Below are 230,686 nucleotides of genomic sequence, written 5' to 3'. Positions count from 1 at the left end.
TCTCCCCACTCGTCAGTTTCTACCTTATCAAACACAGCAATACTTGGATTTTCGGATGTGCAAAGCTCTGCCACAGGCATTCCCGAATAAAGTGCAGTTTCTCCACGTCCGCCTACTTGTACATCATTGATTGCTTTTCGCCCGATACTGAGTTTCTCGGCAGTTTTAACTGTTACATTGATTCTTTTAGTTTTATTAGCTTGGGTGTCTGTCACGCTAATTATCGCATTACCAGCCGTAATTCCTTTAACCACAACTTTACCCGCAGAAATTGTAGCTGTTGCGATATTTTCTTTATCCGAAACTGCGGTAAACTGACCAGAACCTCCCGTAATAGCAATTTCTTGAGTTTGGTTTACATTAAGAGTCACATTTTCCGTCACTTGAAAATCTCCGTACTGTGAAGTAACTGAAATTTTTGCTGATTTCCCTGTCTGTGAATTACTTACAGTAACTTCTGATTGTCCGCCTTTTTTAGCTACAATTTTCACGTTTTGATTTTCCAAAGTAGCCGTTACAACATCATTATTTACAGACACTTGGAAAGCACCTTCGCCCGAAGTAATCGCAACGGTTGCAGTTTCGCCTACACGCAAGGAAACCTCCGTTTTACTCAATACAATATCCGCCGAAGCAGTTACTTCTACCTCAAGGTTTACTGATTTTTGAGAAGTAACATCAGTTACAGTAACTATTGATTTTCCTGCCTTTACAGCAGTAATTTTTATAGATTTCCCTTCTAAAATAGCTGTAATATTTTGATTATCAGAAGTTATTTTAAAATTATTTCCTTCCGAAGTTATATTTACAGAAGCGGTTTCTTTTTCTCTCAAAGTTACTTTATTTTGTGACAAAGTTATTGAATTGAATACCAACACGTTAATTACCGATTTCTCTTGTGTTTTCACATCGGTAACCGTGATTTGCGTTCTGCCTGCTTTTTTGGCAGAAATTTTAATGCTTCGTCCGTCAGAAGTAGCGGTTGCAATTTCAGCATTTTCCGAATTCGTAACAAAAGGACCTTCACCCGAAACGACAATAACGGTACTTTCTGCTTGCGGATTTACCTCAACCTCAGTCTTTTCCAATTGAAGCGATGCCGTAACCACTGCTTCGATGGCAAAAGTGCGATTTGTTCTGGTATCCAAAACCGTAACAATAGCTTTTCCGCCTTTTAACGCACTGATTTTCACATTTGTACCTTCGATGGTTGCACGAACCACATCATTGCTTGACTTTACTTCATAAGGACCTTCGCCTTGCGAGATAGAAACGCTTTTTTCTTCGCCGATTTTCATTGCAACTTTCGAAGTTTCAACGTCAATGGATTTGAAAACGGTAACCTCAACCATCGCTTTTTGGTTCGTTTTGGTATCAGTAACGGTAACAACGGACTGACCGGGTTTTAATGCAATTATTTTCAGTATTTTATCCTCCTCGAAGGCTTTTACTCCATCGTTGTCCGTCTCCACTTTAAAAGGACCTTTGCCTGCCAAAATTTTAACAATTTCTTCTTCATTTACTCGAAGTCCCGCCTGATTTTTATCCAAAGCTACTGTAGCATAAACAGTTACGATAATATTTGTAGTGCGGTTAATTTTAGTATCTGTTACCGAAACTGCTGTTTCTCCGGCTTTTACGCCCGTTATCTTGATGTTTTTTCCTTCCAAAACAGCGGTTGCAATTTCTGCATTTTGGGTAGTGACTTCAAAAGTACCTTCACCGGAAATAGTTATGATTTCTTCTGATTTTTCACCCAAACCAAGCTCGTATTTCGATAAATTTACTGCTTGTGAAACTGTTATTTCTATTGCTGTTCTTTTGTGCTTGAAATCGGTAAGAGTTACTGTAGTTTTACCTGATTTTAAAGATTTTACAACCAACAAATTTTCACTAACAGAAACCGTAGCAACTTCCGTATTGGACGATTTTGCTTTATACTTTCCGTTTCCTGTGAGGATTTTCAAGGTTTTATTATCGCCTTCAAACAGTGAAAGTGTTTCTGCTTCCAACGTGATTTCCAACGGAGCTCCCGAACTTTTTTCGTCCTTTTCACAAGACCACAAAAGGGCTAATCCGAGTACAATTAATCCTAAAAATAAAAGGTAGCTTTTTCATTTTATTTTCTTTATTTTATTAAATATTTATATGTAAGTGATTATTTTACAACCATTTATTCCTTCGGAATCACCAACTTAAAGCCTTTTCCTCGAAGCACGAGGCTTTCCTGTCGAATTTCTTCAACGTAAAGACGGTTTGTTCCGTTTGAAATTCCGAGAAATTGCTCTCCCTCTGGATAAACTTCTACTTGAATATCAGCGTGTTTGCCCTGAACTAAATTAGTAGCAGAAGCTATTTTCAATACTCGTGGCGTGCTATAAGACTGCGTTTGCGTTTTTCCGTACGGATTAACCCCTGTTGCCATCCACACCCCTACTCCTTTGCGTTTGACCACCATTTTGGGGGCAACTTGGCGAGAAAGTGTTCGCCTTGTATTATCGTAATAACCAAAGGCTTGCGAATCTCCACCAGATTCAGCAATTACCTTTAACTGCTTAGTTTCAACTCCTTGGGCAGAAATCCGAACAACGGCTTCCCCTTCATAATGGGCGAACAACTCCAAAATTTTGGTATTTCCGTTCCATTTGTAAAGCAAAATTCCGTCGGGGTCATCAACTTCCAACGTAGGTTCATCACCCCCACCGTCTATACTCACAAACTTGCTTTCTTCATTGGGGTAAATTCGAACCACCTCCTGACTAATACTCACCTGAGGGGGAACTACATTGATTTTCAAATGTGCTTTCTTGTCGTGCGAAATTACCGTTGCAAAGGTTTCTCCCTCAAACAACCCTTTGATTTTGAGCGTATCCTGATGTACGGAGGCTTGTGCCACTTTGGAATTTTCGATGTTCACGGCAAACTTTTCATTTCCGCCCGAAAGCAAAATATATCGCGTGGTTTGTTTATTGACCGAAACCTCACGGAGCGACTGCTCGTCCTGCCCGATTTTTATTTCAGGAATTGCATTGTGATTTTCCTTCTCGCACGAAGCAAAAAGACTTAAAATGGCAATACTTATGATAATCGTATATTTCATAACTCTCTTATTTTCATTTATTACTGAACTTCCAAATCATATTCTATTTCCCATTGACGGTCAACGGCTTCAATTATAATGATTTTAAACTTCTGTTTTCCTTTTTGGGGGAAGGTAAGCTGGTCGCCGTTGGGTTGTACTTCTTTTCCGTTTACAAAATAGGTAATTCTGGCAGAAGCATCAGCCAAGTCATTGTAAAACAAATCAATCGTTTGCTTACAAATACCATCATCGTTAAGCGTACGCAAGTGCGGAACACGCCTAATGTCATTGATACCGTACTGCATTGATTGTGTTCCTTTGGTAATGTGGTTGGTATATTCGGACGCATTGGCTCCCTTCACAGCTCTTACTTTGAACGTGTAGTTGGTTTCTGGTTCCAAACCTCTTACTAAAAACGAATTGGTAACGACACGTTGCGGAGCTTGTGCATCTACCACAACTTCCCATTGCAATTGGGGGTCGGCTTCCTTATCCCACGACAGAAGAGCTTCCCGCTGGAAGGTCTGAACCTGAAAACGAGTTGGAGCAGATAATTGCGTATTTCCTCCTCCTGTGTCGCCCTTATACACTAATGAAACATCATCTATCATAATATGGCCACTCCCACTGGAACGACTCATTACAAAAGCCACTCCCATTTTGGTAATCCCAATAGGTACAGTAAGTTCCACCTCGCGTTTTGTCCATTCTGAGGCTTTGGGAGTTACTTTTCCTTTGGAATCTCTTTTTATAGGAGAAGCACTGGAACTGTTATACCAACTTACTACAAGTTCCATATTCTCACGATTTATTGTGCCTTTGTACCAATACGTTAGCAGATAAGTTGCTCCCTCTTGAACATCAATCGCTGCCGAACTGTAATTGTCATCAATCACATAAAATTGACCTGCATTGGCATACAATTTAGGACAATATTGCCCCGAACGTGCCTGTTCATTCCCAAAATCATCATTTCTAAAAAATATATTGTTTGAAAAACTCCAATTTTTGGGCTTTTTCCCCAGAGTATATTCCTCAAATCCTCCGTTAGGGATTAAATTTTCCTGTGCTTGGGCAATCCACGAAAGCCCCAAAAGCAATGTTATAAGTATTCGTTTCATATTTATCGTATTTCTGTAATTTCTGTTACACGTCACTTCGAGTGAATTTTATCGCAGTGCCAACGAAGATAAAGTTTGTATCGAGAAGTGATTTTATTCCCTGAAAGTTCTCGATACATTTTTCTTTCGCTAACGCTACAGAAAAACACTCGAACTGACGAGCCACGTCCTAACTGATTGTCAATCACTTATAATACCTATACTAATTTACCTTACAAATCATTTGAATTTACACTATCTTTTACCTCTTAATCTGCTCAATTGAAATGCCAAAAGGTTTGCCCACTTCCGTAGCGATGTGCTTTAACGAGCCTTGTGTTTGAGCGTTAGAAAGTAAACGCTGTTTGTCCCACAATCCGTTTCCGAGTAGAAACTGTTGCAAAAGACGTTGTACTTCCTCCCGAGAATAGTAAAGTTCTCCCTGTGGATTTCGGGCAAATTGTAACGCATAAATAAGCCCATAAGCCCTTGAAATAAAAGGGAATGCGTATCCGCCTCTTTCGTCTAAATTGGCAAGGGTATTCTCCCCAATCAAAATGTTCATCGTGCGAATGGCAATGGCTCGTGAGAGTTCCTCCCGAATAATGTGAAGATGTTGCTTCATATCCTCATAGCGGTATCGTTCCAATTCGATGCGTCCTTGCACAAATGCGTTAAAAATACGTACTTCGCTGTTTTTGAGCAAGGGAATCCCTTCGGCTCGCACCAACGGACGCAAAAAGGTGTAATATCCGTACGCCAAATCCCAATGATGCTCCAACTCAGTGTAATTTCGCCCAGGAGGAAGCACAACATCTTCGTGTTTCTTGCGAAGCGTCTCATCGCTGAGAAAACTTTCATTAAGATGATAATTTAGCACCTTATCCAAATAAATTGCCCCAAAAACGGCATAACGAAACGCTTCCGCCACCACAATTCCTTTTTCATCGGCAAAAGCTAAGTTTACATCGCCGATATTGTTGCCAATGTAGCCCGTTCGCCCTTGTCGCAATGCTTGTCGCCGAATATCAGAAGGATTTTCTGTGCCGTAGCCCCCGATTCGGGCAGAAGTTTCGATAAAATCGGTCAAATCTTTTTGAATCGCTTCCCGATTGGCTCGATGCAATTCCGATTTGGCAACTTCCTCTTTGGGTTTTAAATGGCTGTAAATCCCGTCGTTATAGTATCTGAAAACTACTTGATAATCTGCCTGATTCATTATTCTTGCTTCTTTCAAATAACTGTCGTACAACACGTCCAACGGTTCTTTAAGTAAATTACACTCAAGCAAATCCACACTGCTACTTCCGTTACGGGAAAAGCTGTATTTATATTCAGGCGGAAGCGGTTCCAAATATGCCGATTCCACCGTTTCGCCTTCGCCCTTATTACAAGCGACGAGCATCAAAAGCATTGTAAATAATGTATATTTTCGCATTTCGTTTTGTTTTTCCTCCGTTACACAAATCAAACTAAAAATCAATCAACTACGGCAGAATAATATACTCGCAATAAGGTTGCGGAATTCTGTTAGGTCCTTCGCTATTTTGGTTCTGTTCAACGCTTAACACAGGAACGACCACCAATCCGTCATCGGAAACCGCCGTAATACTGGCGTTTACCCCCGACCCTCTGTCGCCAATCCCATTCACCGAAAGATACATCGGAAAACCAGACTTCACTTTGTAAGTAAACACAAATTCTTTGTCTTTTTCCATAGTGAAATTCAACGAGTTATCAGAAGCATCACTCCCAACGGTTTGTATGCTTTTATCCGCTGCAACAAACCGCACCACGTAACGCGATTTTGTAGCAGCCCGTTCTTCACGATACCTGCATTTGAGGGTAATTTCATATTCCCGCTGATTTTCAAGCGTTACCCCTGGATAGCGGTAATTTTGCAATGCCTCATCAGGATTGCAAATGCGTATCCTCATATCTTCATAGGCGTTTTCGGGCTTTTCAATGGGTTTGAGGGGAAACAACTTTTCGTAATCCTCCTCCACAGGGTCGCTGTCTTTTACATTACAGGAAAAAAATCCGAGTAAACCTGCCAACAATACATATTTTACATTTTTCATTTATCTAAAAATTTCTTTTTTGGTGTAATATCTATCTCCCTTACATTTGCTCATCGATAATTTCCGCCACAAAATAGGTGGGTTCGCCATCGGGATAAAGATGTTTGCTCACATACATTTCCCGTTTAAGAATCGGGTCATACACTTTCACCAATTCGCATACAAATTTATCACCCCGACGTTCAAAATCGCGAAAAATATACTTCTCCGTATAACGAAGCCCCGTGCGGAAGGTCAGCCCCTGCTCCGTTCCCACGTATCCCGACCCCAATCCAGTACTTTCTTTGGCTATTCGCGGATTTACAAGGTCTGGTTTTTTATTGAAACGAAACAAATAGTACCGCTTTTCGATGATTTCTCTCAGAAATTGGTTATACTGAGGCGTTCCACGTGTACTACGAACAATCATATCGCTTTGAAAGAAAATACGACTTCCTTTGCGGATTACCACCTGCGGATTTTTCATCTGTTCGAAAATCTTTCGGTTTTTGTAAGATTCCGTAAGTGCATTATCGGTTGTATTGCGAGTATCTTCCCAATCAATTGGCGACTTCAATTTTTCAAAAACGACATACTCCCGAGCTGGTTCAATGTACGAAGCTGTTTTGAAAACCAAATTATTTTCAAAATCTCTTCCTGCGTACATAAAATCAGAATTTCCTGAAAATCGGTCGTTTACCAAGTGATGAATGTAATTAAAGGTGGTGAAACTAAGCTGTGTAAAGGTGTTTTGCTTGATTTCAAACTCACTTTCTTTGGTTTCCACCATTGATTTACTGTCATAATCGGCACGCATTTGCACGGTTCCTTTATCATCAAATTTCATCAGGAAATAAAATCCGCCATAGCCGTAACGCTCACGAAACAAGGGGTCTTTTTCCAAAATTTCATCTTTGTTAGCAAACAACAGCGAATCGGTTTTCGGAAAATAAAGCACCTTCCAACCATACGGAGCTTCGGTCAGTTCTTTACGTAACGCCTTGATGTTCTGCAAATTTCTGTCAGAAGGCGATACTTCCGAAGGCTCCTCTTTCTTACAGGAAATCATTCCCACCAAAACTATCAAAAATAAATATCTTTTCATTAAAACTTAACTTTAAAATTCAATAAACATTTTCAGGTTGTGTTATAAAAAGTATGATGCTGGTTTTGATTGTCAGGCTGAGCAAAGTCAGCGAAGACTTGGAGCTGAGTATGTGCATTGAAGCCCTGTAATGATAAGGCTTCGACTACGCTCAGCCTGACAAAAACACTTCTTTTTTTTAAGGGCATCATACTTTTTACATCACCTTCCATTTTCAAATCCTCAAAAAACGTCATACTATTTATTTTTTATTCCATACGGTCGCCTTTTTACTCCGTACCGACTTCTTTTTGCTTCGTACCGACATCTTTTTACTTCATACGGTCGCTTTTTTACTTCCTTTCTTTCAAAAATATCAAAAAATTATCTGTTTACGAATGATTTGATACGTTGTACACTCAAAAGCTGCATCCGTTTGAGGTTGATTTTTACTTCTTTTTTAAAATATTCCTCTACAAACGCCTGTTTTTTAAGTAATTGTTCCTTGGCTACACGAACCTCTTGCTCTTCGTCTGCCGTACCACTAATGGAAGTACCTCCGAGGGTAATGGCATCGGTAATTTCCTTAGAACTATGTGTGAGATAAGCACTTACAATTTCAGCAAAATCATCTTCGGGGGAAAGCATTGAGTGAATGGTAAAAAATCCGCGGCGATTGGCTATTGCTCCTTCGGTTAGGATAACATCGGAAGTACGTGCCACCTCACAATCAGAGCTATACAACTTTTCGTTGGTTCGGATGGATTTCCCTACGCTGAAAAACCCCAAACGTGCTTGTTGGTAATCCTGCTCGGACGAAATCACGTAAGTGAACCCTGTATTGTCTTTATCACGACTACAATCGGATATTTTTTTGATATACCTTCCGATAGGCTCTTTACTTGGAAGATCCTTGGAATCAGACACATATCCACTGCTAATCAATGCGAACTTATCCCGCTCATACGGAAGCAATTCCATCAATCGTTTGGCAAACTGATGATGTACGCTACGCATCAGCACATATACTTTTTCGTAATCCTTCGGGTCGAAATCATTGACGTTGTACAGAAACATCTCGGCGGTAGTACCCGTGTGATTCGCAAGTAGTTCCACACCGTGAGCGTCCAAATTTTTTCCGCCGTACATATAAATCTTAATCGGGTTTTTCTCCTTCATAAAATGGCTTCCTCCCACATTGTTGAGCGTATAGGTTTCGAGCCACAAAAACTTAATGGCTTCCAACATCTTTTGAACATTTTCAGCCTCAGGCGGATAGGTATAACTTCCTTTCTGAGCAGTGTTTCCGTTCCATCGATAATCCACCTCAATGCCATACGGTAGCGTGAGTTCATTGCGTATCCACGTATCTAATTCGGTGTAATTGCGTTGCACAATATTGGCTTCCACCACGCTTTGGTCGGAAAGTTTTTCTTGGGAACACCCCAACAACGCCATTGATATTACGATATATATTTTTTTCATCATATGTTTGTTATTCATTTATGTTTTCAAACGGAAAAACTTTTGTCTGTAACTCTATCAAAAAAATTTTTTTAGATTCCTATACAGTTTACAAAATTCAATTAGTTAAATTTCTTATTATCTCACTATTAGGAATTACACCTGTCTTTTCTTCATTATATTGCCAATCAAGAGTATATTCATTATCTTTCACTTCGCAATAATATCCCTCATTAGCAATCAAAAAATTGGATCCTTTTTTATATAATTTATGCATTGTACAAAGGATAGGTTTTAAATACTTATCAGCATTATCAGGTGTCAGTACAACATTAATTCCTAAAAATTGAGTTTGTACGCTTGGAAAAACTATTCCCTTAATACTTGGACATTCGTCTAATACTAAATTTGTATAGGCTACACTTATCTTATATTCGTTCTTATTTTTTACTATTTTCGAAAATTGATTGCTTATAAATTTCAACAAATCTAAATGAAATTTCTTTTCTTCCTCTGTTAATTCTATTTGATTTAAAAAAGATTGTTGTTTTTCATAACTATCTCTAACATATCTATTATATTTTAATGCTTCGTCAGAAAAAACTATCTCACAAACATTCAAGTCCTCTAAAACTTCCCAACGACTTAATGTATATAATTCTCCTTCTAAACAATCTCGTTCAAAATTTCTAAACAAATCAGATGTTTCTGCAATAGCTATTCCTCTTTGTTCTTTCATCTCAGAAGGTATTGCCCCATAAAACATCACTTGGTGAGGCAAATTAGCCCTACCATAATCTCGCATTTTTGTACTAATTACATTTGCATCTTTAATATACCCTAATTGTTCTATCTTTTCAAATAACTTTATTTCATTATTTTTTCTTGCTCTGTCAATAAAAGTTCCTTTTTTTAATTTAGCCTCACAAATAGGTATTCCAATTTCTTTCAGAATATCATATATAGTTTCATATGGTATGTCTATCAAATTTTGCGAATATCCTTTCAGTAAATTAAAATTTTTTATTTTCTGTTCTATATTCATAATTCCATTGAATTATCACATATTATTTATCTTTCAAATTAAATTTTCATTCTAGAAAACGGAAAAGATATATCTTTTCCCTACAATATTATCTTGGATTGGGCTCTAACCCTCGATTGATGGCTTCGGCAGGGATTTGCAACAATTTACGCGGATCTTCCTTTTCAAGCGGACGATATATTGCATTTTTACTGCTTCGGCTCACAGGAATGTAAAACCTGCGAATATCGAACCAACGCAACCCTTCGTGCAGAAACTCCTTCTGACGGAAATCCACAATGATTTTAATAAGTGCCAATTGTTTTAGTGTCATACCATAAAAAGGCGTGTAAGTCTCGTAATATTTACTATCTACGGTAGTGTAAGCATCTCTGGGACAGGACAAAGACGCTCCTCCGTATTTCCCTCTCCAATAGTCAAGCAGGTCGTCTATGGATTTGTCGTACTCGCGTTTCATTGCGTAGGCTTCCATTCGGTTTAGTAACACTTCATCGGTGGAAAACAGCACGTTAGTTACGTACAATCCCTTCGGACGCGTTCCCGTACTTCCGAACAATGACAATTCATCAAACTTAGCGATGTACAATCCGTTTGTAATGGCATCTTCCGACGATGAAAATAAATACGTAGTTATAAGATTCAGGTTTTTACCCGCCTCACCGCAACCGTCAATTCCTTTGGAATAGAAAATATTACGTACCGTAGCTCCTGTTACTCCGTATTTTTCGTTTAATATATTGCGTTGTATTCTTGATTCGGTAGCGGTAAGCAACAGATTGGCAGGGTCTTCCGTGTGCGTGTATTCTTTGTAGAGTGCCTTGCGATTGAATCGTATTTTTCGCTCATAAGCTGCCCAATTACGAAGCACCTGCTTGGAGTCGGCACCCAGCACATAGTTAGCGTATTCGATGACCAAATCCCATTCTCCCTTTATCAGATAAAACCTTGAAGCAAAGGCATATGCTGCTTTTTTATTAAAGTGAAATTTCGGATTTTTGTAATAATCGTCATTGACCAACGATACGCCCAATTTCAAATCTTTCTCGATTTTTTCATATACCTCAGCAACCGTGCCTCGTTTGTAATCCACCAAAGCGTGTTTTTCGGGTTTGGTAAGATACGGAATACCAGGGCTTTGCTGTGCTTTCTGCGTTCCGTAGGGTTCTGCCCAGATATTGACCAACATAAAATGCAAGTACGCCCGAAGCAAAAACGCCTCTCCGTACAAAGCCTTTACCCTTTCTGTTTTGGGGTACGAAGCCAACAATTCCAGAGCCTTGTTCGCCTGTGCAATCCCTGCGTAACAAGCATTCCAGTAGTTCAGAGGCGTGTCCAAATCTTCTTGGTCATAATCTTCCCAAAAATACATCGCTTCATTCAGTCGAGAATGTACACCGTTGATTCGCTCGGATACGTTATCGGTTCGGGCTTCGAGGAAAGCAAAATAACTCGCCTCAGGATAAGCCCCTGCCAGCAACTCGGCAATTTTCTCCTCCGAATCAATAGCTACATTGAGCGACGAATCAGGGTCTTTATCCAAAAAACCTTGACACGATGCCAAAAGTACGCTTGCTAACGTTATTTTTATGATTGATTTCATAGTATTGTTTTTATTTTTATCGAAATAATTATTTCATTTAATTAATATGCCCCGATTGTCAGGCTGAGCGGAGTCGAAGCCTCCAAACAAGACTTCGTTACATACTCTGCTCTCGCAGACTTCGCTCAGCTTGACATACTAACTTCTATTCAGACAAGTTGTTACCATTATTCTTAAAATGCGATTCATTCCTACAAACAGATAATTCTTTTATTTTTCCCCAATCTTCATTTATCAACGCTTCTTTTTTCTTTCTACTCCAACCTTTTACTTGCTTTTCAAACGCAATTGCTTGATTTATATCATTAAAATTTGCATAATATACCAATTCAACAGGACGACGAGAAAAAGTATAAGCACTCGTGTCATATCCCTCTTGATGTTGCCTAAAACGCTCTTCCAAATTGTTGGTAACTCCTGTATAATAGGAATTATCTGCACATCTCAATATATAAACAAAATAAAGTTTCATTTTCAATTGTTTTATTTAGGAAAGGGACTTCGACTTCGCTCAGCCTGATACTCAAAATCTTTGCACAAACTTACACCCAGAATTTCCACTCAACATAATTCCCAAAGTTTTTACCTCAAAATCTCCATTCAAAACTACTTATTCTATAATTCCTATTACTCCTTACTTCTTCTCGAAAAATGTAGTAAAAAAGGCTGAGCAAAGTCTGCGAAAGCAGAGTACGTAACGAAGCCTCCAAACAAGGCTTCGACTTCGCTCAGCCTGACAGAAATATCCCATTCTTTTAAGGCATCATACTTTCTTCTTTTTATATCAATCCTCCCTAAAACCCAACATTCACCGTCAGGGTAAATTGTTTGGGAGTGGGGAGCGATACTCCGCCTGAGCGATAATACTCAGGGTCTTGTCCTTTGAGACGACTATCCGAATATATCAAAAACGGATTGGTTATCTGTCCGCGAACGTTTAGCGACTTCATTTTGTAACGTTTAATCACATTTTCAGGAACGTTATACCCCAGCGAAATGTTTTTCATACGCACAAAACTTCCGTCAGCTACTCGGTTTTGCGAATAGTTATACGTATTGTACGCCTTTTCAATGTTCTCCTCGCCAATAAGTCGGATTAAATCCTGTGAAGGCAATGCAGGAACTTCGGTTCGCCATTCATCGCCAGGGGCTACCCAACGATTGTAATACTCGGTTGAAAATACATTCAAATCAGCAAAAGTAGGGTCGAAAGACGGATTCAAACGAATTTTATTCCCCGCTTGTGCCGTTACGAAAAACGAAAACTCCCAATTCTTGTAATGAAACGTGTTGGACAATCCGCCATTGACATTCGGCTCAATAGACCCGTGATAAATCAAATACGATTTGGAGTATTGTGCATCTAAAAAGTCCGCCCCTACAATATTTCCGTAAGCTCTGTCATTAAGCGGATACAATCCAAAATCAAACGTTGGTAATCCGTAATTGTTCAAGCCTTGATAGTTGAACGAAAAGAGCGACCCTTTCGGAAAACCGACAATATTTCCGCGTCCTGCTCCTGCCACCATATCGAACGTGTTAGGCGTGTTCAAAAGCCTTGTAATCTTCTGATTCATATAACTTATGGTGAAGTTGGTCGTCCATTTGAAATCATCGGTCAAGATGTTTTTGGAGTTGAGTGCCAATTCCACGCCTCGCGTACGCATATCGCCAAAGTTAGCATATTTGTAGTACTGCCCACCCACGCCCGAAGTTCGGATAAGGTCTATCAAATCAAACGAATTTCGTTGATAAATATCAATGGTAGCACTCAGGCGATTGTTGAAAAATCCGGCATCGATACCCAAATTCAGTTCGTACATTTTCTCCCAAGTAAGGTCGCGATTCTCCAAGTGCAAAATACGCAACGCATTCTCGCGGTCTTTGAAATGAAAACGATTCAGAATCACGTTTTTATATACCGCATTGGAGTTAATTGCCTGTTCGTTCATCTTGGCGGTAAGCCCGTAACTAAGTCGGAAAGCAAGGGTTGAAAAGTACTTTTGGTCTTTCATAAAATCCTCTTGGTCAATGTTCCATTTTCCGCCGACATTCCACGTAGGTAGCCAACGCGAACGGCTGTTTTTTCCTGCCGTATTCGACCCCTCGTAGTTAAGCACCGTATTGAAAATATACTTGCCCTTATATCCGTAAGTACCACTGAGTGAAAACGTAAGCCCTCGGTCGTAACGCTCCAACCACGCAAAATAATCATTGCCTTCATCAATCAATTTTTGAAAAATCAACGGATTGGTAAATATCTGATTTCCTTTGTCGTACTGAATCCCATATCCTTGAAAAGGATTCACGGTGCGGTCGGCGTAACGCATTTCGGCAAATCCGAAGGCTTTAATGTCGTGTTCGCCCAACGATTTGTTATAATCCAACGCCATACGAGCCTGATAGCTTTTCAGCGTGGTTTCGGTTTTGTTGAAAATCCCTCCGTGCGTAAGTCCTATTTTAGGTTGCGACAGCGGATTGTCTTTATCTTTTATCAAATAGATGTTTTGCTGAGCCACCCAAGGAGTTTCGTTGGCACGGAATGCCTGTACCACGTTGGAAGGTTCTTTGATGAAATGTGCCGAACTTGTCGAAGCCTGACGCGTGGAAAGCAACGCCGTAGCTTCCAAATCTTTGTTGATTTTGTAAGAAGCCTCTGCCTGTATTTTGAAGTCCAACAGATTGATGTCAAGATAATTGTTTTCGTATTCGTTTAAAATATTAAACGCAGCCCAGTTATTGCGATAATATTCCAACTTGCCATCGTTTGTGCGTGGTCGTAAGGTTCTCGAAGTTCCCAAAGCGTACGAAAACGGATTGATGTCGAAATCTCGCTCGAACGAACCTATGGTCGTGTTTTTGCGTTGGGTAAAAGTCCCAGGAGCTTTTTGGTTTCGCATATTTCCTTGTACGGAAAGCGTAGTTTTGAAATCGTCCGTGATGAAAAACGTACTTTTGAGATTGGCGGTGATACGCTGTACGCGGTCGGTAATCGTCCAACCTTTGTCGTTAAACAATCCTAATGAAGCGTAAGTAGTCGTATTTTTTCCTCCGCCTGAAAAAGTCAAAGTGTGTTGCTGAATGGGGTTAATTGTGAATAGATGATTGAACCAATTCGTATTGACGTATTCGCGTTCTTTGAAGAAAGCCCGTTTGGCGTCTTCGGTATTTTCATAATAATAGGTTCCTGTATTAGGGTTAATTGTGCTGATGCCTTTGTACCATTGATAATAAATGCCACTGCGTCTGCCATAAAGGGCATCTCGCAAACTGAAATAGCCTTTGTTTGCCAATTCCTGATATACCGACATTGTTTCCTGTGAGTTGAGCAAATCGTAATCCTTGTAAGAAGGTATCTGACGGAAACTCTGTTCGTACGAATAGGTTATTCGGTTGGGCGTATCGCGTTTGGCGGTTTTGGTGGTAACGACAATCACGCCGTTCAAGGCTCTTGCCCCATACACCGAAGTCGCCGAAGCATCTTTCAGCACCTGAATATCTTCAATATCAGCCGCATTAAGCCCTGCAATGGCGGAACTGATAAGCGTAACGGCATCACCCGACACCAATTGGTCGAGCGTTAATGAAACCAAATCTTCATATACCGCTCCGTCAATGACCCACAGCGGTTGCACATTTCCGATGATGGAAGCCCCCCCACGAATGTTAATACGCGGAGCGGAACCAAAGGTTCCCGTTACGTTCTGAATGGAAAGTCCTGCTACACGACCTTCGAGCATACGCGACACGTCCGCCACGCCGTCCATTTTCACTTGTTCCATCTTTACCGATGCCGATGCCCCTGTAAAGACACGGCTTTTTATCTTCTGATAGCCCGTAACCACTACGGCATCAAGCTCCTGCACATCCTCTTTTAGTACGATATGCATTGTGGAAGCGGTAATTTTTACGCGTTGGGTCTGAAACCCGATGTAACTTACCACTAAGGTTTGTCCGTTTTCGGCTTTTGTGGTGAATTTCCCGTCGATATCGGTGGTTACCCCTACGTTTCTTTCCTTTACGATGACGGTCGCCCCCAATAGTGGCATTCCCTGATTGTCCACCACAGTACCCGTTACTTCTTGTTGTGCTATTGCCCATTGCGAGCAAAGTAAAAATATAGTGTATAATAGTTTCTTTATCATTGATTGATTCATAAATGATAACTTTTGTTGTTTGTTATTTGATATTATCGAATTTATATTATATAGCTAATTCACTTCAAATTGTCAAGTCGTAAAACTCTCCTTTGAAAGAGGAAACCTCCGAAAGTGAGTATTCGTGAAAAAACTCAGAATGTCATACTAAAAAGGACATCCCCCTATCTCCCTTCAAAGAGGGAATTATAACGACAAATTATTGCAAGTTAGCCATATGACTCTATACCCATCATTGGTTTCTTTTTCCGATTTCATAAATATTTATCAATACATTGCATTGTTCTTTCCTAAATTATTTATTTTCAATTTCTGCATTACCGCTTCTATCCATTATCATTTGATATTTACGCTTTTCATCAGTGTTTTATGCCATTATCAACTGATATCTCTTCTCTTCATCAATGTTTTATTTGGATATCAAATGATATTTACTTTCCTCACTCGTGTTTTGCTCCATTATCAACTGATATTTGTCTGTTTCATTAGTGTTTCTATCAAAATTGAATTAGGCGAAGCCCGTTTCACCACTGAAATGCCTTTCGCAGAGTCTGCGATGAGTGATTCACCTCTGTTTTAACAAAAACCAAATCAGGCGAAGCCCATTTCATCAGTGTTTTGATAAAAATATAATCTTACATTAGTAGTTTCATCGGTGTTTCTGCCAATGTAACTTTTTATTTTTGGTGTTTCACTCGTGTTTTAATCAAAATACAATTTTATATCGTTTATTTTTCGATGTTATTAACATTGTTATGCTTTCATAAAGGCATAAAGGTCGTTGTTGAAACCGTAAACCACCAAAATATCATCTTCTCGCAGGCGTGTTTGTGGGTCGGGAATACCCTGAACATTGGTAATCGTTTTGGTTTTACCCAAAAACGAAGTCTTTTCGGACTGACTCAAAATAGTAAGAATCACAATATTATAATTGGCTCTGAAACCAACCTCCTCAATGGTTTTGCCTACAAAAATTCGGGGCGTTTTCACCTCAACAATGCTATAATTTTTATTCAACTCAAAGGAATCCACCACGCCTTTAAGGGTTAATTTCTTTGTCCAACGTTCGGCGGTTTCCTCCTCAGGACGTACAATTTCATCAACGCCGATGGCACGAAGTATTTTTTCGTGTAAAGAATTTATCGAACGGCTAATCAAACGCTTAACTCCCAAATTTTTGAACAAAGCACTCACCAAAACGTTCGTCCCTTGGTCTTCCCCGATACCTACAATCACTACATCGGTGTTTTTTAACGGAAGGTCGGACACAGTTTGCTCATCTGTGGCATTAAGACAGATAGTATGCGAGATTTTATCCTTTAACGCCGTTACCTTTGCCATACTAGAATCCACACCAATTACTTCATTGCCTTGCTTGGTGAGCTTTTGTGCCAAAGATGCCCCAAAATTGCCTAATCCTACGATGATAAATTTCATTTTCTTCTTAATTAATTAATATTTCATCTCCCGGGTAACGATAGGTTAATGTTTTGGATTTTCTGAATACCGCAATGAGTATCGTAAGCATCGACACCCTGCCGACAAACATCATTCCTACCAAAACTACCTTACTTGAATCGCTGAGAAGCCCCGTGATGCCCAAACTCAGCCCCGTTGTACTATATGCCGAAAAACATTCAAAAGCAATATCCAACAATTCAATATTATTATCGAAGTCAGAAATCAAAAAAATTCCCGCTCCGATAACAATAAACGAAAGCGACATTACGGCAAAGGCTCTCCGTACCGAAATGTCGGCAATTTCCCTGCGAAACAATTCTATTTTTTTCTTTCCCTTTGCCAAACTCAAAAAATTCAGCGTACCGATGGCAAAAGTACTCGTTTTTATACCTCCTCCTGTTGAAGCCGGCGATGCCCCAACCCACATCAAAAGAATGATGAGAATAATAGACGAGAATTGCAATTGATTAAAATCAATCGTATTAAACCCCGCCGTACGAGGTGTCGTCGCCGTAAATAATGCCGTTACAAACTTGCCAATGCCACTATGTGAGGCAAATGCGGAACTATATTCTTTCAAGTAAAGGATTCCCGTACCTGCCACTATCAGTATTGAGGTGGTAATAAGATTAATTTTGCTACTGAGTGTCAATATCCAAGGAATGTAATTGTCTCTTCCGTAAACGAAAAACAAAAAATACCTTTTTATAAGATGTTTTAAGTAACGCAGGGTGTTTATCACAATCGGGAAACCCAATCCTCCAAACACAAACAGCGTTATTATGGTAAGCTGAAAGCGATAATTGGTAACAAAGCCTGCTTCCATCATTCCGTTGGACAAGGTCGAGAAGCCTGCGTTGCAAAATGCAGAAACGGAATGGAAAATAGAGAAGTAAATACGTTCTCCCAACTGCGGAATAAGTTTTGGATTAATATTGATGAAGATTAAAAAAGCCCCGATAATCTCCACAGTAAAGGTTATGACCAATATTCGGCGTAGTGTAGTGAAAACTTCCCCAATTTTTTTAGAATCGGTAATGTCGCTAAGGGCAATTTGATTCTCATAAGTGGCTCCCTCTTTGAAGAAATAGCTGAAATAACTTGCAAAGGTGAGTATTCCGAGTCCGCCTGCTTGAATGAGCAACATAATGATAGTTTGCCCAAAGCGGGTAAAGTACGTACCGATATCCACCACACTTAATCCTGTTACGCAAACGGCACTAGTGGAAGTAAATAAGGCATCTACTAACGAAATATCCCCGTAAGTGGAATTGGGCAACATCAAAAGAAATGTACCTACACCAATAAGACCTATAAAACTGATGATGAACAATTGGGCGGGATTTAAAACCGAACGTTTGTAACCTATTTTGGGCAGATTAGCTCCCCTGATAAGTACAAGTATCGTAGCCCATCGCATCCAATCGGAAACAACCAATGTTGTGCCATCATCAATAAACTGTTCATATAAACAAATGATAATAAAAGCGATGCTTATTCCGTCAAGAAGGTCAATTCGGAAATGTCTTTCTTCACTTCTGTACAATTTGAGTGCGTGAAAGAATATGGCAATCACCAATGAAAATGTATAAAAGCCCAAAAAACAATAGTCGAGCCACAACGGAAGCGAATACCCGTAGTCGGCAATTAGCACCACCACCAAAAGAATGTGGAGGACTAAGAAAAATGTTTTTAGTTTACTTTTATTTATCGGATATTCCATTATTAATTGAAATTTCTTCTCTTCATCAATGTTTTATTCGGATATCAAATGATATTTACTTGCCTCACTCGTGTTTTATGTCATTATCAATTGATATTTGTCTGTTTCATTAGTGTTTCTATCAAAATTGAATTAGGCGAAGCCCGTTTCACTACTGAAATGCCCTTCGCAGAGTCTGCGATGGGTGGTTCACCACTGTTTTGACTAAAATACAATTTTACATTAGTCGTTTCATCGGTGTTTCTGCCAATGTAAAATTTTATTTTTGGTATTTCACTCGTGTTTTAATCAAAATACAATTTTATATTAGTTGTTTCATCGGTGTTTCTGCCAATGTAACTTTTTATTTTTATCATTTCATTGGTGTTTTGATTTTTAAGGAATAAAACATCCCCCTTTATCCCCCTTCAAAGGGGGAATGGACAGACTTACAGAACCCCATAAATCCTTATGCATCAAAAAATAGTTAGCTAAAACACGACTAATCTTATAAAAAATCAATGAACGAAATTGCATTCCCGTGAAAATCCCCCTTTGAAGGGGGCTGGGGGATGTCTCATTAAGTATGAAAGAACAAACCCTCACTTATTCGTTATCGAATTTAGATATATCTGCAAAAATCAAAAATTACTATGAACATTTTAGCACCGTCCCTATGAAAGTCCTGTGCTTAACAAACTAAAACTTGGCTATCACTCCGGAATAAACCCCAAAGGGATGACCGGGACGCAAGCCTGCCGGATGTCGCGATACCAAATAGGTTTTATTGGTGATATTCACAGCATTTACCGTTAGTGTCAGATATTTGTTAATGCGTGCCTTAGCGGAAGCATCAATGATGGTATGTGCAGGCACTTTATTACGCTCGGCATACACACCTTGCCCCGGAACAGTACGCATATCGCCATTGTAACGCACCCCGATATTCAGTTCAAAGCCTTTATATTCAGCACCTAAACTGGCATTGAAACTATGCTTGTTGATATACGGAATTTCATCGCCCACAAATACGCGTCCCCACGTGTTTTCCTCAAAAGAATTTAACATTTCGGTATCGGTATAAGTGTACGAAAGCTGTAAAGGCAATTTCAAAGCATTTCCTGCGGGTATCGGTTGATAATGAAGCATCACTTCTGCCCCGCGAACCATTGCCTCCCCTACATCGAACTGTTCCAAAGTACCCGAACCTCCTGCCGCAGCCAAATCGCTTCCCAACATATTGCTGTACGCATTGTAAAACCCAATAACCTCAGCAGTGAAATTATTGGTATTCAGGCGTGAACCTAATTCCCAATTGATGCTGCTTTCGTGCTTTTGGTTCAGCCCTGCACTTGGTGGCGAAAAGCCTTTGTGTATTCCTGAAAAGACTGAAAGTGAACGCGTAAGTTTGTAATGCAACCCAAGGCTGGGAATTAACACACGTGCTTGATTGTCCACCTCCCTGCGTATCTTTCCGGAGCGACGAACATCGGCTTTGGTATAATCTTTTTTGTGTAAATCAACATCTTCATATCGAAGTCCGGCAGAAACAGTCAGCGAACGATACGTAATTTTGCTCAATAAATAAGTGGCTAAAGCATTTGCCGAAGTAATACGATTGGCTTGCGTACCGTGAATCCCCGCGAGGAAAAGTTGCATTTGTCCGCCCTTTATGGAATAGCCATCGTCCCACTGGAAACGGTCTTCCGCATCGGCGTGATAACGCAATCCTGCTTCTACATCCATAAAAACATCTCCGAGATAGAAATGATAATCGAATTTCGTTTGAATTCCTCTGGAAAAATAATCACGATTATTGGCACGAACGATAAGCCCCTCGCCGATATAGTCCGTTTTTCCCGTTAGCACATCAAAATAAAGGTGATTCGTTTCGGGGTCGTCCAAAACCTGACCTACGGAGCGTTTCTCTGCGGAAGTTATCCCAACGCGAACGTCATTGAGCTTATACCAATTTCGGTGAAAAGTATTGTAATAAGCGTTCGTGGTGATTTTCATCAGTGAAGAAATGTTCAGCACGTAAGTCGCCACCCATTGCTGATGTTTGGTAGTAATATTATCCACACGCGAACCTGCGTAACGCAAATAAGGATTTATTTTGAAGTCGGCTTCGGACAAACCAACATAAGTTTCGTCGCTATCCTCATTGGCATACCCGAACTTAAACTCAACCGAATGATTTACACCTTCTTCCTTATCGGTTTTGGCAATAAATTTTGCAATGAAGTCGTTCCGCTTGAAGCCTGCCCTTTGGTCATCAGCGAATTTTTTAAATCCATCGGATTGGAAACGTAAATATTCCACCAAATAACCGATGTGCTTGCGTGTATCTCCAAAATTAACGTGAGCTTTGTAGGTATTATTCACTCCGTAAGAAGCGTTAAACTTACCGGAACGCTTGGCAGGAATGGGCGTAGAAACCATATTGATAGCTCCACCTGTGGTAAAGGGTCCGTACTGCACTTGGCTACTTCCTTTGAGTACTTCAACGGCACTCATACGAGCTGCATTCGGGAAATAATACGCCGCAGGAGCGGAATACGGAGCGGGAGCCGCCAGGATGCCATCTTCCATCAAGGTTATCTTTTCGCTGCGTTCGGCTTTAGTTCCTCGCAAGCTGATATTGGGTCGAAGTCCGTAACCGTCCTCCTCATAAACATTGACTCCGGGAACGGCTTTAAGCATTCGGTTGATATCAGTATAGCCTAACTTCTGAATTTCGGCAGGCGAAATATAATACGCCGACCCGGTACGATTACGTGCTTGAAATTTGCTTCCTAATATTTGGTTGGTAGTGATTACAACTTCTTCCAGCTGCTGAATACTGTCTTTCTTTTGTTCCTTTTCTTGAGCGAAAAGGCTACCAAAAGCAAAACACAGCATAAGAGAACTTATTTTATAACGACACATATGATTAATGTTTCGGTTTTATTTAGATTAATTTTGCGAGTGCAAAAGTAAAATCAATTTAGAATAAAACCAAATTAATTGCCCCTAAAAAACTATATTTTTACTTAAAAATTTCAAAATAATAATGTAATTATTATGAAAATTAATCTGTTGTAATAAAATAAAAAATATAAATAAAATTCATTTTTTTTGAAACAATATTTCTTTTATACCAAAAATAAATCAGGAAAAAATATTTTTATCTTATTTTCCAAAAGAATACGATATAATTACACTTTTCTGTTTTAACTAAAAGTTAAGAAGCAAAAATGTTAAAAAAGATATGTGCTTTTACTTATAAATTACCGTGTTCGGAGGTCTGTACTGAAAGGTTTGCAGTCTGAAATCATCATTTTGTATGTTCGTGATTTTGAAGATATGATTTCCTTCCATAGGTATTCTGGGAAAATAACACAACGAAAATTGAAAACTCTGAAACATCAGGTAATCATTTGATATATAGAACCCTATGGCAACCTTCGAATAAATATCTGTTTTAAAAAACGGCTTGTTTTCTTTTCCTAAAAAGCCTACATCTACATTAAAAAACGGATTAAACCTAAAACCGAGCCAACTAAACGGGCTATATGACTGTGTTTGTGAAGATAAAACAAGCTTTCGAGTTCCGTAAACATCACTGTAAAATCCTAAAATTCCTTCTTTTTGATTAACGCTAACTCTGTCCTTAGGATGGGCACTTCTGTTTAAACCAATCGCAAAAGAAGTTTTGAAAAATTGCCGAAAATGCCAATCTCCCAAAGAAAAAAGATTCGAAAAATAAATGCTTTCTCCTTTAAAAACAGTTTGTTTTACATTATTTTTCATCAGCAAACTTCCAGCTTCAAAGTTTAAAGAATAATATCCTTTGGTTGTGTACTTCGCCAGCGAAAATCCAAGCCCGAAGTACGGATGTAATTTCTCATTCTTCCTTAATGTTCCCAAAGTAAGAAAAAGAGAATGACCAATGTTTACGTCCTCAATGTCTCCGTGCTTGAAAATATATCTATCCTGAACGAAGTTTGTTTTATTCAAACTGAATTTCGACAATAACAAATGTTCGTCTGAAAAATAATTGTCAATATTCAGATAATCAGGAGGAGTTTCTGCATAATTCAAATTTTTATAGCGTGCCGATATAATAAAATTATTGACAGAACCAAAAGTATTTTTTTTCATCGGTATGGCATATCCTCCGTACACATCAAATATTTTCGTTCTTAAAGGCGGATGATACATACTGTCTTTCAGATAAATATCCTCGTGATACCGATTTTCGTGATACCCGATTTTTCCCGCCCAACGTGTGTAAGGAGAATAAAAACGCCTTTCTGCAACTAAATTTTTTGAAAACAAATTTTCGTAATCTCCATAATATGAAGCAAATAAATCAATGTGTGTATTTTGAATGTTTTTAGCACGATACCCGAATCCTTTTCCGTTATCGCTAAAACCTCTGAAATACTGCCTGTACAACACGTACGCTTCGTGCCCCAACCCAAAAAGATTTTGTTCGCTAACGCGTATCCATCCTCTTTTGTCGGTCAAATCACTTGCGAAAAACATCGTCCAGCTATCCAAGGTAACAACTTGAATATCAACAGAATCAGAAACAGAAGAAATTTCCACAGGACGAATAAGCACACGCCTGATATAATTCTGTTCCCTCAAAACACGCTCCGATTCCTTTAAAAGCAACGAATCCATTGGTTTGTTTTCCGAAAAAAGAAGTTGTTTTTTAACGGTTCTCGCTCTGGTTTTTGCGTGCAATGCATTTCCGTAAATATCTATTTTTCTTTGAGGAGTTTTTGATAAATCTTTCTCATCAAATCCGAAAGGGTCTAAGGTTATGATGTCTATTTTTCGGATAATTTTCCCCTGATAACTTGCATAATTCAGGTTCGATTCTTTTTCAATTTGTTTGGAAGTCGGCGATTTTTTCGATGAATCCGAAAAGAAAGAAGCTAAATTTCTTGTTAATTTGTATTTTCTGAAATATCTCTTTACCCGATTATAAAAATCTTTATCTTTCTGAATTTCAGTAGAGTCTTTTTTAACTATATCCAAGGAATTGGTTGCCTGAGGAAACAAAAATGCCGTCCCCAGAAAGAAAATCCCTATGAAAAGATATAATTTCCGACTCATAATCGTTTGTTACTTTTTTCTTTTATTTGCAAAAAAACTCCTCAGAAGTTGCGAACATTCTTCCTCAAGTACATTTCCTTTGACTTCTGTTTTTGGGTGAAGCTTCCCTCCCATCACCGTAAATCCTCTTAATGAATCACTTGCACCATAAACTACGCGTGAAATTTGGCTCCAATACAAAGCTCCTGCACACATCGTGCAAGGCTCTAAAGTAACATAAAGTGTACAGTTTTTCAGATATTTACCTCCCAAATAACTCGACGCCATTGTAATTGCTTGCATTTCAGCGTGTGCCGTTACGTCAGTTAGGCGTTCTGTTAAATTATACGCTCTGGCAATTATTTGATTGTCAGCTACAACAATTGCCCCAACAGGAATTTCATTTGCATCAAAAGCATTTTCTGCCTCCTGCAAAGCTCTTCTCATAAAATATTCATCATCAAATAATTGAAGCATAATTGAATTCTATTTTTTCATCAGATAAAAATAGCTTGATAATGTTCTTATTCTGAACAGAATCAAACTATTTTATGCAATTTGTTCTTTATATATTTTTATTATTTTCCTCCCAAAAATCCTCCAAGCAAGTCACCTAATCCTCCTTTTTTGTCCGATTTTCCTCCGAGCATTCCAGCAAGGTCGTCCATAACATTTCCATCTCCGTTAGAATCCAATAACGATTTTAACATTCCGCCAACGTTACTGTTATTTCCTAAAAATCCTGATAATAAATCTCCCAATCCGTTAGCCGATGAAACATTATTGTCCGAAACTTTTTTACCTAAAAAACTCATCAAAACCGGAGCCAATGATTGTAAAATCTGAACAACATTTGAAGAAGAAACTCCCGTTTTGGTGCTAATTGCATTTGCCACGGCTGACTCTTTTCCTCCCAACAAATGCCCCAAAATCCCTGCTCCATCTTTAGTAACATCGCTGCTAACGCCATCACCAAAAAGACTACCAAGATTATCCAGCAAGCTTCCGTCGTGTTTACTACTTTGCAAAGCATTCAACAATCCCGTAGCACCTTCGCCTGAACTATTGTTCTGCATTGCACCCATTAGCAAAGGTCCTGCCATTTCAATCACAGAAGAAGCTTGTGAGGAAGAAACTCCCGTTTGCTTGCTAACTCCGTCAATAATTTTTTGGAGATTATCTCCTCCCAAAAAGTCTAAAATTCCCGCCATTTTTATCAATTTTTAAAATTATTATCTATTTTATTTATCAAATCTATTTGAGTAATTTGATAATTTGTTCCGCCAATTCTGTGCCAATTTTACCCTGAGCCTCAACGGTTGAAGCGCCAATATGCGGAGTTAACGAAACATTAGGATGCATTAACAATCTGATTGATGGAGTTGGCTCATTTTCAAACACATCTAATCCTGCAAAACTTACCTTTCCACTTTCCAATGCCTCAAGCAGTGCTTCTTCCGAAATTACTCCACCACGAGCCGAGTTTATCACTCCCACGCCTTCCTTCATCATATCAAATTCCTCTGCATCAATGACATACATTTCTTGTACAGGAGAATTTACTGTAATAAAATCGGATTGTTCCAAAACCGTTTCTTTTTCAATTGTTTTTATTAAAAAAGAAACTTTTCTATCATCAAAGAAAGAAAGTTCTATTTCAGCCTCTTTTACGTTAGGGTCGTATGCTATTACATTCATTCCCAATCCTATGGCTATGCGAGCCACCGCCTGACCAACTCTTCCAAAACCGATAATTCCTAAGGTTTTCCCTCGAAGTTCCGTTCCGTTAGAATATAGTTTTTTCAACTGACTAAATTGCGTATCTCCTTCCAAAGGCATATTTCTGTTAGAATCGTGCAAGAAACGCACTCCCGAAAACAAATGTGCGAAAACCAACTCAGCTACGGAATTTGCCGAAGAAGCCGGCGTATTAATCACGTGAATATTCTTGCTTTTTGCGTATTCAACATCAATATTATCCAGCCCAACTCCCCCACGACCAATTAATTTTAAAGAAGGACAAGCCTCAATAATATCCTTCCCTACTTTTGTTGCCGAGCGTACTAAAAGAACATCAATATTGTGTTGATTAATATAATTTACTAACTGATTTTGAGCTACTTTTACTGTAATTACTTCAAATCCGTTTTCCTCCAGATGTTGCTTCCCTGATTCAGAAATCCCATCATTTGCAAGTATTCTCATCTTTTTTAATCCCTTTTATTTTTTCATTAATAGAAAGGCAAAAATACTATTTTTCTGCTAAAAGACACTCCTTTTTCGAGAATTTGTTTTTAAAACATTTCCATTATTTTCCAATTCATAAACTCCTTTTTTCAGAAGATTCAAAAGAATAGAAAAAGCGTATTTCTAATTAAAATTCTGTAATTTTTAATCAAAAATACGCCACTAACACTAATTTAAACTACTTTGTGATGTGCTTTACACCTCCTCTTTATTTAAAAATTTTATTCCGACTATAATCTTACTTCCAATAGTTCCATTCCATTTGTATTTACATACATTTTTTGGCAACTTGCCGGAAATAAAACAGTTTCTCCTTGTTTTACAGATAGTTCTACTTTACCATCTGAAAGAGTTCCACTACCCTTCACACACATATAAATATGGAAAGAATCCTCCGAGCCGATTTCTTTCTCAAAATTTTGCGTCAGTTTCAAGTAATTTGTAATAAAATACGGGCAATTCACCATTGCGTTGGTTGTGTTTTCAGATTTCGGATAACTTACCTTGAAATCATCTTTCTTCTGATAATCAATTGCATCAAGAGCTTGTTCGGTGTGGAGTTCTCGCAAATTTCCATTTTTATCTCTGCGATTGAAATCATACACGCGATACGTTATATCACTTGTTTGCTGAATTTCTGCGATAATGATGCCGCCCCCAATAGCGTGAACCTTACCCGTGTTGATGAAAAAAGTATCTCCTTCATTTACCTTTTCATAATTCATTATGTCGGTAAGCGTCCCATTATCAAGATGTTGCTGATATTCTTCCTTAGTTACATTTTTGTTGAATCCCACGATGAGTTCCGCCCCTTCGTCGGCTTGCATTACATACCACATTTCAGTTTTCCCAAAAGAATCGTGTCTTTTTTTAGCTAATTCATCATTTGGATGAACTTGTATTGACAAATCTTCACGAGCATCAATGAATTTTATCAGAATTGGGAAATCAGCTCCGAATTTTTGATAAACGTGTTTTCCAAGTAACTCATTCGGATATAAATCAATAAGTTCCTGCAATGTTTTTCCTGAAAATTTACCATTTGCAACTACCGAGATATCTCCCTTAACCGCAGAAACTTCCCAGCTTTCGCCGGTAATATCCGTTTCAATTGGTTTGTTAAATAACGTTTTTAGTTTTGTTCCCCCCCAAAGTCTTTCTTTAAGAATAGGATTAAATTTTATTGGATACATAAATTAATTTTTTATAAGTAATTACTATTTTTAAATCTTAAGAAATAAAAAAACTCAAAGTTCAGCATTTTGAACCTTGAGTTTCTTACAGTTATGAAATTATTTGTAATCCTGATTTATTAAGTTTTTCTTCGGCATATTTTTTAGTTACCACCAATTCTTGTGCGTCAGAACTTGGTAACTCAAACATTGCATCAGTCAAAATACTTTCACAAAGTGAACGAAGCCCACGTGCCCCGAGCTTGTACTCCATCGCTTTTTCTACGATAAAATCAAGTGCTTCCTCTTTTATTTCAAACTTGATTCCGTCCATTTCAAACAATTTTTTATATTGCTTAATGATGGCATTCTTGGGTTCGGTCAGAATCATTCGCAAAGTATGTTTATCAAGCGGATTCATATAAGTAAGAACTGGCAAACGCCCAATAATTTCAGGAATCAAGCCAAAATCTTTTAAATCTTTCGGAATGATATATTGCATCAAGTTCTTTCTGTCAATAGTTCCTCCTTTTGATGAATTATAACCCACCGCTTGCATATTTAGTCGCTTGGAAATCAGTCGTTCAATACCATCAAAAGCTCCTCCTGCAATGAAAAGAATATGTTCTGTATTTACCTCAATGTACTTTTGGTCGGGATGTTTTCGTCCACCTTTTGGCGGAACATTCACGATAGAGCCTTCCAACAATTTTAACAATCCTTGTTGCACTCCCTCACCTGAAACATCACGAGTTATGGACGGATTATCACTTTTTCGTGCAATTTTGTCTATTTCATCAATGAAAACAATTCCTTTTTCAGCCTTAGAAACATCATAATCAGCAGCTTGCAATAATCGTGAAAGGATGCTTTCCACGTCTTCTCCCACGTAACCTGCCTCGGTTAAAACGGTAGCATCAACAATTGCCAACGGAACATTCAGTAACTTAGCTATAGTCTTGGCTACAAGCGTTTTACCGGTTCCCGTTTCGCCTACCATTATCACGTTACTTTTCTGTATCTCTACATTATCTTCATTATCAGGTTGTTGCAAACGTTTGTAATGATTGTAAACCGCTACTGAAAGAATTTTTTTAGTAAAATCCTGACCTATAACGTATTGGTCAAGAAATTCTTTTATTTCTTGTGGTTTTTTTAGTGTGATATCCTCTTTTGAAAAATTGCTGCTTTCCGTTCTGAAATTCAGTTCTTCCAGAAGAATTCCGTGAGCTTGCTCAATGCAATGATTGCAGATTCTTGCTTCTAATCCGTTGACGAGCAATTCTGTTTCAGCTTCAGGACGACCACAAAATGAACAATAATTATCTTCTTGTTTTTTCGCCATTTTCTATGCTTTTCGAACGAGAACCTCGTCAATCATTCCGTATGCTTTAGCTTCCTCCGCTTTCATCCAATAATCACGCTCCGAATCTTCGTACACCTTTTCAAAAGACTGTCTTGAGTGTTTAGCGATGATTTCGTAAAGCTCATTCTTTATCTTAAGCATTTCTTTCAAATTGATTTCCATATCAGTAGCTACACCTTGAGCTCCTCCTGAAGGTTGATGAATCATTATGCGAGCGTGTGGCAATGCAGAACGTTTTCCTTCGGCCCCCGCACACAAAAGCACCGCCCCCATAGAAGCCGCCATTCCCGTACAAATTGTTGCTACATCAGGCTTAATGAACTGCATCGTGTCATAGATTCCTAAGCCAGCGTAAACCTCTCCTCCAGGTGAATTTATATAAATTTGAATATCTTTTGAGCTATCCAAACTTTCCAAAAATAATAGCTGAGCCTGTATTATATTCGCCATCTGTGAATGAACCTCCGTTCCCATAAAGATAATTCTATCCATCATCAATCGGGAAAAAACGTCCATTTGAGTCACGTTCAGCTGGCGTTCCTCCATAATGTACGGAGTCATACTCGCTACAATTTTATCATAGTATAAACTATTTACACCGTGCTTTTTGATGGCGTATTTTTTAAATTCGTTTTTGTAATTCATAGGTTTTATTGATTTTTATATTAGCTGAAAAGGCGTTAAACCAAATTTAACGCCTCAACAGTTATGATAGATTTAAAGCTTTTAAGCTTCTTCTGTTTTGTAAACTTCTTTTATAAACTCGTCAAAAGTTACTTTTTTATCGTTTATTTTAACATTTCCTTTGTAGAAATCTAATAACTTATTGAAAACAAGTTGTTTGTTAATTCGTTCTACTTCTTCTCTGTTTTGCAGAATTTTGCCTACAATTCCATCAACGTATGATTCGTCTTCAATAGGCATTCCGTACTGTAACATTTGGTTTTTCACGTACGTATTTGCAAAACCTTTTAACTCCTCAAAAGTTGGATGTAATTTATTATCGTTTAGGATTTTACTTTCAATAAGCTGGTAACGAAGTCCTTTTTCTGAACTTTCATATTCGTTATTTGCTTCTTCCTCAGTAAGTTCTTTTTCACCCGCTGTACGCAACCATTTTTTCAAAAATTCAGCCGGAAGGTCAAATTTCGTATTTTCAACCAAATAATCAGTTACTTCATTCAAGAAATGTTGATTTGACTGCTCAGCATATTGAAGTTCAGAGTTTTCCTTGATTTTTTCACGCAATTGAGCCTCTGAAGTAACTTCTCCTGCCGGGAATAATTTATCAAAAAGTTCTTGATTAAGTTCAGCTTCTTCACGAACGTTAGCTTCCTCCAAAGTGAATGTTACTTCCACGTCCAAATCGTGAGCTTCATCGTGTGAAACTTTCAAATAATGCATTAAGCTGTGAACATCTTCAAACAACCCTTTGGTTTTCAATTGCAATTGGTCACCAATTTTCTTGCCAACAAATTTCTTACGATTTTTCTCGCTTACTTCTTCCAATTTGAAAGTAGCTTTGTTGTCGATATTTTTCTCTTCGTTGAAGAAAGTTCCTGTAATTTCAATATCGCTTTGGTCTAAAACTTCTCCTTTTGAAATCAGTTTACCGAATTGCTTGCGGATACGCTCAACTTGCTTATCAACTTGCTCATCTTCAACAGATATTTCATAGCGAGTAATTCCTTTGGCTGGTTTCAAATCCAAATCAAATGAAGGTGCCAAACCAATTTCAAACTCAAACGAAAAGTTCTCAGCATCCCAATCAAAATCTTGTTTTGCCTTAGGAAGCGGATGTCCTAATATATCCAATTTTTCATCAACAAGATACTTATTCAAAGAATCTTGCAATAATTTATTCACTTCATCAAACAATACTGCTTTTCCGTACTGTTTTTTTATCATTCCCATAGGCACGTGTCCTTTTCTGAATCCGGGAATATTTGCTGTTTTTCTGTAATTTGTAAGTACTTTCTCTACTTTATCAGCATAATCATTTTTTTCGATAGCAACCGTAACCACGGCATTCAAAGCATCAATTTGCTCTTTTGTAATATTCATTTTTTAAAATATTTATATCTAAAAATTTCAGTTTGCAAAGGTATGATTTTATATGGAAACTAAAAAATTTTTAAATTACTTTCTTACTTGCCTTTTATCATTTGTTTAATGGCTTGTTCTAAATTCTTTACAAGTCCAAAAAGATAATTGAACTGCTCCCAATAAAGATGTGTTTCTCGCATCGAAATAACTGGTAATGAATCGGTTGAATATTGAGATGAATTTTGCTGTTGCTCAACTATTTTCTGCATTTCCTGATTTAATTTTTCTAATGAGAAATCATTTTCTTTCAATTCTTCGGAAAAATTATCCGTGAACAATAACAATGTTCTTTTCAGAAGTGAAATGAGTGAATCAATTGTTTCGTTGAATATTTCCTTCGGGAAAGTTACTTGCTTGGATTTCAGACGAACTCCCAAAGATGCCACAGAAGCCAAAAACGATTGCTGAATCACGATAATTTCATAAATTGATGTATTATCATTTTGTTTTGATTTCGGTTCTTGTAACATTCGCTGAAAAGCAGCATTCAAATTTGATAATGCCAAAAAGGCTTCTTTTCGTGAAACTTTATATGTATTTGTAATTCCTTGATTTTCATTAAAAATGATTTTCACCTGCTTAAGATAATCAACATTTGCCTGTATTGATTTTTGCACCACATCTTGATATGTTCGGGATTCCCAACTCGGAAAAAGTAAATAATTTGCAACGAAAGCAAGCCCGACCCCGATGGCTGTATCGAGCAATCTATCGTGTATCACCGAATATACATCGGGGCTAATCAATGCAAACATAAAAATAGCTGTGATTGTAATAAAAATCGATGCATACATATAATTTTCTTGCATCAGCCCGAAAGCAATCGGCATACACAAAACCCCAAAATACAGATACAAATTTGGATACGGAAACAAAAAAATCACCGCAAAAGCAATTACTCCGCCCAAAATTGTTCCGTAAATTCGGCTCAAAGAACGTTCTTTAGTCAATCCAAAGCCCGGACGCATTATCAGAAAAATCGTTAAAAGAATCCAATATGCATTGCTTATAGAAAAATAATTCCCTATAAGATAAGCAATTAGCGTAGTTACAGAAAGCCGAATGGAATGCCGAAAGAAAGACGATTTAAAAGACATATGGTCTTTCAGGCGTTTCCAAGAATAATTCTGATAGCTCACAAACTTTCTGTACGTTTTTTCATCGCGTTTTCCTGCATCGTGGCTGTAATAATTATCAAAAATCACACGGATTTTTTCTATCGATTTATACTGATTTTCAATATAAATATAAAAATTTCGCAGTGTAAGTGATTTTTCTTTATCGGATTCGGTTTTAATTTGATTTTTTAGTTCCTCATTTTTCAGTTTTGCTTGCAAAAGTAGGTTTTTCAGAGAATCGTCCAACTTAATTTGCTTGCGAGAACCGATGTAAACTGACATTTGCTGCAATTGTTTTGAAAGTTCTTGCAGAAAATCAGCATAAATTTGCAAAAAATCTTTATTTTCTGCAAATTCTTTATCAATTTTTTCATATTGAACCGGATTTGCCAACGCCAATTCAAAAATATCAACCAACTCTATAAACATTAAAAATTGCCGTTGCAGATAATCCGTTTTGCCCGATTTACTTCGCGAATCAAGAATTACTTCTCGTAATTTCTCGTAATTCTCATTCAGATTAGTCTGTAAATCAATCATTTTTTTGAAACCTTCGGTTCTGTTTTCTGATAATAACAAATCCGAACGAACAGAGAAAAATTCTGATGTTAATGAAAAACATTTTCCCAAAAGCTGTTCGCTATATTGTCTGGGTTTTATCCATAAATAAAACAAAACCAATGATATATACCACATTCCGCTGATAAAAATGTACAGCAAATACAAATAAATTCCTTTGCCCGTCTGGATGTGTGACAGTGTTGAAGCAATACAAAACAAACCTGAAAAAGCAACCATCGAAGCTCGAAATCCATAAAGTGAAATGTAGGCATTGAAAAATGTTAAAATAAAGATTGTCAGCTCAAGCAAATAAGGATACGGATAAGTTATGTTCACAAAAAAAGAACTAACCATCGCCAAAAAAGTAGCCACCAAAAGCCCACCAATATGATGCTTTCTGTTGCCCGGAATATCGCTCGGAGAAATAGCTATTATACTCAATCCCACAGGAATACCTATTTCAAGAGCATCGAAATACCAACCAACACCAATAGGAAGAAGCACGGCAACCGTTTTCAGTACACCTTTAAAAAAAGAAAAACTTTTTAGAAAAGAGATGAGTTTTAAATGCATTTTTTAACTATATTCGCCACAAAAATACAAAGTAATTCTGAAATCGTATAATTTCAGAATTTTCAGCTCATTCAAATCCAAATAATAATATATAATTTATGGATAGTGACATAAAAAAATCCACTAAAACACTTATTGATGAAGGAGTTATATTATATCCTACGGATACCGTTTGGGGATTAGGTTGTGATGCTACCAACGTTACAGCTGTTTCTAAAATTTTCGGAATAAAACAACGAAATGAAAGCAAAAGTTTGATTATTTTGGTAGATTCCGTAGAGATGTTACAAAAATATATCTCAGAAATTCCTAATTTCGTACTGAATTTCCTTAAAACAGTTCAAAATCCAACTACAATCATATATTCCAATCCGAAAAATTTGGCAAAAAATGTAATTTCATCAGAAAATACAGTCGCAATACGCTTAATTCAAGATGATTTTTGCCAGAAATTAATCCAAAACTTCGGAAAACCCATCGTTTCAACATCAGCAAACATTAGTGGAGAACCTACTCCTCATACTTTCAGTGATGTAAATTCGTATATTATAGAAAAGTGTGACTATGTTGTAAAACATCGGCAAAACGATACAGAAAAACGAAACCCCTCTCGGTTGGTACGTTTTGATTCAGAAGGAAATATAGAATTTTTAAGATAAGAAAAACATATGAACAAACAGAATATCAAACAAATACGATACGACAAGGCTTATATGCGAATGGCTTTGGAATGGGCTAAACTTTCTCATTGTAAACGCAAACAAGTGGGGGCTATCATCGTGAAAGACAGAATGATTATCTCGGACGGATACAACGGAACTCCAACCGGATTTGACAATTGTTGCGAAGACGAAAACGGCGACACCAAATGGTATGTGCTTCACGCAGAAGCAAATGCAATTATGAAAGTCGCCTCCTCAACCCAATCTTCGTGGGGAGCAACGCTTTACATCACAATGTCACCTTGTAAAGAATGTAGCAAATTAATTCACCAATCGGGGATTAAACGCGTAGTTTACAAAGAAGCCTACAAAGATGATGAGGGAATCGCGTTTCTTAAAAAGGCAGGCGTTGAAATTGTGCATCTTTCGGATGTAGAATGATTACAATTAAAGCCGAAGAAATCAGATAAAAAACCATTATTTTTTTACTTTTAAATAAGTTTTATATTTTTGCCGACAAATTAAAGTATTATGCCGAAAATTAAGCTTTTAATTATATTTTTCCTTTTTATTGGAAGTTTTCAAACAGTTGTATCTCAAAATAACAACGGTAATAACGTAAACATTGACCCTCAGCAAATTTCTTCAATAAATCTTGATAAAATATCAGATGAGCAGCTCAAGACTTATTGGATAAAGGCTCAAAGTCAAGGATATACGTTAGACCAGCTTATTACAGCTGCCAGAATGCGAGGTATGTCGGACATACAAGCTATGAAGTTAAGACAGCGTATTTTACAACTTTCAACAAGCAAAAAGTCTGGTAATCAGGTTGAAGATTATTCTTTTCAGGACAAAGAGGAAGAATCTTTCGGATTTACAGGAAATGAAAATAAGGATTCTTTAGCACTCAAAAATAAGAAAGATTCTATTTTCGGGATGAATTTTTTCAAAAATCCGAAAATTTCATTCACTCCAAATATGAATATGGCAACTCCTGAAAATTATCAGGTAGGTCCGGGCGATGAACTTTTAATTGAGGTTTGGGGAGCCACAGAAGGTTCTTTCAAACAAAAAGTTGATACACAAGGAAATATATTCATAAACGCTATCGGGAAGATTAATGTTTCGGGTTTGTCTTTTGAAGATGTCAAAACAAAAATCAATTCTTACTTGAAACGAATTTACTCCGGTATTTCGGCGCCTAATGGTAGTTATAACAAAGTTTATACGGGAGTTACAATCACCCAAGTAAGAACCGTGAAAGTGAACATAATAGGAGAAGTTACTGTTCCCGGAACATATTCCTTGAGTGCTTTATCAACCGTTTTGAATGCCTTGTACGCTTGTGGAGGTCCAACGGAAAATGGTTCTTTCAGGGAAATTAATTTGGTTCGTAACGGACAAAAAATAGCTACTTTTGACGTTTATGATTTTCTGATTCACGGAAGTGAAAAAGGCAATTTACCTCTTAAAGATCAAGATGTTATCATAGTTCCTCCTTACTTAAATAGAGTATTAATTGAAGGAGAAGTAAAACGCAAAGGAGCATATGAAACTAAAGACGGAGAATCTCTGGCTAACTTAATTACCTTCTTCGGAGGTTTTACTTCGGATGCTTTTACTAACACTTTGGTTGTTGAGCGTATCAAAAATGCAAAACGGGAAGTAAAAGAAGTAGCTTTTGAGGATATTTCAAGCTTCTTGATACAAAATGGAGACAAACTAAAAGTACACCCAATTACAGACGAATATCAAAACAGATTAAGCATTGGAGGAGCTGTTTATCAACCAGGTACGTACGAATTTAAAGAAGGAATGACTGCTTATGATTTGTTAAATCGGGCAAATGGAGTAAGAAAAGAAGCTTCTTTGGAAAGAGGACTGATATTCAGAACTTTAAATCGTGTAGATTATCAAACCATCAATTTTTCCGTAAAAGATTTAATTGAAGAAAAAAATAATATTCCTCTGATAGATAATGACAGTATTCATATTTTCTATAAAGATTCTCTTCAAATGGCTCGTTTCATCAAGGTAGAAGGAGCTGTTAATAAGCCAAAAGAACTTCCTTTTATGGAAAATATGACCGTTGGCGATGTTATTGCTTTGGCAGGTGGGCTTTCGCAAGGGGCAGATGCTTCAACAATTGATATTTTCCGAGAAATTAACGATGGCGATTTCAGAAAACTTAGCCGAGATTTCAAAGTTTCTTCTAACAATGAGTTAATACCGGCAGAAGGCGACACTATTAAATTGCAACCTAATGATATTGTATCAGTTAGATATATAAAAGGTTACACACCAATGCAAACCGTTACTGTGGAAGGAGAAGTTTTATATCCGGGAATATACAGCATTCGCAGTAAAGATGAACGCATTTCCGACCTTATTGAACGAGTGGGAGGTTTTTCGCCTTATGCCTATGTTAGAGGTGCTACGCTCGTTCGGAAAAAATTAGATGAAGGTGACATCAAGCAAGAGCAATTTCTTGATGAAATGGTTATGGCAAGCAAAATCGGAAGTGACAACAATCAGGCTTTAAAAAAGATAGAAAAAAAATCAACCGAATATCGCATCGGGATTGATTTAAAAAAGATTTTAGAGAACAAACATAGTAAATACGATTTAATTTTGAGCGAAGGTGACGTTTTATTGATTCCTTCTGAAAAACAAACCATTGAAATCAAAGGAGAAGTTCTGGCACCATCACTGGTACGTTATGAAAGAGGATTGTCCTTGAGAGAATACGTAAATCGTGCCGGGGGCTTTTCCGACAGAGCAAAAAAACGTTCTATATACGTGATGTATGCCAATGGAGATATTAAATCCACTAATAATTCTCTTTTCTTTAAGAATTATCCGGAGTTGGAACCCGGTGCTATAATTATCGTACCTTCAAAACCTGAACGTCAACGACTTTCAACTTCCGAAACTATTGGAATTATCTCTGCAATAACAACAATGGGAGTACTAATTTTTAATGTGTTAAAAAAATAACAATGGATAGTAATCAACATAAAAACGAAGACGAAATAGATTTGCTTGAACTATTTCACAAACTGTGGATTAAACGAAAATCTATTTTGAAATTCACATTATTTTTCTTCATTTTGGGAATAATCATTGCTTTGATATCTCCGAAACAATACACAGCTGTCACGGTTATGATTCCTCAAACCTCTGGTGATAAAATGTCCGTTGGCGGATTGGGAGGGCTTGCGGCTATGGCTGGAATCAATTTAGGAGGGAGCTCAACAGAAAGTATTCCGTTAAACACTTATCCGAAAATAGTAGAAAGCATTCCTTTTAGAAAAAAACTTATACAAACCCCATTAAAATTCAATGATTTAAACGAAGTCATTTCTTACGAGAAGTATTGTAAAGAATACGCCAAACCCGGAATTCTTGGCAACATTAAAAAATACACAATTGGTTTGCCAAGTTTGTTATTCGGTAAAAAGAATGATGAAAAGTCAGTAACTTCTGAAAAAACAGATTCTATTTGGTCTTTATCACTTGAAGACAGAAATATTTTAGACGGCATCAGCGGGCAATTAGCAATCGATATCGATGAAAAAGAGGGAATAATTTCTCTATCATACTCAATGCCAGAGGCTTTGGCTGCTGCTCAAATGTTGCAGAGTACGCAAACACTGTTGCAGGAAACTGTGACGGAATTTAAAACCCAAAAAGCCAATGAAGAGCTAAAATTCATCGAACAACGATACGAAGAAGCCAAAAGTGATTTTAAAGCGAAACAATTTGCTTTGGCTCAGTTTCAGGACAGAAACAGAGACCTTTTCGGTTCGTTGCCACAAACAAGATTGGAACAATTGCAATCTGATTACAATCTTTCTTTCAATGTGTACTCTGAACTTGCTAAACAGGTAGAAGCCAAGCGAATAAAAGTAAAAGAAGAGCATCCTATCTTCACGATTGTTGAACCTGTTAGTGTGCCAAACGAGCGTTCAAAACCTAAACGGGGAATGATTGTTGCCATTTGGACTTTTTTCGGATTTATAATAGGAGTCAGCCTCGTATTTATCAAGGATTCCATCAAAAAAATCAAGAGTAATAATATTTATAATGAATAAAAATTGAATAAACTTTTTCAAAAAGATGAATCTTTATTCTGATAAATAAAATATTATTGTATCTTCGCAACTTGTATGAATATTTATGACATTGAAACTATAAAGTTATTGCTTGATAAGCGATTGAAAATAAGCATTATCCCTCACAAAAATCCTGATGGCGATGCAATAGGAAGTTGTTTGGGATTGTATCATTATTTAAAAACTCATAATCAAGATGTTAAGGTAGTATCACCTAACGATTTCCCAGATTTTTTCAAGTGGTTACCCGAAGCTGAGAACATTGTGATTTATGACAATGACCCCAAAGCGGCTACTGAACAAATTGAAAAATCAAAGTTGATTTTCACATTGGATTTCAATTCACTCAAGCGAGCTGATACGCTAACCCCATTGTTAGAATCCTCGGAAGCTACTTTCATTATGATTGACCATCATCAGGCCCCTGAAGATTACGCCAAAATCACATTTTCCAATCCTAATGCAAGCTCCACGTGTTCAATGATTTATTCTTTCATTGATGCAATGGGTGATAAAAACGCTATTAATCAAACTATTGCAACTTGCTTGTACACAGGTATTATGACCGATACAGGCAATTTTAAATATGCCTCAACAACGAGCAATACATTTAAAATAGCTTCTTTTTTGATTGAAAAAGGTGCTAATAATAGCCAAATCAACAGTAATGTATTTGAGAATAATTCCTATGACAGAATACAACTAATGAGTGTAGCTCTTAAAAATATGGTTTACCTAAAGGAACACAACACCGCTTACATTACACTGACTTCAGAGGAATTGGCTAATCATAATTGCCAAAAAGGTGATACTGATGGTTTTGTAAATTATGGTTTAACCATTAAAGATTCAAAATTAGCTGCCATTTTTATTCAAGAGAAAAATTATATAAAAATTTCTTTTCGTTCTAAAAATCAGCACGATGTGAATGCTTTTGCACGCAGATTTTTCAATGGAGGCGGACATATCAACGCTGCCGGAGGAAGATTTGACGGCTCAATGGAAGAAGCTACTGCTTATTTTCTGAAAATATTACCTGAATTCCATTAACAACCTAAAAATAAATAAGTTATGTTAAAAAAATGGATTTTTTTGATTGCGGTAACGGTTTTGGGAATAGCTTGCAACGAGAAACAAGCTCGTCGTCCTATTTCTGTTAAAAGCGGTAATACTTTTCTGAAAGAGTCAGCGGAAAAAAATAAAAAATTACTCAGTTCGGAGGAAGCTCTCATTGATTCCATCATCAAAAAAGATACATTACACCATTTTATTGATTCAGAACACGGATTCAAGTTCTATTACACTCGGCAAAACCCTGAGGCTACTTACACAGCTGAGTTTGGGGACAAGGTAACTTACAACTACAGCATTTCCGACATCAACGGAAATGAAATTTATGAAGAATCAAAAGAAGGTGATTATCAATATTTTGTTGAAAAAGAAGAGCTTTTCTTAGGACTTCGGTCTGCTTTAAAAATTTTGAAAGAAGCAGAAAGTGGCGTTTTCTTTTTTCCTTCGGAAATTGCCTACGGATATCGTGGAGATAAAGACAAAATTGAAAGCAATCAACCCATTATTGCAAAAATACGAGTAACAAAAATTGAAAAAAATAAAAATACACAGGAAATAATTAATAATCAAAAAGATACAATTCAGAAACCAAATTAAATCAATCAAATTTTAAAGTAAAATTTAATTAAAAATCAATATTTTATGAAACGAATGAATGTAATTATGTTGTTATTTGCAACGGCAATTTTCTTCAGTTGTAAATCACAGAAAACGTCTAACTTAGGAGATGGATTATTTGCTGATATTCAGACTAATAAAGGGAATATCGTCATAAAACTTAACTATAAAGAAACACCCGTTACTGTGGCAAACTTTGTAACATTGGCTGAGGGTACAAACTCTTTTGTAAAAAGCGAATTTAAAGGAAAACCTTACTACAATGGTGTAATTTTTCATCGTGTTATCAAGGATTTTATGATTCAAGGCGGCGACCCAACAGGAACAGGAATGGGCGACCCGGGCTATCGTTTTGAAGATGAATTTGTTGAGCATTTAAAACACGACAAAAAAGGAATTCTATCAATGGCTAATGCAGGTCCCGCAACCAATGGTAGTCAGTTCTTTATAACTCACGTGCCAACTCCTCATTTGGATGGCAGACACACTGTTTTCGGCGAAACCGTTGAAGGATTGGAAGTAATTGATTCTATCGCCAATGTAGCCACTGCAGAAGCTAACAGACCTGTTGAAGACGTGAAAATCAACAATGTTTTGATTATCCGCAACGGAAAAGAAGCTGAAAAATTCAATGCTACAAAAACCATCGAAGATTATTTTGCCAACGCAGAAAAAAGAGAGAAAGAAAGAGAAAATAAAATCAAAGAAGCTGTAAATTCTTTCTTAGCTGAAGTAAAAGAGCAAGAACCTAAAGCTAAAGCCCTTCCTTCAGGAGTTAAAATTTTTACTTTGAAAGAAAGCAAAGGAGAAACTCCTAAGCACACACAGCAAGTTTTAGTAAATTATGCAGGATATCTAACTGATGGTACGTTGTTTGACTCAAATATAAAAGAGGTTGAAGAGGCTTTCGGAAAATACAACATTGCTCGCGACAGAGGCAATGGATACACCCCGATACCTATGCAATACAGCAAATCTGCACAGTTAATCCCCGGATTTAAAGAAGCTTTACTTACCCTAAAAGTGGGTGAAAAAGTGCGTGTCTTCATCCCTTCTGCCTTAGCCTACGGAGAAAGAGGAGCTCAAGGAGTTATTCCACCAAATAGTGATTTAATTTTTGACATTGAGGTTCTGGGAATTGCACAATAGAAAAATAGAATCTTTTTAAATACGAAACAGTAGTTATTAATTTAGCTACTGTTTTCTTTTTTTGTCAAATCAAATAAAACTAAAAATTATAGTTTAAAAACTATGAAAAATAGTTGTTTAACTTATTTTTTTAGTTTACATTTGCATCAAAATAAATTCGTTATCTCATTCATTAACTATAAATATATAAAAATGAAAAACTTAACATCAAAAGAGGAAGAAATTATGTCTTTTTTTTGGCAAGAAGGAAAACTGTTTGTAAAGCAAATTTTAGAAAAGTACGATGAACCAAAACCTCATTTTAACACAATTTCCACTTATGTAAGAGCATTGGAAGAGAAAGGTTTTTTATCACACGAGGCTTTCGGAACGTCATATCAGTATTTTGCCATCATTTCAAAAGAAGATTATCAAAACCGAACGCTAAAGAATGTGGTAAAAAAATACTTCGGAAATTCATATCTGAATGTGGTAAATACGTTTATAAAGTCCGAAAAATTGTCGGTAGAGGAAATCCGAAAACTATTAGATGAAATTGATAATAAATCCTGATTATTCTATGGAAAATTTACTTTTATTTGGATTTAAAAACCTAATTTTCACAGGAGTACTATGGATTGCATATCGCTTTTTCATCAGCGGAAATACATTTCATCAAGCAAACCGAATCATCATTTTGTTAATTTTCGCAGGTGGAATTTTGCTTCCTTTTACAAAAATCAACTTACCTGAATTCAATTTTCTGAAAGAAGTACAAACCTCGTCAGATTTTCTGCTTCCACTTGCTGAAAAAAATGATAAAATCGAAGTAGCTAAAAACACCAATAACCAACTGATTTATAATTTTTTAATAACAATTTACGGATTAGGAGTTCTATTCTTTAGTTTTCGCTATATCATTGGTTTAGTGTCACTTATAAGAATTTTGAAAAACTCCCAAAAAAAGCAACTTCCAAATGGTGTTTTCGTGCATATTACAACAGAGAATGTGCTTCCGTTTAGTTGGTTCAAATATATTGTGCTTTCGGAAAAAAATCCAACGTATTATTCTGAAAATGTGATATTTCACGAAATGGCTCACGCTGCTTATCGTCATTCGTGGGATTTACTTTTTACTGAATTGTATCGCATCTTATTCTGGTGGAATCCGTTTGTTTGGCTACTCAAAAAGGAGCTTATGCAAGTTCACGAATTTCAAGCTGACCAAAAGGCAATTCAGCAAACAAACAATGCTAATTTATACCGTAAAGAATTGATAATCCAGTGTGTTGGAGCCAAGAAAGTAGCCTTTGCACACAATTTTGAAACAAGTAATTTAAAAAAACGTATTTATATGACAATGAGAGACAAATCAACAGGAAAAGCCAAATGGAGCTACGGAACGCTCATTTTAGCAACAAGTGCAGTAATGTTTTTATTTTCAAACGAAACATTACAAGCACAAGAAAAGGAGACAAAAAACACTTCTGAAATTGAAGTTGTTGGTCACAAAAACGCAAAAAATCAGGATATTATAAATGACCCTGAAGTTATTGTGATTTTAGATGAAAAAAAAGTGGAAAATTCTGTATTACAGCAAATAAACCCTGACGAAATTGCAAGTATTTCGGTTTTAAAAGACAAAAAATCTATTGGAGCTTATGGAGAAAAAGGGAAAAAAGGCGTAATCAAAGTAACTACCAAGAAACTTTCCACCGAGCCAAACAAGGAGGTTGAAAAATCAAAAATCACCAATGATGCGTTACTAATTGTAGATGGAAAAGAATTAGATATCAGTAATTTAGAAAAGATAGACCCTAAAAATATTGAATCTATAACCGTTTTAAAAAACAAAAAATCCACAGACGCTTACGGAGAAAAAGGCAAAAATGGTGTGATTTTAGTTGTAACTAAAAAATAGATTTACGCATAATATTTTACCAAAAAACGCTACAATGTGCGTTTTTTTTATTTTTTAAGAATTTTATTCAAAAACAAATCATACATCAAAAGTTTGAATAAAACATTGTACTTTTGCTAAAAATCTGAAAATTTGCAATCTCTTTTAAATATACGTCATTTTTACAAACCTTTTCAGCCGATAGCCCAATTCGCTGATAATGTTTCTTATACGGAAATTTTTCCCAATGAGAAGTTATTGCCTTTTATCTATTGTTATTGGCAACTCAAAACGGAACTACAACTTACTGAAAACTATCAACATAGAGTGATTTCCGATGGTTGTATGGATGTCTTTTTTGAGTTGAATAATCCCGAAGAGAGTTACCTTATGGGCTTTTGTAAAAGTTATACCGAATTTCCTCTGGGCAACCAATTTAACTATGTGGGAGTGCGATTTTTGCCCTCTGCTTTTCCGTTGATTTTCAAGCAAGATGCTAAGGAATTGAGCAATAATGATATTCGTTTGGATTTAGTTTTGTCCGATTTGGCGACATTTATTGTACAAAAATTCAGTAACACACAAAATTTGCAACAGATTAAAAATAAATTAGATACATTTTTTATCAAATTTTTGGAGAAGGCTGATTTTAGTATAGACAATCGATTTTCCAAAGCTTTGGAAATTATTCTAAAATCAAGAGGTAATACACGGATATTGAGAGATTTAGACACAGGAATTAGCCCTCGTCATCTCCGCCGATTATTTGAATTTTACATTGGTGACACGGCAAAAACTTTCAGCCAAGTAGTTCGTTTTCAGTCTTTTATGAATAATAAAATTTCTATACAAAACACTGACAATCAACTATTTTATGATATGGGCTATTACGACCAATCGCATTTTATCAAGGAATTTAAAACTTTTTATGGAGGAACACCAAGTAAAGTTTTTCAAAATCATTAAATTAAAAAAATGGAAAAATTTATCGATTATATACAAACCTTAGCTCCTATTCCTTCCGTACCCAATTGCCTTTATTTCAATGATGAAGATGTTTGTTATGGCGAATATTGCGAATTAGAATTTAATCAAGAATGAGGAGATATTCATCTTGATAAAGAAGATTATAACATATATTTCACATCAAATCAATATATTAACTTTTACAAACAAAAAAGGACGTATTTTACACGTCCTTTTGTTTTGGGCTATAATGTTACCCGTAATTTATTTTCTTCATTTTGGCAAAAAAATGCCTGCCGTACTACGACTCCATTCTCACAATTCTGGGTTGAAAGCGACCTAAAATATCTACCAAATCGGTTTGGGCATTCATCACCTCATTGATGTTTTTGTATGCCATTGGAGCTTCTTCGGCATTACCTCCGATGAGTGTTACTTTCTTGTTTTTCAGTTCTTTTTTGATGTCGCTTTGAGTGAAAAGTGTTTTGCACGCAGCTCGCGAATGAAGCCTTCCTGCACCGTGCGATGCCGAACACAACGAATCAGTATTTCCTCTTCCGCGAACGATAAAACCTTTCTCCGTCATCGATGCGGGAATAATGCCAAGTTCTCCTTCACCTGCGGGAGTCGCCCCTTTGCGATGAACGATAACTTCTTTGCCGTTGTGAACTTCTTTCCAAGCAAAATTATGATGATTTTCAATCCGTGCCTTGAGTCGCCCACCAATGGCTTTTATCAGCCGGCGATGAATATCGTAATGACAAGCCGAAGCATAATCTCCGGCAAGGTTCATCGCTGTCCAATACTCCAAACCGAGATGCGTACTGAGGTCGAGCCACGCAAATTGCTGAGCTTCTTTAGGTAACGGACATTGTTCTATTGCTTTTCGTACGTAATATTGAGCAATTTCCGCCCCGAAACCTCGCGAACCACTGTGCGATAAAATGCCCAGATATTTGCCTTTCGGTAACCCGATTTGCGGGTCTTCCTCCAGAATTTCTACCTCTCCGAATTCCACAAAATGATTGCCTCCGCCGGAAGTTCCCATTTGCTTGATAGCTTTGCCTTTCAATCGTTTAAGGATTGGAATAAGGTCGAAAGTATCTCGGTCGAAAATTTCGTGTTCAATATGTGATTTATGTGTTTCATACATTCCAAACTTGGTGTGTTCCACGAGCATTTTTTCGTATTTGTCCTTCGCACCATCGAGATATGAAACGGGTACATCTAAGATACTCAAACACATACGGCAACCAATATCCAATCCCACGCCATACGGAATTACAGCGTTTTCTACTGCTAAAACACCTCCGATAGGCAAGCCGTAACCACTGTGAGCATCGGGCATCAACGCTCCGTTTACCGAGATGGGCAGTTTTAAAGCCGTGTAAAGTTGGTTTTTGGCTTCTTCCGAAATGTTACTTCCAAAGATTTTAAAATCAGCTCTTTGGGCATTGAGTTGGCGTTTTTCTGTTTTTTTGGAAGAAAGCAAGGCTTCGGCGATTTGCCCGAAAGTCAGATGTTTTTCAAAATCTTTCGGGTTTGCCAAAATTTCTTTCAATAAAGATTTTATATACGCCTGATTTTTATCGTTAAAATTGCGTTTCATTACTTCCAACGCCACATTAACCGATTGATTATTAGGATATCCTAACTTTAATATATCTTTTCCTTTTAATTTTAAATTTCCCATTGTTTTATTTTCAAATTGTTTTTACTCTATAAGTTCATCATAAGAACTTAAAAATCTTGAGGGAACTTCATCAGTGAGCCAAACACCATTTTCCGAAAGGTAGAACAAATATCCTTCATTGAGCATTTTGCAAGTATCTATCTGAAAAACAAAAACTTCTCCGTGTCGGCTACCTACTTTTTGAGCGGTTTCCAAATCTTTGCTCAAGTGTACGTATTGTCTGTTTTGTTTCTGAATACCTTTTTGATAAATACTTTGCACAAAACGCTGAGCTGTACCGTGATACAAAATGGCGGGAGGCTTCTGCGGAAGTAACTCCAAGTCCACCGAAACCGAATGTCCTTGATTAGCTCTGATTTTGGTAAAATCAGCTGAGAAACTGTATCGTTGTTTGTTGTCAGAAGCGACAATCTCTTTGAGAATGCCCAAATCAATACCAAATTTCGGATAAAGTTTTTTTATTAAGGTTTCAGTATCTGTCCAGCCATTTTTGTCCAATGTTATTCCGATAATTTCGGGACTGTGCCTCAAAACCAAACTGATAAACTTACTGATTCTGTTATAATTATCTTTGTTTCTTAAATCTTTTTGCTTCATTTTTCTACTAAATTATCTATTTCTCTGTACTCCTCTTCATCGAAATAATCATCACAAATGGTTTGATATTTTTTGATGAGTGATTGCAAGGCGTTTTTGTAGCCCAAATCCCATAAAAGTAAGGCAGCGTGATACACGATTATTTCATCAGTATATCTTTCATTTTCAGAATATTGTACAATCAAATTTTTCTCAATAAAATCAAAAGTTTCCGCTATCATCTCTGATTTTAACTCAGGATTTTTGATAAAAAAAGAAATCAATCCTATACGCGTACAACATTCGTGGGTAATACTCGTGCCAAGCCAAGATTTCCAAACTTGCATTAGTACTTCATTATCAATGTAATAGCTATTCATTACATCTAACAGAAAATTCGTTTTGAGCTTGTCATATTGGCTTAAATCCAATTTTGTATTCAGATATTCAACTTGCTCATTGATAGGGGATTCCTGAAACTTAAAAAACAACCTATTCTTTTCTTCTTGTAGTTCTAACATTTGTGCGATATAGTCTTTCATTTTTCTTAATTTTAAATTTTTCACTGTGTAACGTTTTTGATAATCGTTTGATATTCCGCTCCTCTGTCAGGGTTTTCATCGGATAATATCACTAATAATTTTTCTATTTCACGCATTACTTTTGTTTGGTAACTTTCTGCTTGTGATTGTGTTGAGAAAAAATCTGTGTGCATAAATTCTCCGTACACGCCCAGCGTTACCGAAAAAGGAGCAGTCAATCCGTCTTTTTCTATCGTTATTCTGGCTCCGTCACTATGTTCTAAATCGGAAATAATAATTCCTTCCTCCGAACCTCGTTTTCCTATATTTTTTCTATTGTTTTTCCACATTTTTATAATAGTTAATGATTTTTTGGCAAAACTACTGACAAATGTCTACGCCATCAAGAAATGAGCGTCTACAAAGTGTCTACAAGGTGATAATTAACAATTATTCATCAAAATTGATTTTTTTATTTTTTGTTCGTTCTTTTTTGTAAGATTTATCCACAAAATTCCGTTTGAAATCTGTTCCCGAAAAGGTACGAACCGCATTGCCTCTCGCTACTTGCTGATGATTGTTCCACTGATTTTGAGCCTGTTGCTTGAGTTTCTCCAATTCAAAAAGTTGCAATTTTTCTTTAATTCGGCTGATGGCTAACTTCTTGTTTTCCAATTGCGAACGCGTATCCTGCACAAAAACACTCACTCCCGAAGGCTGATGCGTAGCCCGAACCGCCGAGTTTACTTTATTAACATTTTGTCCGCCACTGCCTTGCGAACGCACCATTTGAAACGAAATATCGCTCTCACGAAACACCGTTTTTTCTGATTGAGAAAGCTCAAAAACGCCAATAAACCAGTTCGACCGCTGGTGAAATTTCCTAAAAGTGGATTTTCCTACCCAACAAACCGAACCGAGCCAATCCTTTAAAAAATCTTGTAAATCAGTTCCTTTCAAAAGAAGTGTGACAGATTTTAAGGTTAAGTTTTCGTCGCCTTCTTCTCGGTGCAGGATTTCTGTTTGTATGCTATTTTCTTTGGCTTCTTGCAAAAATATTTTCAATACTTTGGCTACTACCCATTGGCATTCCAAAGGTCCTTTTCCTGAAGTTATTTGTATGATTTTTTCCATTTTTCTAAGATTTTAAGTACAATTTCTTTGTTTTTTTTAATTTTGATAAAAGTCGGAAGTTTTGCCACCATCGTCATTCCTTTTCGAGGACGCAAATCCGAACTGATGTAATTTTCTATTTCCAACAAATGTTTATCATTTTTCGCCCAAAACAAATTCCCCCGAACGTTTTCCTGAAAGAAATAAGGCAACCCCAAAGTATTATCGCACATCAATCCGTTTGCTTTATCGGTATTGATTCTTTCAAAAATTGGGTCGTATTTCGGATGAACCAAGAGTGAATGATTGCATTTTTTGCATTTTACGGGAACAAACTGCTGTTTTTCCTTTATATTTTCCTGTTTTATTTCAATGGAATTGCCACAAAACGGACAATTGAGCTTAATAATGAGGTTAAAAAGCAATAAATCGCCACTTTTTTTGACTAAACCACAGTGATTACACCTCAAAACAGAATGATTTGGGAAAGTTTCACCCGTATGACGGATAACCGCACTTTTTTGACAATTCGGGCAAACCACCCAATTTCCGTTTTCCCACAAGTGAGTATATTTTTCTTTATATATCTTTTTCATTTTCAATACATTTAAAGCATTTCTTCAAAAATAGAAGCAATTTCACTGGCGGAAAGCTTCATTTTTGATAAATTATTGTTCTTTAAGTCGTTGTATTTATATTTTTCCTTGCCTTTTTTCTTCTCAACATCTTTCCATCCGTAACTTCTGCTGGCTATTTTCTTTTGTATGATGCCACGAACTTTATAATTGTCCAGAAACTTATCCAACTGGGCAAGTTCTCTCTCCAAATCCAAGTCCAATGGGCGATAATGTGTTATCATATAAGGTTTTACACGCAACACAAATCGCCAAGGGTCTCGAAATTCGTAATAAGTTTCAAAAACTTTTCGATGCGGATTGTATTCTTCGGTTTTTATAAAATACGCTTGTTCCTTGTAGTTGAATTCCAATTTTTTATACTTTGGAAATTGCCATTCGATGATTTTATGCAGCTTTTGTTCGCGTGGAACTTGTATTTTTTTGCCTCGTTTTCGTTTCTTTTTCAGAAACTTACGATTATCGGAATATTGATAAGTATTGATTTTTTCTAAAATTTGATTGAAAAAATCGACACTTTTACTCCGAGCAATGTCGTCCCGAAGCACAAAAAAACGTACAAATCCCTTTTGATAAGGTTCAGGCAGAGGCACCAAAGGAATGTTTCGCTTCTGATTCCAAAGTTTTCGCCACAGCTTATTTTGCTGGCGAACGTACTTCTCGAAAGCCTCTTTCACCAATCGTTTTCGTGTTCGTAGGCTTCTCAATCGAGAATTTTCTATAAATGAATTTCCTATTACTTACTTTTTGATTATCAAATGATTTTAAAAAGATATTCAGGGAATTTTGCAATAAAACTTCTTTTGCTAAGGATAATTTATCCCGATTCGGATAAAAAAGAGAAGTACCATAAACAAAATAAAACCCGAAATCTGCTGACTTCGGGTTTTGGATATTTCGTTATACTATTTTTCTAAGAATATGCAACAACACGAAGCCGTGCCACTGAGAATGGCAAACAAACGGAGGTATTTTGAATGAAATTAAGCATTTTACTTCGTGTTTTTTTATGTTAAACAATTATTTTCTTTGTGTAAATCGGTGCAAATGTAGAACAAATTACAGGAAATACAAATTTTTATCTGATTTTTTTGATTTTTAGAAGAAATAAGGATAATAAAGAATTGCCAAGGCTATTGTCGCTGCACCAACGGCAAAGCCTACAGCTCCTGCTGAAATATCTTTGATTGTTCCTATTTTTTTATGATAATCAGGATGAATGAAGTCGCAAATTTTTTCTATGGCAGTGTTAAGGCTTTCAACAGTTAAAACAATGCCACAAGCCAAAACCTGAATCATCCATTCAGTTCTTGAAATTTCAAAATAAAATCCTAAAAAAAAGAAAAACAGAGTGACAGATGTATGAACAAGAATTGGCGGTTCTTTGCAAACCAAGTGCCAAACTCCCACCAATACGTAATATAAACTCCTGATTCTTCCTTTAATAAATGTAATCATCTTATTTGAAATGAGTGAGGGCAAATTTAAAAAATATTTCGCAATTTCATAGCTATCACACCCCAAATAGCTTCTTTAATGATGCTTCCGTTCATCTTCGATTTTCCTTTTGCTCTGTCGGTAAAAATGATTGGTACTTCCGTGATTTTAAATCTTTTAAGATGAGCTTTGTATTTCATCTCAATTTGGAAAGCATAACCCACGAATTCAACTTTGTCAAGTTCAATGGCTTCAATTACTTTTCGGGAATAGCAGATAAAACCAGCGGTGGGGTCGTGAATTTTCATTCCTGTGATGATTTTTACGTATAAAGAAGCTCCGTAAGAAAGCAAAATGCGTTGTAAAGGCCAATTTACAACATTTACTCCCTTTACATAACGCGAACCGATAGCCATATCACTTCCGTTTTCAGCACATTCTTTGTATAAACGTAATAAATCAGCGGGATTGTGCGAGAAATCGGCATCCATTTCAAAAATATAATCGTAATTATGCTGTAAAGCCCACTTAAATCCGTGAATATATGCCGTTCCTAAGCCTTTTTTCTCGATTCGGACTTCCAAAAATAACTTTTCAGGAAATATTTGCTGTAATTCTCGTACTTTTTCGGCTGTTTTGTCGGGAGAATTATCATCTACGATTAAAATATGAAACTTTTCAGATTGCTCAAAAACAGCTCTGATAATGGCTTCAATATTTTCAATTTCGTTATATGTGGGAATAATTACAAGCATTTATTTTTTGATATGGAATTTCGTTGTAACAAAAACTTTGCCGAAGTTTCTTATAACTTGGCAAAGTTTTTTTATTTTGTAAATTTAATTTTTATGCTTGTATTACATATGCCCCATTTGCTCGGCTAAAGCTGCGTTTTGCTGGCGATATACACCACTTTCGAGTTTGCTTCGGATGGCAGAGAAAGCTTCCAGAGTTTCCTCGATGTCCTTCATTGTATGTGAAGCAGTTGGAATCATTCTCAAAAGAATCATTCCTTTCGGGATTACCGGATACACCACAATTGATAGGAAAATACGATAATTTTCACGTAAATCATTCACCATCGCCATCGCCTCAGGAATGCTTCCTTCCAAGAAAACAGGCGTTACGCAAGTGTTGGTATCACCAATGTTGAATCCGCGTGATTTGAGTCCGTTTTGCAGAGCATTTACATTGTCCCATAGTTTCTGTTTCAGTTCGGGCATCGTGCGAAGCATCTCCAAACGTTTTAAAGCTCCTTTTACATAAATCATCGGTAGGGATTTGGCGAACATCTGCGAACGCAAATTGTACTTCAAGTAGTCAATGATTTCTTTATCTCCCGAAACAAACGCCCCAATTCCTGCCATTGATTTGGCAAAAGTAGAGAAATATAAGTCGATTTGGTCTTGAACACCTTGTTCTTCACCGGCTCCGGCTCCTGTTTTTCCGAGCGTTCCGAAGCCGTGGGCATCGTCCACCAAAATACGGAAACCGTATTTTTCTTTATATGAAAGAATTTCTTTGAGTTTTCCTTGTTGTCCACGCATCCCGAAAACTCCTTCGGTGATTACCAAAATACCGCCTCCCGTGGTGTCTGCCAATTTTTTGGCACGCTCGATATTTTTAGCAAAACTCTCTACATCATTGTGTTTGTAAGTAAAACGCTTCCCGAAGTGCAAACGAACCCCGTCGATAATACATCCGTGCGAATCCACATCGTAAACAATCACGTCATTTTTGGTCACCAATGCATCAATGATGGAAACCATTCCTTGATAACCGAAATTCAGCAAGTAAGCGGCTTCTTTGTGAGTGAATTCGGCAAGATTGCGTTCCAACTGCTCGTGCATTGAGGTGTGTCCGCTCATCATTCTTGCTCCCATTGGGTAGGCGGCTCCGTATTCGGCTGCTGCTTCGGCATCTACTTTACGGATTTCAGGGTGATTTGCCAACCCCAGATAGTCGTTAATGCTCCAATTGAGGATTTCTTTCCCCTGAAATTGCATTCTGGGTCCCAGTTCGCCTTCCAATTTTGGGAAAACATAGTATCCTTCGGCGTGTGAAGCCCAACGTCCGATATTTCCTTTGTCGTTTTTTATTCTGTCAAATAAATCTTTCATCTTTATTTTGTTTCTTTAATAATAACTCCTTTTTTGAGGCACAAAGATACGTGCATTTTTTGGATTTTTCAGGATTGCCCGGCTCAAAATTCATCGGTGGGAGAGCAAATATTGTAATTTCTGTCTGCTAACTCAATGAACCGTACCAAAAACTCCGAATCCTTTATGTTTGATTACAATGTTTTAGCGTATTTCCGTTGTCATCGTTTTCACTTTTACGCACGAGCCGTCCCTCGGGAAAAATACCTTTACGCAAAGTACATTCCGCAATGTGGTAAAACGTTATTTCCGTTATGATTTTTTCCGGATTGCCTGCCGTTATTTCTTGCCTCTTCCTCGTATTACGTCATTGACACTCTCGATGATTTTTGAAGCAGCCGAAATAAAACTCCCGTATTTGGAATTGTCCGCAATTTGCATCGCAATCAGATAGGGGATAATCTTTTTATTGACAATTTCCAGCAGGGGCTTACGCAGGGAAGTTGCCGTAGGCTGATTTTCCCACTCGGAGCGTGCTTTTTCGTACTCGGCACGGGCTTCGGCAAACACATTTTGCTCCTTTCTCAGGTTATCGAGAGCTTGCGAAACGCCCGCAAGTGCTGACACGGAGGCAACTGCTTCTTCCGTTGCAAAATCTGCCAATAATGATTCAATGAGGTTCGATTCGCTTGAATAATTTTCGTCCGTGATTCCTACACCATACTTTTTGAAAATAGCAGCAAGCCTCTCTCCGTGTGGTTTGAGCGTTTGTTCGGGAATGTTTTCATATCCCGTAAGCAGTTTCGAGAGTACCCGAACGGCATCATCACGTCGTGAATCAATTTCTTTCAATTTTGAAAGCACACTATCGCGTTTTACAGCAGCGGTAATGGCTTTGCCTTGCTTTTCCAGTTCGGAAAAGTGGGTGGAAAGGAAATTGTCATCTTGTAAGGCGGTTGTTTTTTTGTAAAGCTCTGACAATCGGTTGGCAATATCGCCAAGTTCGGTAACACGAGCAGATGTAATTACTTTTTTCATAATGGTATAATTTAATGTTAGTGTTACGTTTTCAAACAGAAATTGACAGCTTGTTATTTTTATCAATTTCTAAACAGAAATTTATTGTTCCTGTTTGTTGATGGCAAATTTCTAAACAGAAATTCGGTGTTTTGCTCTCTTTTTAGTCAATTCCCGAACGGAAATTTATTGTTTCTGTTTCTTAACAACCAATTCTTAAACAGAAATTCGGTGTTTTGCTTTCTTTTTAGTCAATTTCTAAACAGAAATTCATTGTTCTTGTTTGCTGACAACCAATTTCTGTTTAGAAATTTATTGATTTTACTTCTTAATAGGAAGTATATTGATAAAAATGCTTTGTTATGAATTGCTTTTTATCTGTTTTGAAAGAGATTTTACGAGAATCTCCTTGTGATTTCCTTATTTTTGAAAATATGCTAAAAGCCCGATTCGGTTATAAGGATTATTCCAAAAAACCTTGTGCTTTCATCCATTTGTCGCTGTAAATTTTGCTCATATAACGCGAGCCGTGGTCAGGGAAAAGAATTACCACTACGCTGTTTTCGTCAAAAGTTCCCTTTTGAGCATATTTTTCTGTTGCAACAAATGCCGAGCCGCTGGTATATCCACAGAAAATTCCCGTTTCAGTGGTGATTTTACGAGCAGCCAAAGCACTTTCTTTGTCGTTTACTTTAACGAATTCATCAATAATATCGAAATCGGTTGCAGTTGGGATAAGATTCTTGCCCAATCCTTCCACTTGGTATGAATGTAGTTCATTGGGGTCAAACTCTCGGGTTTCGTGATACTTTTTGATGGCTGAACCTTCGGCATCAACGCCTAAAACTTTTATATTCGGATTTTTTTCTTTCAGGTAACGTCCTATTCCTGAGATAGTTCCACCTGTTCCGCTACAAACTACCACGTGTGTTACCTTGCCTGCAGTTTGTTCCCAAATTTCTCTTCCTGTGGAGTAATAGTGAGCGTCAATATTCTTCTCATTGAAGTACTGATTAATATAAATGGAATTAGGAGTTTCATTGTGTAGGCGTTCGGCGGTTTTGTAATAAGAGCGAGGGTCATCAGCCGGAACGCTCGCAGGACAAACGTGCACTTCAGCACCCATCGCCCTGAGCATATCTATTTTATCTTGAGAAGATTTATCACTGATTGCCAAGATACAGCGATATCCTCTGATGGCACTAATCATAGCGAGACTAAATCCTGTGTTGCCAGAGGTGTTTTCAACGATTGTTCCGCCGGGTTTTAACTTTCCGGTACGCTCGGCTTCGTCAATTAAATAAAGAGCGATTCGGTCTTTTGCCGAATGCCCCGGATTGAAGGCTTCTACTTTGGCAAAGTAACGCCCTTTTAAGTTTTTTGTAATTTTTTCCAGAGAAACCAAAGGAGTATTTCCCATCAGTTCCAATACGTTATTGTAATATTGCATTTTATCCATTTGCATTTTTTATAAATATGTGTCTGATTTAAAGCTTTTATGGATTGGAATAAAAAACAAAAGCAGAAACTCTTTATATTGAATTCTGCTTTTGCATATATTTTAAGGAATTATTTTTTAATGACTTCTGCCACTTTTTCTCCAATTTTCGCGGGAGAATCAACTACGTGAATGCCACATTCTTTCAAGATGCGTTTTTTTGCTTCGGCGGTGTCGTCGGCTCCTCCTACGATGGCTCCTGCGTGTCCCATTGTTCTTCCTTTCGGAGCGGTTTCTCCTGCGATGAATCCCACAACAGGTTTTTTATTTCCGTTGGCTTTAATCCAGCGGGCAGCTTCAGGCTCTAATTGCCCACCGATTTCTCCAATCATCACAATACATTCTGTTTCAGGGTCGTTCATCAGAAGTTCAACGGCTTCTTTAGTAGTTGTCCCGATAATTGGGTCGCCTCCAATTCCGATAGCTGTAGTGATTCCCAATCCTTGGCGTACAATTTGGTCGGCAGCTTCATAAGTTAAAGTTCCTGATTTTGAAACGATTCCTACTTTTCCTTTCTTGAAGATAAATCCTGGCATAATTCCCACTTTGGCTTCTTCCGGGGTGATAACTCCGGGGCAATTAGGTCCTACCAAACGGCAATCTCTTCCTTTGATATAATTTGCCACCTTAATCATATCTGCCACAGGAATTCCCTCTGTGATAGTGATAATTACTTTGATTCCGGCATCGGCTGCCTCCATAATGGCATCAGCAGCAAAGGCTGGTGGAACGAAAATAATAGAAACATCGGCTCCGGTTTCTTTAACAGCTTCTTTTACAGTATTAAAAACAGGTTTTCCCAAATGAGTCTGACCACCTTTTCCCGGGGTGATGCCACCAACTACGTTCGTGCCATATTCAATCATTTGTTCTGCGTGAAAAGTTCCTTCACTTCCTGTAAAACCTTGTACAATTATTTTTGAATTTTTGTTAACTAGTACGCTCATATCTTATGGTTTAAGTATTCAGCAAAGCTATAGTTTTTTATTGAAATTTCAAAATTATTTTTAAATAGATATTGAAAGATAAAAAAATGATATTAATTTCAATTTGTAAATTTCCTAAAAACAGAGAATTATGAGTAAAAATAATTTGAAGCGTAAACGTAAAAACTTTGCTAAGATATCCCTTAGCAAAGTTTTGTTTCTGACTTAATTATGTTTAATAATTTTAGTTATTCCTGAAAACCAATTGGTTATCAAAAGAGTCTAATAGTATAACGCTGTCTTTGTGTACGTTACCACTCAAAATTTCTTTTGAAAGTCGGTTTAGGACTTCTTTTTGAAGTGTTCGTTTTACGGGACGAGCTCCAAATTGAGGGTCAAAGCCTTTTTCTGCTAAATAATCAATCGCCTGATCGGTAGCGTCGAGCAAAATATTTTCACGAGCCACCATTTTGATGATAGAACGCAGCTGCAAGCGTACAATGCTTCGGATATTTTCACGAGTGAGTGGCGTAAACATCACAATATCATCAATTCGGTTAATGAACTCAGGACGAACGGTTTGCTTCAATATCTGTAATACATCATCTTTAGCAACTTCTGTAGCTTTTTCAAGGTCGCTGGCATATTTTTCAAAACTTTCCTGAATCAAATGGCTACCAATGTTGGACGTCATAATGATGATGGTATTTTTGAAATCGGCGGTGCGTCCTTTGTTGTCCGTTAGGCGACCTTCGTCCAAAACTTGCAACAGAATGTTGAACGTATCAGGGTGAGCCTTTTCGATTTCATCCAACAAAATTACTGAATAAGGTCTTCGGCGAACGGCTTCGGTAAGTTGCCCACCTTCGTCATAGCCCACATACCCCGGAGGAGCTCCTACCAATCGACTTACAGCGTGGCGTTCTTGATATTCACTCATATCAATACGCGTCATAGCATTCTCATCGTCAAACAGATACTCGGCAAGAGCTTTGGCAAGTTCAGTTTTTCCGACTCCCGTTGTACCCAAGAAAAGAAACGAACCGATAGGCTTTTTAGGGTCTTGTAAACCTGCTTTGCTTCGGCGGATAGCATCGGAAATGGCTTCGATAGCTTCCTCTTGTCCTACTACACGTTTGTGTAATTCACTCTCTAATTTCAGTAATTTTTCGCGTTCGCCTTGTAACATTTTCGTTACAGGAATTCCTGTCCATTTAGCAACTACTTCAGCGATATTTTCCGATGTAACTTCCTCTTTTATAAGTGAATTGCCTTGTGCTTCGTCTAATTTTTCTTGAAGAAGTACCAATTTGTCTTGAGCTTCTTTGATTTTTCCGTAACGAAGTTCGGCTACTTTGGCATAATCGCCTTCGCGTTCAGCTTTTTCGGCTTCCAATTTGTAATTTTCGATGGCTTCTTTGGTGATTTGTACCTCATCGATAACATTTTTTTCACTTTGCCATTTGGCGAAAATAGCGTTACGTTCTTCCTTCAAATTGGCTACATCGGCGTAAAGAATTTTGAGTTTTTCCTCGTCATTTTCACGCTTAATGGCTTCAATTTCAATTTCCAACTGCATTATTTTTCGGTCGAGAACGTCCAATTCTTCGGGTTTCGAATTGATTTCCATTCGCAATTTTGCAGCGGCTTCGTCCATTAAGTCGATGGCTTTATCGGGTAAAAAACGATTGGTGATGTAACGTTCGGAAAGCTCCACAGCGGCGATAATTGCTTCGTCTTTGATACGCACTTTGTGATGTGTTTCGTACTTTTCTTTAATTCCTCGAAGGATAGAAATAGCACTTTCTGTATCGGGTTCTTCTACCATAACTTTCTGAAAACGACGCTCTAAGGCTTTGTCTTTTTCGAAATATTTTTGATATTCGTCGAGCGTAGTTGCCCCGATGGCACGCAATTCACCCCGAGCCAAAGCAGGTTTGAGGATGTTTGCGGCATCCATTGCACCTTCGCCACCACCGGCACCCACGAGCGTATGAATCTCATCGATGAAAAGGATGATATTTCCGTCGGAAGAAGTTACTTCTTTCACCACAGATTTAAGCCGTTCTTCAAATTCTCCTTTGTATTTTGCTCCGGCAATGAGGGCTCCCATATCCAAAGAGTAAATGACTTTATCTTTCAGATTTTCAGGCACATCTCCTTGCACAATACGATGCGCTAATCCTTCGGCGATGGCAGTTTTTCCCACTCCGGGTTCACCCACAAGCATTGGGTTATTTTTGGTTCTTCGCGAAAGAATTTGCAATACACGACGGATTTCCTCATCACGCCCGATAACAGGGTCAAGTTTCCCGCTATCAGCCATTTGATTCAGATTTTTAGCGTATTTGTTGAGTGAATTGTAAGTTTCTTCTGCCGAAGCCGAAGTTACTCGTCCGCCTTTACGCAGTTCCTGAATGGCTTTTTCAATGTCTTTTTCCTTAACCCCTTGGTCTTTAAGAGCTTGTCCTATTTTGCTGTTTGACTTAAAAATAGCCAAAATTAGATGCTCAATAGAAACATATTCATCATTCATCTTTTTGGCGATGTTAGCCGCCTCGTTGAGCATTGTGTTTGATTCGCGTGAAAGCGACATTTGTCCGCCACTGACTTTTGGAAAACTTTGCAGTGCTTTTTCCAAAGTAATGCTCAACTGTTCTCTATTGATATTCAGTTTTTTAAGTAAGAAAGGCAAAACGTTTTCGTCAACTTCTTCGATGGCTTTGAAAAAGTGCTCGTTTTGCAACTCTTGATGCTGATACCCTTGAGCGATTTGTTGTGCCCTTTGTACAGCTTCTTGCGATTTGATAGTATAATTGTTAAAATTCATAGTTTTAAAATTAATTTTTGTGTGTTTCTGCATACAAATAGTCAAGTTTTATGCCGATGTGAATTATGTGACATTTTGTCTTTCTTTTTTACTGGGTATTTGATGGAGAAATTTCTTTTTTCCCGTATAAGCTTCTAAAATGTAATTATTTATTTGATTTTTATTCATTTGTGTAAATTTAATTGAAAATGACTTTTTGTCAGTTGAAAGCTTTTATTTTGTGATAATAATATGTTATATTATCTTTGCTAAATATATAATATCGTTATGAAAGTAGAAGATTTTCGTAGGCTGGCGTTGGGAATATTAGTTTGTGTAGCAATTTTCGGGGGAATATTTATGCTGGCAAGATTTTTACAGATACATCAAATAAGAACCTTGAAGTGGATTCCTATACTGATGACTTGTGTGGGATTTTATTTTGCTGCTCGCATTAACCGGAAAACCAAATTGCCTGCTTTGCTCCTTTTGCTTGTGGGGCTTTTTGCGTTTGTTCCGTTGCGATTTTTTTATATTCCGTTTGTTTTTGTGCTGATTTTGTGTGCTGTACTGGCTTTGTTACTTTCTCGAAAAGAAATTTCAATAAAAATACGTTCTTTGTTTTTGATTTCTTTATTCGGGATTTTTGGATATTTTCTGTTTTCACAACCATTGATAATCAGGAAGAAAGGATTTTCTGTTGATGAAATGGGAAATTTGCACAATGTTAATGTATTGTGGGATTTCAGAGAATCATCTCCAATAAAATTACCTCAATATATGTTCAAAAATATAAAAGGAAAAGAAGTGCAACTTTCTGATTTTGAAGGTAAAAACATATATGTTACTTTTTGGGCTACTTGGTGTGGACCTTGTATGGCTGAAAAACCAAAGTTGGAAGAAATTAAGGAAATGTTCAAAAATAATGAAAATCTTATTTTTATTGATATTTCTTTGGATGCCAATCGTTCTGCGTGGGAAAAATATGTATCAGAAAAAAATCCTGCGGGAATTCAATTGAATTCAACCAATGATAGGCAAACGAGGGAAACTTTCCAAATAGCGGGAATTCCTCATAATATTGTGATAAGCAAAGATGGATACTATAAAAGTTTTAGCCGTCCTTCGAAAATTACTGAAAATCAGTTAGAAATGCTTAAAAATCCTGAAAAATTGGAAAATTACGTAAAAACTACGGTGAAATATTTTAAAGAGTAGCAAACAATTAAAATCCTAAAATAATAAAATTGAAAAAATATCTATGAATTTTGACCGAATCAACGAAAAACTTTCCATATTAGCCGATGCTGCGAAATATGACGTTTCTTGTTCTTCCAGCGGAGGAAACAGAAAAAACAGTAAAGGAGGATTGGGAAATTCTTCTTTTTCAGGGATTTGCCATACTTATACGGAAGACGGAAGATGCGTTTCTTTATTAAAAATTTTGCTTACAAATCATTGTATTTACGATTGCATTTACTGTGTTTCCAGAAAAAGTAACAATATTAAGCGGGCTGCTTTCACGGTTGAAGAGGTCGTGAATTTGACGATTAATTTCTACAAAAGAAATTATATTGAAGGATTGTTCTTAAGTTCGGGCGTTTTTAAAAGTCCTGATTACACAATGGAACGCTTGGTTCGTATAGCGAAAGAACTCAGATTAACACACAAATTTAACGGATACATACACCTGAAAACCATTCCGGGAGCTTCCGAAGAATTGCTTCTTGAGGCTGGTTTGTACGCAGATAGATTGAGTATAAATCTTGAAATTCCTACCGTTTCAGGATTGAAACTTCTTGCTCCCGAAAAAAATCATCAGGAAATGATGAAACCAATGGATTATGTTAAAAATGAGATTATTAGGCATAAAGTCGAAAAGAAAATCATCAAATCCACCCCGAAATATGCTCCTGCAGGGCAAAGCAGTCAATTCATAATCGGAGCAGCCGGAGAGACTGATATTCAGATTATAAGAAGTGCCGATTACTTTTATAAAAAATTTAATTTGAAGCGAGTTTATTACTCTGGCTATGTGCCAATAACTGAGGATAATAGGCTTCCGGCTCTTTCCACACCCGTGCCTATGGTTCGGGAAAATCGATTGTATCAAGCCGATTGGTTGATGCGTTTTTACGGATTTCAGGCACAAGAAATTCTTGAGCCTAACAATCCTTTTTTAGATTTAGAAATTGACCCGAAATTGGCTTGGGCATTGAGGAATATAGATAAATTCCCGGTGAATTTACAAATAGCACCTTTAGAAATGATTTTGAGAGTACCCGGAATAGGGCAAATTTCAGCCAGAAAAATTGTAAATGCACGAAGATTTCAAACTATTGGAATAGAGCATCTTAAGAAGATGGGAGTGGCTGTTAACAGAGCCAAGTTTTTTATTGATTTTTCGGTGTCTAATCCTTTCTTAAAACATTTAGATACAGTGTATTTGCGTCAAATTATTCTGAAAAACTCTCAATCAAAATATAAAAAGGATTTTTCGCAACAATTGAGTTTATTCTGATGGTACAAATGATTTATGACGGCAGTTTTGAAGGATTGCTTACTGCTGTTTTTGAGGTGTTTGAATACAAATATGATGATGTTGATATTACATCAAATCAGTTTGTTACGGCTCATTTGTTTGCCGAAAAACATTTCGTTATTACCAATTCGGAAAAGGCGGAACGCGTCGTAAAAGGAATTGAAAAATATGCTGACAGAAAGTCTGTAAAAATGTTACTTTTGGTTTTTCTGTCAGAAAATGAAGCCCGAGAAAAATTGATTTTGTATGCGGTAAAATATCTCGTTCAGGAAAAGAGAAATATTTTCCAGAATTTTGCTGATAATTATATGATGCAGATTTCCAAAATAATAAAATCCGTAAAAAGAGAGAAACATCGTATGGAAGCCTTCGTGCGTTTTCAGCAACTTCAGGATTCCTCGTTTTATGCCCACATTGAGCCTGATTTTGATGTTTTGCCTCTTATCGTTCCACATTTTAAAAGCCGATATGCCAGCCAAAAATGGATGATTTATGACCTTCGAAGAGCGTACGGAGTTCATTATGATTTGGAACAGATTGATTTCTTTGTGCCTGATTATCAGATGAAAAAGAATCTTCATAATCCTTCACATCTTTTGCACGAAAAGGAACATAATTTTGAACTACTTTGGAAGAATTATTTCAACAGTACAAACATCCAAGAGCGAAAAAACACCAAACTTCATCTTCAGCATTTACCCAAAAGATATTGGAAGTATCTCACAGAAAAGAAATAATTTTCTATAAAAGCTCAATGCTGTTTCTGTTGAGTTTTATTTTTTGTTCTTTTTCAAGAACTTTCAACAATCGGGAGATGACAACACGTGAGCTATTTAACTCTCCTGCAATCTCTTGGTGTGTTTTGTTAATGATTTTTGAATTTTCAATTTTACTTCGTTCTGTAAGATAGTTGTACAAGCGTTCATTCATATTCATAAACGCAATGTTATCTATGGCGGAAAGCAGCTCTTCAAAACGATTGTTGTAACTTTCAAAAACAAACGCTCGCCAACTTCTGTATTTCCCCGACCATTCTTCCATTTTTTGAACGGGAATCATAGCCACAATCCCGTCTGTTTCGGCAATGGCTCTGATTTCACTTTTTTTGTTTCCTGTGCTACAACCCAAAGTCATAGCACAAGTGTTGCCTTTTTCAACAAAGTAGAGCAATAACTCACCGATATCAAAATCTCTTCGCATAACTTTGATGGTTCCGCATAAGATTAAAGGTACCGCCTTGATGTACATCCCGATATCCATTATAACATCGTCTTCCTTAAATTCCACAAAGTGAGCGACATCAACTATTTCAGAAATTAATTCCTTTTCAAAGGTATGATTATAAGCTTCTGTGACTAATTCTCTGTAAGTCATTTCGTTACTGTTTTAGTCAATAATTTATTCTGATTTTCTGAACTTATCAACAAGGAAAATTTATAAGATAAATACAGAAAAATCTGCTTGTGCAAATTTACGATATTATCTTGAAAATGTAACAATTAATGAGGTAATTTATCTTTTAAAACTCCGTACAGATACGTTCCAATCAAGGCACCCACGATAGCAATCAAAATTGACCAAACACCAGCTCCTAACAATACGAACATTGGTCCCGGACAAGCTCCGACTAACGCCCAACCTAACCCGAAGAAAGTTCCACCAATTAAATAACGAGCAATTTTTCTTTCTTTAGGCTGAATAACAATAGGTTTGCCGTCAAAATCTTTTTCGTTTGTTCGTTTTATGTATTGAATTCCCAATACTCCAACAGCTAAAGCTCCTCCGATAAATCCGTACATATGAAATGATTGAAAGTGAAACATTTCATAAATTCTGAACCAAGAAGCAGTTTCAGTTTTGTACATCACGATGCCAAAAACAATTCCTAAAAGTATGTAAACCAGATTTTTCATTTTATCCAAATATTAAAGGTAACAACAAATGAGACATTATAAGCCCTCCGATAAAGAAGCCTATTACAGCAATTAAAGAACCAAGTTGCAGGTCGCTAAGTCCTGAAATAGCGTGCCCTGATGTACAACCTCCGGCATAACGCGTTCCAAAACCAATAAGTAAACCGCCAATAAGCAGAATCAATATATTTTTTACGGACAAATCATTGAAAAGCTCTGAAGGTGAGTACATTGTGCCTGCACTTTCAAAACCAAGTTGCTTGAGTTCTACGATAGTTTCTTCGGAAATTGCAGGAACTTGATTATCAGAAAGGAAGTGAAAAGCGATTGTTCCTCCTAAAATTGAACCTACAAGAAATAATAAATTCCATCGTTGAGATTTCCAATCGAAATTGAAGAAACTACACGATTTGCCTGCTCCCATTGCCGAGCAAAGCGTTCTGAAATTAGAAGAAAATCCGAAACTTTTTCCCAGTAAAATGAGTAAAATCATTAGTAAGCCAACTAAAGGTCCGCCCACGTACCACGGCCAAGGCTGCGTAATCCATTCCATAAAAGAGTATTTTGTATTTTAATCGGCGGCAAAAGTAATATATCATAAACAATGATTCTGTAACAAAAGTTACATAGAGTAGGACGGGTGGAATGAAATGCTTAATTGTTGAATATTTTTCTATTTTTGCGAAAAAAATCTGCAATGAGGAAAATATTTTTTTTACTGCTATTAACTTTTGTTTTCAAAACAAATGCTCAGCAATCAGGCAATACGATGTCTCTTTTGTTTATGGGAGATGTGATGGGGCACAGTCCGCAAATTGACGGAGCATATAATTCTGAAACAAAAACCTATGATTATCAGCCTGTTTTTGAAAAAGTGAAGCATTTATTTGAGAAAGTTGATTTTGCGATTGCTAATTTGGAGGTAACTCTGGCAGGAAAACCTTACAAAGGATATCCGCAATTTTCATCGCCCGACGCCTTGGCAGTTGCTTGCAAAGAAAGCGGAATTGATGCATTTGTTACAGCAAATAACCATTCTTGCGACAGAGGTAAAGATGGAATAATCAGAACTTTAGATGTTTTGGATTCACTTGAAATAGCTCACACGGGAACTTTCCGAAATCAAGAAGATTTTGATGAAAATAATCTTCTAATTTTGTCAAAAAATGGGATAACTATCGGGATTTTGAATTATACGTATGGCACAAATGGCTTGCCTATTCCTGAACCTACTATAGTGAATTTGATTGATTTAGAGAAGATTAAATTAGATTTACAAAAGGCAAAAGAGAAGAACCTTGATAAGCTAATCGTGGTAATTCATTGGGGAGTGGAATATCAGCAAAAACAGAATAAAAAGCAGGAAGAAATTGCGGATTTTTTGTTTTCTAACGGGGTTGATATAATCATTGGAGGGCATCCGCACGTTTTACAACCGATGTATTACACCCCGATGACAGGTTTGCATAACGAACGTTTGGTGGTATATTCTTTAGGAAATTTTGTTTCAAATCAGCGAAAAAGTCCTTGTGATGGTGGTGCAATGCTGGAAATAACATTGTTCAAGGACGGGCAAGCAACTCAAATTATTGACCACGGTTATCATTTGGTTTGGGTGAATAAAACCCAGAAAATCAACAGTAAACATCATCTTTTTGAGATACTTCCGTGTAAGGAATATGAATCTGAAAACTTCAAAGATTTAGATGAAAAAGCAATCGAATCAATGAATATTTTTATTGAAAATTCACGAAACTTATTTAAAAACAATATTTTAGTCAGAGAAAAATAGAATTTATCAGAATATAAATAAATATATTAATTTGAATAGAGATACCATATTTGGTATCTCTATTTTATTATATTATTTATCAGGTTCTGAATAAGTTACAATATCTATACCGATGCCGTTTGGGTCTTTGATAGCAAAATGACGGTCGCCCCAAGGTTCGTTTCGTAATTCAATTTCAATGGGAATGTTTTTGAATTTCAGCTCTTTGTAAACCTCATCTACATTTTCAACTTCAATAGTCAGATAAACGCCTTGATTTTGAAAAGGTTGCTGAAAAATAGGCTGTTGGCTCGGATGGTTGGGAAGCAAAAAACTGATTTCTGCCTCTCGGTTGGGAGTGTGAAGCAAAAGATAAAAATCGTTTTCGAAAGTTACGCCAAAGTTTAAAACTTCAGTATAAAAGGCTTTGGTCTCTGCTAATTTTTCGGTGATAATTCCTGCGTTAAGTTTCATTTTTTCTGAATTTTAAATTTTTGCAAAATTATGGCGAGAAGTGAAACTAAAATAGGAAAAAAGGGACGAAAGTTATGGTTTGGAAATTTTTTCTTCTCTTACAAACCACATTTGACAAGCCTTTCCCGAAGCGAAAGTTACTGGGCGTACGAACCTTATGCCGTGTTTTTCGGGTTTTATATCGTTAATCCAACCTAAATCAATACGACAAACAAACCATCAAAGAAGAGTTATATTTTGCATTAAAAATCTTTTAAAAATTCTACCTAATACCTATATTTTTCATTTAGTTGTAGATACTTTGTAGATATTTTACTTTAAACTTGTTTAAACTTTTCGAATAAATGTTAGTATAATCCCTAGATACAACATAGCCATCCAAGTTGTATTTAGGGTTTCATATCTTATAATCAATCCTTTAAAACCATCAAGCCACGCAAAACTTCTCTCTATTTTAAACCGATTTTTATATAATTCTTCGTCAAAATAAATATTTTCATTTTGTCCATTTCTGGGATTTTGTTTGATATTAGGTATTATTTCTTTTTCCTGTAAAAAACTTTTTAAGTCTCGGCTATCAAAACCTGCATCTGCATTGACAAACAAGCCTTTATGCTCTATTTTCGCTTCCTCCAAAAGATTCAAAATCTCTTTTAAAACAAAGTCTATATTATTCAAATCGTGATGATTACCGGATTTTGGACTACCCATTGCTAAAATTTGCCCCAAATTATCACACAGAAAGATAGAATTCGTGGTCTTTGACTTTTTTCTTAACTGATAACCAACAGATTGTCCTCCCATTCGACATCGAGTATGACTACCATCAAGTTGGACGCTTGATAAATCTAATTTTCTCCGATTCTCAAGCAACAAATTAAGCCAAATTCGCTTAAAACTACCATCTTTACTCCATTTATTGAAATAATAATAGACTGTTTGATAGCTTATTTTTTGGTCTTTAAAATACACTTCTACCGGAAGTTCCCTCCACTGGCAACCTGTTTTTAATCGTTTGACTATCAGAAGAAAAATTAATGATAAATCAAATTTTGTTTTAAATCCTCTTTTTCCAATACTCAAATGGGAAATAATCCATTTTTTTATTATATCTTTGCTCAAAGTTCCTTGATTTTCATTTTGTTATGCAAAACAAAAATGCTAAAAATTCTTGGAACTTTTAATTTTCCTCTTAAAAAGTTTAGACAGGTTTTTTGTAAAGAATAGAATTTATCATCTATCTTTGCGTTAGATAAAAAGAAATAAATAAAAAATGAAGATTGGAAGGCTTTTTCAAAACCAAGAATTCGTATTTTCTGATTTTAACGGACAGAAGATAGAGCAATTAGTAGCTGTATATGATGATTCGCATTGCAAAAATGTTGTAATGGTCTATCTTAAAGTAAAAAATCACTCGTGGCATCAATTCTTTTTAGATATTGGCATCGGTTTTTGGGAAAATTGGGGAGAAAATGAAATAGAAATAGACGATAACTTTACTTATATTGATAAAACTAACGATTTTGGAATTAAAAATAACATTATTGATAAGATTTGGTGTGAAATTGACACAAATGACAATAGTCAGATTAACATCAAACTTACTGATGGTAAACAAATTACTCTAAAAACAGTGTGTAATGCACATTCGGAAAGTGAAGATAAATTAGAAATCAAATAGAATATGTCAATAATTAACAAAATTTGGAAAACAGAAGAAAAGAAATTGCCTTGTACCAATTGTATTGTTTTTGGCAATGACAATGTTATTATCCTCGATTTTGTAACATACTATGAATCAAACACAAAAAAAAGCTCCGCCGAAATTTCCCCTCTGTGTGACACCACAATAAGCAGCATCTTAAAGTACAATCCGTGTGAAAATTGGGTTTGGGTGGATATATGGAATGAGTTAATCGCTGATGGCAAGCAAAAATTTGTTTGCGGAGAAGGTTCGTACGGTAATGAAGGTTTTGTTGCTTGTGAAGATTTGGAAGGAAATTTGATTTGGGGAATGTTTTTTGACCAAACTAACCCGATTGCAGAGCTGAAAATCATTGATAATATACTAATTGGCATCACAGAACATCGTGAATCACAGATAGAAATTAATCTGAAAGACATCACGGATATTAAATTCATAATTTATGACAGAGACTAATATTTTCAAATTTCGTAATTGGATTTACACTAAAAAGATTCCAAACTTGGAAATGGAAATCAGATGCATTCACTTTGAAGAAGGAGAAACACGAACCAAATCAATTGTAGTTGATATAACCAACAAGAAATACGTTGGTCGTTTTACAATGTGGGAAGATAATAGTTGTGTTATGGAACTTATTGATATAGAATCAGAAAACAATATTTTATTTGATAGATTTGAATTTTCCGAATTCGATGATTTTAAAGCCAAATACAATGAATTACTATCGTTCTTTACATAAATTTTAATGATTAACTTAAAATCGAATTGTATTTAGTAAAACCTTATGATGAAAGAAGCCTATTTTCTTTCGTTCTTTATGATTTTTCGATGTATTTTTTATATCTTTGAGGCATTGGATTTTTAAATTTTCGAAATTATATGATAAAAAAATTATTTCTTTCGGTATTTTTCTTAATGTTTTTGAATTTATATTCACAAAATGAGCCTACTAACGACAGATTAGATTGGTTCAAAAATGCCAAATTAGGGATTTTCATTCACTGGGGATATTATGGCGTAAACGGAATCACAGAATCGTGGTCAATGTACCATAAACGTATTTTCCACGCCGATTATCTGAAGCAAGGAGAACAATTTACGGCGTCAAACTACAATCCTGAACAGTGGTTGGATTTATTTGAGAAGATAGGAGCTAAATATGTGGTTCTCACAACAAAGCATCACGATGGTGTAGCCTTGTGGGATACGAAATACAGTTCTTTAAGCACCGTAAAACACGCAGCTGCAAAAAAAGATTTGCTCTCCCCTTTTGTCAATGCTGTTCGTAAAAGAAATATGAAATTAGGACTTTACTACTCGCTTTGTGATTGGTCACATCCTGATTATTCGCCTGTTACTTTTGAACGCGTTAAAAACACTAAAAAATTCTATCCGCAAAAAGGACAACAGAAATTAACCGCTTGGGAACGTTTTGTAAAATTCAATTTTAATCAATTGGGAGAACTAAATGCTTATCGTCCTGATTTATATTGGTTTGATGGCGATTGGGAACACAAAGCCGAAGAATGGAAATCTGCCGAAATTAGACAATTTTTACTTGATTGGAATCCGAATGTAATTGTAAATTCACGACTTAATGAATATGGTGATTACAAAACTCCGGAACAAGGAGTTCCTATTGTTCGTCCTGAAGGTGCTTGGGAATTTTGTATGACGATGAACGATAATTGGGGCTACTTCCCTTCTGACAAAAATTACAAACCTGTGGCTCAAATCATTCGTACTTTCGTTGAAGTTATCAGTAATGGAGGAAATCTTTTGCTTAATATAGGTCCGAAACCTGATGGAACAATCGCAGAAGAACAAATCGAACGTTTGAAAGCACTTGGCAAATGGATTGAAAAACACAAAACAGCTGTTTACAACACTGAAGCTGGGCTTCCGTATGGGCATTTTTACGGACCTACAATGTTAAGTAAAGACCATAAAAAACTTTACTTATGTTTGTTCGACTCTCCGAAGAATTATATTCAACTGAAAGGCATTCAAACAAAAGTAAAGTCTGTTAAAGTATTGGATTCTGGTGAAAATCTCGCTTTTGAACGTAACGGAGGTGCAGCTTGGAACAATATTCCAGGTATTCTACGCATTTCTGTTCCTTCAGAAAAATCACTTGACCCTTACGTGACCATTTTGGAAATAGAATTGGAAGACAAACTCGTACTTTATCGAGGTCACGGAAATGCTGTGGAACTGAATATGTAGTTAGCTATTTTTTAACCTTTTAATCGTTTCTATCGGATTTTCTGAGTTAAAAACAAAACTTCCTGCCACCAAAGCATCGGCACCGGCGTCAATAAGTTGTTTGGCATTTTTATCACTCACACCTCCGTCAACCTCAATTAGAGCTTTAGAATTTGTTTTTGTAATGAGCTCTTTGGTTTGACGGATTTTTTTATACGTATTTTCAATGAATGATTGTCCTCCGAAACCCGGATTTACACTCATAAGAAGAACTAAATCAATATCTTGAATAATATCTTCCAAAACCCAAACAGGAGTATGCGGATTAAGAGCCACACCGGCTTTCATTCCCTCATTTTTGATAGCCTGGATAGTTCTGTGTAAATGTGTACAAGCCTCATAATGAACGGTTAGTATTTCGCTCCCTAATTTTTTAAAAGTAGAAATATAACGGTCAGGGTCAACAATCATTAAATGTACGTCCAAAGGTTTTCGTGCGTGTTTGTTAATGGCATCAAGCACAGGCATTCCGTAAGAAATATTCGGGACAAAAACGCCATCCATTATATCAATGTGAAACCAATCGGCTTGGCTTTGGTTAACCATTTCCACATCACGTTGCAAATTTCCGAAATCTGCTGCTAACATTGAAGGTGCTAATATCATTTCTGTTTATTTTTGATTTAAGATTAAGTTTACATTTTTAAAGAAAAAACACAAACTTTCAATCTCTTAAAATTCAGATTAAAAGCTTGTGTTTATTTATCATTTACACTATTTATCAGTTGATTACAAGTAAGTTTTCAAAATTTTACTTCGGGAAGTATGTTTCAATCGGCGGATTGCTTTTTCCTTGATTTGACGCACACGCTCGCGAGTAAGTTCAAAGGTCTCCCCAATTTCTTCAAGCGTCATCGCGTGTTGGTCTCCCAATCCGAAATACAAACGAATTACATCCGCTTCACGAGGTGTAAGTGTTTCCAAAGCTCGCTCTATTTCAGTACGTAAAGAGTCCAATATCAGCTCTTTATCAGGATTTGGTGACTCACTACTACGCAAAACGTCATACAAGTTCGAATCCTCACCCTCCACCAAAGGAGCATCCATTGAAATATGACGACCCGCATTCTTCATTGATTCTTTTACGTCATTTACCGACATATCCAACTCCTTGGCAATTTCTTCCGCCGAAGGAACTCGCTCGTGTGCTTGTTCCAAATAAGCATACATTTTGTTGATTTTGTTGATAGAACCAATTTTGTTCAGTGGCAAACGAACGATTCGGGACTGCTCTGCCAATGCCTGCAAAATAGATTGACGAATCCACCAAACGGCATACGAAATGAATTTAAATCCTCGTGTTTCATCAAAACGCTGAGCAGCTTTTATAAGCCCAAGATTTCCTTCATTGATTAAGTCAGGAAGTGTAAGACCTTGATTTTGATACTGTTTTGCTACCGACACCACGAAACGTAAATTTGCTTTCGTTAGTTTTTCCAAAGCGATATTGTCCCCAGCCTTAATACGTTGTGCCAACTCTACCTCTTCATCAGCTGTAATTAAATCCACCTTCCCTATTTCTTGAAGATATTTATCAAGAGAAGCAGTTTCACGATTGGTTACCTGTTTGGTAATTTTTAGTTGTCTCATTTAAAAATTATCCTTATTTTTGTGGTTTCTAAAAAGTACTTTTGTAATGATTACAACCCATTTTACGTTATTTGGGAAAGAAAAGTTACAAAAAGAATTAATTTTAACATTACTTTAACTAATGAAGTATTCATTCATTATCCCCGTATATAACCGCCCCGAAGAAATTGACGAACTTTTAAGTAGTATATCAAAACAAACATATGAATCTGATTTTGAAGTAGTTGTTATTGAAGATGGTTCTTCCATTTCTTCAGAGAAAATTTGCGAAAAGTATGAAAGTAAACTGAATATCAACTACATTTTTAAAGAAAATACAGGACCCGGAGCATCGAGGAATTATGGAATGCAGCGAGCAAAAAATGATTATTTCATAATTTTGGATTCAGATTGCTTATTACCAGAACATTACCTTGAATCTATTGATGATTTTCTTCAAAAAAATTATGTGGATTGCTTTGGAGGTCCTGACACCGCCGATGATAATTTCACGGACATACAAAAAGCAATAAACTATGTAATGACCTCATTATTAACTACCGGAGGTATTCGAGGAAATAACAAGAGCGTACAGAAATTTGAGCCACGCAGTTTCAATATGGGACTTTCCCGAAAAGCCTTTGAAGCTACAGGAGGATTCGGAAAAATACACCCTGGGGAAGACCCTGATTTGGTAATTCGCTTATGGCAGAAAGGATTTAAAACGGCATTCATTGAAGATGCTTTCGTTTATCACAAACGCAGAATTTCGTGGGCAAAATTCAAAAAACAAGTTAGTAAATTCGGGCAAACGCGTGCCATTCTAAATCACTGGTATCCACACACTAAGAAAGTAACTTATTGGCTACCTCTGTGCTTTTCATTGGGGCTGATTTTCTCTGTTTTGTTTGCCTTTTTAGGGCGTCCACAGGGAGTTTTTGTTTATGGCTCCTACTTCATTTTTTTAATGTTAGACAGTGCCAGAACAAATAAAAGTATAAAAATCGGCTTTTTATCTGTTTGGGCTATTTTGGTACAGTTTTTTAGCTATGGTTTTGGCTTTTTGTTTGCAACCGTAAAACTTTGTTTTTCTTCCAAAAAACCCGAAACGTTGTTTCCGCATCTGTTCTTCAAATAAAATATGGTGACAAAAGAAAAGATTCTGTAAGTCAATTTAATAACAAAAAAGATAAAAAGATTTTTTTATCTTTTAATGGAATTTCATATCTTTGCACCAGAATTTAAAATGCTAAGTATGAATTTAGAAAATAACACTATCGGAGAGATTGTAGCTCAGGATTTTAGAGCTGCGGCAATATTCAAAAAGTACGGAATTGATTTTTGTTGCAAAGGAGGGCGAACTATCGCAGAAGCTTGTGAGAAAAAAGAAATCAATCAAAATCAGCTAATAAATGAGTTAAAAGCCATTCCGCAAGGAGGAAATGAAAATCTGAACGTAAGTGATTGGCCTCTTGACCTTTTAGCTAACTATATCGTGCGAATGCATCATAGTTATGTACGAGAAAAAATTCCGTATTTACTGCAATTTTTAGATAAACTTTGCAAAGTTCACGGAGACAGACATCCTGAATTACTTGAAATCAATCATCTTTTTACGGAAAGTGCTTTTGATTTGCAAAGTCATCTGGAAAAAGAAGAACAAATTCTGTTTCCTTTCATTGAAGAATTGGTAAAAGCCTCACAAAATGGTGGGAAAACGCCTGTACCTCACTTCGGAACGGTTGCCAACCCCATCAAAATGATGGAGCACGAACATAGTGCAGAAGGTGACCGATTTGAAAAAATCGCAACACTGACAGATGGCTACACCCCACCTGCCGACGCTTGCAACACGTACAGAGTTACCTTTGCGATGCTTCAAGAATTTGAAGATAATTTGCATCGACATATTCATCTGGAAAACAACATTTTATTCCCAAAAGCTGTTGCATTAGAAAAACAATTGCAATAGAAAAAACGTTGGAAATTTCAAAAAAACCGAAATTTCCAACGTTTATTTACAATTTTAATGGGGTTAAATACGCGAAGATTTTCAAGCAATTTCAAAATAAAATATCTTAAAATCAATTAAAATAAATATATTTTGAATTTTCGTCAGTTCGAGTAAATTTTATCGTAATGAAGTGAAGATAAAATTTGTATCGAGGACTTTTCTCCTCGATACAATTTGTTCCACTTCGTTACACAAATCACTCGGAGAGACGAGAGAATCTCAGTTTATTTGTCAGTAAAGATTAAGGATAATTTTTGGCTTTTAGCCTAAATTTTAAATGAATTAACCAATTTTTTTTCTTATTTTTGTCACCGTTGAAAAGAAGATTTTACATAGGTGTTTTATTTATAGCTTTTTCCGTGCTTTATAGTAGTTTACGGACAGGAGCGTATTTCACCTATTATCTCTTGGATAATGAGGGATTTACGGAAATTTTCTGTCAGAATCAGGACAAACCCGAAATGCATTGCGACGGAAAATGTAAGCTTGCCGATGTAGCTTCTGAAAATGAGAAAAATAACGACTTTAATTTTGAGAAATTCGCCACAGACTTCAACTGGATTTCTCACGAAAATTTTTCGTATTCCATTTTTGTAAAACAACAACAAAACGCACAACACAAATTTCACTACAAAAATCCTCATTGGGAAAAAATCCATTTCGCTATTTTTCATCCACCTATTTTTGTGTAACTTTCTTCATTTTTGATTGATTTTTGTCATCAATATACTGATTTTGTCAGGTTGAACGAAATCGAAGCCCCGACATTGCAAAACTCAATCTTTCAATATTTTGGAGATAAAAAGATATCTTCAAAGGAATTTTGTATCCAAAAAACAACAAAAATTATTAATTTAATATCAATTTAAGATGAAAATAGCAACATATATCACCATTTTATTTACTTTTTTGATTGTTTCTTGCTCAAAAGACGACAAAAACATCGAAAAACCAACCGAAGAAACAAAAAACATCAGTCCTTCTGCACCTTCCGATGCTCCTACTTCTTCGGATAAGCTCAAAGAAGTGGCAAATTTCACCGAAAATAATCACGCAATTTCCGTAAAAACCATCAACGGAGCTTTGTACACCGGATATAATGACGTTTACATCACCATTACAGATGTAAAAACGGGCAAAGCATTATCCCCTGAAAAAATCAATTTCTTGCCGATGATGCGTATGTACGACAATGGCGATTCGAAAAAAATCAAGCATTCTCATTCGTGTCCGCATACCGAAAATTTAACACAAGTACACAATAATCATTACCGAGGATATGCTGTTTTTCAGATGAATACGGGCGAACTTGGGCATTGGGATTTGAATTTGAATTACACCATTTCAGGCAAAGAATTTCAGGTTAAGGAACAACGCATCGAAATTCAGAAACAACCCAAAGAAAGTCATCTGAAATTTACAAGATTTAAAGGAAAAGACGGAAAAATGTATATTCTGGCACTTATTAGCCCAATGCAGCACCGTAACGGACGTAATGACAATGTTATAGCCGGTTTATTCAAAGCCGAATCAATGGTTTCTTTCCCGCAGGCAAAAGGTTTTTCACTTTTGTTAGACCCTCGTATGCCAGGTGCTGATATGCAAAATCATTCTACGCCTTTTGACGACTTCAAAGCACAACCCGACGGCTTCCACAAAGCCAATATTAACTATTCAATGAGTGGTTACTGGGAATTGAATTTCCAAGTAAAAAACACTGAGGGTGAAGTCATTGCAGGAACGGAAATCCCCAAAACTCCGAAAACCAAAGAAGATTTTGATGCCGTTAGTGAGGTACATTTACGAATAGATATTCCAGAAGGAAAATAATTTTTTAGTATGAAAAGTATGGTAAGGTCTCTTTTTGCTTGAAAAATCTTCAAAATAAAAATTGATTTTACCATATTTTTTAAAAAATGTATTAAGTTAATCATTTATTTTCATATATGTACTTTTGTCTTAAAACAAAAGTACCAAAAATTCAAGGCTGTGGATACTCCGCTAAAAATCAAATCATTTTACTGAAAATCTCCAAACTCGCTGACGCTCAAACAATGGATATTTTCTACGCTCCATTCATTGATTTTATTAACGCTCCGTTTCCAATGCCAGTAAAATCACAACAAAAATACTCAAAATCAACACTTAATTACAAAATAAAATATGTATTTAAGTAATGACCTCTAAAAATGTGTTACAACGAATGAAAAAATTTCTTTTCGGCATAACTGTTTTGTTATCAGGGATTTTGTTTGCCCAAAAAACACAAGAAAAAGACAGTGTGATTCATCTTTCGGAAGTGATTATCAAAGCTTTGAAGGAAAATCTTCCAGATCAGAAAATAAGTCATTCTGTGGAAGATTATCTGCAATCTTCGCAAAATGTAAACTTAATCCGCAGGGGGGCGTACGCTTTTGAGCCTGTGCTGAATAATATGTTTAGCGAGCGTTCGGTGGTTACCATCGATGGAATGCGAATTTTTGGGGCGTGTACGGACAAAATGGACCCTGTAACTTCCTATGTGGAAATGCATAACTTATCCGACATCAGTATTAGTTCGGGACAAGAGGGCAGTCATTACGGCACCACCATTGGCGGAAATATCGACCTGAAACCTCAAAAAGTGCATTTTTCGGCAAAACCTCAGTGGAAAAACACATTGCAAACCAGCTTAAAAAGCAATAATTTGGAACGTTTTGCGATGGGAAACACACTTTTTTCTTCCGGAAATTTCGGGGCAAATATTTCATTTTCACATCGAAAAGCAGATAATTATCGCGACGGAAATCGGAAGCTTATAAAATATTCGCAGTACGAAAAAAGCAATGTTGCGGCAAACGTAGGTTTTAAAATTGGCAAACGTGATGCTATTCGTGGGAATGTGATTTACGATTCGGCTAAAAACATTGGTTATCCGGCACTTCCGATGGACGTTTCAAAAGCCAAAGCCCTGATTTCGATGCTTACACATACACATTATTTTGAAAATCAAAACTTTAAAATTTGGGAAACAAAATTGTATTACAATGATATTTATCACGAAATGGACGATTCATTTCGGGAGGAAGGCGATAAACTTCCGGTGAAAATGGATATGCCCGGAAAAAGCGAAACCTTTGGCGGGATTTCAAAAATTCGTTGGAAGAAAAATCGTTTTTCGCAAGATATTCGCTTGAATACTTTTCATAATCTTTCCACTGCCGAAATGACGATGTACTACCGAACCGGCGGCACGATGTTTACTTACACTTGGCCTAAGGTATCGACCAAAAATGCTAATATTTCTGTGGAAAACCAATGGAAAATATCTGAAAATCAAAAAATAACTTTTAATGGGAATTTGAGTTGGCAAAACAATTACGTAAAAAGCGATGTGGGTTACAATCTAAATCAAGTATTTCATCGGTTTGAGCGAAGTAAAAATCGGGTTTTACCCAGTTTGTATGGTTCGTACTTGTGGCAGGGTCAAAACTGGGAGATTTCGGCGGGTGCGGGTTGGGGACAGCGAGCTCCCTCTGTTTCAGAAAGTTATGGTTTTTATTTGTTTAACAGCTCGGACGGATATGATTACATCGGGAATCCGAATTTGGATAATGAAACTTCGTGGGAAGGAAATTTTTCTGCTCAATATGCTAAAAATCAGTGGAAAGTTGCTTTTAAAAGTAGTTTTTTCCATATTCAGAATTACATTTTCGGACAACCTTTCGGCGAGCCTGCTTGGCAGATGACGCCCCTCGGAGCTGAAAAACGAGGTTTGAAAATGTATGAATCATTACCGCACGCCAATCAGCTTAATGTTTCAATGCAAACAGAATACAATTTCGGAAAATATTGGCTTTGGAAAAACACATTGGGTTATGCTTACGGAGCTGATTTTAAAGTAAATCCGCTTCCGTTTGTGCGTCCGCCTTATTATTTATCGTCTGTAGCCTTTCGCAAAAATCGTTTTTCTTCGGAAGTCACTGTTGAAGGCGATTTGAAGCAAACCCGATTCAGTACGGCTTACGGCGAGGACGCCACTCCCGCATATACGCTAACAAATCTTTCAGTTTCATACGTATTGCCTTTTGGTTCGCATCAGATTGATTTTCAGTTGGAAGTAGAAAATTTACTCGACACTTATTACACCACCTATGCCGACTGGAAAAACTTTCCCCGAATGGGACGAAATATCATTTTGGGAGTGAAGTATCAGTTTTAAGTTTTTATAGAATATTTTTCTTTAAAATACATATTTTTTAGTTTTTGACAAGTGTTTAAATAATGGTGATTATCGTTAATCGAAGCAGGTTAAGATATTTTTAAAGGAACGAGTAATTTCGTTCCTTTTTATTTCTTTAATCTTCTTTCCAATTAAATTTTATTCTTTTCATTTGTAGTTTATTACAAAAAAGTTACATTTGTGGTTCATAACTTTAAATCTAAACAATGGCAAAACGAATCAAACCCATCAAATGTCCGCAGTGTGGCAGCACACAAGCGACCGAAACCAAAACCGATTATTACCGCTGTAAGAGCTGTAAATCAGAGTTTTTTATTGATAATGACGATATTAACATCAATCATCGGCATACTTATGATACGCCTCAGCTTTCCGCAAAACATCTAAAAGCACTCAAATTTTTAGGGCTTGCGATGGCGGTGTTTGTTGTGATGATGGTGGTAATTTCGTTGCTGCCGTCCAAATCAACCTACACCCCCACCACGGCTGCGGTTCAAGAAAACAAGCCCTATTGGAATATTCAAGAAATTATACCCACAGCCGATAAAGACGGCGAACCCATTGCCATAGTGGTGGGCTCTATTGTTTCTGGAAATCATCCTAACCAAACTTACAAACCCACTTTTGGCTTTTTTCACGCCCAAACGTTTGAAGAAATCGCTGCGGTACCAATTAATGTAGAAGGTTTTTACCCTATTATTAAATGGAAAAAAATGGACGAAGGCAAAACCTATATCGTCATCAATAAAAATCGCCTGTTTTTATTAGACGAGAACACATTGAGCATCAGTGAAGTAACACCGCAAACCATCGGACTGCCTGAATTTGAAAAAGGCTTTGCCGAAATAGACACAAACAGTGCCTATGAAAATTCACTTGAAATAACCAATAATTTAGGCAAAGAGTATTATTATTTTCCCAAGCTTAATCAGGCGATTTTATATGGAAATCGTAAAGAAATGGATCAGCTGATTGCCCAAAATCCGATTGCTCCACAAGGAGTAACTCGATTTGTTTTTTCAAGAAAAGATAAAGATAAACTACCTGAGCTTTTTAAAGTAAAAAGACAAGGACAAGCGGGGTATCCATATAAGAGGTATTTTTTTCGCTGGTTCAAAGGTGAGTTATATATAGACAAAGAGTCTCAAGTTTTATCTTATGAGAATTTTACCCCTGAACGATTTTATTTTAAGCCCGAAGTGTTGCATTATGATGACAATGAGGTGCTTATCCATTTCAAACACGAATGGGCAGAAAGCAGTCCCTACTTTTTTCAAGTGCTTGATGCCCAAACAGGCGAGATAAAACTTAGCTTACAAAGTCATAAAGATATGCACTATCTAAGCGATGACTTTGTTGCTAAAATAAAAGACGGTTATTTAATAAGCAACTATGATTCTTTTATTCTCAATACCAAAGAAGGTAAATTAGAGAAACTTGAACTTAGAGAAAAATTAACGGAGCGGTAAGATGCATATAATCAAATGATTAACCATTACAAAGTAATAAATTGAATGATGAAAATAGAAAAATCGGACAAACATACCGCCTACGATGATATAAAATTATTGCTCAATCAAGCGAGGAATAATGTTGTGGTTCAGGTAAATAGCATTTTACTGAAAACCTATTGGCAAATCGGCAAAATCATCGTTACAGACGAACAAAACAATGCCGACCGAGCCGAATACGGCACAAACCTTCTGAAAAACTTGTCCAAACAACTCACAAAAGAGTTTGGCAAGGTTTTTTCAAGGTCTAACCTGCAAAATATGAGGAACTTATATCTGTTGTACCCAAAATGCCAGACACTGTTTGGCAAATTGAAAGGGTCTCATTATGGCGAACTTTTTTCATTACAGACGACCACAAAAAGGGACGGAAGCCAAATATAGACGCCAAAAAATCAATTTTTAAAATAGTATTATGTATATAGATTTAGAGGATAATCTAACCAAAAAATATTATAAAGAAATTGTAGAAAAAGCGATATTGATAGCCAAAGAGACGTGTGACTGCTCTCTGAATAATCCTATAAATATTTCTTTTTATAATCAACTGCTGGATATTAAAAATTCTGTTATTGACAACAGTGAAATTTACACCAAAGAAGAAGCCTATAAAAAGTATCCGATGGCGGTAATTGTAACTAAAAATTTTATTGGAGAAGAAGGAGAAACTGATTATGCGAAAATGTTAAAAGATATTGTATGGGGTATTTCATTGTATCCCAATATGTCAGAATAATAATATTATAGATTGTATTTTCCTAAATACCAAAAAGTTTATAACTTTGACATCGCCGACAACATCGGTTCAAAAATAAAGTAGCTATAAAAATGGAAAAATTCAAAGTGAAAGAATTAGAAAATAAGTTTGAAAACTTTATTTTCAACATAGATGATTATTTGGAATGTATTCAGAATAAAGCAAAATCGCAAGGTTTAGACTTTGATTTGAGTATCAAAAGTGTAGATTTGATAGAAAAATATATCGTAAATAACGATATTACTATTGAAAACGATGATTACAACGATTTATCGGCATATTTAGGAGAAGTGGTCAGAAAAAATTTTAAAAATGCACAATGGAAATGCAATTTGGACAAAGTAAATAACTCGCTTTATTATGGTTTTCCTGTGATAGAAGGACACTCAACGGAAGGGATATTGTTGTCTCCTTTTCATCTGATAAAAGCATTTATTTTACGCAAAAAAGAAAGACTATTATTGGGAGCTATTGAAAACCAAATAAATCCTGAATTGATAGATTGGTCTGATTTACCAACCGAAAAACAAATTGACCCAATATGTAAAAAAAGAAATATTATGAGCTACACACAAGATAATTTCCAAGATTGGATTTTTTATATTGATGATAAAATGGATGATTTTACCCAAAATTTTGCCCAACAACATCATCTTACATTGGATTATAGTATCCAATCTTTGGATGATTTAGAACAATGGATATTTACCAACTTTGAGAATAATACGCTGTTGATAGAAAATGCAAAACTATTAGATTTATTAACGATATATATCGGAGAAACATTTAGAAAACATATCGGCGGAAAATGGGTTATGAATACCGAAAATAAAAAAAACGCTTACTATATGTTGCCTGTATTGTGGAGTGAAAACTTCAAGGGAGTTATTTATAAATCTCCTAGAACTTATGCTACCGCTTGTATTTCCAGAAAAAAAGGAAATTATATCAGCACGATTTTAAAAAATAATATGGCAGATATGGGAATTGAAGTTGGGGAGTGATTTTTTAATGAGTAAATATTTTTTAGAACAATGAAACCAAGTCAATATCAAATTAATTTATTTAAAAAATTGTCCCCAATACTTGGGACACAGCCAAAAGTAGAGCTTTATGGTGACGAAACAGGGAATTTTTCTATAAGGATACTCTCTTGTCCTGACCCTGTCGATGAAAAAGTACTTTTTTATAGTACATTAGGGTTATCTGAATTAGCTTCTGAAAATAATCATACAGAAATATTAGCAGCTTCTTATGTTCAGTTTAAAGATTTTTCTAATGTATTAAGCTCTATTGCTTTTTTTATTTTGAAAGATAAATGGAAATCAGTAGAAGGAGCTGTTTTCCAAACTTTAATAGAAATGTATTATCCAAATATAGAAATGAAGCATATTTACTTTACTTCCCCTTTCTTGTGGGAAGATAAATTGGAGGAATTTTCTATAAATGAAGTTAATATTAATTTTTTATTAGCAATTCCCATTTCTAATAATGAGTTAGAGTATTTAACTCAATATGGAAAAGATGCTTTGGAAGATTTATTTGAGCAAAAGAATATTGATATTTTTGATATTAAAAGAAAATCGGTATTGTAATTAATCGAAAACACAAAAAAATCCTAAAAATCAGTTTTTTCTTGGGCGGATTTGTTGTATATTATAGCATATTGTCAATTTTTAAACAAAAAGGACTGGAAAATGAAAATAAAAAATCTTAAAAATACCGATACAAGAGCGGTCTTATTTATTGAGGCTACTAATGAGCGACCGCTTCCCGATGGCAACAAGGGCATATTGGGGAGCAATGGTATTTTAAACCAAGTGATAAACGCTCATCGTCCTTTTGCTCCGAAAAATGGAGGCGTTGGTGATTTAGGTTTTATCATTATCACCCCTAATAAAGAGTATTTTTATGCTTTTGATTACTCGAAAGACTTACAAGGGTGGACATATCAAATAATGCGTGGAGCAGAAATTTTGGATATAAAAATTGGACAAATAAGAGAAAAGCAATTTCAGATTTTAAATGGCAGTGTTTATTTATTGTCGGATTGTGAATTTGAAGATTATAATTTTTACACACAAGATGATTTTGGAAATCAGGTTGTTAATAAAAACAGAAGAGCTTTAAATAAAGTAAATGTGCTTTCTGAAAAGATTTTATAAAATAAAAACATAAATAAAGATGACTATCAAAAAAATCTACGCCTGTTGGGTATATGTCAGCGATTTGGAAGTTTCTAAAAGATTCTTTCAAGAATTGGGCTTTGTGCTGAAATTTCAGCAGGAAGATTGGGTAGAATTTGATTTAGGGGCGACTTCTTTTGCCATTCTTAAACGTCCTGCCGAAAAAGGAAAGGTTAAACCACAAAAAACGCGAATTATGTTTGAAGTGGACGACATAGAATCCCTTTACGAGGAGCTAAAAAGTAAAAATGTCCGCTTTATTGGCACTATCCGATATGAAAATTACGGAAAACTGCTCACCTTTGAAGACCCCGATGGCAATTGGTTGGAGTTTTTTGAGAATAAAAAATAATAATGTTGTTCATTTTTATTATTTCTCTTGGATAAAAGCAAAAAAAATCCTAAAAATCAGTTTTTTATTAGGTGGATTTGTTGTATATTATAGCATATTTTAAATTTTTAAATAAAAAGGACTGGAAAATGAAACTAATTTTATATCTTTGAAAATATAAGTTTTACACACTAAATGTAAGCAACCACAAAAAATAACTTAACGATAAAATCAAAAAACGATGAGCATACGTAACATTTTTAGTAATCAACTTTCTGCCGTTATCGAGTGGAAAAACCCTGACCCACAGCTACTTTGGTGGAAATATCCGTCAAAACGCGATGAAATTATCAACGCTTCCAAACTCATTGTTGCCCCTTCGCAGGGCTGTGCCTTGGTGTATGAAGGGTCGTTGGTGGAAATCATTGAAGATGAGGGGATTTACAATCTCAAAACCGACAATCATCCGTTTATTACCACGCTTGTCAATCTGCGTCAGAATTTTGACAGTGAGCATAAACTCAAAATTTATTTTTTCCGTAAGGCACAGATTCTGAGTCAGCGGTGGGGAACGCCCAACCCCATTAAATTCATCGACAGCACCTATAAAATTCCTGTGGAATTGGGGCTAAACGGTAATTTTTCGTATAAAATCGCCAATCCGAAGTATTTTTATACCGAAATTATTGGCGAAACGGACGAATTTCTGTCCGAAACAATGAGCGAAACCATCGCTGAACGCATTCCACAGCTTATCGCCCAAATCATTCACGAAAAGAAATATTCCTACATTGAAATAGACGGAAAAATTCACGACATCGCCCGTGATATATCCTTGAAAATCAATGATGAATATCAAAAATTAGGACTGGAGCTTACCGATTTTCGCATCGTAGGAACGCAATTTGATGAGGCTACCCAAGAGCGTATCGGTCGCGTTGCCGACGTGGCTGCCGATGTACAAGCCGCCAAAGAAGCAGGACTGGATTATGTGGAGCTTGAAAAACTTCGTGCCTTACGCGATGCGGCTCGTAATGAGGGCGGACTGGCTGGGGCTGGACTGCAATTCGGGGTGGGGATGGAAATCGGCAAAAAGTTCAACGAACAAACCGACACCATTCTTGCCACAGGCAATGCCGATGCTAGCGAAAAACTTCGCAAACTCAAAATCCTACTTGATGAAAACATCATCACGGCAGAAGATTTTGAACTTAAAAAACAAGAAATTTTAAGGAAGATGTAGGTTAATTTTTTGTCAGGCTGAGCAAAGTCGAAGCCCCATTACAAGGCTTCGACTTCGCTCAGCCTGACAGACAGCTTTGATTTTCAAACAAAATATTTAAAAAACCAGAAAGATGAAATACATTATAGGAACCATAGTTGTACTGATTGTCTTGTCAGTTGGGGCTTATTTTTTAGCCGATTTATGGGAATACGACACCCTAATCACGCCCGAACAACTTAAAAAAAGTGCCATTACCGTGATGATAGTGGGCGTAGTCTCGGTTTTGCTGTTGATTTTCGTGCCGTTTTTTTTCAAAGACCACGCCAAAGGCTATGACAAAAACCACAACGGAATCGCACAACCTAAGAAAAAGCAGTAGAAAGAGAGTTTTTATTTCTTTAAAAGAACATAATTATGTTATTAAAGCGACTTTAAACCAATTAAAAACAATTCAATGGAGCGACATCAAGTTTTGAGGTGTTGCTCCATTTTTTGATTTTTAGAAGTTTGTGCCGACAGCTGATTTTTCTTCCCGTACGAACCACATCTGACAAACCTTTCCCGAAGCGAAAGTTACAGGGCGAACGAATCTTATGCCGTGTTTTTCAGGTTTTATACCGTTAATCCAACCTAAATCAATCCGACAAATAATCGGTTGGAGGTCGGTTCGCTTTAAGTGTTGTAAAGTTTGATGAAAAAGACATTTTTTGATGTGTAAAACATAACCAAATTCATCATCAATGGGGCGTTCAAAGTTAAAACTGCTTCCGAAGTAGGTTTGTTCTCTCATTTTTGACGACTGCACCAAAGATGCAAACGGATTTTCGGCACTGTCGAGCATTTTTTCCGTTCCTTCAACCACGAAATCGTAAGTGGGAGCGTTGATGCTTTCTTCCACCCATCGCAGGGTAGTTTTTTGGCAAATCCCAACTTCCAAAAAAGCTTCGTACAGCGAAACAACTAAAACCGCAAAGGACACATTTCCTTTATCTAAATCATTGTTTATAAATGATTTTACCTGATTGTAATTGTCTGAAAATTGCTTTTCAAAAGTAGTTGTAAACTTCTCAAAATCTGATTTTCCGAGCCATTTTTTTGCGTTGATATGCTCCAAAGCTCCGTGTTTTATCCACTCAAAAACTTCCAAAGGCGAAAAATCATACCCCTGATAATAGGTGCTTTTATTTTCCATAAATTCATTTTAAAATTATGGAGCAAAAGTAAAAGGCTATGAAAACAAAAAAGTTGCGAAAAGGCAATTAATTGCTGAGATAATCAGTGTTTTCAGTAAAATTTATACAATATATTTCTCAAATGGTTTAGCATACTTCTTAATCATATATTCTGAACGCCTGTAAACTTGATTTACAAAGTGTTTAAGGTATTTTTTAGTCCATTCTTCAATTGTTCCTTCAAAATTTTGATCTAAATTACACACATAAAACTGAATTTGCATAGCTGCTGCCCAATTAATGTACAGGTTTTCAGGAATAGACTTGAATAAATTAACAAAGTAAGCGTCCTTGCATACCAATTTTTCTCTTTCTAAAAGCCAATCTACCTCAAAATAATTGATTGATAATTTATCAAACTCTTTATTATCAATCATTATAGCACAAAGTTGTGCTAATTTGAAAGCTGAAATAATATTGGGAGGTTGAGCAGTTTTTGATAGATTTCTTGTTTTTATATCAATTATTTCATAAAAATCGTCTTTTACGACAAGTATGTCAGCTGTATCGTCTTGCTTTTCATCAAAAGGATTTTCTAATGACCACTTTTTTGTAGCTTCTTTCCCTCTACTTAATAAAAATAAAATACTCGGTGAATTAAATAATGCCATTCTTGCCTCAACTCCAATAGTTTCCGCATTCTTACTGTACAAGTCGTTCAAATATTCATATTGCCTAAAAGTATTATTAGGCAATTGTTTCTTAATTTCGTTATAAACATGTTTATCAAAAGGCTCTCCTGCTGAATGCCCTGATAATGTACCTGAAAGAGGTTTCGGCACAGATGTTCCTTTGATATTTTTTATTAATTCTAAATAATTAACTTTCATTACTTTACACATAATAGATTACTAAATGATTCATTGATCAAATTAAGTAATAGCTCATTTGGTCTTTTTAGGTAGTTTCTAATACTTTCCGAAATAAAATTATGTATTTCAACCTCTTTTCCATTTGACCAATCAATTGTTCTAAAGGGAATACTTGATATTGGTTTTTCAGAAAACTCCACAATATTACCTTTAACTATTCCATTAGCTTTTAGCCAATCGAAAACAATTGGGGTATTTAAGTATGCTAAAATATATTCGATACTTTCGCTTGTATTGGGTTTTCTAAAAATAGCAGTTACATCTTGTGTAGGAAAAACATCTTTATCTACCAAAGCAAACCGAAAATAATTTTTATTAGAAATTCGTTCTTTGCAAGGAACAAAAATTCGTTTTTCTTGTTTTTTAAAGAGACTGATGTTTCGCAAAAACACCCATTCCCAATAATTTATTTTTCTATTGTATTGGTATCTTTTTTCTAATTGGGATTTATACTTTTGAAAATGAAGATAGAAGTTAGGATATTTTTTTATAAATTCTGATTCTTCCAATCCCTCCTCTATGTATATATATTTTGTAATGTTATTTGCAATATAAGGATTTATATTTTTAGCTTTTATTACATTGATTGTAGCTTGATTCTCTTCTTTTGTTAAAAGACAACCATTAATCTGAAAGGCTTTATCTAAACCACTAACCAAACCATTACCAATATCACAAAAATCTCCAATGGTGTGAAATTCTCGCTTATTTTCATCAAACAAACTCAGAAGTGTACTTTGATTCTTTTTGAAGCAATTATTTTCCAAAACCTCTAATTTTCTTTTGAGTTTTTCAGGTTGTAAAATCCATCTTTCGTTTAATTTAAACTGGTCAATATCAAAATGGTATGTGTCTTTAAAAGTTTTTTTATTCTTTAAATTTTCTAATATTTCGTTATTTAATTTCTTATTAGAATGATATTTTGAGATTTGTATTTTTTCTTTTCTAACACAATTTTTTACATACTTGAATATTACAGTAGACACTGTGACTTTGTCAAAAATTGGAGTTTCATTAAAATGATAGATTTCTTCAAAATAACCATTTTGAACCATATAATTTCGTAATGAAACTGAATGAGTAGTATTCATCCAATATTCGGGACAAATAAAAATTAGTTGCCCTTTTTCACTCAATAACTCTATGGATTTAAGAATAAAAATATAAAGATAATCACAAAGTGAATTAAAATACTTATTCCAAGTTTCATTTTTTAGAAGCTCTTGTTTTAATTCTTCTTCAAGGTTTTTCCAACGAATGTAAGGAGGGTTACCAATTATTAAATCAAATTTTTCATCTATTTTTGCAGAAATAAAACTTTCATATCTTACAAAATCAAAATCTTTTGACAGTTCTTTATCTATTTCAAATGCTGATAGATTATGATATCCTTTTTCTTTTAGTAAGTTTAGAAAAACACCTTCTCCACAAGATGGCTCTAAAATTTTTGACTCATTAGAAATATTCGCTAAACTAATCATAAAATTAGCTATTACTTCTGGTGTGAAGTATTGCCCAAATTTATTTTTTGTACTCTGTTTAGCGGGAATATTCATTTTTAGATCATTCAATGATTTTAGTGTCTTATAATATCAGGTAATTGTTTCTACTTGCAAAACTACAAAAAAATCCATTAACTTGCCACTTCACCGCTCCTTTCTCACCCTACTCATCGAATATTTACTCATTCCGAGCATTGAGGCAAGGTCTTTCTGCTTTACTTTTTTAATGAAATCGGGGTATGAGAAAAGAGCTTTATAACGGTCTTTGGCGGATTGGTTTTGGAATAATTCTATGATTTTCGTTAGGTTTAAAATCGTTTCTTGTTGGTTGTAAAATAGAAACTTAGCAAACCAATCGTATTTTTCAATCAGTAAATCAATGTGTGCTTTGTGGATTTGCAAAACTTCGGTGGTTTCGGTAGCGATGATTTCGTATCGAGAGGGCGTACCTTTTATAAAACTTTCCAATTCCGTGAAAAAATAGCCTTCAAAAGCCACCCAACTCGTGCGTTCTTCTCCCAAATCATTAAAATAATAAATTTTCAAAACCCCTTGATTAACAAAATAATAATGTTTGCAAATACTTCCCTTTGATAATAAAATTTCGCCTTTCGCCAACGATTTTAAAGAGAAAAAATCTTCCAAATCCAAGGGGGCTACGGAGCAGTTCGGAACCAAGGATTGTATATAATCGATAAATTTTTCCATTGTTATAATCTGTGAAATTGAGGTTTCAGCAAAAGTAAAGAGTTTTTGTTAGACACTGAAATATTTAATCTCTTGATTCGAAAACCATTCAAAACTTGATACCTTTGCAAAAAAATAGCTAATCGAAAAATGAATCTCCATACGATTTTTACGGAAAACTTTTCCTTGGGAAAGGAAATCGTTATCCCAAGAGGAGCGTTTTTAAAAATTGTAGATACGAAACCGCAGCAGATACCCACAAGTAAAAAGCTCTATATAAGGCTTCGGTAAGGAAAGATAAGAACATCAGTGCCTACAACATCACTGTTGCTGACCTGTTAAATACTCATACCGAAATGCAGAAAATAAAAATATATTTTTAAGGTTATGGATTATTTTATAAAACTTTATTTTTAATACATTGTCGAAAATAAAACATAAAGGACTGCTATAGATGCAGTCCTTTGTGGTTTTATTAAATTCCGTTCTCGGTAAGTAGCTCGATGAGCTCAGGGTCAGAAGGACGTGGAGCGTCGGCACTAATAATGTTTCCTTCTGTGTCAAGTAATATAAATTGCGGAATTCCCGTAATTGCATAATCCTTAACAAAATCTGTCTCCCAAGCATTATCGGCAAAGAGTTGTATGCCTACCAATTCTTTTTCTGTTACAAAGTTTCTCCATTTCTCGTGATTTTTCTTATTATCTACCGAAATGCTTACAAACTCAATATTTTTACCGTGATATTTTTTCTCAATTTCTTTCAGATGTGGAATCTCTTCGATACAAGGTCCGCACCAAGTTGCCCAAACATCAATGTACACGAACTTTCCTTTTAGGTCAGCCAGAGCCGTTTTTCCTCCTTTGTGATTCTCAAAATTGAAAGTAGGCGAAGGATTTCCTTTTTGTAAAGCCTTAACTTTATTGTATTTTTCAGTGAGCTTTTCTTTCATTTTACTATCGCTTACGTTAGCCATAAGCTCGCTATATACCTTTTCAGTTACCGTACTTCCTGGTGAAATGTGAAACTCCAAATGCCTTTTTGCAATTGCATTACGAACGTTGTCACTTTTTATCTTTTTAAAATTATCCAAGGCTATGTTTACATACTTTTCTTCATCGTGTTTATTACCGAATTGCTGTTGATAGGCATCGTTATTGTTTTTTTCAAACAACTCTTTCACCAAATCTCGATAAATTCTTGAAAAACGAAAATCTTCAGCATTATCAAAGTCGGTTGTGTTTAACTTAGGAAAACTTTCCGAAACTTTAAAGTCTATCTGTTTTGTAAAGAAAGCGTGATATTCTTGGTATCGACTCAAAAGGAAATCAGCTTCGTAAGCTAGGGTTTTTTCCTCCAAAACTTTAAATCCTTCTACACTGAAAGTAGTTTTATCGAGTAATTCTTTTTGCTTTGTGCTAAGCTCATTTACTTTTGCTACAAAATCTTGTTCTTCAAGCTTATATAACTCATACACATCTTCACCCAAAACATCTTCTGAAAGTTTAAATTTGCTTAGAAGATAATTGTTTTCGGCAATTAAATCTCCTGAAATTTTACTCTGCTCTGGATTTTCAAAGTCTAACTCAATATTCAAATTTTTACCTTTTTGCAAGTAAATATCTGTACGAGCAAGGGTATAACCTCCGTTGTGTGCCAACATTAGTGTATCGTTAAATGACTTATCGGCATTAAGCGGAATTTCTTTTTCAAAACCATCACCAATCAGTATGATTTCTTCATAATCATAATTACTTACCTTACCAGAAAGTATAGTATATTCTGGTGTTTTTTCGGTACAAGAAGCCAACAAGGCACATCCTAATACGGGAATAATAAATCTTTTCATAAAATAATAAAATTCGTTAATATTGCAAAAATAAAAAATTTTTTAAAAGTATTATTTTTTGAGTTTATTATTTATCCTCTTGTCTTGAAGCATAATATGAGAAAACAGAAGTACTATAACGAAAAAACGCCTTAAAGGCGTTTTTCATTTTTTTAAGAATTTCATAAAGAAATACAGAAAATAAAAATATATTTTTAGGTTATAGATTATCTTACAAAACCTTATTTTTAAAAATTTCCTCGCATCAAAAATCTTTTTTCTTTGCTTTACGATTGATGAAAAACAACAGCCCCATAATCCAAGTCAGAAGCATTGCCATTGAAGCCCAAAGCCCTAATTTTGAACCGAAAAAACTCTTGAAAATAGCCCCCGTGTAACCCATAAGTGCCGAAATATCCAACTTTAAAAGAATCAGTATCCTTGATAAATCAATCGGGTTGAAGAATGTAGCTATCAGCGAATATCTTTCAAGCGGATATTCCTGAAAAATAAGCAACGAAATCAGGAAAATACCATCGTAAATCACCGCCATAAAAAGCCATAAAAGAATTGAAAAACTAAATCCTTTTATTTTATTTTCATTGTGCAGAGCTATCAAATATGAAAAGCCAACGAAGATAAAATTCAGGAAAATCCCCGTGATTATCAGCATCAAAAAGTTAAAAATTTCTCCCGAAAGCAAAACACCATATAACAAAAACGGTATTCCCATTCCGAAAAGCAAACTAAGACTTAAAGACAATGCAATCCCAATGTATTGCCCTACGAAAAGCGTGGTTCGCCTTAGTGGTTGTGCCAATAAAAGCTCAATGAACTCTCGTGAATTGTAGTAGTACATCACTCCGAATATCGTAGCAATAAGCGGAATGAGAATTGTTACAATATTCATAAAAGTAATGATAGATTTGGCAACGTCATTGCTTAAAAAAAGTAAAATGCTACTAAGCAAAAGATAAAATCCTAAGTAAAAATACGACCAACTGCTACGCATCAGGTCAAAAAATGTATATCGAATAATCTTAATCATACGCTTGTTCTTTAAGTAATTGAGCTATGGCTTCCTGAAAATCTGTTTTTTGGGTTTTATTGATGAGTTCGGTAATTGTTCCTCTGAAATAAATATTTCCTTCAAGGATGAAAAGCACCTCATCGGAAAGTTCTTCTATGAAACTCAAAATATGTGAAGTCATCAAAATGGTTTTGCCTTTCTGCTTTTCTTTTATAATCAATTTTTTGAGTTCCAGCGTGGCGATGGGGTCTAATCCGGAAGTAGGTTCGTCAAGTACAATACACGGAGCATCAGCCATAAAGGTAAGAACGATATTTACCTTCTGTTTTGTTCCGCCGGAGAGATTTCCTAACTTTTTTTCCAGATGTTTTTCCAAATTGAACACCTCAATTAGCTCTTTATCATTGCAATTTTCGCCTTTTAGTTGCTTGATGAGCTTAATGAGTTCTTTAACTTTCAGATTGTTCGGAAAGTTCGCAATTTGAGGCAGATATGCTATTTGTTGGCGATAATCCCACTTATTTTTTATGGTTTTTCCTTGAAATTTAATATCGCCATCGGTAGGGATTACCATTCCGAGGAGGCTTTTTATCAAGGTTGTTTTCCCTGAACCATTGGGACCTAATATGGCAAAGATTCCGTTGCCTTCTATGGCGAAATCAATGCCTTTTAGTACGTGCAATTTGTCAAATTTTTTATGTACGTTGCTAAATTCTATCATAGTATATATTTACTTTATTTCTTGATTGGATACGGACGCATCAAAGGCGACGGGTCTATTAAGTTTTCGGGGGTGAAAGACGGAGCTACTTTTTCCGAAAAGTTGATAATATCAATAAAAAGGCTTCGTAGTAACACAACACTTTCAGGAGTTTTGTTGGCAATGTATGAAAACAGCTTCACGGGGCGGAAAGGCACATCACCGATGCCGTTTTTATCTAAATCGTAGCCCGTATAATCGCTCCAATAATTATTTTCAAACTTGTTATCGTGAACTTTATTGCTGTACGAAACATCAAAAGTGTTGTTTTCAAAATTATTATGGAAAAAATTGTTCGTATAACACGCCCCACGTATGCGGATTCCCCATCCGTTTTCCGAAAATGTGTTTTCTTCGTAATCAATTCGCGTACAGCCCTCTCCGTTAATGCCAACGGTGTTCTGATGAAAGGTATTTCCGATGATTTTTGAATCGTAAATTTCTTTCAGAAGCAATCCGTAAGAGGATTTTCCCCAGTTTTTCTGGAAAATATTTTCTTTCATTTCAATGAACTTAGAAAACATCACCGCAACTCCTGCCCCATTGGCACAAAATTCATTTTTGTAATAAATGTTATTATTCGAGAACATAAAATGCAAGCCATAACGAAGATTGTTATAACTTTTATTGCCTTTGATGGTGGATTCGGACACAAATTCAAAATAAATACCGTCACGCGACTTTGACACATCATTATTTTCAATGGTTACACGATTGCAGTACCATAAATGAATGGCATTTCCGGAATTGTACTCCTCTTTTGCTCGCCCAACGACTTGATTTTGCTTTACAATGCCATCGTTGGACTTTTCTAAGAATATTCCGTAGTAAATATCCTCAAAGGTATTGTCCTCAATGATGAAATTATTGCTTTTTACAAGCCTGATTGCTGCATAATCCTTCGTGAAACTTTCTCCAACACCTTTAAAATGAAATCCTTTTATGACAATGTCAGAAGTTTTGGCAACAAGTATTTCTCCTTTTCGCTCTCCGTCAATAATTGGGCGATTTTTTCCTAAAATAACCAGTGGCTTATCAATGGTTAAATCGTGTACTTTATAAGTTCCCTTTTCAACAAGAATAGTGTCATTGGGCTGAGCCATTTCAACAGCTTGTTTTAAGGTTTTTACTTGACAATTTTGGCAAACGGTAATCGTGTTTGCTTTGACAAAAAAGCCAATTAACAGAAAGTGATATAAAAGTAATTTTTTTAGCATCAAAAAAAGTGTTTTTTAATATGATTTTTCAGTAAAAAATATCGCAATGAAGGTGATTTGGTTTCTGATTTCTCTGTTTGATATTAAAATTTGAAAATTGTAAGAGAAATTCCATACTTTTGAAATGTCATTTTTCGGTATGAACAGAAAATATTTCTTATTTTAGACTTATATTTCATTTTGTACAGAAAATTTTTCTAATTTCCCCATTGTTTTTAGTTATTTAACACTGTGACTTTGTTATTTCCCCATCGGATTTACATTTTCCCCTGTCGGATTTACATTTTCCCCCGAGCAACTTGCTTATTTTAGGCACAAAGTTAGCCATTCCCCCGAAAGGATTGGCTATTTTGTAGTAAAGTTTTCGTATTTTGGAGAGAAAGAAACCCTTTTGAAGAAAATTATTGAGTTTTTTTAGTCAAAACTGACTTATTTATTCCGACTCTTCTTCCAAAAAATATTGCTTGATGGCTTCCCAATCGTATAATTTTCCGTCTTTTTCTTTGTGCATTTTCTCTGCATCGGCTTTATTTTCAAAAGCAGAAAGAAACGCTCCCATTGGGCTTGGAAGATTTTCAGAAATTAAAAAAGTAGCCTTTGTTGCATCGACCAACCTATCTTGTGACATATAATCGCAAGCCAAATAAAGTGCTACATCTTCCTTTTGGTCACGAAGCATACACTCTATGGCATCATAACGATAGGCTTTGCCTTTATTGGTTACCACTTCGGCAGCAAATTGCTTATCCACAATGGTCATTTGGCAGTAATCACACAAATGGCTTCCGTAATCGATGGGTTGTGCTTTGGGTTTACAGCTAATTACGCTTGTTATTATCCCGATGAAAATAATTATTCTTGATATGTTCATATTTTTAGTGTTTGAGTATTTTATTTTTGACAAAAAAATAAATGTTGCCAATTATAGGATTATCATCAAATCAACAACACTTATTATAAAACTTTAAGAGATATTCTTACGCCTGTAAACTATCATAAACGCCACGAAGGCTATAATACTTGCCAAAATCATTGCGTAAGTTCCCATATCGGGATATGATTTTGCAAGGAAATTCAACAATTGTTTTTCTCCTAAAAGCGGTGGTTGATAACTCATTCCGGGTATTTTAATTTGTGCCGTAGGGTTTAAATTATGCCCGTAATCGTATTCCCACAAATAGAAGTCGTATATACCTAATGCCCCTAACACAATAAGTAGCAAGCTCCACACCAAATAAAGGATTTTCTTTCCTATGATGGCAAAAACAACTCCCAAAATCGCCAATCCGATGATTATATACGGAAAGTAAGTCAATTCAGGAATGCTTTCGGGAGTTATGGCTTTCATCCCGATGTAGTGATTTAGGATATTTACGTTTTGAAGCGTGAATTCGTCACTTCCTGTTATTTTGTTAATCCAAATATACATTTTTATCCCCTCAGGATACTGCGGAGCCTCCAATGTAATGTTCCAGATAGGAAATGCAAAAAGCGACAGCATCAACATTGAGGCGATAAACATCAGTACGCGTGATAGATTTTTCATAACAGCTGGTTTTAAATAAAGTAAGTACGCATTGTTACGTACTTACTTTACGGATTTGTTTTTATTCTTCACCTAAACTCCATTTGAGTTCAACATTCGCATTTTTGTCTGAAACACGAATGTATCCTTGCATTTCTTGATGCAAAGCAGAACAGAAGTCTGTACAATAGAACGGATAAATTCCCGCTTTCAGAGGCTCCCAATAAAGAGTTTCTGTTTGTCCCGGCATAACGAGCAACTCGGCATTTTGTGCACCCAATACTGAGAATCCGTGAGGAATATCCCAATCTTGCTCTAAGTTGGTTACGTGGAAGTAAACCTTGTCACCTACTTTAATTCCTTCAATATTATCAGGAGAGAAGTGGCTACGAATCATTCCCATATACACGTGAACGATGTTTCCTTCACGAACTACTTTTGCCTCTGCGTCGCTTCTTACAACGTACGGGTGTTTATTATCTTTAAGCGGATAATATTTTACAGATTTAGGAGCTATTTTGTCAGCGTGAATACCTTGTGCATAGTGAGGCTCACCGATGGTTGGGAAATCCAACAAAAGTTGCATTTTATCTCCTGAAATATCAAATAATTGTGCAGATTGTGTAAGTTCTGGACCTGTTGGCAGATATCTGTCTTTCGTAATTTTATTCATAATCAACAGATATTTTCCGTCTGGTTTTTTGGAGTCTCCTCCCGGAATCATTAAGTGCCCCGGAGAGTAGTACACCGGCTGTCTGTCCACAATTTCCCAAGTACCTACTTTCCATTTGATAACTTCAGAAGAAATGAAAAGCGTAGTGTAAGCAAAACCTTTGTCGTCAAACTCTGTGTGAAGAGGTCCGAGCCCTGCTTCTTTCACGATTCCTCCAACTACTTCGTCCATTTTCAAGATTGGCATTCCGTAAGCCTCTCCTTCAAATTTTTTCTCTTCGATGGCTTTCAAAACTTTTGTGAAAGAGTGAACGGTCAAATCCGTAGAAAGTTTTCCGTTACCAACGATATATTCCCCTGTTGGGTCAACATCCACTCCGTGAGGAGATTTTGGTGTTGGTAGCAAATAAACCAATCCGGGGCATTCTTCAGGCGATAAAACTTTCACTTTGTTTTGTTTGGTAGAAGTCGCGATGTGTGTGTGTTCATCGTAAATGTTATGCATATAGCTTGCTTCTACCTCTTTGAACTTACCTTCTTTGATGAATTCTTCTGCTTTTTTCCAGTTTATGGCAGCGATGAAGTCTTTATCATTTTGAGAAGCCTCTACTTCCAGAAGTGTGTTAGCCTCTTCGGTGTTGTACGTTGTGAAGAACATCCAACCGTGAGAAGCTCCCTTACCGGAGTGAGCCAAATCGTAATTGAATCCTGGCATTAACACCTGAAATTCAATATTCATTCGGCCGGTTTGAGGGTCAACTTTGATGAATGAAAGCACACCTTTGAATTTTCCTTTGTACTGATTGATAGCCACATCTCCCTGCGGATAAGGCACTGCAAAACGAGTTCCTGCAACTATGTATTCGGTATTTTCCGTAGTAAAAGGTGAACTGTGGTTTCCGGCACTGTTCGGGATTTCGATAATCTCGGCAGTTTCAAAGGTAGATAAATCAATACGTGCGATACGCGGCGTATTATTTCCGTTAATGAATAACCAACGTCCGTCCGTTTCTCCGTTTGTTTGAGAAAGTTCAGGGTGGTGCGAGTCGTCCCAAGGAATGAAGCCGTGTGTGGTTTCCAACATTGGTTTTGTTTCCTCGTTGTAGCCGTATCCTTTTTCAGGGTCCTGAGAAAATACGGGAATCACTTTAAGCAAACGCCCGGAAGGCAAACCGTAAACGCTTACCTGTCCGCTAAATCCACCCGATAGAAAAGCATAAAACTCGTCGTGTTCACCGGGTTTTACATATACTTTTGATGCCACATCGGTATCCAATATGCCTTGACCGTTTTTTTTGTCAGAGCCGCAAGATACTATTGCCGACAACAAAGTAACGCATCCGAAAAATTTAATTACATTTTTCATATAGAAACTATTTAATATTATCCAAAATTATTCGATGGTTCTGAAATATTCCAAAATTTCACGAGCCTGTTGCTCAGAAACATTTTGGTTTGCCATCGGAGCTCCGTTAGCCTCTTTAAGCAATTGCATTGCGATTGGGTCTTTCTGAATCATTTCTTCCGGATTCATAATCATATTCATAACCCACTCTGGCGAACGTCTTTTTAAAATGTCTTTCGGAGCCGGACCAATGAATTTTTTTGTAGGTCTATGGCAAGCCGAGCACAATGTTTTGAAATGCTCCTCTCCTTTTTTAGCCATAGCTTGGTCAATTGTTTCGCCAATGGTTACACTTTTGACCGGACCTATTCCTTTGTTTGACATAAAATCCGAAGGATTAGACGTATCCACCACCTCAGCTTTAGGAGTTTCTTTTTCCGTTACTGTTGTTTGAGGCGTACTTTCTTGTGTTTGCTGCTGATTCTGATTGTTGTTTTTACAACTTGCAAAAATGAGTAAAACTGCTGCTAATGTTGTTGTTATTCTTTTCATACGAATTATTATTAGTTTGTTAGTATATTTCTTGGCAAAAGTATAAAAATATATTAAAATAAAAAGACTTTATTGTCTTATTTTTATAATTTTATTAATCCAAATCGAGCAAAAATAACACAACTAATTAAAAATCAGAATTATAAACTTAATTGGATTTATCAAAAAATGTTTAATTATGAACCTTAAAATTATCAAAAATTTCTGAGTTAGCTTGGAAGTAAATGAACATTGGTAAGGTTATCTTCATACGGAAATCAGTACAAAGTTATAAAATAATTAAAACTAAATGAAATTTTTTGAAAAATAATCTGAAAAAATTATTAAACTGTAATTATCAGGATTAAAAAAAGTAACTGTTTATCAATTTGAAATGAGAATAAATAACTAATAATTAACAATGTACAAAAAAAGCAATCTATTTTTATAAAAAATAAAAACGATTGATTCACATCAACCGTTTTTTAAAATAATAAAAAAGAAAACTTAAAAATAAAAATTATGAAAAAAACTTTGTTATTTACTATTTTGATAAATATTCTGTAATTCCTAATTTCTCCAATTTTGAGTAAATTTCCTGCAATTGGCTTGCTGTTAGTGTCACGTGAGGATATCTGGCACTTCCGCAATCTACACCTAACAAACGCATAAAACTCTTTCCGCCACCATTAAACCCTCCGTAAGAAGCCACAATATTAACAAATTCTATGGCTTTTTGCTGTAAATCAGCAGCAAATTCGTTATTTCCTTTCTCAAAATTTTCTTTGATTGCCAAATAAAGTTTCGCCAAATGATTGTAAGTACTTCCCACCCAGCCTGTTGCTCCCAAAGGCAAGCTTGGTAAAAAAGCCTCATCTACCCCAAAAAGAATATTGAATTCCTGATTATTATAAAATCTTGATTGGGTAAAATGAATCATATTGTTCTGCGTGAACTTCAACCCTGCAAAGGTAGGAATTTCTTCCTTAACTTTTTGCATAAATTGAGTCATATCAAAGTTAGCCCCAGTTAAATCAGGAATATGATAATAATAAAAAGGTACGTTTGGAGCTGCTTCGGCAATAGCTTTACAATAATCTATTAATTTTTCAAGATTCGGTTTGAAGTAAAAAGGTGCTAATGTGGAGATTGCATCAACCTTATCCGCAGAATGTTTTGCCAATTCCACAGCGTGATTTAAATTGATGTCCCCCACGTGGTTGGTAATGAAAAAGTCTGGAGATTTCTGCTCAGCCCACGCCTCAATGATTTCTTTCCTTTCTTCAACAGAAAGCGAAGCAAAATCACCTGTAGAACCATTTGCAAAGATACCCTTAACACCGTTTCTTTTTAAAAAATCGGCGTATTGAGGAACTACCTTGGTTGAAACTACTCCTTTTGAATCCATCGGAGCGTAAGTTGCAGCTATTAAACTTTTCATCTTACTGTATTATGTATTACATAGTGCAAAGATAATTCTTTTTTCAAAAACACCAAAAAATTATTTCAGTATTTTTAATATAATTTTCACTTCTATGTTAAAAAGTTCAAACGTGATTTTTTCTATCCCTTATAATGGCTCGCAATTACGTTACGAATCGACGTAAATCCTATTTCATTTAAATCAATTTGATTTATGGAAATCCACTTTAAAGCCTGAATTTCATCTTCTGCATTTACCTTTAATTCAGCTTCTTCAAGAGGACATTCAAAGAAAATATCCATCGTGCGATAAGGAACATTTTTATACAGATAATTATTCGGGAAAGTTGTAACGTACTTCAACTGTGAAGGTTGTATATCCAGCCCAAGTTCCTCCCTAACTTCACGGCAAGCCGCTTGTTCTGCATTTTCATTCGGGTCGATGAATCCCCCTGGCAAGTCCAATTTGCCTTTGTCAGGCTCTACATTTCTGACCGTAAAGAGAATTTTATCCCGATGCCTGAACACAACAACGACCGCAGCCGCTATATTGTGATAATAAACAAAGTCACAATCGTGACAGAAAAAACGCACATTATTCGGAAATTCAACATTTGTTGAAGTACAATTAGGGCAATGTTCAAAAATCATTTTTTCCATTTATTATTTTATATTTTTACAAACAAAAAAGGGAAATTTCTCTCCCTTCTTTATTATTTAAATTTACCTGTATAGTGTAAAATTACCATAGAATTTTCGGTTATCTTTCGCCTTGTTAAGCTCTAAAATATACCAATAATCACCCGATGGCATATGTTTGCCCTCATACATTCCGTCCCAAGAATCAACAGGCGTTAATATTGTCATCGTTCTACCATTTCTATCAAAGATGTAAGTCCTCGATTTCGGGTAGTTTTCAATATTTTTTGGTTTCCATCTGTCATTTATCCCGTCACCATCCGGAGTAAAGAAATTCGGCGTCACGATATCATAGAACACTTTTCTTATTGTAAGGGTATAAGTACAACCTAAAGCATCTGTTACCTCAACTGAAATTTCTCTGCTAACCTCATTTGTCAGCGGGTCAACATATCTCGGGTCGCTTTCTTTTACAATATACACCGGATTATCTCCTTGGTCTTGATTATTAAATGAATATCGGTACGGAGCTACTCCTCCCTCGGCTTTTACCTCAATAGTATTCAAACCATTATTGATAACTTCCGTTGCTGTTAAAGCCTTAATTTCTTCCACAGTTACTGTTGAAACAGAGCTTGTACATTTTCCTAATTGTTGCCCGTCAGAATGTGATTTTACATACTCTATGGTTAAGGTTTGTATTGCTACCGTTCTGTCGTAATTATCTATAAATCCGTAATTTCCTTCAACACTTGAGAACGAACCTCGAGTACCATTCAAAATATAAAACGTATTATTTGCATCTACAGCACTTGCAAATCTCACCGCAATTGGGTCATAAAGCCCGTTTGAATTACAAGTTTTATCCTGATAAACTTCCTTCGGTTGGATATCAGGAAATTCCTCAATCGTAAATTCACTTGTAACTACCGAACAACCAGTAGCATCTGTTACTTTTGCATAGTAAACACCTGATTTCAAAATCGAGTCTGTTGTGATTTCAACTTCCGGAGCCAATGCCGGATTTGGAGGATTTGGAGTCACATACGAAACTGGCGTAACTCTGCTATTTGATTCCTTTGTATAAATATCAATCGAATAAGGTTGAGTTCCTCCTTTAGCTTTAATTTTCACGTAACCGTCCGCATCTCCATAGCAAACAATTCTGTCAGAAGCTGTTACGTCTATTTTGGTTTCTATTAAAGTAGGTTCGGTTATCGCAGTGTTTGTAACAGTTTTACACCCCATATTATCGACAACTGTCACCACATAAGCACCTGCTTTCAGATTTTCAAAAATATTTGATGCTTGCGTTATTTTCGGGTCTGTTCCGTTTTCCAATTCATACGTAAATATATTTGAACCGGAACCTCCACTCACATTCGTAACGACTATTCTTCCATCATTTTGCCCGTTACAGCTTGCATTCGTCGTTGTTACACTGGCAACTACCGCTTCAGGAGCTTTCAATTCAACTGTTTGTGTGCCTGTATAAGTTGAGCAGCCCCAATCGTCCGTTAAGGCGATTGTGTACACTCCTGCTGATAATCCTTTGAATACAACCAACTTATCTTGAATTGTTTGTGTTACATTTTCCGTAGCAGAAGACAAAGTTACCGAGTAAGGAGCTTTGCCTCCACTTACAATCTCCACAGAAATATCTCCTTTATTGGTTTCACAACTCACTTGGGGAGTTACCGGAGTCGCTTTAACAACAATTTCCGAAGCTGCCTGCGGTATCGTAAATAAAGTACCTACCGAACAACCGTTCGCTGTTGAAATTGCATCAATACGATAATCTCCACCAGTCAAATTCAATACCTCTACAACTGATTCTCCCACAGGGACAACTCCCGTTACTGTCTGATTTGTAGTCTGATGCGTAATTGTATAAGTAAATCCTTCTGTGGCTTTATTTCCTCCAACAGTTGGCTTCTTATCTACAAAAGTAAGCGTTATTCTACCATCATTTTCCTGATAACAAGAAGGTTGCCTTTCATTTGATTTGTTAATTTCAAACTTATCCGTTAAATCTCCTACTTGATGAGTGCCTTTTGTGTTGCAATTTGTAACCAAATTTTCAACTGTTATTTCGTAATCACCCGCTGGCAATAAACCTGTAAATGTGTAACTTACAGAATTTGTAGCCGTTGTTGATGAATAAGTTTCACTTACTGTGAAGTTATCACTCAATCTTTTTGCAGTAAAACGAAGTTCTGTTCCCGGAATGTAATTCGGTGTAGCTGTTACATTTACCGAAATTTGTTCGTTTACCAAACAAGTTATTGGGTTGGCAACAGTTACTGCAACATTCGATAAACTGAAAGAAGGATTAATTGTTACCTCATTCGTGTTTGTAGCACATCCCGCAGAATCTCTTACTTCTACATAAAATGTTCCTCCATTAACATCTGTTACAGAAATAGTTGATTGATTATTTCCTCCTGCGGAAGTTCCTGTTGTTTTGTTGAAAAACTCCCAAGTGTATGGAGGTACTCCCCCACTTATTTGATTTGCATCGAAGGAAATCACGGCTTCCAAATTGGAATTTGTAACACACGAAAGTTGCGTAGTGCTCAAAGCGTTATTTGCCAATATAGGCGGATTTAATTTAACAATTTCTTGTATTTGTCGTTTACATCCGTTATTTCCTGTTAGCTCTATCGTATATTCAATTCCTGCAATTGTTCCTGACAAATTTGTAAATTTCGCTGTATTCGCTGAAGATGACGCCGGCGTAATAACTGTAGGGGTTACTATTCCTGTTGTCAAATCCTTCATCTGAATTATTTTAAAATCAATCGGCTCCAAACTCGCTGATGTTGCTACCAATTCGATACTTCCTTCGGCTTGTTTGTAGCAAGATTCAGGAGTTATCTTGGTCTGCTGAGCATCTATTTCCGGTAATTTGGCTGCTTCCACTATGACAGGATTGCTGATTTTCGGAGTGGTGCAAGAAACCATCTGCGAATCTCTAACTCGGAATTCATACTCACCAACCACTGAAACATCTACCGTCACAGAAGTTGATGTATTTGAAGGAATCGTTACCGTTGACGAAGAAACAGTTGTATATGAATTAGTTGCTCTGTCTATTACTTGAACAAGCTCGTAGGTATAAATGCCTGTCCCTCCTGAAATATCTGCCAAAGTAATTTGTGCCGCCGTTGGGTTTTTACAAGAAAGTTCTCTCGTAACACTTGCCGCTCCCAACGTAACCGGTGCATTTACAGTAACAGTACGTGTATCACCGCAATTATCCGAATCAACCACAGTTATGGTGTGAATACCTGGTGATAATTCCGGAATAGTGAACGGCGTTACGTTTATCTGTATTGGGGTCGCTCCGTCCAACACATAGTAATGGCTAAGCGTAGGTTCTCCGAAAGTGATATTAACATTTACGTTGTATTTCCCGTTTGATGGGTTACATACATCAACCTCAATATTATCTATTGATGGCTCAAGTGCCTGACTAATTGTAAATGTTTTCTGTGTGTATTCTTTGATACAACCCTTACTATTACTATCCAACACATAAACTTTGTAAGTTCCTATTGGTAAATCCAAAATATTATCTCCAAAATTTGTCACAACATCCGTTGGATTTGGTGTGGTAAAATCTGCTTCTGTAGGGAATGGTTCTGTACTTAATCGAGCCATATAACGATAAGGAGCTAAACCTTCTACCGTTGTATCAATTCTCAATTGTCCTTTATCCACACAATTCACCTTGTCTCTTACTACTGTTATATCCTTGATTTCCACAGGAATTTTAAAATCAAAAATTTCAAAACTTGTTACTGTTTTTGTTCCACAAAGGATATATTTTTCCACTGTATAGATATCAGACACGGTAGGTGTGAATGTTCTGTTAGTTTCTTCTATAAGTTTTGTGTTTCCTCTAAACCACTGATAACCTGTAAATAATGGTTGTGCTTCGAGAGGAGTTACTGTACAGAAAATCGCTTCTTTTCTATTATCTGAAGTATTAATTTCAATAGTTGAAGAAACTGTTTTCGTGTCGTTTCGTAAACAAGCTGCTCCTCCCCCTTCATATTTTATTACAGATTTAAACCCAAGAAAATTCATACAAGGTTTTGCAGCTTCTTCCTGACCTCCTGTAAGTTGCAAAGGAATTCTAACTTTTCCTCCCGTTGACGGATAATTCGGAATTGTGAAAGTATATGACTTATTTGTCGGATTATATACGGGAATAGTTCCTGCTCCAGCTCCGGAAACATCTACAGAGTGTACTGCCGATGGCTCCACATTTGAATTACTTGGCAACTGTACGGTTAATTCGGCTTTTGAAATGATTTCTTGCCCTATGTTTTGATAACTCACCTCATAGTAGAACAATTGGTCGGCTGTTAATTCTGTCAATTCATTTGCTCCTCCATCGGTATATTTATCTGTCAGAGAAGATTCTAACTTAGGTTCATTAATTGTGATGACCAATGTCCTCGAAGCTGTATTTCCTAAAGCATCTGTAAAAGTATAAACCACAGAATGTACCCCCACAGTAAGCTCCAATGGCTGTGTATGTGTTGAAGAAACTGTTACTGTATTAGGACAAATGTCTGTGTAAGTAGGTTCTTGCCAAGTGATGTTACTTACTGTACACAATCCTGCTGGTATCGTGTGAATTTGATTATCTGGGAATGTGGTAATTTGAGGAGCGTCTCTATCATCTATTATCGTAATAGTTGTTGTTTGTGTACTTCCCGAAGTCGAATCACATCCAAAATGATTTTTAAGTTTCACCGTTACCTCATAAGTCGTTTGAGTATGTACAGTTTCAGTAAATATCTTTTGCCCAATTCCCAAAGGTCCTTCTTTAGTTCCTGTATTAGGATTTATTCTAAACCACTCAATATCGAATAAAGCCGGAGAAACGTTTACTTTCATAGTAGCCATATCTCCCGGACAGATATTCTGAGAGGAATCAACCCCAAGTTGAAACACAGCATCAGAATTAACCTCTACCGGCTGTGTCACATAATCAAAACAAGTATTCTTAATCTCCACAGTGTACCTACCATTATCCAAATTCTGGAAAGAATGTGTTTTCACTGTTGATGAGAGCGTTTCCGAAGCGACAGCGGTCTTAATACCACCTACTTCTTCTTTATACAAAATATAGGTAACATCCTCATCAGCCAAGTCACTGAGTGATAAATCTATAAGAACCATCCCCGAACCATCGGTAGTTCCGCAAGAAATACTTGACACATAAGGCTGAAAGTTACGTGGTTTAATTTCAATATCAGGAGAATAACCTCTTACTTCCTGAAGTACGTACAGATTATCTGGAGTTCTGAGTCCCGTCAAAGGAAAATTCGCAAATGGTGGCAGTAATGTCCATACAAATTCGAGAGGTGAAGGAGTACCCACCATTGTCATATAATAATAATTTGATGTAACTAACCTATATATCCCCGCAGTCAAATTAGAAAAGGTTCCTTCAGGGGCAAAATTTCTAGTATTTACTATATCCCAGTTTCCTAGTGCATTTCTACGTTGTAGATATACGTGTATCCAATCCCGATTAGGAGCTACATTTCCTAACGTGTATGTGATTTCATTCGTGTCACATTTTTTTATAACTCGATAAGAAGGAGCATTATTACCTGTTCCAAATGACATTGCTTCTATATCTGCAAATTGAATAGTTCTTGTGGCAGAATCACAAGCGTCCTCCAATTTAAAAATGTACTCTCCTGGTGGAAAATCTCCAAGCCCTACAAAATCAACCCCATTGGGATTAATCGTACCTGGAATTAATGGTATTTCTATTGGGAAATTAATTGTTTTATCTACAGGCTCTTCAAAAAACAATGATGTCAGAAAAGACACAGAGGACTGTCCGTCAGCACGTGTGATTGTTAATTTTGCCTTACTGCTTGTTCCGGGAGGGTCGGAGGGGTGTATATAGTAGAAGTCCGTTGGCATAGGCATTCTAAAAGAAACTGTTCCGTTATAGATTCCTCTGTTTCGTTGGATACTGCCGAACGCCTTTTCAAAACGATTTGTTGAAAGATAATTTACATTACGAATAATTTGCTCCTGAACAGGGCAACCTGCTCCCGAAACAACACGAACTCGGTATGTACCTGCTCCGTGTGGAGTCACATCTACAATATCATAATCTGGTTCAGTATGAGTAACTTTAGAATAAGTTCCAGTGGATATTTCTTTCTCAACCTCATATTTAAACTTTCCGGCAGTCCAGTTTTGCCTTGTATAAGCATTCGCCCATTGATATCCTGTTATAGGGAACGTTCCTCCTGATAACAAATCAGTAAAATATTTTGTTCCTGAATTACCAAAAGATGTTTTAATCCTCAAGTAGGGTTCACAAGCCCCTGACTCTGAAGATGAATTTGACAAGGCAAAACCTCCTTGGGGAGTGACATCTAATTTAAATCGTCTTTGTAAAACCGTTCCAAGACCATCATCAATAGTAATCAATAACTCGTCTCCTTCCAAATAAACCGGATATGTTCGATATCCCCAACCATTAAATCCTCTGGAAGGGTTTGTGCTATGATAATCAAGATTATCAACATTCCCAACCCTGCTTGGGTCAGATGAATTTATTACCTCAATTTTAGCTCTCCCCGTTGCTCTAAAATAGTGTAATATATCGTTACTACGGCATCCTCCATTATGGTGAACGGTTTGCCCATCAGCTCTACGGATATTTATACCAAAACTGTATTTACAGTCATCTTCCGCACGTAAGGCTATAGGTCCCCAAGCAATATTGTACGAACCAGGCAAATATATCGCAGGAGGAGTATTTATTTCTACTTTTTTTATGTCCTCTTCACAATTTCTAATATTGCTCGGCACCACATTTTTTACTACCAAAAATGCTTTTATACCTGAAGGTATTCTATCCGTAGGAGATTCTTTTTCTAAGGTGTATGTAAAATTAGCCGATGCATTAGGACGTGTTATATTTCTCACCGGCACCAATATATTGCCATTTTCATCTTCCAAACTTACCTGAAAATCCGTTCCTACACCGGTTCCTCCAACAATGGTAAACCTAATTGTTCCGTCTTCTTGCGAAAAAGCCGGAGATGTTGTGTCTGTTCTTGACATTGTAGCTCCACAAAGCTCCAAACCATTGATATTAAGTTTAACAAAAGTACCCGCAACATTAATTTTTTTAGGAGAAGAAGAAGCTCCCGAAGGGTCGTGTAACAACACAGAATAATCTCCCGAAGCCAAGTCGTCAAACGTAATAGTCTCTCCTAAAGCCACATTGTGCTTTAATCCACCCGTGCTGCCACTTGGGAGTTTTAACTCTACCGTGAGCGAAGCAGTACACCCCGCACTTGCTGCAGGAAGCTGTACCGAAACTTGCCCGTTTGCAAGACAAACAGATTCCACAGAAGTTACATTAAAACCATTAATATCATAACATTGTCCCGCAACCCATTGGGATACAACAAAAAAAGCTAGTATTAGAAATATTCTCCTCATCATAAATAAAAAATAAGGTCAAAAAAGACATCAAGAGTAATTAACTAATTATAAACCAATTAAGTAATCATCCTTCATATATCTTTCTAACCTTTAATCAAATTCATTTCGCAAAATTATTTCTTTTTTCGTATATAAGAAAAAAAATAACATTTTTAAATATCATCAAAGAAAAAAGGAATAACGATAACTTTCTTTAACAAAACTTTACATTTTTGTTACCATTTATCAAGTTCTTCAATAACATTATATGCCGTCATATCAAATTTTATAGGAACTACCGAAACGTAGCCGTTAGCCAAAGCCCATTCATCGGTATCTTCTCCCACATCTTCATTGATGAATTTACCCGTCATCCAATAGTACGTTCTTCCCTGCGGACTTATCCTTCTGTCAAATTTTTCTTGCCAACGAGCCTGAGCTTGACGACAAATTCTAATCCCCTTGATTTCTTCTCTTTTCAACTTTGGAATATTCACGTTTAGCACAACTCCTTTCGGAAGCCCGTTTTTCAATACGTTTAATGCAATTTTTTTAACAAAATCGCGAGATTCCTCAAAATCAGCTTCCCAGCTATAATCTAATAATGAAAAACCAATCGCAGGAACTCCCTCTATTCCGGCTTCAACCGCTGCACTCATCGTTCCGGAGTAAATTACATTAATTGACGAATTAGAACCGTGATTAATTCCGCTTACGCACAAGTCAGGTGTGCGTTTTAACACCTCGTGTCGGGCTATTTTTACACAATCCACTGGCGTTCCACTGCAAGTGTATTCTCTTTGTATTCCATTATCAATATGTATTGGCTCGCAATGTAATGTAGAATCGAGCGTAACAGCGTGTCCCATACCACTTTGAGGCGAATCGGGAGCTACCACAACCACTTCGCCTATCTCGTTCATTATACGTATCAAACAACGAATGCCCGGAGCTGTAATTCCATCATCATTCGTCACTAAAATCAAAGGTCTTTTCTGCATATTTTTCACATTAATAAAAAGATAATTTTATTCATCCCAAACTTCTTCTACTTCCCAATTCGCCCTGAGTTCTACTAAATTAGGAAAGTACATTACCCTTTCGGGCTGGATGCGTTTTAAAAAATTACCCGTGTCCCAAATTTTATTCTTATTTCTATCTTCCGTGATTCGAATTTTATACTTACCCGGACTCACATTTTCAAAAATATATTCTTTCTGAGCCGATTCAAAATAAAGTTCACTTTCTATCCTATCTCCTTTTTCGTTGGTAAGTTGCAAAATAACAGGAAATTGCAACTCTTTTTTGATTGTAAGCTTCAATATGGAATAATCTTCCAGCTTTTTGGTTCTCAGATTCACTCGCAAAGTATCGTTAGTGTTTCCGAAAAAATCCGTTATCGCTTCCGGCAGTGCTTCAATTCGGTATGATGTATTGTGTTTTGTATCAAACACGATGGAATATTCCAATTTATCCCTATCCAATTTCGTTTTAAAAGGAAGTTCCAACGAGTCTTTTCCAAAAACCTTGATTTTTGTACTGTCCGTCTTTACTATCGGAATGTTTGACTTCCACGCGAAATTTTTCCCCATTGGCAGTTCTCCCGAAAAGTTATTGGAAACCAGCAAACTATCAGGTTTCATATTTTTCAACCGAACTTTAAAGGTATCTATTTTCTGGCTTCTTTGCACCGCAAAAAGCAGCGAGTCAGACTGTTTTGGAGAAAACCAAAAGTTCAAAGTATCTTTCTTCGGTTCTTTTGAAATGACGTATTTAAAATCCCCCTTCACTGGCGAAATGGGCTTAATTTGCACACTATCAGTGCTTCCTTCAAAACCAAAACTAATCCTATTTTCAGAGACTTGCACTGGGCGAGCCGGTTTGTAATTCAAAATTTCTTTAAATAACGTAAGCTCGTACGATGGCAATGTATCTTTATCTTCCACCGAAATAGGCTCATTCCAAAACGCTATTTTATCTTCCTTCTGGTCAAAACGATAGTTGTTATTTTTATCTTTCAGAGCCACCATAACATACTTCCCCTTTCGCAGATAATTCAGCTCAAAAGTCTCAAGACTATCAAGCGTATTTGTCACATAAGTTGGCTTACTTTTATAAATCAACGAATCTTTGTAATTTTCGTTGTATTCGTACAGCATTACGGTAACGAAATTATCAGGTGTGGGTTTAAGAGCGTCTTTTATTTTTCCCTTAACCTTCAATGAATCAACAAAATCCCCTGTGGAAAAAACATATTTAAAATCGGGATAAGGATTTCCCTCATTGTAATCCTGAATGCTACTACCGAAATTGAAAACATACGTGGTGTTAGGCTTTAAGGTATCCGAAATGCTTATATCCAGCTTTTTGGAGGCAGACATTGGCGATATGATAGGAAAATTTTCCATCGGGGGGGAGATGATAAGTTGTTTGCGTAAGTCTTTGATGACCACGAACTCATCAAACGTCAGGCGTATTTTATTCCGATTGAACTGCGTAGCCCCCGATTTCGGTTCGGCACTGAGCAAAACAGGAGGTTTTTCGTCCTTAGGTCCTCCCGTTGGCGAACCTCTTCTTGCACATTGCCAAAATACTGACATTGTTACGATTAAGACCAAAAAGTATTTATATTTCCCTGATATCTTTTTCATTTCTCACATACATTTTTCTGATGTACAGACCACAAAAGTACTATTTTTTGCAAATTATAAAAGAATTACCACCGAAAAAAAATATCCATTTTGAAACTTTCAAACTCTTCCGTACCTTTGCAAAAGAATTTTTTAAACCTCAAAATACATTGATTTTTTCTTGGATATTAAACAAAGTTCCACGTCCTTGGCTCATAAAAGCGAGCTATTGCGTACGTCCTTTCCTTAGTTTGTACTTTCGTGGAAACAAATATGAAGACCCCATCGACGGGAAAAAATTCCGCAAATTTCTGCCCTACGGTTACGCCGTGCAACGCCCCAATGTGCTTTCTCCTTCCACCTTATCTTTGGAAAGGCATCGGCTGTTGTGGCTTTATCTTACCCGTGAGACTGACTTTCTTTCCCGAACATTGAACGTACTTCACGTGGCTCCCGAGCAGGCTTTCTACAAACGATTTAAAAAACAACCACTATGGCAGTACACCACCACCGATTTACATTCTCCTTTGGCAGATGTCAAAGCCGATTTATGCAATTTGCCCTTTGCGGACAATACATTTGACCTGATTCTCTGCAATCACGTTTTGGAACACATTCCCGATGACCAAAAAGCTATGAACGAACTGCTTAGAGTAATGAAATCCGGAGGGACAGGCATCTTCCAGATTCCGCAGGACTACACTCGCGAGGCTACCTTTGAAGATGACAGCATCACTGACCCCGATGAACGCACCCGAATCTTTGGGCAGTACGACCACGTCCGTGTTTACGGAATGGATTACTTCGATAAGCTCCGAAAAATTGGCTTTGAAGTGGAGGAAGTCCGTTATGCCCAGCAATTTTCCGAAGAAGAAATAGAAAAATACCGCATCGTTCGGGAGGAAATCATTCCCGTTTGCCGAAAACCTTAACGAGAAACGAATTCTTACCTAACATTTCTCTTTATTGACCGTTAAGTCTTTGTATAATCCCGTTTGCCAATGGTTTCGGTTGATGAACTTTAAAAGATTTTCAAAACGGGAAATCATCTGGTTGCCCGAGTTTCGCATTACGTACCCAGGGAAGTTGAATTCTTTTTGGTGCAAATCGGTAAATTCCCAGGGGTGGAAGTACAACGTGGCATATCCTCTGCGTTGCATCGTTCTTTTTAAAAGAAAATGATAAAACCACTGAGGAAAATTATGAAAGGAAAGCCAAAAAAGCGGAATGCGAAGCAACGGACTCACTGCGGCAGGAATCTGTAACAGTCCTTCTTCAATGAATAACCGTTTGGAAACGTGTAGTTTGTTATATCTCCCAGGTAGGAGCGTTGGGTTTACGGACGAGTTGTACTCGTACCCCGCCTTTTTCACTTCTTTGGGGCAAACTTCCGCCATTCTGGGCATTCGCAAACCTTTTATAACGGTGTTGAACTCCTTTTCCAGCGTTTCTTTCGATTGCCTAAGGTGTGCGTTCTCAAATTCGGAATGGTAAAACGTATGGGAAGCCAATTCGTGTCCTTCTGCCAAAAGCCGTTCTATCAGGTCGGGAACTTCTCTTGCAAAGACCACCGTAGAAAAGAAGGTGGCTTTGGCATTGTAGCGTTTGAGCAAATCCAGAATCGCTATTAATCCTTCTCGGGAGATGCTTATTTGTCTTTCAAAATCAATGTCGTAGCCATATTCCTTTGGCATATCAAATTCTTCTATGTCGAATGAAAGGTAAATCATCTTTATATGAATATTTTTCTGTGAGTAGAGTTCTTTTTAAAAGAAAATGCAAATATACGCCTAATTTATTTCATCAGAAACTAAAAATTACTTGCTTTTCGTCCTGTACTTGCCAATAATTCTGGTACATTTCTAAGGATTCTTTTATATTGACATACAGCGGATTGTTCACTTCTTGCATCTCTTGCAGATGAAGAAATTCAATCTCAACCTGACGCTCATCAATCCATTCCAGAGATAACATACAATCGTCCAGAGAATTGAAACTCAACCAAAAATAGGAGGGAAGTTGCAACATTTCTTGCATTTTTAGTAAAAAACTTCTTTCCGTCTTTACATTTCGCAAGTCAATAACGATTTTTAAATAATCTTTTCTGTAATCAAGAGAGTCCATACCTTTATTTTTTTATAATTAACCGTTCTTTTTTACTTTTTTCCTTTCAAGAAATCATCATTTACCAAAAATAGCTGTATTGTTACCTGTATTTTATAGATTTCTACTCTATTCTTATCGATTATAACTAAAATATATTACTTTTTTTCTTGCAGAAATGAATTTTTACCGGTCAGAATTCATTTCTTGTTGGTCAAAGTCCATTTCTTGCTGGTAAAAATTTATTTCTTACCAGTAAGAATTCATTTGATATTGGTAAGAATCTATTTTACATTAGTAAGAATTCATTTATTATCAGTAAAAATTTATTTCCTGTCGGTCAGAATTCATTTATTGTCGGTAAAAACTTATTTCTTATCAGTAAGAATTCATTTGATGTTGGTAAGAATCTATTTTACATTAGTAAGAATTCATTTATTGTCAGTAAAAATTTATTTCCTGTTGGTCTTTCTTTAAATCTGTAAGGGAATACAGATGATATATTGTCGTTTGACTTGTAAATATCTGGTAAAATTCCTGTTATTACTGGTGTGATACTTTTAGTTTGTGAGAATAAAAGTAAACATTATGGGGTTTTAAAGTTTCTTTTCGGAAATAATGTAATTAGGTCTGGATTTGGTTTGTTTAAATATCTTTCCTACGTAAATCCCGATGATTCCCAGTATGATAAGTTGCAATCCACCGAAAAAAACTACGGTCATTATCAGCGATGCCCAGCCTGAAATTTCCGTCCCGCTAACAAACGACCAAATCACATAAGGGATATATAAAAGCGAAAGCAGCGAAAAGGTAAACCCTAAGTAAACAGCCAAATACAAAGGCTTCACACTGAAAGCCGTAACGCCTACCAACGCCAAATGGAGCATTTTTTTGACCGTGTATTTGGTCTCGCCCGAAAACCTGCGTTGAGCTACGTACGGAATGTAGGTCTGGCGAAATCCCACCCAAGGAACAATCCCTCTAAGAAAGGGTTCGTTTTCTTCCATTGAGCGAATGACCTCCACCACCGACTTATCCAGCAATCTAAAATCAGCCGACCCCTCTTGTATTTTCACATCAGAGATTACATCAAGCATTTTGTAGAAATATTGGGAGGTTTTCTTCTTCTTTCGAGAGATATCATTGGGATATGTGCGGATTGTAGCCACAACTTGGTTGCCTTCCTCCCATTCTTTGACGAGTTTGGGGATAAGTTCGGGGGGATGTTGCAAATCGGCATCCATAGAAATGACCGCATCGCCAAAGGCGTGGTCAAGTCCTGCTTTTACAGCCAATTGATGCCCGAAGTTTCTTGAAAAAGAAAGGTATTTTACGTTTTCTTTCTGGGAATGTAGCTTTTCCAGCTGGTTGAGTGTATCATCTGAGCTTCCGTCATTCACAAAAATAAGCGAATAGTCGTATTTCTCAATGAGTTCCCGAGTGAAAACCGCTTCAATGGCGTGATACAAGGCGAAAATGTTCTCATTTTCATTGTAGCAAGGGATAACGATTTCAATTTTTTTCTTTTGCATAGCTTGATTGTTTGCTGATTTCTTCAGATAATTTTCGCCAAAGTTAATCTTTTGCCTCGAAAAAACGAATCTTTAAGAATATTTTGACAGAAAATCCGTTTTCAAAGCTAATATCTCCCAAATATTCAATGTTTTATAAGATTAATGATTTATATTCATCGGAAAAGATACATTATTCAGCTTTTTAATCTTCTTTCTGATAATTTTTTCAACAAGAAGAATAAAAACCATTTTTATTTTATTTTATTATGTACCGACTTAATATCGTTATGTACTGACTTAATATCGTTATGTACTGACTTAATATCATTATGTACCGACTTAATATTGTTATGTACTGACTTAATATCGCTATGTACCGACTTAATATCGCTATGTACCGACTTAATATTGTTATGTACCGACTTAATATTGCTATGTACCGACTTAATATTCTTAAAAAATATAGTTTTTACAATAAAAAAAGAGCATTTTTCAATAAAAAAACACTCTTTTTGAAGATATTTATACTATTTTTTGGATATTACACCGATATTTTGCCTTTATTTGCTGATAATATTCTTAATTTTTGCCCAAATGTAATCCGAAATAACATCTTTGTACTTCATTACCTCATCTTTTCTCTTCTGAAGTTCGAAAAGTATTCTGGATTGATTCTCAAGGATTTCTTGTTTCTCCTCCTTGCTGTATTTTCCATCGGGAAGTTTTCTATTATCATACAGAAGAACGCACAAAGCACTAACAACTACGTACTTTTTTTCGGTCGGAAAGCTCGGATTATCGAAGGCATCAAGCAGTAAATCCAAATTATCCATCTCTGCAAGCATCAAGTCCTCGTCCTGCTCTATAAAGTAATAATCAGGGTTTTCACTCCATATTGTAAAGAGCTCTTGGTCTATCTTCGGAAACGAATGACTTACAGAAACCGTTTTAGTAGAACCACATTTGCTACAAGGCGTTTCTTTCCAAAGTCTTTTGTCATCAAAAAGCTCAAAAGCTGCTTCAATTTTTGTCAGAGGAAAGCTGTCCTTGTTTCCACATTGGCAAGTTTTGGTTACAGTGTATGTATTTTCGCCTTTAGTTTCTTCCATACCGACTCTTTTTTCTATATTTCTGCGTCTTTTTCGATGTGTTTTTCCTGATTATAGTTCAGAAAACACATCTCATAAATCATTGTAAGCCAAATGATAGCCGGCGGAACGGCACGTAAGGAATATTTAATGATGTATCCCTCCTTCAAAGGTTTGAATAAGTCCGTTGGAGAGAGCGAAGCCAAGATTGCCAAGACCAGCAGGGTTATTTTCAGCTTTTTGTTCTTATTTGGGCTGACCATAAACCAAATCCCGATGCCAACGTAAGCTATAATATAGGTGCTGTTCTCCGTTCCCGTGCTAAACAAGCACAAAAACAAGCTCACCGAAGCCAGAAACATCAGTTGGAAGCTCGTATTTTTGTATTGGGAAATCCGAAGATACGGAAGCGAGAACAAAACCAAGCCTATTATGATAGCAACCGGATTGTTATTGTATATCCCCGTGCGTTGTAAGAAACCCAAAAAGGAAAGATTCTGCAAATTATAGCTTATTGTGTTCAAATTGGAGTTGTTTTTCATCGCCAAACGCTCAAACCACTGCTGATATTGCGAAATGACGTATTGCGGAGAGGAATAAATCATCGGGAGGCAGAAGAGTACAATCATCCACACGATTCCCGTCCACACAAAACGGATTTTGTTCTTCGAAAAGAAGAAAAATGCCAGACCTACAACGCCGTAGAGCTTCGTTAAAATCCCAATGACGATAAAAAGCGTAGCCCACTCGTCCTTTCCCTTGTGAATGAAGACATAAGCCCCGACAAGCAAGGCTATAATACTGATATTGAACTGTTGCATCGCGGTAGCCGTGTACAAATCGTGAGCAGAGATGAGCAAAACCCCGATGATGGCAATCTTCGACAGGGGCAGTTGCCTAATCGCCCAGTATAGGAACAGTGCATTTGCCATAATCCAAAACGAAACGCCCAACCAATTGGGCAAAACCGCAAATGGAGCAATCACCGCACTGAACAAAATCCCATAATGATTCACATCGAAGTACTCCGCAGGATATTCCACGTAAAGTGAGAGCTTTTCAATCGTATGCCAAAACACACCTTTGAATATCAAATAATTATTATACTTCCCTCGTATAAAAACATTTTGGATAACGGTAGCTAATGCCAATCCAAACCACAAAATGGTAATAAAACGATAGTCTTTGAATATTTTTTTTAGCATTTTTATGAATGATTTCGGCAAAAGTAAGAAAATAAGGGCAATGACAAAGCTCCAAAAATCAAAAGCTTTTTAACTTTCGAGTTATTTTTCTATTTTTGCAAAAAATCAATTAATTAGAAAAGTCACAATCGCTATTTTAATAAAATGAGATATTTATTTTACTTACTCTTTGTTGCAATATTCACATTACATAGCCCTGTTTTTTCACAGAAAAAGCCTGTTTTTAAGGTAGTTTTAGATGCCGGGCACGGCGGAAAAGACCCCGGAAAAGTAGCTCCGAATAAGTTATACGAAAAAGATGTTGTTTTGAACATTGTTCTGGAAGTGGGAAAAATATTGGAACAACACGCTGATATTAAGGTTATTTACACTCGAAAAACGGACGTATTTGTTGATTTATACGAACGTGGAGCTATCGCCAACAAAGCCAAAGCGGATATTTTTGTTTCCGTTCACTGTAATTCTGCCGATAAGAAAACAGCTCACGGAGCAGAAACATTTGTATTGGGTCTTCACGCAAATGAACAAAACTTTGAGGTTGCCAAAGTAGAGAACGAGGTAATTTATTTGGAGGATAATTACGAGAAAAAGTACGCTGATTACAATATCAATTCTCCTGAATCTTTCATAGGATTGTCAATTATGCAGGAAGAATTTTTGGAACAAAGCATACAGCTTGCCAAATATGTTCAAAATAACTTCATTAATGAAATGAAGCGTTTTAACAGAGGCGTAAAACAGGCTGGGTTTATCGTTCTGCATCAGACATATATGCCAAGCATTCTCATTGAAACAGCCTTTTTATCAAATGCCGAAGAACAGAAGTTTTTAGCCTCAAAAAAGGGACAAAACGAGTTTGCGAAAAACATTGCCGATGCGATTCTTTCTTACAAAAAATGGGTACAAGCAAGAAGTTCGCACATTGCCCCAGATGTTTCAGTATCAACGATAAAGGCTTCTTACAAAGCGAAAACTTCAGCCAAAAACAACAGAAAAAGCACCTCAGTTGCAAAAAAATCAAACGTTGTTTATAAAGTACAAATTTCATCAAGTCCTAAAAAATTAGAGGCAAAACCTTTCAATTTCAAAGGCTTATCCCCTATTTCATCAGAAAAAATCGGGAAAGTATATTGTTACTTCTACGGAAGTGCAAAAAAACATACCGAAGCCTTGTCATTGCTTTCCAAAGCGAAAAAAAAAGGATACAAAGATGCTTACATAGTTGCTTATTCCAACGGAAAGAAAATCACTGTTGAGGAAGCAAAAAAGCGAGAAAAATAAATTTAAAACGGTTCTTAGTTGAAAATTACGTTTTTATACTTATTTTTGCCTTCTAAATTCAAAAATAAATTCGATGAAATTAACCAGAGAAATTAAAACGGCGTTCATTGTCATTGCAGGGATAGCCTGTTTTTTCATAGGATTTAACTTCCTGAAATCCAAATCAATATTCAAAAGAACCAATACTTACTATGCTGTTTTTGACCATTCTGGAGGGCTGAAATCCGGTACTCAGGTAACGGTTAATGGCGTACAAATAGGAGTAGTTGAGTCCGTTAAAATAGAAGAGAAAACCGCTAAAATCAAGATTACGATTTCTTGCTCAAGAGATTTTACTTTTTCAAAAAACAGTAAAGTGGAACTCTATAACAGCCTTTTAGGGGGAGCCGGATTGCAAATCATTCCTGCTTTTGACAACGCTCCTGAAGCACAATCGGGAGATACGTTGCCTTCATCAATCCAGATGGATATGTTGCAAGCTTTAAGCACGAAATTTGAACCTACTCAACTAAAATTAAACAACTTATTATCACAGTCGGACACTACTTTAAATTCCATAAACACACTGTTGGACGATAAAACTATCGCAGATTTGAAAAAATCTGTCGCAGACCTTAGCACAACAATGAACAGTTTAAGCAAAGCTTCCGTAACTTTGAACAATATGCTGGCAGCCAATCAGGAAAGTTTGAAGCTAACCTTACAAAATGCCAACAAAATAACAACGGATTTGGCTAAGGTTTCAGATGAATTAGCTCAGGTTGAATTCAGCAAAGTTGTTACAGACGCACAAAAAATGCTAACAAATCTGAACAAAATATTAGCTGATATTGAGGCAGGTAACGGAAGCGTTGGCAAATTGATGAAAGATGAAGGCTTGTACAAAAATGTAGAAAATGCCTCCAAACAACTGGAATTGCTTTTGGAAGATTTACGCTTAAATCCAAAACGATATATGCACTTCTCCGTTTTTGGTAAAAAACATCAACCATATCAGGAGAACGAAAAATAAGTTTTAAAAAGCAGTCAGTTGTTAATATTTACAAATAGACTGCTTTTTATTTTTCTTTATATTTTAAAATCAAATTAATTGCGATATAAAAACAATTATTGACAAGATATTGATTATGAACATACTGCCCAATATAGTATTTTGTTTATTACTAATCATTGCCATCGGATTTTTTACAATGAACGTTCGTAAACTAATCCGCAACATTCGTTTGGGAAAAAGTGAAGATACGTCCGATAACCGACCGCAACGCTGGAAAAATATGCTACGAATTGCTTTAGGGCAAGGAAAAATGACCGTTCGCCCCGTTGCCGGAATTTTGCATATTCTTGTCTATCTTGGTTTTATAATCATTAATCTCGAAATGCTTGAAATAGTTCTGGACGGAATTTTCGGGACACATCGTTTGTTTTCCTTTTTGGGAAGTTTCTACGATGTTTTGATTGGTTCTTTTGAGGTTTTGGCTTTTTTAGTAATTATTTCGGTAACAGTCTTTTGGATTAGGCGTAATATTTTAAAAATCAACAGATTTCAGAAAGACGAACTTCAAAATTGGGCAAAAAAAGACGGAAATATCATTCTATATATTGAGGCTGTTTTAATGCTTCTTTTCTTAACAATGAATGCAGCCGATTTTCGTTTACAGCAATTGGGAGTTGAGCCTTATTTGCAAGCAGGAAGCTTTCCTATAAGCCAGTGGATAAGCCAATTAATGTACAATCTTCCGCAATCCGTACTGATTATCATCGAGCGTGCTTGTTGGTGGTTGCACATCATAGGTGTATTATGTTTTCTGAATTATTTGTATTACTCAAAGCATTTACACATTATTTTGGCGTTTCCAAATACATTTTTTGCTTCCACACGTCCGCAAGGAGCATTGAAAGTGAACCAAACCGTTCTAAAAGAAGTAAAATTGATGTTAGACCCTACAGCTGACCCGTTTGCAACTACGGAAGAAAACGCCAATCCTCCTGAAAAATTCGGAGCTTCGGACGTTTTCGACCTTACGTGGGTGCAACTACTCAATGCTTACACTTGTACCGAATGCGGACGATGCACCGACGAATGCCCTGCCAATCTTACTGGGAAAAAGCTTTCGCCACGAAATATTATGATGAAAACTCGTGACCGATTGGAAGAAGTAAGCAAAAATATTGACTCCAATAAAGGAATTTTCAAGGAAGACAGTAAACAGTTATTAAATGATTATATCACTCCTGAAGAGCTTTGGGCGTGTACTTCTTGCAACGCCTGTGTAGAGGCTTGCCCTGTGAGTATCAATCCTTTGTCTATCATTATGGATATGCGTCAATATTTGGTAATGGAACAATCGGCAGCTCCGAAGGAACTCAACAATATGATGTCAAACATTGAAAATAACGGAGCTCCGTGGGCGTATAGCCGTTCCGATAGAATGAATTGGGTTCAAGAATAAAATACAATTTCGACCATTCTTTCTTTAAAGATTTTTCTACAAATCTTAATTTATTTTTCTTCTCCTTTTAAAATCAACAAAATTGGAAAGAAAAACTTATTGAAAATTTCTAATTTTACACTAAGCTATGAATCAAACACTTAATATTCCTACAATGGCTGAAATGGCTGCACAAGGCAAATCTCCTGAAATTCTTTTTTGGGTGGGCAGTGCAGGAAGCTACGACGACCGTGCCAAACGTATCGTAAGGGCTTTCGCACACTTGTTAAATCAAGCCAAAGTTAATTTTGCTGTACTCGGGACGGAGGAAAGTGACACGGGCGACCCCGCAAAACGTGCCGGAAATGAATTTCTTTTCCAAATGCAAGCAATGATGAATATTCGAGTGTTAAAAGCATATAATATCAAGGAAATAGTTACTACTTGTCCGCACATTTTCAACACTTTAAAGAATGAATATCCTGCTTTGGGCGGAAATTACAAAGTGTGGCACCATACGCAGTACCTGAAAAAATTAATTTCAGAAGGAAAACTTTCCGTAAACTCTGATAAATTAAACGGAAAGCGAATCACTTTTCACGACCCTTGCTATTTAGGTCGTGGAAATAACATATATGATGCGCCGCGTGAGGTATTGCAAGAGTTGGGAGCAAACCTGACTGAAATGAAAAAAAGCAAAAGGCATTCGTTATGTTGTGGTGCAGGCGGAGCACAAATGTTTAAAGAACCTGAAAAAGGAAGTAAAGATATCAATGTTTTACGCACGGAAAACGCTTTGGAAGTACAACCTGACATTATAGCTACGGCTTGTCCGTTTTGCAATACTATGCTCACAGACGGAATCAAATTCAAAGAAAAAGAAGGTTCTATAGAAGTTTTAGACATCGCTGAATTACTCTATGAAGCTACAAAATAAAATCGTTCATTTTAGGCTGGAAATATAAAATTCCAGCCTATTTTTTCATTTTCTTTGCTCTCTAAAACAATGCTTTAACTTCTTCCAATAAATTAATCTGTTGTTGTACGGATGGTGAATTTTTCAATGTTTTTTTAACAGAAAGTGCCTTGTCCAAAATATTGATGATGAGCTTGTTACCTTCTGAATTTTTCTCGGAATACGGAGCAATTTGCTTTAAGGATTCTGCTACGGCTTCTACCAATTTTGTGTTATCCAATTGCATTGCCCACAGATATCCTTTCTCGAATGTTTTTGCTCTTTCGGGGCTATCTTGCTGTAAAAAAGGATAATACACAAAGTTTGGCAATACGCTTTCCAAATATTTTTCCATTTTGTTATCCACAATTACCGATGCCAAACTCACCAATTGGTCAGAAGTAAAATCCTCAGGATTAGAATATTCCAAAAATCGTTTTGCACGTTTGGCGTCGGTAGTGGCAATTCCGTTTAGAGCTGCGTTTTTCACCGAAGCGGAATGAATCGATAATGACTTCTCAAAAATAGGCAAATATTTCTTACTTTTTGTAGCGGCAAGTGTCCACATTGCAGCAGATTTTGCCAGATTTTTGGGGTCGTTTTTGGCGATTTTCTCAATTTCAGAAAGTGCTTTTGAGGTCAGTTTTTGTCCTGCCAAAGCATTTAAAGCCTCAATACGAAGTTGAAAATAAGGGTCTTTTATCGCCATTAAAAGTATTTGGTTATCTTGCTTATAATCAGCAAATCCGATGGCTTGCGAACGACTCTTAAAATCTTTTGCGTGCTGATACTGAAAGGCATATTCTTCTGCATTTTTATAACTGTCTTCTTTCATCAAAATTACACCTCTTGGATTGATATTCACCAAATTAGGCGATTTTTCTGCTGAAAATACAAACTCATTTTCCTTACGAGCCTTTACCCAAACCTGATGACGTTCATATTTTCCATTTTGATACACATCAACTTCCAACGGAAACTCAAAAAAACCTGCTCCTTCCTGACGTTGAACGATTTTCAAATGTATCTGTTTAGCACTGGCATCATAACTTTTTTCCACCCGAACCTCAGGATTTCCATTTCCGAAGAACCACTGATTGAAGAACCAATTCAGGTCTTTTCCGCTGATTTTTTCAAAGGAAATTCGCAATTGATGAGCCTCGCCCGTGCCAAATTCGTGAGTGTTTAAAAAGTCCGTAATTCCCTGAAAGAAAGCCTCATCGCCCAAATAATCGCGAAGCATATGCAAAATACCTCCACCTTTATTGTACGACACCAAATCGAACATATCTTCCTTATCGTCGTATCCAAATCGAACCAAATCTTTCACAAAATCGCCCGGACGATGGTGGTACTGATTCACAGACTTAGCAAGATGATGGTCAGCGACATCCTTTCCGTATTTGTATTCATACCACAAATATTCGGAATAGTTGGCAAACGATTCGTTGATAGTAAGATTTGCCCAACTTTCGGTCGTTACCAAATTTCCAAACCAATGATGTCCCATTTCGTGAGCAATAACGGCTTCCCAATAATTGTTGTCCGCCAACACATCGGAGGTTTGGTGTGCTGATTCTCCGTGACTTACAGCGGTAGTATTTTCCATCGCTCCGGCAACAAAATCACGTACTACCATCTGGGCATACTTCTGCCAAGGAAAATCATAACCAAACTTTTTGGAAAAAAATTCAATCATTTCAGCGGTATGACCAAAAATTTGCTTGGCAACCTTTTCGTATTCTTTCTCAACGTAATAATCCACAGCGACTTTGCCTCTCCAAGGCGTATCCTTCACTACGGCAAAATCGCCCACTCCCATAAAAAACAGGTACGGAGCGTGCGGTTTGTCCATTACCCAATAATCGGTGCGTAAATTGTTGGTTTTCTTTTCGGAAGATTTTAAAATCCCGTTGGAAAGCGTAACGAACTTATCGGGAACGGTCATATAAATTTCCTGAGTGGTTTTCTGATTGGGCTTGTCGAGAGTTGGAAACCAACACGATGAGGATTCTGTTTCACCTTGCGTCCAAACCTGTGTGGGAACGTCGGGAAGTTCGCCTTTCGGATTGATAAAGTACAAGCCCTTGGCATCATTGATGGCTTGGCTTCCTTTGTTGGTAACCTTCTCGGGCTGTGCCGTGTACTTGATGTAAACCGTGTAATTTTCTCCTTTTCGGTAGATTTTATCCAATTTTATTCTTAAAAAATCGTCTTTATACAGATAGGCAAGCGGTTTGTTTTCCATTTTTACTTCGTGGATAATCATCGCTTTGGCGTCTAAAATCAGGCTGTCCGACTCATAGAAAAAAGGCGATGCCGTGAGCCATTCCTCTCCGTCAAGGGTTTGATTTTCAAAATTAAACGAGACTTTGAGTTTGGTGTGTTTTAATTGGGTTTTCATCTCGGGAGTGGCTCGGTAAATTTCCCTGCCCGAAGTTTCACTCTGAGCCAAACCCCGCGAAAACCCCAGTAAAATAAGTGCTAAAAATATATATTTCATACGATATTATTGTTTGTGCAAAGATAAAATGTTTTTCCGTTTTTAAGTAACAGAGGCATCATAAAATTATGATGCCTCCGAATATTACCTTACATACAAATATCCTTTTTTAGTATGTTCTTTTCCTGTTGTGTCCTTGTATTCCAATATGTAAAAATACGTACCTGATGGCAAGCGTTTGCCTTTGCCTACCACACCTTTCACGTTGGCATAGCCCCTGAAAACACCGCCTTTGCGTTGGTAATCTTTGGCTTGGAATACTTTCTGACCCAATTCGTTAAAAATTTCGATATGCAAATCCGTATAACGCTCAATGGGTTCTATTTTCAAATAATTCTCAGAAGTATTTTCGGTAGAAACGCCGTTATATACGATAATATCTTCATTGGAAGAGCTGTTTCCCCCACCTTGATTATTGCCTCCTCCATTTGGAGAATTGTTTCCTCCGCTTTGATTATTGCCTCCTTCATTGGGAGGATTGTTTCCTTCACCTGTATTTTTTGGTAAAACAGTTATTCTTTGCACATATTCGGCTTGATTTCCACAGATATCGGTAGCTGTCCACCGATAAATGATGATTTTTTGTCCGTTTTCAATGATTTCTTCACTGCTTTTAACCATTTGAAGCGATTGTGTGCAATTGTCGGTTGCCAGAATGTCGGTTTGAAGGGGAATTTTTCCTTCTTCAACAGAAACATCTTGTGGAAGCATACCCGAAAAAATAGGAGCTTCATTGTCCCCCGCAATGGTAATGGTCTGTTTTTGTGAAATGGTTTGCCCACAAGCCGAAGCCGTATAAGTACGTTCGATGGTTTTACCTGTTTTGCAATTGCCTGTTTCGGTGTCGGTATGGGTTACCGAAATTTCAGTAGTTCCCTCACAACCCGAAATTTGTAGCTTGGTTTCCGCTTGGGGTTTGGCACTTGTGCAAGGTAAATTCACATTAGCAGGGAAGTTGGCAAAACTCAGCTGCGGAGTTGGCGAGGTTGTATCTTCCTGAATATAAATATATTGTATAAAAACTGCCGTATTATTACAGCTGTCCGTAGCCGTCCAAGTACGGATGATGAGCGTGTCGGTTTCTTCTTCTTTATAAGTGGGCGTTATGGACTGCGAACCGCCTCCACAGGTAGAAACCGCCATAACATTGGCTTTTTCAGGCACTTGTCCTTTTTTTACCTCAATGGTAGGCTCGGGCGTGTTTTGAAACGTAATTGCCGAAGCCTGAATTTCAAAACCTCCATTATTAGGGTTGTTATTCGTTATATCGTGGGCAATATGGTCAATTACTTCAATTTTAATAATTCCTAAACCAGAAGTGGTACTCCCAAATTGGGTTTTCCTTCCCAACGAAATATGTGGAATGGTTACCTCTGCCGTTCCGTTGTTAGGGGCAGAAGCCAAAAGCGTATATTTATAGGTTTCACCAAAATCGTCTGACATTAAAATACGTACTTTGCTGTCTCCTCCAAAAATATTAGCATCTACATTCCATTTAAACGTAACCTTTTCACCCGCATTATACTTCTGTTTATATCCGCTGGTCATTTTAAAAGGGGTTCCCGCTACGATATTCACTTTGGTGTATGCTTGGTCGTAATAAACCCCGTGATTTTTATCCGACGTATTGGCATCGTTTACCGCCAACCAAAAATGATACGTACCCGTAGCAGTCGGAGAAGAATTTTCTATTTCGTACAAATCTTTTCGGTAGTAGCTTCTCTCAAAAGAAACTCTACCCGTTTGCGTGGATTTTAAAGCTAAAAACTTTGCCGAACCATCGGTAAAATACGGAAAACCATACCCGCCTACTTGATGAGCGTAGTAGTACAGTTTTTGTTGCTCCGCATCCTGTGCCGGAATATAAAACTGAAAAAACGTGTTTTGTGGCAACGTATATTCTTTTTTAATTTTTGCCGTGTTGATGATTGGAGCCGTATTATTGAGCTTAATCCCGTAAGGAATATTGGTAATGTTTGAATTCCACTCACCCGACACCAACTGCGTACGATTTTTATCGGTATAATACCCTATCTTTGCTAACTTTTCCCGTATAACGGCGATACTTACCAATGAAAAATAATCACGATAAGAACGAGAATTATATCCCATTACCGACATCCCAAAACTGGGTTCGGAATAATACGTCTGGCTTCCTCCATTGGTAAATGTGTGAAGCGTACCGAACAAATGCCCAATCTCGTGAGCAATAACCGCTCCATCAGCCATAGCAAAACACTGGGCTTTACGGAATTTTTCATAAACTCCTGCTGTGCTTCCCAATCCTTGTGTAGTTCCTACCTGCGGGTGAATAACCACCCCAACATCGTAATCATTCTCTGATATTAACTTATTAATTTCAGTAGTTCCGTTATTGTGTATAAAAAGAGCGGTTTGGGCGTAATGAAATGGGTCTGTACTTGCTGTTTTGTAAATAAGTCTTTCATCGTTGACTATCTCAAATCGTACCGATACATCTCTGTGGTATAATTCGTTGAGAAAAGCCTCTGTACTTGCCCAGAATTTTTTCACTTCTTGTACATTACTTTTAAATTTATCCGAAAAATATTTGTTTGTAATGAGTAACGCCAAGCGGTACTCCCGTAAAACACCATCCGAGCGAACGCTGTGAAATTTAAGAATTTCCTTTTCTTTATCTGACAATTGACCTTCTGGACGTGCCATAGGGCGTGCTGTGTGCGAATGTTCTCCGCCACCGCAGCAGGTGCCACATTTTCCGTCCTTTTCGGTTTTTTCTTCTGCGACAATAACTTTTTTGCCTTCCGAAGTAATGTCGTACGACTTGCCCAAGAGTTTCAAATTCCCCGAAACTCCTTGATTATCAGCCGACAAAACGCCTATCATCTCGCCATTTTGATAGCACACAAAGGTTTTTATCCCCTTGATAGAATTGGGGCGTTCCTGCCAAAGCAACGTTTGTTTTGGGCTGTTATCAACTGAAATTTCCCACGAAACCTCGCCTCCTTTCGAAAATAGTTGAACAACCTCCGATGTTTTTACCTGTGCAAATAATTGCTGGAAAAACAAAAAGCATAAAATAGTAATTAAATTATATCTCATTGATTTATAGTTTTTCATTAAACAAAATGTGAATTTGGAGGTGATGTAAAAAGTATGATGTCTTAAAAAAGAGAGCGTCTGTCAGGCTTCGACTACGCTCAGCCTGACAATCAGAACTTTTATCATACTTTTTATAACACGACCGTGAATTTACCTCACATATAAGTATCCCGATTTTTGATGCATTTTTTTATCTTGGTTTTTATATTTCAACACGTAAAAATACGTACCCGACGGCAAGCGTTTGCCCTTACCTACTACGCCTTTCACGTTGGCATACCCCCTGAAAACGCCGCCTTTGCGTTGATAGTCTTTGGCTTGGAATACTTTTTGTCCCAATTCGTTAAAAATTTCGATATACAAGTCCGTATAACGTTCAATAGGGGCAATTTTCAAGTAGTTTTCCGAGCTTACCTCAGCAGAAACTCCGTTGTAAACTATCCATTCCACATTTTCCGACTTCGGCTGATTAATATCAAAAATATTTTTATCATCGTGCAAAGAATTTTGGCTGTCGGAGCGACCTCTTTCGCCGTCCGATGAATTGTTTTGGTTGTCAGAGTTACCTCTTTCGCCGTCCGATGAATTATTTTGGCTATCGGAGTTACCCCTTTCTCCATCCGATGAATTATTTTGGCTATCAGAGCGACCTCTTTCTCCGTCCGATGAATTATTTTGGCTATCGGAGTTACCCCTTTCTCCATCCGATGAATTATTTTGGCTATCGGAGTTACCCCTTTCTCCATCCGATGAATTATTTTGGCTATCGGAGTTACCCCTTTCTCCATCCGATGAATTATTTTGACTGTCAGAATCTTCCTCTTGATTATCGTCTTCAATCTCTTCTTTAAAAGATTCTTCCTGCTTTTCTACATAAATCAACTGTACAAAGGAGGACTCTTTTCCGCATTTGTCCTTTGCTGTCCATTGGCGGGTAACAACCTTGCTATATTGTGAAGTATTTTCATCAATATATTCCTCAAATATAAGCTCTATGGCTTTGTTTCGGCATTGGGTGGTCGCCTTTACCTCGTGTTTTAAAGGTATTTCACTTTCGAAAGGCAACACCACACGGCTTTGTGGCACATCGGTAAAGGTAATTTCCGTAGCGGGGTCTAACTCAAAACCTCCTGCAAATCGTCCCGTATTATCAAGCGGATTAATTACAGATAATGCATACGCAATATGGTCAATGACTTCCACTTTGATAACTCCCGCACGTACTCTCCGTGTGTTGTTCTTATAAGCCACCGAACCAAAAGAAGTATGTGGCATCACCAGTTCACATTCCCCATCATTTTCAGTATTTTCAGCCAATGTATAGTTGAATGTTTTGCCAAAATCATCAGAAAGCACTATGCGTACGCGTGTGCCTGCGAAAACCTTAGGGTCAGCCTCCCATCGAAGCGTAAATTTCTCCCCGCCATTGTATAATATCTTCAAAGGCGAAGTAATGCGAAAAGGCTTAGCATCAACTATTTCTATCTGCGATGTACGTGTATCATAGCGTACCACTTCATCAGGGCGTAAATGAGCCTCCTTTCCCGTACTTACGCCTATCAAAAAGGTAAAACGATTGCCCACAGCGGTATGAAAAGGCGTTTCCAAATAGCCCGAACTGCCATACACCTCTTCAAAAGCGATACGAGAATGTTCGGAAGGTTTGTGCGTATGGAATTTGGCACGCGAAACCCGATTTATAGCCTTGTCGGCAGGGTGTGCCATATACAAAAGTTGGTTTTTATCAGGGTGAGATGCCCCTATGTTAAATGCAAAGAAAGTACTCGGTGGAATTTTATAACTTTCCTTAACGGAAGAGGGATTGAGCCTCGGAGCTCGGGAGGCTGTTTTTATCCCCAGAGGGAAATTGTCGTAGTTGGGAGCTACCGTTTTTTTACCCGCAGTTTTGTTTCGATAAGTGTTGGTATAGTAGGGAATTCCAAGCAGTTCGGTACGCATATCTACCAGACTTACCAGAGAAAAAAAGTTCTGAGGCGTTCCGTATCCCATTACTGATTGTCCCAAGCCTGTTTCGGTTTTGTGCGAATAGCCAGAGGTATTACTCGCCTGCTCGTGTACGTGCGAAGCTCCGAACAAATGCCCTAACTCGTGGGCTATGGCACGCAAATCGGTACTTGCCACCGTTGCCGAAGCCTTATTTTTATTGAAATATCCAAAGGATTTGTATGCCAGTCCGTGGGCAGTCGCCGTAGTTTGCGACAGGAACAGCCCCATATCATAGCTTGTACTGCCAATGAGCTTATTTATCTCATTGGTTGCCACACTGATAATGTAATTTGAACCTACATTGTTAAATACTTCCTTTTCAGGTGTGTCCAATATCAGACGCTCGTCATTGACCAATTCAAAGCGGACTCCCACATCACGCATATAAATTTCGTTAAGCCCCGCCTGTGCCGTCGCCCAAAAGGCTTTCACACGCTGGATATCACTCTGAAACTGTGTCTTGAAGAAATTATAAGCTACTGGCAATGCCAAACGATACACACGCAGTACGTTATCATCGGGAACGGGCTTAACAATGGTTTTGGGCGTCTGTGTACTTTCTTCCGATGCCATAGGACGTGCGGTTAGGCTTGCATTTTCAGAGGATTGACAGCAAAGTCCGCACTCTGGGGCTACGTCTCTATGAAGTGTTAGGAAGCCATCATTTGAAGTTTCAATACGCAATTCGCCTTTTTCGGTAAAAACATTTCCGAAAATATTTCCGTTAGAAATGGAAATGACTGCCCTAAAATCAGTCTGTTCATACCCTACAAAAGTACGGATATTTTCCGTTTGGGTAAAAGGAGTTATACGTTGTTGCCAGAGCAAAGCCTGTTTTTCGTGTCGTGAAATTGGTAATTCCCAGCGGAATGTTTCCTTCCCTTGCAAAAAAAACGTTGCCACATCGCTTGCTCGCAGTGAAGTTTTAAAGGATTCCTGAGCAAAAAGCCATTGACATACAATAAAAAGAGCAATAGTAAGTTTATATTTCATCGGTCTGTCTAATCTGTTCGTTTTACGGGAAAACGTAACATTAATACAATTCGGGGGCAAATTTACACTTTTTTACGCAATCAAGGCACACAATTACATTTATGTTTTAAGATAAACATACGAATTTCACAAAAAATTAATAAAAAAGGGAGCATTTTCATCTCCCTAAATACATATTTTCTTACGTTTTATTCATTATTCGGATTAGGACGATAACCTTGCATTAGTTCGTCATTTTCCATAATAAAAGGTTTGGCTGTGGGTTGTCCTTTTTCAACATCATAACGATTCATCAAATAATCATTAAGCTCGGTTCGATTGTTAAATTTAATGGCTTGGTAAGGCTCTTGAAACGCCAATTTTTCAACAAACAAGAGTTTTCCGTCTTTCATCGGAACCAAAACGCCCACGTGCCCCACGAAGAGGAAAACATCATCGGGTTCGTCGGTAATTGCCGAATGAAAAAAGATACTGATAAGCGAGGCTTTACTTGTATCTCCTTTATAAGGAAAATGAACTTCACGCTCTTTAAACGCCTGTTTGACCTTCTCCAAGTGCTGTGCAACATCTTTGTGATATCCCGTAAGCACACGCGAAAACAAACACAGAAAACGTTCGTTTTCCTCTTGGGAAAACACTTTTTTGGCGTTTGTGTTAAGGGCATCTTTGTCAAGGAACAAATTACTTGAATTTATCCCCTTCGGATTGCCTGTCGAAACCAAATCACGAAACATATCGAAGGACGTAATACGACAATTATAACCTATAAATTCAGGATTTTTTTCGTCCCATTGGGTTTGTATTGAAGCCTCATCATAGCTGATTATCAAATCATCAGAAGTGGCAAAACCTTCCTTTACCAAACCTACTTCACCCACAGTTTGGTTAAACGTATTTACGTTTTCAAAAAACGAACTAACCAACTGCTTGTCAATACCAGCCGCAATGAGTGCCTCTCCGACTTCTTCCTGAGTGGCCTTATCCACCAAGTTGGAATACTCCATACTTTTTAAAAATGGTTGTTCGGTGTTTTCCGTTGAAATATTAACATTTTCCGATGCTTTGGGCTTCGGGTTTTGACATCCTAAAAATCCGATTGCCAATAATGTCATAACAAAATTTCTCTTCTTCATTCCAAATTATTTTTCGGCAAATTTAAAAAAACGATTTGGTTTTTAAAACAAACATACAAAATTTATAAACAATCGTAAAAGAGAAAGTTACAGGAATTTGTTTTTTACTGAATTAACCATATATTGGCCATAAACAAAAAAGCGACACAATTTTTTCAAATGGTGTCGCCAAAAGTTTATTGATTATGAATTACGTCTGCCGTACGTTATAACTACCAGCCTGAATTTTGTTTGAGTTTGTTCTTCATCCGTGCAATTTCTGCGGAAGGAATTGGCCAAACCATTCGATAATCGTCCGCCGATTTTTTAAGCATTTTGTATTGCTCTGGCGGATTATTCCGAATAAAATCAATATCTTGTGCTGGACGGATTGTACGGTCAACCCCTTCCTTCCATCGTTTTAAATCCATTAGGCGATAACCTTCGTAAGCCAATTCACGTACGCGTTCTTTTTTGATTTCTTCCAACAATTCTGCTCCTGTAACAGTTATATTACTTGCCTTACGAGCCGTTCTGAGCAAATTCAGATATTGAGTAGCATTGTCTGCTTGGTTGTTCATATACGCCGCTTCGGCAGCTATCAAGTAGGCTTCTGCTATACGGAAAATTTTTGGTGCGTGCTCTGCTTTTGCCGCTTTTGCCGTACGTAATCTAGGATTCCCTGGATATTTGTACACCAAGTAGAGGTCTTTCAAATCATCCGTATCCCCTTTTCGGATTCGTTTTTGCGTATAATATGCCGATTTTCGGATATCGGTATCTTCATACAAATCCAATACCCATTGATTAGGAAGAAAAGCAGGCGTAAAGGTTTGATAGTCTGTTCCTTGATAAGTATATACGTATTCCCCTGTATATGAATCATTTCGAGCACCATCATCAACTCTCTCTGTGGCAGAAGCATACAGCTGCACAATGGTTTCTTGTTTGGCATCGTCTGCCCATACCCTTCGCAAAGCATTCTCCGAACTTACCAAGGGATAGCTACCTGACTGAATAAGCGAAGTGGCAACATCATAGGCTTGCTTCCATTCCCTTTTGTATAATAACATACGAGCTTTGAGCAACAAAGCTGCATCAGAGGTCATATACTGCGAGCCTTCTTCGTTTTGGCTTCCTTGAAGATACTTTTCCGCTTCGGTTATGTCCTGCAAAATGAAATCATACGTCTCCTCCAAAGAACTCCTACCAGGCAAATCAGTATGTTTTACCAAGAAATTCTTTTGCAAGGGCAACCCCAAATCGGCTTTTGAAGTCGCTGGGTCATACGATTTGCAAAATAGAGTAGCCAACTTGGAGTAATATAACGCTCTGGTTAAATGTAATTCTCCTTTACAGAGAGTAAGTTCTTCTCGCTCCTTTTCCGATTCGAGTTTGATTTGGTTAAAACCTTCGATGCAGTTATTTATATTCGCTATGTTCTGATAGTACTTTCTCCAAATATTTTGAACCACAGGCTCAGAAGCGGTGAATTCTTCCCAAGTGTATATATTGCCCCCAAAAGCTCCCAAACTAATATCTATAAGATCGGTTTGTAGTTCGGGAGAAGTCATATACACCCCGTGGGTGGACCCCCTCAAATTTTCGTACATCCCGTTCATCCAAAAACGTGCATCGTTTATCGTGTTGAACGAATCCTCATTGGCAAACGAATCGTGCGGATACTGGTCTAAATTGAAACATCCCACCAGCAAGAGTGATGATACACCTCCTACTATTATATTTTTAATCTTCATTTTCATTTGGTTTTAGTTTAAAATTTGAATTCTACCCCAAAGGTGTATTGACGCGTATTGGGGTAACCTCCCTGTGAAAGCAATATACCGAATTCAGGGTCGGCTCCTGTATAATTAGTAAATGTCAATAAATTACGCCCTGTCGCAAAGAAACGTAAATGCGTGAAGAAAGGAATAGTTTCCATAACCTCTTTGGGAAGTGAATACCCTACATTTATGTTTTTCAAGCGAATAAACGACGCATCTTCAAGTAAGCGTGAGTCATACTGCACAAATTGCAGTTCCTTACGTGGAAGACTTACATTGTCGCCTGGTTGTTTCCAATAATTTAACGATTCTCTGCTTACATTATACGCAAAAGCGGAACTACTTTCTGTATGGTATCTATCCTGATTGGCCTGATATTTTCCGTAAGAAAAAGCAAATCCCATCTGTAAAGAAAGCCCTTTATAAGAAGCATTAAGTCCGAAACCTCCATTCCAAGGTGCATAGGCTGTTTTACCTGTGTTTTGGTTGAGTGTTACCCGATCAAACTTGGTGGTAATTTGAGTGTCATCAGTGGTGGTTTTCATCTTATCTTCACCAGGCACATACCACTCTGGGTCTCCGTTATCAGGATTTACTCTTTTGAAAATAGGAGCAAAAATCATCAATTGGCTTCCGACTTCGTAACCTGTGCTGTACTCGTCCTCAGGAATTTGTTGATTTCCTACAAAAAGCTCTAAAATCCTCATATCGTTATAGTTAAAATTAACGTAAGGGGATACATACAATTTATTTTTAGTATCTTTAATAACGTCTAAATACAAGGTTACGTCAGCTCCTCTGTTCTGTAATTTTGCCAAATTCGTAGGATACCGACCAAATCCACTAATCATCGGGAGAGGCAACGTATAATACATATCTCTAATAACACGTTGATACAAATCTACCTCCAACTTAACACGATTGAACAAGCCCAAGTTCATACCGATGGTGGTTTTGTCTTGTTTTTCCCAACGCAAATCCGGATTTCCCAAATTACTCAAATGGTAAGAGGCTTGCTCTCTGTATTGTCCGAAGTCCAGTCTTGAATAACTACCATAACTTCCTGCCCCTCCTTTACTTCCGGCAGTTCCTGTACTGATTTTGAAGCGAAGTTCGTCAAGCCACGAAACGTCTTTTAAAAACGCCTCGTTTTTAGCATTCCACATCAACCCTGCCGACCAAAAATTGGCATACCGATTGTTTCTACCAAAAGTAGAAGACCCGTCTCTACGTCCAGAGAAATCTATGAAATAACGCCCGTCATACGAATAATCTACTCTTGAAAAGAATGAATTATAAGTAGATACGTCTCTGCTATCCCCCACTCGGGGTTCTTTTTTTCCCTGTAAGAGTGTTGTCAGTCCATCTGCAACCTGTCCTGATGAAGAAGCCGAAAAACCCTTAGAATCATTACTAACCGACTCTTGCCCTAACAACGCCGTGAAAAAACTCTTATCCCCAATTCGAAATTTGTATTCCAACGTATTGGTCAGTGTCTTGTTAATATGTTCTCCGAAAGTACGCGAAACCTGTCCGATTCCTCCTGATTGATCATACGAAGGTAAAATTTTATTTTCTCCAACAGAAACAGAATATTGCAATCCTGCCTGTGTTTTAAAAATCAAATTATCTATCGGTTTTAAAGTTACGTAGAAATTTGGTACAATATTAGTGTTACCACCATTGCTAAGCAATTTTGACGCCGTATATTGAGGAAGATAAAAACGATTTCCGTATATGGTGGTTACATAATCTACAAGCCGGCCTTCTTCATCATAGGCTTCGTAAATGGGAAGTGCCATCACACCACCGTAGTTGCCTCTGTTTCCGCCATTACTGGTGCTTATACTATGCCCCACTGACAGACTAAGCCCTGCCGACAACCAATCTTTTATACGAGAATCAATATTCGCACGCAAAGAATATCGCTCATAATCAGAACCATATCGATTTCCTCCCTGCTTAAAATTTGAGCCTGAAAAATAATAAGATACCTTTTTACCTCCTCCCATAACAGACACATTATTCTGTGCTGTTAAAGAATTGGGTTTGAAATAAATTTTATCCCAACGTGTATTGCCTTTGTATTGTTGTCGGAATATATCAGCAACATCTTTATTGGGCAAATGCCCCAAATCCAGCATATAATCAACATATTCCGAAGAGGTCAAAAGATTATCGTAGAATTTGTAAGACGATATTTGTGAAAACCCGATTTGCGAACTTACTGACACTTCGGTAGGCTGCTCAAAACCTCCCTTTTTGGTAGTAACGTAAATTACCCCATAAGCCGCACGGGCCCCATAAATGGAGGTTGCCGAAGCATCTTTCAAAACCGTAACACTCTCAAAATCATCAGGATTCAAAGAGGCCACCAAACCATCATCTACGGGCAGTCCGTCCACCACGTAAAGAGGCGTACTTCCCAGCCCATCTTTACCAGAAGCATTTACATCACTGAGCGTTCCCAATCCGTGTAGTAACACAATGGGTGCTGAGCCTGGTTTGCCCGAAGTAGCATTGATAGTAAGCCCCGCTACCTTTCCTTGCAAAGCGTCCAACACGTTCGGCGTGGGCGATTCCGCCAAGTCTTTTCCCGCTACTTTTGCCACCGAACCTATGGTAGTGCCTATCTTTTTAGCACTTCCGTATCCTACTACCACCACATCGTCCAATGCCTCCGCTTCGTATTGCAAAACGATATGCAAAGCGTTGTTTGATTTGGTTATTTTGTGTTCCTGTGTTTGTGTTCCTATAAAGGAAAAAATTAATGTTTGCCCCGCATCCAATCCAATGGTGTAAACTCCATCAAAATCCGTTGCTACACCAATGCGGGTTCCTTTAATTGCAACGGTAGCACCAATCAAAGCAACTCCGTTTTCATCCTTTACGGTTCCGCTTACCATTATCTTCTGGGCAAAACTGCTGTGCAAAGCCCCCAGAAACAACACGAAAATTAAAATTAAACGCAATTTCATCATAATTACTTATATCTAAAAAACAAAGAGGCAAAGTAAATAAAATTTTTCCAAACAGCAAGCATATAAACGTTTTTTTTTCGACATTTATTTTATGGGACAAAAAATATGTGCTATCGGCACGATATTTTAACTAAAAATTATGCGGATATACAAAAAAGTTGTATCTTTGCCACATAACATAATTATACATCACTAAATAATGAAAAAGCTATTTTTAATAATTTCGCTGGTAAGTGCCGTGAGTTTCGCACAAAAATCTAAAAATGGGTGGCAATCAGCAAACCTCAAATGCAAAGTAAAAACTGCTGGACAGGTGGAGTATGTTCCTAATGAAAAAGGTGAATTAATTCAGCAAGGGCAAAACTTTTCAGCCAACTTCAACAAAAAAGGATACATTACCGATATGCAAATGAAACAAGGCGAAGAAGTTACCAAATTGGTCATTGCTTTTGACAAAAACGGCTTTCCCACAAGAACTGAGTCGTATGACGAAAAAGGAAAAATGACTTATCACAGTGTTCAGGAAAATGACTCCAAAGGAAAAACTTTGCTTGAAAAAGGATTTACTGATGACGGACTGGAAGTAATCAAAACGATTTTCATTTATGACAAAAAAGGATTCCTAATTGAAAAACAAATGCATCAGTTCGGTAATTATGCTTTGAAAAGCGTTTATACCAACGATAAAAAAGGAAACCCTCTGGAAGAAAAAAATTACGATGCACAAGATGCCTTAAATTACCGAATTGTAAGCAAATACGACAAAAAAGGAAATCGCACAGAAGCCATTGCGTACGACAAACAAGGTAACGTTATGGAGCATTATACGTATCTGTATGATAAGCACAACAACCAAATTCAGGAAGAAGGTTATAACCCCGATGGTTCGTTGAGTTACAAAAAAACATTCTCTTATCAATATGACAAAAGAGGAAATTGGAGCAAAAAACACGAATATACCGACGGAAAACTTTCAAAAGTAACCGAACAATTTGTTGAATATTATTAATCCTGAAACTATAAAATTGACACCAAGTTGAGAATATCTTTTAACTCTTCTAAAATAAAAGATTTCTCAACTTAATTTTTTATTCCAATTAAAAAAATGGCACGTGTTTTGTTTTGCCGAAAATAGTTTTAAAATAGAAAAATAATGAGAATTTTTTTAACATTTGTACTTATTGCACTCTCCTTCAATGGATTTGCACAAAAAATCTTCAAAACTGATTCCAAATATGTAGTAATTACCTTCGATGGAATTAAAACAGAATTAGAACTTTCAGTTGAAGCAAGCCCTTTAATTTTAGAATTAGAATGTCCTGAAGCCAAAAGTAAAGGAACACTTTCTGATGATAAAAATACAACTGAATTTACTTTAAAAAAAGGACAAAAATTATACTTTGACGTTTATACGACTGACAAAAAAATAGTTCGTATTCAGCTTGTGGGAGTTGAACCGAATGTTCATTTTTCCGATGAATATATCAAAGCTCACAAAGGAAAAAATTTCGTTGAAATTCCTGAAGTTAGCGAACTTGTAAACATCTTGTTGGTTTTACACAAGGACGCAGAGAAAGACCACAATATGTTTGACATACAAACAGCTTATTATCAGAAAGTAAAAAAATATTTTGAGCCTTATCGCAATCATCCTGCTTTGGATATTATTCACAAACATATGCAAGCTCCTGTTTTTAATTCTCAGCAGAATGTGCATATCTTCCCGATACCGGCTTACAAGTATTACTATGCATTGAAAATGAACGCTTGTGCCTATGAATTTGATAATCAGAATCGTATTAAACACAAAGGTACAGTTAGGGAAATAGGAAAAGTTTGGAATGATTTCGACCCGATGAAGGATGTTACTGTTTTTGAGGATTTTGCAAAAAAATCAAATTTCAGAAAATTCTATAACGACAACAAACCATATTATAATGAACTTTTGGCTACTTTTCACAGACTAAGTCCCATAGATAAAATGCAACAATGGTTGGATAAAAAATTCGGTTTCGGATATGACTCCTATATGATTTATTTCTCTCCGCTGAACAAAGGGGCACAAGCAGCCACACAATTTGAAAAGGGAAATTTTAAGCAAACTTTTATGTTTGTCTGTAAATCACCTGAATATAAGGAACATTCCCCTACGCTCAATGAATTATTGTCAAGTTGGATTATTTTTACCGAAATTGACCATAATTATGTAAATCCTGTTTCGGATAAAAATTTAGATTACATCAATCGAGTATTTTCAAACAGAGATAAATGGGCTCAAGGCGACGTAACTAAGGCCTACCCAGACCCTTACGCAGTATTCAATGAATATATGACTTTCGGTTTATTTACGCTTTACGCCATTGATAATTATTCATACGAAGATGTGATGAAATTTTTGCCAATGTACGAACCGATGATGGAAAATGTACGAGGATTCATTCGTTTTAAAGATTTTAACAGAGCACTTTTGGAGCGTTACCAAACAAATCCTGATGCGAGTATGAATTCTTTATTCCAATATATGATGTACTGGTCTTTGCAAATCAATGATAAAGAATAGATTTTTGTAGCTAAAAAATTGGCATTGCTAAAAGATTTTTCACTTGAAACTTTGTTTAGCAATGCCAAAATTTTATACCTTTGTGAGATGAAATATACATAAAATCAAAATATTATGAAACAACTCAACAAAAGTATTCCGTTGCGTCCGCGTTTTGTTGTGGAAAGTGAAAAATCCGCAGAAATTTTGCTTGAACACACAAAAGAACTAAAGACTAAGTTAGCAAATGAATATAAAATTGTCATCTCTGACAGACAAATTTGGATTCACATTCACAGAAATCAAAGAAAATATTTCTCTCCACATTTAAATTTAGAGCTTCAACCTGAAGAAAAGGGCACTCGCATTCGGGCTCTTTTTGGTCCTGACCCCGGCTTATGGACTTTCTTTATGTTTTTACATTTTATCGTTGCAGGAATCTTTATGTTCTTTGCAATAGCGGCATATTCACATCATTTACTGAAAGAAAGCTATATTTTTGACCTTATGATGATGGGATTAATGGTTATTTTATGGTTTTCTCTTTACTTTTTTGCCCGAATTACCCGAACTAAAGGCGTTCCGCAAATGTACGAACTGAAAAACATTCTGGATGAAATAGTTGAATAATTAAACTAATTTATCTTCGGAAGTTCCAACGAACGCTTGATTGCAAATAACCTAAAAACAATTATGAAAGCAATTGCCACAAATGAGGAAATATAATCATCAAAAAAATTAACTTCTCGCAAACCTAAATAAAATAAACTACCTAACACACAAGGAGTTGCATAAATTTCCTTATGAAAAATTATTGGGATTTCATTGCACAATATATCTCGAATTACGCCTCCAAAGCAAGCACTCATCGCAGCTATTGAAATTACAATAATCGGATGTAAATCGTACGAAAAAGAAAGAGCAATTTCGGTTCCTATAATCGAGAAAAACGCTATCCCAATAGTATCAAAAAGCAAAAGAGACTTACGCAAATAATGCATTTTCTTTCGGAAAATAATTGCAAAGAAAGTTCCACCGAAAATCATTCCTACATAAATAGGTGCTTGCATCCAAAAAACAGGAGTTCTTCCCATCATCACATCACGAAGCGTTCCACCGCCAAGCCCTGTCACAAAAGCAATGATAAATACTCCGAACAAATCCAACTTTTTTTCACGTGCTGCCAATGCTCCCGAAATAGCGAAAACGAAAACTCCCGCTAAATCAACAATATAGAATAAATCCATCTCTATCAAAATTGAAAAGCAAAAATAAACTTAAATATGAAATGGGAAAAACAAAACCTTGTTATTTTTGATTTTTCTGCTTTTCACAATTATTTCAAAATCAGTAAAAGGCAAATAATCACAAATCTTGGATTGCAAAATAACAAAACTTTAACATCTTTCATAAATCCTAATAATGTTGCTGTTAGATAATTTATTTTGATTTGGATTCTTTTCAGATTTGTTTTTTGGTAAAATTTCTTCGTATATTCGCCAAGAAAATAAAGAGGTATAATATGGGAATTTTTGATAAACGTGAAAACTACAAACCTTTTGAATATCCGGAAGTTATGGAGTTTGTAGAGGCGATGCACAAATCGTTCTGGGTGCATTCGGAAGTTGAATTTACAGCTGATATTCAAGATTTTAAGTCGGATTTATCTATCGTAGAAAAGGAAGCCGTTAAGCGTGCTTTGCTCGGTATTGCTCAAGTGGAAGTATCTGTGAAAACTTTCTGGGGCGACCTTTATGACCTTTTCCCAAAACCTGAATTTAATGGTTTGGGTGCAACCTTCGCCGAGTGTGAATTTCGTCATAGTGAAGCCTATTCACGTCTTTTAGAGGTACTTGGCTACAACAACGAGTTTGAAAATTTGCTTGAAGTGCCTATTTTCAAGGAAAGAAATAGCATTTTGAAAGAATATTTGGCAAAAAACAAAGAAAATGCGATGGAACGCATTCTGTTTTTCACGCTAATCATTGAAAATGCTTCTCTTTTCAGTCAATTTGCTACCATTTTATCATTTACGCGTTTTAAAGGATATATGAAAAATGTGGCAAATATTATCGCTTGGACGTCAGTTGATGAACAATTACACGCCAATGCAGGTATCTATATCCTGAAAAAAATCTTTGAAGAAAATCCGGAAATGAAAGAAAGAGCAAAAGCAGAAGCCATTGAATTCATTCAAAATTACATCACTCTGGAAGACAAAATGTTAGACTGGATTTTTGAAGAAGGAGAAATTGACTTTTTCACTAAAAAAGACTTGGCAAACTATATGCGTTACCGCCTTGACGATTCACTAACGCAATTGGGATTGGGCAAACCTTTTGGCATTACAAGTGCCGAAGCCAAACCAATGTTATGGTTTGAAGAAGAGGTGTTTAGCAATGAGTTAGATGATTTCTTCGCGAAAAGACCAACTGCCTATACAAAACACGATAAAAGCATCAGCGAACACGATTTATTCTAATAGAAAAATCAATTATCTTATGAAGTTTTACCAAAAAGAAATTCTCATTGGTTTTCTTGTTGGGCTTATAGCCAACGGATTAGGAATTCTGATATATGTTCTTATTTTCTCAAAATATGGAATTGAAGCCACCTTACAAGACGCTTACCAAAAAGGCTACTTGGGTTCTTTGATAGGTCTGGGAGGTTTGCTCGATTTGCTTTCTTTCTTCCTTTTTCTTCGTTTGGGACGTGATGAAAGGGCAAAAGGCGTTTTGATGGCTTCGTTTGTGTTAGCATTGGTTATTTTAGGACTGCAATTCACATAAAATCATTCTTTTGAAAAAACAGAGCTACTGAAATTTATTAGTAGCTCTGTTTTTTTACTGTTTTTCTTTTTGCCCAAAAATAATATCAATCAGTACACCGATGATAATCAGAATTACTCCTATTATTAGTGTTGTGGTGAGCTCTTCTGCAAACAGCCCAACGCTGATTCCTACTGCAATAACAGGCTCAATAGCTCCCATAATTGCCGTTGGCGTAGAACCTATATAACGAATAGCATAAATCAAAGTTGTAACAGAAAGTACTGTGGTAATCAATGAAAAAATTGTAAGATGCAAAAACATTGTCCCTTCCGGAACAGGAATTTTAGATTCCAAAATCAGTGATTTTCCTAAGAAATAAGCACTTGAGAAAAGCATCGAATAAAAGGCAATTTTGATTCCTGAAGCCGAAAGATGCGTCTGATTAACCACAACCATATAAACTCCGTAAACAAACGCTCCCATAAAAGCTACAAAAAGCCCAAAATAATCAATTGAAAAAGAGGAAATATCTTTCACACTCAAGATAAATATTCCTATCAGAACTATCAATAAAGAAAGAATTGTAGGCAATGAAATCTTCCCTTTAAAAAAAGTTCCCAAAATAACCGCAACAACCACAGGATACATAAAAAAGATGGTAGAAGCTATTCCCGGACTCAAATAATCATAAGCTGCAAATAAAAACTCGGACGAAAGAGCGTACAAAAGTCCTAAAAAAGCGAATGTGTATATTTCTCTCAAAGTTAGCTTTAAACTTTCTTTGGTGTACAACAAATACCCTAAAATAAAGACACTTGCTATCAAAAAACGATAAAGCAAAGCCCCATCTAATGAAAAATCACTTTTCTTTATCGGTATCATAAACAGCGGAATCATTCCGTAAGTAGCCGCCGATATAAATGCAAGTATGTATCCTTTTAATTTTAACTTCATAAATTACAAAAAAGGCTACCTTCCGAGTAGCCTTAAGATTGATATTTTAAAAACGATTCCTATTAAACAAAACTATCTTCTTCCCGATTGGTAATCAGTCGGAAACCTTCTCCGTGTATGTTAAGGATTTCAACTTTTTCGTCCTTTTTAAGATATTTTCTTAGTTTGGCTATATAAACGTCCATACTTCTGGAAGTGAAGTAATTATCATCTTTCCATATTTTAGAAAGTGCTAACTCCCTCGGCATCAAATCATTTTCGTGCAATGCCAACAAACGAAGCAATTCATTTTCTTTAGGAGATAATTTCACCGGCTCTTCGTCTTTGTATTTCAAGAATCTCAATTTTGAATTTAAGAAAAATTCGCCGATTTCAAACTCAAATTTTTTGCTATCAGCCACTGTTTCAATAGATTTTCTTTGCAACATTGATCTGATTTTCATCAAAAGGATTTCAGAGTCAAACGGCTTATTCAAATAATCATCAGCTCCTACTTTGTATCCTTTCAATACATCTTCACGCATTGTTCGTGCTGTTAAAAAGATAATTGGTATTTTTTCATTTTTTTCACGAATTTCTTTTGCTAATGTAAATCCATCTTTGTAAGGCATCATAACATCCAGTATGCAAAGGTCAAAAGGTTCTTTTCTGAATCTGTCAAAACCTTCCATTCCGTTTTTGGCAAGAGCTACATCAAAGCCGCTCATTACCAAATAATCTCTCAAGACGGTTCCAAAATTGGGGTCGTCTTCAACCAAAAGGATTTTTTTGCTAGTTGTTGTTGTTTTCATATCATACGAATTTTCACCTACACTCATCATTTTATTTATTTTTTAAAGTTACGCTCTATTTTTCAAGAAGCCAGTAGTAAAGTTAGTAAATATTTATAGTTATTATTTGCATTTTTAAATAACAGAAAGCTGAATAAAGAATGTACTTCCTTTTCCTTTTTCGCTTTCTACATAAATTGTTCCGTTGTGGTCTTCCACGATGCTTTTCACATAAGCAAGCCCCAATCCGTGTCCCTTAACATTATGTAAATCACCCGTATGCTCACGATAGAACTTATGAAAAACCTGCCTCACGGCTTGTTTGCTCATCCCCTGCCCTCTGTCTTTTATACGAATAAGAATTTTATTATTCTTAATATTTTCGGTATAAATATCAATCTCAGGAGCTTCCGGCGAATATTTTATTGCATTTTCGATTATATTTATCAAAACATTCGTAAAATGCGATTCATTTGCTGATATATCTGCATTTTCTGCCATCAAATGCGTGCGAATCACTCCTTTTCTGTCATTCAACATCATTTGTACGTGTCCGATAGCCATTTCTATCAATATATGAACGTCCAGAGGTTCTTTTTCAATATTTAGTTCCCCTTTTTCAAGTCGAGAGATTTGCAAAATATTCTCAACTTGTGAGTGCATTCGCTTATTTTCATCTTTTAACATATTAACATACGTTAAAATTTTCTCAGGATTATTTATCGTCACAGGATTTCTGATAGCATCAAGCACCAAACTCGTGGTTGCAATTGGCGTTTTGAACTCGTGCGTGATGTTATTGATAAAATCCGTTTTAATTTGAGATATCCGCCTGTGAGTTACCATTTGGTTCATCGTAATTGTGAAAACCCCAATAATGATAATCATAAAAATAACTGATAATGAAGCTATTCCGATTACCGATGAAAAAACAAATCGCTCTCGCTGAGGAAAAATCAATGCCAATTCGTACATCAAATCTCCAGAACTGTTTGCAAACAAAGGAGCTCTGTATCCTTTCATTTCGTTCGAGTCAAAGTACTTTGAACGGATATTGGTCAGTATATTCCGATTGTAAATTGCAAACTCAAAATCAATATCCAACCCCCTGCTTTTCATTTCTCTTTTTACAAGATATTCAATCTGCTCGGGAGAAACTCTGTCAATAATAGGCAATTTTTCAATAATATTTTTGAAAGATTCCTGAATCATTAATCGCTCTATTTCAGGCAAACGGCTGAATTTTTCATACGTTTCAATACTCGGAGCAACTTGATTATCAATCTCTTTTCCGAAAGTAATTCTCTGCTCGGATTGCCTGCTGATGTAGTTTTTAATTGATAGTGAATCTGCTATTCCCAAACTGGTTGGCAAGCTATAATCTTCCTCTAAAATACCGTGTTTGTAAATGAACGTTTCTTTTGTATTTTTATTCTCTTGGACATACATAAATTCCCGAAGAGAAGACTCCTTCAGCACCAATGTAGTATCCCTTTCTTTTAAATCGATAATTTGAGCAACATATTTACTTATCTCACTCTCTTCCAATCCATTAGTTACGGAGTTTAACACCTGCTGAACGGAATGCATAAAAGCCTCTTCCCTATCATCAATGGCGGACTTAATCCAATACCCCTGAATGATGATTATTCCCAGCAAAGAAATACTCATCAAAATAATGGCTATTGTGCTCAATTTACCTTTCATCGTACAAAACTAATACAAAAATTTTCTTAATTTTATTTTTTAACTAAATTTTAACTTAAATAAAAGTCAAATTATTGTTTTCTCAATTTTTTTAATTAATTTAGAATGTATTTCTCGTACTTTTAACGAAGAGCTTTCAATATTAATATTATTTATAACTTCATCCGACAAATTCATCTTTTTCTCGTCATTCCATTGATTTTTTATTCTTTCTCGTACAGAATTTTCCGTAACTCCGTCTCTTTCAACCACTCTACGAATCCGTTCTTGCTCGTCAGCCGTAACCGTTATAATATAGTCACAATCGTGATAAGCTCCACTTTCAAACAAAATCGCACTTTCTTTAATCACATAAGGAGAATTTTGATTCGTCTTCCAGTCAGAAAAATGTTTTGCCACTTCAGGATGAACTATCTCATTGATTATTCGCAATTTATCTCTATCTCTAAAAACAATTTCTGCAATGTATTTTCGGTTATATTTACCATCAACATAGGCTAATTCTCCAAAAGAAGACTTTATTTTACGTTTGATATTTTCGTCGGTTTCTATTAATTTTTGAGCTTCCGTATCCGATATGTAAACGGAAATCCCCAATTCCTCAAACATTTTGGCAATTGTGGTTTTTCCACTGCCAATTCCCCCCGTCAAGCCTACCACCATCATATTTTCCGAATTAAAAAATCAACCTTATTTTCATTCAAAAAAGACAATTTCACACGTTTTAACTTTGTCCGAATAGTTAAAGGCAAATGCGTGTTATTCTGAACATCGTTATAATCTGCTATCACTGCAATTTCATCTGAAGTTATCCTTTTTAATATATTCAAATCACCTGAGCATAAAATAGTTACCTCCGAAGGAAAAATTTTAATCTGATTTCCTTCAGGTACGTTAAGTACTTGTACCGGCACTTTAACAAGCTGTTCACTCATTTTATCAACAATTGCTTTAACAGTTATTTTATTCCTCTCATACTTCACACAATCCGTGTTCTTCAAATTATAAGACTTTTCAAATGAGGATTTTACATTTTTTTGAGGAGAAAAAGATATGGAAATGGTTTTCAAAGTATCTACAACAGATTTAATTCCCGAAACCAGTACCGAATCAGGTTGCACAATCATTTCCGTAAGTTGATATTCCTTCTGAAAATCAGCATTTAAATTCACTTCCACAGGAATTTTTTTTGTATATTTTTTCTCTAAATCTATGTAAATGGTATCTGAATATGTATTTTGTATTTTTAATTCAGATAAGTGAGAAGAATTTAGCTTATTTGCAATATTTGTAGAAAGTTTATATTTTTTTCCTTCGATATGTTCCAAATCGTTAAAATCTACATTTAACGACTGAACACCGGAATAGTACTTGAACAACGCATACCCTTTCCCCTCCGCAAGAACTTTAATTTGATGCGTTTGTGAAGATTTCAAGAACATATTTTCAGGGACATTCGTAATTGAAATATCAATGGAAAATTCTCTTTGCAAATTTTTTGACAACCGAATGAGTGTCCACAAAAACATAGATAAAAATATACAAATCAACACCTTAAATGTTCTTCTATCTATCAAAAGTACTCGTATTTTACTTTTTGTTGAACGTATCACAAGTCAAAACCTTTTAATTCCCCCCAAATCTACCACTTATTTTATAAAATAAAAAATTTTTGTTAATATTTTTTATATCGCAAAAAATATTTCTATAAATTTCCTGAAAATATTTATGAAGTAATATTCTCAAAAAACAAAAAATCTCCTCTTTTACAAAAGGAGATTTTTCACATATCTTATTTATTTTTACTCAGTTATGCCTTCCAAATCCAACATAAAAGCGAACTCTTTGGCGGTTTCTTTCAAGGCTTCGAAACGCCCGGAAGCTCCACCGTGACCGGCATCCATATTGGTATCCAAGAATAACAAATTATTATTGGTTTTCATTTGACGTAATTTAGCCACCCATTTAGCTGGTTCCCAATATTGTACTTGCGAATCGTGTAATCCGGTAGAAACGTACATATTCGGATAATTTTGTGCTTTTACTTGGTCATAAGGCGAGTAAGAAAGCATATAATCGTAATATTCTTTCTCGTTGGGGTTACCCCACTCATCGTACTCGCCTGTGGTAAGCGGAATACTGTCATCAAGCATCGTAGTTACCACATCTACAAACGGAACCGCAGCAATCACGCCTTTGTACAATTCAGGTGCCATATTTACCACTGCTCCCATCAAAAGTCCTCCCGCTGAACCTCCTTCGGCATACAAATGCTCGTTAGAAGTATATTTTTCAGCTATTAAATGCTTAGAACAGTCAATAAAATCGGTAAAAGTATTCTTTTTTTGTAGCATTTTTCCGTTTTCGTACCATTTTCTGCCTAAATATTGCCCTCCGCGAATGTGAGCAATCACATAAATGAATCCGCGGTCAAGCAAACTTAATCGAGAAGAAGAAAAATACGGACTTACCGTATGCCCATACGAACCATAAGCGTACAGTAACAACGGATTTTTACCATCTTTTTTCATTCCTTTGCGGTAAACCATTGACATCGGGATTTTTGTTCCGTCAGCTGCCGTTGCCCAAATTCGCTCTTCTACATAATTATTTTTATCGAATTTTCCGCCCAAAACTTGTTGCTCTTTCAATACTGTTTTTTCTTTGGTAACCATATTGAAATCAATTACCGAAGCAGGCGTTGCCATCGATTGGTATCCGTAACGAAGTACATCTGTATCAAAATCAACATTTTGCGTAGTGTAAGCCGTGTAAGTTTCACTTTCAAAAGGCAAGTAATACGATTCGCCTCCGTTCCAAGGACGAATTTCAATTCTGTTCAATCCGTTGAAGGTTTCTTCCACAACTAAGAAATTTTTGAAAATCTCGATTCCTTCCAAAAATACGTCCTCGCGATGCGGAATAAGTTCTTTCCAATTTTCGGCAGAAGTCGCATTTTCAGATGTTTTCATCAGTTTGAAGTTCGTTGCATTGTCTTTGTTGGTAACGATGTAGAAAGCATCACCATAGTGCGAAATATCATACTCCAAGCCACGTACACGTTTTTGGAATACTTGGAAATTACCTTTCGGATTGTCCGCTTTTAAGATTTGATATTCCGAAGTAAGCGTACTTCCCGAACCAATAACGATGTATTTTCTTGATTTCTCGCGATATACTCCTGTTATAAATGTATCATCTTTTTCGTGAAAAATAAGAGCGTCTTTTTTAGTATCTGTACCCAATTCGTGACGATAAACTTTGTCCGAGCGAAGGGTTTGAGAATCTTTTTTCGTATAGAATAACGTTTTGTTATCGCTTGCCCAAGCCGCTGAACCTGTGGTATTTTCGATTTTTTCAGGAAGAATTTCACCGGTTTCTAAGTTCTTGATTTGCAACATATACTGACGGCGAGAAACCGTATCCACCCCGAAAGATGCATACTTATTGTCATCGCTTACCGAAATTCCGCTTAGTTGGAAATAAGCGTATCCTTTTGCCATTTCGTTACAATCGAACATAATTTCTTCGGGAGCGTTCAAAGTTCCTTTTTTACGAGCATAAATCGGATAGTCTTTTCCGATTTCGTAACGGGTAATGTACCAATATCCGTTGCGGAAATACGGCACAGACGAGTCGTCTTCTTTAATTCGGGATTTCATTTCCTCGAAAAGCGAATTTTGAAAATCCTTAGTGTGAGCCGTCATTTTTTGGTAATACTCATTTTCGGCATTGAGATAATCGATTACTTCTTGGTTTTCACGTTGATTCAACCAGAAATAATCATCGGTGCGTACATTGCCGAATTTTTCCAACTTGTGCGGAACTTTTTTCGCCGTAGGAGGCTGAATATCCGGATATTGTGTTTTTTTCATTTGCTGTTCGGTATTATTTTTACAAGAAGTTGCAAAAATAACAGAAACCGCAGCAATTGCGAAGTTTTTTAATGTTATTTTTTTATGCATAATTATAAAATTTTAGTTTGACGTTCCAAAGGTATAAAAAAAATGGAAAGTTAGGAAAAAACTCCCCAACTTTCCATTTTTATTCTTCTGATTTACTATTATCTATCGATACAACGTGAAGTTTCCGTTGAATTTACGTGAATCAATATTACTGTTCAAATCGATAATATACCAATAATCACCACTTGGAAGCTCTCTCTTTTCATAGGTTCCGTCCCACGCCTCGCCTTGAGAAAGAGTTATGAGTTTTCTTCCGTATCTATCATAAATATAGATTCTCATATAAGGATAATTTTCGGCATATTTAGGTTTCCAAGTATCGTTTACGCCATCTCCATCAGGAGTGAAGAAATTCGGAATAGTGATATCAAAATATTCCTCTTTTATAACCTTTGTGCTTGAACATCCAGCCGAATCGTACACAACCACATTAATCACCTTATATCGTTTTCCGTTGATGATTTCTTCAGGATCGGTAAATTTCAATTGATAAACTCCGTTTTCGCCTTGATTTTGACCATTGAATTCATACCTATACGGCTGAACTCCGTCTTTTCCTTTAACCTCAATTGTGTTTATCGCTGTATTTGGAACTACCTGTACCTCACCTAATTGTATTGTTTTCTCAATAAGAATCGGTTCTGTTAATGCATATGTACATTCCACAGGAAGTCTAGTTTCTACATCAACATCGTTATAGAAGATAGTTAATGTTTGTGTTCCAGTTAAGTTTTCAAATACATTTTCATCAATGTAACCGATGTTATCGCTATGTCTGGAGAATGTTCTCTTAGCCCCCGTACCCAATTGGTAACTTAACTTATCGAAATTCATATTACCTCTGAATTTCACTTCAATCCAAGTTTTATATACGTTCGATTCGCAAGTTCCCTCCTGAGTTGCTTTTGATGTAAGGTCAGGTACTTCCTTCACTTCAAATTTATATGTTGGCGATAAAGTACATCCTCTGGCATCTGTGATTCTTATTTCGTATTCACCAACTCCTAACATTGCTGGCACTCGGAAGTTAGGGTCTGCCGCCGTAACATTCTGTGTATGTATGCTCACAACGGCATCGGTTCTCAGAAGCTCTGCCACATAAGGGGCTGTTCCTCCTTGTATTTCCACGTTAATCCAAGCTGTTTTTTCAGCATAGCAAACAGTTAATTCTGCTCCCGTTCTTGTTACAGACATCGGAGTTGCATCAACAACAGTTAATGTTCCTACCGTAACATCACAATCCCAAGCATCGGTTACTTTCACCGTATATGTATCCGGAGGAAGATTTGTAAACACCGTTGATGATTGCGTAATTGATGTTTTCGTACCTTCCAGAACATAGTTATAAGTTCCTGCACCTGAACCTCCTGACACGTTGCTTATTGTAATAACCGCATCGTTTGCTCCCGGACAAGTTATTTCCTGTGTGATGGTTGCCGTAGCCGTAACAGGTGTAGGATGTGTAAGCGTTACCGTCGTTATATTCGGTTGTACACAGCCCGAAGCATCTGTAACTGAAACATTGTAAGCCAACGAACCTGAAACCGGGTCGGATTTCAAACCTATAAACAGGAATTGTCCGCTATTATTGGTTATGTCTCCTCCTGTTTTAGTCTGATTCACTGAGCCATCGGCAGAAGTTAAAACTACATCATATGGAGCTTTTCCACCATCGACAGTAACCATAACTTCTCCTTTGTTATTCAAGCAAGTAACTCCAAACGTTTCATTTGCAGTGGCAGAAATAGGACGCTCGTTTTGTGTGATTTCAAACGAAGTCACAGCTTTACAACCATTTCTGATAGAAGTCGCTTCTACTTGATACTTACCTGCCAACAATCCTGTAACAGTTTCCGTTGTTCCGTTATTTACTGTTCTGTTTTTAGTTGAACCTGCTGATGGAGCAATCGGACTTATTACGTACGTAAATCCGTCAGCTGCTTGGTCGCCGTCGGTAAGTCTCGTATCGGTGAATGTCAATGTGATTTCTCCGTCTGAGCCGTTGTGACATTTTACGTTTATCGGATTTGTTGCCGTAAGTATAAAGGTTTGTGGAGAATGAACATCGTATGATGTTTTCACTTCACAATCCGTATCTCTGTTAACTGCCACGATAGTGTAGTTTCCTACCGGTAAACTAAACGATTCTGTCAATGAATTTGATGTTTTCGTTGTATGTACAGCTTCGCTACCATTTTGATTACGTTTTATCACAGTGTAAACAATTGGCTCGTTATTGTAAGGCGTTCCCGTAACTAACTCTACTGTAATATCTTGCAGATTTGTGTCACAATCTATTACTCTATCTGTTCTTATCGTTACATTGTTCAGTATCAACGCAGGGGCAACAGTTTCATCTGAAGAAACTGCTGAACATCCGTTTGCGTCATATACTTTTACATTGTAAACCTTTTGAGCAGTTAGGTGTTGTGGCAATTGATACGTGTAAATCGTTTTGCCCGTTGTTACTATCTGCGTACTCAAAGCTGCTGCCGTACCTACCTCATAAAATTCTATACGAGTATAAGTCTGCGTTCCACCGCTTACTTTACCCAAATCAAAACTTAAAATAGGTAACGTAGGTATATTAGTGTTAGCTACACATTGATATTTATCAACTTTGAGAGCATCGGTTGTTATAGCCAATGCACTTGGTGATGTAATTGTTGCTGTTGCTGTCACAGGACAGTTTTTAACAGATGTAGCTTCTATGGTGTAAACAATTCCAGTATCACTACTTGGAAGATTATCAAATACGGCATAATCGTTTCCTGAAGTTGCAGGAATGATGTTCACAGTTGTTCCATTTGATGCTATTATTTTGAACGTAAACGGAGCCTCAGTATTTGGTTTGGCCTGTACTCGTAGTGAACCTGCTCCTCCAAAACAACTTGGGTTGGTAACACTTACTACTTCTATTTGAGGCTGTACCGGAGCATCAACTTGAATTTCTTTTGTTATGTAACATTTCTTGTTCGCTACATCATACAGACGCACTCTGTACTTGCCTTCTCCATTACCTATTGTTATAGTGTGCGTTCCTCCCACAACTCTCGCAAATGTAGCTATTGGTACTACATACTCGTTTCCTTGTTCATCTACTTCATATATTTTATCCAAATTGTATTCGTAGCCACCAGAACCTCCTTTTATGTCAGAAAGAACTATTTTCACTTCATTTGTTCCACAGGTCATTGGCAATGAACTTACTTTGTAACTCATTGGCAGAGGTACATCTACCGTTCCGTTTGCTTCACAACCATTTCCGTCTTTCAATTCAATTGTGTAAGTGTTTCCTGCTGCCAAACGTATTGGCAAAGTAAATGAGGTAATTCCTTGAGCTATAGAAATATCAGTCCAAGTAGATACAACTGTCGCCCCCATAAGTACACGGTAACTGTGTTGTCCTGTTCCTACTTTTGAGAGATTCAATCGCACTGCAAAACTGGTGTTATCAGCACAAGGATCTTCAACCTCAATTGAATTTATAGCCGGCTGACTATCCATACCAACTGTAATTGGTGAAGTTGTTTTGATACATCCTGAAACATCTCTGACAAATACAATCCACTGTCCTGCAGCAACTTTTTTAGATGAAGTATCGGTTGATGCATCCAATTGAGTTGTTAAAGCAGATGAACCGATTATCGGAGCTGGCGTAGCCAAATTATGGTAATAATACTTATACGGAGCCACACCATCACGTACATCTACTGAAATCTTTCCGTTACCTCCTTTACAATTGTCATTACTTGTTGTTGGATTCTCAACAATTAGTTCTGTTAATGATTTCTTAATAACAAACGGCTCGGAAGCTTTTTTACATCCTGTTTCTTTCTCTGTAAACACAACATAGTACTTATTGGCTGGTAAGCCCGTAATTTCTATGTTCATAGGCATTGCCACAGGTACAGGAGCCTTAAAGGCAGTAGCTCTGTTATCTGAATATGTATATACCTCGTAATCAACAACTGTAGTTGACGTATCCCAATTGGATAACGTAAAGTTTACTTTTCCGTCATTAGCATCGTGGCAAGTAGTTGACTTAGGGGCTGGTTTAGAAATTTTTAACTTCGATTGAGCCGGAGGAACTTCACCTGCTTCTTCTATGATATAGCATTTTGTTGTATTGTCGTATACCATAAATTTATATGTTGCCCCTGGTATCAAGTCACGCAATGTGGCCGTTACCCCATCTACTTCAACTCCTAAATGATTCATCAATTTCACTTTAGTCCCTCTATACCAAGTTGTTCCACCTACGTTCCAGACATTTCCAGTTGTAGGAGGCGTTCCTGTAGGAGGCATCAATCCAAGTGTATAAACTGCAAACCAGTGAGAACCAGCCGCGATAGACTCTCCTCCTGCGTTATATGCGGATATTGTAATTGAAGCCGTTGCGCAACCTGCCGTAATTCCTGTTACGGAAGCAATAAGCCTATCAGATGTTCCTGCTACTGTAAATTCTCCCTTGGTTTTACATCCGTTAGCATCTGTAATTACATAGGTATAATCGTGCGGAATTAATCCAGTTTTTCTCACAACTGTTCCGATTGATATATTAGACTCCGTATGGACAGTGTTTGCGTGAACTACATCCTTATATCTTATCTCAATACTAAACGGAGCTGTACCGCCATTATCAAATTGTATTGCTACGGAACCTAAATCCATTCCTTGTCCGGCATTACAATGCACTTCTTTTGGTGTAACAGTCACATTCAATGCAGGATTCTCTGTAATAGTTACAGAAGTTGGCTCAGAGAAACATCCGCCTGCATCCTTAATGGTAAGGGTGTAAGTACCTGCTTTTAATCCTGTGATGTTTCCTACAGAATGTGTAGTTGTTGCTGTTCCGTCGAACAATAACAATTCGTAAGGACTTTGTCCTCCTTCAATATTATCTGCCGAAATATTTATCCTTCCTGAGGCATCACCTCCGCAAGTTATATTCGTAGAAGTGACATCTCCTTTGAATTTCGGTTTTGTTATTTTGATTTCTCGTTTCAAGCTGGTTGCCAAACAATATTCACCTGCTTCATATTCGTATCTTACTCTGAAATAATAAGTTCCTTCTTCAGTGGTTGAAAAAACTGCAGAACCGGCTGTTGTTGTAATGGTAATCCCCGGTGCGTTTCCGCTGTTGAATGTGATTCCGTCATTACTCCACAAAAATTCTTTCACTTTGGTTGGGTCGCCTCCCGTAGCTTTCAAGTTATAAACAGATTTACTTGTTTGATGACAAGTTAAATGCTCAGTTGGTCCTTCCACATTCAATCGCAATGGCTCATAAACCTCTGCAGAAATTTGTTGTTTACAATTCAATGCATCGATCACCGTAAATGTATGATTTCCTACCGGCAGATTTTCAAACACAAAGTAAGCTCCATCAGTAAACGGACTTGGATAGAAATCTCTGCCATTTTGGCTAAATCTATAATTTCCGTTACCATTGGTTACAGTCACCTGAATTCTTCCCGTATCTCCTCCAAGCGAACAAGCTTCAAGGTTTTCTACCTCCAATGTTAAAGGCAATTTGTCTGCCACTTCCAATGTTGAAGTAACGATACATCCGTTAGCATCAGTCACTGCTATCTCATACGTTCCTGCTGGTACTGAGCTGAATATCGCCTCATTATTTACCGCTGGCTGAGTGGTTGTTCCTATTCTGAAACTTTGATAAGGTTTTGTACCTCCGGTTGCTGTTATCTTCACTTCGGCATTAGCATTAGCATTATCACAGCTTACACCTCGGAGTAAAGTTGTTGTAACTGAAATAGTTTCGGGAGCATTAATAATGTAGTTCGCTTCCGCAACACAACTATGGTCGGTATCTTTTCTGACATAAACTATACCACCGGTTGTTGCAGGCAAATCATTAATAACAGCAGTGTCTTCCGAAGCAGAAGCCGGCGTAACAGCCAAAGCCACCCAATTTACATTATCACTTGAGTATGAAAGATTTGCTCCGTTTCGGTTTTCTATTCTCAAGTTAAGTTTTCCTAAATTACCGCATTTTGCATCTTCAGGAGTTCCCGTAATTTTGAAAGCTTTGTTTTCCTCAACCGAAACCGATTGACTTTCAAGCCTTACATCGCAAAGTTTGGTATCTTGCCAAATCACAATATCATCAACTGCCAAATCGCTTCCAGCCTGAGCCGATGTTCCCTCTTTACTGCGAATTTCAAAAATCAATTGACTTGTTGTAATCGATGCCGCATTGAAAGTTACTGATTTTGACTCCCAAGCCCCTGTTGCCAGAATTTGTCCCAAGCCAATTCTTTGAATTTCAGCTCCTCCTATTGCATTTAAGATTACCAAATCAACATTTGGATTTTTACCTCCTGAATAAGTAGGAGATAGTAAATTATGCAATTTCAAACTTACCTTAAGCTCAGTTCCTTGAACTACATCTTTAATCTCTTTTCTGTAGATAATTCCTAAATTTCCTTGATTAGAATTCGCATTTACAGCCAAATAACGACCATTTGCCATTGCAGATGCGTCTGTTGGCGTAGGGCTTACCCACTCGGTTCTTCCTTGTACTTGTTTTGTAATCACATACTGATTGCTTTCAAGTACTTCATTTGGCTTGCAAGTCATATAAGTCACCGAATTGTCGCAAGTATCATCTCCCTGACCAAAGTCTTCCTTAAACAGATAATTAGGCGTGGTCGCTAACGAACTTCCCGGTCTGTAATGAACAAAAACTGAGTAATTTCCGATAGGAAGAGTGAAAACATTTGTTTTCTTTCTCTCGCTAATTGTATTTCCTACTACTTCATATTCATAATCACCTACGGGCGTTGCTGTTACGGTAAATGTTCCTTGTCCGCTACAAGTATATTCTACATTACTTACCGAAACTGTTGGCGGTACTAAAGGAGCAATATTCACATCTATTTCAAGCGGACATCCGTTGCTATCTTTCACATAAACCTTGCCGGAACCACTCAAATACAACACATTCGATGTTCCGTAATCAACTCCGTTAGAGCTATATACGTACCCTGTTCCAGAGCCTCCGCTTACGTTATTAACGTGTACTTTGTATTTTCTTGGAGTATTTACATTATCACAAGATTCGTCCTCAACTACTCCCGCAAAAGCTTTTAACGTATTCTCATTTTCGTATATTTGGACCGGATTGATATATTGACATATCTTTATTCCACTTTTTTTGATGCTTATCTCCAATTCATATTTTCCTGCTGTCAATCCGTCATAGAAGCCGGTTGCATTTGGCGTGTAAGTTTCCACACGATTTCCTGTTGCATCCAACTTGTGAAGTTCCGTAGTGATGTTTTGTAATCTTGAATTGAAATTAACAGAAATCTGTCCTGAATTAGGAGCAAAACCACAAATAATATCCTTAGTATCAATTGTATAACCATCAACTCCTTCCGGATAAATATCTATTTTTGGCGTTTCGGCATAAGCACCATTGGCATCTTTGGTAACAAAAATGTATTCTCCTGGTTGCGTGATGTTTATCTCTTTCTCAATAAAACTTTGTCCATCAGGGATTGTAGCTATATTGAATTCTGAAGCAGGAATAGAGGCATAATCTGCATATTTCTGTACTCCGTTGATTTTCCATATAGCAAATTCATACGGAGATTTTCCTCCCTGAACTTCGAAAAGAACATTTAATTTGTTACAATCCGTCCACGCTTTTGGAGTTGCAGTGGCAGTCAATTCAGTTTGCTTTTCTATTTTTGCTGTAAGAATTGTTGAACAATTTGCCAAATTCGGAGAAGTAACCTCAATCGTATAAGTGCCTGGTTCTGAAATTCCTGTAATTCTGTAATCGTGCGAACCTGTGGCTTTGTTAATTCCGTTAACTATTTGCCCGGCAGCATCTCTCAAAGTATATTGATAAGTGATGCCTTCCGTTACCATTCTGACAGTGAAATTACCTGGTTGATAATTTGTTATATGCCCCACCGGCTGAACGATTTCCCCTGCCAAAGTATTCACATATACATCAAAATAATAATAAGCCTCACAACCATTGCTTGAAGTTACTTTCAATCGGTATTTTCCTTGTGTATTGGCAGTGAATGTGTTACCCACTCCGTTTGCATCAATACGCCAATCACCTCCGTAATCAGGACATTTGCTATTGGTACTTGTTCCGTTGTAACGTTGCCATTCCAATTTTGTATCAATGAAATTCACTTTGATAGTTCTTGATGGTTCGTTACACAATATGAAGTGACTTGTCCATCTTCCATCCGCTCCACAAATCGCACCTCCATTGGCTTGAGCCTTGATTAAGTCCGCATCAGAAGCGTCGTGCTCTCGGAATTTGATTATTTCCTTGCTAACCAGTGTAGTACCATCACAATTTTTAATTTTTTCAACAGTGTAAACACCCGGACTTGTTGCTAAATGTTTGTTAGATGTTGATGTTGGTATTAACACTCCATCAAGATACCATTTGTAAGAATCAAACCCTTCAGTGGCAGTTAATTCCAAAGAAGAACCGGCACAGAAAAGCTCTGAACGCTCGTTGTTTTCTGTGGAAATAACTATGGTGTTTGTAGCTGTTTTTATTTGTTTAGGAATCAAACAATCTTGATTACCTCCTTCATATTCAAATACATAATTCGTAGATAGGAAATTCATACAAGCTTTTCCTATTTCTGAATAATCCCCATTGACAGTCAGCGGAATATAAATTTTACGTTCCTCGCTGTTGCCTCTCAAAGTTTCTTTAGGCAGTACAAAAGTATATGTCCTATCTTGTTTGGTGTATGTAGGCACATAATTACCCACCGAAGCTTCTGTCAGAACAGGTTCACCTATCGTTACATAAGGATTGTCTGAAAATTTAATTGTCAGCGTGGATGTTGTAATATTCTCCTGACCAACATTTTTATATTCTATTCTATATTGAAACTGCTGATTCAAAGCCAAATCTTGAGTAAGAACGTTACCTGTTCCGTTAATATACGACGCATCTACACTCAAATTCAAAGCATTAGATTTCACGATAACATTAAATGTACAAGTACTCGTGTTACCCAGAGCGTCCGTGAAAACATAAGTTACCGTATGCGTTCCTATATCGAAACGGTCACCGCTTTGATGCGTTTGCGTGTGTGTCCAAGTACAATTATCCGTAGCTGTGATTGTTTCCCAATTAACAATAGCAGAACAAGCTCCCACAGCAGCATTGACCTCAATTGGAGTTGGAGGACAACCAGTAATTACCGGAGCTGTTTTGTCTGGTTCTATGGTAATTGTATTTTCTAAAACACCATCTAACTTGGTTCCCGGGCATATTCCTTCCAATGATTTAATTTTATATTTAGCTCGGAATGTTGTTGTTGACGAAATAGTTTGTACAACTGTTTTTCCTATACCTATACTTGGAAGAACTTCATTGCCATCAGCATCTAATCTAAACCACTCAATATCAAACAACTGTTCAGAACCTCCAAAAATAAGCGTAACTTCCCCTCCCAAACACGGATCAAGATTTCCTAAAGTATATCTCATTCTCGGATTTGCATAATTACTTGCTTTTACAGTTACATTATTGTACCATTTTCCGCAAGTATGCTCTGTTTCAACAACATAATCCCCATCTGAAACGTTAGAAAAAACGTGTGATGTTGCTCCGGAACCCTTGTCGTATGTTTTTGAAATAACGTTACCCGTAGCATCCTTCAGCCTGAAAGTGAGCGGATATCGAATATCTTCAGGATTTTTTATTCCTATGACTACCAATCCATTACCATTAGTTCTATCACAATATGTTGCTGAGACATCAGTTTGTAAAGCAGATGTTTCTTTGATAGTAAACTCTTTATAATTTGTGATAAAACGCACCATTCCTCTTTGCCAAGGTTGAGCATTACCCCTAATGGCATTTATAAAATCTGGCATTTTAGTAAAACCGTCTACCCCTTGTTCATCAAGAGGAGTCCCTGCATTATCCTTATCTCTTACGTCATAGTCACCAGCACTATTCCATCTTAATACTTCTGCCTTGGCATAAATCATATTCGTTACGAATAATCGATATTCACCTGGCGGCAAATTATTGAATGTTCCTGTTTTTGACCTGAAACCTGGCTGTCCTCCTACCGAACTCCAAGTGCCATTAGGATTTTTTCGTTGTATTCCAACTGATAAATAAGGCATCGCTCCTTTATGAATCATTGCCAAATCAAAAGAAACATTACCAAATCTACATTCTTGATCTACTTCAATAAAGTCTCCATCATACTTTACAGGATATCTGAAGTTTATGCGTCTTGTTCTACTATCACCACAGGCATCACTAAACGTAACATTGTATTCTCCAGGCGGAAAATCTCCTATGATAACATAGTTTTTAGGATTTATTGCAGGATTTGTAGGATCATTAATTACCTCTTCTATTGGGAAATTAATAGTTCGCTCGTATGTTCCCACTCCATCCAAAGGCAAAGAAGTAGCGAATGTTTTTGAAGTACTACCATCTGCAGGCATAATTGTCATTTTGGCAGGATATACAAATCTATTACTTGAAAGATAAATTCGAAGTGAAACTGTATTTTCATACACACCTCTATTCATTTCGAATCCGTCGAAAATATAATCTAAGTAATGTTTATTTGGATCTTTTGAAACATAAGCCATCCTTGAAATTTCGTGACAAGAATTGGGTGGAGTACCAACAGAAGAATTGTTCTTATACGTCACTTTGTACCAACCATTTCCAGCGTTTATTTCTATATTGGTTCTGTCTTTAATATTAACACCTCCTGAAGCTTGTGTAATTCTTGTCCAATGAGCTGAGTTATTAATATCAGGAGTTCCTGCCACTGATGCTTTATATACCTCATAATAATACCCTACATTACCAGCATTTGCTTGATCTTCCGTTATCCACTCTCCTAAATTTTGATACCATTCATATTTAGCATAAATAGCCGGAGTATTAGCATCTGCCTCATTTTCAAACTGACGCCACATCCAATTCACACCCGCATTAACCTTTAGTTGATTACCACAAGCTACTTGCGATTGGTTAATCAACCATACAGGCACCTGATAACGAACAACTTGCGGACTTTTAGGATGCTGAAAATAAGGATTCATACTTTGAGCATCCAATACAAATTTTTCTCTAATAGTATTCAGAGCCCCTTCTATAACTAATTCTACCTTATCTCCAATATTAAAATTCCAGCCACTGTAGAAAGACATACCTTCAGTAATTTTACCATCAGCAAAAGTATGGGATATATCCTCTTCGTGACCAGTGGTTAAATTTCGGATAATAGCTCTACCTGTCTGTCTTAAAAAATTAATATTCTGACTATCATACGGCTTTCCGTCTTTTCTTCGTACCTGTATCCAGAATTGATACTTACACTGATCGTTTATACGTATACGAGAACTTGCTCCTTCCTTATATATCTCAAATCTTGATTCTGTATCTACTGGCGAAGGAATTCTGACAGGTTCTTTGCGTACTTCACCACAATCGGGCTTATTATTTGCCAAATCCTCGACAACAATCACCACATTTCCTGTTTTTATCGGTGCTGCTCCATTTCCTTGAAAAACAACAGATGCATTTGATGTAGATTTCGCTATTTGTTGTGGAGGTACTGGTGGATTCAAAGGCGACCCATCAGGATTTACAATACTAACCTTGAAAGGACCAATTCCCCCATTGGGTCTGATTTCAAACTGTATTTTTCCGTCATTTCCAGCAAGCGAAGGTGCGGTAATTTTTGGGGAAGTTATGTTTATGTTTCTGTAAGTAGAAGTAACCTGAACTGCTTTGGAAGTTGAACGAGTAGAGTTACCTTGATTTATAAGGGTAACCGTGTAAGTCCCCGCTTTTAAGTTTGTAAATGTGTAACTTCCGTTTGCATCCAAAAGGGGAACGCTTGGTAACCCAATTTGATTAGGTTCTATTAATTCCACAGCAAACGTACCTGTACAACCATCAGGAACTTTGACCGTTAGCGTTGCATCCGAAAGACACAATCCCGACGTTGTAGTTGTGGTAAAATTCTCGAAACATTGTTGCCCTTTAACTACCAATGTGGTAATCAAAAATGTGAAAACAAATAAAAACTTTTTCATCCTTTGATTCTTTTTATAGAATTAGTATAGTAATCTTTAACGTACAAAAGTATTTAATAATTTACTATTCACAAAATATAACATTTTTCTCTCAAAAAAGAAATCACAAATATCCACCATTAATACAACTATTCAAACAAAAACATAAATTATTAATTATCAACAACATTCATAAAAAAAGTATTATTAAATTCATACTTTTCTAAATATTATATATCGTTTTTTCAGGAAATGTTTTAACTAAATTATCTATTTTATTTAACAAAACAACCTTCTTTTTTAACATCATCAGATAATGAAACACTTGTAATCTTTTTGCTTTTATAAATTCTTTTTATATCTTTGCTTTATGTTTAACATTCTTTATTAAAACACTATGTCACACGAAAATCATCGAGTTTTTAATTCCATTTTAGATAATGACTTTTATAAGTTCACGATGCAATGTGCCGTCCTGAAATTATTTCCTAACACAAAAGGTCGCTACAAATTCATAAACCGAGGAAAACACGAATTTCCCGAAGGTTTTGCTCAAGCAATGCAGCAAGCGGTGAATGATATGGCTCATTTAAAACTCACCAAAGATGAAAAAGAATTCTTAACGGTTAATTGTCCGTACTTAAATCCGGCTTATATTGACTTTTTGGAAGGATATCGTTACGACCCTACCGAAGTAAAAATCAAGCAAAACGGAAGTGACATAGAAGTTGAAGTTGAAGGTTTTTGGTATCGTACTATTTTGTGGGAAGTGCCTCTGCTTGCGATGATTAGTGAACTTTTTTACAAACTAACCAAAGCCAAACAATGGACAGATGAGCAAATTATGGAAAATACCATCGAAAAAGTAAGGCTTTACGAAGAATTCGGTGTTGTTTTTGCAGAATTTGGTACGCGACGCCGACATTCTTACCACGTGCACGACATCGTAATGCGAACGCTGACAAAATCAAAAAAATACAACTTTTCAGGTTCAAGCAATGTGCATATGGCGATGAAATATCAAGTAAAACCCATCGGAACGCACGCCCACGAGTGGTTTATGTTCCACGCCGCCGAGTACGGTTACAAAATGTCGAACGCGATGTCGTTAGAGCATTGGGTAGATGTATATCGTGGAGACTTAGGAGTCGCTCTTTCAGACACTTACACAACAGATGTTTTCTTCAAACAATTTGACAAAAAATTCAGCAAGCTTTTTGACGGTGTTCGTCACGATAGCGGCGACCCGATTATTTTTGCAGAAAAAACAATCAACCATTATAAAAAATTAGGAATCAATCCATTATCAAAATACATCATCTTTTCGGATGGACTAAACACTGAAAAAGTGAAGCTGATTACAGAAGCGTGCAAAGGTAAAATAGGCATTTCATTTGGTATTGGAACGAATTTGACTAACGACGTAGGTTTGCGTCCGATGAATATTGTTATGAAACTAACGGAAGTTTTAACCAGTGATAATGAGTGGGTTCCGACTGTAAAATTATCCGATGAACCTAACAAACACACCGGCGAACCGCGAATGATTGAACTTGCAAAAGAAATTTTAAGAATCAGCAATTAAAAAATATGAGACCTGCCTATATTTACATAATTCTCGGAGTTTTGGTAGCTTCGCTTCGTTTTTGGTTCGAGCAATATGACCAATTTCTATTAATCGGAGGAATGATGTTGTTAATGATTGGTATTTACTCCATTTCAAAATCATTGCCCCCAAAAAGAGAAGAAGATTTTCAAGAGAGAATTTTTCCGAAAGAAGAGGAAGATAACACAGAAGAAAAAGAAAAAACAGAGAGTTAATTTATATTTTTCATTTAAGCAATTTTTCGTATTTCAAAAATGGAAATTGGTGATTTAGTAGAAGTTATAGACGAAACCATTCAAGGTAAAGTAGTTAAAATCAACAGAGATAGAATAACTATTTTAACTCAGGAGGGGTTCGAGCTTTCATTTGGTAAATCGGAAGTAGTAAAAATCGAAAAGGGTAACAACCTGAAGATTAACTTCTTTGATTTGGATAATGATTCTCTTCTTAAAAACACCGAAAAAAAGAAAAAAATCATTTCCAAAAAAGATAAAAAAATTCCTCCTATGGAAGTTGATTTGCATATTCATCAATTGGTGGCTTCTACTAAGAATATGACCAATCACGAAATGCTTACACTTCAAATTGAAACCGCCCGAAGGCAATTGGAATTTGCCATCGAAAAACGAATACAGCGAGTAGTTTTTATCCACGGCGTTGGCGAGGGCGTCCTTCGTACCGAATTGGAATATCTCTTAGGGCGATACAATGTAAAATTCTACGATGCCGAGTACAGCAAATACGGCATTGGTGCCACAGAAGTTTATATTTTTCAAAACAACAAAGAATAATTAATCCATAAAAAAAGAAATAAGCCACCTTTCTTGGGATGGCTTATTTCTCATTAAATATAAAATAGTTATGGATTTATTGCTGCACTTCGCCTCTAATTCTCAATGCTTTAACAGGATTTTGCTTTGCATTAGAGGTAACCGTCACTGTTTTACTGATAGGTCCTACACGTTTTGTATCGTATTTCACCTCAATTTTTCCTTTTGCTCCGGGAGCGATTGGCTCTTTCGTCCAAGAAGGCACTGTACAACCGCAACTTGATGCAACATTTGTAATTACAAGCGGAGCTTTTCCGGTATTTGTAAATTCAAAAACTCGAACTCCATCACTTCCTACTTTTATTTTCCCGTAGTCAATTTCTTCAGTTTTGAAAGTGATTTCGGCAGTTTCTTGTGCGTAAGAAATCAACCCGAATGTAGCTACAAATAAAAATGTTAAAAACTTTTTCATGGTATAAAAATTAAATTAGTTTTATATTCTCCTTATATACTCTCAACAATTATGCCAACTTTGAGTTTTCATCGTTAAGATTTTTCTAAATCCTACTTAAGAATTTTCAAAATACGTATTTAAATAAAAAATCAGGGTGCAAAATTAATTTTTTTCTTCAAAATAAACAAATATCTTATATTTGCACGATAATTCAAACAGACAAAAATCAAGCCAAACTATGGAAATCCCTTCAAAATATTTACCCAATTCGGTAGAAAGCAAATGGTACGAATACTGGATGAAACACAATTTCTTCCACTCAACTCCCGATGAGCGAACACCTTACACCATTGTAATTCCCCCGCCAAATGTTACGGGAATTTTGCATATGGGACATATGCTCAATAACACAATTCAAGATGTACTTATACGCCGTGCAAGGCTAAAAGGCTTCAATGCTTGTTGGGTGCCGGGTACCGACCACGCTTCTATTGCCACTGAAGCCAAAGTAGTGGCAAAGCTCAAAGAACAAGGCATCGACAAAGCCAACCTCACGCGTGAGGAATTCCTCAAACACGCTTGGGATTGGACGCATCAGTATGGTGGCGTTATCCTTGAACAACTCAAAAAACTCGGTTGTTCGTGCGATTGGGACAGAACCAAATTCACCCTTGATGATGACCTTTATGCTTCGGTTATAAAAGTGTTTATCGATTTATACAATAAAGGATACATCTACCGCGGATACCGAATGGTCAATTGGGACCCCGAAGCCAAAACCACTCTTTCGGATGAAGAGGTTATTTATAAAGAACAGAACGGAAAACTTTTCTACCTGAAATACAAAATTGAAGGTTCAGAGGAATATCTTTTGGTAGCTACCACGCGTCCCGAAACCATTTTTGGAGATATTGCCGTTTGTATCAACCCCAACGACGAGCGTTACAAACATCTGAAAGGCAAAAAAGTAATCGTGCCGATTGTTAATCGTATTGTGCCGATTATCGAAGACGAATACGTGGATATTGAGTTTGGAACGGGAGCTTTGAAAATCACTCCGGCTCACGACAAAAACGATTACGAAATCGGCGAACGCCATAAACTCGAAATCATCGACGCCTTTACCGACGATGCCAAACTGAATCATTACGGATTGCATTACGAAGGAAAAGACCGATTTGTAGTTCGCAAAGAGATAGTTAAAGAGCTCGAAGCAAAAGATTTATTGCTGAAAACGGAAGATTATCTTAATAAAGTCGGCACATCGGAACGTACAGGGGCTGTTATCGAACAACGCCCACTCGACCAATGGTTTTTGAAGATGGAAGATTTGGTAAAACCTGCCATCAGCGGAGTTTTGGAAAGTGAAGAAATCAATTTCTTCCCAAAAAGATATGAAAATACCTATCGCCATTGGATGGAAAACATCCGTGATTGGAACATTTCGCGTCAGCTTTGGTGGGGACAACAAATTCCGGCGTATTATATATCCTCCCCCAACCCCTCCCAAGGAGGGGAGTTTCAGGGCAAATATGTAGTCGCTGAAAATGAAGAAGAGGCACGAAAATTGGCTCTCGAAAAATTCCCAGAATTGGCAAATATCGAAGGAGGATTTGATTTGAAACAAGACCAAGACGCTCTCGATACGTGGTTCTCTTCGTGGTTGTGGCCAATGAGCGTTTTTGGCGGAATTTTAGACCCCGAAAACGAAGAATACAATTATTATTATCCTACCAATGATTTGGTTACAGGTCCTGATATTATTTTCTTTTGGGTGGCGAGAATGATTATGGCAGGGTACGAATTCAAAGGGAAAAAACCTTTTACGAATGTCTATTTCACGGGGATTGTTCGCGACAAACAGGGACGAAAAATGTCCAAACAATTAGGCAATTCGCCCGATGCGTTGAAATTGATTGATGACTTTGGTGCGGACGGCGTTCGTGTGGGACTTTTATTGTCGTCCGCAGCAGGAAATGACTTACTTTTCGATGAGGCACTTTGCCAACAAGGTAGCGGATTTGCCAACAAGATTTGGAATGCCTTCCGACTCGTGAAAGGTTGGGAGATTTCGGAAGCTAATCAGCCTGAAAACAACCGAATTGCCATAGAATGGTACAAAAATAAGTTCCAAAAGGTGCTTGCCGAAACCGAAGACGATTTTTCAAAATACCGAATTTCCGACGCCTTGATGAAAATCTACAAATTGGTGTGGGACGATTTCTGTTCGTGGCTCTTGGAGATGGTAAAACCTGCTTACGGTCAGCCGATTGACCAAAAAACGTTTGCGGAAATTATCGCCATTTTTGAGGATAACCTCAAATTGTTGCATCCGTTTATGCCTTTTATCACGGAGGAAATCTGGCAACATATTACCGAGCGAAAACCTCAGGAGGCTCTCGTGGTGGCGAAATATCCTGAAATAACTTCGTTTGATGAGCGGATTTTAGCCGAATTTGAAACCGCTGCCGAAGTAATTTCGGGCATCAGAACCGTGCGAAAAGAGAAAAACATTCCGTTTAAGGAAGAAATACCACTTTCGGTACTCAACAACGAACAAACGGCAACGACTTTTGATGTAATTATCGCCAAATTGGGCAACTTGTCCGAACTGAAATATGTTAGCCAAAAGGTAGAGGGAGCGATTTCGTTCCGAGTGAAGTCCAACGAGTATTTTATCCCGATGCAGGGCAACATCAATGTAGAGGAGGAAATCAAAAAACTCGAAGAGGAACTCAAATATACGCAAGGCTTTTTGGCTTCGGTGGAGAAAAAACTTTCCAACGAGAAATTTGTCAGCTCCGCTCCCGAAAAAGTGGTGGAAATGGAACGCAAAAAACTTTCCGACGCACTGGCGAAAATAGAAACCATTCAGGAAAGCCTTAAAAACCTGCGGGGGTAAGGAAAAGGAAAAAGTGTAAAGGATAAAGTTAAAAAAGGGCGGAAGATTTTTTCGCCTTTTTTTGTAAAAACAATAAATAGAACATAAACAAAATAACAACTAGTTTGGAAAGCAATTATTTTCCTTCTTTTTTAAAACAACAATTAAACACACATATATGATTTGCAAATTATGTAAAACTCAAGAAGCTGACAAAAAGAATACACATTATCTAACTGATAGCATCATTCGTGGAGCTTTGAATTTTGATGGGAGTAATGAAAGAGAAAAGGGATTTTATTTTGATATGTCTAATAGCACTCTGTCTATTGAGTATAACTTTCAAAGGAATGCCCCTGTAGATAAACTTGAAGAACGCTTAGGAAGAAATATTACAGATGAGGAAATAGAAAAAGCTAAAGCTATTCCTTTTTCCGTTGATAATACTTTTTGCAGTTCGTGTGAAAAGCACTTTACAGGTATTGAAGAAGATTTCATCACAAAAATCCTTCCTAAGTTTCGAGAAGTAAATCTTACAGATTTTAATGAAATTGTTTTAGAAGATGTCAAAACCATAAGATTATTTTTTTATTTACAGGTGTGGAGAACTGCTGTTTGCTGTGATGGTTTCAAAATTACAGAAATATGTAACAAAACTCTTAGAAATATCATCTTAAATTATAAGTCATTAAATATTGATAATATTAATCAATACCCTCTTTCAATTACTTACTTACAAACATTAGGGGGAAAAGAGGCATATACTGGGAATTTTGTAGGATATACAAATGATTCAAATCCAAATCTGATAATGATGAATGATTTTATCATTCAATTTTATGAAACGAGTATTGATGATACTACTTTTTTTGATTTTTGTAATCTAAATAATAGAGAAACCTACAAAAAGTATATAAACTACAAAGAAAATAAATTTATATTCAATATTTTTCAAAATGAAAAACGATTGCAATTTTGGGAAAATTTACATCTTAAATATAAAGGAATACCACTTATTTCAGAAATGAAAAAAGTTTTTATTTCGCTTTATGTAGAAATACATAAAAAAATGCCCCCAAGAGAATTATTAGATAAGTTCATAAAAGAAATAACTTCAATGAAAGATTTTAATGCACTTCAATACTCACGGGAAACTATTATAAAAAAAATACAAGATTTTTTTGCTCGAATAGAAAAATAAATAGAATAATTTCTATGACAAAACAAATACTTTTAACAATCGGGATAACCCCGAAATATCAAAACATCTATAGATAGCTTTCGGGGAAACCCCGTTGTAAGAAAACATACATTTTCTGTAATCGGGATGACCCCGAAATGTCAAAACATCAGAAAACAATAATCGGGAAAACCCCGATGACAAAAAACAAGTATTTTTAGCAATCGGGATGACCCCGAAATATTAAAATAGTTGTTTTAAATAAAAAGTAAAATAATTTATATTATCCTTCGACTTCGCTCAGGAAGACAAATGACATATTTTTGTCTCTTCTGTCAGGCTGAGCGGAGTCGAAGCCTAAATTTTCACATAAAAACATCCTCCTTTATCCCCCTTCAAAGGGGAAATTCAGTAGAAAACAATCGTTATAAGCAAAAGAAAAATAATTTATATCATCCTTCGACTTCGCTCAGGAAGACAAGCAACATATTTTTATCAATTCTGTCAGGCTGATCGGAGTCGAAGCCTAAATTTTCACATAAAACATCCCCCTTATCCCCTTCAAAGGGGGAATTCTTACAAAAAACAGACTTCCTAAAATCTTCTTTAAAAAAAGTAAGTCCGTTTTCTGTTAGTTTTTAAATAAAATTTTTTTTCGTTCCACAACTCCCCCTTTGAAGGGGGCTGGGGGGATGTCCGCCTGAAATGACTCCCAACTTTTTGAGAAAAAATCGAAGCTTTTTTACCTTTTCTTCTAACTAAAAGATAAAAAATGAAAACTTATATGTTAAAAAATCATATCATTTCATTTTTATTTTTATCTTTGTGGAAATTAACTTATTAAATATAAATCATTTTGCTATGAAAAAATTAGACGCACGTGCACGCACTACCGAAATCGATGATGTTTCCGAACGACTTTTGGTGCTGTACCGAAAAGAAACTGCCTTGCAAGAAGAGGCTTTTTTGAAATCTACTTTTGCCGAAATCGAAACGCTTTCCCACGAAATTACTGAAGCCATCAAACGCGATGTGTCGCTCTCCAAACAGGAAGAAGCCGACTTGCGTAGGGATAATTTGGTGCGGTCACTCAATGCGGCATTGCTCGGTTATTGTGCGTTGCCTATCCCTCAATTGAAAGAAAACGGAGAGAAATTATTCGCTGTCTTCTCCAAATATGGGGTGAAAATTACGAAGGAGGCGTACGCTGTCGAATCATCGCTTATTGAATCGTTGTTAAAGGATTTGTCTGCCCCCGAGTTGGAGCCGGCAATTGCGTCACTCACGGGCGTGGGAGAAATCATTTCGCAACTTCGCACCGCACAAACTTCCTTTACTCAAATTCGCACCGAATACGAAAAAGCAGTATCGGAGCAAAAAGACGCACCTTCTGCCTCATCGCTGAAAAAACCATTGCTTAATGCCATCAACGGAAAGCTCATTCCGTATCTCATCGCAATGAAAATCGCCAATCCTGCCCAATATAGTTCGCTTGCCAATGCGGTGGCTCAAGCCATTGATGCTACCAACATTGCCATAAAACGCAGAAACAACAATAAAAACCAAACGCCTAACGAATAATTTACAAAATCACGTAGGAGCAAAACATTTTTTGACTAAAATAAACATCGAATATAGCTAACCTAATATGATTTATCGTGTTTTTCAATGTTTTTTCAAGAGTGGATTTACGACCTTGGAGACGAAGCGTTAAGAAAATCAATAAATGGAACGTAGAAAATCTCTATTGTTTGAGCGTTAGCGAGGTTAGATATTTTCAGTGAAATAAATTGATTTTTAGCATAGTATCCAAAGTCTTGAATTTTTGATTCTTTTGTTTCAAGACAAAAGAATAGAAAAAGATGATTTATATAAAGAGAGCTATACAAAAAAGCGAAAAATTTTTCGCCCCTACAATTTAAAAAAATGTCTGAAAAATTCCTTCACACACATCCGTATCCGCCGTTTATTCCTGAGGGAACTACCAAACTGATTGTAGGTACGTTGCCTCCGCCTCGTTTTTCAGGATACGGACTTCTAAAACCCGATGATGTGGATTTTTGCTACGGAAGCAGAGACGGGCAGTTGTGGAAAATTTTGGGAATTATCTTTCAAACCGATTTCCTTTTTGAAAATACGCAAGAAGCCGTACATCAACGTAAAAAATTTCTTTCGGAAAATAAAATCGGGATTTGTGATATTATAGAAAGTTGCCGAAGAACCAAAATTGATGCTTCTGATTTGGGAATGCAAGATGTTGTTCTGAGGGATTTTTTCAGATATTTGGAAGCTTTTCCGTCGATAGAAATGCTTCTTTTCACGGGCGGAAGTAGTCAAAACTCTCCTGAATATTTCTTCCGTAAATACCTAAGAGGTAAAGGCATAACGATGGAATTGCTCTCGGAGGAAACTCCCCGCATTCACGAATTTTCTTTTCACGAACGGATTATAAAAACTGTATCGCTCACCGCTCCGTCGGGGTCGGCAAACAGAGCTGTGGGGAGCATTCCGTTATATAAAAAGTTAAAAAAACAACACCCAAATTTCTCTACAATTGACTTTCGGGTGATGCAGTACGAGGCTTTTTTCAAGTAAAAAAAGGAAAAACGAGATTATCGCATCTTCTTGATTCTGTCCAAATTACGTTTATTGTCTCGTTCCTTGATGGTTTCACGTTTGTCGTATAGTTTTTTACCTCTTACCAAAGCTATTTCCACCTTTGCCAAGCCTTTTTCATTGATGAAAAGCCGTAGCGGAACTATTGTTAATCCCGTAGTTTTTACCTCTTTATGAAGTTTTTTAAGTTCTCGCTTTTGAAGTAAAAGTTTGCGTTCGCTTTTGGGTTTGTGATTGTAATGAGTGCCGTGAGCGTATTCTTCAATATTCATATTGATGACAAATAGCTCGCCCTTTTCATTAAACTCACAGAAACTTTCCGCAATTGAGGCTTTTCCCAACCGAATGGATTTAATTTCTGTTCCAACAAGCACAATTCCAGCGAGATACTTATCCAATATCTCGTATTCAAACTTAGCTCTTTTATTGAGGATATTAATGTTTTTCTGCATCATAGGGCAAAAGTAATGAAAAGGGCGAACAATGAAAAATGAAAACTCAAAAAATTAAATTTCGTAAAAAATTAAATCTTTACAAAAGAAAACAAACTACTGTTTTTCAACATCATAAAAGATAAAATACAAATATATTTTGATTATATTCCTCAAAAAAATATGAAATTCAATAATTATATGTATTTTTGTGATTTAATTTTACATACGATATAAAAATATATTCATAAGAAATGAGAACGATACAATTCAGAGAAGCTATCTGCGAGGCTATGAGCGAGGAAATGCGTCGCGATGAATCAATTTACCTAATGGGAGAAGAAGTTGCCGAATACAACGGAGCGTACAAAGCCTCCAAAGGTATGTTAGATGAATTTGGACCTAAACGTGTGATTGACACCCCTATCGCTGAGCTGGGCTTTGCAGGAATTTCGGTTGGTGCCGCAATGAACGGAAATCGCCCAATTGTTGAATTTATGACATTCAACTTTTCTTTGGTTGGGATTGACCAAATTATCAATAATGCAGCCAAAATTCGTCAAATGTCAGGTGGGCAAATCAACATCCCGATTGTTTTCCGTGGTCCTACTGCTTCTGCAGGGCAATTGGCAGCTACACACTCTCAAGCTTTCGAAAATTGGTTTGCAAACTGTCCCGGACTTAAAGTAGTTGTTCCTTCAAACCCTTACGATGCCAAAGGTTTATTAAAATCGGCAATTCGTGATAATGACCCTGTTATTTTTATGGAATCTGAGCAAATGTATGGCGATAAAGGAGAAGTTCCTGAAGGAGAATACACTTTGCCATTAGGAGTTGCTGACGTAAAACGCGAAGGAAAAGACGTTACTATCGTTTCTTTCGGAAAAATCATCAAAGAAGCATTCTCTGCCGCTGAGGCTTTGGCTAAAGAAGGAATTGAATGTGAAATCATTGATTTGCGTACCGTCCGCCCAATGGATAGCAAAACCATTTTTGAATCTGTTAAGAAAACAAATCGCTTGGTTATTTTGGAAGAGGCTTGGCCTTTTGCAAGTGTTGCTTCAGAGATTACGTACCAAGTTCAGGAAAACATCTTCGACTACTTAGATGCACCAATTCAGCGAATTACAACAGCTGACGTTCCTGCTCCTTACTCCCCTGCTTTGTTGGAAGAATGGTTACCTAATGCCAACGATGTAATTAAAGCAGTGAAAAAAGTAATGTACAAGTAATATAAACTTATTAAAGTAACTAAATATCTTAAAATCTTTGTAAGAAAAAAGCTATTCTTACAAAGATTTTTTTGATTTCTCCTCTTTTAACAGAAAAATTCTTCTTTTGCAAATCATAAAAATTTCTATCATTTGTGTTAATTTTTACTGGAACATCTACTCTTTTTACATCACTCACAAACCGTTAAAATTAACTATTTTTAACCTTACTAACAAGCCTTTTTTATTAAAAACAAGCAATCATAAAGCTTTTCCGCCTTATATCTTAACAATATTTTTTTGTTAATTTTTATCTTTTCAATATGATTTCACAAAGCAGAATGGCAATATGCTATTGCTTTCAACAAAAAATTTGAGTAAATTTGCGTCCGTTAAAAGAGATGATTTAATTATGCCGTTATTTGAGACTATTAATGTAGATGAGAAAACTCATCTTTATGTTTGGAAAGTGACAGAGTCGCTTAGTGATTTAATCGAAAGGGCTGATTTGACGGGAATTCATCAAGCAAGATACAATTCCATCAAATTTGAAACAGGGAAGAAAAATTTCTTAGTTGTTCGTGAAATTTTAAGCTCTTTAGGATACACATCAGAAGATTTGTTCTATGATGAAAAAGGAAAACCTTTCTTGAAAGATGGGAAAAATATTTCTATCAGTCATTCATTTGATATGGTTGCCCTTATCATTGGAGAACGCCAAGTTGGGGTGGACATTGAGAAAAAAAGAGAGAAAATCATCAATGTTGCGGATAAATTCACACAGTGGAACTACCGTAACGCGTCGTTTTCTGCTCACAATGTTCTTCAAAAACTAACTATGATTTGGTCAGCCAAAGAAGCTGGTTACAAAATGCACGGAAAGCCCGGAATTACAGCAAATCACATTTTGGTTAAGGACTTCTTTCCAAATGACACTAAAACAAAAATTAAAATTGAAGATTCTGTTTACAATGTTTCATTTTTGAACGTTCAGGAAGAGTTTGTTTTAGCGTACTGTTTAACTTAAAAAAAGAGAGCCCAAAAAGCTCTCTTTTCATTTACAGTTTTTCCAATCAAAAAAACCACTATACTCAGATTGTATAGTGGTTTTGTGTTTTAAGTCATTATGCATCAATTTTTGCGTATTTAGCATTTTTTTCAATGAATTCTCTTCGTGGCGGAACTTCATCTCCCATCAACATTGAGAATATCCTGTCGGCTTCGCTGGCATTTTCGATGGTTACCTGACGAAGTGTACGATATTCAGGATTCATTGTAGTTTCCCAAAGCTGGTCGGCATTCATCTCTCCCAAACCTTTATATCGCTGAACATTTGTTCCTCCGCCGAATTCCTCGCTTAATTTATCGCGTTGCTTATCATTCCACGCATATTCTTTTTTATTTCCTTTCTTAACCAAGTAAAGCGGTGGCGTTGCGATGTAAACATACCCGTTTTCTATCAATTCACGCATATAACGGAAGAAGAAGGTCAGAATAAGCGTTGTAATATGTGAACCATCAACATCGGCATCACACATAATCACAACCTTATGATAACGCAATTTCTCCAAATTCAAGGCTTTTATCTCTGGGTCATAGTAAACCCCCAAAGCACTATAAATATTATTAATCTCCTCGTTATCAATAACTTTAACAAAAGTTGTTTTTTCAACATTCAAAATCTTACCCTTAAGAGGAAGAATTGCCTGATAGTTTTTATCACGTCCGCTTTTTGCAGTTCCACCCGCAGAGTCTCCCTCCACGAGGAACAATTCGCATTTTTCAGGGTCTTGCTCTGAACAGTCCGAAAGTTTCCCAGGCAGCCCGCTACTGCTCATCACAGTTTTGCGTTGTACCATTTCACGAGCCTTCTTCGCAGCCTGACGTGCTTGTGCAGCCAAAATAACTTTTTCTACAATGGTTTTGGCATCATTTGGGTTTTCCTCCAAATAAGCTTCAAGCATATCCGCCACAGCCTGCGAAACAGCCGCAGTAACCTCACGATTACCCAACTTTGTTTTAGTTTGTCCTTCAAACTGAGGTTCAGCTACTTTTACGGAAATAATCGCCGTAAGCCCCTCACGGAAGTCATCACCAACTATCTCAATTGGGTTCTTTTTATCCTTACTTGCTTTCTCCAATAATCCTGACTTATCGGCATACGATTTCAGAGTTCTTGTAAGTCCCATACGGAAACCTTGCAAATGTGTTCCTCCTTCTGAAGTGTTGATATTATTCACATACGAGTACAAATTTTCGTTATACGAATCATTGTAAATCATCGCTACTTCCACAGGAATTCCTGCTTTTTCGCCTTCCATAGAGATTACGTGAGAAATGATTGAAGGTCTGCTCGCATCCAAATACTTAACAAATTCCGTAAGCCCGTTTTCTGAGTAAAATTTTTCACAAATGTACTCACCTTTTTCATCTTTATTACGCAAATCCGTTAAAGTGATGGTTATTCCTTTATTCAAAAACGCCAATTCACGAATGCGGGCAGCTAAAGTATCATACTTATATTCAGTAGTTTGCTGAAATATTTCTTCATCAGGATGGAAAGTAACCGTAGTTCCTCTTTTATCCGTATCTCCAATTTGTTTCACCGGATACAAGGCTTTTCCTCGTTGATATTCCTGCTGATACACTTTCCCTTCACGACAAACAGTCGCTGTTAGATGTTGTGAAAGTGCGTTCACACACGATACTCCCACTCCGTGCAATCCTCCCGAAACTTTATAAGAACCTTTATCAAATTTACCTCCAGCCCCGATTTTGGTCATAACCACCTCTAAGGCTGAAACTCCTTCTTTTTTATGAATATCCACCGGAATTCCACGTCCATTATCTTCAACTGTAATCGAATTATCTGCATTAATGGTCACGGAAATAGTGTCACAATATCCGGCTAATGCCTCATCGATGGAGTTGTCCAACACCTCATACACCAAGTGATGCAAACCACGTGGTCCCACATCTCCGATGTACATTGACGGACGCATCCGCACGTGTTCCATCCCCTCTAATGATTGAATATTATCAGCTGAATATTGACTTTTGTTTAACTCTTCACTCATAATTTTTCCTTACGCTGTTCTAAAAAATAATAGTTTACAAAGATACAAATTTTATCCGAATTACAAAAACACAGATATCAAAAAACAATCAATAACATACAAAATAAAATCTCTCAGCAAGAAAAGATTTTTACTTTTACAAGCTGAGAGATTTCTGTAATTATATGATTATTTTTAAATCCTACATATAACTTTCAATGGGTACACAAGAGCAAATTAGGTTTCGGTCGCCGTGGGCATCGTTTACCCTACGGACAGTTGGCCAAAATTTGTTTTCAGCGATGGACTCCAACGGGAAGGCTGCCTTTTGTCGGCTGTATGGCAAGTTCCACGTATCGGCAGTGAGCATTGCTTGGGTATGCGGAGCCTCTTTCAGCACGTTAGTTTCATCGGTTGGTGTGGCTTCCTCAATTTCTCTGCGGATAGAAATCATCGCATCGATGAACAAATCCAATTGAGCTTTACTCTCACTTTCAGTAGGTTCCACCATCAGCGTTCCTGCCACCGGGAAAGAAAGCGTTGGTGCGTGGAAGCCGTAATCCATCAAACGTTTGGCAATATCGATAGCTTCAATCCCATTTTGTTTAAACGGACGGCAATCCAATATCATTTCGTGAGCAGCTCTGCCTTGTTCTCCCGTATAAAGAATTTCGTAATGTTTTTTCAAACTTTCTTTTAGGTAGTTCGCATTTAAAATAGCGAATCTTGTAGAGTTTGCCAAGCCTTCGCCTCCCAACATTTTGATATATGCGTAAGAAATCAAACAAACGTACGCACTTCCGAAAGGAGCTGAAGAAATCGCCGTGATGGCTTCGCTTCCGCCTGTGGCAACAATCGGGTTAGTAGGCAAGAACGGAGCTAAATGCTTAGCAACGCAGATAGGTCCTACGCCCGGTCCGCCTCCTCCGTGCGGAATAGCAAAGGTTTTGTGCAAGTTCAGGTGACAAACGTCCGCCCCAATAGTTCCCGGATTGGTAAGTCCCACCTGAGCGTTCATATTTGCCCCGTCCATATACACTTGTCCGCCGTTTTTGTGGATAATATCAATAATTTCAACGATAGACGACTCAAATACACCGTGCGTTGACGGATAAGTAATCATCACCGCAGCTAAGTTATCTTTATGTTTTTCAGCTTTTTCCTTCAAGTCAGCAACGTCGATGTTTCCTTTATCATCCGTTTTAGTAACCACCACTTGCATTCCCGCCATTGCAGCCGAAGCAGGGTTCGTTCCGTGAGCTGATGACGGAATCAAGCAGATATTTCGATGCCCTTCCCCGTTGGAAATGTGATACTGACGGATAACCATCAAGCCCGCATATTCACCATTAGCTCCCGAGTTGGGTTGTAACGACGTAGCGGCAAATCCTGTGATGACCGACAAGGCTTTTTCGAGTTCGGAAAGCATTTGGTGATAGCCTTCTGCTTGATTTTTAGGCACAAACGGGTGAATATTTGCCCACTGAGCCATACTCAAAGGAAGCATTTCGGTTGCGGCGTTGAGTTTCATCGTACAAGAACCGAGCGAAATCATTGAGTGATTCAAAGAAAGGTCTTTCCTTTCTAACTTCTTGATATAACGCATCATATCCGTTTCGCTGTGATACGAATTGAACACCGGAGCAGTTAAAAATTCGCTTTGACGACGCAATTCTGCCGGAATAACGTTCTTTTCTTCCAACGCCGTTACCGTTACTTTTGATTTTCCTTCCGCCGTTGCGAAAACTTCTAAAATAGCATTAATTTCCTCAACACCAACAGTTTCGTTTAACGAAATATGTACGTTCTCGGCATTCGGATAGTAGAAATTAATTTGGTTTGCTTCGGCTATGGCTTTGATTTTTTCAGCATTTGCCCTTACTGAAATCGTATCGAAGAAATTTTTATTATTTACTTGGAAACCTAATTTTTCCAAATTATTTTTCAAAGTTGCGGTGGCGTTATGCACTTTGCTGGCGATAAATTCCAAGCCTTTTGGTCCGTGATAAACGGCGTACATTCCTGCCATTACCGCCAAAAGTACCTGAGCCGTACAGATGTTGGAGGTGGCTTTATCGCGTTTGATGTGTTGTTCACGAGTTTGAAGTGCCATTCGCAAAGCCGGATTTCCGTCTGCATCGATAGTTACTCCGATGATACGCCCCGGAATGGAACGTTTGTACTCATCACGTGTTGCAAAATAACCGGCGTGCGGACCTCCGTAACCCAACGGAATACCAAAACGTTGCGAAGTTCCTACCACCACATCGGCACCGAATTTTGCAGGAGCTTCTAACAGAACCAAACTCAACAAATCAGCTGCTACAACTACTTTTATATCCAAACTGTGAGCTTTGGCTACAAAATCAGTATAATTGTAAACCTCTCCGTCAATTCCCGAAGGATATTGAACGATAGCCCCAAAATAGCTTTCATCCAAAGTGATAGTTTCGTGATTACCAACCACTAACTCAATGCCAAACGGAGTGGCTCGGGTTTGTAATACGGAAAGCGTTTGTGGCAGAATGGTTTCAGAAACAAAGAATTTATTAACGTTATTTTTTTTCTGTTCGCGAGAGCGTAAATCAAGTAGCATTGCCATAGCTTCGGCGGCGGCAGTTCCTTCATCTAAAAGAGAAGCGTTGGCAATTTCCATTCCTGTAAGGTCGAGGATAACGGTTTGATAATTAAGGAGTGCTTCCAATCGTCCTTGTGCAATTTCAGCCTGATATGGTGTGTAGGCTGTGTACCAACCCGGATTCTCAAAAATGTTTCGTTTGATTACCGAAGGCGTAATTGCTTCATTGTACCCCAACCCGATGTAAGATTTGAAAACTTTATTCTTAGCTGCCAATTCGCCTACGTGTTGCAGGAATTGATATTCGCTAATGCCTTTTGGCAAATTTAGGGGCGATTGCAGACGAATATGTTTAGGAATGGTTTGGTCAATTAATTGGTCTAAACTATCAGCACCAATTACGCTGAGCATCTGCGGAACGTCATTTTGAGCAATCCCGATATGACGCAATTCAAATTTTTCTGTATTCATAATTGTATGTAAATCAATTTTGATTATTAAATGTACAAATTTAGAATTAAATTTGAAAAATCGCAAGTTTTTTCCGTCGGATTTCGGAATTTTCAAGAAAAAACACACAACAGATTAAGGATAAATTTCCGTGAGTGAGACCACACTCAGGCAACCATTATGCCGAGACAAATTTTATTGGAAGTTAAAGCCGATATGAATATACATTTATCCAAAAAAATCTGTTTGTGAAATAAAAAACAATATAACTTTTACAAACACAAAGAATATATACAATTTTTACTTTAAAAAATTTACAAATACATATTTATACACATAAAAAATAAACAGAAACGAATTTTTATCGATTAAAATAATTTTCTGACTATTAGAAAATATAAAATATACTCAAAACATAGTTTTCTAACTTTCAGAAAATGATAAAATCAGTTACATTATGTATTAAAAACAAAAAACTTTATCAAATCAATAACCTTGATAAAGTTTTTTATTATAGAAATAAAGAATTTACTTCCGAGCTAAAATTAAAACAGTATATATTCAATTTTTAAGCCCAATGTCGGAGCTATAGGGCTGTAATAATTATTACTATCTGTTCTTACATCCGATTTTCTGTAATAATGTCCTAAACCTACGTGAAAACTGAAAAGTAAATCTTTAGCAATTTCGGTTTGTATCCCCCAATGTAACTCATTTATCATTGTTACGGCATTTAAAGCATCATTGCCGTATAAAATTTTGTTTTGTATTCCAACAAAATTACCTCTGTTATAGGAAATATCTTTCCCTTTTCGCACTCGGTTATCTCTGTTGTAATAACGTCTTAGCCCAATTTTAGTATAAGGTGTGTATTCTCCGAAATTTACTCCCATTGAAAGCCCGTAATCCTTTATATTTGCTGCTCCCATTGCTGCAGAAAACTCTGCTAAAATATTGGTAGAAACAGGCAATTCATATGATGCTCCCAAAGAAAGAATGGAAGCCTCTATACCAAATTGTTTTTTCAACTCTGTTGATTGACTATGCCCCAAAAACGGCAAACAAAAAATGATAGTGTAAAATATTTTCTTCATTATATTTTAAATTTATTTTGAAATTCTAATTCTTGTTCCTTTCCAAGTGTTAGGAAACTTTCGCTTGCTCTTCCAAACAGCATTTTTTCATCTTTAAAGTACATTAAATTTTCAGGGGCAAAAATAGAATAAATTTTCATATAACAAACTTATATTTAATTTTAACTTTTGCATAAAAATATTATCATATTAATAGTAATTCCATAAACATTAATCTTAAAAATAAGGAATAAATCATCTTTAGGCAGTAAAATTTTTAATTTTTCAGTATAAATACAAAAATAGACTTCGAAAAATACTTTATAATGTATTCATTTATTTGTTTTTTCAAAAAAAATATTATACATTGCACACGTAAATCTTATAAAAATATGTGATTATGATTCCGAAAACAAATTTAGCCCAATTGCGTCTGATGGATTTCTTTCAAGTAGCCAGCAACATTGCCCATTATGCACGCAAAGAAAATTTAGAAACACTGAAATTGGCATCTTCTTTCACAGATTATGAAACCGCTTTGGACAATCTGGATAAAGCCCTTAAAAGAGATTCTACCAAATTTGAGACTCAGAAACTCAATAAGATTAGTGGCAAACGCAGAAAAACCATTTCGGCTCTAACCACCGCAGTACGTGCTTTTTGTCATTCTCCTGAAGAAGGACAGGCTCAAAAAGCTCAAAAACTTCTTTCTGTAATTGAAAAATACGGCAAAAAAATCAGCGGATTGCCTCTAAGAGAGGAAACCGCTGCCATTACCAATCTGTCACAAGATTTTAAAACACCCGAAATCAAAGCTTTAATTGATTCGATAGGGCTGTCTTTATGGGTTACTTCGTTAGAAACCTATAATACCGAGTTTGATACGCTCTATAAAGAACGTTCGATAGAACAGGCAAGCCACACAATGGGACTTACCAAAGACGCACGCGAAAAAATGCAGAAAACACTCAACAATTTTGCAAAAACAATTAATTCATTGGCCTTCTTGGAAGGTGAAACGCCTTACAAAAACTTAGCCGACTGCATAAACAACGAAATTAACAAAGCTCTCAGTGAAGTAAAACGCCGAAAAAACTCGGGTAAGGACAAAGATAATTCGGTAGAATAGTAACTCGGTAACAAGAGACTATATTTCAGACTCTTTAACACAAAGAACACTGTTATAATCGTGAATTACAACAGTGTTCTTTTTACATTTAGCTGTTCTTTGTATTCTTTTTTTTGCATAAAAAAGAATACTATTGCTCTTTTTCTTTCTGTTTTGTTATTTTTTTAGAATCTTTGCAATATCGGGCGGGAAATAATTTGCTCCTTTCATTACCTTTCCGTCCTCACGGTAGATAGGTTTTCCGTTTTCATCAAGTTTGCTCATATTACTACGATGGATTTCGTTGAAAACTTCTTCTATTTTATGTTGCATTCCGTGTTCGATAATCGTTCCGCAGAGGATGTACAGCATATCGCCCAAAGCATCTGCTACCTCTACCATATTTTTGCTTTTAACGGCTTCCAAATATTCTTCGTTTTCTTCTGCCATTAACCGAAAACGCAAATTTGTTATTTCTTCTCTTAAATTGATGGTTGGTTCTTGGCTCATTCCCAGCCCAAAAGCTTTATGGAACTCCGCCACTGATTTTAATTTATTTTGCATTTTAATCGCTTTTTTTTATTCTTTTTAAAAAAAGAAAAACACCTGCAAAAAGCAAGTGTCTTCGTTGTTATTTCTTATTAATTTTGTCGTTTTTTGTATGTGCTTACGAGCTTTTTATTTGCTATAACGAAAGTTAGCGTCAGAGTTCCTTCATTAAGAACAAAAGGAATTTCAGCTACAAGCCCTTCATCGCTTTTTCCGAATATTTTGCTGTCTGAAACTGTGTATGTCCAATCTATCGGTTTTTCGATACAGATACCACTTGCCAGCATACTTATGTACGTTTTGAGTGTAGTTTCCTGAAAAACAGCGTGGCTTTTCTTTTCACAATCGGTAAGAACACGCTCTCTACCATTAACATTCATCGATATTATTTCCCACGTACCTACGAAAGGATTTTGTTTAGGGGTTTCGTTTTTGTTATCTCCATTATTATCAGAAGAATCAACCGAAGGTTTATTAACTTCACCTCCATCATCTTTCCCGCAAGAAATCACCAATAAACTAAATGCAAGCACAGCAAATGCTAAGATTTTTTTCATAATAATTTCAATTTTGTAAAACTCGGGTGCAAAGGAACGAAATATTCCCAAGTGAGCAAAACACGAATAACATAAAGTTTAGTTAATATACGACAAACACGTATCTTAACAAATAAGTCAAAATAAAAGAACAAAACTTTGCTAACTAATTCTTATTAAGCTATTTATTTTTAAACCTCTATGCTTACCGCACGATTATGAACGTTTCTTCCTTGCTCAAAGTAAAAATCAATTCTTCCTAAATTAATTCCAAAACATCCCACTTGATTAACTAACGTTATGTTTCCTTTTTTATTAGAAACCAAAGTAGGTTTAGGCAAGAAAGTATGCGTGTGCCCTCCTATAATCAGGTCTATTTCAGAGGTTTCTTCAGCAATTTTCAGGTCACATATAATTTCATCGGTATTGTACTTATATCCCAAATGCGATAAACAAATCACCAAATCACATTTTTCTTCATTTCGTAGTTTACGTTCCATATCTTGAGCTATTTCAAGCGGGTCAAGGTAAATTGTTTCCTTGTAATTATCTTTATTTACTAAATTCTTTAGCCTGATTCCCAAACCGAAAACCCCTACACGAATTCCGTCCACAACGTAAACTTTGTAAGGTTTTGTGCGTCCGTCCATTATCGTGTTCTTGAAATCGTAATTTGCTGACAGAAAATCAAACTTCGCGTGAGGAAGCTGAGCAAGTAATCCTTCAAGTCCGTTATCAAAATCGTGATTTCCAATTGTTGCAGCGTCATATTTCAGCATCGACATTAGTTTGAACTCCAATTCGCCTCCGTAAAAATTGAAGTAAGGCGTTCCCTGAAAAATATCTCCCGCATCAAACAAAAGCGTATTCGGATTTTCCTGACGTATTTTCTCAATCAGGTAAGCACGCCGAGCCACCCCTCCTTTATTAGGATTTCTTGGGTCATTCTTGGAGATGGGTTCTATGTGACTGTGTGTATCATTGGTATGCAAAATGGTTATTTTTTTCGCATTTTGAGGTTTCATCGAAAGAGACAAACCTCCCAAGCCCACAAATAATGATGTTGCTCCTATATTTTGTATAAATCTTCGCCTTTCCATAATCTTGATGTATTAATTTAAATTACTTATCTTCAACAAAAATAAATCTGTCATCTCTCTCCGCCTTTATAGAATCTATCTTTTTGAAATAATCCATTAGTATATTTCGTATCAAATAATCTGTTTCGTAAACACTTATTGAATCGTGAAAAAATATCATTCCGTCGCCTCCGTGCATCAAATAATCAGATGTTGCAACCACATATGTTGCATTAGGGTCAACGCTTTTTCCGTTAATTGTAAATAACACTAAATCTCCCTTTGGCGTAATATGAAGTTTTACGTGATTTGACAAAGGATGTGCCGTTTTGGTTTTAGTTAAATACTGTACCATTTCGTAAAGTTTTTCTCCTTTCATCTCCAACACTACCAATTTATTTTCAAAAGGCATCAGGTTGTAAACTGTTCCTACTGTTACATCTCCTTTCGGCAAATCGGAACGAATCCCTCCCCAATTAAGCAAAACAAAATCAATGTTTTTTCCTGTTTTTTGAGAATAAATAGGATTTATTATTTCAAAGGAAGCATCTGCTAACAAATTTCCTATAGGTGCGTTTAACTGGCTGGTTTCCTTAACCAAAGCCTCAGGATTGTAAGTCAAAAGCGTTGCTATTTCCTTGCGAACGTGCTTCTGATAAGGAAGTATAAACTTCTCTATTTCATCATCTTTCCCCTGGTTATCAGCTGCAATTTCTATATTCTTTGCCTGAATTAAGGTCAAATTATTTTTCGCAGGCTTACACGAAATAAAACAACAAACTGTTACGAATGCAACAAAAAAATAGTTCATTCCTAAATACAACTTTTTCATAAATGATTCTTATTTATAAATTTTATCTTTATCTTTGCGAACAGACCGTAAAAGTAGTAAATTTTGGAATTTCTAAAAAATTATTTTCTAAAAAAACAAATTCAGAAGAATTTAAAAGCCTTAGAAAAATACTCTGCAAGGCTCGGAAGCTCCATTTCAAAGGTGGGTTGCATCGTTGATATGGATGTTGTTAAGGACATTGAACCTCTTTTGGAATTGGTAAAATATTACAATTTGCGTCCTGAAAATTACATTTTTTTAGGATACAAACAAAAATCGGAAGAGACTCATACAAACGGAGTGCCTTTTTTGATAGATAAAGAGATTAATTGGCAGGGAAAAATTCGTAACTATCACGCCGACAGGCTTTCGGAACAAGAGTACGATATTTTAATCAATTATTTTAAAAGTCCGAAACTACCTTTATTATTGCTTTCTTCTTCCATAAAAGCTAAATTACGAATTGGCTTTGAAGGAATTGATGATGAATATAACGATGTGATTATCAACTGCAAACTGGAAGATGAAGCCGTTTTCACCACCGAAGTTAAAAAGGTACTATCAACAATGCTGAAATAAAAATAATATCATTATGGAACAACTAAAAGGAGCAGGAGTTGCATTAATAACTCCATTTACATCTGATAATAAAGTAGATACAGAGGCTTTAACCAAGATAGTAAACTATGTAATTGATGGCGGAGTGGAATATCTTGTAGTTTTGGGAACTACAAGCGAGGTTCCTACTCTGACTAAGGACGAGAAAAAATTGGTCTGCCAAACCGTTATCGAAGCCAATAACAAACGCTTACCTTTGGTTATCGGGATTGGCGGAAACAATACTCAAGCAGTTATTGATGAAATAAACAGTTTTGATTTATCCGAATTCACTGCGATTCTGTCAGTTACACCATATTATAACAAGCCTTCACAAAATGGGCTATATGCGCATTTTTCCGAAATTGCAAAAAATTCTCCACTTCCTGTCATTTTGTACAATGTACCGGGACGCACGGGAGTTTCAATGAGTGCCGATACGGTAAATCGTTTGGCCAAAAACTTCGAAAATATAATCGCTGTAAAAGAGGCTTCTGGTGATTTATCTTTGAATATGGCAATAATAAAGGATAAACCTGAAGATTTTCTCTTCATTTCAGGAGATGATTTTTCTACGCTTCCTTCCGTATTTATGGGCGGTTCGGGAGTGATTTCCGTAATAGGAATTGCCTTTCCGAAGGAATTTTCCGAAATGGTAAGACTTGGATTAAAAGGCGAAGTAGAAAAAGCCAGAGCCATTCATTATCAGCTGATGAAACAAACACACTTGGCTTTCAAAGAAGGTAACCCTGTAGGAATCAAAGCTATACTTGCAGAAAAAGGATTATGCAACTCATATGTTCGCTTACCTTTAGCAGAAGCTTCCAATGCTTTAAAAGCTGAAATTAAAGCAGACATACAAATTATCAGTAAATTATAAGAATTTCAAATAAATTTTTAGTAGAGATTTGAAACTTTGAATAATTTTCAAATCTCTACTTTTTTATTAACTTTTCTTTTTTCGTAATTCTATCACAGTAATTTCCGGCCAAATTCCAACTCTTCCGGGGAAAGCGTGATAGCCAAATCCACGATTGACATTCAGCTTTTTACCTCCTTCATCGTACATTCCTCCCCAGTATTTGTACTTCCATTCCGACGGACTCCATTTGATAAAACCCTCTATTTCAATACCTAACTGCATTCCGTGCGTATGCCCGCTAAGTGTTAGTTGAATATTTTTGTTTTTCGGTAAAACCTCATATTCCCAATGTGTTGGGTCGTGACTTAAAAGAATTTTAAAATCCTCATCGGCAACATTTTGCATTGCTTTTTCCAAATCTCCGTATTTTGAAAATCGTCCGTATCCCCAATTTTCAACCCCTACAATTGCAATTCTTTGCCCATTTTTTTCTATATAGCGATGGTCATTCAAAATCAAATCAAAGCCCATTTCTCGCTGTATATCTTTCAGATTTTCAAGGTTTTCTGCTTTTGCTTCAGGAGATTCCCAAGCAGAATAATCGCCGTAATCGTGATTTCCTAAAACCGAAAACACTCCGTCTTTAGCTTTTAGTTGCTTAAGAATATCTTTCCAAGGAAGTAATTCGCTTGCCAAATTATTCACAATGTCGCCTGTTATCATAATAACATCGCTCTTTTGCTGATTAATCAAATCAATTCCGTATTGAATTTTGGCTCTGTTGTCAAAACTTCCTGCGTGAATATCAGATATTTGCGTTATGGTATATCCGTCAAACGCTTCCGGTAAATCGTCATAGTAAAGTGTATATTTCCAAACTTTATAATCATATTTTCCTCTTGTAACTCCGTAAATCACAGACATAAACGGAACAGAAGCTATCCCCAAAGCCAGCAAACTCACAAATTTTCTTCTTGAAGGAAAATTCTGATTTTCAGTTGTTTTCTTCCTGAATAAAGACCTAACAAACCGCTGAATGTCCTCCAAAAATAAAACAGAAGAAAGCACAACCAAAATGATAAGCCAAGTTACCAAAGCTCCTACCGAATACTGTTGAAAAACCGTCCAAACTGCTTTGGTACGGAGGAACCATTGTAGCATCACGTTTACAACAACCAAAATTGAAATCGCCCAAAAAACATATCTCCCTATTTTAGAGATATTTAGCGTTTTCAAAACTTGATTTGAATAAAGCGTGAGTAAAAAATAAACCGCTACAAACGATAATAAAATTAAATAAATCATTTTACTAAGTGATTGACTTTTAAGGATTAGAAATTATTTTTAGCTATTCATAGCATTGATTATCAGTTTAATTTGTTCTATTCCTGAAATTGGACGTACCGATTCATCTAAGAAACTTGCCGTGTTGAAAGAAAAAGGCAACTGACTTTCTGATTTCTCAAAAATCGTTCCAGAAAAATGCACTTCATTAAATCCAGCTTCTTTGATTTTCAAAATTGTTTGCGGATTAATCCCTCCGCCCGGCATAATTGTGATTTTTCCTTCAGCAAGGGTATTTAATTCCTTTAACAAAGGTAATCCCTCTACTGCCGATTTTTTCCCGCCAGAGGTCAAAATACGTTTCACTCCAAGTTTTTTCAATATTTTAATCGCTTCAGTTGGGTTCGGAACGCAATCAAAGGCTCTGTGGTAAATGAAATCCATCGTTCCTGAAGCCTCCATAAGCCGTTTTGTACGCTCTTCATCAATGGTATTATCCGAGTTTAAAACGCCCGTAACCACGCCTTTACAACCTAATTCTTTACAAAGAACAATATCACGAAGCATCACATCAAATTCCTCATCAGTATATGTAAAATCTCCGCTTCGTGGACGAATTAGCACACAATTTTCAATAGAAAGCTCATCCATAACTTTCTTGATAAGCCCATAACTTGGAGTAACTCCTCCTACTCCTAATTCGCTACACAATTCAATGCGATTCGCACCTGCCATCTGAGCGTTTCTTGCTGATTCAAAAGAACTTGCACATATTTCAAATACCATAATCTAAAAATTTTATGTGGTTAATAAAAATGTATTATTTTCAAATTTGATTGATATTTTCAAAATTTCAATCTCTTTTTTTAATTTAACGGCACAAAAATACGCCTTTTTAATGATTATTTTCTTATATTTGTTGCGACAAGAATGAAACTTAATATTCTTTTAACAAAATGGAACATTTTTTGACCATAAAGTACACCATTTTTAATAACTTTGACGAGCTCCCCGAATCTGCAAAAAATTTGATGAAGGAAGCCATCAAAGCGAGGGAAAACGCCTATGCGGCATATTCGGGTTTTAAAGTGGGTGCTGCTGTTCTTTTAAAAAATGGAGAGATTTGCATTGGTTCCAATCAGGAAAATGCTGCTTATCCTTCGGGGTTATGTGCTGAGCGTGTGGCTGTATATCAGGCTTCTGCCCGATTTCCGGAAGAAACCATTGAAGCGATAGCTCTCACGGGAACGGCTAAAGAACCTACGCAACATCCTGTTTCTCCTTGTGGTGCTTGCCGACAGTCGCTTTCTGAGTATGAAATCCGTCAGAAACAACCCATTAGCATTTATTTTATGGGAGCTTCGGGAAAAATTATCAAAACCGAATCCATCAAAGACCTTCTACCTTTTTTATTTGACGGAAGTCTTTTGTAATATTTTCAAAAATAAAAAACGAGATAACCGAATGCTATCTCGTTCTTCTTCTTGTCTTTTATGATTAATTTCGTAAAGGTTTTCCGTTTTGTAGCATATACTGAATTCGCTCTAAAGTTTTGCGTTCTGTACAAAGCGACAAGAAAGCCTCTCGTTCCAACTCCAAAAGATATTGTTCAGAAACTAATGTAGGCTCGGAAAGGTCTCCTCCTGACATCACGTAAGCCAATTTGTCAGCAATTTTTTTGTCATATTCTGAAATATAATTTGCAACATTCATCGAATTTGCACCAACCAAGAAAGCTCCAAGTGATTGTTTTCCAAGAACTTTAATATCTGTCCGTTCTATCGGTTTGGTATATCCGGCTTCGGCAAGAAGTAATGCGTGTTTTTTAGCCTCAGCAATTTGCCTCATTTTATTGACAACCACCACATCTTTCCCTTTTTGGAAAATATCCAAATCAAAAGCCTCGTACGCCGAAGTTGAAACTTTTGCCATACCGATTGTCAAGAAGTATTCCTGCAAGCGATTCAGCTCAACGTCATTTTTCCGTAAAGAGTCTGAAGCTCTGAGTGTTAATTCCTTCGTACCTCCGCCTCCGGGAATAACTCCCACTCCAAATTCCACCAAGCCAATATACGTTTCGGCAGCTGCAACAACTTTGTCAGCGTGTAAGCATAATTCACAGCCACCACCTAAGGTCATTCCGTGCGGAGCTGCAACCGTTGGGATAGACGAGTATCGCATACGCATCATCGTATCCTGAAAATACTTGATTGTCATATATAGCTCGTCATATTCCTGCTCCACAGCCATCATAAAAATCATCGCTATATTCGCTCCCACCGAAAAGTTAGCTCCCTGATTTCCAACAACTAATCCTTGAAAATCTTTTTCTGCCAAATCAATAGCTTTATTGATTCCTTGAAGCACACCTCCCCCAATAGTGTTCATTTTTGAATGGAATTCCAGATTCAAAATACCATCACCCAAATCCAAAATACTGGCTTCAGCGTTTTTCCAAACCGTTTTTGTCGGACGAATATTATCCAAAATAATGAATCCTTCTTGACCTGGTTTCTTCAGATATTTTTTATTCGGAATATCATAATAATATGTAAATCCGTCTTTTACCGCATAGAAAGATTTACTGCCCGACGTCATCATTTCCTTAATCCACGGGGCTGGTTCATAACCTTCGGATTGCATCAAAGCCACTCCTTCTTGAATGCCAATAGCATCCCAAATTTCAAAAGGACCATTGAGCCAACCAAAACCAGCCTTCATTGCATCATCAATTCGATATAACTCATCTGAAATTTCAGGAATACGATTTTGTACGTAAGCAAATAATGCTGCAAAAGTTTTTCGGTAAAATTCTCCAGCCTTATCCTTGCCTTTTATCAAGATTGGAAAGCGTTCGAGCACATTTTCAACGGATTTTGTAAGTTCTAACGTAGCAAATGAAGCTTTTTTTGAAGATTCATATTGCATTGTATCCAAATTTAACTCCAAAATTTCACTTTTTCCGCTTTCAGAAGCTACTTTTTTGTAGAAACCTTGTTTGGTTTTCTCTCCCAAGCTATTATTTTCAATCATTTTTTGAATAAAATCGGGAAGAACAAACAAACTTTTGGCTTCATCATTTGGGCAATTTTGGGCTAATCCATTGGCAACGTGCACCAATGTGTCCAATCCTACCAAATCCGCAGTTCGGAAAGTTGCCGATTTAGGACGACCAATCACTGTTCCTGTCAATTTATCCACTTCCGAAACTCTTAATCCTAAGGCTTTTATCGTATGAAAAATATTCATTATCCCAAAAACTCCAATACGATTACCGATAAATGCCGGCGTGTCTTTGGCTAAAACAGCTGTTTTTCCTAAGAATTTTTCTCCGTAAGATAGCAGAAAATAAACAACTTCGGGTTTGCAGTCCGAACTTGGTATCACTTCAAAAAGCTGAAGATAACGAGGCGGATTAAAAAAATGCGTTATGGCAAAATGATTTCTAAAATCCTCGCTTCGTCCTTCGCTCATAAAAGAAATAGGAATTCCTGAAGTATTGGAAGTCACGAGCGTACCTTTTGTTCGGTACTTTTCAATTTTCTCGAAAACTGCCTTTTTGATATCCAATCGTTCTACAACAACTTCAATTATCCAATCGGCATCTTTTATTTGTGCAATATCATCCTCCAAATTACCTGTTTCTATGCGTTTGGCAAAATTTGTGTGATAAATTGGAGATGGTTTTGATTTTAAAGTTTTCGCTAAATTATCATTAACAATCCGATTTCTTACTTGTTTGTCAGCAAGTGAAAGCCCTTTTTTAAGCTCATTTTCATTTAGTTCCTTCGGAGGAATATCCAACAACAGAACTTTTACTCCTATGTTCGCAAAATGGCAAGCAATGCTACTGCCCATAATCCCCGAACCGATAACAGCAACTTTTTTGATTCTTCGTTTCATAATTTATGTATTTATATTCAAACAAAAAACTTGTAATTCAGCACATTAAAATTTACAGATAAAAAAACCTGCTATACTTCCACCAAAGGTAGGAAATATTTTAAAAGTTAGGAAAAATATTATCATAAAAAAAACAGATGCATCAAACTAAGCCTGATGCATCTGTTAGAAAATGTATTAATTAAAATGAATGCTATGAGAACAATTTCTCAAAAAAACTTTTACGTTTCAAATTCATCTGATCATCCACGTGGTAAATATCATCTGAAATTATGGTTGTTGTATTACTTGTCATTGTCATTGATGAACTTGCCTCCACAAACGACGATTCTTTTTGTGTTTCGGACATAATGCCAATCACAAAATCCATATAATCCTTTCCTTGTTTTGCCAAGTAATTCTTAAAAAAACGACTACTTAGCTCTATTCCTCCAATTTTTTCGAGTCTTAGCAATGTTTCATAAAAAGGAGCAATATGATTATCTATAGCACTTTGAGGGACAGCCTTCCTTCTTCCTATGTAATGGGTAATATTACCCATTATATCCTTTCTTATTTCAAAATCTGTAACGACCCAATAATACTCTCCAAACTTTGTCATATTTTTAATTATACCAACAAAGTTATTACCCTTTTTCAGGTTATCCCACAACATTTTAAACACTACTTTTGGCATATCAGGGTGCCGAATTATATTGTGAGGCTGACCAATAAGCTCACTTGGAGTATATCCGGATACTTCTGAAAATACATCATTCACATTGGTAATAGTTCCAAAACTATCCGTTTCACTAATAATGGTCTTGGTTTTGTCCCAAGTTACCTCTCTGTTTACTGGTGTTGGTCTGGCTGTCATCATATTGTTTTTAGTTAGAAAAATATTGCTATTAATTTATGGATATAATCTTTCAAGGAAACTTTTACGTTTCTCTTCAATTTCGTCATTCAGTGTGTATGTATCATTTAAAATATTTTTGTTTATTTCAAAGGATACAGCAGGAACTTCCTCAAAGGAAAGGTGTTGTTTATTCTTTGTTACAAGGTCAACAACAAAGCTGATGTAATTTTTTCCTTCTTTATCTAAATAATTCTTTAAAAAACGACTACTCAACTCCATTCCTCCTACTTTTTCCAATCTCAGTAAGGTTTCGTACAAAGGAGCTATGTGATTATCAACAACGTCTTTGGAAACAGACTTTCTTCTTGCTATGTAATTGGTAACATTCCCTAAAACGTCCTTCCGAATTATGAAATCCGCTATTACCCAATAGTATTCTCCAGATTTTGCTAAATTCTTGATTACCCCAACAAAATTGCTTTCACTTTTTAGATTGTCCCACAGCATTTTAAAGATAATTTGAGGCATATCAGGGTGACGAACGATACTATGTGGCTGACCAATCATCTCAACAATAGAATAACCACTCACATCGCAAAATGCATCGTTAACTTCCACAATTCTTCCATAAATATCAGTTTCACTAACGATGATTTCCGACTTATCCCAAACAACTTCCCTATCAATCGGAAGCGGCTTTTCTACTGTTAGTTTAATATCTTGATAGTCTGTAATCATAACTCACACTAGTCAAGGACAAAATTAAGGAAAAAGAGAAGAAAAAACCTTTTTTAATATCTTATTTTTTTGCTAAAATTCAAGGTGGCATTTAACATAATTTAAAGAAATTATTTTCGAACAACAGCTCTTTATTTAACTTTCTTTTATGTTTTTCGTTATTGCAGAATTAAGATTTATTGCTATTAACAGATATTTGAAGATATTTCAATAAACGAAAAACTTTGCTTAGCGTCTTCCACCAGCAAAGTTTCTTCTTATTATACTTGCAAAAAATTTACTCCAGCTTACCTAAAGTTTTTTCTGATATATCATTACGTCTTTAAACTTTCCTTGAGAAAAAATCCAATCCTTTTTAACTCCGTAAGAAACAAAACCCAACTTTTCAAAAAGTTTTATACTAACCTCATTATCTTCTGGAATATAGGCTATTAACTGATATAAATCAAGATATTTTTTGGCATAACTAACCAAATTTTCCAAAGATTTTTTACCAATTCCCTTGCCTTGATACTTTTCAAAAATGGCAATCCCCACACAAGCTCGTTTGTTTTTAGGATCAAAATCATACAAATCTATGCATCCAAACAATTGATTATCAAATGAAGAAATTACATATCTGAATTGCTTTGCTTCATAAATGTCTTGCTTTGCATTTTGTATATATTCTTTTAATAAAAATCTTGAAAAAGGAATTTGAGTTTGACTTACTTCCCACAAACTTTCTTGATTTTCAAGCTCATACAAAAAATCAACATCTTCAGGTTCTAAAGCTCGAAGTTTTATTTTTTCTCCTTCCAAAGAATTCATTTTCAACACACTACACTTTTACTTCACAATTTCCTTCAAAAACAAAAGTAGCCGTACCGCACAAATGTACATTTTGATAGCCTTTGTCTTTTCTTTCAAAAAGAACTTTCAAATTCCCTCCCAAAGTTTGCAGATGTACCTCCTTACTATTGGTTTTTCCAAGATGATACATAGAAATTGCCACGGCCGTTGCTCCCGTTCCGCAAGAATAAGTTTCCTCTTCAACTCCTCGTTCGTAGGTACGAATATTGAAAGTATTTTCATTTTGCTGACCCACAAAATTCACGTTACTTCCTCCTTTATCCTTATAAAGTTCTCCATACCGAATTTTTGCACCTTCAGTATTTACATCTATTTCACCCACATTATCAACTACTTGCACGTGATGCGGAGAACCCGTATCCAAAAAAACATAATCCTGCTCAACCTGAATGGCTTCTACATTTTTCATTTGTAATTGTACTTCGTTCTGAGCGTTTATTTGTGCTGAATGCTCACCATCTGTAGCGATAAAATGCGTTTTATCGGAAATTATTCCAAGTTGTTTTGCAAAAGCCACCGTACACCTTCCGCCATTGCCACACATTGAACTTTCCTTTCCATCGGAATTATAGTAAACCATTCTAAAATCATAGCCCTCAGCATTTTCCAAAAGGATTAAACCATCTGCACCAATACCAAACCTGCGATGACACAAAAAAGCAACTAATTTCTGATTATTTTTAGGAAAATTTTCATCACGATTGTCTATCATTACAAAATCATTTCCCGTACCTTGATACTTATAAAAATGTATATTCATTTTCAATAGTTTATCAATTAAAGTAGTCCAAAATTTGTAATACTAAATACGCAAAAGGCGATGCAAAAACAAGGCTATCAAGGCGGTCAAGAAGCCCTCCGTGTCCGGGTAAAATAGTTCCGCTGTCCTTTACATTTGCTACACGTTTAAAACTTGATTCCACAAGGTCGCCAATGGTTCCCGTAACGACCAAAACCACCGCCAAAATAATCCATTGCCAAGTTTCCTTACTACTGTAAATAGCTATGATAGAAGATGTTATAATTGCACCAACAAGTCCGCCTACAAAGCCTTCTATTGTTTTTTTAGGTGAAATACGCTCAAAAAGTTTATGTTTACCAAAGGATTTTCCTGTCAAATATGCAAAACTGTCACTTGCCCAGATAATACACAAAATCCCAATCATTGTAAGTTGAGCATCAAACTGTGAATACACTATATCACATTCCTTTTTGTATATCAACGGAATGAAAACACATCCACCTCCAATATACAACAAGCTGATTAACAACTTATATCCATTATCTCGAAGACGTAGTGGCGTTTTCCCATAGAATAACAATAACGTTAAATACACATTTGCCAAAATGGTAAACAACAAAAATATATAAACGGAGAAAACGCTCACCTTCAGGTGAATAAATAGCCACCAAATAAACAGAAAGATTATAAAAACAGACAAACCTTTGAGCCTGACAAGTCTCTTAAATTCAAAAAGACAAATTATCCCGAAGGACAAAAATAAAAAATCAAATGCACTGGCGTCCAGCATTATAGCCGAAAGCAAAAGGAAAATATAAATAAATCCTGTTATCGCTCGTTTAAACAGTTCGTTCACAAGTTATTGATTTTCAATTTATAAATCTTCTAACAGAATGAGATAGGTCTTTTTGTAAGTTCCGCCGTAGTTCATAATATCATTCTGATTTCTATCCTCTTTGAAACTACGAAGCGTCACCAAACCTGTCGGTTTTCGTTTGGTGTATTTGAAGTTAATCCCTCGCATTCCTTCTGTGATGTCTTTTACCATTTGGCTTGTTTTGGCAAAAACGACAAAAATCTCAGGAAGTTCCTCAGTTTTCTTTTGCTTTAACTGATTTGATGAAAGCATAATCCCTCCGAGTGTAGTTATTAAATACTCACAATCAGTTAAATAAACATTTGAACTTTGTATATTGGAAGTAAAAAGAGAGTCATATTCCTCGAACATATTCTTTAGAGATTCATTGGAATAACTTATTTTTACATCTACGCCTATTTCCTTTAAAATATTACGAAAAACCCCCTGTACCTCAAAATCAGAAGTACAGTAAATAAATTTCCCTCCATTTTCGTTAAATCTGATTGCAAACTGCTCATCTGCAGGCAAATCATCATCAAAAATAGAATTAACTTGAGGGGCTTCTTTTTTGGATTCGCTATTTCGTGTGCTAAATATTTTCTTAAATAAATTCATTAACTTTACTACATTTTTAGTAGTTATACGCAATTGGCGGGTTAAAGATACAAAAAAACTTGATTGAATTTTGAAAAACAATCAAGTTTTTGTAAACTTTATTTTCTACAGTTTTCTGTTATTCGCTCTGAAGATTCACCTCTTTAGGCTTATTCTCTTCATTTTCAGAAATTTGCTCAATTGCATCTTTAAATTTTCGAACTCCAAAAATATTTTCTAAATCTTCTTTGAATATTACTTCTCTTTCCAAAAGCAGATTTGCCAAAGCAATTAGTTTTTCCTTGTTATCGGTCAGAATTTTAATTGCTCTTTCATACTGATTTTCAATTATTTTTGAAATTTCTTCATCAATCAAATGAGCTGTTTTCTCACTGTATGGCTTAACAAAACCATACTCAGATTGCCCTGATGAATCGTAATAAGTTAAATTCCCAACTTTATCATTCAAACCGTAAATTGTAACCATCGCACGAGCCTGCTTTGTTACTTTTTCCAAATCACTCAATGCTCCCGTGGAAATTTTGTCGAACATTACTTTTTCCGCTGCACGCCCTCCTAAAGCGGCACACATTTCATCCAGAATTTGTTCAGTACGAACAATTTGTCGTTCTTCGGGCAAATACCAAGCCGCACCCAAAGACTGCCCTCGTGGAACTATCGTTACCTTCACAAGCGGAGCGGCGTGTTCCAGCAACCAACTCACTGTAGCGTGTCCTGCCTCGTGAAAAGCAATAGCTTCACGTTCCTCCGGTGTTATTATTTTGGTCTTTTTCTCAAGTCCTCCAATAATTCTATCCACAGCGTCCAGAAAATCTTGCTTATTAACAGCCGTTTTCCCTTTACGTGCCGCAATTAATGCCGCTTCGTTACAAACGTTGGCTATGTCAGCCCCTGAAAAACCAGGTGTTTGTTTTGCCAAGAAATCAACATCAAGAGTTTCAGCCGTTTTAATAGGTCGAAGGTGAACTTGAAAAATTTGTTTACGCTCATTCAAATTGGGGAGTTCCACATAAATTTGTCGGTCAAAACGCCCTGCACGCATCAAAGCCTTATCAAGAATATCAGCACGGTTAGTAGCAGCCAAAACAATTACGTTAGTATGCGTTCCAAAACCGTCCATTTCCGTAAGCAACTGATTTAAAGTATTTTCTCTTTCGTCATTTGCTCCAGTAAAATTATTTTTACCCCTAGCTCTTCCGATAGCGTCTATCTCATCAATGAAGATAATTGCTGGTGACTTTTCCTTTGCTTGCTTGAATAAATCACGCACCCGTGAGGCTCCTACTCCTACAAACATCTCCACAAAATCAGAACCTGAAAGAGAAAAGAAAGGTACTTGGGCTTCACCTGCCACAGCTTTTGCCAGCAAAGTTTTCCCAGTTCCCGGAGGTCCTACAAGCAATGCTCCTTTCGGGATTTTTCCTCCCAAGGAAGTATATTTATCAGGATTTTTAAGAAAATCTACTATTTCCTGAACTTCTTCTTTAGCTCCTTCCAAACCTGCTACATCCTGAAAGCTAACACGGACTTCTTTCTTTTCGTCAAAAAGACGAGCTTTTGACTTTCCAATACTGAAAATTTGTCCGCCTCCGGCTCCACCGCCTCCAGCCATTCTTCGCATAAGAAAAATCCAAAGACCGATGAACAATACAAAAGGTAAAACAGAAATCAATAAATCTGACAGCAAATTTTGTTGCGTTTTGTTTTCACGTGTTGTTGTCAAATTATTTTCTTGTACAATTTGGTCAAAACGATTTTCAAAATTACTCAAATCACCCAACTCAAAATGATATTGCGGAACATCACTCTGAATGTTTGTGCTTTGGAGTACGCTTTTACCGGGTCTTACATCTTTGTGTTCTTCCTTATTCAGAGCATCTTGTGTCAAGTACACATTTGCTTCTTTTCGGTTTATAATCACCGTTTTACTAACATCTCCATTACGCAAAAATTCCTCAAACTTTGACTGGGGAATTTCCTTCGGTTGGTTCCATAGGCTTCCTTCCGAAAAAAGATTAAATCCTAATATAACAGCTATCAGTATGGCATAAATCCAATAAGCTGAAAATCGAGGTCTATTCGTTTTATTTTCTGACATATGTCTAATAGTTAGTTTCTACATTTATGAATTTCGCATCTCCCCACAACCCTTCGATGTCATAGTGTTCACGAATATGTTTCTGAAAAATATGAACCACAACATCTACATAATCAATCAAAACCCATTCTGCATTGCTTTCACCTTCTACGTGCCAAGGCTTTATATGTCCTTCAGCCTGACTTACAGTCTTTTGTATGGCTCCCGAAATGGCATTTACCTGTGTATTTGATGACCCGTTACACAAAATGAAATAATCACACACCGTATTTTCAATGCCTCGCAAATCCATAATGGTTATATCACTTCCTTTTACTTTTTCGATACCTTTAATAATATCGCTAATCAACTGATTTGATGTAATTTCTTTATTAAATGTCATTAATTTCTGTTTGAAAAATTCGTTTACTTATAAAAATTTTTGTTTCTTAATTATAAAACTGCAAATGTATAGCTTTAAACTGATATCTGCTAATAAATCAGTAAAAAAACGCAAAAATTATTCCATAATTACAATAAAGAAATATTCTTCCAAAATTCAAGACAATATTTCCTCCAAAAGTATTTTTTCACGACAATTTGTCAGAAAAATATCCTTTTAGGAAAAATTTCAGTTATTTATTTTCCTGAAAAATCTTTTCAATTTGCTTGATAAGGCTTTGAGCGTGGGTGTGAGCTTGTTTTTCTGCTTGTTGATTTTCAGGAATATAATTGTACGAAAAAACAGGTTTTAGCCATTCCCCACCAATTACAGTAAACGTTTCTTGCAGAGGAAGTAAATAAGCCTCAACAGACTGATTTGGTGTTTCGTATGCTTCTTGCGGTGCTCCGGTGGTAAGTGATACAATGACCTTTTTCCCTTTGAATTTTCCTGCTGTATTGCCATCAAAAAAGCCTAAAAGCACATCGTCAATCCATTTTTTGAGCAATGCGGGCGTGCCATACCAATAGAAAGGAAACTGTAACACTACCACATCGGCGTTGAGTAACGATTTTTCTTCCGCTTCGATATTTATTTTATAATCAGGGTACATTTCATCCAAACGACGCACACTAATTTTGTTTACGAAATGTTTTTCCAAATCCGAAAGAATAATCCGATTGGCTGTCGATTTGCTCAAATCAGGATGACCTGAAATGACCAATATTTTGGTTTCACTAACTTTAACCACAGGTTTTGAATTTTCCGTTATTGCTTTCTTATTTTCTGAATTTGGATTTGCACAAGAAGCTAAAATCACACACAAAAGCAATAAACTCAACTTTAAACTTTTCATCTGAATTATTTTTTCGGTAAAGATACTGCTTTTAAATGATTGCTCACTTCTTCATTCAATTATTCTTCAAAAATGCTTTTATAAAACATTTATTTTCACTTTTGTACTTTTGTCTTGAAACAAAAGTACCAAAAATTCAAGGCTGTGGATTTGAACATACTCTGCTCCAAGCATTCGCAGACTATGCTAAAAATCAAACCATTTCGCTGAAAATCTCCAAACTCGCTAACGCTCAAACAATGGAGATTTTCTACGCTCCATTCATTGACTTTCTTAACGCTACATCTCCAATGCCAGTAAAATTGCGACAAAAAACTCAAAATCAACACCCAACCACAAAATAAAAATGTATTTAAGTAACAACCTCTAAAAATTTGTTTTCAGTTGGATACAAAAAAAGAGGACTTTAATCCCCTTTTATAAAAGCAACTAACTCATTGCCATTGATGTCATAAAACGTTAAATTAAGTCCGTCGAGTTTGTAGGAAGCTACCTTGCCAATGGCTTCGTTGTACTGCCGAGCGATTTCCATTTCGGAACATAATTTGGCAGTCATACCGATATCTCCAAAAACGATTTTTTCTTCAGTAAGCTCCTCAATATGACCAAAATAACTATTACAACTATCACTTCCGCTGATACTCATTTCAGTAAGATTGATTTCCAACAACGGAACGCTTTCTTTGTTTTCGATAGTTTTTCCACCGATGCGGACAGCTCCCCAAATGTCGTGCAGACGCTCATTTACTTGTTGTTTAGGGCTGAAAATCAACTTTTCTTTACCTGAAGCATCGAACAAAACTAATTTTCCGTCGTTTATTTTGAAAGTACGTACTTCGGACAATGCAGTGAAATACGCCATTTCGATATTGTCTTCCATACACATTTTTTTGGTCGCTCCCACTTTGCCAAACTGAATTTTATCTTGGCTAAGCTCAGTAATGGCTCCGAAATAATTGTTGCAACCACCAATTCCGTTTATTTTTTTCTCCTGAAGATGAATGCTTAAACTCGGTTTCAGCGATTGCGTTACCGCATTACCGTCGAGTTTTTCCAAAGTCCAATTTCCGCCAAGTTCAAAAGTCATATCTTTTTGTTTTTCAATCTCTTTTATCATCGTATATTTTACTGAAGAAGCATCGGCAGGAACATTTTTGCTATCCAATTGTGTTTCTTTCACTTGTATTTTCTTGAAAAATCCTTCCTCGAAAACAAAATTCTCAATCGGAGTGTAAAGAAATTTCCACTGAGCCTTATTAAGGTCTTCATTTTTAGAAACTTGTAAGCATTGGGCTTTTCCTGCTCCTGCATTGCAATCTGCTTTTGCCGAATTTACCCAATAAATCTGTTCTTTTGAAGTGGAACACGCCGAAATGGCTCCACCAATTGCCAAAAAAAGAATATATTTTAGCTTCATATCTTAATAATTTAAAAATTCGGTTAGGATTACCACAAAAAGCATTCCATTTTGGTGCAAAATTTGATTTTTTTGTTTCTGTTATTCTGTCGTGATAAAAATAGTGATTAAGTTCATTATTTGTTTTCATACTTGTTCTTTTCCTTAGATGAAAAGAACTAAGCGACAAAGGTAAGCAAAAAGCTGTAATATACACATACTAAATGGTTTAGTTTGTTATCAGGAAAGTGTTGGAAAGCAAGGAATAAGGTAATTTGACGGATAAAAACAAAGTTAGGTTTCTAAATCGTTACCTAATGGTGGTTTTAAATATTTCAAGTAAAAGACTATATTTCAGTGTTTTGCACTTGTTTTCATAGCGTATAGTAACTCAATTGAAATTAATTTTGTAATTTAAAAAGTTGAGTTATGCAAGTAAAAAAATCAACCTTCAAAGTGCTTTTCTATCTGAAAAAAAATGCTCCTAAGAAAAACGGAAAAGTAGCCATTATGGGTAGGATTACCATTGATGGTAAAATTGCCCAATTTAGTACTAAGCTCGAAATTTTTCCCAATAAATGGGATTTGAAATTCGGCAAAGTCTTAGGTAAGAGTGAAGAAGCTCTTTCATTAAATCGCAAATTGGAAGAGCTGAAAACTCGTTTAGTCAATCAATATGACCATCTGATGAAAACGGATGGATTTGCTACTGCCGAAAAACTGAAAAACAGCTTTTTAGGTATTAGCACAACAGACCATTCTCTTCTAAAATTGTTTAGAAAATTTAATGTCGATTTTGAAAAAATGGTTGCAAAAGATGTTCGTAGCCAACAAACCTTTGCCAAGTATAAAATCGTTTACGAACATCTTTCGAACTTCATTGAATATAAATACCACAGAACGGACATAGACTTTCGAGAATTAACCTTGGATTTTATCAAAGAATTTGATTTTTATCTTCGAATTAATAAGGGATTGACCAATAATTCTGTACGAGCGTATGTAATCCCCATTCTTAAAATGGTTGATATTGCCATTGAAAAAGAAATTATTCATAAAAATCCGTTTTCTAATTATGAAATTTTGGTTGAGGAACGTGATAAAGGTTTTTTACTCAAAGAAGAGATTGAGCAGTTTTTAAATTTGTCTTTCAAAAATAAAACAATTGAGTTAGTTCGTGATTTGTTCGTGTTTAGCTGTTTTACGGGACTTTCATATATTGATATCAAACAGCTTAAAAAGAGTCAAATTCAAACCTTTTTTGATGGCAATCGTTGGATTCTTTCCCGTAGAAAAAAAACTAGTAATCCTTCCAATGTTCGCCTACTTCCCATTGCTCAAAAAATCATTGATAAATACGAATCCATCAGTAAAAATGACTTTGTATTTCCTGTTCCGAGTAATAGCTCTTGCAATCTTCATTTACGAGAAATCTGCTTAAAGGCAGGTATTAATAAAACAAAACCTTTGAGTTTTCACTGGGCAAGGCATACTTTCGGCACCTTATTTCTTACAGAGGGTGTCCCATTGGAAAGTGTTAGCAAAATGATGGGACATAAAAATTTGAAAACCACACAGATTTACGCTAAAATTACCAATGAAAAAATCAGCAGGGATATGGAAAAAATCGCTTATAAATTTAATGATTTCGGTGAGCGATTAGTCGCTTCATTATAACGTAGTTGATTGTCTATCAAAGATATTCGATTTTAGTATTTACTGATACAGAGATTGTTTACAATTTTTGTATCGGTTTTTTTATTGGATTTTATTCGGCAGAGGAAGGCTACTTCATTTCATTTTAGTTAGTAATGGTGTGTGCGTTTGTTTATGGGATTTTCTCCTGTTTTATTTATGAAGTAATCACCCGAAATGGGTATTCGTTCTCGAGAGCAAAGGTATTTCTGTGTTTGTAACGCTTCCACAAGGTCAAGCCTTTGGTTTTCAAAAAAATCTCCACACCCGTTTTCAACAGGGGTTGTATTTTTTTGAAAAACCTTGTAGTCGCTAAACACAGACCTTTTAGGCTCTCGAAACGACAACCGCATATTCCGGCTCTTTATACGAATAAAAAAAATGTCGAAAATGATAAAATAAACGCACTGCTTACTACTTGTTTTAGTGAAACGACTTCGCTCTTCCTCTCATTGCCGAATTAAAAATTTTCAGAGATAGAGAGCGGAAAAAGCAGGATGGACAAAACATTTCGCAAAACGCAACTCAAAAACAAAGAATATGATTGTATAACCTACTAAGTCAATCACAATTGGTATTTCAAAAATGCCATTCCTGTTATAGGATACTGCTTTGATTTTTCAGAACGTTTTAAAAACTTTTTTGGTACTACAATACTAACAAGGGTACAAGCATAAAGCTCTTGACAAAGCAAGCCTTTGGGTGCTACAAACAAATCACATCAAATAAGTACACTTGACGTAGTTCGGAAGTCAGTGGTCGGGGTTGACTTTTGAAGGTTATTTCAAATCCTCCAAACTCCAAGCGTGAAAACGATACTCATACTTGGTTAATTGCGGGTGTAATTGTAGTAATTGATATACTTTTTGTTTGAGAATTTCTATGTTGATATTGTCTTTTTTGCGTTTTATCTCTGCAAAATCAACGGTCTTTTCCAAGTCATTCACGGCTATGAAATCGATTTCCGTTTCGCCTTTCCTGTCCCAAAAGTTACCGATTTGTGTATATTGCCCCGATTCAATAGCACGAGCTTTGAAAAATTTTTCGAGCATTTGTCCGCTAAATGTGGTGTAATCGCGTTCAATGATTTTGATGAGTTGCCCATATGCACCAATTTCAATAATGTGACTGTATTTATAAATAAATCGAAACCAAAAAGTTAGAAAATTATCTTCCAAAGTGTATTTTACATTTTTGGTTTCACTTTTGGCAAACATTGGCGTATTTTTTCGTATCAGATTAAAATTGCGTTCCATTTTCGTCAGATAACCTCCAATTTCTTTTTTTAATAAATTTTCGATTTCACTTCTAGAATTTTTCCCTTCAGAAATAGCAGTCAAAATACTAAAGTAAATGCTGTACTCTTTACCAAATTCCTCAACAAGCAGGTTTTTCCCCTCAGAGATAAAAATGGAATTTTCATCAATCATCCCTGCAATCATTTTGCTTTTGGTTGTCCAACCGTTATCCATAAAAAGTTGTACATATTTGGCAACACCACCCGTAAAACTATAAAAAGCCAACAGGTCGTCAGACTCATAATTCGGATTAAAATCCAACAAAACTTCTTTTAAAACTTCTGTTTCAAAGGCTTTGAGTTTGATAAAGTGACTGGCTCTGCCAAACAAAGGTTCTTTGTTATTTTCAAAGATTTTGTACATCAGCGAAACCACCGAACCCGAAACAATCAGATTCAACCGAGCCTTATCCTTGTTTAAATCCCAAATGCGTTGTAAATCGCTGTAAATAGAAGGATTGATTACTAAAAACTCCTGAAATTCATCAATAATCAAGGTGATGTTTTGCTGATGTGAAAGTCGCACTACATACTCAAAAAGCACTGAAAATGAAGTTACTTCTCCCAAGATGGGAATGCTTAATTTTTGACTCAGTTCCTGCTGAAAATCAGCACACAGTAGCATTTCCGATTTTTTAGCGACAAAGAAGTACAGAAAATTGGTTTCTTTACAGGATTGCAACAAAAGTTGGGTTTTTCCAATTCTTCTTCTACCCGTAACTACCGTAAGTTGTGCATTTTGCTTTGATTTTTCTGCAATGGAAAGCAATTTTGCAATTTCCTTTTCCCGATTATAAAATTTCATATCTTTATTTTTTAAGAAACAACCATTTCCGAAACGCTCATTTCGGAAATGCAAAGATATGATTTTATAAATAATAACCTATTATTTATATAACAATTGTGTTGTTTTTTCGTGTCTTTTTTTGAGATGCTACAAACAAAATCAAGTAATTGAATACATATGTGTATATATCTATATGTGTATTTCTGTAGGCAGATACGTACTTATCTAAATATTTACATACACAAACAAGTAAGTGCGTAAGTATTTACGTTTGCAGATAATCACATAGGTATTATCGTATTTGTTTACGTATATATGTAAGTACGTTGGTACGTAACTACATCCATATCTATGTGCGTATAAAGAAATATACACAATTACACACGTATTTACATAAGGAATTCTTTGGTATTATAAGGCATTCAAAGGCAAGGAATGATATATCTGTTAAATGATTGAAATTCGGTTGTTTTGCACAAAAACAAAAGACAATGATTTTGGAAGGTTTTTCTCTCTTTTTCAAAGCTGACTTTAATGCGACTGATAGGGAGTTTTTTCTGTTCACCCGAACAGAGCAAGTTGTGTTTTGAGATGCTCAAAATATTTTCCGCATCTCAAAACCACTTGCCCTTGCAGGGAGCTGAAAACCCCTCCAAAGTCGTGGTTTTTCATATTATTCTATTTCAACTTCTCTACAAATTCTGTTGGGCTTTCATTGTATAAATCTTTAAAACATTTAGCGAAGTAGGAAGGTGATGAAAATCCTATTTCATAAGCAATCTCTGAAATGGTTTTGGTGTTCTGCATTAGTAGTTGTTTGCCTTGTTGTACTCGAATGATTCGGATAAGTTCATTAGGTGAATAATTGGTCAATGATTTTATTTTTCGATAGAGTTGTGAGCGAGAGAGTCCAAGAGCTTCTGCCATTTCATCAATATTCAAATCGGGGTTGGCAATTTGTCTTTGAACATATGTTTTAAATTCGTTAATAAAAAGTTCTTCTACTTTGCCAAGAGACTCTTTTGAGGAAACATCAAGTAATTTACTAGAGAAAATTTCTTGTATTTTCTTACGATTTTCAATGAGTTTTCTCACTCTAACAAGTAGTAAATTCGTATTGAAAGGTTTGGAGATATAAGCATCAGCACCGCTTTCAAATCCAATTTGTTTCTGCTCATCTAAAGAATAGGCTGTAAGCAAAATCACAGGAATATGATTGGTTGAAAGATTGGTTTTCAATAGTTGACAAAGTTCAAATCCATCTTTTTGAGGCATCATTACATCGCTAATAACTAAATCGGGCGTATATTTTTTGGCTTTTTTAAATCCTTCTTCGCCATTAGTTGCTTCAATCAAATTAAATTCGCTACAAAGAATATGACAGATAAATTTACGCATATCTTCATTATCTTCCACAATGAGGACCAAAGGTTTGTCAGGCAGCGTAGATTCGGAAGAGAGGTACATTTTTTCTTCGTTATTTGAAGAGGGTTGAGCTAACAATCTCATTTGTGTTTGTAAAAAACTCGTTTCGTAGATATCCTCCGATATTTCGCTATGTTGGCTAGGTAAATGCACCGAAAAAGTAGTTCCTTCATTGCGGTCACTTTCCACACTAATTGTTCCTTTATGAGCCCACACCAACGATTGTGTTAAAGCTAAACCAATACCTGAACCTTCACTACTGGGGTCTATTTTGTAAAAATGTTCAAAGACGTCTGTCAATTTATCTTCCGGAATATAAGAGCCTGTATTGGAAATAGATAAACACACTCCTTCATTTTCTTTCGAAAGAGAAATAACTATTTTTCCGTTATAATTGACAAACTTTAAGGCATTGGAAACCAAGTTAAAATAAATTTTCTCCATTTTTTCTTTGTCAAAAATAATTTCAAAGGAAGTTGCTTCGGCACGAAAAACAAAATCAATATTTTTTTGTTTTATCCAATTTTCAAAAAATATGTTAATTTCTTCCAAGAATATTTTAAGGTCGGCTCGTACAAAACACATTTTTATTTTTCCGCGTTCGTAACTACGAAATTCGATAAGTTCAGAAATGAGAAACAATAAGCGATGGCTATTTTTTTGGATAAGCAATAGCATTTCACGTTGTTTTTCAGTTAGTTGTTCGTTTTTCAAAAGTGAATCTACGGGTGCTAAAATTAAGGTCAGAGGTGTTTTGAATTCGTGTGAAATATTGGTAAAAAATACCAATTTAGCTTGTGTTGTATCTTCTAATTGCTTGGTAATAAGCTCTAATTGTTCTTTTTGTTTTTGAAGAATATCGGTCTGCCTTTGAATTTTTTCGTTTTTAAGAGCTAACATTTGTCGAGCTCTGTTTTCGGTTCGGTATGCCCGAATGGTAATTAATAAAAATATCATTACTAAGACTATGGCAATGACTGAAATATAGAAAAGTGTCCGTTGATTGGTGTATTTTACTAAACTTTCGTTCAGAGATTGATTAATAGCATCAATTTTAGCTTGTTTTTCGGTAATTTGTTCTGTTTGAAGTTGTAAGATACGCACATTACTTTTGTCTACAACAGTGGTGTGTAATGTATTTTCTTTGGTAAAAGGCTGTTTTTGCAAAATTTTCATCGCTAATTCAACCACTTTATCTCCTCCCGTTGGGTATAAAAACGAGGCGTTTTGCTTTCCTTGGATAATGTTTTGAACACCCTCGTTCTGTAAGGCATCTACTCCAATGATGAAAGGTTTTCTTCCACTAAATAACAATGAAGCCTCATACGCACCCGAAGCCATTCGATCGTTTAGAGCGAAAATTAAGTCGATGGTTTCGTGTTCGTGATAGATAGAAATCATTTGATTCTTAGCGTCATCTTTCAAGAAATTTCCATATACTTCCGCAATGATTTTTATTTCGGGTGTATTGCGAAGAGCATCTACAAAGCCTTGGTGGCGTTCTGTATCAGGAGTAGAACCTTTCCAACCACGTATTTCAACGACATTTCCCTTGCCACCGAGCACCGATGCGGCATATAACCCTGCTTCTTTCCCAATTTGGTAATTATCCGCTCCGATGTAAGCCGTGTAATTGTCAGTTTTAACTTTTCTATCAACTAAGATTATGGGGATGCCTTGTAGATGTGCCTTTTGAACAACAGAAGTAAGAGCCTCTGCTTCATTTGGAGCAATAATAAGTAAATCTACTTTTTGATTTATAAATTCCTCAATATCTTGTAATTGTTGTTGCGTATTATCCTTTGTGCTTTTTATAATGACTTGTGTCTGTGGATAGAAAGCTATTTCACGTTTAATTTCCTCATTCATCGCCTCGCGCCACAAGTCGTCACTGCACTGTGAAACTCCAACAATGTATTGGGGTGCTTTCTCATTTTGGCAGGCAAGTAGAATCAAAAATAAAAATGGATATATAAACCTCATCATTAGATACATTAACGAACACAAAGGTACAAAAAATGACCTACTTGGAGATGCTTATTTCATAAAAATCTTGCTTCGTTTTTCGGAAATATCAAATCAAAAAGATTAAGAATACGATTAGTTTTAATAAAAAATAACTTCGATTTTTTTCTTTTTTTTGAAGGTAAAGATATCCACTCAAAGAATATTTTTTTGAAGTTAAATAATTAAGTTTTTGTTTTTAAACGATTTACAAATTCATTTTTTTATTCAAGATTCTAAAATGCAACATTTTTGCTTGTTTTTGACCAATTTTTTACAGTGTCAAAACGTAAATAATCGCAACTTTGTGAAAAATTTAATAGCATATATTGTATATGTATAAATTTAATTAAAAACCTGTCTAAACTTTTTAAGAGGAAAATTAAAAGTTCCAAGAATTTTTAGCATTTTTGTTTTGCATAACAAAATGAAAATCAAGGAACTTTGAGCAAAGATATAATAAAAAAATGGATTATTTCCCATTTGAGTATTGGAAAAAGAGGATTTAAAACAAAATTTGATTTATCATTAATTTTTCTTCTGATAGTCAAACGATTAAAAACAGGTTGCCAGTGGAGGGAACTTCCGGTAGAAGTGTATTTTAAAGACCAAAAAATAAGCTATCAAACAGTCTATTATTATTTCAATAAATGGAGTAAAGATGGTAGTTTTAAGCGAATTTGGCTTAATTTGTTGCTTGAGAATCGGAGAAAATTAGATTTATCAAGCGTCCAACTTGATGGTAGTCATACTCGATGTCGAATGGGAGGACAATCTGTTGGTTATCAGTTAAGAAAAAAGTCAAAGACCACGAATTCTATCTTTCTGTGTGATAATTTGGGGCAAATTTTAGCAATGGGTAGTCCAAAATCCGGTAATCATCACGATTTGAATAATATAGACTTTATTTTAAAAGAGATTTTGAATCTTTTGGAGGAAGCGAAAATAGAGCATAAAGGCTTGTTTGTCAATGCAGATGCAGGTTTTGATAGCCGAGACTTAAAAAGTTTTTTACAGGAAAAAGAAATAATACCTAATATCAAACAAAATCCCAGAAATGGACAAAATGAAAATATTTATTTTGACGAAGAATTATATAAAAATCGGTTTAAAATAGAGAGAAGTTTTGCGTGGCTTGATGGTTTTAAAGGATTGATTATAAGATATGAAACCCTAAACACAACTTGGATGGCTATGTTGTATCTAGGGATTATACTAACATTTATTCGAAAAGTTTAAACAAGTTTTAAGTGCAAATTTAGGAACAATATAAAACTATATTAATATGCATCATCTAATAATCAAAAAAATGAATCTGATGTTTTTGATGAGCTTCTTTTGTTGCTATGGGATAATTTCCGCACAACAAGTAAATGTACAAGGAGTTGTAAAATCAAAAACGGATAACGAACCGCTTTTGGGCGTGAGTGTTATTGTGAAAAACAGAGTAGGAATAGGTACAACCACCGATTTTGATGGGAATTACCGCCTCACTGCAAACACGAATGATACATTATCGTTCTCTTATGTTGGCTTTAAGACACTTAATGTAGCCGTTAGTGGACGCACACAAATCAATGTCAGCTTGGAAGAAGATATGGTAATGATTGATGAAGTAGTTGCTGTTGGTTATCGTACTGAACGAAAAGCCGACCTAACAGGGGCAGTTTCGGTAGTAAAAGTCGATGAAATGATGACAGCAGCCGAAAACAACCCAATGAAAGCCTTACAAGGGCGTATAGCGGGTATGCAAGTAACCAATGATGGAACGCCTTCAGGAGCTGCTACTATTCGTATTCGTGGTGTTGGGACGCTTAATAACAATGATCCTCTTTATATCATTGATGGGGTGCCTACTAAAGCGGGAATGCACGAACTCAATTCCAATGATATTGAAAGCATTCAGGTACTTCGTGATGCTTCGGCAGCGAGTATTTATGGGTCACGTGCGGCAAATGGGGTTATCATTATCACCACCAAAAAAGGAAAACAAGGAGCAATAAGAGTCGATTTTGACCATTACACCACTATTTCTTCTTTCCAATCGCAGATTGAGACTTTGAACTCTGATGAGTATGCGAGGGTACTTTGGAAAGCCTTTAAAAACAGTGGGCAAGATCCAAACACCAATCCTATTGGTATTATGTATGACGAAGGAATAGATGCTTCGGGGAATGCTGTCTTAAATCGTTTACGTTATCCAAGTGAATTTAAAGATAAAATTGGACGTGTTTTGCTTCCTGCTGATACTGATTGGTTTGATGAAGTTACTAGAACAGGTGTGGCTCATTCTTACAATCTATCAGTTTCAAACGGTACTGAAAAAGGAAATTATTTCTTGTCATTAGGATATTACAAGAACGAAGGATTGGTAAAATATTCAGATTTTTCACGTATTTCAGCACGTATCAATTCCGATTACAAACTTTTAGATGGAGTTGTTACCATTGGTGAGAATTTAACAATCAATCGCACAAGTGAAGTTGGGCAAAATATCATTGAAGGTGCTGTCATTGCCGCTCCATTCATCCCTGTAAGAACTGCTGACGGAACGGGTTGGGGTGGTCCCGTAGGAGGAATGCCCGACCGACAAAATCCAGCACGTGTTATCCACGATGGGCAAAACAATCGTTTCAACTTTTGGAGAACTTTCGGAAATGTTTTTATCAACATACAACCCTTGGATAAACTTAATTTCCGTTCAAGTTTTGGTCTTGATTATGGTAATTATTTCAAACGAGGACTTAATCACTCTTTCATTTCAGGTTTTTTGGAAGAACCAAAGGCACTTACCTTTTCAAGTTTAGAACAAGCACATTGGCTCAAATGGAATTGGTCAAATACCATTACGTATGACTTTGAATTGGGAAGCCATCGTTTTGAAACTCTTGCAGGTATGGAAATGTTCCGTCAGAACGATACTGATTTTTCTGTTCGTGCGTATGATTTTGCAGTCGAAACTCCAGATTATATGTGGCCTAATTTGGGAACAGGAAGAGTAACAGGAACAGGGTTATCGTCCGGATACAGACTATTTTCTTTCTTTGGAAAGGTAAATTATGCCTTTGCTGACCGCTATTTAGCTTCGGTTACACTTCGTCACGATGGTTCTTCACGTTTTCATAAAGACAATCGTTGGGGAACGTTTCCTGCCTTCAATTTAGGTTGGCGTATTTCACAAGAGTCTTTTATGGAAAGCCTACAAAACACAGTTTCTGACCTGAAATTGCGTTTTGGTTGGGGACAAAACGGAAACCAAGAAATTGGGAATTATTCCATCTACAATATTTATGTGCCTTATTATGGCGTAACAGGAGATTACATATGGAATTCTATTTGGAATACCTCCTACGACATCGAAGGTAAAAATTCAGGGCAATTAGCATCGGGCTTTAAACGCGACCGATTGGGTAACAAAGAACTAAAATGGGAAACTACTACACAAACCAACTTTGGACTTGACTTTGCTTTCTTTGACAATTCACTTTATGGTTCTGCTGAATATTATATCAAAAAAACCAAGGATATTTTGGTCGAACCTCCATACGCAGGTATCAAAGGTGAGGGAGCTCATCAATGGGTAAATGGTGCAGCGATGGAAAACAAAGGGTTAGAAATTTCATTGGGTTATCGAAACGAAACAAGCTTCGGACTGAAATATGACCTTAATGCTAATTTCTCAACCAATAAAAACCGTATTACCGAACTTCCTGAATCGGTAGTTAATGCTTATGGTGGAAACGGAAGAGGAGACAATATTTTGGGGCGTCCATTAGGTTCTTTTTACGGCTATGTAGCTGATGGCATTTTTAAATCTCAATCAGAGGTTGATAATCACGCAACACAAGAAGGAAAAGGAGTTGGACGTATTCGTTATCGTGATTTAAACAATGATAACATAATCAACGATGATGACCGCACTTGGATTGGCGACCCACATCCGGACTTTATCTATGGACTCAATATCAATTTAGAATACAAAAATTTTGACTTGACATTCTTCTTGCAAGGAGTTCATAACGTGGATATTGATAGTGCTGTCAAACGCCATACTGATTTTTGGTTCTTCGATACGTACTCTAACAAAGGAAAACGTCTTCTTGATGCTTTCGACCCTGTAACGAATCCAAATTCTGATATTCCAAGTGTTTCAAACCTTAACCCAAATGACGAAGGACGCTTTTCTACTTATTTCGTTGAAAATGGTTCATACCTAAAATTACGTAACATACAATTAGGGTACTCTCTTCCACAAAGTTTATTGGAAAAAGTAAAAATGAGTAAAATGCGCTTTTACGTTAGCGGACAAAATTTATTTACTATTAAAAGCAAAAACTTCTCAGGGAAAGATCCTGAAAACCCGAACTACGGTTATCCGATTCCAATGACATTTACCGTAGGTATCAACGCCTCTTTTTAACTTTAAACATAATTAAAAAAATGAAAAAGATAATATATATAGCTTTTTTAAGCTCCTCCTTTTTAGTAAGTTGCAATTTCCTTGATGAAACTCCACAAGGTATAATGACTGATGAAGAAGTAAAAACACAAGTTGAAGGATTAGTTACAGCTGCTTATTCAGCTTTGGGTAACGACCATTATGATGTGCCTTTTAGCCTTTGGCCATACGGAAATGTACGATCCGATGATGCTTATAAAGGGGGAGGTGACTTAAACGACATTGGTGTATTCCACTTCTATGAAATCTCCCAAAATATTCAACCTACTTTTGGAGAACCTGATAAATTATGGTTTAGTTGTTTTCAAGGGATTTCACGTGCAAACAACGCTTTGAGACTTCTGAAAGAGTCATCGTTTGAAAAGAAAAATGAGCGAATGGGCGAAATGTATTTCATCCGTGGGCATTTTTACTTTATGCTGAAAAGAGTTTTTGGGCATATTCCCTTTGTTGATGAAAATACACCTGACAATGAATATGAAAATACACCTAACACCTTGCCTAACGACGAACAATGGGCGTGGATTGTGAGCGACTTCAAAAAAGCCTACGATTTGCTTCCCGAAAATCAGCCTCAGAAAGGACGTGCTAATAAATATGCCGCTGCAACATATCTTGCCAAAGCCTATTTATACAAAGCTTACAGACAGGACAAAGCAAATAACGTAACTTCCATCAACTCTAACGATTTGGAGGAAGTACTAACTTACACCAATGAGGTAATGACTTCAAGTTATGGACTAGAAGAGGATTTTGCTTTCAATTTCCTTCCTGGTGAATATGAAAATGGAAAAGAATCCATTTTTGCTATCCAATATTCTCACGAAGATGGAACCGCTTACGGAAGACTAAACTGGGGTGATGTACTTTCTACCCCAATGGGATTAGGCTGTTGTGATTTTCATAAACCAAGCCAAAACTTAGTTAATGCTTTCAAAACTTCTAACGGTATTCCACAGTTTGATTCCTATAACAATGTTAATTACAACGCATTAAGTGATAAGGTTGATCCAAGGTTATTTCATACAGTTGCAATTCCTGGACTTCCATATAAGTACAACACAAATCGTATTTATAAGGAAGATTGGAATAGAAACATAAACATTTATGGTGTATATGCTTCACTTAAAGAAAATGTTGACCCTGATTGTCCTTGTTTTAAGAATATTAATCCATTTAGAGGAAATTCTAAAAATCGAATTGTTTTACGTTATGCCGATGTACTGCTGATGCGTGCAGAAGCTTTGATAGAGTTAAACCGCCATAACGATGCACTTGTATTAATCAACCAAGTACGTACACGTGCCAAACAAAGTACATCACTTATCGGATACGCTTCTAATGTAGATATCGAGCCTTACAGTAATAGTAATTGGACAAAAGAATATGCTCAACAAGCCTTACGCTGGGAGCGTCGTTTAGAATTTGCTATGGAAGGTGAGCGTTTCTTTGATTTAGTGCGTTGGGGCATTGCTCACGAAGTACTTAATGCCTACTATATTTCCGAAGCAACCCGACGTCCTGCTATTTATTCAAATGCTCGTTTTACAAAAAACAAAAATGAGTATATTCCTATACCGCAACAACAAATCGGTTTTGTAAAAGGAATTTATAAACAAAATGTAGGATTTTAATAAAACATCTTGCTGAGATACTTATAAACCTTTGTCAGAGATTAAATCTTTGACAAAGGTACTCTTCTTAACTCATTTTTAAGATGATTTGGAGAATAAAATAGTTTCAAGAAGAAGTATTTAGTGATTTTAGAGAGTTACATCTATAAAAAACTTACAAAAGATATGGAATTTTAATCATACACACGAAATTGTTAATGAAAAATATTAGAAATAGTAATTCTCCTCAACAATGATAAATAAACATACAAATATGAAAATAAAAACAGTATTAAGTGGATTGTTAATAACATTGCTAAGTGGCTGTAATTCCACTGGTGATATTAGTATTGACGATTTTGAGTCTGGTAACTTTGATAAATGGAGCATTGAAGGTGATGCTTTTGGTGAAAAACCTATTGAAGGAAGTTATAAAGGACAACAACCTGTAAGTAATTTTCAAGGAAAATTCCTTGCCAATAGTTTTCAAGGTGGTGATGATACGCGTGGGGTACTTACCTCAAAAGAATTTACTATTGAACGCGATTACATAAACTTCCTTATCGGAGGAGGAAAAAATGAAGACACTTATGTTGAACTTATTATCAACGGAAATAGTGTGTATCGTTCGCGTTCATTTGTAGAAAGCGAGGCATTGCAATGGCTCACTTGGGATGTAAAAGCCTATCATAACCAAAAAGCAATTATTCGCATTGTGGATAATCAGCGAGGTGGTTGGGGGCATATTCTCGTTGACCAAATTGAACAAGGAAATAAAGCTAAAAGTGTTTTTATGAACAATTATAAACTATCCTTTGATGCTAATCAAAAATATATCCTTTTACCAATTGAAAAAGAAGCTCCCGAAGTAGCTATTCAGCTCTCAGTTGATGGTAAAAATGTTGGAGAACAAATGAACGTTCGCTTAGCACAAACTCACATAAATTATTGGTTTCCTATACATATTGATGCTTACAAAAGTAAAAAACTAGAACTTGCTTTCGCTCCAATAAAAACTACGGACATTTGGTATCAACAAATAAAACAATCGGATACATTTGAGTACAATTACGACGAAACATATCGCCCAATATATCATTTTTCGCCACCTTATGGCTGGATGAACGATCCTAATGGAATGGTTTACAAAGATGGAGAGTATCACCTATTTTATCAATATAACCCATACGGGACGCGTTGGGGTAATATGCACTGGGGACACGCAGTGAGTAAAAACCTTCGTAAGTGGGAACATTTGCCTGTTGCTTTGTTTCCTGATGCTCTTGGGACAATATTTTCAGGAAGTGCCGTTATTGATAAAAACAATACAGGAGGTTTTGGTAAAGATGCCTTAATTGCCATTTATACTTCAGCAGGGAAAAACCAAACACAATCTATTGCATATAGCCTTGACAATGGACGAACCTTCACTACTTACGACCAAAATCCTGTATTGACGGACTCAAATATTGTTGATTTCCGTGATCCAAAAGTATTTTGGCACGATGCATCTGCACAATGGATAATGTCACTGGCTACCTCACAAACCATTACTTTTTATGGCTCTAAAAACCTAAAAGAATGGAACAAGTTGAGTGAATTTGGAAAAGGCATCGGCTCACACGGGGGCGTATGGGAATGTCCCGATTTATTCCCTTTAACCTATAACGGAAAAACCAAGTGGGTACTTTTTGTAAGCATTAACCCTGGAGGACCAAATGGAGGAAGTGCTACACAATATTTCATTGGGGATTTCAACGGAAAAACCTTTACACCCGATGCAATGAACTACCCACTTTGGCTTGACTACGGACGAGATAATTATGCAGGTGTTACTTGGAGTGATATTCCCGCTACGGATGGTCGTCGTCTCTTTATCGGGTGGATGAATAATTGGGATTATGCTAACAATACGCCTACGGAAAATTTTTGTAGCACAATGACACTTCCGAGAGAGTTGAAATTGGCTCACAATGGCGAACATTTGGTAGTAAGTAGTATCCCTGTGAAAGAACTTAATGAATTACGTAGAGAAAATCAAAGATTTGACAATCAGAAAATTGAAAAGAGTTACACTTTTGGTAAATTACTCAAAGACAATGTAGGAGCCTACGAAATGGAATTTGTTATAAAACCACAAGGAGCAACTGCTTTTGAATTCAAATTGTTCAATCAAAATAACGAACAAATGCGTTTTATTTTCGATTTGAAAAATAAAACCTTGGCGGTTGACCGTTCTAAAAGTGGTAAACTTGATTTCACTGATAACTTTGCTCAAGCTCTTATTAATGCTCCACTTCCAACAAAAAATAGCTATAAAATTCGCCTATTTGTTGATAAAAATTCTATCGAAATTTTCGTAAATGACGGAGAAGTGGTGCAAACCAACACGATGTTCCCTACGGCAGCATATAATTCCTTATCATTTGATAATGAGCAAGGCATAATAAGTGTTGAAAATATAAATGTTTATAATCTAAAATAACAAAAAGATGACAAAGAAATCTATTTTAGGCAGTTTATTGCCTGTTATGTTAGCTTTTTTCTGTATGGGGTTTGTTGACCTTGTGGGAGCAGCTACCAATTATGTGAAGGATGATTTTAATTTAAGTGATACGGTTGCCAACACGCTTCCTTCTATTGTATTCTTTTGGTTTTTGCTATTTTCTGTACCCACGGGCGTACTGATGGGCAAAATTGGGCGTCGTAAAACCGTAATTTTGAGTTTGATAGTTACCGCCATTTCGTTGGTAATTCCGTTTCTTCATTATTCATATATTTCGATGCTTATTTCATTTTCACTTTTAGGAATTGGAAATACATTGATGCAGGTAGCTATCAATCCGCTACTATCAAGCATTGTAAAAGGCGACAAATTAGCGAGTTCGCTCACTTTTGGTCAATTTATTAAAGCGATAGCCTCATTTGTTGCTCCTATTATAATGGCTCGTACAGCATTGGCTTATGACAATTGGAAAATATTGTTCCCAATCTTTACTATTATTTCAGTAATTGCTATTGTTTGGCTCGGGTTTACTTCCATAGAAGAAGAGAAACAAGAGGGTAAGAGTGCTTCGTTTGCTGAGTGTTTTTCATTATTGGGCAACAAGTTCATTTTCCTTTGTTTCTTAGGAATAATGTGCCACGTGGGGATTGATGTTGGCGTGAATGTTACCGCTCCGAAATTACTTATGGAGCGTGTAGGTGTAAGTTTAGAAGATGCCACTTATGCTACGAGTGTTTATTTTCTGTTTCGTACGATAGGTGCTTTCAGTGGAGCGTTTATTTTATCATTCTTTTCGCCTAAGAAATTTTTTACTATTGGCGTAATTTGTATGATAGCCGCAATAGTAGGATTTTTTATATTTGACACAAAAACGGCTCTTTATGTAGCAGTTGCATTGGTTGGTTTTGGTAATTCGAATATTTTTCCCATTATCTTTTCACAAGCGATGTATGCTCTACCCAATAAAAAGAATGAAGTTTCAGGTCTGATGATTATGGGACTTTTCGGCGGAACGATATTTCCATTCTTTATGGGGCTTGCTACTGATGCGGTTAAATCACAAACGGGAGCATTAATAGTACTTAGCATTGGTGTGGCTTATTTAATCTTAATGACACTAAATTTAAAAGGAAAAACGACATAATATATTCAAAAAGTGTCGTTCCCTTGCAAACAAAAAGTATAAAAAAATTAATTATATCCAAAAGGCTATTTTCTCAAGAAAAATTGTTCCTTTTGTAAGAAGTATCAAATTATCAACATATTAAAAAGAAAAACAAATGAAAAATATAGTTGTAGGTTTGGGAGAAATCCTTTGGGATGTATTTCCTGAACGAAAAATATTAGGTGGAGCACCTGCTAATTTTGCGTATCACGCATCACAATTTGGTTTTGAAGGCTATGTTGTGAGTGCCGTAGGTTCTGATGTATTGGGGCACGAAATTCTACGAAGTTTAAAGCGTAAAGAATTGAATGCACTTGTAGAAACCGTTAATTTCCCAACAGGTACGGTGCAAGTAACCCTCAGCGGGGCAGGTATTCCGCAGTATGAAATTTGTGAAAATGTAGCTTGGGACAATATTCCCTTTACTACCGAAACCGAGAATTTAGCAAAAAAAACACAAGTTGTTTGTTTTGGCTCACTGGCACAGCGAAGCGAAGTTTCTCGGCAAACTATCCACAAATTTATTCAAGCTATGCCTTCCGATAGTCTTAAAATCTTTGATATTAATTTGCGATTGAACTATTACACGAAAGAAATCATTGACGAGTCGCTCAAACTCTCTAATATGATGAAGCTCAATGATGAAGAAGTGGTGAAAATAGCGAATCTATTCGATTGGCAAGGTACAGAGGAAGAAATTTGTAAGCGATTATTGCAAGAGTATAGTTTGAGAATCGTGATTTTAACTAAAGGCACACAAGGAAGTTACGTTTTCGCGGCTGATAAGATCAGTTTTGTACCATCGCCCAAAGTACACGTGGCTGACACGGTAGGTGCAGGCGATTCATTTACAGCGGCTTTTGTGGCAGCCTACCTCAATAGGCAATCCGTTGAAGAAGCACAACAATTGGCTACCGAAGTCGCTGCCTATGTATGTCAACAACACGGAGCAATGCCTAAACTTGCTGATGCGTTCATAGAGCTTTTTAGAAACAGAGCTTAGAACTTTAAAAATTAAAATTAATCTGTAAAAAAGGCGTGTTTTTCGAAATGAAAAACACACCTTTTTTAATTTGATTATAGATGTAAGATGATTTTGTCAATTTATAAATAGTTTGTATCTTCGCATCGTTGAGTTACAACGTAAAACAAATAAAATCAATAAAATTGGCTCCGTTACTAAATCGTTACCTCATAAACTTTGAAAAATAAGTAACACACTGATAATAAATATATTGTAAAATTAGTTGGATTTCCTTAGATGAAAAGAACCAAAAATCAAGGCTTTGGATATTTGTCTAAAAATCAAACTCATATCGCTAAAATTTTCCAAACTTGCTTCCTTCGGTCGCTTCGAACAATGGAAAATTTCTACGCTTTATTCGTTGATTTTCTTAACGCCAAATCTCCAATGCCGATGAAAAGCGGTCAAAATGCTGAAAAATCAGTGTTTAACCATTAAAAAATATATGCAATTAAGAACTAAACTCAAAATAGTAATTCCAAATAATTTTTGGAGCTTCGACTCCGCTCAGCAAGACAAACTCCGTGTCAGTCTGAGCGAAGTCGAAGACTTTTATCTTTGTAATTTTAAATTTAAAATTGTGTAAGTGTCTTCGTTACTTCTTCGTTGTTTCTTCGTTCATTTATGATGATTTTTTTGTAGAAATCAATCACACTTCGATTTCGCTCAGTGTGACAAACCATAATTCAAATTTTCTGTGATAACCAATAAGCACTTTGACTTCGCTCAGTATGACATTGTAAAATCGAAAGTCAATTACTTTAAGACTTGTGTTTTTTCTGTTACATTAGCAGGAATATCGGAAGCTTGAATGATTATTTTATCCCCTGAAAGGTCGGAATTTTGGGTAGTGGCGGTATAAATCCAATCGATGCCTTGTAAAACGGCTTCGCCCTCCTCAACCAACGAACCATCTGCATTTTGGATAATTACCTTTACGGAAACAACCTTAAAATCGTCTGTGGCTCGAATAACAATCGTTTCTCCTGCATTGCCTTTGTAGTTTGAGACATTGATACTTTCGATTTTAGGCGCATTGAGCAGGTCGGCCACGGCTACGTTATAGGCTTTTTTGCCTGTGGTTTCGTAAAGTGCCTTTTGATTGTCGTCTGCAAGGACAGCCTTTCCGTAGAGTACCGCCTGTTGGAACTTGGCTTGTTGCTGTTTTTGTTTTTCGGAATCTTCTCCTTTGCGTTTTTTGGGAGCTTTGGAAACAATGGTTTTCCCGTTTCGTTGCGAGAAAACTAAAATATCTCCCACTTTTCCACTTAATCCGTGGGTTACGATGTTGTTCTTTGATTGTGCCATTTTTTTATGATTTCAAATAATTACTTTTTCTTGGTTTTTTTGTTGAAATCCAAGCAGAGATTAAGCCAAAAAGCAAAATCTTTTGCTGATTTGTAGCCTATTTCTTCCACATAGCAGTAGCCTTTCAAATCCTTATTTTTCATTATGCAAGGTAAATAACCCTGCCTTTCGGTAAGCCCTTCGGTATATTGGGGGTCGAAACGACACATCAAACGGTCATCACTAACATTAATACACATCTTTTCGTTTACCAAAAATGCTAACCCCCCAAACATTTTCTTCTCTTCAACCTCAATTTCAGGAATTTTTGCTAAAAATTCACGCACCCGATTGGCTAAAGCTTCATTGTAAGCCATTTTTATACTATATCGATTATCATTAAAGCCTGTTTTCTACTTATGAAAATAGATTTTCAGCTCTTTCAAAAGTCCGTTTTCTGCTTTCCATATCTCGGCAACATTACCATTTTGTATAGTTCCGTTGGGCAAAATCCAATCGTAATTTGCCAACACAAAGGCATTATCTCCTTCTATTATCGTTTGGATTACTCGCATTGTTTGGTAGCTTTTACAAAAATTTCTGTACATTTCTATATAAGCCTGTTTTCCCAAAAGAGGCTCTCCGTCGTTCATTATAAAAACAAAATCTTCGTCTAAAGTTTGTTCCCAGTTTGCTTTCTGTGCAAACCCCTTGTAATAAGTTGCTAAAAGTTCTTTCATTTTATTCTGATTTTTGGGGCAAAAGTAGTGTCTTTAAAATAAAAAAATGTTGCCATAAGGCAACATTTTCAACTTATAGTGAAACTTCCTTTCTAATCCGACTTAAGGAAGTATGTGTAATTCCTAAGTAACTAGCAATTTGCCTTAAAGGTACATTCTGAATCACTTGCGGTTTATCTTTTAGAAATTGTAGATAACGCTCTTTTGCAGGAAGTGTAATCATTTCAAGCGAGCGTTTTTTTATTTGAAATAACTTTTGGGTCATAAAGAGTCGCCCCCACTCAGCATAGCCCGGAAGAGAATGATACAATTTCTGAAACTCCTTAAAATCAATCTTCCAAGCTATACAATCGGTTAAAGCGACAATACTTTCAGCACTTGGTAGATGGTTGAATAACGATAGTTCTTGCACTATAATTTCATTTTTGCAAAAGAAATCTGTCGTAATTTTATTTCCTTTGTAATCATATACAAAACTTTGAACAATACCACTTTCCAAAATCATATAATCTCGAGCCGTTTGCCCTTCTCGTAAGATATATTCTCCTTTTTTGATTTCAATCCTATAATGAGCCTGTGTAATCTTTTTAAGGTCATTTCCAAAAATCAATGGATGTGCATATATTTTAGAAAAATCAAGAGTGTTTGACATTATCAACATTTTTCCACAAAAGTACAATGTTTTTCAAAATACAATTAAAATTATTTACAAAACGCTCTAATTATAGAGCTTTTTTTGATATCTTTTTACTGCGTATATTTTAAGTTAATCCGTGGGTTACGATGTTGTTCTTTGATTGTGCCATAATTGTAATACTTTAGAATTATTGAAAGTCATTGAGTTTTTTCATTGCTTCAACAAGTGAATCGTGTATGTAAGTCATATCCGAATCAGGTTCTAATGCCCATACAGCATCGGTTTCTTCGGTGTTTTCTTCTGAAATCCAATCGGATTCGTCATATTCCGACAACTCAAAAAGCCACCATAAATTGCCTTGCGGGTCGATGAAGCGAGCTAATTTCCCTCCATAAAAATCGGTAGGCTGGGTAACAATAGTGGCTCCGAGTGATTCGGCGGTTGCGAGTTTTCTATCTATATCATTCACATAGACTTGCAATAGAGAGGGCGTATGTTTCCAACCTTCTTTTCGGTCGAAAATAATAATCGTAGTATCGCCAATGGTTATACTACTGTTGAAAATCTTTCCGTCGGATTGGCTGATTGCCAAAGCGTTTTTATCTTCTTGAGCATCAAAAACTTTCTCCAAAAACGAAATTAAAGCACGGGTATCTTGTGTGGAAATGAGGGCGTTTACAGTGTGGCTTCCTTTCGGTACATTTACTTTTTCAGTCATTTTTATGTAAATTTAAATTAGAGGCAAAGCTACCCCGAATTTGTGTGCTGAAATTGTACCGAAACGACATTTTAGATTTTCCGGAATAATTGCAAAGGCGAAAGGTTCGTAAACTCCTTGAAATTTCGATTGAAATGCGCCTGATCGTAGTAGCCGAATCGGTAGGCGATTTCGGTGAGGTTTTCTTTATTTTTAGTATGTTGTAAATATCGAAATACTTGTTCAAATCGTTTGATTTTGATATATTTCCGCAAGGAAAAACCAGTAAACTCCTTAAAATTTCGCTCAAATTGCCGTTGAGAAAGGCAAATATCTTTAGTAGAAATATCGGGACTTAGGAAATTGGTTTTTGATAACCATTTTTCGACAGATTGATATTTCATAGGCAAATCCGTTGCTTTTTGCATCAAAAAGTTTGAAAAAAGGCTTACAGCTTCAGTCAATGTTTTGGAGTTGAGCATTTTTTCTGTAAGTAGTTTGCCCTCATAACTGAACAAATCCTGCAAAGAGATGCGTTGTCCACTCAATGCAGTTGCAGGGATATTGTGAGTCAACAGAAAAACAGATGGACGCACCCGAACTCCAAAAAGTTTGGCTTTGGGAAAAACAGCCTCATAATTATCAAATACAATTTTTTGACCGAAAATCATTCCGCTTTCGGATAATTCTTCCCGGTTTTGAGTGTTTTTCACTGTCCCTTCACAAAAGAAAACCAAATCGGTAAGCGTGGACGCAGGCGAAACATACCGAAAATATTCGTCGGTCTCCGCCACCCAAAAATACTCTATATATTTCCGTAAAAATGCGTTGGGGTTAATGATTTGGTATTTTGAAGTCGCCATCAAAGATGCTTTTGGGCAAAGTTAGAAATTATTTAATTACAAATTATGGATTATAAATTGCGCATTTTCGGGATTGTTTATTTCGTTTATTGGGTTTGGTCTGTACGATTCCAATAGATGATTGTGGCAATATATCCCGTGATGCTTGTCAGCAGTAAAATGGCGTAGCTCAAATTATTGAGTGATAATTTGTATTGGATTGCCACACCGCTGTAAAGTCCAGGTACTGCCCACGGAAAATAAGTCCCGTAACCTGTTGCAGCAATTATTTGTGAAAAGACTAACGTTAGTATAACAAAACCCAACGGAGCCAGATAGCCTTTACCCCAAAGTGCAAAAAAAGCAATTGGAGCACTCACTAAAATAGCTAAAAAAGTGGTAACAAAGTAATTGATTAGCACTTGTACCAATGTGTTTGTACTTGCCGGCGGAAGTTGCAAAAGCATACCGAAAACAAAGGCAAGTAACAAATTGGACAGGACGAGCAATAGACACCAAAAAAAACAAACCATAAATTTTGCGTTTAAAATGGTTGTTCGCGAGGTGGGGAGTGCCAATAAATCTTTTGCCGTTTTATCCGAATATTCACGACCAAAAATCCAACCGATTACAAATCCGAACAGCAAAACCCCGCCAATACCTACGGCTTGCGTAAGAATACCGATATACGATTCCCAATTTGCTTGAAGATTCATCGCTTCGGCTTTGACAATCAAGGCACTTGCTTTTGCCGACATATCGCCGTTTTGCATAACAAAAATAAAAACAGCTCCCATAACGGGTGCTATTCCAAATGCAATGAACGTAGCCCAAAGGATTTTTGCGCGTTTTACTTTTATCAATTCTGCTTCAATGGCTTGTATGAGTTGTTTCATTATTTGTGATTGTTAATGGTTCGTAGGAAAAACATTTCCAAATCTTCCGTAAATAAAAAGATTTGTTTTGGGGGAAGTCCGCATTCCGTCAGTAGTTTTGAAATGTGTTCGGGATGCGCAACGGCTTGCGGACTTGAAATTTCTATTTCGTCAGTATTGGTTTGTACAGCCGAATAATTTGAGTTTTGCAGGCAATGAAGTGCTTTTTGATTATCGGTTGTTTGTACTAAAATTTTTTTGATGATTTGGTTTGATAATTCGGTTGTTGTCAGTTCTTTAATAAGTTTTCCTTCGTGAATAATGCCGATGCGATGAGCAAGTTTCGAGATTTCGCCCAGTATGTGGCTGGAAAGAAAAATGGTAGAACCTTTTTGGGCAAGCTCAATTAAGAGGTTGCGCACTTGCACAATGCCTTCGGGGTCTAATCCGTTAATTGGTTCGTCTAAAATTAATAGTTTTGGTTCGTGTATCAGTGCTTTGGCAAGTCCTAACCGCTGTTGATTTCCGAGTGATAATGCTTGGGCAGGGGTGTTTTTGTATTTTGTGAGTTTTAATTTTTCGATAATATTTTCGATGGCGTTTTTGTCGGTCAAATGACGCAATTTGCCTATCACTTTTAAATTTTCGTAAACCGACAGATTGGGATACGAATAGGGCGTTTCAACTAAATAACCAATGTCGTTCCAGTTTTGAGATTTCGAAGTTATTGGTTTTCCGAAAAGCGAAATCGTTCCGCTATCGGGTTTAATCATTCCCAACAACATACGGATTAGGGTGGTTTTGCCGGCACCGTTAAGCCCCAGAAAACCATAAATTTCACCTTGTTTGACGTGAATGGAAATATTGTTTACCGCAAGGGTTGCCCCAAAGCGTTTGCTCAGTGAGTTGGTTTGTATAACTTCCATCGTGCTTGTTGTTTTTTTATATGATAGATACACTATAATTTGTGTGTTTTTTTGTAATGGATACGCAATAAATTGCGTATTTACGTAACGATGTTCTCCAAAAAACGCAACTACATTTCCGAAAAAACATAGCTACGTTTTTGAGAAAACATAACTATGTTTTTGAGAAAACCTAACTATTCTTTTTGGAATTCCAACGTATCGAGCATTTTTTTGAGGTCTTTGCCGGGTGTGAAAAGCACTTTGGCGCCTCTGATGCTTGCTGTGGTAACTTCTTTTTCGGAGGTTTTACCGTCGCTACTGATACTCACGCGCAGGCTCCCGAGTTCGCCCAAACGAACCGCATTGCCGTCGGCTAACGAACTCTGCATCACATCGACCAAAGCGTACAGAACGGCACGAATGTCGGCACCGCTTACCGTACTTATCTTTTCGATTTCTTTGGTGAGGTCAACCAATGTTTTTTCGCCCGAAATAGTGTTGGTGGCATAATACTTTTTGTCGCCTCCGCCGCTTACGCCAGGCTGTACCCGCTGAATTACTTTATACTTTATAGGCATAACAATAAAAATTTTAAATGAAACGATTTGTTTTAAAACTGCTACAAAGGTAACGTTTTTTTTATGACTTTGTTGTTTTGTTATATTATTTTGTTCATTTGTGTTTGTATCGTTGATTTTTAGTTTTACAATTTTATTGATTATGAAGTAAATAATTTTTCTTTTTCCGTATCTTCCTCAAATACAAGCCTACCTCTAAATAAATCATCAACAGAGTGAACCCAAATTTTGTGTCCACTCCATTGATAATCATATCTTTTTGAATTCTGAATTTCTTACAAATTCTCCTTAAAAAACGTTTCCAATTTATCAAACGGAATCACTCCTGCCTGATTGTCGTAAAAGTCGGTGTGCTTGGCGTTGGGAACAATAAACAACTCCTTGTTTTTGCTTCCTACGGATTGGTAGGCATCTTCGCTCATATAGCGGGAATGGGCGTTTTCTCCCGCAACGATAAGGGTCGGGACATCTATTTCGTGAGCATACGACAGCAATGGAAAATTTAGAAACGAAAGCAGTGTAGTGGCTGTCCAAACCTGATTGGAAACCGAACGCTCGTGGAAACCTCTCGGAGTTTTATAAAACTCGATATAATCGTTCAGGAACTGAGGAACTTTATCGGAAGGAGCGTCTGGCATCGGATAGCCAGGAGCAGGCATTCCCGTTTCGGCATCCGTCCAACGAAGCGCATTGAGCGAACGCTTCATTTCTAGACGCATTTCGGGTGTGTTACTGTCGAAATATCCTTTGCTAAAGACGCGAGACATATCGTACATTACCATCGTCGCCACCGCCTTTATTCGCGTGTCGATAGCCGTAGCGTTCAGGGCAAATCCGCCCCAACCGCAGATGCCAATAAGCCCTATTTTTTCTCTGTCCACAAAGGGTTGAAGCCCCAAGCAATCGACCGCAGCCGAAAAGTCTTCGGTATTGATGTCGGGTGAGGCTACATTGCGAGGTTCGCCACCGCTTTCGCCTGTATAAGAAGGGTCAAAAGCCAAGGTTACAAAACCTCTTTCCGCCATCATCTGGGCGTAAAATCCGGAGGCTTGCTCCTTTACCGCTCCGAATCCACCGCAAACGGCAAGAGCTGCAAGTTTCGTGTTCTCGCTGTTTTTCGGAAAGTACAAATCGCCGACAAGAACTATGCCGTAGCGATTTCTGAACGTTACTTTTTTATGTTCTACTTTATCACTTTTCGGGAAAATTTTGTCCCAACAATTATCGCATATGGATGTTTTTTTGTTTGTGTTCATATTGCTGAAATTTTAGTTTTATAATTAATTCATTTAAAATCATTTAATTCTTTCTTTTTCGTATTTTTCTCAAATACAATCCGATACACAGATGTATCAATAATGGAACTGCCCCAAATGTTGGCGAAATGAGTAGCGTTTTGTCGGGTGGAATTGTTGCGAATCCTTCGGAAATTAGCGGATTGAGAGCGTCTTCCATCGTGTGCATCAAAATGACCACCCACAGTGAACGCGAAAGGAAAAAGACTTCAGTGTACATAATCGTCCAAACACCGACTACCACAAAGCCATAAACAAAAAGCCAAAGTCCGCCATAAGGGAAAAATTGAGACAGATAGCCGTCTTCCAGAAACACCAGATAATAAGGGGCGTGCCAAGTCTGCCAAACCAACGCTACCACCAGATAAATCAACCATTCATTTTTGGTAAGTTGCTCCATTTTTAGGGTGAGATAGCCTCGCCAAACCGATTCTTCAAAGATGTTTTTGATAAATTCGGGTAGAAAAGCGGTTGCCAATATCGGTAAATAGGCTGTAAAACTAAACTTGCCCACATCTGCCCAGCCCAACATTTGCCCTATGCAAAGCGTTATACCGATAACCACCGGATAAACTGCAAAGGCAAATAAATACCAACGAGCGTTTTGCTTGAAATTTGGTTTCAGAGGAATGTCTTTCCAGCCATCTCCTCCGAAAAGGCGAAGCAAAAGCATACACAAAAGTGGTGTGGCGATAAAAATCAATGCTCCGAGCGATTCCAAATTCGAGGGCTGACCAAGCAACTTGTCCACCCCAACGCCCACCCAACCGCAAATGATAGCCACCAAGCTGAATAAGGCAACATTTCTGAAAGTTTTTGATTTGGTGTTCATATTGTTAAAGGTTTAAATTATTTTTCGAATGAAATTTCATTTTAGACATAGAAATGATATTATTTTAAAATATCCAAAATTTTCTCCTCATCATAGACAAACATTCCAACTGCGACCAGTGAAGCTATACCGTGAGCCAACATCCACGATTTAGCGATAATGTTCTTTACGCCTTCGTCGGATAATTGTCGGTATTCTTCTGAGTTTTTCATTATGTCCACTACTTGCTGACTTTCCGGAAAAATATCTGTAAGTTTTATATTCATAATATTATCCATATAGAAAGCCTTAAATAAAGCAGGTTCTGTATGAGCCATTTGCACATACCCCAATCCTAAATCAAGGAAAGAGTTTCCTGTTTTTGAATAGCCCAACATTGTGTTTTGTAAGTGAATAAGAGCTTTTTGGCAGACTTCGGCTTTGAGGTCGTCCATATTTTTGTATGTCCAATAAATGGGCTGTGTTGAACAACCGATTTTTTTGGCAATGTTTCGGGCAGAAAGCACCCCAAACCCTTCTTTTCGAACCATTTCAAAGGCATTTTCAATGATAATTTCTTTCGTTATTGTCGTTGTTTTAGGCATAATATTATTTTATAACATACATTATGTAACTATTGTTATATTTTATTACAAAAGTAATATCTTTTTTTGAACAGACAAATTTTAAAATAAAAAAGAACGCAATTTTATTCCTTTAATCTTGGAATATTATAAGTTATGTTATCTCTAAACCAAAAAACGCCCCGATTGGAGCGTTTTTATATCTTTTTTGATTATCATTCAGGTTCTGTGTAGGTTATATATCAATACCGATGTCGTTGGGGTCTTTGATAGCGAAATGGCGGTCGCTCTAAGGTTCGTTTCGTAGCTCAATCTCAATAGGAATGTTTTTGTTTTTCAATTCTTTATAAACTTCATCTACATTTTCGACTTCAATCACTGAATAACAATTGATTTTCAAATATTTGACATTTTGATGTGTCATTATTTGATAATATTCTGGGCTAAAAAAAGCACTTTCTTCCAGTATGATAAGCGGCGTTTGATTTTGTTTTTTCATCGTGTTTTTTTAGGAAAGACAAACTTAATAATAAATTTTATTATTGTTTTGGACTTGGACAATATACCTTTGGTGGTGTTAAGCTGTGAAGCGTATCTACCAAACGTTATTTTACTTCATCAATAGTAATACCTCCTTTTTGACGACTGACCTTTAAACTTTCTTGAAAAATGCAAAATCTTATCAAATGCCTCACTTCATCTTTCGGATTAAACTCAAATCAAAAAGAGCTAAAAAGCTGAAATACAGAGTTCCCAATGCAATCGCTGTATGAGGAAAATCTAAAAAAAGTCCACCGTGTTTTTTGGCATCTAAGTAACTTTGGGATTTGCGAAATCCTTCATCTAAGGCAAATTCTGGTACAATATTTTGCCCAAAAGCGACAAACATCGCAAGAAAAAAATACAGCATTACTGCGACGACAGATTGAGCCATTACTCTTTGTTGTACAGCTTCACTGGTGTTAAAAAATGCAAAACGCATTCGGTTAAACACGGTAACGCAATAAAGCGTAGTAATCGTCCAATCCGAAAACCCCATAATACTCTGAAAAGAATAGGCAAACAAGCCATATACAGGGAAAAATATAAACAAACTGATGCGTGCAGAAAACGCCACCATAAACACACCTGAATGTACCATTATAAACTCAAATGCCATTAAAAGACTGAATTTAAACACTTTATCAGCGTCCAAAGGCGTGGCGGAAAACCACAAACTTCCGTAATAAAATGCCATCAGCACCAAATTCAAAAATCCAAAATACTCAAAAGGTTTGTCCCAACGCTCTATCACACTGATTTTTGAGTTTTCTTTTTTGGTTGTTTTTCGTTTCATTTTTCACTAAAAATTGATGCAAAAATAGCGGAATTTTCTCTTCGTTTTTAACAAATTACGAAAAACAAGGGAGAAATATACCCCCTTGCATTAACCATTTAACATTGAGAATTATCCCTCCCACTCTTCTGGTTCGTGTTCGTTTACCCACCAACAGTTGAAAAACGCTGTTTTATGTCTTGTTGTGCATCATAGGTGTTACTTCGTAAGGACAAAAATACTAATTCCTTTGAAACGAATACGATAATCTGATAAAAACAGAAAGTGCATAACCCACAAACCAATCCTTTTTGGGTATAATGTAAGCCATATCTTTGCTCTGTTTTTTTTGCAAAGACAGTAAAAACATTCGGAAATACAAATGTTTTTATATGTTGTATCTTGTTGATTTATTGATATATAAAAGAATTATGGATAAAAAAATAAAACGATATACGAATATTATATATGTAGAATAAACGAAATTTTGTATATTTGCGCGTTAGCTGCAAGCGTAAAACAACGTTCGTGCTAAAAAACGACATTTCGGGAAAATCAAAAAATAACGAAACAATTTTTACCTAACTTTGTAAAATGAAATTTATATCTTTAATATTAGCCGTTTATGTATTGCTGTTATCAGCCGTACCGTCTTTTATTGAGGATAAATGTATGCAGGAACATACCACCGAGCAAGGACAAAACGAACAAGACGAAGATTGCAGTTGCTGTTCGCCTTTTTTCAGTTGCAATACCTGTACAGGCTTTGTAATAACCACATTCCATTTTTCAATTATACATACTATAAAACAACCTAAAAAAAAGTTAGGTATAATAACAGTAATTCCTGTTTCTGATTTTCCCTTTTCAGTTTGGCATCCCCCACAGCTTGCTTAATGTGTAGTGCTATCAGCATAAGCTAATTGTAAGTGGTGTATCGCACCGCTATCATTCATTTATTCACATTAAGTATCATTTTTACAATGAAAAAAATATTCATTGTGTCATTTTTTATGACACTCAATCTTTGTGTATATGCACAAAACACGTTCAAAGCTGTAATTAAAGACAGCGAAAAAAAAGAGCCTTTAATGGGCGTAACCGCACAGGTTACAGGCACTACAATCGCCACAATTTCCGATGAAAACGGACATATTATATTAACAGGTATTGCAAACGGTTTGCAAGAAATTCAATTTAGTTATATTGGTTTTACTCAACGTACCGACAGCTTTAATTTTCCGTTAGAAGATACAGCTCCGATTGAAATCCTACTTTATGAACAATCGGTAGATTTGGAAGAAATCGTTATTTCATCAACAAGAAGTACAAGAACTATCCAAAATATCCCCACACGTATTGAGTTTATAGGAAGTGAGGAGTTAGACGAAAAAGGCAATATGAAAGCAGGGGATATTCGTATGCTTTTGGCAGAAAGCACAGGCATCCACGTACAAACCACATCGCCCACAAGTGCCAATGCAAGTATTCGTATTCAGGGGCTTGACGGACGATATACGCAAATTTTAAAAGACGGTTTTCCTATTTATTCGGGTGCTTCGAGCGGATTGGGTTTGTTGCAAATTCCACCGCTTGACTTAAAGCAGGTTGAAGTTATTAAAGGTTCAACATCTACGCTGTACGGTGGTGGAGCAATAGCAGGTTTGGTAAATCTGATTTCCAAGACACCAACGGAAGAAAGGGATTTGCGTTTTCATTTAAACGGAACATCGGGCAGGGGTTTAGACATCAATGGTTTTTACGGACAGAAGTTTAAGAAAATCGGAACAACAATATTTGCTTCGCATAATCGCAACGGAGCTTACGACCCTGCACAAATCGGGCTTTCTGCCATTCCTAAATTTGAAAGGTATGTACTGAACCCTAAATTATTTGTTTACTTCAATGATAAAACAAAAATGAACTTCGGCATTAACACCACCATTGAAAACCGTTTGGGTGGCGATATGCTTTACATCAAAGGCAAAGGCGATAACACACACCAATATTTTGAAGAAAACAAAACACAACGCTATTCTACCCAATTTGTTTTTGACCATACAGTAAACGAAAACAGTTTTGTACAGATAAAGAACAGCGTAAGTTATTTTAACCGCAATACAGCTATTCCCAATTACGAGTTTGAGGGAACACAAACAGCCACTTTTACCGAAGCAAGCTATACCCACAGCAAAGAAAAATCGGAATGGGTAACAGGCGTTAATGTTTGGACGGACAATTTTAAAGAAAAGCAGATTACCGTATTTCCGTTGAGAGATTACAACCAAACCACATTCGGGGCTTTCGTTCAAAATTCTTTTAAGGCTACGGACTGGTTTCAATTGGAAACAGGTTTAAGAACGGATTACGTGATAGATTACGGAGCTGTTTTTTTGCCAAGAGTATCGGCAATTTTTAGGATTGCAAACGGATTGACTTCACGTATCGGGGGCGGATTTGGCTACAAAACACCAACCATTTTTACCGAAGAAAGCGAGCGCATACAATATCAAAACGTAATGCCTATTTATGATAATACCAATAAATTAGAAAAGAGCTACGGAGCAAATGCAGACATAAATTACCGTACTAATATTGGCGATGACTGGACATTTAGCATAAATCATTTATTCTTTTACACCTATTTAGACAATCCATTGTTGCTTCAAAATATGGCAACAAATACTTATCAGTTTATCAATTCATCGGGCTACATTCATACCAAAGGAACAGAAACAAATATCAAAATCGGTTATGATGATTTTAAATTGTTTTTGGGCTACACCTTTACCGATACCCGATTGCTGGAAAACGGAACAAGTACCGAAAATCCATTGACCCCAAAACACCGTGTTAATTCCGTACTGATGTACGAAATAGAGGATAAATGGAAGATTGGTTTGGAAGCCTATTATTTCAGCCCTCAAAAGTTGAATGACGGTACAACTGGAAAGGACTATTGGATGTGTGGCTTTATGGCTGAAAAAATTTGGGAACGGTTCTCTTTGTATATCAACTTTGAAAACTTCCTTGATACAAGGCAGACACGTTTTGACAACATCTATACAGGCACAATAACCAACCCTGTTTTTAGAGACATCTATGCACCGTTGGACGGATTTGTAATTAATGGTGGAATAAAATTTAAACTTTAAAATATGAACAAAACCATATTCAATATTACCAAAATGGATTGCCCCAGTGAGGAGCAATTAATCCGTATGAAATTGCAGGATTTTGATACGGTAAAGTCATTGGAATTTGATATTCCCAATAGGGAATTGAATGTTTATCATAGTGGAACCCCAGAGCCGATTTTTTCGGCTTTGGAAACCTTGAACCTAAATACAACGTTGATTTCAACCGAAGAAACTAACACAGTTGTTGAAACAGATACAAGCAATAGCCAACGTAAACTACTTTGGACGGTACTGGTTATCAACTTCGTTTTCTTTGGATTAGAAATGTTGTTCGGTATTTTTTCCAACTCAATGGGATTGGTAGCGGATAGCTTGGATATGCTTGCGGACAGTATTGTTTATGCTTTGGCATTGTTTGCTGTTGGGGGTACGGTTGCAAGAAAAAATAACATCGCCAAATTTGCAGGGTACTTTCAAATCCTGTTAGCCGTTATCGGTTTTGTTGAAGTTATCAGACGTTTTATCGGAATAGAAGCGATGCCCGATTTCAAAACAATGATTTTTGTTTCTGTTTTGGCATTGATAGCAAACGTACTTTGTCTTTACCTGTTGCAAAAGAACAAAAGCAAAGAAGCACATATGCAGGCTTCGATGATTTTCACGTCAAACGATGTTATAATCAATTCGGGAGTTATCGTTGCGGGAATTTTGGTCAATTGGTTAAACTCGAGTTATCCCGATTTGATTATCGGAGCTATTGTATTTGTAGTTGTGGCAAGAGGAGCGTATAGGATATTGAAATTGGCGAAATGAAACCGAAAGAACGCCAGCAGGTAACATCGGTTTTGCAAAAGAGCGGGTTAAGTGCAAAATTCAACGACAGTAATTATATCACCGCATAAGCCATTTTTATTTCCTTTTTTTGTAATTTAGCAAATAGAAAATGGCTTACGCTACGGTAGTGCTAAACTGAACTTTTGTGCTTCTATTTCCGCTCCTTCGCAAAGCCGTTTCCCGTTAGCGGGCATTGTAAAACGACAATTAAAATATGGTAACAGACAGAAAAGTAATTTTATACATCGCATCAAGTTTAGACGGTTACATTGCAAAACCAAATGACGACCTTAGTTTTTTATCAATCGTTCAACAGGACGGTGAAGATTACGGTTATGCAGACTTTGTGAAATCGGTAGACACAGTAATACTTGGGAGAAAGACTTACGACTGGGTAATGACACAAGTTCCCGAGTTTCCTCACGCTGACAAAAATTCCTTTATCATAACACGGACATCAAGACCAAGTGTTGGTAAGACAAGCTTTTACACGGACAATCTGAAAGACCTCATTTTAAGGCTAAAAAGTGAGCAGGGAAAAAACATTTTCATTGACGGTGGAGCGGAAATCGTAAACGAACTTTTAAAAGAAAATTTAATTGACGAATTTATCATTTCCATTATTCCAATTTTAGTTGGTAGCGGGACAAAACTCTTCAAAGACGGACGACCTGAACAAAAATTGGAACTCATCTCAACAAAACAATTTGACAAAGGACTAACTCAACTTCATTACAAGCGTGCAGACAATTGACCGACATAACGACGGACGACAAAAAGCCCGAACCGCTAACATCGGTTTTGCAATAGCGGGGTTGAAAGTTCAAAATTGGATATTTATGCTCCAAAACCCAACGCAAAGCCCGAAACCGTTGGGCGGTATATTATCCATTTTCATTTCGCTACGCTCCATTCAAAAGAGAGAAAATTAATCATCAAAATTGCACTTACTAATGGAATTTAAGAGCCCGTTTTTAAAATCCCCGTCTAAAAACATAAAACGACTTATCCAATAATCTTCAAATTTTACTGATATAATTCAGCGAATCAAAGGGGAATTTTTACATCATCATACTTTTTAAAACACGACCAGAAGAAGATATAAGAAATAATATACCTAAATAAGGAATAAAAAATGAAACAGAGTATATATAAGATTACTAAAATGGATTGTCCTTCTGAGGAGCAGATAATACGAATGAAGCTGGAAGGTATCACGCAGATTTCCGCTTTGCATTTTGACATTCCTAATAGAATGTTAAGTGTTTTCCATAAAGAAACTGCGGAGGAAATCACGCAGAAATTATTAGAACTTAATCTTGGAGCTTCTTTACAATCCACTAATAAGGCAAATGAAGAAGATATTATTGAAGAAAATACCTCGCAGGAACGCAGACTACTTTGGCAGGTATTAATTATCAATTTTATATTCTTTGTTTTAGAAATAGTTACAGGTTTTTTTGCTAATTCAATGGGGTTGGTGGCAGATAGTCTGGATATGTTAGCCGATAGTTTGGTATATGCGTTGGCACTTTTTGCGGTAGGGTCGGCAGTTGCATTCAAGAAGAAAGTAGCTAAAATATCAGGTTATTTTCAGTTGATTTTAGCCCTATTAGGATTGTTGGAAGTAGTGAGAAGGTTCATCGGATTAGAAGAATTCCCTCATTTTCAGACAATGATTATCATTTCCTTTTTAGCATTGATAGGAAATAGCCTGTGTCTTTACCTATTACAAAAGAGTAAAAGCCAAGAAGCCCATATGAAGGCAAGTATGATATTTACTTCTAATGATATTATCATCAATTTAGGAGTAATTCTTGCAGGAATATCAGTATATTTAAGCCAATCTAAATATCCTGACCTTATCATTGGTATTATCGTATTCTTTATTGTAGGGAAAGGGGCTATCAGTATTTTGAGACTGGCAAAATCATAGGAGGGAATTAGAAATAATTTCATTTCTCAAACATCAAAGAAATCCATCTCATACTGAAAAACTTCGAACGGAACTTCCTGATCATACTCCTTATAGATTTCTGACTTCAGGATTTTTCCATTGCAGTCAAAAATATTTTTTTGTATGGTAGCATCGTCTTCATTAATTGCTGATTTCCATCGGTATAGACAACAAAAGCCGTACTTGTCATATTCATAAAACACCGAACCGTGATGAGTTTTATCCGAATAAAAATATTTTATCGAGATGAGTCTGCCACTTTCATCGTAAAAGGACTCCGAATATCCGCTC

195 protein-coding genes (2 of these 195 cut by a window edge) are annotated in these 230,686 nt (G+C 36.5%); 73 read left to right on the top strand and 122 right to left on the bottom strand.

All coding sequences use genetic code 11. From position 1 onward, the window contains the following. From CGC58_RS10990 to CGC58_RS10935, 12 genes are all read right to left on the bottom strand, one after another. Positions 1-2,066 carry the 5' portion of a hypothetical protein gene (locus tag CGC58_RS10990; protein WP_095896745.1) on the bottom strand. The gene continues 58 nt to the left of window position 1, outside the view, so the window shows 2,066 of its 2,124 coding nt (coding positions 1-2,066); the start codon lies at positions 2,064-2,066; its stop codon lies off the left edge, out of view. Positions 2,067-2,173: 107 nt separating this feature from the next. Further along, positions 2,174-3,100: a hypothetical protein gene (locus CGC58_RS10985; protein ID WP_232748836.1), complete on the bottom strand. Its 927-nt coding sequence runs from the start codon at positions 3,098-3,100 to the stop codon at positions 2,174-2,176. Between the two features lie 20 nt (positions 3,101-3,120). Further along, on the bottom strand, positions 3,121-4,203 hold the full coding sequence (locus tag CGC58_RS10980; protein WP_095896744.1) for a fibronectin type III domain-containing protein: 1,083 nt from the start codon (positions 4,201-4,203) through the stop codon (positions 3,121-3,123). A 241-nt stretch (positions 4,204-4,444) separates the two neighbouring features. Continuing rightward, a complete protein-coding gene (locus CGC58_RS10975; protein WP_095897214.1) occupies positions 4,445-5,620 on the bottom strand; it encodes a DUF4856 domain-containing protein in 1,176 nt (391 codons plus the stop codon). A 49-nt stretch (positions 5,621-5,669) separates the two neighbouring features. After that, the gene (locus tag CGC58_RS10970; RefSeq protein WP_095896743.1) at positions 5,670-6,263 is read right to left on the bottom strand and encodes a hypothetical protein; all 594 of its coding nucleotides are present in this window, start codon (positions 6,261-6,263) and stop codon (positions 5,670-5,672) included. A gap of 40 nt (positions 6,264-6,303) precedes the next feature. Further along, positions 6,304-7,347 (bottom strand): DUF4302 domain-containing protein, encoded by a 1,044-nt coding sequence (locus CGC58_RS10965; protein ID WP_095896742.1) that lies wholly within the window; start codon positions 7,345-7,347, stop codon positions 6,304-6,306. Between the two features lie 32 nt (positions 7,348-7,379). Further along, on the bottom strand, positions 7,380-7,583 hold the full coding sequence (locus tag CGC58_RS10960; RefSeq protein ID WP_157909257.1) for a hypothetical protein: 204 nt from the start codon (positions 7,581-7,583) through the stop codon (positions 7,380-7,382). 127 nt (positions 7,584-7,710) lie between these two features. Beyond that, positions 7,711-8,814, bottom strand: coding sequence for a putative zinc-binding metallopeptidase (locus CGC58_RS10955; protein ID WP_157909108.1), 1,104 nt, complete (start codon positions 8,812-8,814; stop codon positions 7,711-7,713). 94 nt (positions 8,815-8,908) lie between these two features. Then, positions 8,909-9,835, bottom strand: coding sequence for a hypothetical protein (locus CGC58_RS10950; protein ID WP_095896740.1), 927 nt, complete (start codon positions 9,833-9,835; stop codon positions 8,909-8,911). A gap of 88 nt (positions 9,836-9,923) precedes the next feature. Beyond that, positions 9,924-11,435, bottom strand: coding sequence for a RagB/SusD family nutrient uptake outer membrane protein (locus CGC58_RS10945; RefSeq protein WP_095896739.1), 1,512 nt, complete (start codon positions 11,433-11,435; stop codon positions 9,924-9,926). 145 nt (positions 11,436-11,580) lie between these two features. Then, positions 11,581-11,907 (bottom strand): GIY-YIG nuclease family protein, encoded by a 327-nt coding sequence (locus CGC58_RS10940; protein ID WP_095896738.1) that lies wholly within the window; start codon positions 11,905-11,907, stop codon positions 11,581-11,583. A 322-nt stretch (positions 11,908-12,229) separates the two neighbouring features. Next, complete coding sequence (locus CGC58_RS10935; RefSeq protein WP_095896737.1) at positions 12,230-15,592, bottom strand: SusC/RagA family TonB-linked outer membrane protein; 3,363 nt, start codon at positions 15,590-15,592, stop codon at positions 12,230-12,232. Positions 15,593-15,809: 217 nt separating this feature from the next. Here CGC58_RS10935 and CGC58_RS12750 point away from each other — a divergent pair, with 217 nt between their 5' ends. Then, positions 15,810-16,172 carry a hypothetical protein gene (locus CGC58_RS12750; protein WP_157909256.1) on the top strand — a complete coding sequence of 121 codons (363 nt, stop codon included), beginning with the start codon at positions 15,810-15,812 and terminating at the stop codon, positions 16,170-16,172. A gap of 173 nt (positions 16,173-16,345) precedes the next feature. Here the strand turns inward: CGC58_RS12750 and CGC58_RS10930 are convergent, their stop codons facing one another. From CGC58_RS10930 to CGC58_RS10870, 12 genes are all read right to left on the bottom strand, one after another. Next, the gene (locus CGC58_RS10930) at positions 16,346-17,029 is read right to left on the bottom strand and encodes a potassium channel family protein (protein WP_095896736.1); all 684 of its coding nucleotides are present in this window, start codon (positions 17,027-17,029) and stop codon (positions 16,346-16,348) included. A gap of 7 nt (positions 17,030-17,036) precedes the next feature. Next, positions 17,037-18,776, bottom strand: coding sequence for a TrkH family potassium uptake protein (locus CGC58_RS10925; protein WP_198540731.1), 1,740 nt, complete (start codon positions 18,774-18,776; stop codon positions 17,037-17,039). A gap of 678 nt (positions 18,777-19,454) precedes the next feature. Beyond that, entirely contained in the window at positions 19,455-21,683 is a 2,229-nt protein-coding gene (locus tag CGC58_RS10915) for a TonB-dependent receptor family protein (RefSeq protein WP_095896734.1), read from the bottom strand. A 330-nt stretch (positions 21,684-22,013) separates the two neighbouring features. After that, positions 22,014-23,864 (bottom strand): hypothetical protein, encoded by a 1,851-nt coding sequence (locus CGC58_RS10910; RefSeq protein ID WP_095896733.1) that lies wholly within the window; start codon positions 23,862-23,864, stop codon positions 22,014-22,016. A gap of 9 nt (positions 23,865-23,873) precedes the next feature. Next, positions 23,874-24,320, bottom strand: coding sequence for a nucleoside deaminase (locus CGC58_RS10905; protein ID WP_095896732.1), 447 nt, complete (start codon positions 24,318-24,320; stop codon positions 23,874-23,876). Between the two features lie 101 nt (positions 24,321-24,421). Beyond that, positions 24,422-25,054, bottom strand: a complete 633-nt coding sequence (locus tag CGC58_RS10900) for a DUF937 domain-containing protein (protein WP_095896731.1) — start codon at positions 25,052-25,054, stop codon at positions 24,422-24,424. 43 nt (positions 25,055-25,097) lie between these two features. Beyond that, complete coding sequence (locus CGC58_RS10895; RefSeq protein WP_095896730.1) at positions 25,098-26,048, bottom strand: D-2-hydroxyacid dehydrogenase; 951 nt, start codon at positions 26,046-26,048, stop codon at positions 25,098-25,100. 272 nt (positions 26,049-26,320) lie between these two features. Then, positions 26,321-27,283, bottom strand: a complete 963-nt coding sequence (locus CGC58_RS10890; RefSeq protein WP_095896729.1) for a type I phosphomannose isomerase catalytic subunit — start codon at positions 27,281-27,283, stop codon at positions 26,321-26,323. Between the two features lie 91 nt (positions 27,284-27,374). Next, entirely contained in the window at positions 27,375-28,607 is a 1,233-nt protein-coding gene (gene clpX, locus CGC58_RS10885; RefSeq protein ID WP_095896728.1) for an ATP-dependent Clp protease ATP-binding subunit ClpX, read from the bottom strand. Positions 28,608-28,610: 3 nt separating this feature from the next. Then, positions 28,611-29,273 carry a ClpP family protease gene (locus CGC58_RS10880; protein ID WP_095896727.1) on the bottom strand — a complete coding sequence of 221 codons (663 nt, stop codon included), beginning with the start codon at positions 29,271-29,273 and terminating at the stop codon, positions 28,611-28,613. An 81-nt stretch (positions 29,274-29,354) separates the two neighbouring features. After that, positions 29,355-30,692 (bottom strand): trigger factor, encoded by a 1,338-nt coding sequence (tig, locus tag CGC58_RS10875; RefSeq protein WP_095896726.1) that lies wholly within the window; start codon positions 30,690-30,692, stop codon positions 29,355-29,357. 83 nt (positions 30,693-30,775) lie between these two features. After that, entirely contained in the window at positions 30,776-32,986 is a 2,211-nt protein-coding gene (locus CGC58_RS10870) for an FUSC family protein (RefSeq protein WP_095896725.1), read from the bottom strand. Between the two features lie 98 nt (positions 32,987-33,084). On the opposite strand from CGC58_RS10870, the gene CGC58_RS10865 reads away from it, so the two are divergent. From CGC58_RS10865 to CGC58_RS12915, 11 genes are all read left to right on the top strand, one after another. Next, positions 33,085-33,645: an L-threonylcarbamoyladenylate synthase gene (locus tag CGC58_RS10865; protein ID WP_095896724.1), complete on the top strand. Its 561-nt coding sequence runs from the start codon at positions 33,085-33,087 to the stop codon at positions 33,643-33,645. A gap of 9 nt (positions 33,646-33,654) precedes the next feature. Continuing rightward, positions 33,655-34,089 carry a deoxycytidylate deaminase gene (locus CGC58_RS10860; protein WP_095896723.1) on the top strand — a complete coding sequence of 145 codons (435 nt, stop codon included), beginning with the start codon at positions 33,655-33,657 and terminating at the stop codon, positions 34,087-34,089. Positions 34,090-34,179: 90 nt separating this feature from the next. Continuing rightward, on the top strand, positions 34,180-36,648 hold the full coding sequence (locus tag CGC58_RS10855) for an SLBB domain-containing protein (protein WP_095896722.1): 2,469 nt from the start codon (positions 34,180-34,182) through the stop codon (positions 36,646-36,648). Between the two features lie 2 nt (positions 36,649-36,650). Then, positions 36,651-37,745 carry a Wzz/FepE/Etk N-terminal domain-containing protein gene (locus tag CGC58_RS10850; RefSeq protein WP_095896721.1) on the top strand — a complete coding sequence of 365 codons (1,095 nt, stop codon included), beginning with the start codon at positions 36,651-36,653 and terminating at the stop codon, positions 37,743-37,745. A 75-nt stretch (positions 37,746-37,820) separates the two neighbouring features. Next, positions 37,821-38,816: a DHH family phosphoesterase gene (locus CGC58_RS10845; RefSeq protein ID WP_095896720.1), complete on the top strand. Its 996-nt coding sequence runs from the start codon at positions 37,821-37,823 to the stop codon at positions 38,814-38,816. A 21-nt stretch (positions 38,817-38,837) separates the two neighbouring features. Then, positions 38,838-39,434, top strand: coding sequence for a gliding motility-associated peptidyl-prolyl isomerase GldI (gene gldI, locus CGC58_RS10840; RefSeq protein WP_095896719.1), 597 nt, complete (start codon positions 38,838-38,840; stop codon positions 39,432-39,434). Between the two features lie 45 nt (positions 39,435-39,479). Further along, complete coding sequence (locus CGC58_RS10835; protein ID WP_095896718.1) at positions 39,480-40,604, top strand: peptidylprolyl isomerase; 1,125 nt, start codon at positions 39,480-39,482, stop codon at positions 40,602-40,604. 192 nt (positions 40,605-40,796) lie between these two features. After that, entirely contained in the window at positions 40,797-41,156 is a 360-nt protein-coding gene (locus CGC58_RS10830; protein ID WP_095896717.1) for a BlaI/MecI/CopY family transcriptional regulator, read from the top strand. Then, positions 41,134-42,504, top strand: coding sequence for a M56 family metallopeptidase (locus CGC58_RS10825; protein ID WP_095896716.1), 1,371 nt, complete (start codon positions 41,134-41,136; stop codon positions 42,502-42,504). The genes CGC58_RS10830 and CGC58_RS10825 overlap by 23 nt, the downstream gene beginning before the upstream one ends. 132 nt (positions 42,505-42,636) lie before the next feature. Next, positions 42,637-43,449 (top strand): AraC family transcriptional regulator, encoded by an 813-nt coding sequence (locus CGC58_RS10820; protein ID WP_095896715.1) that lies wholly within the window; start codon positions 42,637-42,639, stop codon positions 43,447-43,449. A gap of 9 nt (positions 43,450-43,458) precedes the next feature. Next, positions 43,459-43,584: a hypothetical protein gene (locus CGC58_RS12915; protein ID WP_255318066.1), complete on the top strand. Its 126-nt coding sequence runs from the start codon at positions 43,459-43,461 to the stop codon at positions 43,582-43,584. 166 nt (positions 43,585-43,750) lie between these two features. Here the strand turns inward: CGC58_RS12915 and CGC58_RS10815 are convergent, their stop codons facing one another. The 14 genes from CGC58_RS10815 to clpB all read right to left on the bottom strand — a co-directional run bounded on the left by CGC58_RS10815 (position 43,751) and on the right by clpB (position 57,794). Then, positions 43,751-45,142 (bottom strand): RtcB family protein, encoded by a 1,392-nt coding sequence (locus CGC58_RS10815; protein ID WP_095896714.1) that lies wholly within the window; start codon positions 45,140-45,142, stop codon positions 43,751-43,753. A 21-nt stretch (positions 45,143-45,163) separates the two neighbouring features. Further along, positions 45,164-45,739, bottom strand: a complete 576-nt coding sequence (locus CGC58_RS10810; RefSeq protein WP_095896713.1) for an RNA 2'-phosphotransferase — start codon at positions 45,737-45,739, stop codon at positions 45,164-45,166. After that, positions 45,736-46,260 (bottom strand): hypothetical protein, encoded by a 525-nt coding sequence (locus CGC58_RS10805; RefSeq protein WP_095897212.1) that lies wholly within the window; start codon positions 46,258-46,260, stop codon positions 45,736-45,738. The genes CGC58_RS10810 and CGC58_RS10805 overlap by 4 nt, the downstream gene beginning before the upstream one ends. Before the next feature lie 20 nt (positions 46,261-46,280). Beyond that, on the bottom strand, positions 46,281-46,589 hold the full coding sequence (locus CGC58_RS10800) for a hypothetical protein (RefSeq protein ID WP_095896712.1): 309 nt from the start codon (positions 46,587-46,589) through the stop codon (positions 46,281-46,283). A gap of 100 nt (positions 46,590-46,689) precedes the next feature. Next, positions 46,690-47,373 carry a peptide chain release factor H gene (gene prfH, locus CGC58_RS10795; RefSeq protein ID WP_095896711.1) on the bottom strand — a complete coding sequence of 228 codons (684 nt, stop codon included), beginning with the start codon at positions 47,371-47,373 and terminating at the stop codon, positions 46,690-46,692. Next, the gene (locus CGC58_RS10790) at positions 47,352-47,948 is read right to left on the bottom strand and encodes a hypothetical protein (protein WP_095896710.1); all 597 of its coding nucleotides are present in this window, start codon (positions 47,946-47,948) and stop codon (positions 47,352-47,354) included. Before CGC58_RS10790 ends, prfH begins: the two co-directional genes overlap by 22 nt. 11 nt (positions 47,949-47,959) lie before the next feature. Then, a complete protein-coding gene (locus tag CGC58_RS10785) occupies positions 47,960-48,724 on the bottom strand; it encodes a hypothetical protein (RefSeq protein ID WP_095896709.1) in 765 nt (254 codons plus the stop codon). Positions 48,725-49,085: 361 nt separating this feature from the next. Continuing rightward, on the bottom strand, positions 49,086-49,445 hold the full coding sequence (locus CGC58_RS10780) for a diacylglycerol kinase family protein (protein WP_198540730.1): 360 nt from the start codon (positions 49,443-49,445) through the stop codon (positions 49,086-49,088). A 26-nt stretch (positions 49,446-49,471) separates the two neighbouring features. After that, positions 49,472-50,179: a polyprenol monophosphomannose synthase gene (locus CGC58_RS10775; protein ID WP_095896708.1), complete on the bottom strand. Its 708-nt coding sequence runs from the start codon at positions 50,177-50,179 to the stop codon at positions 49,472-49,474. Positions 50,180-50,281: 102 nt separating this feature from the next. Further along, positions 50,282-51,544, bottom strand: coding sequence for an aminotransferase class I/II-fold pyridoxal phosphate-dependent enzyme (locus CGC58_RS10770; protein WP_095896707.1), 1,263 nt, complete (start codon positions 51,542-51,544; stop codon positions 50,282-50,284). Positions 51,545-51,862: 318 nt separating this feature from the next. Next, positions 51,863-52,561: a DUF6261 family protein gene (locus tag CGC58_RS10765; RefSeq protein ID WP_095896706.1), complete on the bottom strand. Its 699-nt coding sequence runs from the start codon at positions 52,559-52,561 to the stop codon at positions 51,863-51,865. A gap of 442 nt (positions 52,562-53,003) precedes the next feature. After that, positions 53,004-53,999 (bottom strand): PLP-dependent cysteine synthase family protein, encoded by a 996-nt coding sequence (locus tag CGC58_RS10760; RefSeq protein WP_095897210.1) that lies wholly within the window; start codon positions 53,997-53,999, stop codon positions 53,004-53,006. A 110-nt stretch (positions 54,000-54,109) separates the two neighbouring features. Continuing rightward, positions 54,110-54,985: a succinate--CoA ligase subunit alpha gene (sucD, locus tag CGC58_RS10755; RefSeq protein WP_095896705.1), complete on the bottom strand. Its 876-nt coding sequence runs from the start codon at positions 54,983-54,985 to the stop codon at positions 54,110-54,112. 223 nt (positions 54,986-55,208) lie between these two features. After that, the gene (clpB, locus tag CGC58_RS10750) at positions 55,209-57,794 is read right to left on the bottom strand and encodes an ATP-dependent chaperone ClpB (protein WP_095896704.1); all 2,586 of its coding nucleotides are present in this window, start codon (positions 57,792-57,794) and stop codon (positions 55,209-55,211) included. 267 nt (positions 57,795-58,061) lie between these two features. Between clpB and CGC58_RS10745 the strand changes: the two genes are divergently transcribed. Genes CGC58_RS10745 through CGC58_RS10735 form a run of 3 tightly spaced genes read left to right on the top strand, consistent with a single transcriptional unit; the run spans position 58,062 to position 61,052 of the window. Continuing rightward, positions 58,062-58,991 carry a TlpA family protein disulfide reductase gene (locus CGC58_RS10745; RefSeq protein ID WP_095896703.1) on the top strand — a complete coding sequence of 310 codons (930 nt, stop codon included), beginning with the start codon at positions 58,062-58,064 and terminating at the stop codon, positions 58,989-58,991. 43 nt (positions 58,992-59,034) lie between these two features. Further along, complete coding sequence (locus CGC58_RS10740; RefSeq protein WP_095896702.1) at positions 59,035-60,294, top strand: putative DNA modification/repair radical SAM protein; 1,260 nt, start codon at positions 59,035-59,037, stop codon at positions 60,292-60,294. Beyond that, positions 60,294-61,052, top strand: a complete 759-nt coding sequence (locus tag CGC58_RS10735; RefSeq protein WP_095896701.1) for a TIGR03915 family putative DNA repair protein — start codon at positions 60,294-60,296, stop codon at positions 61,050-61,052. Before CGC58_RS10740 ends, CGC58_RS10735 begins: the two co-directional genes overlap by 1 nt. Before the next feature lie 4 nt (positions 61,053-61,056). Here the strand turns inward: CGC58_RS10735 and CGC58_RS10730 are convergent, their stop codons facing one another. The 3 genes from CGC58_RS10730 to CGC58_RS10720 all read right to left on the bottom strand — a co-directional run bounded on the left by CGC58_RS10730 (position 61,057) and on the right by CGC58_RS10720 (position 62,781). Further along, positions 61,057-61,689, bottom strand: coding sequence for a Crp/Fnr family transcriptional regulator (locus CGC58_RS10730; protein ID WP_095896700.1), 633 nt, complete (start codon positions 61,687-61,689; stop codon positions 61,057-61,059). Between the two features lie 125 nt (positions 61,690-61,814). After that, complete coding sequence (locus CGC58_RS10725) at positions 61,815-62,228, bottom strand: DUF6691 family protein (protein WP_095896699.1); 414 nt, start codon at positions 62,226-62,228, stop codon at positions 61,815-61,817. Between the two features lies 1 nt (position 62,229). Next, complete coding sequence (locus tag CGC58_RS10720; protein ID WP_095896698.1) at positions 62,230-62,781, bottom strand: YeeE/YedE family protein; 552 nt, start codon at positions 62,779-62,781, stop codon at positions 62,230-62,232. 144 nt (positions 62,782-62,925) lie between these two features. Here CGC58_RS10720 and CGC58_RS10715 point away from each other — a divergent pair, with 144 nt between their 5' ends. Beyond that, entirely contained in the window at positions 62,926-64,020 is a 1,095-nt protein-coding gene (locus tag CGC58_RS10715; protein WP_095896697.1) for a CapA family protein, read from the top strand. 72 nt (positions 64,021-64,092) lie between these two features. Here CGC58_RS10715 and CGC58_RS10710 read toward each other — a convergent pair whose 3' ends face one another. Beyond that, the gene (locus tag CGC58_RS10710) at positions 64,093-64,473 is read right to left on the bottom strand and encodes a VOC family protein (RefSeq protein WP_095896696.1); all 381 of its coding nucleotides are present in this window, start codon (positions 64,471-64,473) and stop codon (positions 64,093-64,095) included. A 30-nt stretch (positions 64,474-64,503) separates the two neighbouring features. Between CGC58_RS10710 and CGC58_RS12745 the strand changes: the two genes are divergently transcribed. Beyond that, positions 64,504-64,671, top strand: coding sequence for a hypothetical protein (locus CGC58_RS12745; RefSeq protein WP_157909255.1), 168 nt, complete (start codon positions 64,504-64,506; stop codon positions 64,669-64,671). Positions 64,672-64,800: 129 nt separating this feature from the next. Here the strand turns inward: CGC58_RS12745 and CGC58_RS10705 are convergent, their stop codons facing one another. Then, positions 64,801-65,595 (bottom strand): IS5 family transposase, encoded by a 795-nt coding sequence (locus CGC58_RS10705; RefSeq protein ID WP_095894635.1) that lies wholly within the window; start codon positions 65,593-65,595, stop codon positions 64,801-64,803. A gap of 151 nt (positions 65,596-65,746) precedes the next feature. Here CGC58_RS10705 and CGC58_RS10700 point away from each other — a divergent pair, with 151 nt between their 5' ends. The 4 genes from CGC58_RS10700 (at position 65,747) to CGC58_RS10685 (ending at position 68,407) form a co-directional block, all read left to right on the top strand. Beyond that, complete coding sequence (locus CGC58_RS10700) at positions 65,747-66,154, top strand: hypothetical protein (RefSeq protein ID WP_095896695.1); 408 nt, start codon at positions 65,747-65,749, stop codon at positions 66,152-66,154. 3 nt (positions 66,155-66,157) lie between these two features. After that, entirely contained in the window at positions 66,158-66,634 is a 477-nt protein-coding gene (locus CGC58_RS10695) for a hypothetical protein (RefSeq protein WP_095896694.1), read from the top strand. Continuing rightward, a complete protein-coding gene (locus CGC58_RS10690) occupies positions 66,621-66,920 on the top strand; it encodes an immunity protein TriTu family protein (RefSeq protein WP_095896693.1) in 300 nt (99 codons plus the stop codon). The genes CGC58_RS10695 and CGC58_RS10690 overlap by 14 nt, the downstream gene beginning before the upstream one ends. Positions 66,921-67,060: 140 nt before the next feature. Then, the gene (locus CGC58_RS10685; RefSeq protein ID WP_095896692.1) at positions 67,061-68,407 is read left to right on the top strand and encodes an alpha-L-fucosidase; all 1,347 of its coding nucleotides are present in this window, start codon (positions 67,061-67,063) and stop codon (positions 68,405-68,407) included. On the opposite strand, the gene rpe is transcribed toward CGC58_RS10685, so the two are convergent. Both rpe and CGC58_RS10675 read right to left on the bottom strand, forming a co-directional pair. Beyond that, positions 68,408-69,052: a ribulose-phosphate 3-epimerase gene (gene rpe / locus CGC58_RS10680; RefSeq protein ID WP_095896691.1), complete on the bottom strand. Its 645-nt coding sequence runs from the start codon at positions 69,050-69,052 to the stop codon at positions 68,408-68,410. Between the two features lie 123 nt (positions 69,053-69,175). Then, positions 69,176-70,036, bottom strand: coding sequence for a sigma-70 family RNA polymerase sigma factor (locus CGC58_RS10675; RefSeq protein ID WP_018279989.1), 861 nt, complete (start codon positions 70,034-70,036; stop codon positions 69,176-69,178). A 121-nt stretch (positions 70,037-70,157) separates the two neighbouring features. Between CGC58_RS10675 and CGC58_RS10670 the strand changes: the two genes are divergently transcribed. The 15 genes from CGC58_RS10670 to CGC58_RS10600 all read left to right on the top strand — a co-directional run bounded on the left by CGC58_RS10670 (position 70,158) and on the right by CGC58_RS10600 (position 82,640). Beyond that, positions 70,158-71,153, top strand: a complete 996-nt coding sequence (locus tag CGC58_RS10670; RefSeq protein WP_095896690.1) for a glycosyltransferase — start codon at positions 70,158-70,160, stop codon at positions 71,151-71,153. 117 nt (positions 71,154-71,270) lie between these two features. Next, positions 71,271-71,987: an iron-sulfur cluster repair di-iron protein gene (gene ric, locus CGC58_RS10665; protein WP_095896689.1), complete on the top strand. Its 717-nt coding sequence runs from the start codon at positions 71,271-71,273 to the stop codon at positions 71,985-71,987. Between the two features lie 356 nt (positions 71,988-72,343). Then, positions 72,344-72,721, top strand: coding sequence for a hypothetical protein (locus tag CGC58_RS10660; RefSeq protein WP_095896688.1), 378 nt, complete (start codon positions 72,344-72,346; stop codon positions 72,719-72,721). Between the two features lie 178 nt (positions 72,722-72,899). Continuing rightward, positions 72,900-73,859, top strand: coding sequence for a hypothetical protein (locus tag CGC58_RS10655; protein ID WP_095896687.1), 960 nt, complete (start codon positions 72,900-72,902; stop codon positions 73,857-73,859). A 116-nt stretch (positions 73,860-73,975) separates the two neighbouring features. Beyond that, entirely contained in the window at positions 73,976-74,206 is a 231-nt protein-coding gene (locus CGC58_RS10650; RefSeq protein WP_095896686.1) for a hypothetical protein, read from the top strand. A 26-nt stretch (positions 74,207-74,232) separates the two neighbouring features. Then, the gene (locus tag CGC58_RS10645) at positions 74,233-76,230 is read left to right on the top strand and encodes a TonB-dependent receptor (RefSeq protein WP_157909254.1); all 1,998 of its coding nucleotides are present in this window, start codon (positions 74,233-74,235) and stop codon (positions 76,228-76,230) included. A gap of 227 nt (positions 76,231-76,457) precedes the next feature. After that, the gene (locus CGC58_RS10640) at positions 76,458-77,720 is read left to right on the top strand and encodes a hypothetical protein (protein WP_095896684.1); all 1,263 of its coding nucleotides are present in this window, start codon (positions 76,458-76,460) and stop codon (positions 77,718-77,720) included. Between the two features lie 45 nt (positions 77,721-77,765). Continuing rightward, positions 77,766-78,146, top strand: coding sequence for a DUF1016 N-terminal domain-containing protein (locus tag CGC58_RS10635; protein WP_232748833.1), 381 nt, complete (start codon positions 77,766-77,768; stop codon positions 78,144-78,146). Positions 78,147-78,177: 31 nt separating this feature from the next. Continuing rightward, positions 78,178-78,498 (top strand): hypothetical protein, encoded by a 321-nt coding sequence (locus CGC58_RS10630; protein ID WP_095896682.1) that lies wholly within the window; start codon positions 78,178-78,180, stop codon positions 78,496-78,498. 92 nt (positions 78,499-78,590) lie between these two features. Continuing rightward, positions 78,591-79,523, top strand: a complete 933-nt coding sequence (locus CGC58_RS12830) for a hypothetical protein (protein ID WP_198540729.1) — start codon at positions 78,591-78,593, stop codon at positions 79,521-79,523. Between the two features lie 30 nt (positions 79,524-79,553). Continuing rightward, positions 79,554-80,114, top strand: a complete 561-nt coding sequence (locus CGC58_RS10620) for a suppressor of fused domain protein (RefSeq protein WP_095896681.1) — start codon at positions 79,554-79,556, stop codon at positions 80,112-80,114. Positions 80,115-80,216: 102 nt separating this feature from the next. Then, on the top strand, positions 80,217-80,684 hold the full coding sequence (locus tag CGC58_RS10615) for a hypothetical protein (RefSeq protein WP_095896680.1): 468 nt from the start codon (positions 80,217-80,219) through the stop codon (positions 80,682-80,684). 19 nt (positions 80,685-80,703) lie between these two features. Then, positions 80,704-81,057: a VOC family protein gene (locus tag CGC58_RS10610; RefSeq protein WP_095896679.1), complete on the top strand. Its 354-nt coding sequence runs from the start codon at positions 80,704-80,706 to the stop codon at positions 81,055-81,057. 220 nt (positions 81,058-81,277) lie between these two features. Next, entirely contained in the window at positions 81,278-82,279 is a 1,002-nt protein-coding gene (locus tag CGC58_RS10605) for an SPFH domain-containing protein (RefSeq protein WP_095896678.1), read from the top strand. A gap of 112 nt (positions 82,280-82,391) precedes the next feature. Continuing rightward, positions 82,392-82,640, top strand: a complete 249-nt coding sequence (locus tag CGC58_RS10600; RefSeq protein ID WP_095896677.1) for an outer membrane assembly protein — start codon at positions 82,392-82,394, stop codon at positions 82,638-82,640. Between the two features lie 120 nt (positions 82,641-82,760). On the opposite strand, the gene CGC58_RS10595 is transcribed toward CGC58_RS10600, so the two are convergent. The 17 genes from CGC58_RS10595 to CGC58_RS10510 form a co-directional block, all read right to left on the bottom strand. Beyond that, the gene (locus CGC58_RS10595) at positions 82,761-83,453 is read right to left on the bottom strand and encodes an L-2-amino-thiazoline-4-carboxylic acid hydrolase (RefSeq protein ID WP_095896676.1); all 693 of its coding nucleotides are present in this window, start codon (positions 83,451-83,453) and stop codon (positions 82,761-82,763) included. A gap of 102 nt (positions 83,454-83,555) precedes the next feature. After that, positions 83,556-84,323, bottom strand: a complete 768-nt coding sequence (locus CGC58_RS10590) for a HincII family type II restriction endonuclease (protein WP_095897208.1) — start codon at positions 84,321-84,323, stop codon at positions 83,556-83,558. After that, positions 84,323-85,921, bottom strand: a complete 1,599-nt coding sequence (locus CGC58_RS10585; RefSeq protein ID WP_198540728.1) for an Eco57I restriction-modification methylase domain-containing protein — start codon at positions 85,919-85,921, stop codon at positions 84,323-84,325. Before CGC58_RS10585 ends, CGC58_RS10590 begins: the two co-directional genes overlap by 1 nt. A 90-nt stretch (positions 85,922-86,011) precedes the next feature. Further along, on the bottom strand, positions 86,012-86,575 hold the full coding sequence (locus CGC58_RS10580) for a Crp/Fnr family transcriptional regulator (protein ID WP_095896674.1): 564 nt from the start codon (positions 86,573-86,575) through the stop codon (positions 86,012-86,014). 454 nt (positions 86,576-87,029) lie between these two features. Next, the gene (locus CGC58_RS10570) at positions 87,030-88,403 is read right to left on the bottom strand and encodes a TlpA family protein disulfide reductase (RefSeq protein ID WP_095896673.1); all 1,374 of its coding nucleotides are present in this window, start codon (positions 88,401-88,403) and stop codon (positions 87,030-87,032) included. Positions 88,404-88,647: 244 nt separating this feature from the next. After that, positions 88,648-89,430: an ABC transporter permease gene (locus CGC58_RS10565; protein WP_095896672.1), complete on the bottom strand. Its 783-nt coding sequence runs from the start codon at positions 89,428-89,430 to the stop codon at positions 88,648-88,650. Continuing rightward, positions 89,423-90,133 carry an ABC transporter ATP-binding protein gene (locus CGC58_RS10560; protein WP_095896671.1) on the bottom strand — a complete coding sequence of 237 codons (711 nt, stop codon included), beginning with the start codon at positions 90,131-90,133 and terminating at the stop codon, positions 89,423-89,425. Before CGC58_RS10560 ends, CGC58_RS10565 begins: the two co-directional genes overlap by 8 nt. Before the next feature lie 14 nt (positions 90,134-90,147). Continuing rightward, on the bottom strand, positions 90,148-91,389 hold the full coding sequence (nosD, locus tag CGC58_RS10555) for a nitrous oxide reductase family maturation protein NosD (protein ID WP_095896670.1): 1,242 nt from the start codon (positions 91,387-91,389) through the stop codon (positions 90,148-90,150). A gap of 433 nt (positions 91,390-91,822) precedes the next feature. Next, complete coding sequence (locus CGC58_RS10550) at positions 91,823-92,260, bottom strand: nitrous oxide reductase accessory protein NosL (protein ID WP_095896669.1); 438 nt, start codon at positions 92,258-92,260, stop codon at positions 91,823-91,825. 93 nt (positions 92,261-92,353) lie between these two features. Then, the gene (locus tag CGC58_RS10545; RefSeq protein ID WP_095896668.1) at positions 92,354-92,935 is read right to left on the bottom strand and encodes a hypothetical protein; all 582 of its coding nucleotides are present in this window, start codon (positions 92,933-92,935) and stop codon (positions 92,354-92,356) included. A gap of 61 nt (positions 92,936-92,996) precedes the next feature. Further along, positions 92,997-94,952 carry a Sec-dependent nitrous-oxide reductase gene (gene nosZ / locus CGC58_RS10540; protein ID WP_095896667.1) on the bottom strand — a complete coding sequence of 652 codons (1,956 nt, stop codon included), beginning with the start codon at positions 94,950-94,952 and terminating at the stop codon, positions 92,997-92,999. Positions 94,953-94,979: 27 nt separating this feature from the next. Continuing rightward, positions 94,980-95,483, bottom strand: coding sequence for a c-type cytochrome (locus CGC58_RS10535; RefSeq protein ID WP_018278494.1), 504 nt, complete (start codon positions 95,481-95,483; stop codon positions 94,980-94,982). Between the two features lie 523 nt (positions 95,484-96,006). Then, positions 96,007-96,903 carry a dihydrodipicolinate synthase family protein gene (locus tag CGC58_RS10530; protein ID WP_095896666.1) on the bottom strand — a complete coding sequence of 299 codons (897 nt, stop codon included), beginning with the start codon at positions 96,901-96,903 and terminating at the stop codon, positions 96,007-96,009. A gap of 122 nt (positions 96,904-97,025) precedes the next feature. Further along, complete coding sequence (locus CGC58_RS10525; RefSeq protein WP_095896665.1) at positions 97,026-97,544, bottom strand: NUDIX hydrolase; 519 nt, start codon at positions 97,542-97,544, stop codon at positions 97,026-97,028. Between the two features lie 63 nt (positions 97,545-97,607). Next, positions 97,608-105,023 carry a T9SS type B sorting domain-containing protein gene (locus tag CGC58_RS10520; RefSeq protein ID WP_095896664.1) on the bottom strand — a complete coding sequence of 2,472 codons (7,416 nt, stop codon included), beginning with the start codon at positions 105,021-105,023 and terminating at the stop codon, positions 97,608-97,610. A gap of 215 nt (positions 105,024-105,238) precedes the next feature. Then, positions 105,239-106,003 (bottom strand): 5'/3'-nucleotidase SurE, encoded by a 765-nt coding sequence (gene surE / locus CGC58_RS10515; RefSeq protein WP_095896663.1) that lies wholly within the window; start codon positions 106,001-106,003, stop codon positions 105,239-105,241. A gap of 27 nt (positions 106,004-106,030) precedes the next feature. Continuing rightward, positions 106,031-107,653, bottom strand: coding sequence for an Ig-like domain-containing protein (locus tag CGC58_RS10510; protein WP_095896662.1), 1,623 nt, complete (start codon positions 107,651-107,653; stop codon positions 106,031-106,033). 149 nt (positions 107,654-107,802) lie between these two features. Here CGC58_RS10510 and CGC58_RS10505 point away from each other — a divergent pair, with 149 nt between their 5' ends. After that, on the top strand, positions 107,803-108,564 hold the full coding sequence (locus CGC58_RS10505) for a class I SAM-dependent methyltransferase (protein WP_232748888.1): 762 nt from the start codon (positions 107,803-107,805) through the stop codon (positions 108,562-108,564). 18 nt (positions 108,565-108,582) lie between these two features. Here CGC58_RS10505 and CGC58_RS10500 read toward each other — a convergent pair whose 3' ends face one another. From CGC58_RS10500 to CGC58_RS10480, 5 genes are all read right to left on the bottom strand, one after another. Further along, positions 108,583-109,362 carry a polysaccharide deacetylase family protein gene (locus tag CGC58_RS10500; RefSeq protein WP_095896660.1) on the bottom strand — a complete coding sequence of 260 codons (780 nt, stop codon included), beginning with the start codon at positions 109,360-109,362 and terminating at the stop codon, positions 108,583-108,585. Positions 109,363-109,435: 73 nt separating this feature from the next. After that, positions 109,436-109,756, bottom strand: a complete 321-nt coding sequence (locus CGC58_RS10495) for a barstar family protein (RefSeq protein WP_095896659.1) — start codon at positions 109,754-109,756, stop codon at positions 109,436-109,438. A gap of 575 nt (positions 109,757-110,331) precedes the next feature. Further along, a complete protein-coding gene (locus CGC58_RS10490; RefSeq protein WP_095896658.1) occupies positions 110,332-111,267 on the bottom strand; it encodes a glycosyltransferase family 2 protein in 936 nt (311 codons plus the stop codon). Positions 111,268-111,809: 542 nt separating this feature from the next. Further along, positions 111,810-112,358 (bottom strand): hypothetical protein, encoded by a 549-nt coding sequence (locus tag CGC58_RS10485; protein ID WP_095896657.1) that lies wholly within the window; start codon positions 112,356-112,358, stop codon positions 111,810-111,812. 14 nt (positions 112,359-112,372) lie between these two features. After that, positions 112,373-113,542: a glycosyltransferase family 87 protein gene (locus CGC58_RS10480; RefSeq protein WP_095896656.1), complete on the bottom strand. Its 1,170-nt coding sequence runs from the start codon at positions 113,540-113,542 to the stop codon at positions 112,373-112,375. Between the two features lie 144 nt (positions 113,543-113,686). On the opposite strand from CGC58_RS10480, the gene CGC58_RS10475 reads away from it, so the two are divergent. The 4 genes from CGC58_RS10475 (at position 113,687) to CGC58_RS10460 (ending at position 118,189) form a co-directional block, all read left to right on the top strand. Then, positions 113,687-114,823 (top strand): N-acetylmuramoyl-L-alanine amidase family protein, encoded by a 1,137-nt coding sequence (locus tag CGC58_RS10475; RefSeq protein WP_095896655.1) that lies wholly within the window; start codon positions 113,687-113,689, stop codon positions 114,821-114,823. A gap of 73 nt (positions 114,824-114,896) precedes the next feature. Continuing rightward, entirely contained in the window at positions 114,897-115,835 is a 939-nt protein-coding gene (locus tag CGC58_RS10470; RefSeq protein WP_095896654.1) for an MlaD family protein, read from the top strand. Positions 115,836-115,950: 115 nt separating this feature from the next. Next, positions 115,951-117,273 carry a (Fe-S)-binding protein gene (locus CGC58_RS10465; RefSeq protein WP_095896653.1) on the top strand — a complete coding sequence of 441 codons (1,323 nt, stop codon included), beginning with the start codon at positions 115,951-115,953 and terminating at the stop codon, positions 117,271-117,273. Between the two features lie 127 nt (positions 117,274-117,400). After that, a complete protein-coding gene (locus CGC58_RS10460; RefSeq protein WP_095896652.1) occupies positions 117,401-118,189 on the top strand; it encodes a (Fe-S)-binding protein in 789 nt (262 codons plus the stop codon). Positions 118,190-118,250: 61 nt separating this feature from the next. On the opposite strand, the gene CGC58_RS10455 is transcribed toward CGC58_RS10460, so the two are convergent. The 6 genes from CGC58_RS10455 to CGC58_RS10430 all read right to left on the bottom strand — a co-directional run bounded on the left by CGC58_RS10455 (position 118,251) and on the right by CGC58_RS10430 (position 132,668). Continuing rightward, entirely contained in the window at positions 118,251-120,710 is a 2,460-nt protein-coding gene (locus tag CGC58_RS10455; protein WP_095896651.1) for a M1 family metallopeptidase, read from the bottom strand. Between the two features lie 84 nt (positions 120,711-120,794). Further along, a complete protein-coding gene (locus CGC58_RS10450; protein ID WP_198540727.1) occupies positions 120,795-123,791 on the bottom strand; it encodes a reprolysin-like metallopeptidase in 2,997 nt (998 codons plus the stop codon). Between the two features lie 150 nt (positions 123,792-123,941). Beyond that, a complete protein-coding gene (locus CGC58_RS10445) occupies positions 123,942-126,791 on the bottom strand; it encodes a reprolysin-like metallopeptidase (RefSeq protein ID WP_095896649.1) in 2,850 nt (949 codons plus the stop codon). A 188-nt stretch (positions 126,792-126,979) separates the two neighbouring features. After that, positions 126,980-127,924 (bottom strand): DUF4300 family protein, encoded by a 945-nt coding sequence (locus tag CGC58_RS10440; RefSeq protein ID WP_095896648.1) that lies wholly within the window; start codon positions 127,922-127,924, stop codon positions 126,980-126,982. Positions 127,925-128,136: 212 nt separating this feature from the next. After that, the gene (locus CGC58_RS10435) at positions 128,137-129,660 is read right to left on the bottom strand and encodes a RagB/SusD family nutrient uptake outer membrane protein (RefSeq protein WP_198540726.1); all 1,524 of its coding nucleotides are present in this window, start codon (positions 129,658-129,660) and stop codon (positions 128,137-128,139) included. Positions 129,661-129,677: 17 nt separating this feature from the next. Beyond that, positions 129,678-132,668 (bottom strand): SusC/RagA family TonB-linked outer membrane protein, encoded by a 2,991-nt coding sequence (locus CGC58_RS10430; protein ID WP_095896646.1) that lies wholly within the window; start codon positions 132,666-132,668, stop codon positions 129,678-129,680. A 199-nt stretch (positions 132,669-132,867) separates the two neighbouring features. On the opposite strand from CGC58_RS10430, the gene CGC58_RS10425 reads away from it, so the two are divergent. The 3 genes from CGC58_RS10425 (at position 132,868) to CGC58_RS10415 (ending at position 135,837) form a co-directional block, all read left to right on the top strand. Continuing rightward, positions 132,868-133,677 carry a hypothetical protein gene (locus CGC58_RS10425; RefSeq protein WP_095896645.1) on the top strand — a complete coding sequence of 270 codons (810 nt, stop codon included), beginning with the start codon at positions 132,868-132,870 and terminating at the stop codon, positions 133,675-133,677. Positions 133,678-133,821: 144 nt separating this feature from the next. Further along, on the top strand, positions 133,822-135,228 hold the full coding sequence (locus tag CGC58_RS10420; RefSeq protein WP_095896644.1) for a DUF4932 domain-containing protein: 1,407 nt from the start codon (positions 133,822-133,824) through the stop codon (positions 135,226-135,228). A gap of 114 nt (positions 135,229-135,342) precedes the next feature. Then, positions 135,343-135,837 (top strand): hypothetical protein, encoded by a 495-nt coding sequence (locus CGC58_RS10415; RefSeq protein WP_095896643.1) that lies wholly within the window; start codon positions 135,343-135,345, stop codon positions 135,835-135,837. A gap of 5 nt (positions 135,838-135,842) precedes the next feature. Here CGC58_RS10415 and CGC58_RS10410 read toward each other — a convergent pair whose 3' ends face one another. Further along, positions 135,843-136,454 carry a trimeric intracellular cation channel family protein gene (locus CGC58_RS10410; RefSeq protein ID WP_095896642.1) on the bottom strand — a complete coding sequence of 204 codons (612 nt, stop codon included), beginning with the start codon at positions 136,452-136,454 and terminating at the stop codon, positions 135,843-135,845. Between the two features lie 275 nt (positions 136,455-136,729). On the opposite strand from CGC58_RS10410, the gene CGC58_RS10405 reads away from it, so the two are divergent. Together CGC58_RS10405 and CGC58_RS10400 are read left to right on the top strand one after the other, a co-directional pair. Then, positions 136,730-137,689 (top strand): ribonucleotide-diphosphate reductase subunit beta, encoded by a 960-nt coding sequence (locus tag CGC58_RS10405; RefSeq protein ID WP_095896641.1) that lies wholly within the window; start codon positions 136,730-136,732, stop codon positions 137,687-137,689. Positions 137,690-137,708: 19 nt separating this feature from the next. Then, positions 137,709-137,996 carry a hypothetical protein gene (locus CGC58_RS10400; protein ID WP_095896640.1) on the top strand — a complete coding sequence of 96 codons (288 nt, stop codon included), beginning with the start codon at positions 137,709-137,711 and terminating at the stop codon, positions 137,994-137,996. A gap of 54 nt (positions 137,997-138,050) precedes the next feature. On the opposite strand, the gene CGC58_RS10395 is transcribed toward CGC58_RS10400, so the two are convergent. The 7 genes from CGC58_RS10395 to CGC58_RS10360 all read right to left on the bottom strand — a co-directional run bounded on the left by CGC58_RS10395 (position 138,051) and on the right by CGC58_RS10360 (position 157,470). Beyond that, positions 138,051-138,932 carry a DMT family transporter gene (locus CGC58_RS10395; RefSeq protein WP_095896639.1) on the bottom strand — a complete coding sequence of 294 codons (882 nt, stop codon included), beginning with the start codon at positions 138,930-138,932 and terminating at the stop codon, positions 138,051-138,053. 62 nt (positions 138,933-138,994) lie between these two features. Continuing rightward, the gene (locus tag CGC58_RS10390; RefSeq protein ID WP_198540725.1) at positions 138,995-139,753 is read right to left on the bottom strand and encodes a response regulator transcription factor; all 759 of its coding nucleotides are present in this window, start codon (positions 139,751-139,753) and stop codon (positions 138,995-138,997) included. Between the two features lie 84 nt (positions 139,754-139,837). Then, positions 139,838-141,409: a sensor histidine kinase gene (locus tag CGC58_RS10385; RefSeq protein ID WP_095896638.1), complete on the bottom strand. Its 1,572-nt coding sequence runs from the start codon at positions 141,407-141,409 to the stop codon at positions 139,838-139,840. Between the two features lie 66 nt (positions 141,410-141,475). Further along, positions 141,476-142,075 (bottom strand): dephospho-CoA kinase, encoded by a 600-nt coding sequence (gene coaE / locus CGC58_RS10380; protein WP_095896637.1) that lies wholly within the window; start codon positions 142,073-142,075, stop codon positions 141,476-141,478. Beyond that, the gene (locus CGC58_RS10375; RefSeq protein ID WP_157909253.1) at positions 142,072-142,902 is read right to left on the bottom strand and encodes a CdaR family protein; all 831 of its coding nucleotides are present in this window, start codon (positions 142,900-142,902) and stop codon (positions 142,072-142,074) included. Before CGC58_RS10375 ends, coaE begins: the two co-directional genes overlap by 4 nt. Before the next feature lie 309 nt (positions 142,903-143,211). Further along, entirely contained in the window at positions 143,212-145,374 is a 2,163-nt protein-coding gene (locus CGC58_RS10365) for a S9 family peptidase (RefSeq protein WP_095896634.1), read from the bottom strand. A 102-nt stretch (positions 145,375-145,476) separates the two neighbouring features. Then, positions 145,477-157,470, bottom strand: a complete 11,994-nt coding sequence (locus CGC58_RS10360) for a T9SS type B sorting domain-containing protein (protein ID WP_095896633.1) — start codon at positions 157,468-157,470, stop codon at positions 145,477-145,479. Positions 157,471-157,846: 376 nt separating this feature from the next. Between CGC58_RS10360 and pncB the strand changes: the two genes are divergently transcribed. From pncB to CGC58_RS10345, 3 genes are read left to right on the top strand one after another with little or no spacing between them, the layout of a single operon-like run. Further along, entirely contained in the window at positions 157,847-159,034 is a 1,188-nt protein-coding gene (pncB, locus tag CGC58_RS10355; protein WP_095896632.1) for a nicotinate phosphoribosyltransferase, read from the top strand. Between the two features lie 5 nt (positions 159,035-159,039). Next, a complete protein-coding gene (locus tag CGC58_RS10350) occupies positions 159,040-159,270 on the top strand; it encodes a hypothetical protein (RefSeq protein WP_095896631.1) in 231 nt (76 codons plus the stop codon). A 39-nt stretch (positions 159,271-159,309) separates the two neighbouring features. Continuing rightward, positions 159,310-159,846 carry a Smr/MutS family protein gene (locus tag CGC58_RS10345; protein ID WP_095896630.1) on the top strand — a complete coding sequence of 179 codons (537 nt, stop codon included), beginning with the start codon at positions 159,310-159,312 and terminating at the stop codon, positions 159,844-159,846. Positions 159,847-159,922: 76 nt separating this feature from the next. Here CGC58_RS10345 and CGC58_RS10340 read toward each other — a convergent pair whose 3' ends face one another. Then, positions 159,923-160,297 (bottom strand): DUF1573 domain-containing protein, encoded by a 375-nt coding sequence (locus tag CGC58_RS10340; protein ID WP_095896629.1) that lies wholly within the window; start codon positions 160,295-160,297, stop codon positions 159,923-159,925. Between the two features lie 220 nt (positions 160,298-160,517). Between CGC58_RS10340 and CGC58_RS10335 the strand changes: the two genes are divergently transcribed. From CGC58_RS10335 to CGC58_RS10315, 4 genes are all read left to right on the top strand, one after another. Beyond that, positions 160,518-163,181, top strand: a complete 2,664-nt coding sequence (locus CGC58_RS10335) for a valine--tRNA ligase (RefSeq protein ID WP_095896628.1) — start codon at positions 160,518-160,520, stop codon at positions 163,179-163,181. Between the two features lie 157 nt (positions 163,182-163,338). Beyond that, on the top strand, positions 163,339-164,361 hold the full coding sequence (locus tag CGC58_RS10330; protein WP_095896627.1) for a hypothetical protein: 1,023 nt from the start codon (positions 163,339-163,341) through the stop codon (positions 164,359-164,361). Positions 164,362-165,201: 840 nt separating this feature from the next. Beyond that, complete coding sequence (locus CGC58_RS10325; RefSeq protein WP_095896626.1) at positions 165,202-165,921, top strand: DUF6261 family protein; 720 nt, start codon at positions 165,202-165,204, stop codon at positions 165,919-165,921. Between the two features lie 345 nt (positions 165,922-166,266). Continuing rightward, positions 166,267-166,935 (top strand): uracil-DNA glycosylase family protein, encoded by a 669-nt coding sequence (locus CGC58_RS10315; protein WP_095896625.1) that lies wholly within the window; start codon positions 166,267-166,269, stop codon positions 166,933-166,935. A gap of 17 nt (positions 166,936-166,952) precedes the next feature. Here the strand turns inward: CGC58_RS10315 and smpB are convergent, their stop codons facing one another. Then, positions 166,953-167,411, bottom strand: a complete 459-nt coding sequence (smpB, locus tag CGC58_RS10310) for an SsrA-binding protein SmpB (protein ID WP_173014989.1) — start codon at positions 167,409-167,411, stop codon at positions 166,953-166,955. A gap of 230 nt (positions 167,412-167,641) precedes the next feature. Between smpB and CGC58_RS10305 the strand changes: the two genes are divergently transcribed. Beyond that, complete coding sequence (locus CGC58_RS10305; RefSeq protein WP_095896623.1) at positions 167,642-168,619, top strand: pyruvate dehydrogenase complex E1 component subunit beta; 978 nt, start codon at positions 167,642-167,644, stop codon at positions 168,617-168,619. A gap of 391 nt (positions 168,620-169,010) precedes the next feature. After that, complete coding sequence (locus tag CGC58_RS10300; RefSeq protein ID WP_095897205.1) at positions 169,011-169,625, top strand: 4'-phosphopantetheinyl transferase family protein; 615 nt, start codon at positions 169,011-169,013, stop codon at positions 169,623-169,625. A gap of 97 nt (positions 169,626-169,722) precedes the next feature. Here CGC58_RS10300 and gyrB read toward each other — a convergent pair whose 3' ends face one another. The 4 genes from gyrB to CGC58_RS12740 all read right to left on the bottom strand — a co-directional run bounded on the left by gyrB (position 169,723) and on the right by CGC58_RS12740 (position 175,916). Beyond that, positions 169,723-171,675, bottom strand: coding sequence for a DNA topoisomerase (ATP-hydrolyzing) subunit B (gene gyrB / locus CGC58_RS10295; RefSeq protein WP_095896622.1), 1,953 nt, complete (start codon positions 171,673-171,675; stop codon positions 169,723-169,725). 181 nt (positions 171,676-171,856) lie between these two features. Next, positions 171,857-174,703 carry an aminomethyl-transferring glycine dehydrogenase gene (gene gcvP / locus CGC58_RS10290; RefSeq protein ID WP_095897204.1) on the bottom strand — a complete coding sequence of 949 codons (2,847 nt, stop codon included), beginning with the start codon at positions 174,701-174,703 and terminating at the stop codon, positions 171,857-171,859. A gap of 524 nt (positions 174,704-175,227) precedes the next feature. Next, the gene (locus CGC58_RS10285; RefSeq protein ID WP_095896621.1) at positions 175,228-175,776 is read right to left on the bottom strand and encodes a hypothetical protein; all 549 of its coding nucleotides are present in this window, start codon (positions 175,774-175,776) and stop codon (positions 175,228-175,230) included. Beyond that, the gene (locus CGC58_RS12740) at positions 175,776-175,916 is read right to left on the bottom strand and encodes a hypothetical protein (protein WP_157909252.1); all 141 of its coding nucleotides are present in this window, start codon (positions 175,914-175,916) and stop codon (positions 175,776-175,778) included. Before CGC58_RS12740 ends, CGC58_RS10285 begins: the two co-directional genes overlap by 1 nt. Before the next feature lie 239 nt (positions 175,917-176,155). Between CGC58_RS12740 and CGC58_RS10280 the strand changes: the two genes are divergently transcribed. Next, complete coding sequence (locus CGC58_RS10280; protein WP_095896620.1) at positions 176,156-176,884, top strand: DUF6261 family protein; 729 nt, start codon at positions 176,156-176,158, stop codon at positions 176,882-176,884. Between the two features lie 156 nt (positions 176,885-177,040). Here the strand turns inward: CGC58_RS10280 and CGC58_RS10275 are convergent, their stop codons facing one another. From CGC58_RS10275 to CGC58_RS10260, 4 genes are all read right to left on the bottom strand, one after another. Further along, positions 177,041-177,427, bottom strand: a complete 387-nt coding sequence (locus tag CGC58_RS10275; RefSeq protein WP_095896619.1) for a pyrophosphohydrolase domain-containing protein — start codon at positions 177,425-177,427, stop codon at positions 177,041-177,043. Positions 177,428-177,504: 77 nt separating this feature from the next. After that, positions 177,505-177,969: a lipocalin-like domain-containing protein gene (locus CGC58_RS10270; protein ID WP_095896618.1), complete on the bottom strand. Its 465-nt coding sequence runs from the start codon at positions 177,967-177,969 to the stop codon at positions 177,505-177,507. Between the two features lie 170 nt (positions 177,970-178,139). Beyond that, the gene (locus tag CGC58_RS10265) at positions 178,140-179,048 is read right to left on the bottom strand and encodes a bifunctional metallophosphatase/5'-nucleotidase (RefSeq protein ID WP_095896617.1); all 909 of its coding nucleotides are present in this window, start codon (positions 179,046-179,048) and stop codon (positions 178,140-178,142) included. A 22-nt stretch (positions 179,049-179,070) separates the two neighbouring features. Then, complete coding sequence (locus tag CGC58_RS10260; protein WP_095896616.1) at positions 179,071-179,859, bottom strand: 5'-nucleotidase C-terminal domain-containing protein; 789 nt, start codon at positions 179,857-179,859, stop codon at positions 179,071-179,073. A 63-nt stretch (positions 179,860-179,922) separates the two neighbouring features. Here CGC58_RS10260 and CGC58_RS10255 point away from each other — a divergent pair, with 63 nt between their 5' ends. Next, positions 179,923-180,438: a DUF6913 domain-containing protein gene (locus CGC58_RS10255; RefSeq protein WP_095896615.1), complete on the top strand. Its 516-nt coding sequence runs from the start codon at positions 179,923-179,925 to the stop codon at positions 180,436-180,438. Positions 180,439-180,448: 10 nt separating this feature from the next. After that, positions 180,449-181,336 (top strand): 4-hydroxy-tetrahydrodipicolinate synthase, encoded by an 888-nt coding sequence (gene dapA, locus CGC58_RS10250; RefSeq protein WP_095896614.1) that lies wholly within the window; start codon positions 180,449-180,451, stop codon positions 181,334-181,336. A gap of 66 nt (positions 181,337-181,402) precedes the next feature. Here dapA and CGC58_RS10245 read toward each other — a convergent pair whose 3' ends face one another. Together CGC58_RS10245 and CGC58_RS10240 are read right to left on the bottom strand one after the other, a co-directional pair. Further along, on the bottom strand, positions 181,403-182,623 hold the full coding sequence (locus CGC58_RS10245; protein ID WP_095896613.1) for a metallophosphoesterase: 1,221 nt from the start codon (positions 182,621-182,623) through the stop codon (positions 181,403-181,405). Positions 182,624-182,662: 39 nt separating this feature from the next. After that, positions 182,663-183,388, bottom strand: coding sequence for a copper homeostasis protein CutC (locus CGC58_RS10240; RefSeq protein ID WP_095896612.1), 726 nt, complete (start codon positions 183,386-183,388; stop codon positions 182,663-182,665). Between the two features lie 170 nt (positions 183,389-183,558). Here CGC58_RS10240 and cdd point away from each other — a divergent pair, with 170 nt between their 5' ends. Beyond that, positions 183,559-184,035: a cytidine deaminase gene (gene cdd, locus CGC58_RS10235; protein WP_095896611.1), complete on the top strand. Its 477-nt coding sequence runs from the start codon at positions 183,559-183,561 to the stop codon at positions 184,033-184,035. A 64-nt stretch (positions 184,036-184,099) separates the two neighbouring features. On the opposite strand, the gene CGC58_RS10230 is transcribed toward cdd, so the two are convergent. The 10 genes from CGC58_RS10230 to CGC58_RS10185 all read right to left on the bottom strand — a co-directional run bounded on the left by CGC58_RS10230 (position 184,100) and on the right by CGC58_RS10185 (position 194,524). Beyond that, positions 184,100-186,505 (bottom strand): 3-hydroxyacyl-CoA dehydrogenase/enoyl-CoA hydratase family protein, encoded by a 2,406-nt coding sequence (locus tag CGC58_RS10230; RefSeq protein WP_095896610.1) that lies wholly within the window; start codon positions 186,503-186,505, stop codon positions 184,100-184,102. A gap of 193 nt (positions 186,506-186,698) precedes the next feature. Beyond that, positions 186,699-187,364: a PAS domain-containing protein gene (locus tag CGC58_RS10225; protein WP_198540724.1), complete on the bottom strand. Its 666-nt coding sequence runs from the start codon at positions 187,362-187,364 to the stop codon at positions 186,699-186,701. 33 nt (positions 187,365-187,397) lie between these two features. Next, on the bottom strand, positions 187,398-188,081 hold the full coding sequence (locus CGC58_RS10220) for a PAS domain-containing protein (protein ID WP_095896608.1): 684 nt from the start codon (positions 188,079-188,081) through the stop codon (positions 187,398-187,400). A 291-nt stretch (positions 188,082-188,372) separates the two neighbouring features. Next, on the bottom strand, positions 188,373-188,891 hold the full coding sequence (locus CGC58_RS10215) for a GNAT family N-acetyltransferase (RefSeq protein WP_095897203.1): 519 nt from the start codon (positions 188,889-188,891) through the stop codon (positions 188,373-188,375). Positions 188,892-188,901: 10 nt separating this feature from the next. Beyond that, positions 188,902-189,693, bottom strand: a complete 792-nt coding sequence (gene dapF / locus CGC58_RS10210) for a diaminopimelate epimerase (RefSeq protein ID WP_095896607.1) — start codon at positions 189,691-189,693, stop codon at positions 188,902-188,904. A 13-nt stretch (positions 189,694-189,706) separates the two neighbouring features. Next, a complete protein-coding gene (locus CGC58_RS10205; protein ID WP_095896606.1) occupies positions 189,707-190,531 on the bottom strand; it encodes a phosphatidate cytidylyltransferase in 825 nt (274 codons plus the stop codon). 18 nt (positions 190,532-190,549) lie between these two features. Then, entirely contained in the window at positions 190,550-191,149 is a 600-nt protein-coding gene (locus CGC58_RS10200; RefSeq protein WP_095896605.1) for an LUD domain-containing protein, read from the bottom strand. Between the two features lie 118 nt (positions 191,150-191,267). Beyond that, the gene (gene ftsH / locus CGC58_RS10195; RefSeq protein WP_095896604.1) at positions 191,268-193,247 is read right to left on the bottom strand and encodes an ATP-dependent zinc metalloprotease FtsH; all 1,980 of its coding nucleotides are present in this window, start codon (positions 193,245-193,247) and stop codon (positions 191,268-191,270) included. A gap of 4 nt (positions 193,248-193,251) precedes the next feature. After that, positions 193,252-193,629, bottom strand: a complete 378-nt coding sequence (gene rsfS, locus CGC58_RS10190; RefSeq protein WP_095896603.1) for a ribosome silencing factor — start codon at positions 193,627-193,629, stop codon at positions 193,252-193,254. Between the two features lie 232 nt (positions 193,630-193,861). Continuing rightward, entirely contained in the window at positions 193,862-194,524 is a 663-nt protein-coding gene (locus CGC58_RS10185) for an NAD(P)H-dependent oxidoreductase (RefSeq protein ID WP_095896602.1), read from the bottom strand. A gap of 35 nt (positions 194,525-194,559) precedes the next feature. On the opposite strand from CGC58_RS10185, the gene CGC58_RS10180 reads away from it, so the two are divergent. After that, positions 194,560-194,868 carry a hypothetical protein gene (locus tag CGC58_RS10180; RefSeq protein ID WP_232748832.1) on the top strand — a complete coding sequence of 103 codons (309 nt, stop codon included), beginning with the start codon at positions 194,560-194,562 and terminating at the stop codon, positions 194,866-194,868. A 62-nt stretch (positions 194,869-194,930) separates the two neighbouring features. Here CGC58_RS10180 and CGC58_RS10175 read toward each other — a convergent pair whose 3' ends face one another. After that, positions 194,931-195,941 carry an META domain-containing protein gene (locus CGC58_RS10175; protein WP_095896601.1) on the bottom strand — a complete coding sequence of 337 codons (1,011 nt, stop codon included), beginning with the start codon at positions 195,939-195,941 and terminating at the stop codon, positions 194,931-194,933. 408 nt (positions 195,942-196,349) lie between these two features. On the opposite strand from CGC58_RS10175, the gene CGC58_RS10170 reads away from it, so the two are divergent. Beyond that, positions 196,350-197,597 carry a site-specific integrase gene (locus CGC58_RS10170; protein WP_095896600.1) on the top strand — a complete coding sequence of 416 codons (1,248 nt, stop codon included), beginning with the start codon at positions 196,350-196,352 and terminating at the stop codon, positions 197,595-197,597. A gap of 128 nt (positions 197,598-197,725) precedes the next feature. Here CGC58_RS10170 and CGC58_RS12735 read toward each other — a convergent pair whose 3' ends face one another. The 3 genes from CGC58_RS12735 to CGC58_RS10155 all read right to left on the bottom strand — a co-directional run bounded on the left by CGC58_RS12735 (position 197,726) and on the right by CGC58_RS10155 (position 203,110). Beyond that, positions 197,726-197,968: a hypothetical protein gene (locus CGC58_RS12735; RefSeq protein ID WP_095896599.1), complete on the bottom strand. Its 243-nt coding sequence runs from the start codon at positions 197,966-197,968 to the stop codon at positions 197,726-197,728. A 426-nt stretch (positions 197,969-198,394) separates the two neighbouring features. Continuing rightward, positions 198,395-199,717, bottom strand: coding sequence for an ATP-binding protein (locus CGC58_RS10160; protein ID WP_095897201.1), 1,323 nt, complete (start codon positions 199,715-199,717; stop codon positions 198,395-198,397). Between the two features lie 660 nt (positions 199,718-200,377). Further along, positions 200,378-203,110: a substrate-binding domain-containing protein gene (locus CGC58_RS10155; RefSeq protein ID WP_232748831.1), complete on the bottom strand. Its 2,733-nt coding sequence runs from the start codon at positions 203,108-203,110 to the stop codon at positions 200,378-200,380. Positions 203,111-203,572: 462 nt separating this feature from the next. Between CGC58_RS10155 and CGC58_RS10150 the strand changes: the two genes are divergently transcribed. From CGC58_RS10150 to CGC58_RS10120, 7 genes are all read left to right on the top strand, one after another. After that, entirely contained in the window at positions 203,573-204,367 is a 795-nt protein-coding gene (locus CGC58_RS10150) for an IS5 family transposase (RefSeq protein ID WP_095895812.1), read from the top strand. 88 nt (positions 204,368-204,455) lie between these two features. After that, positions 204,456-207,548, top strand: a complete 3,093-nt coding sequence (locus tag CGC58_RS10145; RefSeq protein WP_394336614.1) for a SusC/RagA family TonB-linked outer membrane protein — start codon at positions 204,456-204,458, stop codon at positions 207,546-207,548. A gap of 20 nt (positions 207,549-207,568) precedes the next feature. Next, positions 207,569-209,221, top strand: a complete 1,653-nt coding sequence (locus tag CGC58_RS10140) for a RagB/SusD family nutrient uptake outer membrane protein (protein WP_095896596.1) — start codon at positions 207,569-207,571, stop codon at positions 209,219-209,221. Positions 209,222-209,474: 253 nt separating this feature from the next. Then, complete coding sequence (locus CGC58_RS10135) at positions 209,475-211,685, top strand: GH32 C-terminal domain-containing protein (RefSeq protein ID WP_095896595.1); 2,211 nt, start codon at positions 209,475-209,477, stop codon at positions 211,683-211,685. Between the two features lie 7 nt (positions 211,686-211,692). Beyond that, the gene (locus CGC58_RS10130; RefSeq protein WP_262482463.1) at positions 211,693-212,850 is read left to right on the top strand and encodes an MFS transporter; all 1,158 of its coding nucleotides are present in this window, start codon (positions 211,693-211,695) and stop codon (positions 212,848-212,850) included. Positions 212,851-212,986: 136 nt separating this feature from the next. Then, positions 212,987-213,874 carry a carbohydrate kinase family protein gene (locus CGC58_RS10125; protein WP_095896594.1) on the top strand — a complete coding sequence of 296 codons (888 nt, stop codon included), beginning with the start codon at positions 212,987-212,989 and terminating at the stop codon, positions 213,872-213,874. A 258-nt stretch (positions 213,875-214,132) separates the two neighbouring features. Then, positions 214,133-214,333: a hypothetical protein gene (locus CGC58_RS10120; protein WP_095896593.1), complete on the top strand. Its 201-nt coding sequence runs from the start codon at positions 214,133-214,135 to the stop codon at positions 214,331-214,333. Positions 214,334-214,651: 318 nt separating this feature from the next. Here the strand turns inward: CGC58_RS10120 and CGC58_RS10115 are convergent, their stop codons facing one another. From CGC58_RS10115 to CGC58_RS10050, 14 genes are all read right to left on the bottom strand, one after another. After that, a complete protein-coding gene (locus tag CGC58_RS10115) occupies positions 214,652-215,203 on the bottom strand; it encodes a hypothetical protein (RefSeq protein WP_095896592.1) in 552 nt (183 codons plus the stop codon). Positions 215,204-215,223: 20 nt separating this feature from the next. After that, positions 215,224-215,559: a TfoX/Sxy family protein gene (locus tag CGC58_RS10110; protein WP_018279832.1), complete on the bottom strand. Its 336-nt coding sequence runs from the start codon at positions 215,557-215,559 to the stop codon at positions 215,224-215,226. Positions 215,560-215,595: 36 nt separating this feature from the next. After that, complete coding sequence (locus CGC58_RS10105) at positions 215,596-215,922, bottom strand: nuclear transport factor 2 family protein (RefSeq protein WP_018279831.1); 327 nt, start codon at positions 215,920-215,922, stop codon at positions 215,596-215,598. Between the two features lie 73 nt (positions 215,923-215,995). Further along, entirely contained in the window at positions 215,996-216,574 is a 579-nt protein-coding gene (locus CGC58_RS10100) for a Crp/Fnr family transcriptional regulator (RefSeq protein ID WP_018279830.1), read from the bottom strand. A gap of 172 nt (positions 216,575-216,746) precedes the next feature. Continuing rightward, positions 216,747-217,277 carry a VOC family protein gene (locus CGC58_RS10095; RefSeq protein ID WP_095896591.1) on the bottom strand — a complete coding sequence of 177 codons (531 nt, stop codon included), beginning with the start codon at positions 217,275-217,277 and terminating at the stop codon, positions 216,747-216,749. A gap of 71 nt (positions 217,278-217,348) precedes the next feature. Then, positions 217,349-218,119, bottom strand: coding sequence for a helix-turn-helix domain-containing protein (locus tag CGC58_RS10090; RefSeq protein ID WP_095896590.1), 771 nt, complete (start codon positions 218,117-218,119; stop codon positions 217,349-217,351). Positions 218,120-218,205: 86 nt separating this feature from the next. After that, positions 218,206-218,994, bottom strand: coding sequence for an ABC transporter permease (locus tag CGC58_RS10085; protein WP_095896589.1), 789 nt, complete (start codon positions 218,992-218,994; stop codon positions 218,206-218,208). Beyond that, positions 218,994-219,899 (bottom strand): ABC transporter ATP-binding protein, encoded by a 906-nt coding sequence (locus tag CGC58_RS10080; RefSeq protein ID WP_095896588.1) that lies wholly within the window; start codon positions 219,897-219,899, stop codon positions 218,994-218,996. The genes CGC58_RS10085 and CGC58_RS10080 overlap by 1 nt, the downstream gene beginning before the upstream one ends. A 176-nt stretch (positions 219,900-220,075) precedes the next feature. After that, a complete protein-coding gene (locus tag CGC58_RS10075) occupies positions 220,076-220,459 on the bottom strand; it encodes an HU family DNA-binding protein (protein WP_095896587.1) in 384 nt (127 codons plus the stop codon). Positions 220,460-220,734: 275 nt separating this feature from the next. Beyond that, on the bottom strand, positions 220,735-221,715 hold the full coding sequence (locus CGC58_RS10070) for an alpha/beta hydrolase (protein WP_095896586.1): 981 nt from the start codon (positions 221,713-221,715) through the stop codon (positions 220,735-220,737). Positions 221,716-221,758: 43 nt separating this feature from the next. After that, the gene (locus CGC58_RS10065; RefSeq protein ID WP_095896585.1) at positions 221,759-222,586 is read right to left on the bottom strand and encodes a CPBP family glutamic-type intramembrane protease; all 828 of its coding nucleotides are present in this window, start codon (positions 222,584-222,586) and stop codon (positions 221,759-221,761) included. 59 nt (positions 222,587-222,645) lie between these two features. Further along, positions 222,646-223,170: a TetR/AcrR family transcriptional regulator gene (locus tag CGC58_RS10060; protein WP_095896584.1), complete on the bottom strand. Its 525-nt coding sequence runs from the start codon at positions 223,168-223,170 to the stop codon at positions 222,646-222,648. 268 nt (positions 223,171-223,438) lie between these two features. After that, positions 223,439-223,648 carry a VOC family protein gene (locus CGC58_RS12955; protein ID WP_198540723.1) on the bottom strand — a complete coding sequence of 70 codons (210 nt, stop codon included), beginning with the start codon at positions 223,646-223,648 and terminating at the stop codon, positions 223,439-223,441. A 192-nt stretch (positions 223,649-223,840) separates the two neighbouring features. Continuing rightward, positions 223,841-224,485: a hypothetical protein gene (locus CGC58_RS10050; RefSeq protein WP_095896583.1), complete on the bottom strand. Its 645-nt coding sequence runs from the start codon at positions 224,483-224,485 to the stop codon at positions 223,841-223,843. A 962-nt stretch (positions 224,486-225,447) separates the two neighbouring features. Between CGC58_RS10050 and CGC58_RS10040 the strand changes: the two genes are divergently transcribed. From CGC58_RS10040 to CGC58_RS10025, 5 genes are all read left to right on the top strand, one after another. Further along, complete coding sequence (locus tag CGC58_RS10040; protein ID WP_095896581.1) at positions 225,448-227,619, top strand: TonB-dependent receptor; 2,172 nt, start codon at positions 225,448-225,450, stop codon at positions 227,617-227,619. Positions 227,620-227,622: 3 nt separating this feature from the next. Next, the gene (locus CGC58_RS10035) at positions 227,623-228,417 is read left to right on the top strand and encodes a cation transporter (RefSeq protein WP_095896580.1); all 795 of its coding nucleotides are present in this window, start codon (positions 227,623-227,625) and stop codon (positions 228,415-228,417) included. Between the two features lie 235 nt (positions 228,418-228,652). Beyond that, entirely contained in the window at positions 228,653-229,192 is a 540-nt protein-coding gene (locus CGC58_RS10030; RefSeq protein ID WP_042005544.1) for a dihydrofolate reductase family protein, read from the top strand. Continuing rightward, positions 229,179-229,370, top strand: coding sequence for a hypothetical protein (locus CGC58_RS12730; protein ID WP_147362911.1), 192 nt, complete (start codon positions 229,179-229,181; stop codon positions 229,368-229,370). The genes CGC58_RS10030 and CGC58_RS12730 overlap by 14 nt, the downstream gene beginning before the upstream one ends. 203 nt (positions 229,371-229,573) lie before the next feature. After that, on the top strand, positions 229,574-230,374 hold the full coding sequence (locus tag CGC58_RS10025; RefSeq protein ID WP_095896579.1) for a cation transporter: 801 nt from the start codon (positions 229,574-229,576) through the stop codon (positions 230,372-230,374). A 26-nt stretch (positions 230,375-230,400) separates the two neighbouring features. Here CGC58_RS10025 and CGC58_RS10020 read toward each other — a convergent pair whose 3' ends face one another. Beyond that, positions 230,401-230,686, bottom strand: the 3' end of a protein-coding gene (locus CGC58_RS10020) for a hypothetical protein (protein WP_095896578.1). 449 nt of this gene lie beyond the right edge of the window; 286 of the gene's 735 nt are visible here — the last part of the coding sequence; its start codon lies beyond the right edge, outside the window; the stop codon is at positions 230,401-230,403.

It is taken from the genome of Capnocytophaga stomatis (genome assembly GCF_002302635.1).
Taxonomy (GTDB): Bacteria; Bacteroidota; Bacteroidia; order Flavobacteriales; family Flavobacteriaceae; genus Capnocytophaga; species Capnocytophaga stomatis.
The sequence above is the reverse complement of the archived record's forward strand: the minus strand, read 5'-3'. Positions and strand labels throughout refer to the sequence as shown.

What these genes read in the sequence shown, in the direction of transcription:
- CGC58_RS10095 (WP_095896591.1), bottom strand. Translation starts at nt 217,277, where the DNA reads ATGACTGAAAAAGTAAATGTACCGAAAGGAAGCCACACTGTAAACGCC.
- CGC58_RS10050 (WP_095896583.1), bottom strand. Translation starts at nt 224,485, where the DNA reads ATGAAACGAAAAACAACCAAAAAAGAAAACTCAAAAATCAGTGTGATA.
- smpB (WP_173014989.1), bottom strand. Translation starts at nt 167,411, where the DNA reads ATGATGCAGAAAAACATTAATATCCTCAATAAAAGAGCTAAGTTTGAA.
- CGC58_RS10330 (WP_095896627.1), top strand. Translation starts at nt 163,339, where the DNA reads ATGATTTGCAAATTATGTAAAACTCAAGAAGCTGACAAAAAGAATACA.
- CGC58_RS10420 (WP_095896644.1), top strand. Translation starts at nt 133,822, where the DNA reads ATGAGAATTTTTTTAACATTTGTACTTATTGCACTCTCCTTCAATGGA.
- CGC58_RS10700 (WP_095896695.1), top strand. Translation starts at nt 65,747, where the DNA reads ATGAAGATTGGAAGGCTTTTTCAAAACCAAGAATTCGTATTTTCTGAT.
- CGC58_RS10895 (WP_095896730.1), bottom strand. Translation starts at nt 26,048, where the DNA reads ATGAGAATACTTGCAAATGATGGGATTTCTGAATCAGGGAAGCAACAT.
- CGC58_RS10590 (WP_095897208.1), bottom strand. Translation starts at nt 84,323, where the DNA reads ATGAAAGTTAATTATTTAGAATTAATAAAAAATATCAAAGGAACATCT.
- CGC58_RS10940 (WP_095896738.1), bottom strand. Translation starts at nt 11,907, where the DNA reads ATGAAACTTTATTTTGTTTATATATTGAGATGTGCAGATAATTCCTAT.
- rsfS (WP_095896603.1), bottom strand. Translation starts at nt 193,629, where the DNA reads ATGACATTTAATAAAGAAATTACATCAAATCAGTTGATTAGCGATATT.
- CGC58_RS10770 (WP_095896707.1), bottom strand. Translation starts at nt 51,544, where the DNA reads ATGAAAGATTTATTTGACAGAATAAAAAACGACAAAGGAAATATCGGA.
- CGC58_RS10650 (WP_095896686.1), top strand. Translation starts at nt 73,976, where the DNA reads ATGTACTTTTGTCTTAAAACAAAAGTACCAAAAATTCAAGGCTGTGGA.
- CGC58_RS10475 (WP_095896655.1), top strand. Translation starts at nt 113,687, where the DNA reads ATGAGATATTTATTTTACTTACTCTTTGTTGCAATATTCACATTACAT.
- CGC58_RS10085 (WP_095896589.1), bottom strand. Translation starts at nt 218,994, where the DNA reads ATGAAACAACTCATACAAGCCATTGAAGCAGAATTGATAAAAGTAAAA.
- ric (WP_095896689.1), top strand. Translation starts at nt 71,271, where the DNA reads ATGAATTTAGAAAATAACACTATCGGAGAGATTGTAGCTCAGGATTTT.
- CGC58_RS10905 (WP_095896732.1), bottom strand. Translation starts at nt 24,320, where the DNA reads ATGCTTCAATTATTTGATGATGAATATTTTATGAGAAGAGCTTTGCAG.
- CGC58_RS10240 (WP_095896612.1), bottom strand. Translation starts at nt 183,388, where the DNA reads ATGGTATTTGAAATATGTGCAAGTTCTTTTGAATCAGCAAGAAACGCT.
- tig (WP_095896726.1), bottom strand. Translation starts at nt 30,692, where the DNA reads ATGAATATTACAAAAGAGCAAATTGATGCTTTGAATGCCGTGGTTACG.
- CGC58_RS10760 (WP_095897210.1), bottom strand. Translation starts at nt 53,999, where the DNA reads ATGGATAAAATGCAATATTACAATAACGTATTGGAACTGATGGGAAAT.
- CGC58_RS10220 (WP_095896608.1), bottom strand. Translation starts at nt 188,081, where the DNA reads ATGATTACAGACTATCAAGATATTAAACTAACAGTAGAAAAGCCGCTT.
- CGC58_RS10075 (WP_095896587.1), bottom strand. Translation starts at nt 220,459, where the DNA reads ATGCCTATAAAGTATAAAGTAATTCAGCGGGTACAGCCTGGCGTAAGC.
- coaE (WP_095896637.1), bottom strand. Translation starts at nt 142,075, where the DNA reads ATGATGGTGGTAGGCTTGACGGGGGGAATTGGCAGTGGAAAAACCACA.
- CGC58_RS10915 (WP_095896734.1), bottom strand. Translation starts at nt 21,683, where the DNA reads ATGTGTCGTTATAAAATAAGTTCTCTTATGCTGTGTTTTGCTTTTGGT.
- gyrB (WP_095896622.1), bottom strand. Translation starts at nt 171,675, where the DNA reads ATGAGTGAAGAGTTAAACAAAAGTCAATATTCAGCTGATAATATTCAA.
- CGC58_RS10685 (WP_095896692.1), top strand. Translation starts at nt 67,061, where the DNA reads ATGATAAAAAAATTATTTCTTTCGGTATTTTTCTTAATGTTTTTGAAT.
- CGC58_RS10360 (WP_095896633.1), bottom strand. Translation starts at nt 157,470, where the DNA reads ATGAAAAAGTTTTTATTTGTTTTCACATTTTTGATTACCACATTGGTA.
- CGC58_RS10780 (WP_198540730.1), bottom strand. Translation starts at nt 49,445, where the DNA reads ATGATTACATTTATTAAAGGAAGAATCAGGAGTTTATATTACGTATTG.
- CGC58_RS10635 (WP_232748833.1), top strand. Translation starts at nt 77,766, where the DNA reads ATGATGAAAATAGAAAAATCGGACAAACATACCGCCTACGATGATATA.
- CGC58_RS10405 (WP_095896641.1), top strand. Translation starts at nt 136,730, where the DNA reads ATGGGAATTTTTGATAAACGTGAAAACTACAAACCTTTTGAATATCCG.
- CGC58_RS10345 (WP_095896630.1), top strand. Translation starts at nt 159,310, where the DNA reads ATGGAAATTGGTGATTTAGTAGAAGTTATAGACGAAACCATTCAAGGT.
- CGC58_RS10935 (WP_095896737.1), bottom strand. Translation starts at nt 15,592, where the DNA reads ATGAATCAATCAATGATAAAGAAACTATTATACACTATATTTTTACTT.
- CGC58_RS10870 (WP_095896725.1), bottom strand. Translation starts at nt 32,986, where the DNA reads ATGCATTTAAAACTCATCTCTTTTCTAAAAAGTTTTTCTTTTTTTAAA.
- CGC58_RS10630 (WP_095896682.1), top strand. Translation starts at nt 78,178, where the DNA reads ATGTATATAGATTTAGAGGATAATCTAACCAAAAAATATTATAAAGAA.
- CGC58_RS12915 (WP_255318066.1), top strand. Translation starts at nt 43,459, where the DNA reads ATGGAAAAATTTATCGATTATATACAAACCTTAGCTCCTATTCCTTCC.
- CGC58_RS10520 (WP_095896664.1), bottom strand. Translation starts at nt 105,023, where the DNA reads ATGATGAGGAGAATATTTCTAATACTAGCTTTTTTTGTTGTATCCCAA.
- dapF (WP_095896607.1), bottom strand. Translation starts at nt 189,693, where the DNA reads ATGAATATACATTTTTATAAGTATCAAGGTACGGGAAATGATTTTGTA.
- CGC58_RS10930 (WP_095896736.1), bottom strand. Translation starts at nt 17,029, where the DNA reads ATGAAATTTATCATCGTAGGATTAGGCAATTTTGGGGCATCTTTGGCA.
- CGC58_RS10765 (WP_095896706.1), bottom strand. Translation starts at nt 52,561, where the DNA reads ATGAAAAAAGTAATTACATCTGCTCGTGTTACCGAACTTGGCGATATT.
- CGC58_RS10175 (WP_095896601.1), bottom strand. Translation starts at nt 195,941, where the DNA reads ATGAAGCTAAAATATATTCTTTTTTTGGCAATTGGTGGAGCCATTTCG.
- CGC58_RS10600 (WP_095896677.1), top strand. Translation starts at nt 82,392, where the DNA reads ATGAAATACATTATAGGAACCATAGTTGTACTGATTGTCTTGTCAGTT.
- CGC58_RS10980 (WP_095896744.1), bottom strand. Translation starts at nt 4,203, where the DNA reads ATGAAACGAATACTTATAACATTGCTTTTGGGGCTTTCGTGGATTGCC.
- CGC58_RS10815 (WP_095896714.1), bottom strand. Translation starts at nt 45,142, where the DNA reads ATGGGAAATTTAAAATTAAAAGGAAAAGATATATTAAAGTTAGGATAT.
- CGC58_RS10775 (WP_095896708.1), bottom strand. Translation starts at nt 50,179, where the DNA reads ATGCTTGTAATTATTCCCACATATAACGAAATTGAAAATATTGAAGCC.
- CGC58_RS10645 (WP_157909254.1), top strand. Translation starts at nt 74,233, where the DNA reads ATGAAAAAATTTCTTTTCGGCATAACTGTTTTGTTATCAGGGATTTTG.
- CGC58_RS10535 (WP_018278494.1), bottom strand. Translation starts at nt 95,483, where the DNA reads ATGAAAAGAATAACAACAACATTAGCAGCAGTTTTACTCATTTTTGCA.
- CGC58_RS12745 (WP_157909255.1), top strand. Translation starts at nt 64,504, where the DNA reads ATGGCGAGAAGTGAAACTAAAATAGGAAAAAAGGGACGAAAGTTATGG.
- CGC58_RS10595 (WP_095896676.1), bottom strand. Translation starts at nt 83,453, where the DNA reads ATGGAAAATAAAAGCACCTATTATCAGGGGTATGATTTTTCGCCTTTG.
- CGC58_RS10105 (WP_018279831.1), bottom strand. Translation starts at nt 215,922, where the DNA reads ATGAAAGAACTTTTAGCAACTTATTACAAGGGGTTTGCACAGAAAGCA.
- CGC58_RS10090 (WP_095896590.1), bottom strand. Translation starts at nt 218,119, where the DNA reads ATGGCGACTTCAAAATACCAAATCATTAACCCCAACGCATTTTTACGG.
- CGC58_RS10460 (WP_095896652.1), top strand. Translation starts at nt 117,401, where the DNA reads ATGAATCAAACACTTAATATTCCTACAATGGCTGAAATGGCTGCACAA.
- CGC58_RS10855 (WP_095896722.1), top strand. Translation starts at nt 34,180, where the DNA reads ATGCCGAAAATTAAGCTTTTAATTATATTTTTCCTTTTTATTGGAAGT.
- CGC58_RS10135 (WP_095896595.1), top strand. Translation starts at nt 209,475, where the DNA reads ATGAAAATAAAAACAGTATTAAGTGGATTGTTAATAACATTGCTAAGT.
- CGC58_RS10965 (WP_095896742.1), bottom strand. Translation starts at nt 7,347, where the DNA reads ATGAAAAGATATTTATTTTTGATAGTTTTGGTGGGAATGATTTCCTGT.
- CGC58_RS10280 (WP_095896620.1), top strand. Translation starts at nt 176,156, where the DNA reads ATGATTCCGAAAACAAATTTAGCCCAATTGCGTCTGATGGATTTCTTT.
- CGC58_RS10805 (WP_095897212.1), bottom strand. Translation starts at nt 46,260, where the DNA reads ATGAAAGACTATATCGCACAAATGTTAGAACTACAAGAAGAAAAGAAT.
- surE (WP_095896663.1), bottom strand. Translation starts at nt 106,003, where the DNA reads ATGCAGAAAAGACCTTTGATTTTAGTGACGAATGATGATGGAATTACA.
- CGC58_RS10115 (WP_095896592.1), bottom strand. Translation starts at nt 215,203, where the DNA reads ATGGCACAATCAAAGAACAACATCGTAACCCACGGATTAAGTGGAAAA.
- CGC58_RS10385 (WP_095896638.1), bottom strand. Translation starts at nt 141,409, where the DNA reads ATGAAAGGTAAATTGAGCACAATAGCCATTATTTTGATGAGTATTTCT.
- CGC58_RS10060 (WP_095896584.1), bottom strand. Translation starts at nt 223,170, where the DNA reads ATGCCTAAAACAACGACAATAACGAAAGAAATTATCATTGAAAATGCC.
- CGC58_RS12955 (WP_198540723.1), bottom strand. Translation starts at nt 223,648, where the DNA reads ATGAAAAAACAAAATCAAACGCCGCTTATCATACTGGAAGAAAGTGCT.
- CGC58_RS10305 (WP_095896623.1), top strand. Translation starts at nt 167,642, where the DNA reads ATGAGAACGATACAATTCAGAGAAGCTATCTGCGAGGCTATGAGCGAG.
- clpB (WP_095896704.1), bottom strand. Translation starts at nt 57,794, where the DNA reads ATGAATTTTAACAATTATACTATCAAATCGCAAGAAGCTGTACAAAGG.
- CGC58_RS10270 (WP_095896618.1), bottom strand. Translation starts at nt 177,969, where the DNA reads ATGAAAAAAATCTTAGCATTTGCTGTGCTTGCATTTAGTTTATTGGTG.
- CGC58_RS10975 (WP_095897214.1), bottom strand. Translation starts at nt 5,620, where the DNA reads ATGCGAAAATATACATTATTTACAATGCTTTTGATGCTCGTCGCTTGT.
- CGC58_RS10675 (WP_018279989.1), bottom strand. Translation starts at nt 70,036, where the DNA reads ATGAGACAACTAAAAATTACCAAACAGGTAACCAATCGTGAAACTGCT.
- nosD (WP_095896670.1), bottom strand. Translation starts at nt 91,389, where the DNA reads ATGCTAAAAAAATTACTTTTATATCACTTTCTGTTAATTGGCTTTTTT.
- CGC58_RS12830 (WP_198540729.1), top strand. Translation starts at nt 78,591, where the DNA reads ATGGAAAAATTCAAAGTGAAAGAATTAGAAAATAAGTTTGAAAACTTT.
- CGC58_RS10715 (WP_095896697.1), top strand. Translation starts at nt 62,926, where the DNA reads ATGAGGAAAATATTTTTTTTACTGCTATTAACTTTTGTTTTCAAAACA.
- CGC58_RS10615 (WP_095896680.1), top strand. Translation starts at nt 80,217, where the DNA reads ATGAAAATAAAAAATCTTAAAAATACCGATACAAGAGCGGTCTTATTT.
- CGC58_RS10185 (WP_095896602.1), bottom strand. Translation starts at nt 194,524, where the DNA reads ATGAAAAGTTTAAAGTTGAGTTTATTGCTTTTGTGTGTGATTTTAGCT.
- CGC58_RS10970 (WP_095896743.1), bottom strand. Translation starts at nt 6,263, where the DNA reads ATGAAAAATGTAAAATATGTATTGTTGGCAGGTTTACTCGGATTTTTT.
- CGC58_RS10445 (WP_095896649.1), bottom strand. Translation starts at nt 126,791, where the DNA reads ATGAAATATAAACTTACTATTGCTCTTTTTATTGTATGTCAATGGCTT.
- CGC58_RS10260 (WP_095896616.1), bottom strand. Translation starts at nt 179,859, where the DNA reads ATGAAAAAGTTGTATTTAGGAATGAACTATTTTTTTGTTGCATTCGTA.
- CGC58_RS10720 (WP_095896698.1), bottom strand. Translation starts at nt 62,781, where the DNA reads ATGGAATGGATTACGCAGCCTTGGCCGTGGTACGTGGGCGGACCTTTA.
- CGC58_RS10825 (WP_095896716.1), top strand. Translation starts at nt 41,134, where the DNA reads ATGAAATTGATAATAAATCCTGATTATTCTATGGAAAATTTACTTTTA.
- CGC58_RS10655 (WP_095896687.1), top strand. Translation starts at nt 72,900, where the DNA reads ATGAAAATAGCAACATATATCACCATTTTATTTACTTTTTTGATTGTT.
- CGC58_RS10925 (WP_198540731.1), bottom strand. Translation starts at nt 18,776, where the DNA reads ATGGAATATCCGATAAATAAAAGTAAACTAAAAACATTTTTCTTAGTC.
- CGC58_RS10845 (WP_095896720.1), top strand. Translation starts at nt 37,821, where the DNA reads ATGAATATTTATGACATTGAAACTATAAAGTTATTGCTTGATAAGCGA.
- clpX (WP_095896728.1), bottom strand. Translation starts at nt 28,607, where the DNA reads ATGGCGAAAAAACAAGAAGATAATTATTGTTCATTTTGTGGTCGTCCT.
- sucD (WP_095896705.1), bottom strand. Translation starts at nt 54,985, where the DNA reads ATGAGCGTACTAGTTAACAAAAATTCAAAAATAATTGTACAAGGTTTT.
- CGC58_RS10415 (WP_095896643.1), top strand. Translation starts at nt 135,343, where the DNA reads ATGAAACAACTCAACAAAAGTATTCCGTTGCGTCCGCGTTTTGTTGTG.
- CGC58_RS10550 (WP_095896669.1), bottom strand. Translation starts at nt 92,260, where the DNA reads ATGAACATATCAAGAATAATTATTTTCATCGGGATAATAACAAGCGTA.
- CGC58_RS10810 (WP_095896713.1), bottom strand. Translation starts at nt 45,739, where the DNA reads ATGAAGCAAAAAGATTTAAGAAACAAAGATAATTATAACAGAATCAGT.
- CGC58_RS10450 (WP_198540727.1), bottom strand. Translation starts at nt 123,791, where the DNA reads ATGAGATATAATTTAATTACTATTTTATGCTTTTTGTTTTTCCAGCAA.
- CGC58_RS10275 (WP_095896619.1), bottom strand. Translation starts at nt 177,427, where the DNA reads ATGCAAAATAAATTAAAATCAGTGGCGGAGTTCCATAAAGCTTTTGGG.
- CGC58_RS10315 (WP_095896625.1), top strand. Translation starts at nt 166,267, where the DNA reads ATGTCTGAAAAATTCCTTCACACACATCCGTATCCGCCGTTTATTCCT.
- CGC58_RS10500 (WP_095896660.1), bottom strand. Translation starts at nt 109,362, where the DNA reads ATGATTTACCTTTCATTCGACATAGAAGAATTTGATATGCCAAAGGAA.
- CGC58_RS10335 (WP_095896628.1), top strand. Translation starts at nt 160,518, where the DNA reads ATGGAAATCCCTTCAAAATATTTACCCAATTCGGTAGAAAGCAAATGG.
- CGC58_RS10350 (WP_095896631.1), top strand. Translation starts at nt 159,040, where the DNA reads ATGAGACCTGCCTATATTTACATAATTCTCGGAGTTTTGGTAGCTTCG.
- CGC58_RS12735 (WP_095896599.1), bottom strand. Translation starts at nt 197,968, where the DNA reads ATGCGGTTGTCGTTTCGAGAGCCTAAAAGGTCTGTGTTTAGCGACTAC.
- CGC58_RS10390 (WP_198540725.1), bottom strand. Translation starts at nt 139,753, where the DNA reads ATGATGAGTGTAGGTGAAAATTCGTATGATATGAAAACAACAACAACT.
- CGC58_RS10560 (WP_095896671.1), bottom strand. Translation starts at nt 90,133, where the DNA reads ATGATAGAATTTAGCAACGTACATAAAAAATTTGACAAATTGCACGTA.
- CGC58_RS10300 (WP_095897205.1), top strand. Translation starts at nt 169,011, where the DNA reads ATGCCGTTATTTGAGACTATTAATGTAGATGAGAAAACTCATCTTTAT.
- CGC58_RS10735 (WP_095896701.1), top strand. Translation starts at nt 60,294, where the DNA reads ATGGTACAAATGATTTATGACGGCAGTTTTGAAGGATTGCTTACTGCT.
- CGC58_RS10640 (WP_095896684.1), top strand. Translation starts at nt 76,458, where the DNA reads ATGGCAAAACGAATCAAACCCATCAAATGTCCGCAGTGTGGCAGCACA.
- CGC58_RS10510 (WP_095896662.1), bottom strand. Translation starts at nt 107,653, where the DNA reads ATGAAAAAGATATCAGGGAAATATAAATACTTTTTGGTCTTAATCGTA.
- CGC58_RS10695 (WP_095896694.1), top strand. Translation starts at nt 66,158, where the DNA reads ATGTCAATAATTAACAAAATTTGGAAAACAGAAGAAAAGAAATTGCCT.
- CGC58_RS10565 (WP_095896672.1), bottom strand. Translation starts at nt 89,430, where the DNA reads ATGATTAAGATTATTCGATATACATTTTTTGACCTGATGCGTAGCAGT.
- gldI (WP_095896719.1), top strand. Translation starts at nt 38,838, where the DNA reads ATGTTAAAAAAATGGATTTTTTTGATTGCGGTAACGGTTTTGGGAATA.
- CGC58_RS10730 (WP_095896700.1), bottom strand. Translation starts at nt 61,689, where the DNA reads ATGACTTACAGAGAATTAGTCACAGAAGCTTATAATCATACCTTTGAA.
- CGC58_RS10495 (WP_095896659.1), bottom strand. Translation starts at nt 109,756, where the DNA reads ATGGACTCTCTTGATTACAGAAAAGATTATTTAAAAATCGTTATTGAC.
- CGC58_RS10140 (WP_095896596.1), top strand. Translation starts at nt 207,569, where the DNA reads ATGAAAAAGATAATATATATAGCTTTTTTAAGCTCCTCCTTTTTAGTA.
- CGC58_RS12740 (WP_157909252.1), bottom strand. Translation starts at nt 175,916, where the DNA reads ATGAAAATTTATTCTATTTTTGCCCCTGAAAATTTAATGTACTTTAAA.
- CGC58_RS10950 (WP_095896740.1), bottom strand. Translation starts at nt 9,835, where the DNA reads ATGAATATAGAACAGAAAATAAAAAATTTTAATTTACTGAAAGGATAT.
- CGC58_RS10545 (WP_095896668.1), bottom strand. Translation starts at nt 92,935, where the DNA reads ATGAAAAATCTATCACGCGTACTGATGTTTATCGCCTCAATGTTGATG.
- CGC58_RS10200 (WP_095896605.1), bottom strand. Translation starts at nt 191,149, where the DNA reads ATGAATTTATTTAAGAAAATATTTAGCACACGAAATAGCGAATCCAAA.
- CGC58_RS10180 (WP_232748832.1), top strand. Translation starts at nt 194,560, where the DNA reads ATGATTGCTCACTTCTTCATTCAATTATTCTTCAAAAATGCTTTTATA.
- CGC58_RS10030 (WP_042005544.1), top strand. Translation starts at nt 228,653, where the DNA reads ATGGTAACAGACAGAAAAGTAATTTTATACATCGCATCAAGTTTAGAC.
- CGC58_RS10830 (WP_095896717.1), top strand. Translation starts at nt 40,797, where the DNA reads ATGAAAAACTTAACATCAAAAGAGGAAGAAATTATGTCTTTTTTTTGG.
- CGC58_RS10900 (WP_095896731.1), bottom strand. Translation starts at nt 25,054, where the DNA reads ATGGCGGGAATTTTAGACTTTTTGGGAGGAGATAATCTCCAAAAAATT.
- CGC58_RS10710 (WP_095896696.1), bottom strand. Translation starts at nt 64,473, where the DNA reads ATGAAACTTAACGCAGGAATTATCACCGAAAAATTAGCAGAGACCAAA.
- CGC58_RS10245 (WP_095896613.1), bottom strand. Translation starts at nt 182,623, where the DNA reads ATGATTTATTTAATTTTATTATCGTTTGTAGCGGTTTATTTTTTACTC.
- CGC58_RS10725 (WP_095896699.1), bottom strand. Translation starts at nt 62,228, where the DNA reads ATGAAAAATCTGGTTTACATACTTTTAGGAATTGTTTTTGGCATCGTG.
- CGC58_RS10790 (WP_095896710.1), bottom strand. Translation starts at nt 47,948, where the DNA reads ATGAAAAAGATATATAAAGAAAAATATACTCACTTGTGGGAAAACGGA.
- CGC58_RS10160 (WP_095897201.1), bottom strand. Translation starts at nt 199,717, where the DNA reads ATGAAATTTTATAATCGGGAAAAGGAAATTGCAAAATTGCTTTCCATT.
- CGC58_RS10340 (WP_095896629.1), bottom strand. Translation starts at nt 160,297, where the DNA reads ATGAAAAAGTTTTTAACATTTTTATTTGTAGCTACATTCGGGTTGATT.
- CGC58_RS10620 (WP_095896681.1), top strand. Translation starts at nt 79,554, where the DNA reads ATGAAACCAAGTCAATATCAAATTAATTTATTTAAAAAATTGTCCCCA.
- CGC58_RS10525 (WP_095896665.1), bottom strand. Translation starts at nt 97,544, where the DNA reads ATGGAAAAAATGATTTTTGAACATTGCCCTAATTGTACTTCAACAAAT.
- CGC58_RS10465 (WP_095896653.1), top strand. Translation starts at nt 115,951, where the DNA reads ATGAACATACTGCCCAATATAGTATTTTGTTTATTACTAATCATTGCC.
- CGC58_RS10110 (WP_018279832.1), bottom strand. Translation starts at nt 215,559, where the DNA reads ATGGCTTACAATGAAGCTTTAGCCAATCGGGTGCGTGAATTTTTAGCA.
- CGC58_RS10945 (WP_095896739.1), bottom strand. Translation starts at nt 11,435, where the DNA reads ATGAAATCAATCATAAAAATAACGTTAGCAAGCGTACTTTTGGCATCG.
- CGC58_RS10690 (WP_095896693.1), top strand. Translation starts at nt 66,621, where the DNA reads ATGACAGAGACTAATATTTTCAAATTTCGTAATTGGATTTACACTAAA.
- CGC58_RS10835 (WP_095896718.1), top strand. Translation starts at nt 39,480, where the DNA reads ATGAAACGAATGAATGTAATTATGTTGTTATTTGCAACGGCAATTTTC.
- CGC58_RS12750 (WP_157909256.1), top strand. Translation starts at nt 15,810, where the DNA reads ATGACTCTATACCCATCATTGGTTTCTTTTTCCGATTTCATAAATATT.
- CGC58_RS10670 (WP_095896690.1), top strand. Translation starts at nt 70,158, where the DNA reads ATGAAGTATTCATTCATTATCCCCGTATATAACCGCCCCGAAGAAATT.
- CGC58_RS10985 (WP_232748836.1), bottom strand. Translation starts at nt 3,100, where the DNA reads ATGAAATATACGATTATCATAAGTATTGCCATTTTAAGTCTTTTTGCT.
- CGC58_RS10035 (WP_095896580.1), top strand. Translation starts at nt 227,623, where the DNA reads ATGAACAAAACCATATTCAATATTACCAAAATGGATTGCCCCAGTGAG.
- CGC58_RS10145 (WP_394336614.1), top strand. Translation starts at nt 204,456, where the DNA reads ATGAGCTTCTTTTGTTGCTATGGGATAATTTCCGCACAACAAGTAAAT.
- CGC58_RS10850 (WP_095896721.1), top strand. Translation starts at nt 36,651, where the DNA reads ATGGATAGTAATCAACATAAAAACGAAGACGAAATAGATTTGCTTGAA.
- CGC58_RS10530 (WP_095896666.1), bottom strand. Translation starts at nt 96,903, where the DNA reads ATGAAAAGTTTAATAGCTGCAACTTACGCTCCGATGGATTCAAAAGGA.
- CGC58_RS10580 (WP_095896674.1), bottom strand. Translation starts at nt 86,575, where the DNA reads ATGGAAAAATTTATCGATTATATACAATCCTTGGTTCCGAACTGCTCC.
- CGC58_RS10910 (WP_095896733.1), bottom strand. Translation starts at nt 23,864, where the DNA reads ATGAGTCGGAAATTATATCTTTTCATAGGGATTTTCTTTCTGGGGACG.
- CGC58_RS10455 (WP_095896651.1), bottom strand. Translation starts at nt 120,710, where the DNA reads ATGAAATATATATTTTTAGCACTTATTTTACTGGGGTTTTCGCGGGGT.
- CGC58_RS10400 (WP_095896640.1), top strand. Translation starts at nt 137,709, where the DNA reads ATGAAGTTTTACCAAAAAGAAATTCTCATTGGTTTTCTTGTTGGGCTT.
- CGC58_RS10800 (WP_095896712.1), bottom strand. Translation starts at nt 46,589, where the DNA reads ATGTGGAAAAACAATAGAAAAAATATAGGAAAACGAGGTTCGGAGGAA.
- CGC58_RS10890 (WP_095896729.1), bottom strand. Translation starts at nt 27,283, where the DNA reads ATGTATCCAATAAAATTTAATCCTATTCTTAAAGAAAGACTTTGGGGG.
- CGC58_RS10080 (WP_095896588.1), bottom strand. Translation starts at nt 219,899, where the DNA reads ATGGAAGTTATACAAACCAACTCACTGAGCAAACGCTTTGGGGCAACC.
- CGC58_RS10865 (WP_095896724.1), top strand. Translation starts at nt 33,085, where the DNA reads ATGGATAGTGACATAAAAAAATCCACTAAAACACTTATTGATGAAGGA.
- CGC58_RS10125 (WP_095896594.1), top strand. Translation starts at nt 212,987, where the DNA reads ATGAAAAATATAGTTGTAGGTTTGGGAGAAATCCTTTGGGATGTATTT.
- CGC58_RS10430 (WP_095896646.1), bottom strand. Translation starts at nt 132,668, where the DNA reads ATGATGAAATTGCGTTTAATTTTAATTTTCGTGTTGTTTCTGGGGGCT.
- CGC58_RS10040 (WP_095896581.1), top strand. Translation starts at nt 225,448, where the DNA reads ATGAAAAAAATATTCATTGTGTCATTTTTTATGACACTCAATCTTTGT.
- CGC58_RS10740 (WP_095896702.1), top strand. Translation starts at nt 59,035, where the DNA reads ATGAATTTTGACCGAATCAACGAAAAACTTTCCATATTAGCCGATGCT.
- ftsH (WP_095896604.1), bottom strand. Translation starts at nt 193,247, where the DNA reads ATGTCAGAAAATAAAACGAATAGACCTCGATTTTCAGCTTATTGGATT.
- CGC58_RS10955 (WP_157909108.1), bottom strand. Translation starts at nt 8,814, where the DNA reads ATGATGAAAAAAATATATATCGTAATATCAATGGCGTTGTTGGGGTGT.
- CGC58_RS10120 (WP_095896593.1), top strand. Translation starts at nt 214,133, where the DNA reads ATGAAAAGAACCAAAAATCAAGGCTTTGGATATTTGTCTAAAAATCAA.
- CGC58_RS10745 (WP_095896703.1), top strand. Translation starts at nt 58,062, where the DNA reads ATGAAAGTAGAAGATTTTCGTAGGCTGGCGTTGGGAATATTAGTTTGT.
- CGC58_RS10585 (WP_198540728.1), bottom strand. Translation starts at nt 85,921, where the DNA reads ATGAATATTCCCGCTAAACAGAGTACAAAAAATAAATTTGGGCAATAC.
- CGC58_RS10070 (WP_095896586.1), bottom strand. Translation starts at nt 221,715, where the DNA reads ATGAACACAAACAAAAAAACATCCATATGCGATAATTGTTGGGACAAA.
- CGC58_RS10025 (WP_095896579.1), top strand. Translation starts at nt 229,574, where the DNA reads ATGAAACAGAGTATATATAAGATTACTAAAATGGATTGTCCTTCTGAG.
- CGC58_RS10365 (WP_095896634.1), bottom strand. Translation starts at nt 145,374, where the DNA reads ATGCATAAAAAAATAACATTAAAAAACTTCGCAATTGCTGCGGTTTCT.
- CGC58_RS10570 (WP_095896673.1), bottom strand. Translation starts at nt 88,403, where the DNA reads ATGAAAAGATTTATTATTCCCGTATTAGGATGTGCCTTGTTGGCTTCT.
- CGC58_RS10410 (WP_095896642.1), bottom strand. Translation starts at nt 136,454, where the DNA reads ATGGATTTATTCTATATTGTTGATTTAGCGGGAGTTTTCGTTTTCGCT.
- CGC58_RS10485 (WP_095896657.1), bottom strand. Translation starts at nt 112,358, where the DNA reads ATGGAAGAAACTAAAGGCGAAAATACATACACTGTAACCAAAACTTGC.
- CGC58_RS10170 (WP_095896600.1), top strand. Translation starts at nt 196,350, where the DNA reads ATGCAAGTAAAAAAATCAACCTTCAAAGTGCTTTTCTATCTGAAAAAA.
- CGC58_RS10490 (WP_095896658.1), bottom strand. Translation starts at nt 111,267, where the DNA reads ATGCAAAAGAAAAAAATTGAAATCGTTATCCCTTGCTACAATGAAAAT.
- pncB (WP_095896632.1), top strand. Translation starts at nt 157,847, where the DNA reads ATGTCACACGAAAATCATCGAGTTTTTAATTCCATTTTAGATAATGAC.
- CGC58_RS10100 (WP_018279830.1), bottom strand. Translation starts at nt 216,574, where the DNA reads ATGTCAAACACTCTTGATTTTTCTAAAATATATGCACATCCATTGATT.
- CGC58_RS10960 (WP_157909257.1), bottom strand. Translation starts at nt 7,583, where the DNA reads ATGACGTTTTTTGAGGATTTGAAAATGGAAGGTGATGTAAAAAGTATG.
- CGC58_RS10325 (WP_095896626.1), top strand. Translation starts at nt 165,202, where the DNA reads ATGAAAAAATTAGACGCACGTGCACGCACTACCGAAATCGATGATGTT.
- cdd (WP_095896611.1), top strand. Translation starts at nt 183,559, where the DNA reads ATGGAACATTTTTTGACCATAAAGTACACCATTTTTAATAACTTTGAC.
- CGC58_RS10230 (WP_095896610.1), bottom strand. Translation starts at nt 186,505, where the DNA reads ATGAAACGAAGAATCAAAAAAGTTGCTGTTATCGGTTCGGGGATTATG.
- CGC58_RS10425 (WP_095896645.1), top strand. Translation starts at nt 132,868, where the DNA reads ATGAAAAAGCTATTTTTAATAATTTCGCTGGTAAGTGCCGTGAGTTTC.
- CGC58_RS10435 (WP_198540726.1), bottom strand. Translation starts at nt 129,660, where the DNA reads ATGAAGATTAAAAATATAATAGTAGGAGGTGTATCATCACTCTTGCTG.
- prfH (WP_095896711.1), bottom strand. Translation starts at nt 47,373, where the DNA reads ATGGAAAAAATCATACAAATAACTTCAGGAAAAGGACCTTTGGAATGC.
- CGC58_RS10065 (WP_095896585.1), bottom strand. Translation starts at nt 222,586, where the DNA reads ATGAACACCAAATCAAAAACTTTCAGAAATGTTGCCTTATTCAGCTTG.
- CGC58_RS10155 (WP_232748831.1), bottom strand. Translation starts at nt 203,110, where the DNA reads ATGATGAGGTTTATATATCCATTTTTATTTTTGATTCTACTTGCCTGC.
- CGC58_RS10130 (WP_262482463.1), top strand. Translation starts at nt 211,693, where the DNA reads ATGACAAAGAAATCTATTTTAGGCAGTTTATTGCCTGTTATGTTAGCT.
- CGC58_RS10610 (WP_095896679.1), top strand. Translation starts at nt 80,704, where the DNA reads ATGACTATCAAAAAAATCTACGCCTGTTGGGTATATGTCAGCGATTTG.
- CGC58_RS10440 (WP_095896648.1), bottom strand. Translation starts at nt 127,924, where the DNA reads ATGAAGAAGAGAAATTTTGTTATGACATTATTGGCAATCGGATTTTTA.
- CGC58_RS10225 (WP_198540724.1), bottom strand. Translation starts at nt 187,364, where the DNA reads ATGATGACAGCCAGACCAACACCAGTAAACAGAGAGGTAACTTGGGAC.
- rpe (WP_095896691.1), bottom strand. Translation starts at nt 69,052, where the DNA reads ATGATATTAGCACCTTCAATGTTAGCAGCAGATTTCGGAAATTTGCAA.
- CGC58_RS10215 (WP_095897203.1), bottom strand. Translation starts at nt 188,891, where the DNA reads ATGAATTCTTTGGAAGGAGAAAAAATAAAACTTCGAGCTTTAGAACCT.
- nosZ (WP_095896667.1), bottom strand. Translation starts at nt 94,952, where the DNA reads ATGAAAAATGTAATTAAATTTTTCGGATGCGTTACTTTGTTGTCGGCA.
- CGC58_RS10480 (WP_095896656.1), bottom strand. Translation starts at nt 113,542, where the DNA reads ATGCTAAAAAAAATATTCAAAGACTATCGTTTTATTACCATTTTGTGG.
- CGC58_RS10395 (WP_095896639.1), bottom strand. Translation starts at nt 138,932, where the DNA reads ATGAAGTTAAAATTAAAAGGATACATACTTGCATTTATATCGGCGGCT.
- CGC58_RS10880 (WP_095896727.1), bottom strand. Translation starts at nt 29,273, where the DNA reads ATGAATTACAAAAACGAATTTAAAAAATACGCCATCAAAAAGCACGGT.
- CGC58_RS10605 (WP_095896678.1), top strand. Translation starts at nt 81,278, where the DNA reads ATGAGCATACGTAACATTTTTAGTAATCAACTTTCTGCCGTTATCGAG.
- CGC58_RS10285 (WP_095896621.1), bottom strand. Translation starts at nt 175,776, where the DNA reads ATGAAGAAAATATTTTACACTATCATTTTTTGTTTGCCGTTTTTGGGG.
- gcvP (WP_095897204.1), bottom strand. Translation starts at nt 174,703, where the DNA reads ATGAATACAGAAAAATTTGAATTGCGTCATATCGGGATTGCTCAAAAT.
- CGC58_RS10265 (WP_095896617.1), bottom strand. Translation starts at nt 179,048, where the DNA reads ATGGAAAGGCGAAGATTTATACAAAATATAGGAGCAACATCATTATTT.
- CGC58_RS10470 (WP_095896654.1), top strand. Translation starts at nt 114,897, where the DNA reads ATGAAATTAACCAGAGAAATTAAAACGGCGTTCATTGTCATTGCAGGG.
- CGC58_RS10860 (WP_095896723.1), top strand. Translation starts at nt 33,655, where the DNA reads ATGAACAAACAGAATATCAAACAAATACGATACGACAAGGCTTATATG.